This window comes from Candidatus Sphingomonas phytovorans, from assembly GCA_029202385.1.
Lineage (GTDB): Bacteria > Pseudomonadota > Alphaproteobacteria > Sphingomonadales > Sphingomonadaceae > Sphingomonas > Sphingomonas phytovorans.
This window is the reverse complement of sequence record CP119314.1, coordinates 1,033,980-1,264,665: the sequence shown is the minus strand read 5'-3', so window position 1 is coordinate 1,264,665 and position 230,686 is coordinate 1,033,980. Positions and strand designations below refer to the sequence as shown.

The 230,686-nt window shown below is 64.2% G+C and carries 197 protein-coding genes, 4 tRNA genes and 1 pseudogene (2 of these 202 only partly in view); 100 read left to right on the top strand and 102 right to left on the bottom strand.

The window, feature by feature from the left end; all coding sequences use genetic code 11:
* Both P0Y59_05750 and P0Y59_05745 read right to left on the bottom strand, forming a co-directional pair.
* Positions 1-1,255, bottom strand: partial view of a 3-isopropylmalate dehydratase large subunit gene (locus P0Y59_05750; protein WEK01193.1) — the 5' portion only. The gene continues 149 nt to the left of window position 1, outside the view; only the first 1,255 of its 1,404 coding nucleotides appear in the window; the start codon lies at positions 1,253-1,255; the stop codon falls past the left edge of the window.
* Between the two features lie 2 nt (positions 1,256-1,257).
* On the bottom strand, positions 1,258-2,439 hold the full coding sequence (locus P0Y59_05745) for a CaiB/BaiF CoA-transferase family protein (protein WEK01192.1): 1,182 nt from the start codon (positions 2,437-2,439) through the stop codon (positions 1,258-1,260).
* A gap of 109 nt (positions 2,440-2,548) precedes the next feature.
* Here P0Y59_05745 and P0Y59_05740 point away from each other — a divergent pair, with 109 nt between their 5' ends.
* From P0Y59_05740 to P0Y59_05725, 4 genes are read left to right on the top strand one after another with little or no spacing between them, the layout of a single operon-like run.
* On the top strand, positions 2,549-3,535 hold the full coding sequence (locus P0Y59_05740) for a hydroxymethylglutaryl-CoA lyase (GenBank protein ID WEK01191.1): 987 nt from the start codon (positions 2,549-2,551) through the stop codon (positions 3,533-3,535).
* The gene (locus tag P0Y59_05735) at positions 3,532-4,215 is read left to right on the top strand and encodes an isochorismatase family protein (GenBank protein ID WEK01190.1); all 684 of its coding nucleotides are present in this window, start codon (positions 3,532-3,534) and stop codon (positions 4,213-4,215) included. The genes P0Y59_05740 and P0Y59_05735 overlap by 4 nt, the downstream gene beginning before the upstream one ends.
* The gene (locus P0Y59_05730) at positions 4,215-5,141 is read left to right on the top strand and encodes a polysaccharide deacetylase family protein (protein ID WEK01189.1); all 927 of its coding nucleotides are present in this window, start codon (positions 4,215-4,217) and stop codon (positions 5,139-5,141) included. Before P0Y59_05735 ends, P0Y59_05730 begins: the two co-directional genes overlap by 1 nt.
* Positions 5,141-6,064 (top strand): polysaccharide deacetylase family protein, encoded by a 924-nt coding sequence (locus P0Y59_05725; protein ID WEK01188.1) that lies wholly within the window; start codon positions 5,141-5,143, stop codon positions 6,062-6,064. The genes P0Y59_05730 and P0Y59_05725 overlap by 1 nt, the downstream gene beginning before the upstream one ends.
* A gap of 188 nt (positions 6,065-6,252) precedes the next feature.
* Here the strand turns inward: P0Y59_05725 and P0Y59_05720 are convergent, their stop codons facing one another.
* From P0Y59_05720 to P0Y59_05710, 3 genes are read right to left on the bottom strand one after another with little or no spacing between them, the layout of a single operon-like run.
* The gene (locus P0Y59_05720) at positions 6,253-7,719 is read right to left on the bottom strand and encodes an aldehyde dehydrogenase (protein ID WEK01187.1); all 1,467 of its coding nucleotides are present in this window, start codon (positions 7,717-7,719) and stop codon (positions 6,253-6,255) included.
* Positions 7,716-8,516 (bottom strand): hypothetical protein, encoded by an 801-nt coding sequence (locus tag P0Y59_05715; GenBank protein WEK01186.1) that lies wholly within the window; start codon positions 8,514-8,516, stop codon positions 7,716-7,718. Before P0Y59_05715 ends, P0Y59_05720 begins: the two co-directional genes overlap by 4 nt.
* Complete coding sequence (locus tag P0Y59_05710; GenBank protein ID WEK01185.1) at positions 8,513-9,709, bottom strand: FAD-dependent monooxygenase; 1,197 nt, start codon at positions 9,707-9,709, stop codon at positions 8,513-8,515. The genes P0Y59_05715 and P0Y59_05710 overlap by 4 nt, the downstream gene beginning before the upstream one ends.
* Positions 9,710-9,908: 199 nt before the next feature.
* Here P0Y59_05710 and P0Y59_05705 point away from each other — a divergent pair, with 199 nt between their 5' ends.
* From P0Y59_05705 to P0Y59_05660, 10 genes are all read left to right on the top strand, one after another.
* Complete coding sequence (locus P0Y59_05705) at positions 9,909-11,093, top strand: class I SAM-dependent methyltransferase (protein WEK01184.1); 1,185 nt, start codon at positions 9,909-9,911, stop codon at positions 11,091-11,093.
* Between the two features lie 46 nt (positions 11,094-11,139).
* Positions 11,140-12,465: an MFS transporter gene (locus P0Y59_05700; protein WEK01183.1), complete on the top strand. Its 1,326-nt coding sequence runs from the start codon at positions 11,140-11,142 to the stop codon at positions 12,463-12,465.
* A 70-nt stretch (positions 12,466-12,535) separates the two neighbouring features.
* Positions 12,536-13,309, top strand: coding sequence for an IclR family transcriptional regulator (locus tag P0Y59_05695; GenBank protein ID WEK01182.1), 774 nt, complete (start codon positions 12,536-12,538; stop codon positions 13,307-13,309).
* A 254-nt stretch (positions 13,310-13,563) separates the two neighbouring features.
* Positions 13,564-14,979 carry an FAD-dependent oxidoreductase gene (locus P0Y59_05690; GenBank protein WEK01181.1) on the top strand — a complete coding sequence of 472 codons (1,416 nt, stop codon included), beginning with the start codon at positions 13,564-13,566 and terminating at the stop codon, positions 14,977-14,979.
* On the top strand, positions 14,979-15,833 hold the full coding sequence (locus tag P0Y59_05685; GenBank protein WEK01180.1) for an alpha/beta hydrolase: 855 nt from the start codon (positions 14,979-14,981) through the stop codon (positions 15,831-15,833). The genes P0Y59_05690 and P0Y59_05685 overlap by 1 nt, the downstream gene beginning before the upstream one ends.
* Positions 15,830-16,423: a glutathione S-transferase family protein gene (locus P0Y59_05680; GenBank protein WEK01179.1), complete on the top strand. Its 594-nt coding sequence runs from the start codon at positions 15,830-15,832 to the stop codon at positions 16,421-16,423. The genes P0Y59_05685 and P0Y59_05680 overlap by 4 nt, the downstream gene beginning before the upstream one ends.
* Before the next feature lie 168 nt (positions 16,424-16,591).
* A complete protein-coding gene (locus P0Y59_05675) occupies positions 16,592-18,955 on the top strand; it encodes a TonB-dependent receptor (protein WEK01178.1) in 2,364 nt (787 codons plus the stop codon).
* A 69-nt stretch (positions 18,956-19,024) separates the two neighbouring features.
* A complete protein-coding gene (locus P0Y59_05670) occupies positions 19,025-19,324 on the top strand; it encodes a hypothetical protein (GenBank protein WEK01177.1) in 300 nt (99 codons plus the stop codon).
* Between the two features lie 15 nt (positions 19,325-19,339).
* On the top strand, positions 19,340-21,316 hold the full coding sequence (locus P0Y59_05665; GenBank protein ID WEK01176.1) for an FAD-dependent oxidoreductase: 1,977 nt from the start codon (positions 19,340-19,342) through the stop codon (positions 21,314-21,316).
* Between the two features lie 11 nt (positions 21,317-21,327).
* Complete coding sequence (locus P0Y59_05660) at positions 21,328-22,179, top strand: SDR family oxidoreductase (GenBank protein WEK01175.1); 852 nt, start codon at positions 21,328-21,330, stop codon at positions 22,177-22,179.
* Between the two features lie 97 nt (positions 22,180-22,276).
* On the opposite strand, the gene P0Y59_05655 is transcribed toward P0Y59_05660, so the two are convergent.
* The gene (locus P0Y59_05655; GenBank protein ID WEK01174.1) at positions 22,277-22,675 is read right to left on the bottom strand and encodes a heme-binding protein; all 399 of its coding nucleotides are present in this window, start codon (positions 22,673-22,675) and stop codon (positions 22,277-22,279) included.
* An 86-nt stretch (positions 22,676-22,761) separates the two neighbouring features.
* Here P0Y59_05655 and P0Y59_05650 point away from each other — a divergent pair, with 86 nt between their 5' ends.
* The 4 genes from P0Y59_05650 to P0Y59_05635 all read left to right on the top strand — a co-directional run bounded on the left by P0Y59_05650 (position 22,762) and on the right by P0Y59_05635 (position 26,028).
* Positions 22,762-23,517, top strand: a complete 756-nt coding sequence (locus P0Y59_05650) for a GntR family transcriptional regulator (protein WEK01173.1) — start codon at positions 22,762-22,764, stop codon at positions 23,515-23,517.
* Between the two features lie 128 nt (positions 23,518-23,645).
* Positions 23,646-24,578: a VOC family protein gene (locus P0Y59_05645; protein ID WEK01172.1), complete on the top strand. Its 933-nt coding sequence runs from the start codon at positions 23,646-23,648 to the stop codon at positions 24,576-24,578.
* Complete coding sequence (locus P0Y59_05640) at positions 24,578-25,717, top strand: class I SAM-dependent methyltransferase (protein ID WEK01171.1); 1,140 nt, start codon at positions 24,578-24,580, stop codon at positions 25,715-25,717. Before P0Y59_05645 ends, P0Y59_05640 begins: the two co-directional genes overlap by 1 nt.
* Positions 25,714-26,028 (top strand): hypothetical protein, encoded by a 315-nt coding sequence (locus P0Y59_05635; protein WEK01170.1) that lies wholly within the window; start codon positions 25,714-25,716, stop codon positions 26,026-26,028. Before P0Y59_05640 ends, P0Y59_05635 begins: the two co-directional genes overlap by 4 nt.
* Positions 26,029-26,048: 20 nt before the next feature.
* Here the strand turns inward: P0Y59_05635 and P0Y59_05630 are convergent, their stop codons facing one another.
* Positions 26,049-26,519, bottom strand: coding sequence for an Lrp/AsnC family transcriptional regulator (locus P0Y59_05630; GenBank protein WEK01169.1), 471 nt, complete (start codon positions 26,517-26,519; stop codon positions 26,049-26,051).
* Positions 26,520-26,762: 243 nt separating this feature from the next.
* On the opposite strand from P0Y59_05630, the gene phhA reads away from it, so the two are divergent.
* The 5 genes from phhA (at position 26,763) to P0Y59_05605 (ending at position 33,367) form a co-directional block, all read left to right on the top strand.
* Positions 26,763-27,626, top strand: a complete 864-nt coding sequence (phhA, locus tag P0Y59_05625; GenBank protein ID WEK01168.1) for a phenylalanine 4-monooxygenase — start codon at positions 26,763-26,765, stop codon at positions 27,624-27,626.
* The gene (locus P0Y59_05620; GenBank protein WEK01167.1) at positions 27,623-28,852 is read left to right on the top strand and encodes an aromatic amino acid transaminase; all 1,230 of its coding nucleotides are present in this window, start codon (positions 27,623-27,625) and stop codon (positions 28,850-28,852) included. The genes phhA and P0Y59_05620 overlap by 4 nt, the downstream gene beginning before the upstream one ends.
* A gap of 4 nt (positions 28,853-28,856) precedes the next feature.
* Complete coding sequence (locus tag P0Y59_05615; protein WEK02503.1) at positions 28,857-29,144, top strand: 4a-hydroxytetrahydrobiopterin dehydratase; 288 nt, start codon at positions 28,857-28,859, stop codon at positions 29,142-29,144.
* Between the two features lie 375 nt (positions 29,145-29,519).
* On the top strand, positions 29,520-32,096 hold the full coding sequence (bamA, locus tag P0Y59_05610; protein ID WEK01166.1) for an outer membrane protein assembly factor BamA: 2,577 nt from the start codon (positions 29,520-29,522) through the stop codon (positions 32,094-32,096).
* Between the two features lie 521 nt (positions 32,097-32,617).
* Positions 32,618-33,367 carry a response regulator gene (locus P0Y59_05605; protein WEK01165.1) on the top strand — a complete coding sequence of 250 codons (750 nt, stop codon included), beginning with the start codon at positions 32,618-32,620 and terminating at the stop codon, positions 33,365-33,367.
* Here the strand turns inward: P0Y59_05605 and P0Y59_05600 are convergent.
* From P0Y59_05600 to P0Y59_05570, 7 genes are all read right to left on the bottom strand, one after another.
* On the bottom strand, positions 33,364-33,579 hold the full coding sequence (locus P0Y59_05600) for a hypothetical protein (protein WEK01164.1): 216 nt from the start codon (positions 33,577-33,579) through the stop codon (positions 33,364-33,366). The genes P0Y59_05605 and P0Y59_05600 overlap by 4 nt on opposite strands.
* Before the next feature lie 62 nt (positions 33,580-33,641).
* A complete protein-coding gene (locus P0Y59_05595) occupies positions 33,642-34,376 on the bottom strand; it encodes an EF-hand domain-containing protein (protein ID WEK01163.1) in 735 nt (244 codons plus the stop codon).
* 70 nt (positions 34,377-34,446) lie between these two features.
* On the bottom strand, positions 34,447-35,790 hold the full coding sequence (locus tag P0Y59_05590) for an ATP-binding protein (GenBank protein WEK01162.1): 1,344 nt from the start codon (positions 35,788-35,790) through the stop codon (positions 34,447-34,449).
* Positions 35,787-36,506, bottom strand: a complete 720-nt coding sequence (locus tag P0Y59_05585) for a response regulator (GenBank protein WEK01161.1) — start codon at positions 36,504-36,506, stop codon at positions 35,787-35,789. Before P0Y59_05585 ends, P0Y59_05590 begins: the two co-directional genes overlap by 4 nt.
* A gap of 202 nt (positions 36,507-36,708) precedes the next feature.
* Complete coding sequence (locus P0Y59_05580; GenBank protein WEK01160.1) at positions 36,709-37,221, bottom strand: hypothetical protein; 513 nt, start codon at positions 37,219-37,221, stop codon at positions 36,709-36,711.
* A 189-nt stretch (positions 37,222-37,410) separates the two neighbouring features.
* Entirely contained in the window at positions 37,411-38,253 is an 843-nt protein-coding gene (locus P0Y59_05575) for an alpha/beta hydrolase (GenBank protein ID WEK01159.1), read from the bottom strand.
* Between the two features lie 142 nt (positions 38,254-38,395).
* Positions 38,396-41,269, bottom strand: coding sequence for a TonB-dependent receptor (locus tag P0Y59_05570; protein WEK01158.1), 2,874 nt, complete (start codon positions 41,267-41,269; stop codon positions 38,396-38,398).
* A 363-nt stretch (positions 41,270-41,632) separates the two neighbouring features.
* On the opposite strand from P0Y59_05570, the gene P0Y59_05565 reads away from it, so the two are divergent.
* From P0Y59_05565 to P0Y59_05535, 7 genes are all read left to right on the top strand, one after another.
* Positions 41,633-42,205 carry a hypothetical protein gene (locus P0Y59_05565; GenBank protein WEK01157.1) on the top strand — a complete coding sequence of 191 codons (573 nt, stop codon included), beginning with the start codon at positions 41,633-41,635 and terminating at the stop codon, positions 42,203-42,205.
* On the top strand, positions 42,205-42,708 hold the full coding sequence (locus P0Y59_05560) for a hypothetical protein (protein WEK01156.1): 504 nt from the start codon (positions 42,205-42,207) through the stop codon (positions 42,706-42,708). The genes P0Y59_05565 and P0Y59_05560 overlap by 1 nt, the downstream gene beginning before the upstream one ends.
* Positions 42,708-43,157, top strand: coding sequence for a nuclear transport factor 2 family protein (locus P0Y59_05555; protein WEK01155.1), 450 nt, complete (start codon positions 42,708-42,710; stop codon positions 43,155-43,157). The genes P0Y59_05560 and P0Y59_05555 overlap by 1 nt, the downstream gene beginning before the upstream one ends.
* A gap of 10 nt (positions 43,158-43,167) precedes the next feature.
* Complete coding sequence (locus P0Y59_05550) at positions 43,168-43,608, top strand: heme-binding protein (GenBank protein ID WEK01154.1); 441 nt, start codon at positions 43,168-43,170, stop codon at positions 43,606-43,608.
* 21 nt (positions 43,609-43,629) lie between these two features.
* Positions 43,630-44,490 (top strand): fumarylacetoacetate hydrolase family protein, encoded by an 861-nt coding sequence (locus P0Y59_05545; GenBank protein ID WEK01153.1) that lies wholly within the window; start codon positions 43,630-43,632, stop codon positions 44,488-44,490.
* On the top strand, positions 44,487-45,149 hold the full coding sequence (locus P0Y59_05540; GenBank protein WEK01152.1) for a cytochrome b/b6 domain-containing protein: 663 nt from the start codon (positions 44,487-44,489) through the stop codon (positions 45,147-45,149). Before P0Y59_05545 ends, P0Y59_05540 begins: the two co-directional genes overlap by 4 nt.
* Before the next feature lie 206 nt (positions 45,150-45,355).
* On the top strand, positions 45,356-47,371 hold the full coding sequence (locus tag P0Y59_05535) for a TonB-dependent receptor (GenBank protein WEK01151.1): 2,016 nt from the start codon (positions 45,356-45,358) through the stop codon (positions 47,369-47,371).
* A 19-nt stretch (positions 47,372-47,390) separates the two neighbouring features.
* Here P0Y59_05535 and P0Y59_05530 read toward each other — a convergent pair whose 3' ends face one another.
* From P0Y59_05530 to P0Y59_05505, 6 genes are all read right to left on the bottom strand, one after another.
* Complete coding sequence (locus P0Y59_05530) at positions 47,391-47,951, bottom strand: cytochrome b (protein WEK01150.1); 561 nt, start codon at positions 47,949-47,951, stop codon at positions 47,391-47,393.
* 2 nt (positions 47,952-47,953) lie between these two features.
* Complete coding sequence (locus P0Y59_05525; GenBank protein ID WEK02502.1) at positions 47,954-49,183, bottom strand: MFS transporter; 1,230 nt, start codon at positions 49,181-49,183, stop codon at positions 47,954-47,956.
* 148 nt (positions 49,184-49,331) lie between these two features.
* Positions 49,332-51,317: a PHB depolymerase family esterase gene (locus P0Y59_05520; GenBank protein WEK01149.1), complete on the bottom strand. Its 1,986-nt coding sequence runs from the start codon at positions 51,315-51,317 to the stop codon at positions 49,332-49,334.
* Between the two features lie 98 nt (positions 51,318-51,415).
* On the bottom strand, positions 51,416-51,712 hold the full coding sequence (locus tag P0Y59_05515) for a hypothetical protein (protein WEK01148.1): 297 nt from the start codon (positions 51,710-51,712) through the stop codon (positions 51,416-51,418).
* A gap of 33 nt (positions 51,713-51,745) precedes the next feature.
* Positions 51,746-52,501: a hypothetical protein gene (locus tag P0Y59_05510; GenBank protein ID WEK01147.1), complete on the bottom strand. Its 756-nt coding sequence runs from the start codon at positions 52,499-52,501 to the stop codon at positions 51,746-51,748.
* Between the two features lie 58 nt (positions 52,502-52,559).
* A complete protein-coding gene (locus P0Y59_05505) occupies positions 52,560-53,003 on the bottom strand; it encodes a DUF6152 family protein (GenBank protein ID WEK01146.1) in 444 nt (147 codons plus the stop codon).
* 136 nt (positions 53,004-53,139) lie between these two features.
* Here P0Y59_05505 and P0Y59_05500 point away from each other — a divergent pair, with 136 nt between their 5' ends.
* Together P0Y59_05500 and P0Y59_05495 are read left to right on the top strand one after the other, a co-directional pair.
* Positions 53,140-54,090: a response regulator transcription factor gene (locus P0Y59_05500; protein ID WEK01145.1), complete on the top strand. Its 951-nt coding sequence runs from the start codon at positions 53,140-53,142 to the stop codon at positions 54,088-54,090.
* Positions 54,091-54,113: 23 nt separating this feature from the next.
* The gene (locus P0Y59_05495) at positions 54,114-55,460 is read left to right on the top strand and encodes an ATP-binding protein (GenBank protein ID WEK01144.1); all 1,347 of its coding nucleotides are present in this window, start codon (positions 54,114-54,116) and stop codon (positions 55,458-55,460) included.
* On the opposite strand, the gene P0Y59_05490 is transcribed toward P0Y59_05495, so the two are convergent.
* From P0Y59_05490 to hmgA, 3 genes are all read right to left on the bottom strand, one after another.
* Positions 55,457-55,828 (bottom strand): Rieske (2Fe-2S) protein, encoded by a 372-nt coding sequence (locus tag P0Y59_05490; protein ID WEK01143.1) that lies wholly within the window; start codon positions 55,826-55,828, stop codon positions 55,457-55,459. The genes P0Y59_05495 and P0Y59_05490 overlap by 4 nt on opposite strands.
* A 108-nt stretch (positions 55,829-55,936) precedes the next feature.
* Positions 55,937-57,235 carry a fumarylacetoacetase gene (gene fahA, locus P0Y59_05485; GenBank protein WEK01142.1) on the bottom strand — a complete coding sequence of 433 codons (1,299 nt, stop codon included), beginning with the start codon at positions 57,233-57,235 and terminating at the stop codon, positions 55,937-55,939.
* Positions 57,232-58,524 (bottom strand): homogentisate 1,2-dioxygenase, encoded by a 1,293-nt coding sequence (hmgA, locus tag P0Y59_05480; protein ID WEK02501.1) that lies wholly within the window; start codon positions 58,522-58,524, stop codon positions 57,232-57,234. The genes fahA and hmgA overlap by 4 nt, the downstream gene beginning before the upstream one ends.
* A gap of 257 nt (positions 58,525-58,781) precedes the next feature.
* Between hmgA and P0Y59_05475 the strand changes: the two genes are divergently transcribed.
* Positions 58,782-59,246 (top strand): MarR family winged helix-turn-helix transcriptional regulator, encoded by a 465-nt coding sequence (locus tag P0Y59_05475; protein ID WEK01141.1) that lies wholly within the window; start codon positions 58,782-58,784, stop codon positions 59,244-59,246.
* A gap of 59 nt (positions 59,247-59,305) precedes the next feature.
* Here the strand turns inward: P0Y59_05475 and P0Y59_05470 are convergent, their stop codons facing one another.
* Positions 59,306-61,612 carry a TonB-dependent siderophore receptor gene (locus P0Y59_05470; GenBank protein WEK01140.1) on the bottom strand — a complete coding sequence of 769 codons (2,307 nt, stop codon included), beginning with the start codon at positions 61,610-61,612 and terminating at the stop codon, positions 59,306-59,308.
* Between the two features lie 175 nt (positions 61,613-61,787).
* On the opposite strand from P0Y59_05470, the gene P0Y59_05465 reads away from it, so the two are divergent.
* The 3 genes from P0Y59_05465 to P0Y59_05455 are packed head-to-tail and all read left to right on the top strand — an operon-like array spanning position 61,788 to position 63,944.
* On the top strand, positions 61,788-62,027 hold the full coding sequence (locus tag P0Y59_05465; GenBank protein WEK01139.1) for an iron transporter: 240 nt from the start codon (positions 61,788-61,790) through the stop codon (positions 62,025-62,027).
* Positions 62,024-63,628, top strand: coding sequence for a PepSY-associated TM helix domain-containing protein (locus P0Y59_05460; GenBank protein WEK01138.1), 1,605 nt, complete (start codon positions 62,024-62,026; stop codon positions 63,626-63,628). The genes P0Y59_05465 and P0Y59_05460 overlap by 4 nt, the downstream gene beginning before the upstream one ends.
* Positions 63,618-63,944 (top strand): DUF3325 family protein, encoded by a 327-nt coding sequence (locus P0Y59_05455; GenBank protein WEK01137.1) that lies wholly within the window; start codon positions 63,618-63,620, stop codon positions 63,942-63,944. Before P0Y59_05460 ends, P0Y59_05455 begins: the two co-directional genes overlap by 11 nt.
* Positions 63,945-63,948: 4 nt before the next feature.
* Here the strand turns inward: P0Y59_05455 and P0Y59_05450 are convergent, their stop codons facing one another.
* The 4 genes from P0Y59_05450 to P0Y59_05435 are packed head-to-tail and all read right to left on the bottom strand — an operon-like array spanning position 63,949 to position 72,963.
* A complete protein-coding gene (locus P0Y59_05450) occupies positions 63,949-65,370 on the bottom strand; it encodes an efflux transporter outer membrane subunit (GenBank protein ID WEK01136.1) in 1,422 nt (473 codons plus the stop codon).
* Positions 65,367-68,498, bottom strand: coding sequence for an efflux RND transporter permease subunit (locus tag P0Y59_05445; protein ID WEK01135.1), 3,132 nt, complete (start codon positions 68,496-68,498; stop codon positions 65,367-65,369). Before P0Y59_05445 ends, P0Y59_05450 begins: the two co-directional genes overlap by 4 nt.
* Positions 68,495-71,644 (bottom strand): efflux RND transporter permease subunit, encoded by a 3,150-nt coding sequence (locus P0Y59_05440; protein WEK01134.1) that lies wholly within the window; start codon positions 71,642-71,644, stop codon positions 68,495-68,497. Before P0Y59_05440 ends, P0Y59_05445 begins: the two co-directional genes overlap by 4 nt.
* Positions 71,641-72,963: an efflux RND transporter periplasmic adaptor subunit gene (locus tag P0Y59_05435; GenBank protein WEK01133.1), complete on the bottom strand. Its 1,323-nt coding sequence runs from the start codon at positions 72,961-72,963 to the stop codon at positions 71,641-71,643. Before P0Y59_05435 ends, P0Y59_05440 begins: the two co-directional genes overlap by 4 nt.
* Positions 72,964-73,197: 234 nt before the next feature.
* Between P0Y59_05435 and P0Y59_05430 the strand changes: the two genes are divergently transcribed.
* On the top strand, positions 73,198-74,148 hold the full coding sequence (locus P0Y59_05430) for a DUF808 domain-containing protein (GenBank protein WEK01132.1): 951 nt from the start codon (positions 73,198-73,200) through the stop codon (positions 74,146-74,148).
* Positions 74,149-74,169: 21 nt separating this feature from the next.
* Here P0Y59_05430 and P0Y59_05425 read toward each other — a convergent pair whose 3' ends face one another.
* The 6 genes from P0Y59_05425 to P0Y59_05400 all read right to left on the bottom strand — a co-directional run bounded on the left by P0Y59_05425 (position 74,170) and on the right by P0Y59_05400 (position 83,695).
* Positions 74,170-74,784 (bottom strand): ParB-like protein, encoded by a 615-nt coding sequence (locus P0Y59_05425; protein WEK01131.1) that lies wholly within the window; start codon positions 74,782-74,784, stop codon positions 74,170-74,172.
* Positions 74,768-76,381, bottom strand: a complete 1,614-nt coding sequence (locus P0Y59_05420; GenBank protein ID WEK01130.1) for a SulP family inorganic anion transporter — start codon at positions 76,379-76,381, stop codon at positions 74,768-74,770. Before P0Y59_05420 ends, P0Y59_05425 begins: the two co-directional genes overlap by 17 nt.
* A gap of 310 nt (positions 76,382-76,691) precedes the next feature.
* Complete coding sequence (locus P0Y59_05415) at positions 76,692-76,853, bottom strand: hypothetical protein (protein ID WEK01129.1); 162 nt, start codon at positions 76,851-76,853, stop codon at positions 76,692-76,694.
* Between the two features lie 121 nt (positions 76,854-76,974).
* Positions 76,975-77,139, bottom strand: coding sequence for a hypothetical protein (locus P0Y59_05410; protein WEK01128.1), 165 nt, complete (start codon positions 77,137-77,139; stop codon positions 76,975-76,977).
* Positions 77,140-77,165: 26 nt separating this feature from the next.
* Positions 77,166-81,944, bottom strand: a complete 4,779-nt coding sequence (locus P0Y59_05405) for a GLUG motif-containing protein (protein WEK01127.1) — start codon at positions 81,942-81,944, stop codon at positions 77,166-77,168.
* Positions 81,945-81,958: 14 nt separating this feature from the next.
* Positions 81,959-83,695 carry a ShlB/FhaC/HecB family hemolysin secretion/activation protein gene (locus P0Y59_05400; GenBank protein WEK01126.1) on the bottom strand — a complete coding sequence of 579 codons (1,737 nt, stop codon included), beginning with the start codon at positions 83,693-83,695 and terminating at the stop codon, positions 81,959-81,961.
* A 266-nt stretch (positions 83,696-83,961) separates the two neighbouring features.
* On the opposite strand from P0Y59_05400, the gene P0Y59_05395 reads away from it, so the two are divergent.
* From P0Y59_05395 to P0Y59_05370, 6 genes are read left to right on the top strand one after another with little or no spacing between them, the layout of a single operon-like run.
* The gene (locus P0Y59_05395) at positions 83,962-84,630 is read left to right on the top strand and encodes a response regulator transcription factor (protein WEK01125.1); all 669 of its coding nucleotides are present in this window, start codon (positions 83,962-83,964) and stop codon (positions 84,628-84,630) included.
* Positions 84,617-86,605, top strand: coding sequence for a sensor histidine kinase (locus P0Y59_05390; protein WEK01124.1), 1,989 nt, complete (start codon positions 84,617-84,619; stop codon positions 86,603-86,605). The genes P0Y59_05395 and P0Y59_05390 overlap by 14 nt, the downstream gene beginning before the upstream one ends.
* A 33-nt stretch (positions 86,606-86,638) precedes the next feature.
* Positions 86,639-87,487, top strand: a complete 849-nt coding sequence (locus tag P0Y59_05385) for a hypothetical protein (GenBank protein ID WEK01123.1) — start codon at positions 86,639-86,641, stop codon at positions 87,485-87,487.
* On the top strand, positions 87,474-88,367 hold the full coding sequence (locus tag P0Y59_05380) for a sulfotransferase domain-containing protein (protein ID WEK01122.1): 894 nt from the start codon (positions 87,474-87,476) through the stop codon (positions 88,365-88,367). The genes P0Y59_05385 and P0Y59_05380 overlap by 14 nt, the downstream gene beginning before the upstream one ends.
* Entirely contained in the window at positions 88,364-88,627 is a 264-nt protein-coding gene (locus P0Y59_05375; protein WEK01121.1) for a PqqD family protein, read from the top strand. The genes P0Y59_05380 and P0Y59_05375 overlap by 4 nt, the downstream gene beginning before the upstream one ends.
* Positions 88,624-90,597, top strand: a complete 1,974-nt coding sequence (locus tag P0Y59_05370; protein ID WEK01120.1) for an asparagine synthase-related protein — start codon at positions 88,624-88,626, stop codon at positions 90,595-90,597. Before P0Y59_05375 ends, P0Y59_05370 begins: the two co-directional genes overlap by 4 nt.
* Before the next feature lie 237 nt (positions 90,598-90,834).
* Here P0Y59_05370 and P0Y59_05365 read toward each other — a convergent pair whose 3' ends face one another.
* The 4 genes from P0Y59_05365 to P0Y59_05350 form a co-directional block, all read right to left on the bottom strand.
* Positions 90,835-91,167 (bottom strand): hypothetical protein, encoded by a 333-nt coding sequence (locus P0Y59_05365; GenBank protein ID WEK01119.1) that lies wholly within the window; start codon positions 91,165-91,167, stop codon positions 90,835-90,837.
* Positions 91,168-91,990: 823 nt separating this feature from the next.
* Positions 91,991-92,695 carry a hypothetical protein gene (locus P0Y59_05360; protein ID WEK01118.1) on the bottom strand — a complete coding sequence of 235 codons (705 nt, stop codon included), beginning with the start codon at positions 92,693-92,695 and terminating at the stop codon, positions 91,991-91,993.
* Positions 92,696-92,974: 279 nt separating this feature from the next.
* Complete coding sequence (locus P0Y59_05355) at positions 92,975-97,183, bottom strand: hypothetical protein (protein WEK01117.1); 4,209 nt, start codon at positions 97,181-97,183, stop codon at positions 92,975-92,977.
* Between the two features lie 60 nt (positions 97,184-97,243).
* Complete coding sequence (locus P0Y59_05350) at positions 97,244-97,462, bottom strand: hypothetical protein (GenBank protein ID WEK01116.1); 219 nt, start codon at positions 97,460-97,462, stop codon at positions 97,244-97,246.
* A gap of 305 nt (positions 97,463-97,767) precedes the next feature.
* Between P0Y59_05350 and P0Y59_05345 the strand changes: the two are divergent.
* Positions 97,768-98,037: pseudogene (locus tag P0Y59_05345) on the top strand (TrbC/VirB2 family protein).
* A gap of 252 nt (positions 98,038-98,289) precedes the next feature.
* Here P0Y59_05345 and P0Y59_05340 read toward each other — a convergent pair.
* The 5 genes from P0Y59_05340 to P0Y59_05320 all read right to left on the bottom strand — a co-directional run bounded on the left by P0Y59_05340 (position 98,290) and on the right by P0Y59_05320 (position 100,946).
* Positions 98,290-98,366: transfer RNA gene (locus P0Y59_05340), tRNA-Pro, on the bottom strand.
* Between the two features lie 106 nt (positions 98,367-98,472).
* Positions 98,473-99,231: an SDR family NAD(P)-dependent oxidoreductase gene (locus P0Y59_05335; GenBank protein ID WEK01115.1), complete on the bottom strand. Its 759-nt coding sequence runs from the start codon at positions 99,229-99,231 to the stop codon at positions 98,473-98,475.
* A gap of 63 nt (positions 99,232-99,294) precedes the next feature.
* Complete coding sequence (locus P0Y59_05330; protein ID WEK01114.1) at positions 99,295-99,603, bottom strand: DUF805 domain-containing protein; 309 nt, start codon at positions 99,601-99,603, stop codon at positions 99,295-99,297.
* Positions 99,600-100,055 (bottom strand): BA14K family protein, encoded by a 456-nt coding sequence (locus P0Y59_05325; protein WEK01113.1) that lies wholly within the window; start codon positions 100,053-100,055, stop codon positions 99,600-99,602. The genes P0Y59_05330 and P0Y59_05325 overlap by 4 nt, the downstream gene beginning before the upstream one ends.
* Before the next feature lie 165 nt (positions 100,056-100,220).
* Complete coding sequence (locus tag P0Y59_05320; GenBank protein WEK01112.1) at positions 100,221-100,946, bottom strand: outer membrane beta-barrel protein; 726 nt, start codon at positions 100,944-100,946, stop codon at positions 100,221-100,223.
* A gap of 298 nt (positions 100,947-101,244) precedes the next feature.
* Between P0Y59_05320 and P0Y59_05315 the strand changes: the two genes are divergently transcribed.
* The 3 genes from P0Y59_05315 to P0Y59_05305 all read left to right on the top strand — a co-directional run bounded on the left by P0Y59_05315 (position 101,245) and on the right by P0Y59_05305 (position 105,357).
* On the top strand, positions 101,245-101,727 hold the full coding sequence (locus P0Y59_05315; protein ID WEK01111.1) for a sigma-70 family RNA polymerase sigma factor: 483 nt from the start codon (positions 101,245-101,247) through the stop codon (positions 101,725-101,727).
* Between the two features lie 118 nt (positions 101,728-101,845).
* Complete coding sequence (locus P0Y59_05310) at positions 101,846-102,799, top strand: FecR domain-containing protein (protein WEK01110.1); 954 nt, start codon at positions 101,846-101,848, stop codon at positions 102,797-102,799.
* Between the two features lie 155 nt (positions 102,800-102,954).
* Complete coding sequence (locus P0Y59_05305) at positions 102,955-105,357, top strand: TonB-dependent receptor (protein ID WEK01109.1); 2,403 nt, start codon at positions 102,955-102,957, stop codon at positions 105,355-105,357.
* 317 nt (positions 105,358-105,674) lie between these two features.
* On the opposite strand, the gene P0Y59_05300 is transcribed toward P0Y59_05305, so the two are convergent.
* The 3 genes from P0Y59_05300 to P0Y59_05290 form a co-directional block, all read right to left on the bottom strand.
* Positions 105,675-105,751: transfer RNA gene (locus tag P0Y59_05300), tRNA-Ile, on the bottom strand.
* Positions 105,752-105,765: 14 nt separating this feature from the next.
* The gene (locus tag P0Y59_05295; protein WEK01108.1) at positions 105,766-106,785 is read right to left on the bottom strand and encodes a polysaccharide deacetylase family protein; all 1,020 of its coding nucleotides are present in this window, start codon (positions 106,783-106,785) and stop codon (positions 105,766-105,768) included.
* Between the two features lie 32 nt (positions 106,786-106,817).
* On the bottom strand, positions 106,818-109,181 hold the full coding sequence (locus tag P0Y59_05290) for a histidine kinase dimerization/phospho-acceptor domain-containing protein (GenBank protein ID WEK01107.1): 2,364 nt from the start codon (positions 109,179-109,181) through the stop codon (positions 106,818-106,820).
* 184 nt (positions 109,182-109,365) lie between these two features.
* On the opposite strand from P0Y59_05290, the gene P0Y59_05285 reads away from it, so the two are divergent.
* Positions 109,366-109,833, top strand: coding sequence for an Lrp/AsnC family transcriptional regulator (locus P0Y59_05285; protein ID WEK01106.1), 468 nt, complete (start codon positions 109,366-109,368; stop codon positions 109,831-109,833).
* A 71-nt stretch (positions 109,834-109,904) separates the two neighbouring features.
* On the opposite strand, the gene P0Y59_05280 is transcribed toward P0Y59_05285, so the two are convergent.
* Positions 109,905-111,194 carry a hypothetical protein gene (locus P0Y59_05280; protein WEK01105.1) on the bottom strand — a complete coding sequence of 430 codons (1,290 nt, stop codon included), beginning with the start codon at positions 111,192-111,194 and terminating at the stop codon, positions 109,905-109,907.
* 40 nt (positions 111,195-111,234) lie between these two features.
* A complete protein-coding gene (locus P0Y59_05275) occupies positions 111,235-112,482 on the bottom strand; it encodes a hypothetical protein (GenBank protein ID WEK01104.1) in 1,248 nt (415 codons plus the stop codon).
* A 193-nt stretch (positions 112,483-112,675) separates the two neighbouring features.
* Here P0Y59_05275 and yaaA point away from each other — a divergent pair, with 193 nt between their 5' ends.
* The 4 genes from yaaA to P0Y59_05255 all read left to right on the top strand — a co-directional run bounded on the left by yaaA (position 112,676) and on the right by P0Y59_05255 (position 117,463).
* Positions 112,676-113,428, top strand: coding sequence for a peroxide stress protein YaaA (gene yaaA, locus P0Y59_05270; GenBank protein WEK01103.1), 753 nt, complete (start codon positions 112,676-112,678; stop codon positions 113,426-113,428).
* On the top strand, positions 113,407-114,114 hold the full coding sequence (locus P0Y59_05265; protein ID WEK01102.1) for an SDR family NAD(P)-dependent oxidoreductase: 708 nt from the start codon (positions 113,407-113,409) through the stop codon (positions 114,112-114,114). The genes yaaA and P0Y59_05265 overlap by 22 nt, the downstream gene beginning before the upstream one ends.
* A 97-nt stretch (positions 114,115-114,211) precedes the next feature.
* On the top strand, positions 114,212-116,986 hold the full coding sequence (gyrA, locus tag P0Y59_05260) for a DNA gyrase subunit A (GenBank protein ID WEK01101.1): 2,775 nt from the start codon (positions 114,212-114,214) through the stop codon (positions 116,984-116,986).
* Between the two features lie 132 nt (positions 116,987-117,118).
* On the top strand, positions 117,119-117,463 hold the full coding sequence (locus tag P0Y59_05255; GenBank protein WEK01100.1) for a DUF952 domain-containing protein: 345 nt from the start codon (positions 117,119-117,121) through the stop codon (positions 117,461-117,463).
* On the opposite strand, the gene P0Y59_05250 is transcribed toward P0Y59_05255, so the two are convergent.
* The 4 genes from P0Y59_05250 to P0Y59_05235 all read right to left on the bottom strand — a co-directional run bounded on the left by P0Y59_05250 (position 117,453) and on the right by P0Y59_05235 (position 120,689).
* Positions 117,453-118,796: a cation:dicarboxylase symporter family transporter gene (locus P0Y59_05250; protein WEK01099.1), complete on the bottom strand. Its 1,344-nt coding sequence runs from the start codon at positions 118,794-118,796 to the stop codon at positions 117,453-117,455. The two genes, P0Y59_05255 and P0Y59_05250, sit on opposite strands and share 11 nt — an antisense overlap.
* Before the next feature lie 285 nt (positions 118,797-119,081).
* Positions 119,082-119,468 carry a VOC family protein gene (locus tag P0Y59_05245; protein ID WEK01098.1) on the bottom strand — a complete coding sequence of 129 codons (387 nt, stop codon included), beginning with the start codon at positions 119,466-119,468 and terminating at the stop codon, positions 119,082-119,084.
* 149 nt (positions 119,469-119,617) lie between these two features.
* Positions 119,618-120,049: a DUF488 domain-containing protein gene (locus tag P0Y59_05240; protein ID WEK01097.1), complete on the bottom strand. Its 432-nt coding sequence runs from the start codon at positions 120,047-120,049 to the stop codon at positions 119,618-119,620.
* On the bottom strand, positions 120,024-120,689 hold the full coding sequence (locus tag P0Y59_05235; GenBank protein ID WEK01096.1) for a lysoplasmalogenase family protein: 666 nt from the start codon (positions 120,687-120,689) through the stop codon (positions 120,024-120,026). Before P0Y59_05235 ends, P0Y59_05240 begins: the two co-directional genes overlap by 26 nt.
* Before the next feature lie 361 nt (positions 120,690-121,050).
* Between P0Y59_05235 and P0Y59_05230 the strand changes: the two genes are divergently transcribed.
* The 6 genes from P0Y59_05230 (at position 121,051) to trmFO (ending at position 125,690) form a co-directional block, all read left to right on the top strand.
* Entirely contained in the window at positions 121,051-121,599 is a 549-nt protein-coding gene (locus P0Y59_05230) for a MarR family transcriptional regulator (GenBank protein ID WEK01095.1), read from the top strand.
* Positions 121,600-121,921: 322 nt separating this feature from the next.
* The gene (locus P0Y59_05225; GenBank protein WEK01094.1) at positions 121,922-122,302 is read left to right on the top strand and encodes a hypothetical protein; all 381 of its coding nucleotides are present in this window, start codon (positions 121,922-121,924) and stop codon (positions 122,300-122,302) included.
* A 23-nt stretch (positions 122,303-122,325) separates the two neighbouring features.
* Complete coding sequence (locus tag P0Y59_05220) at positions 122,326-122,748, top strand: hypothetical protein (GenBank protein ID WEK01093.1); 423 nt, start codon at positions 122,326-122,328, stop codon at positions 122,746-122,748.
* Positions 122,749-122,826: 78 nt separating this feature from the next.
* Positions 122,827-123,657: a helix-turn-helix transcriptional regulator gene (locus P0Y59_05215; GenBank protein ID WEK01092.1), complete on the top strand. Its 831-nt coding sequence runs from the start codon at positions 122,827-122,829 to the stop codon at positions 123,655-123,657.
* 226 nt (positions 123,658-123,883) lie between these two features.
* Complete coding sequence (locus tag P0Y59_05210; protein WEK01091.1) at positions 123,884-124,330, top strand: hypothetical protein; 447 nt, start codon at positions 123,884-123,886, stop codon at positions 124,328-124,330.
* 43 nt (positions 124,331-124,373) lie between these two features.
* Positions 124,374-125,690, top strand: a complete 1,317-nt coding sequence (trmFO, locus tag P0Y59_05205; protein WEK01090.1) for a methylenetetrahydrofolate--tRNA-(uracil(54)-C(5))-methyltransferase (FADH(2)-oxidizing) TrmFO — start codon at positions 124,374-124,376, stop codon at positions 125,688-125,690.
* A gap of 291 nt (positions 125,691-125,981) precedes the next feature.
* Here the strand turns inward: trmFO and P0Y59_05200 are convergent, their stop codons facing one another.
* Together P0Y59_05200 and P0Y59_05195 are read right to left on the bottom strand one after the other, a co-directional pair.
* Complete coding sequence (locus tag P0Y59_05200) at positions 125,982-126,446, bottom strand: EF-hand domain-containing protein (GenBank protein WEK02500.1); 465 nt, start codon at positions 126,444-126,446, stop codon at positions 125,982-125,984.
* A gap of 63 nt (positions 126,447-126,509) precedes the next feature.
* Positions 126,510-127,208, bottom strand: coding sequence for a squalene/phytoene synthase family protein (locus P0Y59_05195; protein ID WEK01089.1), 699 nt, complete (start codon positions 127,206-127,208; stop codon positions 126,510-126,512).
* A gap of 179 nt (positions 127,209-127,387) precedes the next feature.
* On the opposite strand from P0Y59_05195, the gene P0Y59_05190 reads away from it, so the two are divergent.
* The 6 genes from P0Y59_05190 (at position 127,388) to P0Y59_05165 (ending at position 133,959) form a co-directional block, all read left to right on the top strand.
* Entirely contained in the window at positions 127,388-129,334 is a 1,947-nt protein-coding gene (locus P0Y59_05190) for a pilus assembly protein TadG-related protein (GenBank protein WEK01088.1), read from the top strand.
* The gene (locus P0Y59_05185; GenBank protein WEK01087.1) at positions 129,331-129,939 is read left to right on the top strand and encodes a pilus assembly protein; all 609 of its coding nucleotides are present in this window, start codon (positions 129,331-129,333) and stop codon (positions 129,937-129,939) included. Before P0Y59_05190 ends, P0Y59_05185 begins: the two co-directional genes overlap by 4 nt.
* Entirely contained in the window at positions 129,936-130,607 is a 672-nt protein-coding gene (locus P0Y59_05180) for a pilus assembly protein (GenBank protein WEK01086.1), read from the top strand. Before P0Y59_05185 ends, P0Y59_05180 begins: the two co-directional genes overlap by 4 nt.
* A gap of 174 nt (positions 130,608-130,781) precedes the next feature.
* Positions 130,782-132,635 (top strand): pilus assembly protein TadG-related protein, encoded by a 1,854-nt coding sequence (locus P0Y59_05175; GenBank protein WEK01085.1) that lies wholly within the window; start codon positions 130,782-130,784, stop codon positions 132,633-132,635.
* Entirely contained in the window at positions 132,632-133,222 is a 591-nt protein-coding gene (locus tag P0Y59_05170) for a TadE/TadG family type IV pilus assembly protein (protein WEK01084.1), read from the top strand. Before P0Y59_05175 ends, P0Y59_05170 begins: the two co-directional genes overlap by 4 nt.
* Positions 133,213-133,959: a pilus assembly protein gene (locus P0Y59_05165; GenBank protein WEK01083.1), complete on the top strand. Its 747-nt coding sequence runs from the start codon at positions 133,213-133,215 to the stop codon at positions 133,957-133,959. The genes P0Y59_05170 and P0Y59_05165 overlap by 10 nt, the downstream gene beginning before the upstream one ends.
* A gap of 16 nt (positions 133,960-133,975) precedes the next feature.
* Here the strand turns inward: P0Y59_05165 and P0Y59_05160 are convergent, their stop codons facing one another.
* The 4 genes from P0Y59_05160 to pdhA form a co-directional block, all read right to left on the bottom strand.
* Positions 133,976-135,295, bottom strand: coding sequence for a nitrate/sulfonate/bicarbonate ABC transporter ATP-binding protein (locus tag P0Y59_05160; protein ID WEK01082.1), 1,320 nt, complete (start codon positions 135,293-135,295; stop codon positions 133,976-133,978).
* 24 nt (positions 135,296-135,319) lie between these two features.
* A complete protein-coding gene (locus tag P0Y59_05155; GenBank protein ID WEK01081.1) occupies positions 135,320-137,008 on the bottom strand; it encodes an ABC transporter permease subunit in 1,689 nt (562 codons plus the stop codon).
* 326 nt (positions 137,009-137,334) lie between these two features.
* Positions 137,335-138,696, bottom strand: a complete 1,362-nt coding sequence (locus tag P0Y59_05150) for a pyruvate dehydrogenase complex E1 component subunit beta (GenBank protein ID WEK01080.1) — start codon at positions 138,694-138,696, stop codon at positions 137,335-137,337.
* On the bottom strand, positions 138,696-139,739 hold the full coding sequence (gene pdhA, locus P0Y59_05145) for a pyruvate dehydrogenase (acetyl-transferring) E1 component subunit alpha (GenBank protein WEK01079.1): 1,044 nt from the start codon (positions 139,737-139,739) through the stop codon (positions 138,696-138,698). Before pdhA ends, P0Y59_05150 begins: the two co-directional genes overlap by 1 nt.
* A 151-nt stretch (positions 139,740-139,890) precedes the next feature.
* On the opposite strand from pdhA, the gene P0Y59_05140 reads away from it, so the two are divergent.
* From P0Y59_05140 to P0Y59_05125, 4 genes are all read left to right on the top strand, one after another.
* A complete protein-coding gene (locus P0Y59_05140; protein WEK01078.1) occupies positions 139,891-141,174 on the top strand; it encodes an MFS transporter in 1,284 nt (427 codons plus the stop codon).
* Positions 141,171-142,091 carry a cysteine synthase A gene (cysK, locus tag P0Y59_05135; protein ID WEK01077.1) on the top strand — a complete coding sequence of 307 codons (921 nt, stop codon included), beginning with the start codon at positions 141,171-141,173 and terminating at the stop codon, positions 142,089-142,091. The genes P0Y59_05140 and cysK overlap by 4 nt, the downstream gene beginning before the upstream one ends.
* Before the next feature lie 68 nt (positions 142,092-142,159).
* Complete coding sequence (locus tag P0Y59_05130) at positions 142,160-142,480, top strand: hypothetical protein (protein WEK01076.1); 321 nt, start codon at positions 142,160-142,162, stop codon at positions 142,478-142,480.
* Positions 142,481-142,945: 465 nt separating this feature from the next.
* Complete coding sequence (locus P0Y59_05125) at positions 142,946-144,304, top strand: cell wall hydrolase (GenBank protein WEK01075.1); 1,359 nt, start codon at positions 142,946-142,948, stop codon at positions 144,302-144,304.
* Positions 144,305-144,375: 71 nt separating this feature from the next.
* Here the strand turns inward: P0Y59_05125 and P0Y59_05120 are convergent, their stop codons facing one another.
* From P0Y59_05120 to hisI, 4 genes are read right to left on the bottom strand one after another with little or no spacing between them, the layout of a single operon-like run.
* Positions 144,376-146,178 (bottom strand): acyl-CoA dehydrogenase C-terminal domain-containing protein, encoded by a 1,803-nt coding sequence (locus tag P0Y59_05120; protein WEK01074.1) that lies wholly within the window; start codon positions 146,176-146,178, stop codon positions 144,376-144,378.
* 3 nt (positions 146,179-146,181) lie between these two features.
* On the bottom strand, positions 146,182-146,610 hold the full coding sequence (locus tag P0Y59_05115) for a MerR family DNA-binding transcriptional regulator (GenBank protein ID WEK01073.1): 429 nt from the start codon (positions 146,608-146,610) through the stop codon (positions 146,182-146,184).
* A 37-nt stretch (positions 146,611-146,647) separates the two neighbouring features.
* The gene (locus P0Y59_05110) at positions 146,648-147,157 is read right to left on the bottom strand and encodes a hypothetical protein (protein WEK01072.1); all 510 of its coding nucleotides are present in this window, start codon (positions 147,155-147,157) and stop codon (positions 146,648-146,650) included.
* Complete coding sequence (gene hisI, locus P0Y59_05105; protein ID WEK01071.1) at positions 147,154-147,516, bottom strand: phosphoribosyl-AMP cyclohydrolase; 363 nt, start codon at positions 147,514-147,516, stop codon at positions 147,154-147,156. The genes P0Y59_05110 and hisI overlap by 4 nt, the downstream gene beginning before the upstream one ends.
* Before the next feature lie 130 nt (positions 147,517-147,646).
* Between hisI and purF the strand changes: the two genes are divergently transcribed.
* Positions 147,647-149,116 (top strand): amidophosphoribosyltransferase, encoded by a 1,470-nt coding sequence (purF, locus tag P0Y59_05100; protein ID WEK01070.1) that lies wholly within the window; start codon positions 147,647-147,649, stop codon positions 149,114-149,116.
* Between the two features lie 114 nt (positions 149,117-149,230).
* Positions 149,231-149,941: an SDR family NAD(P)-dependent oxidoreductase gene (locus P0Y59_05095; protein ID WEK01069.1), complete on the top strand. Its 711-nt coding sequence runs from the start codon at positions 149,231-149,233 to the stop codon at positions 149,939-149,941.
* Between the two features lie 53 nt (positions 149,942-149,994).
* Here P0Y59_05095 and P0Y59_05090 read toward each other — a convergent pair whose 3' ends face one another.
* The 3 genes from P0Y59_05090 to P0Y59_05080 are packed head-to-tail and all read right to left on the bottom strand — an operon-like array spanning position 149,995 to position 153,869.
* Positions 149,995-151,164: a serine hydrolase gene (locus P0Y59_05090; protein WEK01068.1), complete on the bottom strand. Its 1,170-nt coding sequence runs from the start codon at positions 151,162-151,164 to the stop codon at positions 149,995-149,997.
* Between the two features lie 5 nt (positions 151,165-151,169).
* On the bottom strand, positions 151,170-152,441 hold the full coding sequence (locus tag P0Y59_05085) for a cyclopropane-fatty-acyl-phospholipid synthase (GenBank protein WEK01067.1): 1,272 nt from the start codon (positions 152,439-152,441) through the stop codon (positions 151,170-151,172).
* 54 nt (positions 152,442-152,495) lie between these two features.
* Complete coding sequence (locus P0Y59_05080; GenBank protein ID WEK02499.1) at positions 152,496-153,869, bottom strand: deoxyribodipyrimidine photo-lyase; 1,374 nt, start codon at positions 153,867-153,869, stop codon at positions 152,496-152,498.
* Between the two features lie 115 nt (positions 153,870-153,984).
* On the opposite strand from P0Y59_05080, the gene P0Y59_05075 reads away from it, so the two are divergent.
* Entirely contained in the window at positions 153,985-155,157 is a 1,173-nt protein-coding gene (locus P0Y59_05075) for a cupin domain-containing protein (protein WEK01066.1), read from the top strand.
* A gap of 9 nt (positions 155,158-155,166) precedes the next feature.
* Here P0Y59_05075 and P0Y59_05070 read toward each other — a convergent pair whose 3' ends face one another.
* The 4 genes from P0Y59_05070 to P0Y59_05055 all read right to left on the bottom strand — a co-directional run bounded on the left by P0Y59_05070 (position 155,167) and on the right by P0Y59_05055 (position 159,448).
* Complete coding sequence (locus P0Y59_05070; GenBank protein ID WEK01065.1) at positions 155,167-155,508, bottom strand: ferredoxin family protein; 342 nt, start codon at positions 155,506-155,508, stop codon at positions 155,167-155,169.
* A gap of 31 nt (positions 155,509-155,539) precedes the next feature.
* Positions 155,540-156,574 (bottom strand): 2-oxoacid:ferredoxin oxidoreductase subunit beta, encoded by a 1,035-nt coding sequence (locus P0Y59_05065; protein ID WEK01064.1) that lies wholly within the window; start codon positions 156,572-156,574, stop codon positions 155,540-155,542.
* Entirely contained in the window at positions 156,571-158,439 is a 1,869-nt protein-coding gene (locus P0Y59_05060; protein WEK01063.1) for a 2-oxoacid:acceptor oxidoreductase subunit alpha, read from the bottom strand. Before P0Y59_05060 ends, P0Y59_05065 begins: the two co-directional genes overlap by 4 nt.
* Before the next feature lie 94 nt (positions 158,440-158,533).
* On the bottom strand, positions 158,534-159,448 hold the full coding sequence (locus P0Y59_05055) for a histone deacetylase (protein ID WEK02498.1): 915 nt from the start codon (positions 159,446-159,448) through the stop codon (positions 158,534-158,536).
* A 57-nt stretch (positions 159,449-159,505) separates the two neighbouring features.
* On the opposite strand from P0Y59_05055, the gene P0Y59_05050 reads away from it, so the two are divergent.
* The 12 genes from P0Y59_05050 (at position 159,506) to P0Y59_04995 (ending at position 172,185) form a co-directional block, all read left to right on the top strand.
* Complete coding sequence (locus tag P0Y59_05050) at positions 159,506-160,480, top strand: alpha/beta hydrolase (protein WEK01062.1); 975 nt, start codon at positions 159,506-159,508, stop codon at positions 160,478-160,480.
* Positions 160,477-160,953, top strand: coding sequence for an RNA pyrophosphohydrolase (locus P0Y59_05045; protein ID WEK01061.1), 477 nt, complete (start codon positions 160,477-160,479; stop codon positions 160,951-160,953). Before P0Y59_05050 ends, P0Y59_05045 begins: the two co-directional genes overlap by 4 nt.
* Before the next feature lie 32 nt (positions 160,954-160,985).
* Complete coding sequence (locus P0Y59_05040) at positions 160,986-161,879, top strand: DUF481 domain-containing protein (protein ID WEK01060.1); 894 nt, start codon at positions 160,986-160,988, stop codon at positions 161,877-161,879.
* 201 nt (positions 161,880-162,080) lie between these two features.
* Entirely contained in the window at positions 162,081-163,172 is a 1,092-nt protein-coding gene (locus P0Y59_05035; protein ID WEK01059.1) for a hypothetical protein, read from the top strand.
* Positions 163,173-163,297: 125 nt separating this feature from the next.
* Positions 163,298-164,506 carry a hydrolase gene (locus P0Y59_05030; GenBank protein WEK01058.1) on the top strand — a complete coding sequence of 403 codons (1,209 nt, stop codon included), beginning with the start codon at positions 163,298-163,300 and terminating at the stop codon, positions 164,504-164,506.
* Positions 164,503-165,519, top strand: coding sequence for an arginine N-succinyltransferase (locus P0Y59_05025; GenBank protein ID WEK01057.1), 1,017 nt, complete (start codon positions 164,503-164,505; stop codon positions 165,517-165,519). Before P0Y59_05030 ends, P0Y59_05025 begins: the two co-directional genes overlap by 4 nt.
* Entirely contained in the window at positions 165,520-166,773 is a 1,254-nt protein-coding gene (locus tag P0Y59_05020) for an N-succinylarginine dihydrolase (GenBank protein WEK01056.1), read from the top strand.
* Positions 166,774-166,838: 65 nt separating this feature from the next.
* Positions 166,839-167,057, top strand: a complete 219-nt coding sequence (locus tag P0Y59_05015; protein WEK02497.1) for a hypothetical protein — start codon at positions 166,839-166,841, stop codon at positions 167,055-167,057.
* Positions 167,058-167,150: 93 nt separating this feature from the next.
* Complete coding sequence (cysD, locus tag P0Y59_05010) at positions 167,151-168,053, top strand: sulfate adenylyltransferase subunit CysD (GenBank protein WEK01055.1); 903 nt, start codon at positions 167,151-167,153, stop codon at positions 168,051-168,053.
* Entirely contained in the window at positions 168,053-169,990 is a 1,938-nt protein-coding gene (gene cysN, locus P0Y59_05005) for a sulfate adenylyltransferase subunit CysN (protein WEK01054.1), read from the top strand. The genes cysD and cysN overlap by 1 nt, the downstream gene beginning before the upstream one ends.
* Positions 169,987-170,739, top strand: coding sequence for a 3'(2'),5'-bisphosphate nucleotidase CysQ (locus P0Y59_05000; protein ID WEK01053.1), 753 nt, complete (start codon positions 169,987-169,989; stop codon positions 170,737-170,739). Before cysN ends, P0Y59_05000 begins: the two co-directional genes overlap by 4 nt.
* A gap of 96 nt (positions 170,740-170,835) precedes the next feature.
* A complete protein-coding gene (locus tag P0Y59_04995) occupies positions 170,836-172,185 on the top strand; it encodes an ATP-binding protein (protein WEK01052.1) in 1,350 nt (449 codons plus the stop codon).
* A gap of 3 nt (positions 172,186-172,188) precedes the next feature.
* Here the strand turns inward: P0Y59_04995 and P0Y59_04990 are convergent, their stop codons facing one another.
* From P0Y59_04990 to kdpF, 6 genes are all read right to left on the bottom strand, one after another.
* Positions 172,189-174,204, bottom strand: a complete 2,016-nt coding sequence (locus P0Y59_04990; GenBank protein ID WEK01051.1) for a TonB-dependent receptor — start codon at positions 174,202-174,204, stop codon at positions 172,189-172,191.
* 160 nt (positions 174,205-174,364) lie between these two features.
* The gene (locus P0Y59_04985; GenBank protein ID WEK01050.1) at positions 174,365-175,054 is read right to left on the bottom strand and encodes a response regulator; all 690 of its coding nucleotides are present in this window, start codon (positions 175,052-175,054) and stop codon (positions 174,365-174,367) included.
* A gap of 9 nt (positions 175,055-175,063) precedes the next feature.
* On the bottom strand, positions 175,064-175,645 hold the full coding sequence (gene kdpC / locus P0Y59_04980; protein ID WEK01049.1) for a potassium-transporting ATPase subunit KdpC: 582 nt from the start codon (positions 175,643-175,645) through the stop codon (positions 175,064-175,066).
* Positions 175,646-175,719: 74 nt separating this feature from the next.
* The gene (kdpB, locus tag P0Y59_04975; GenBank protein ID WEK01048.1) at positions 175,720-177,750 is read right to left on the bottom strand and encodes a potassium-transporting ATPase subunit KdpB; all 2,031 of its coding nucleotides are present in this window, start codon (positions 177,748-177,750) and stop codon (positions 175,720-175,722) included.
* 13 nt (positions 177,751-177,763) lie between these two features.
* Positions 177,764-179,467 carry a potassium-transporting ATPase subunit KdpA gene (kdpA, locus tag P0Y59_04970; GenBank protein ID WEK01047.1) on the bottom strand — a complete coding sequence of 568 codons (1,704 nt, stop codon included), beginning with the start codon at positions 179,465-179,467 and terminating at the stop codon, positions 177,764-177,766.
* Between the two features lie 13 nt (positions 179,468-179,480).
* Positions 179,481-179,570 carry a K(+)-transporting ATPase subunit F gene (gene kdpF, locus P0Y59_04965; GenBank protein ID WEK01046.1) on the bottom strand — a complete coding sequence of 30 codons (90 nt, stop codon included), beginning with the start codon at positions 179,568-179,570 and terminating at the stop codon, positions 179,481-179,483.
* A 305-nt stretch (positions 179,571-179,875) separates the two neighbouring features.
* Here kdpF and P0Y59_04960 point away from each other — a divergent pair, with 305 nt between their 5' ends.
* On the top strand, positions 179,876-182,503 hold the full coding sequence (locus tag P0Y59_04960) for a sensor histidine kinase KdpD (GenBank protein WEK02496.1): 2,628 nt from the start codon (positions 179,876-179,878) through the stop codon (positions 182,501-182,503).
* Between the two features lie 156 nt (positions 182,504-182,659).
* On the opposite strand, the gene P0Y59_04955 is transcribed toward P0Y59_04960, so the two are convergent.
* Positions 182,660-182,736, bottom strand: a tRNA-Arg gene (locus P0Y59_04955).
* Positions 182,737-182,828: 92 nt separating this feature from the next.
* Between P0Y59_04955 and P0Y59_04950 the strand changes: the two genes are divergently transcribed.
* Positions 182,829-183,329: a hypothetical protein gene (locus tag P0Y59_04950; protein ID WEK01045.1), complete on the top strand. Its 501-nt coding sequence runs from the start codon at positions 182,829-182,831 to the stop codon at positions 183,327-183,329.
* A 7-nt stretch (positions 183,330-183,336) separates the two neighbouring features.
* Here P0Y59_04950 and P0Y59_04945 read toward each other — a convergent pair whose 3' ends face one another.
* From P0Y59_04945 to P0Y59_04885, 13 genes are all read right to left on the bottom strand, one after another.
* Entirely contained in the window at positions 183,337-185,568 is a 2,232-nt protein-coding gene (locus P0Y59_04945) for a fused MFS/spermidine synthase (protein WEK01044.1), read from the bottom strand.
* Complete coding sequence (locus P0Y59_04940) at positions 185,568-186,101, bottom strand: GNAT family N-acetyltransferase (GenBank protein WEK01043.1); 534 nt, start codon at positions 186,099-186,101, stop codon at positions 185,568-185,570. The genes P0Y59_04945 and P0Y59_04940 overlap by 1 nt, the downstream gene beginning before the upstream one ends.
* On the bottom strand, positions 186,098-186,640 hold the full coding sequence (locus P0Y59_04935) for a GNAT family N-acetyltransferase (protein WEK01042.1): 543 nt from the start codon (positions 186,638-186,640) through the stop codon (positions 186,098-186,100). Before P0Y59_04935 ends, P0Y59_04940 begins: the two co-directional genes overlap by 4 nt.
* Positions 186,637-187,629, bottom strand: coding sequence for a porphobilinogen synthase (gene hemB, locus P0Y59_04930; protein ID WEK01041.1), 993 nt, complete (start codon positions 187,627-187,629; stop codon positions 186,637-186,639). The genes P0Y59_04935 and hemB overlap by 4 nt, the downstream gene beginning before the upstream one ends.
* A 293-nt stretch (positions 187,630-187,922) precedes the next feature.
* Positions 187,923-189,380 (bottom strand): MATE family efflux transporter, encoded by a 1,458-nt coding sequence (locus tag P0Y59_04925; GenBank protein ID WEK01040.1) that lies wholly within the window; start codon positions 189,378-189,380, stop codon positions 187,923-187,925.
* A 147-nt stretch (positions 189,381-189,527) separates the two neighbouring features.
* Positions 189,528-192,188, bottom strand: a complete 2,661-nt coding sequence (locus P0Y59_04920; GenBank protein WEK01039.1) for a valine--tRNA ligase — start codon at positions 192,186-192,188, stop codon at positions 189,528-189,530.
* A gap of 157 nt (positions 192,189-192,345) precedes the next feature.
* A complete protein-coding gene (locus P0Y59_04915) occupies positions 192,346-194,397 on the bottom strand; it encodes a S9 family peptidase (GenBank protein WEK01038.1) in 2,052 nt (683 codons plus the stop codon).
* Between the two features lie 115 nt (positions 194,398-194,512).
* The gene (locus P0Y59_04910) at positions 194,513-195,040 is read right to left on the bottom strand and encodes a DUF2497 domain-containing protein (GenBank protein ID WEK01037.1); all 528 of its coding nucleotides are present in this window, start codon (positions 195,038-195,040) and stop codon (positions 194,513-194,515) included.
* Positions 195,041-195,080: 40 nt separating this feature from the next.
* Entirely contained in the window at positions 195,081-196,595 is a 1,515-nt protein-coding gene (locus P0Y59_04905) for a TolC family outer membrane protein (GenBank protein WEK01036.1), read from the bottom strand.
* Between the two features lie 15 nt (positions 196,596-196,610).
* Positions 196,611-197,279, bottom strand: coding sequence for a protein-L-isoaspartate O-methyltransferase (locus tag P0Y59_04900; GenBank protein WEK01035.1), 669 nt, complete (start codon positions 197,277-197,279; stop codon positions 196,611-196,613).
* Positions 197,280-197,725: 446 nt separating this feature from the next.
* The gene (locus tag P0Y59_04895) at positions 197,726-199,417 is read right to left on the bottom strand and encodes a flotillin domain-containing protein (protein WEK01034.1); all 1,692 of its coding nucleotides are present in this window, start codon (positions 199,415-199,417) and stop codon (positions 197,726-197,728) included.
* A gap of 54 nt (positions 199,418-199,471) precedes the next feature.
* On the bottom strand, positions 199,472-200,101 hold the full coding sequence (locus P0Y59_04890) for a DUF1449 family protein (GenBank protein WEK01033.1): 630 nt from the start codon (positions 200,099-200,101) through the stop codon (positions 199,472-199,474).
* Between the two features lie 99 nt (positions 200,102-200,200).
* Positions 200,201-200,274: transfer RNA gene (locus P0Y59_04885), tRNA-Cys, on the bottom strand.
* Between the two features lie 467 nt (positions 200,275-200,741).
* Here P0Y59_04885 and P0Y59_04880 point away from each other — a divergent pair.
* Both P0Y59_04880 and P0Y59_04875 read left to right on the top strand, forming a co-directional pair.
* A complete protein-coding gene (locus P0Y59_04880) occupies positions 200,742-201,215 on the top strand; it encodes a hypothetical protein (GenBank protein WEK01032.1) in 474 nt (157 codons plus the stop codon).
* A 160-nt stretch (positions 201,216-201,375) separates the two neighbouring features.
* Entirely contained in the window at positions 201,376-201,864 is a 489-nt protein-coding gene (locus tag P0Y59_04875) for a hypothetical protein (GenBank protein WEK01031.1), read from the top strand.
* 217 nt (positions 201,865-202,081) lie between these two features.
* On the opposite strand, the gene P0Y59_04870 is transcribed toward P0Y59_04875, so the two are convergent.
* Positions 202,082-202,366: a hypothetical protein gene (locus tag P0Y59_04870; GenBank protein WEK01030.1), complete on the bottom strand. Its 285-nt coding sequence runs from the start codon at positions 202,364-202,366 to the stop codon at positions 202,082-202,084.
* Between the two features lie 39 nt (positions 202,367-202,405).
* The gene (locus P0Y59_04865) at positions 202,406-203,341 is read right to left on the bottom strand and encodes an IS110 family transposase (protein ID WEK01029.1); all 936 of its coding nucleotides are present in this window, start codon (positions 203,339-203,341) and stop codon (positions 202,406-202,408) included.
* Positions 203,342-203,948: 607 nt separating this feature from the next.
* Between P0Y59_04865 and P0Y59_04860 the strand changes: the two genes are divergently transcribed.
* Positions 203,949-205,976 carry a S9 family peptidase gene (locus P0Y59_04860; GenBank protein ID WEK02495.1) on the top strand — a complete coding sequence of 676 codons (2,028 nt, stop codon included), beginning with the start codon at positions 203,949-203,951 and terminating at the stop codon, positions 205,974-205,976.
* Positions 205,977-206,244: 268 nt separating this feature from the next.
* Here the strand turns inward: P0Y59_04860 and P0Y59_04855 are convergent, their stop codons facing one another.
* The gene (locus P0Y59_04855; protein ID WEK01028.1) at positions 206,245-206,805 is read right to left on the bottom strand and encodes a YkgJ family cysteine cluster protein; all 561 of its coding nucleotides are present in this window, start codon (positions 206,803-206,805) and stop codon (positions 206,245-206,247) included.
* Positions 206,806-207,029: 224 nt separating this feature from the next.
* On the bottom strand, positions 207,030-207,860 hold the full coding sequence (locus P0Y59_04850) for a helix-turn-helix transcriptional regulator (protein ID WEK01027.1): 831 nt from the start codon (positions 207,858-207,860) through the stop codon (positions 207,030-207,032).
* A 77-nt stretch (positions 207,861-207,937) separates the two neighbouring features.
* On the opposite strand from P0Y59_04850, the gene P0Y59_04845 reads away from it, so the two are divergent.
* Genes P0Y59_04845 through P0Y59_04830 form a run of 4 tightly spaced genes read left to right on the top strand, consistent with a single transcriptional unit; the run spans position 207,938 to position 212,536 of the window.
* Positions 207,938-210,052 carry an FUSC family protein gene (locus P0Y59_04845; protein WEK01026.1) on the top strand — a complete coding sequence of 705 codons (2,115 nt, stop codon included), beginning with the start codon at positions 207,938-207,940 and terminating at the stop codon, positions 210,050-210,052.
* On the top strand, positions 210,049-210,264 hold the full coding sequence (locus P0Y59_04840) for a DUF1656 domain-containing protein (GenBank protein ID WEK01025.1): 216 nt from the start codon (positions 210,049-210,051) through the stop codon (positions 210,262-210,264). The genes P0Y59_04845 and P0Y59_04840 overlap by 4 nt, the downstream gene beginning before the upstream one ends.
* Entirely contained in the window at positions 210,261-211,145 is an 885-nt protein-coding gene (locus tag P0Y59_04835; GenBank protein WEK01024.1) for an efflux RND transporter periplasmic adaptor subunit, read from the top strand. Before P0Y59_04840 ends, P0Y59_04835 begins: the two co-directional genes overlap by 4 nt.
* Complete coding sequence (locus P0Y59_04830; GenBank protein WEK01023.1) at positions 211,142-212,536, top strand: efflux transporter outer membrane subunit; 1,395 nt, start codon at positions 211,142-211,144, stop codon at positions 212,534-212,536. Before P0Y59_04835 ends, P0Y59_04830 begins: the two co-directional genes overlap by 4 nt.
* A gap of 190 nt (positions 212,537-212,726) precedes the next feature.
* Here the strand turns inward: P0Y59_04830 and P0Y59_04825 are convergent, their stop codons facing one another.
* The 3 genes from P0Y59_04825 to P0Y59_04815 form a co-directional block, all read right to left on the bottom strand.
* Positions 212,727-212,978: a hypothetical protein gene (locus P0Y59_04825; protein WEK01022.1), complete on the bottom strand. Its 252-nt coding sequence runs from the start codon at positions 212,976-212,978 to the stop codon at positions 212,727-212,729.
* Positions 212,979-213,351: 373 nt separating this feature from the next.
* Positions 213,352-218,628: a YadA-like family protein gene (locus P0Y59_04820; GenBank protein WEK01021.1), complete on the bottom strand. Its 5,277-nt coding sequence runs from the start codon at positions 218,626-218,628 to the stop codon at positions 213,352-213,354.
* Between the two features lie 795 nt (positions 218,629-219,423).
* Entirely contained in the window at positions 219,424-220,041 is a 618-nt protein-coding gene (locus P0Y59_04815) for a TetR/AcrR family transcriptional regulator (GenBank protein WEK01020.1), read from the bottom strand.
* Positions 220,042-220,101: 60 nt separating this feature from the next.
* Here P0Y59_04815 and P0Y59_04810 point away from each other — a divergent pair, with 60 nt between their 5' ends.
* Complete coding sequence (locus P0Y59_04810; GenBank protein WEK01019.1) at positions 220,102-220,497, top strand: hypothetical protein; 396 nt, start codon at positions 220,102-220,104, stop codon at positions 220,495-220,497.
* Positions 220,490-221,302, top strand: a complete 813-nt coding sequence (locus P0Y59_04805; protein WEK01018.1) for an SDR family NAD(P)-dependent oxidoreductase — start codon at positions 220,490-220,492, stop codon at positions 221,300-221,302. Before P0Y59_04810 ends, P0Y59_04805 begins: the two co-directional genes overlap by 8 nt.
* 7 nt (positions 221,303-221,309) lie before the next feature.
* On the opposite strand, the gene P0Y59_04800 is transcribed toward P0Y59_04805, so the two are convergent.
* Complete coding sequence (locus tag P0Y59_04800) at positions 221,310-222,656, bottom strand: PLP-dependent aminotransferase family protein (protein ID WEK02494.1); 1,347 nt, start codon at positions 222,654-222,656, stop codon at positions 221,310-221,312.
* A gap of 148 nt (positions 222,657-222,804) precedes the next feature.
* Here P0Y59_04800 and P0Y59_04795 point away from each other — a divergent pair, with 148 nt between their 5' ends.
* Together P0Y59_04795 and P0Y59_04790 are read left to right on the top strand one after the other, a co-directional pair.
* A complete protein-coding gene (locus P0Y59_04795) occupies positions 222,805-223,689 on the top strand; it encodes a DMT family transporter (GenBank protein WEK01017.1) in 885 nt (294 codons plus the stop codon).
* Positions 223,679-224,521 (top strand): PhzF family phenazine biosynthesis protein, encoded by an 843-nt coding sequence (locus tag P0Y59_04790; GenBank protein WEK01016.1) that lies wholly within the window; start codon positions 223,679-223,681, stop codon positions 224,519-224,521. Before P0Y59_04795 ends, P0Y59_04790 begins: the two co-directional genes overlap by 11 nt.
* An 11-nt stretch (positions 224,522-224,532) precedes the next feature.
* Here P0Y59_04790 and P0Y59_04785 read toward each other — a convergent pair whose 3' ends face one another.
* Positions 224,533-224,961: a (deoxy)nucleoside triphosphate pyrophosphohydrolase gene (locus P0Y59_04785; protein ID WEK01015.1), complete on the bottom strand. Its 429-nt coding sequence runs from the start codon at positions 224,959-224,961 to the stop codon at positions 224,533-224,535.
* A gap of 55 nt (positions 224,962-225,016) precedes the next feature.
* On the opposite strand from P0Y59_04785, the gene P0Y59_04780 reads away from it, so the two are divergent.
* Positions 225,017-225,202 (top strand): Flp family type IVb pilin, encoded by a 186-nt coding sequence (locus tag P0Y59_04780; GenBank protein ID WEK01014.1) that lies wholly within the window; start codon positions 225,017-225,019, stop codon positions 225,200-225,202.
* Between the two features lie 129 nt (positions 225,203-225,331).
* Positions 225,332-225,499 (top strand): Flp family type IVb pilin, encoded by a 168-nt coding sequence (locus P0Y59_04775; protein WEK01013.1) that lies wholly within the window; start codon positions 225,332-225,334, stop codon positions 225,497-225,499.
* A gap of 212 nt (positions 225,500-225,711) precedes the next feature.
* Here P0Y59_04775 and P0Y59_04770 read toward each other — a convergent pair whose 3' ends face one another.
* The 4 genes from P0Y59_04770 to P0Y59_04755 are packed head-to-tail and all read right to left on the bottom strand — an operon-like array spanning position 225,712 to position 229,503.
* Positions 225,712-226,659 carry an acetyl-CoA carboxylase carboxyltransferase subunit alpha gene (locus tag P0Y59_04770; protein ID WEK01012.1) on the bottom strand — a complete coding sequence of 316 codons (948 nt, stop codon included), beginning with the start codon at positions 226,657-226,659 and terminating at the stop codon, positions 225,712-225,714.
* A gap of 12 nt (positions 226,660-226,671) precedes the next feature.
* Positions 226,672-227,589 (bottom strand): tyrosine-type recombinase/integrase, encoded by a 918-nt coding sequence (locus P0Y59_04765; protein ID WEK01011.1) that lies wholly within the window; start codon positions 227,587-227,589, stop codon positions 226,672-226,674.
* Complete coding sequence (locus P0Y59_04760; protein ID WEK02493.1) at positions 227,586-229,379, bottom strand: hypothetical protein; 1,794 nt, start codon at positions 229,377-229,379, stop codon at positions 227,586-227,588. Before P0Y59_04760 ends, P0Y59_04765 begins: the two co-directional genes overlap by 4 nt.
* Positions 229,366-229,503 carry a hypothetical protein gene (locus tag P0Y59_04755; GenBank protein ID WEK01010.1) on the bottom strand — a complete coding sequence of 46 codons (138 nt, stop codon included), beginning with the start codon at positions 229,501-229,503 and terminating at the stop codon, positions 229,366-229,368. The genes P0Y59_04760 and P0Y59_04755 overlap by 14 nt, the downstream gene beginning before the upstream one ends.
* A 99-nt stretch (positions 229,504-229,602) precedes the next feature.
* Here P0Y59_04755 and P0Y59_04750 point away from each other — a divergent pair, with 99 nt between their 5' ends.
* Positions 229,603-230,142, top strand: coding sequence for a shikimate kinase (locus tag P0Y59_04750; GenBank protein ID WEK01009.1), 540 nt, complete (start codon positions 229,603-229,605; stop codon positions 230,140-230,142).
* A protein-coding gene (aroB, locus tag P0Y59_04745) for a 3-dehydroquinate synthase (protein ID WEK01008.1) crosses the window boundary here: on the top strand, positions 230,139-230,686 show its 5' end (the start). It continues 562 nt past the right edge of the window; 548 of the gene's 1,110 nt are visible here — the first part of the coding sequence; its start codon is at positions 230,139-230,141; its stop codon lies beyond the right edge, outside the window. The genes P0Y59_04750 and aroB overlap by 4 nt, the downstream gene beginning before the upstream one ends.

Sequence of the window (230,686 nt, the reverse complement as noted above, 5' to 3'; positions counted from 1 at the left end):
CGAAGCTCTCCCCGCCGGCGAAGAAACACATCGAGCAGCCAGCCTCACGCCATTCGAAGCCGGCGTCGAGGAAGATGCGGTCCAGCCCTTCGGCCTCCGCCGCCGCCTTGACCGCGGTCGAGCCGGGCACGCAAATCGCCTTCACACCGGCCGCCACCCTGCGCCCACGCAGGATCGTCGCGGCGCGGCGCAGGTCGGAGAGGCGCGCGTTGGTGCAGGATCCGATGAACGCGGCGTCGATCGGCAATGTCTCCAGTCGGTCGCCGGGCTGAAGCCCCATATAGGTGAGCGCGCGATCGTGGCTTGCCCGCGTGCCGGCGGCTGCCGCATCGAACGCCGGCACAGGATCGCCAAGCGCCACGGCCTGTTGCGGACTGGTTCCCCACGAAACCATCGGCGACACGGCACCGGCATCGATGACATGATCGCTGTCGAACAGTGCATCATCGTCCGACTGCAGCTTCCGCCAGAAGGCCACCGCGTCGTCCCAGGCGGCACCGGCTGGCGCATAGGTCCGGCCACGCAGAAAGGCGAACACGGTCTCGTCCGGCGCGATGATCGCGGAGAAGGCGGCGAGTTCGGTCGCCATGTTGCACAACGTCAGTCGCGCCTCGACATCGAGCGCGCGCACTGCCTCGCCGGCATATTCCAGGTGATGGCCGCTCGCCCCGGCTGAGCCGAAATGCGACACGATGTGCAACGCGAGATCCTTGGCGGTCACGCCCGTACCGAGTCGGCCTGTGATGGTGATGCGCATCGTCTTCGGCTTGCGCACGCGCAACGTCGCGGTCGCAAGCGCGTGTTCCGCCTCGGTCGAACCAATGCCCCAAGCGAGCGCGCCGAGCGCCCCTTGCGTGCATGTGTGGCTATCTGGACAAACCAGCGACAGGCCCGGCAGCACAATGCCCTGTTCCGGCGAGATCACGTGAACGATGCCCTGGCGCGGATCGCCGATGTCGAACAGGGTCAGCCCGGCATCGAGCGCCCCTTTCCGCGTCGCGGTAATGAACTGCGTGCCGGTCGGCATGATCGTCCTGTCGCCACGACCAGGCAGGGTGTCGACGATATGGTCCATCGTCACGAAGACCTGACTCGGATCGGCGACCGCCCGGCCGGCATCCGCCAGGCTTTCCAGCGCGACACCGCCGGTCCGTTCGTGCAACAGTATCCGGTCGACCAGCAACAGGCTGGTGCCTTCGCCAAGATCGGCGACCGCGTGCATGTCCCATAATTTGTCGAACAGCGTGCGTCCCACGATCAGGCGACTCCCCCGCTCGCCCTGAGCTCGGCGATCGCTGATGCCGCATAGCCCAGGTCGGCGAGCACCGCATCGCTGTCGGCACCGATGCCGGGGATGTCGCGACGCAGGCTCAACCGCTTACCGTCCAGTTCGACCGGCAGGCCGGGCAGCTTGGTCGTACGGCCGTCCGGCAGCGTCAGGTCGATCAGCCCCCCGGCATTGAGATGCGCGTCGTCGAACAGATCCTCCGGCCGCGTGATCGGCGCGAACGGCAGCCCGATCGTTTCGAGCCTGGCGATCAGGTCGGCGCGTGACATCGCGCCGAACAGCGCGCGAATCTGCGGGAGGATCTCGTCGCGCGCGAGCACCCGCTGATTGTTCTTGGCGAAGCGCGGATCGCCGCCCAGCGCCTCGAGGCCGAAGGCGCTGCAGAATGTCGTCCATTGGGCATCGCTGACCACGCCCACGAACAATTGCTCGTCAGCCAGCGCGGTATCGAACACGTCGTAGATCGCCCACGCCGAGATGCGCACCGGCATCGGCCGCGCCGCCTGCCCCGTTACTGCCGACTGCGCCATGTGCTGGCCGACCAGGAATGCGGTCGTCTCGTACAGCGAGCAGCGCACTTCACCACCTTCCCCGGTAGTGTGACGACGCTCAAGCGCCGCGAGGATGCCGATCACGCCGAACATGCCGCCAGTGATGTCGATCACCGAGGAACCGGCGCGCAGGGGCCGTCCCGGAGGACCGGTCATATAGGCGAGGCCGCCCATCATCTGAGTCACCTCGTCCAGCGCGGTCCGCTGTTCATAGGGGCCGGCAAGGAAGCCCTTGGCCGAACAATAGATCAGCCGGGGATTGTCCCGCTTGAGCGACTCATAGGACAGGCCAAGCTTGGCGAGCGTGCCGGGGCGGAAATTCTCGATCAGGATATCGGCGTCGGCAAGCAGGCGCCGTGCGACCTCCAGCCCATCGACACTTTTGAGATCGAGGCAAATGCTGCGCTTGTTGCGGTTGAACATGGGGAAATACCCCGCTCCCGAACCGAGCAGGTCGCGCGTCTGGTCGCCGCCGATCGGCTCGACCTTGACGACCTCCGCCCCCAGATCGGCGAGGATCACGCCGACCGCCGGGCCCATCACCATATGGGTAAACTCAATGACTTTCAGACCAGCCAGCGGGAAAGCGCTCGTTTGCATCCATCTCTCGATATTGGTGTCACGCGCCTTGAATGGCGCCGCTGATTTGCTATAGACTTATGACAAATAACGCAACCAGCAACGAAAGGGCGGATCGATCGTGAACCCCATGCAAGGCCTCGACATTCCCGACGCCGCCATTTCCGGCATCGACATCCTGGTAAGCGAAGTCGGCCCGCGCGACGGGTTGCAAAGCGTATCGCAAATCATGCCGACCGAAACCAAAAAAGCGTGGATCAATGCCGAAGCGGCGGCAGGCGTGCGCGAGATCGAGGTTGGCAGCTTCGTACCGGCAAGCATCCTGCCGCAGCTCGCCGACACTGCGGAGATCGTCGCCCATGCGCGGACCATCCCCGGCCTGACCGTCGCCGTGCTTGTGCCCAACATGCGCGGCGCCATGGCAGCGATCGAGGCGGGCGCGCACAAGATCACCCTGCCCCTGTCGGTGTCGGAGACGCATTCGCTGCGCAACCTGCGTCGCACCCACGACCAGGTACTGGCCGAGGCGAAGGAGATAGCGGGACTGATCGCAACCCTGCCGGCCGAGCGGCGCCCTCATTTCGAAGGCAGCCTATCGACGGCGTTCGGCTGCACGCTGGAGGGACCAATTCCCGACGCGCAGATCGCCCGTCTAGCGGAGGGGCTGATGGCCGCCGGATGCGACGAGGTCGGCCTTTCCGATACGACCGGCTATGCCGATCCGGCGGCGGTGAGGCGGCTGATCGCCCTGCTGCACGGCGTCGTAGGGCCGCAGGCGCTGACCGGCATCCATCTGCATAACACGCGGGGGCTCGGCCTTGCCAACGCGCTCGCCGCACTCGACTGTGGGCTGACGACACTCGATTCTTCGCTCGGAGGCCTTGGCGGATGCCCGTTCGCGCCCGGTGCCTCGGGCAATATCGTGACGGAGGATCTGGTGTTCATGTTGGAGGCGATGGGCCTGCGCACCGGAATCGATATCGACCGGCTGACCGCGGTGCGTGATATCCTGTGTCGCGCGATGCCCGGCGAGCCGCTTTATGGTTTCATTCCCGACGCGGGGCTGCCGCTGGGTTTCAACACGGCCGGCGCGCGTCGGATCAAGGAGGCATCATGAATATCGTCGGCACGAAGATGGTCAGCGACGGCAAGACCGCGCGGCAATTGTTCGACGAAGTCATGGCGAACCCCGCGCGCAGCAAATTCGGCTTCGGCGAAAAGCTGGCGATCGTGAACGTCGATTTCCAGAACGCCTACACGCGGATCGACGAGTTCAAGACCGCCTATGAAACCGACCCGCGGCAGATCGAACATGTCAACACGATCTCCAGGCTCGCCCGCGCGAAGGGCATGCCGGTGATCTGGACTCACGTCGCCTATGCCGAGGATGCGTCCGACGCCGGCGTGTGGGGCACGCGGACGAACACGCCGGATTCCTTGCAGAACATCAAATATGAATCACGCCGCCACGCTTTCGACGATCGCTGCGAGATCGATCATGCCAGGGATGCGATCTACACCAAACGCATGCCCTCGCCCTTCTTCGAAACGCCGCTCCAGAGCCTGCTGGTCTGGCACAAGGTGGATACGGTGGTCATCACCGGCGGATCGACGTCGGGCTGCGTGCGCGCCGCCGCGGTGGATTCGCTGTCGCGCGGCTACCGCACGATCGTGCCGATCGAGACCTGCGCCGACAAGCATGAGAGCTATCACTTCGCCAACCTGACCGACCTGCAATTGAAATATGCCGATGTCGAACCCGTGCAGACGGTGATCGACTGGCTGGAGGCGCGTTGATGCGGGAAGGTGAAGCCGATCCCGGCCTGTACGATTTCCGCCCCTATCGCGACCGCGCCAGGATAGCCTGGCCTGACGGCAAGTCGGTCGCTGTATGGGTATCGCCGAACATCGAATTCTACGAACTTGATCCACCGGCCAATCCGCACCGCAAGAGCTGGACGAAACCGCATCCCGACGTCGTCGGCTATAGCCATCGCGATTATGGCAATCGTGTCGGCCACCAGAGGCTCGTCGATGTCATGGAGCGTCACGGCTTCAAGGGCTCGGTCTCGCTATCGGTCGCGATGTGCCAGCACCATCCGGAGATCGTCGCGCAGGTCGACGCACTGGGCTGGGAGTTCTTCAGCCACGGCGTGTACAACACCCGCTATTCCTACGGCATGGACGAAGCGCAGGAGCGCGCCCTGATTGAGGATGCGATCCGGACTGTCCGCGAGGCAACCGGCCAGACGATCAAGGGCTGGCTTGCCCCCGCGCTGACCCACACGCCGCGCACGCTGGACCTGATCGCCGACTATGGCCTGACCTATACCTGCGACCTGTATCATGACGACCAGCCTGGGCCGGTGCATGTCGCATCGGGGCGGCTGGTGTCGATGCCGTACAGCCTGGAGGTCAACGACCATTACGGCTTCTCGGTCTATAATATGAGCCCGCGCGACTATGCCGAAACGCTGATCCGCCAGTATGACCGGCTCGCGGCGGAAGGGACGGCGTCCGGGACGGTGATGTGCATTCCGCTGCATGCCTATCTGATCGGCCAGCCGCATCGCATCGGCCCGTTCGAGGAGGTCTTGCGCCATATCGCCGCCGACGGCCGGGCGTGGATCACGCGCAGCGGCGACATTGCCGATCATTTCCTGGCTCATGACTATGACGCCGCGGCCGTGGATGCGGCACGCTACAAGACGGAGGCCCGCTGATGGCGCTCGATTCCGCCTATCTCGACTATCCCAAGCGCCGACACGGCATGGACCATGAATTCTATCCGTGGTCGAACATGAGCGAACGCCCGCCGATCGCCTGGCCGAACGGCAAGCGCGTCGCGGTGTGGGTGATGGTCAATCTCGAATGGTTTCCGATCGTCCCGCAGGACAAGCCGTTTCGCGCGCCCGGGCACATGCAGACATCCTATCCCGACTATCGCCACTATACAGCACGCGAATATGGCACTCGGGTCGGCTTCTACCGCCTGCTCGACGCCTTCGCGAAGGTCGGTGCGCGGGTGTCGGTTGCGGTCAACGGCGCTATCGCCGATCGCTATCCCTCGATCATCGCCGATATCGTTGCGGCGGGCCACGAGATCGTCGCCCATTCCACCGACATGAACGGCACGATCGCCAGTGGCATCGATCCGGACGAGGAGCGCGCGCTGATCCTGCGCGCGCTCGCTTCGCTTGAAAAAGCATCCGGCATCCGCCCGCGCGGCTGGCACTCGATCGCCCGCTCGCAGAGCTTCGCAACGTCCGGCCTGCTGGTCGAGGCGGGGCTGGACTATATGTGCGACTGGGTGAACGACGAACTGCCCTACCGTTTCGCCACGGCGGCGGGCGAGATCGTCAACCTGCCGCTTAACCACGAACTGTCCGACCGCCAGATCCTGGTCGCGCAACAGCATTCGGTCGATTCCTATGCCGAGCAGATGATCGACGCCTATGATCTGCTCGAACGCGAGAGCGCGTCATTCGGCGGGCGGATACTGCCGCTGAACGTCACCCCTTACATCATGGGGCTCCCCTATCGTATCGGCGCGTTCGAGGCGCTGCTCGCAACGCTCGCGGCACGCCCTGGTACCTGGTTCGCGCGCGGCGACGAGATTGTAGATGCCGCGATGCCGGCGATCTAGGCGCGGCATCCGCGCGGCCTCGATGACGGAAACCCGGCCGACATCACCCTCGATCTTACCGTTCGGCCATCTGTGGCGGGCCCGTCGCTCGCCGCAGATGGCCGGGTAATTTGCCTTCCGCCCGCCATATGGACCGAAGTCCCCGCTGTGGCACAGCCGTCTTGGTCGGATATCCGGGGCGACCGCCCCTATACGCCGATCTTGCGCAAGGTCAGCGGGCGGCGCGGGATGGTGACGGTCTTTTGCCGGGTGTAGAAATTCTCGCAGGCTCGGCCGCCATCGGCGCCGACACCGGATTCCTTCCACCCGCCAAACGGAGCGCGCAGTTCGCGCATCATCGGTGTGTTGCACCACACGATGCCGGCGGCGATACGCTCCTGCGCTTCCATGATCCTCGCCAGGCTCTGTGACCAGACATAGGAGACCAGCCCGAAGCGGCTGGCATTGGCGATGCGGTACGCCTCCTCGTCGGTGTCGAAAACCACCAGGGCGGCAAACGGCCCGAAGATTTCCTCCTGACAGACGCGGGCATCGTTGGATTCCGCGCGCACCAGGGTCGGCTCGACATAGCAGCCCTTGTCGAACCCCGCCGCGCGGCGGCCGCCGGTAAGCAGCGACACGCCCTCCTCCCCCGCCTGCGGCGCGAAGCTCAGCACATGCTGCATGTGCCGTGCCGAGACGAGCGGGCCGATTTCGGTCGCCGGGTCGCGCGGGTCGCCGATCCGGATGCGCCGGGCGCGATCCACGAATGCCTCGATGAAGCGATCGGCGATGCCGCGCTGGACCAGGATGCGCGAACCGGCGAGACATTGCTGGCCGTTATTGGTGAAGATACCGAGCAGCGCGCCATCCACCGCCTGTTCGAAATCGGCATCGTCGAACACGATATTGGCCGATTTCCCGCCGAGTTCGACCGTCGCCGGCTTGAGCAGTTCGCCCGCCGTGCGCATGATCACCCGCCCGGTCGGCGTCCCACCGGTAAAGGTGACGACATCGACATCGGGGTTGCGGATCAGCCGGTCCCCGGTCGTCGCGCCGCGCCCGTTGACGAGGTTGACCACGCCATCGGGCAGGCCCGCTTCTCCAAGGAACGCGACCAACTGGCTGATCGCCAGCGGTGCCTGTTCGGACGGCTTCAGCACGCATGAATTACCGAAGGCTATTGTCGAGGCGATCTTCATCGACCCAAGGGCGAGCGGCGAATTCCATGGGCTGATCAGCGCCGCGACGCCGATCGCTTCGCGCCGCACCAGCGTCAGATAGTCCGGATTCTGCTCGTACAGTTCGCCCGTGCTCTGACCGATATAGTCTGCGAAAAAGCGGAAATTGTCCGCCGCACGGGGAATCGACCGGCCGCGGATCTGCGCCAGGGGCAGCCCGGTATTGCCGCATTCGATATCCGCCAGACTATCAGCGGCGGCGTCGATCAGGTCGGCGCAGCGCCGCAACACGGCCTGCCTCTTGTCGACCGGCATGGTCCGCCACACGCCTTCATCGAAACTCCGCCGGGCCGCGGCGACGGCACGGTCGACCGTCGCGTCGTCCGCTTCGGGCAGTTCCGCGATCGGCAGGTCGGTGGCCGGATCGACGATCGGGATCGGCGCTTGGCCCGTCGAGACAATTTCGCCGTCGATCAACGCGGTGATCATGTTCATATCTTCGTCCTTTCGGGGTCAGTCGCCGCCGCACAGCGCGCATGCCAGGCCTGCGAGGCGGGAGAAGTAGGATCGAGCAGGTCTCCGCCACCGATGCGCGCGCACAGGTCGGCGGCAAGACAGAGGTTGGAGGAGAGGATTGGTACGCCCACCGGCGCAGCGGCGATCAGTGGCAGCGATGGCATGCCGGTGCCGCTGAGCAGCACCGCGTCCACACCCGCCAGATCGATCCGGGCTAGTGCGGCAGCGGCGGCATCACTACCCAGCGCATAGATCCCGCGCGTATCGGCATCAGGCGCGAGATCGCCAGCCGCAGCAACCGCCGCGAGATCATAGCCGCGCCCGCGCCAATATTCCGTCGCCGCCTCGGCGAGCGGGGCCGGATAGGGTGAGAGCAACGCGATACGCCCCGCGCCGATGTGGCGCAGTGCGCGATCCACCGCATCAGCCGCAGTGACGATCGCATAGCCGAGCCTGTCCTCGCAGGCGGCGATCACGCTGCGCGCCTGTGCTGCATCAACCAGATAGGACGACGCGGTGCAGGCAAAGCCAAATGCATCAGGCCGGAATGTATCGAACGTAGCGAGAGAATCGGCCAGGCCAAGCAGATACTCACGCAGCCGGTCGCTGGCGGCAGGCGCGGTGCTGGTCAGCCGGGTGACCGTCAGGCTGACGGCTGGCGGCAGCAGGATGGCGAACTCGCTTTCGACCGTCGGGTTGGCCTGCGGCGTGCCGATGGCGATGCGCCCCCCGCGGCCATAATCATAGCTGCCGCTTACCGGCTCTGCGATCGTCATGCGATCTCGGCCGCGCGGCGCAGCCCCGCGATCATCGAACTGCGCAGCAGATGCTCGCGTGCCGCGATCGGATCGGCCGCAGTGGCTTGCAACGCGGCGAGCATGTCGCGGCGCTTGTCATGGTCGCGCTCCTGCATCCGCGCGCGATTGCGATCGGCCTGAGCAAGGACCTCCTGCTCCGCGATCGGGCGACGCCTGCGGGTATAGCGGTCTAGCAGGTCGGACGCAGCACCGTTCCATACCTGCCGCAGTGTGTCGGCCAATTCGAACGCATCATGGACACCGCCGTTCATGCCCATGCCGCCGGCGGGTGAATTGACGTGCGCGGCATCGCCCGCGAGCAGGATGCGGCCGGCACGATAGTCGTCCGCGATCCGCATATGGACACGATAAGCGCGCGTCTCGAGCACCTCATGCCCTGCCGCGTTCGGCGCAATCTCCTGCAACTTGCGGGCGATGCTTTCCGGCTGCAGCCCGTCATCGATGCTCTCGTCATGATCGGGATAGAGGCTGCAACGCCACAAATGGCGCAGCCGGAGCAACGAGAAGGTGCCGCCCGCCTTCCAGACATAGTTGACGTTGGACAGGCCGGGCAGATGATCCTGAAACGGGAATGGCGTGGTGGCGAGGATCGTCGTTTCGGGGTAGGTCTTGCCCACAAAATCGATTCCCGCCGCCTGGCGCACCACGCTGCGTGATCCGTCGGCGCCGATCACATAGCGCCCCTCCACCAGCACCGGATCGCCGCCGTCGATCGGGCGGGCAACTGCCTTGACGCCCTGGTCGTGCTGCACGACCTCCTCGACCCGCTGTCCCAGCATCAGGTGCACCTTGCCCTCCGCCCGCAGCCGATCGAGCAGCAGCGCACAGAGTCGCGACTGTTCGCATTGCAGGCGGAATGGGTGGCGCGTATCCCCGGCAAGGACCGAGAGATCGAATTCCGCACGCTCGCCTGTTTCATGCAGGCGGATTTGCCAGGTCGGGCTGCGTAACCCCTGAGCAACGAGCGGTTCGGCCAGGCCAAGCGTATCGAGCATGTCGAGCGTCGGCGGATGGAAGGTCGAGGCGCGCAGGTCATTGGCGAGTACTGGCTCCGCCGCGATCAACGTGCAGGGAATGCCGTGATGGCTGAGCAGATAGGCTGCGGTCAGCCCAACCGGCCCTGCCCCGACGACGATCACACCCGTTTCCATACCCGCTCCAGCTATCGCTTATTTGTACTACTTCTAATAGTAATAGGTCGGGCGCAAGCGGTTTTCTCGCGGTCGGGCACGGGCCGTTACTGGCTCATGCGAGAATCGCATTCGCCTGATTGCCACTATCCCACGAGCGTGTTAGCCTCGATTCGGAACATCGTTCTATATGTTGATAAGATACGCCGAGGAGGCTCCGATGGCCGATCTGCACGTCTCGAATTCTGCGGTTGCCGACATCGAATCGGTGACACAGCCGACTCATGACGAGATCGCCCGCCAGCGCTTCTGCAGCACGCTTCGCCGCCACGCGATCCAGGATTTCGTCGGCGCCCTGGAAAGCGACTATCACAATCGAGTGGCGCCGCGCCTCCCTGCGCCGAACGACTGGCACGACATTGATCGCGCGATGAAGAACGAGCCGAGCTACCGCTTCTACAGCACGCTACGCTACAACGCGCAGGAGATGTGTTTCCAGTCGGTCCAGCCAGAGGTGGAACGCGCGCTCCCCGAACTGATCGCCGTCGCACGCGATGCCGCGGAGCGCAGCCCCGCCGGTGGTTCGCTCCGCCTCACACCCGGCTTCGAGGTACCGTCCTATGTCAGCACGCTCGACGTGCACCTGACGCCAGGCTGTTTCCACAGCGAATGGACCGATGACGACGTGGCGCAGGGTGCCGTGGTGAGCCTCGGTTCGCGCGTGTTCACCGCGCAGCAGAGCCATCGCTCCTGGGGCGGTGTGGCGCGCGTCATCAGCCGGTGGATCAAGACCGAATTCCCTGACGTCGCCCCCCGGCGGCTGCTCGATCTCGGCACCACGTCGGGCAAGAACCTGATGCCTTATGTACAGGCTTTCCCGGGACTTGAGGCGCACGGCATCGATGTCGGGGCGCCGCTGCTGCGCTATGGCCATGCCGTCGCCGAACATGAGAACGTCCCGATCCACTTCAGCCAGCAAAATGCCGAAGGGACCGATTTCCCGGACGCGCATTTCGACCTGATCGTGTCGAGCTTCTTCTTCCACGAAATCCCGGTCTGGGCATCGAGGAAGGTGATCGCTGAATGCTATCGCCTGCTCAGGCCCGGCGGACTGATGGTGCATCAGGAGCTTCCCGCGCACGACCTCGTCGACACCTGGGAAAATTACTTCTGGAACTGGGACACGCGCAACAACAACGAGCCCGGCTATACCGCATGGCGCAGGCAGGATCCGATCGCGCTGATGGCTGGCGCTGGGTTCGACCCGGAAACAAGCTTCGCGCACATCCTGCCGGACATCAATGCCTATCCCGATCGCGGCACCGCGTTCGCGTGGGACGAGCCGGGGCGGCCGCGCCACGGCAAGGGTGGCTGGTACGTGTTCGGCGGCCGCAAGCCCGCCTGACCAACCCACCGATATCCGCCATCAGACAGCATAAGGGGCATCGAGCGTGACATTGGAAAAGAACGGCCCGGCATATCGCTGGTATGTCGTCATATTATTGCTCGGCGTCTTCATCCTCTCCTATTTCGACCGCTTCATCCTCAGCCTGCTGGTTGAGCCGCTGAAGGCGGCGATGAAGCTCAGCGATTTCGAGGTCGGGCTGCTGCTTGGGCCAGCCTTCTCGACGTTCCACGTTCTCGTCGCGATTCCGCTCGGCTGGTATGCCGATCGCTCGAACCGCAAATATCTGCTGCTCGCCGGCATCGTCATCTGGTGTTCGATGACGGTGGGCAGCGGCCTCGTCGCGACCTTCCTGCCGCTGTTCCTGATGCGCCTCGGTCTGGGTCTCGGCGAAGCGGTGGTCAGCCCCTGTTCGGTGTCGATCATCAGCGATTATTTCAATCGCCGCGAACGGCCCCGCGCGATCAGCGTGTACATGGCCGGGCCCTATCTCGGTGCCGGCCTCGCCTTCCTGCTCGGCGGCCTTATCGTCGGGCATCTTCAGACCATAGGCCATGTCAACTGGCCGATATTCGGCACGCTGGCACCATGGCAGGCGACGTTCGTGCTCGTCGGCATTCCAGGCTTCATCTTCGCCGGGCTGATGATGACGGTGAAGGAGCCGGTTCGGCAGGAGACCATATCGGCGCGCGCGCCCGCAAGCGCCGCGTTCCGCTATATGGGGCAGCGCTGGCGCGGCTTCGGCGCCCTGATCGTGGGGTCCACGTGCAATTTCGCGCTCAGCGCGCTCACGCTGTGGAACGTGCCGCTCTTCTCGCGCCTGTGGGGCTGGGGCATCGCCGAGACGGGATTCGTCACCGGCATCTTCTATTTTACCGCCGGCCCGATCGGCACCGCGCTCGCGGTCTGGGCGCAGCGCCATTTCGCCATCGGGCGGGTCGACGGATCGATGCGCGTGCTGATCCTGGGCCTGCTGATCTGCGTGCCGTGCAGCGCGCTGTATCCGATCATGCCCAGCGCTGAATTTGCCGTGGTGTTCATGTTCATCGCGTTCATCGGCAAATCGGTGGCGACGGCGGGTGGCCCTGCCTCGATGGCGCAGATCACGCCGGGTGAGGTGCGCACCCAGTCGATGGCGATCTTCAACACCTTCATCTCGCTGATCGGCCCGCTGCTTGGCCCGCCGATCATCGGCTTCGCAACTGACATGACGGGCGATCCGAAAAAGATCGGCGTGGTGCTGAGCTGCTATGTGCTGGTGCTCGGCATCCCGGCGATCCTGATCTGCATCGCGGGCCTGAAATATTACCGCGCTGCCGTCGTCGAACTTGAGTTGGCACTGGCGAACGCACCCGCGCACGGGCATAATTGATCCGCGCCCATAGTTGATGCCCATAATTGATGAACGCACTCCGGTGTGAACGGTATAAGCGGAGACTGAATTGGACAAGACGATCGTCAAGGGCATGCAGGTGCTCGAAGCGCTGGTCGCCGCACAGCAACCGATAGGCGTGTCTGAACTGTCTCGACAGGTCGGGCTGACCAAGAGCAACGTCCATCGGTATTTGCAGACGTTTATCGCACTGGGCTACGCAACGGCGGCCGACAGTCGCTACTCGGCGACACTGAAGATCTGGCAGCAGGGTGCCAAGGTGATCGAACGGCTCGATCTGCGCCGCACCATCCGCCCGATCATGGATCAGCTCGCTCGCGCAACACTGGAGACCGTCCATCTCGCAATCTCGGATGGTGCCGACGTCATCTATATCGACAAGGCCGAGGGCGTGCATTCAGTGCGCGCCTTCTCCGAGATCGGGGAACGGGCGCCGACGCATTGTTCGGCAACCGGCAAAATTTTTCTCGCGTATCACCCGACGGCCCTGCGCGAGACGCTTGAGCACCCTTTGCGCACCTATAGCCCGCGCACGATCACTGATCCCGATGCCCTGGTTGCCGCGGTGGAAGCTGTCCGCGCGGCGGGCATAGCGATCAATCGCGGAGAATGGGAAGCGGCGGTCGGCGGCGTCGCCGCGCCGGTCTGGGGCCCGGACAATCAGATCATCGCCGCGATGGGATTGGCGCTGCCGCTGTCCCGCTTCGGCGAGGAGAATTCCACCGTCCTGATCGCACAGGTCCGCGCCGCGGCGGCCCAGGCATCACGCGCACTCGGCGCATCGGTGCCCCAGGTCGAGGGCGAGGCGCGCCTGGTGGCCTAGAATCGTTTCCGACTGAGGCGCCCGTATCCACAGTCGGCTATGGCCCCCTGACCAATCGGTGCCTGCACACTGACGCTCATTTGAGCATCGGGCAGGATCGGAGCGCCCGTCATTGCGACGGTGCCATCACTTCGCACGAGCTCTCCGCCTGGCACCGATCCCTGCAAAAATGTTGCTTGACCCCGCATCCCGGCGCAGCTTAGCTTTATTATGGAACGATGTTCTATAATTTAGAACGACATCGAGGACGGGATATGTGGGACCTGATCGTGGTGGGCGGCGGATCGGCGGGACTTCCCGCAACCATCTTCGCTGCCGAACATGGCGCCACGGTTCTGCTCCTCGACTCGGCGGACAAGCTTGGCGGTACCCTATGGGTCGCGACCGGCCAGATGAGCGCGGCGGGCACGCGCCTGCAGGCCGCGAATGGCATCACCGACACGCCCGATGCCCATTTCGAGGACGTCATGCGGATCAGCCGGGGCACGATCGATCCGGCGCTTGCCCGCCTTGCGATCGACAACGCAGCCGACACGTTCGACTGGTTGATGGACCGTGGTTTCGCGCCCCTGCCCAATCATCCCGTTACCGGCTTCGGCCATGAGCCCTATCGGGAGAAACGCTATTATTGGGGTCCGGAAGGCGGGATCAGCGTCAAGAACGTGCTGGTCCCGATCATCGACGGGCTGGTCGCAAGCGGCGCGGTGACAGTGAAGCTCCAGCATGAAGTCACTGGCTTGCGCACCGATACCGAGGGCCGCGTAACCGGCGTCACCGCGCAGGACGCAAACGGAACCATGCATGATTTCGCCGCCACCAACGTCGTCCTCGCATCGGGCGGCTATACCGCGGATCCGGCGCTGTTCGCGGAACTGAATGGCTATCCGCTTTACAACGCCGCCCCCTACCCCTTTTCGCGTGGTGCGGGGCTGAAACTGGGTCAGTCGGTCGGCGGCTATCTGCGCGGCTTCGAGAATGTGTTCAACAATTTCGGCACGCTTTACAACAGCGCTACCTTCCCAGCGCGCGCGATCGGCACGGTCGAACATTTCCCGGAACGCCGCATGCCATGGGAAATCTATGTCAATGCGCACGGGCAACGCTTCATCCGCGAGGACATGCCGAGCGTCGATGCACGCGAGATGGCGCTGAGCCTGCAGCCGGACCGGCGCTACTGGATCATCTTCGACCAGCATATCCTCGATACCGCACCGCCGATCGTGGTCGGCTGGAGCCGCGAGGATCTGGCGCTGGCATTCGTGGAGGATGGCCCCTCCTTCTCCACCGCCGACAGCATCACTAAACTGGCCAGCCGCGCCGGGATCGATGCCGAAGCACTGGCCGACACGGTCGATGCGTTCAACTATGGCGTGCAGACCGGCAATGACTTCCTCGGTCGGGCGCCTGCTCCCGCAACGATCGGGCAAGGCCCGTTCTACGCGATCCGCATGCAGGGCAGCGCGATCACCGGTGCGATCGGTTTGGCCGTGGACGCCGACCTTCAGGTCATCCGCCAGGACGGCAGCGCGATCGGCAACCTCTACGCCGCCGGTGAGCTGCTCGGCTCGGGCCAGACGATGGGGAAAGCGGCGTGCGGCGGCATGATGGTCACCCCTGCCCTCACCTTCGGCCGGCTGCTCGGCCAGCGGCTTTCGGGTGGGGTGAACTGATGCTGCCTTCGGTCAACATCCTGCCCGGCGAGCGCCGCTTCTATATCGACGGCCCCGATGGGCAGGTGCATTGCCGCACGCTCGGCGAGGGTCCACCGGTCATGCTGATCCATCAGGCACCCTGGGGGTCGATCCAGTATCGCCGCGCGATGCCGGTACTGGCCTCGGCCGGCTACCAGGTGATCGTCCCCGACATGCCTGGTCACGGCATGTCGGATCCGCCACGCGAGGCGGCAAACATCGCCGGCTATGCCGATGCCGCTGCGGCAGTGATCGATGCCCTCGATCTCGGGAAGCTCGCGGTCGCCGGCCATCATGGCGGCGCGCTGGTCGCCGCACGCCTCGCGGCAACGCGGCCTGACCGGGTCGCCGCGCTGATCACCGACAACATGCCCTATTATTCGCCTGAGCAGCGCACCGAACGCGCCACCGGCTTGCAGGACATGCAGGAGATCAAGCCCGACGGCAGCCACTTTACGGATCGTTGGGCAACGGTCCGCCGCATCGCCGACCCGACGTGGAGCGATGAGACGGTGCACGTTGGCGTCGTTGCCTATTTCGCCAACGGACCCTGGAAAGAGGACGGCCACCGCGCGGCGCCCGCTTATGATCTCGACGCCGATCTGGATGCGATCATATGCCCCACGCTGGTCATCGCCAGCCGTACCGACCGCCTGTTTCCGATGGGCCGCCAGCTCGTCGAACGCCGTACCGACTGGACCTATGCCGAGCTGCCCGGCGGCGCGGGCATGGTGTTTGAACGCGCGCCCGAATGGGCGGCGCCGATCCTCGATTTCCTCGGCGACGTCGCCAAGCTCAACTTCCGCCAGTCGAAAGGCCGCCACCAACCATGACGATCACGATCTACGGCCGCCCCGGATCCCGCGCGCGTCGCCCCTTATGGGTCGCCCGCGAACTTGGCCTGTCCGTACAGAACATCGAACCAGCGCCGGGCGAGACGAAGCAATCCGCCTTTCTGGCGATCAACCCAAACGGCAAGGTCCCGGCGCTGGTCGATGACGGCTTTACGCTGTTCGAATCCTTCGCCGAAAGCCTGTACCTCGCCAAGAAATACGGTACCGGCCGCCTCTATCCCGAGAGCGTCGAACAGGAAGCCCAGGTCTGGCAATGGACCTTCTGGGGATTGAACGAGCTTGAACGGGGACTCACCGTCTGCCTGTTCGAGCGCGCGATCAAAGCCGACTCCGATCGCGATGCGGCAGCGGCTGAACGCGCCGAGCTTGAACTCCAGGCACCGTTCAAGGTGCTCGATGCGGCACTGGCCGACCGCGACTGGCTGCTGGGCGGCGACTTCTCCGTCGCAGACATCAATCTCGCGGCAATCGCCGCGCTCGCCCGGCCGGCAAAAGTGTCTCTCGATTCATATGCTTATGTGTTCGGCTGGCTTGATCGCGCGACGGCGCGCCCGGCCTATAACGGGTGACATGTTGCACCCATGACACACCAGCGGCGATCCCGCGGATCAGTGCATAATTTGCGTGACAGTCGCGTTAATATGTCATAGCTTTATAACAAATAACAAACGAAGCTTGCAGGTGGAGCCACGCTGACAGGGTCGGCGGGGGGCGGGTGCTTTTTGAAAGGGTCAATGATGACGAACAAGCTGCGGTACGGCACGGTTTTTGGTCTCAGCCTCTATGCGCTGGCAGTCGCCAGCCAGGCTAGTGCCCAGACAGCCCCGACGACAGCCGCCGAATCCGCGCCGGTGGCAGAGGAAGAAGGCATCCCGGAGATCGTTGTCACGGCACAGCGCCGCGAGCAGCGGCTGCAGGATGTTCCGATCGCCATTTCCGCCTTCACCGCGCAGGAATTGCAGACGCGCCAGATCACGCGAACGATCGACCTCCTGTCCTATGTTCCCAACCTGATCGGCCACAACAACACCTCGGTCGGCACGGCCAACAGCTATTCGATGCGCGGCCTGAACAATAACGAGACGATCTCGACCTTCGATCTGCCCGTCGGCACCTATGTCGACGACGTCTATATGTCGCGGCAAAGCGCCAACAATTTCTCACTGTTCGACGTCGAGCGGATCGAAGTGCTGCGCGGGCCGCAGGGCACCCTGTTCGGCCGCAACACCACCGGCGGCGCGATCAACGTGATCATGAAGAAACCGGGGGCGGATTTCGGCGGCTTCGTCGAGGGTAGCTACGGCAAATATGATCGCAAGCAGGTGCGCGGCTCAGTCGATATCCCGATCATCAAGGACAAGCTGCTCAGCAAGATCCAGGCTTATTATATCGACGACGCCGGCTATGTCGAAAATCGCGTCACGGGCGAAAAGCTGAATTCGGAGCATAGCTATGGCTTCCGAGGCGCGCTCCGCCTCATCGGCGCCGGCAACACAAGCTGGGACGTGACCGGCGACTATAACTACCAGAGCTACGCCAACTTCCCCAATTTCTACGATCCCAAGACCGGCAAGCGTGTTAGCTATACGCGCCTGCGCGAGGATTCGACCGTGTCGCAGGTCTTCGGCGGCCGCAATTATCTCTCGCCGCAGTTGGCCGACAACAAGCTCGGCAACGTCGCCCAGACCTATGCGCTGACGTCCAACCTGCAGATCGACGCGGCTGACCACCTGACGATCAACATCATCACCGGCTATCGCCATATCTACAACGAATACCTCACCGACAGTGCGATGAGCCTGGCCAGCGCGACGACCGTCTACACCGATCCCGGCAACATCATCACCGCGGTGCCAGGCGCCACGTCGGTGCTCGCCAACGACAGCTGGCACGGACAGTTCAGCCAGGAGATCAAGGCCAATGGCGAGGCGTTCGGCGGCAAGCTGAACTACACCGCCGGTATCTATTACATCCGCGAGGATAACGAGACGAGCTTCGCCAACGTCTCGATTACGGCAGCCGGCGTGCCGACGCTCGCGGCGGATCGCACGATGTACAACAATACCGACGCGATCGCGGGATATTTCCAGGGCGACTACAAGATTACGCCCGATCTCACCTTCACCGCAGGCATCCGCTACACGGCGGAATTCAAGGACATTCACTTCAGGCCGAATGCGAGCCCCCTGCCCTCGGTCGGGCTCAACCAGCCTTTCACCACTGCGGACATCATCGCGGCGGGCAATCCGGTAAAGCAGACCGCCAAGGTGTGGACGCCGCGCTTCGCGCTCAACTACAAGTTCACGCCGGACATCTCGATCTACGCCTCGGCGACCAAAGGCTTCAAGTCCGGCGGCTGGGTGTCGCGCGCCTATAACGCGGCTGGCATGTTCTCGTTCGGCCGCGAAACCATCTGGTCCTTCGAAGGCGGCCTGCGGTCCCAGTTCTTCGATCGCAAGGTGCGCTTCAACCTGAACGGCTTCTACTTCAACGATTACGACAATCAGCTACCGGCCGGCCGCGAGAATCCGCTGGTTCCGGGCCAGATCCTCTACGTCACCCGCAACTTCGCAGATCTGCGCAATTACGGCCTGGAAGCGGAACTGACCATCGTGCCGGTCCGCGGGTTCAACATCTTCTGGACCGCGGGGTTGCAGCACGCCCGATTCGTCAATGTCGACCCGTCGGTGCTGGCACAGGCGGCAAGCTGCCGGGCTGGCGTCGCGGTGACCACCAACTGCAACCAGGGCATCGTCACGGCGGCTGGCAACATCGCGCTGCCGTCGCGTGTGGCCCCGTTCAACTCGACCCTGGGCGCGAACTACACCGCCGATCTGGGCGGTTCCTTCCAGCTGACCCCCTCGGTGACCTGGGCCTATACCGACGGCAGCTTCCCGTCGGCGCAGAACGACGTGCGCGGCTATCAGGCCAAGCACAGCCTGTTCAACGGTGGCCTCATGCTGCGGAATCGCGACATGGGCTGGAGCCTGTCGGCGGACTGCACGAACTGCTTCAACAAGAACTACGTGTCGTCCTTCCTGATCTTCCCGTATCTCAACGAACCGGGCCGGTGGACGGTGCGCGCGCGCTTCGACTTCTGATTGCCAAGACCGCATGGCGGAGCGCACCCTTGCGCTCCGCCATGCGCGTTTCCGCCACAGGATTTCCCCATGTCCGAACGTACCCGCCCCGAAGACGTCAGCCTGCCGCGCAGCAGCAAGGGCAAGCGCCCGGTTTTCTTCGACGATCCATCGATCGACCAGATGATGACCTTCTTCTTCGAACTGATGACTGAGGTCGCCGTGGCACGCGAACGGATCGACACGATCGAACGGTTGCTCGACCGGAAGGACATGATCTCCCGCGCCGATATCGAAGCCTATCGGGCGGACCCGGCCGTGGAGGCCGAACGGACCGTGTGGCGCGACGCCTATTTCCAGCGCGTGATGCGAATGCATGCGCCGGATTGAGCGCATGAATCGTCAGTGACCGCCTACCCCCACCTCTTCTCGCCGGTGACGATCGGCACACGTCGCCTGCGCAACCGCATCGTGCATGCCTCGATGTCGACTCACTTCGCGGAGGGCGGGCGCGTTACACCCCGCCTGATCGACTATTACGCCAATCGCGCCAAAGGCGGCGCGGCCATGCTGGTGAGCGAGCCGATGGCCATGCTCGGCTGGCAACGATTACCGACCCGGCCCGCGATCCTGTCCGGCATCAACGCGGGCGAGCTGACACGCTGGGCCGATGCGGTCGGCGAACATGGCGGCCTGATGCTCGGCCAGGTCCAGGACAATGGGCGCGGTTTCCGTTCGGGCTTTCGCAATCCCAACGCATATGGCGCATCCGCCCTGCCCGACGATCTCAGCGGCACCATCCCGCATGTGCTGTCCGAAGAGGCGATCGCCCGGATGATCGGCGAGTTCGTCCAGTCGGCCCAGGCGCTGCAGCTAGCAGGCTTCGCCGGCGTCGAGATTTCCGCCGGGCACGGCCATCTGTTCCACCAGTTCCTCGCCGCGCGATCTAATATACGTGAAGATCGCTATGGCGGCGATCTGGCAGGCCGCGCGACGCTGCTGCTCGAGCTGATCGCAGCGCTGCGGTCGGGCTGTGGCGACAACTTCATCATCGGGGCGAAGCTACCCGCCGAGGACGGCATGACCGATGGTATCGATCTCGCCGCCGCCGCGCGGATCACCGCCCTGGTCCACGCGACCGGCGCGGTCGACTACCTGACCTACTGCTGGGGGGCGCATGGCGATACGCTGTACGAACATCTGCCTGACCTGCACGGCCCGCGCACGCCCTATGTCGACCGGATCGCAGCCTTGGGTAAGACGGCACCCGGCACGCCGCTCGGCGCCCTCGGGCTGATCACCGATCCCAATGAGGGCGAACGCATCATACGCGACGGCCTGGCCGATCTCGTCATGCTCGGTCGCCCGCTGGTCACCGATCCGGCCTGGGGCGTTAAGGCTGAAACGGGCCGCGAAGCGCAGATCCGCTACTGCGTATCGTGCAACACCTGCTGGCACATGATCAATGTCGGGCGCGGCCTGCAATGCGACAATAATCCGCAGGTCGGCACGGCAGACGAAGCTGACTGGAAGCCCGGACCCGCCCCATTTCCCAAGCGCGTCGTGATCGTCGGGGCCGGCATCGCCGGCATGGAAGCCGCCTGGACCGCCGCCGCGCGCGGGCATGATGTGACCGTGTTCGCCGCTTCCGACGAGGCCGGCGGCAAGACGCGGTTGCACGCCCTGCTCCCTGGTGGAGAGAATCTCAGCAGCATCTATGATTACCAGCGTCTCGCCGCCGAACGGGCAGGCGCGACCTTTTACTGGAATAGGCGCGCGACGCCCGAGGATATCATCGCCCTGGCCCCCGACCATGTCGTGCTGGCGACCGGGGCGACTCCGGTCTGGCCGGACTATCTGCCCGAGGAGTATCGCGGCGAAGGCTTTTTCCCCGATCTGCGCGAGGCCATGGCCGATCTCGCCCGGCGACCGGGGCGACAGGCCGGCACTGCGGTGATCCACGACGCGGACGGCGGCGCGTTCGTCTATGCCGCCGCCGAACTGCTGCACGATCGCTTCGACCGCGTCGTCCTGCTCACTGACCGCGAACGCCTCGCGAGCGACGAGGCGCTGGTGACCCGTCAGGGCGTGTATGCCCGCCTGGGGCGCAAGAAGATCGCCTTCGTCACATCGGTTCGACCGCTCGCCGCCTCGCGCTTCGAGGAGGGCGAGGTCGCCTATGTCGACGTGCATAGCGGCGCCGAAACGATACTCACCGACGTCGCCCTGTTCACCTATGCCACGGCCCGCGTTCCCGATGTCACGCTTGAGGCGCCGCTCCGTGCGGCGGGCCTCGACGTGCGCCTGATCGGAGACGCCTATGCGCCGCGCACCGTTCTCGCCGCCACGTCCGAAGGCCATCTCGCCGCTATGGATTTCTAAGGAGCCTGCCCATGTATCCCGATCTCGACGGCAAGGTGGCGATCGTCACCGGCGCCGGCCGCCATGGTGGCCTTGGCGCGGCCATCGCTCGCAAGCTGGCGGAAAGCGGCGCGCGCATCGTGCTGCACGATCTTGGTCAGACCAAGGGCGCGATGGCGCCCGCACACGGCGTCGCTGAGCTGTCCGAACTTGAGCAGGTCGCCGAGGACCTGCGCACGATCCATCCGAACATCGTCACGCATAGCGCCGACATGCGCGCCGAGGCCGAGGTCGAGGGACTGGTGGCGCGCGCGGTCGCCGAATTCGGCACGCTGGATATCCTCGTCAACAATGCCGGCGTCGGTTATCTGTTCGGGCCGTTCGTCGAGCAGACGCAGGAACAATGGGATACGGTGCTAGACGTCAATCTGCGCGGCGCCTTCTTCGCGATGAAGCACGCCATCCACCAGATGCTCAAGCAGGACGAAGTGGCCGATTGGGGCCGCGGGCGAATCGTTTCGATCGGCAGTCGAGGGTCGAAATCGGGCTCGGCGCTGACCTCATCCTATATCGCGTCGAAGCACGGCCTGGTCGGTCTTACCCGCTCGGTCGCGATCGAAATGGGCGCCGCGCAGATCAACGTGAACATGGTCTGCCCCAACCACGTCACCACCGGTCTCGGATCGTGGCAGAACGAGTATATGGCGAAGATGCGCGGCCAGACGATCGAGGAATATATGGACGCGATGCGCGGCCGTATCCCGCTCGGCCGTGTCGGCACGCCCGAGGACACAGCCAATGCCTGCGCTTTTCTCTGCTCAGGCCAGGCGCGCTATATCACCGGCGAGGCGATGAACGTGTCGGGCGGCGAGGAAATGCACTGATCTCCAGCCTTCGTCGCTTCGCCTGGAGTCATTTCTCGCCAGCCGACGCGGCGCCCGCCCGTTCCCCGGAGCGGGCGCCATCTTGTCGGAAACGAGTCTAGGCCAGCGCATCCAGGGCGGCCTGGGCGATCGCCTCGTCCTGGAGCGATGTCCCGCCGGACACGCCGATCGCACCGATGACCGCATTTTCATACCGCAGCGGGAATCCACCGGGCATTGGCAGATATTCGGTCAGGCGCAGCAATTCCGGCTCATCCTTCAGGCGCGCGGTCAGGGCACCGCTTGGCGCGCGCATCAGGGCCGCAGTCCGCGCCTTGGCCATCGCGACCGTCGGCGTCATGAGTCCGGCCCCGTCACCGCGATGCAGCCGAAAGGCATAGCCCCCCTCGTCGACGATCGCGATCGAGGCGGCCAGCCCCAGCTCGCCCGCTTTCGCGCGGGCCGCGGCCAGCATCCGGTCGAGTTCGTCGGCGCTCAGGCCATATTTGGCGATCATGGTTTCTTTTCCTCTTGGTGGACAGGTGGTTAAGTGACAAGCGAGGCAGGCCAGCGGAGCATGATGGAAAGAGGGGACGGCCGGCCTTGAGCAAGCGCAACGAAGATCAGGTCGATCGCCTTCAGGCGATGCCGCTTTATCATCAGATATTCCTCCAGCTTCGCGAGGAGATCATCAACGGCAGCCGCGCGTTCGGATCGCGCATGCCGACCGAAGAGGAATTGTCCGAAAGCTTCGGGGTGTCGCGCATCACCGCGCGCCGCGCGCTGGCGGAACTCGCCGACACCCATCTGGTTGAGCGCAAGCGCCGTGTCGGCACGCATGTTACCTATCAGTCGCCCGCGAAACCGATCGAAGGCAGCCTTGAACAGGCGCTCGAATCGCTGATCACCTATGGCCGCAAGACCCAGGTCCGTATCCTCGAACTCGAGCTTATCCCCGCGCGCCCGCCGATCAGCGACGCGCTGAAGGTCGCCTCCGATACGCAGGTGCTGCGTGTCGCCCGCGTGCGCTGGCTCGACAATCAGCCGATCAGCCATCTGGTCAGCTATGTCCCCGCAGAGCTGAGCGGGGCGATGGATCGCGCCGCGCTGAAGACCACGCCGATGCTGAGCCTGCTCGAACAGGCGGGCGTGCAGATCGGCGCGGCGACCCAGACCATTTCGGCCTCGCTGGCGGACGGCACGCTCGCCAATCTGCTTGAGGTGGATATTGGCTCGCCGATCCTGCGAGTCAGCCGCACCGTATTCGACACGGCCGACCGTCCGATACAGCACGTTCTCGCGCAATTCCGACCCGACCTCTACCAGATCAAGCTCGATCTGCATTCCGCACGCGCCTGATGGCGGCTCGGAATGGCGGAAATGTGCGGATTTCGCGAACATCGCGGCATGTCTGCCACGGATCGATCATTTGATATAGAAATAAGTGTAATTGGTGATAATCTGTCGTCCCACGGCAAGGCGACGAGATGAACGACTGGACCTCCAATGGCGACCCGCTGCTGACACGTTTCCGGTTCGCAACGGTCGGCACCGGGGATCTCGACGGCTGCGAGCGGGACTATGCATCCCTGGGCTACCATGTGCGGGAGAGCGGGGCGGTCGGTGAGGATCTCGCCGCGAGCTGGGGCACGCCGGGCATGGCCGGGCGGCGGTACGTCATCCTCAGCACGGCTGGCGCGAGCGAAGACTATATCCGTCTGGTCGAAACCGATCCCGTCCCGGAATACCGCGCGCTCACCACCTTCGGCTGGGCTGCGTTCGAGATCATCGTCGATGACGTCCATCAGGTGCATGAGCTGATCAAGGCCTCTGCCTTCACCGTGATCGGCGAGCCGAAACCATTGCAGTTCATGCCATCGATCGTCGCGATGCAGGCGGTCGGTCCGTCGGGTGAGTGTCTGTATTTCACCATGGAAAGCGGCGATCGTTCCACCTCGATTCTGCCGCGGCCGCGCTCGCTGATCGACCGGCCCTTCATCCTGGTCATCGCCGGGCCTGACTTCGACGCGCTGCGCAACTGGTATTGCGACCTGTTCGACCTCAAGCGCCGCCCTTTGCGCGACAGCAGGATTTCCCTCATCCAGGCGGCGCAGGGCCTGGCCCCCGATACAGTAACGCGCATGACCACGGCAGGCCTGCGCGACCATGGCTATCTTTTCGAATTCGACGAATATCCTCCCGGCCCCGGCCTGATAGCCGGCCCGCGTCCCCGCGCGTCGGGCATGCTCCCACCGGGTTGTGCCATGGCCAGCATCGCTACGGTGGCAATGGACCGGGTCGCACCGCTCGCCATCACGCCGCCGGTGCGGCGCGATGGGCCTGGCTATGACGGCCGCCTGGCATGCACCGTGCGCGGGCCGGCCGGCGAACTAATCGAATTCATCGAGGAGGCAGCATAATGAATGTCCGCGACGTCCAGCACCCGATTTTGCCGCGTGCCAATGCCGAGGAACTGAGCCGCCAGCGCGCGGTCGTCTCGCTGCGCAAGCTGCTCAACGCCCGCGTCCGCTCCGAGAATGTTCGCCGCTTCCATGAAGAGGGCGCCCCGGCCTTCGCCGCGCGGCATGATCGCAAACCGCAATCGCCGGACGAGATTTCCCAGGCACTCTTCGAATCGACCGGATACCGCATGTGGAGCGCGGCCAACCGCGCCGCGCAGGAGATGATCTGGATTTCGGTCGGCGAACCGATCTTTCGCGATCGCGACCGGATGCAGGCAACCGCGCGGGCGCTTGCCACGTCGGAGACGCGCAAGGGCAGCCTGACGCTTGATCCAAGCTATGCCCCCTCGCCCGAACTGGCCGGCACCGACGTGCATCTCCAGCCCGGCGGCTATGCGCTCGACGACGGCCCGGACGATGTCGTCGCCGGCGCCTTCTACGAAACGGGCGGCAACGTTTTCTCCTTCGGTCAGGGGGCTGGCAAGAGCGACAGCAAGGCCGGCGTCGTCTTCCGCCTGCTCGACGAGGCATTCGCCGGGTTCGAACCGACGCGCATCCTCGATCTCGGCTGTTCGGCCGGCGCGGCATCCGCAGCCTATGCCGATCGCTTCCCTGATGCCGAAGTGCATGCGATCGATATCGGCGCGGGCATGCTGCGCTATGCCCATGCCCGGGCCGAAGCGCTCGATGTCGCGGTGCATTTCAGCCAGATGGACGCCGCCGACCTGACCTTCCCCGACGACAGCTTCGACCTCGTCGTATCGCACAACATGTTGCACGAGATCGGCGCCGACAAACGTCGCCGCGCGATGGCCGAGGCGTTGCGCGTTGTGCGTCCGGGCGGCGTGGTGATTTTCCAGGATGTCGACACCCGCTTCGCGCCCAGCGACGTGCACCGCGTCGAGAAGAACTGGGATACCCGCTTCAACGGCGAGATATTCTGGCAGACCTATACCGAAGCCGATCTCGAGGCCGACATGCTCGCCGCCGGCTTCGCAGCGAGGGATGTCGAAGAACATAATGTTCCGGCGGTGAGCAACCTCAATCGCTGGTACGTGATCAGTGGCCGCAAGCCTTCCGAAGGACTTTCAGCATGACCAGTGCGACTGACGCGATCCGCTCGGTGATCGCCGCTGGCCGGGGCACGCGCCCGGCCAGCCTGGACAATGTCGAAACCGAACAGGTGCTGACCATCGCGCTCGCGCTTCTGGTCGAGCTCTCGGTCGCCAACGATCGGATCGACCTGCTGGAACGCGAGGTGGCTGGCCTGCGCGGCACAACGCCCGACGCCCTGCGCAATGCGCCCCTCCCCGGCGATGCCATCGCCGAAAGGCAGGAGGCGCTGGAGGCGCTGCAATTGCGCGTCCTGCGCGTGATGGTCGATCCTCGGGCCGCCGCCTGCGGCTGAGGCGCCGTGCATTCAGCGGATCAGATCGGAACCGCCGTGGTGTACTTCACGCGCGCCAGGGCGAAATGAGAAGAACCGGTGCTGACCGAGGGATGGCGCAGCACCGTCCGCATCAGGAAATGATTATAGTCCTCGACGTCGGCGACAAGAACAAGCAGCAGATAATCCCAGTCGCCTGACATGGAGTAACATTCGACGATCTCGTCGCGCGACGCCACGAATGCCTCGAAGGCTTCGACAGCTTCAGTCGCGTGGCTTTTCATCCGGATATGGCAAAGCACATGGACGCCGCGCCCGACAAGGCCAGCGTCGACGAGCCTGACATGGCTGCCAAGCACGCCATCGGCCTCGAGGGCGCGAATGCGCCGCCAGCAAGACGCGGTCGATGCCCCTACCCGCTCAGCTAGCTCGGCGTGGCTGAGTGAAGCATCGTGCTGCAGTTCGCAGAGCAGTTTGCGATCGATCGCGTCGAGAGCCCGCCGCATACTCATGCGATGGCCCCGCGGGCGTCAGGCTGAGCGCAACATGCCTCGACCACGATGGGCCGCGGAGAATCGTCGGGTGCAGTCGATAGTCGAATCATTGCATCCGCTTTCATCCACGTGATTGAACCGCACCGATCCGTGATCGAAACAATCCATATTCCACGATAATACGGTTCATATGTATCATTGATAGCGCGATATGCGCGGCATTTGGAATATTTTTCCAACGCAATCCGTTAGATTCTCATCATGGCAAACGATCGCGCGACACCGCCGCCCCATGCGGCCCCCGACTGGACGATCCCGCAGGACTGGGCGTCTTACACTCCTGACGAGCATGCGATGTGGGATCGCCTTTTCGCGCGACAGGCCGGGATGCTGCCCGGACGCGTGATACCGGCCTTCATGGAAGGACTCGACGTCCTGCGCATGACCAAGCCGGGCATTCCGGATTTCGATGAGCTCAACGAGCGGTTGATGAAGGCAACCGGCTGGCAGGTGGTCGCGGTGCCGGGCCTCGTTCCCGATGAGATGTTCTTCCAGCATCTCAGCGAGCGCCGCTTCGTGGCGGGACGATTCATCCGCACTCCCGAACAGCTCGACTATCTGCAGGAGCCGGACATCTTCCACGATGTCTTCGGCCATGTGCCGCTCCTCGTCCATCCGGTCTTCGCCGACTACATGCAGGCTTATGGCGCGGGCGGCCTGCGCGCAGCCGAGCTCGGTATGATCGACGCGCTCTCGCGGCTCTACTGGTATACGGTCGAGTTCGGTCTCATCCGCGACGGCGGTGATCTCAAGCTCTACGGCGCAGGCATCGTTTCGTCCTATGGCGAGAGCATCTTCGCGCTCGACGACGCGTCCCCCAATCGCATCGGGTTCGATCTCGAGCGCGTGATGCGCTCGCGCTATCGGATCGACGACTATCAGCAGAATTACTTCGTGATCGACAGCTTCGAGGACCTGCTCGCACGGACTCGCGACGCTGATTTCGGGCCGATCTACGAAAGGCTCCGCGACCAGCCGGCAATCGATGTAGGGGAACTTGCCCCGGGCGACCGGATGTTCCATCGCGGCACTCAGGCCTATGCTCTAGCCAGGACGGCATCATGAGCGCCGGCACGGAAGCCTTTGCCCGGCTCGCGCCGCTGCCGGCCGACGCGCTGCTTGCGCTGATCGCCCTGTGCCGGGCCGACCTGCGCACCGAAAAGATCGACGTCGGGGTGGGCGTCTACCGCGACGAAGCCGGGGCAACGACGGTCCTGCGCGCGGTAAAAGCCGCCGAAGATCGGCTCGTCGCAGAGCAATCGAGTAAGGCCTATCTCGGCGCTGAAGGCGATCAGCGCTTTATCGAGTTGCTCGCGCCGATCGTTTTCGGTGACGGGACGAACCAGCCGCCTCGCTTCGGACTCCAGACGCCGGGCGGTACCGGCGCGTTGCGGCTCGGCGCAGAACTCCTCGCTCGGACAGCGCCCGGCGCACGTGTCTGGATCGGGACCCCGACCTGGCCCAATCACGCGCCGATCTTCGCCGAGGCCGGGCTCACGCCCGCTTTCCATCCCTATTATGACGCAACGAGTGGCGGCATCGCCTTCAATGCGATGCTTGAAGCGCTTCACGCGGCGATGCCGGGCGATGCAGTGCTGCTGCATGGCTGCAGCCACAATCCCACCGGCACCGAGTTGAGCATCGACGAGTGGCGCGCGGTCGCAGCCGTCTGCACCGGGCGCGGCCTGCTGCCGTTCGTCGACCTTGCCTATCAGGGCCTCGGCACCGGGCTTGAGGAAGATGTGGCGGGGACGCGGCTGCTGCTGGACAGCGTGCCTGATGCGCTCGTCGCGTATAGTTGCGACAAGAATTTCGCCGTCTACCGCGAGCGGGTCGGCGCGCTCTGGATTCAGACGCGGAATCCGGCACGCGTCGCGATTGCGCGGGACAATCTGCTCGCGCTTGCGCGCAGCCTTTGGTCAATGCCTCCCGATCATGGCGCCGCTACCGTGCGGATCGTTCTCGACGATCCGGATCTTGCGGACATGTGGCGTGTCGAACTCGCGACGATGCGCCAGCGTCTCAATTCTGTGCGTACCGCGCTAGCCGTGGCGCATCCCGGACTCGCTGGTATCGCGGCGCAGCGCGGGCTCTTTTCCCTGCTTCCCATCACATCTCAAGCAGTGACGACGCTTCGCGAGGCGCACGGCATCTACATGGCCGACAACGCTCGGATCAACGTCGCTGGCCTCAATGCCGCCAATCTGGCCCGCTTCACGGACGCCCTCACGCCCTTTCTTGATGGCGATCAGTTCAGAAACCGATTTTCGGCATCATCGCCCGGGAGATAAATCGATGACGATCGCGCGCCTGTCCGACGACGAACGCAGAACTGCGCTCGCCGCGCTGACGCTATGGACCTACGTGCCCGAGCGCGACGCGATCACTCGCACGCTGACCTTCGCTTCATTCATCGAAGCCTTTGCGGCAATGACGCGAATTGCGCTGCTGGCCGAGAAAGCCGATCACCATCCCGAATGGTCGAACGTCTATGGCCGTATCGAAATCCTGCTCTCGACACACGATGCCGGAGGCCTTTCGCAGCGGGACATCGCGCTCGCTAAACAGATCGACAAGGGATAGCTCACCTTCTGGCCTTTGCCTCCTGATGGCCGCTCGCGTCCCTGTGGGGGTTTCTTCCGACGACGGCGGCTAGAGGGATCACGCCTTTGTGATGTTCGCAGCGGCGGCTCCTGCCCGGACTTCCAACGATCTGCCCCGAGCGGCATTCGCTGATGTTTCCGGCGAGACCCGCGACAGAAACTTTACGACATCGGCGGGCAAGATCTGACTCCCAACACCACACCTCAATCGAGGTGCCCGTTGATGAAACTAGTAGAGTTGACCGCAAAACGCCGGGTGGATCACCATGAGAGGAGAAGGGCAGCATCCAGTCGACAGTTTCCCCTGATAACAATATATTACAGGGGAATTGTCGACTCTGTCACATCCCACCGGATGCTGGCCGCCGCCGCGGTCATATTATGTTCCGGTACTGGAGAGGCACGCGCCGCCACTCCGCCCGCACAGGCGGCCGCGCCGCAATCGCGGCCCGCAACGATCAGGTCGCTACGCGTCGAGGGCTCGTTGCGTGTCGAGCCGGAGACGGTGCTGACCTACACCAAGCTTCGGGTCGGAGTTCCCTACACGAACGAGACGATCGACCAGGCGATCAAGGATCTGCTTGCGAAAGACTTCCTGGTCGATGTCGCGATTGCCGGTGTCGAGACCGGCGACATCGTCATCCACATTCGCGAGAGCCCTCTCGTCAATCGCGTCGTGCTGGAAGGCAACAAGCGGCTGAAGGAAGACAAGATCAAGAAGGAGATCAAGCTTGCGCCGCGGCAAGTCTTTACGCGCACCGCGGCCCGCCAGGACGTCGCCCGCATCATCGAACTCTATCGCCGCGAGGGCCGGTTCGCCGCAACCGTCGAGCCGAAGATGGTCGCACTCGATCAGAACCGCGTCGACATCATCTTCGAGATCAACGAAGGCCCCAAATCGAAGGTTCGTCAGATCAACATCATCGGCAACGCCACCTTCTCCGACAGCAAGCTGCGCGGCGAGATGGCCACCAAGCAGGCGCGGATCGGAACGATTCTGAGTTCCGGGACCAGCTACGACCAGGATCGCATGGCCTATGACCAGCAGAAGCTGCGCCAATTCTACCTGACCAACGGCTATGCCGATTTTCGCGTCACATCCGCCGTCGCCGAACTGACGCCCGACAAGAAGGACTTCATCATCACCTATGTCGTCGAGGAAGGGCCGCGCTACAAATTCGGCGATGTGACCGTCGACAGCGACATTCGCGATTTCGACAGCAAGAAACTCGCAGCAAGCTTGGGGATCGCCAAAGGCGAATGGTATGATGCCAAGCGCGTCGAGAATTCGGTCGACAGCATAACCGCGACGGCGGGGCTGTCCGGCTACGCCTTTGCCGATGTGAGCCCCGAATTCAATCGGGACAAAGACACGCGCACCATGTCGATCAACTTCCATGTCGCGGAGGCGAAGCGGACCTTTGTCGAGCGCATCGCCATCAACGGAAATCGACAAACCGAAGAGAAGGTGATCCGGCGCGAAATTCGCCTGTCCGAAGGTGATGCCTTCAACAGCTTCATGGTCAAGCGGTCGCAGGATCGCATCAACTCGCTCGGCTTCTTCCAGGACAAGTTCGAAATCAAGCAGGTGCCGGGATCGTCGCCGGATCGTGTCGTGCTGGAGGCGAATGTCGAGGAGAAATCCACCGGCGAGGTCACGCTGTCCGGCGGCTATTCGAGCCTGGAAGGCTTCATCCTCAATACCGGCCTGACCCAGCGCAACTTCAGGGGAAAGGGCCAGGAATTGCGCTTGAGCGGCACGCTGTCCGCCTATTCCAAATCGGTCGATCTCGGCTTTACCGAGCCCTATCTGTTCGACCACCCGATCGCCTTCGGCGCTGACGTGTTTCGGCGCGACTATAGTTCCCTCGGCACGATCGGCGACACCAGCACCACGACCTATCAACAGGTGACCACGGGTTTCCAGCTTCGGTTCGGGATTCCCCTGACGGAATATTGGTCGCTGGGACTCCGCTACGGATTGAGCCAGGACCAGGTCACGCTGGACAAGGCCACTTACTATACCAATGGTGTCTGCGATCCCACGCTGGCTGGACAATATCTCTGCGACGCCGTCGGCAATCGGACGACATCGTCGGTCGGGTATTCCCTCGTGTTCGACAGCACCAATAGTCGGATTCGCCCAACATCCGGGGCACGACTGACACTGAGCCAGGATCTTGCCGGGCTCGGCGGCAGCGTTCGATATATCCGCTCCACGATCAACGCCTCGAAATATTGGGGCCTGGGCTCCGATTTCACCCTCACCGCGCATGCGGAGGGCGGCTATATCCACGGCATCGGCCAGGATGTGCGGCTAACCGATCGCTTCTTTCTGGGTGAGCCGGAGATGCGCGGCTTCGATATCCGCGGCATCGGTCCCCGAGTGACGCGGTATCCCTACGATCTGTCCGTCATTCCCGCTACGACCACCACCAACGGAGACAGCGTCATTCAGGACGCGCTCGGCGGCAATGCCTATTATCAGGGCAGACTGGAACTCGAGATACCGATGGGAGCGGGCGTCCGAGAACTCGGCCTGCGACCATCGATCTTCATGGATATCGGCGCGGTCTTTGGCGGGAAGACGCCGACCGTCACCGATGGCTGTGCCTCGGCCAACAGCGCCACGCCGCCGGTGGCCTGTGTCGCGCCGATCCGCCAATATTCGGATTCGAGCGGCAGGCCGCTCTATCTCAACGCGGACGGGACCAGCACGACGACCAATACGGGCACGCCCTACACATATACCACTAGCGTCTATCGCGAAGTCTATTACGGCAACACGCCTAGCCCCCGACTGTCGATCGGCGCCGGCGTCAACTGGAACTCACCCTTCGGGCCTCTACGGATCGATATCGCGAAAGCCCTGATCAAGGCTCCCGGCGATGTTTCCAAGCTGGTTACCTTCAACGTCGGAGCTCAATTCTGAAAAGCGGCATGCTGCGTAGTCACTGGTCTTCATCGAATGAGAGGCCAGCGTGCGTGCCGTTGTCGGGCGCGACAATGACCGGGCCGCACCACGGCAAATGCAGCCGGTTCGCAATACGAACCAATATGTTGGGCCGACATTCCACGGCCACATTTCGTTCGTAGCCAATGCACACAGGGGTTTGTGAGAGATAGGCCCTTGCCCAGCTATTCCGTCCTCATATGGTCGCCGTCCCTCGGAAGCGTTCAGAGCGCCGATCTAACGGCCTTCGAAAAATGGGGCGACACCTCCCCCCTCGAAAGTTTCATGCGCGCCGGGAAGCGGGCGCTCGAGCTAACGGCCCCTGAAACACCCGCGCAACCGCAAGCGCCGCATCCGATTGCCATGGTTCTGACGCTCTGCGCGGCCGTTCCGATCGCGCTGCTCTTCTGCCTGCCAATGGGCGCGAAGATATCCGCAACAGGTGGCTCGAACCACGAAAGGGGAAAAAGAAATCGAAGGTTCTTTGAGGCTTAGCCACTATGTATCTTGAGAAGAGTACGGCAAGATCGGGCGCTACGCTGCTTGTTGTCGATGATGACGCGGACATTCGGGATCTCCTGGCAGGAAGCCTGGAGGATCGGGGCTATCGGACCATGACGGCCCGCAATGTCGTGGAGATGGACCGCCTGTTGGCCACCTATCCCGTCGATGTCGTGATCCTGGATGTCATGATGCCTGGCGAGGATGGGCTCTCCGCCTGTCGCCGTCTCGCTGCCAATGCCGGACCGCCCGTCATCCTTCTGAGCGGGTTGAACGACGAGGCGGACCGCATCCTCGGCCTTGAGATTGGCGCCGCCCACTACCTTCCCAAGCCCTGCAGCGCCCGCGAGGTGCTGGCGAACGTCCGGACCATTCTGCGACAGCAGGAGCCTCCCGCTCGGCATCGGAGAGTGCTGACTTTCCGTGGTTGGAAGATCGATCTGCAGGCTAACGAACTTCTTGATCCTGGGGGTTTGCCGATCGTGCTGACAAAGGGCGAATTCGCCGTGCTTCGCGTTTTCCTCGATCGCCCGCGTCAGGTGCTGAGCAGGAACGAGATCCTCCAGGCCGCCAGGGGTCCCGACACCGATTCCGGCAACCGCGCGATCAACATCCAGATCAGCAGACTCCGGCGGAAGCTCCGGGCACCGAACAACAGCTTGCTCCGAACGATCCGAAACGAGGGTTATATGCTTGTATCTGATGTCACAGCCGCAACGCATGATCCGGCAAGCACGCGCATTTCCTAGCCACGCCTCGCCGCGTTCACCGCAAAGGGCTCGTCCGCGCCGAGATAGGTGGACAATATCCAGCGCCGGCTGACGAGCGACCGCATGATCGGATGCCCACATTCGACGCATTTCGACCGTTCAATCGAGGCGTCGCTTGTCCGGGTCTTGATCCGCGCGGCGCGATGACGCCCGGAGAGCAAGCAACCTACCTTGGCCGGCGTATCCGCCATTGTCGTTCCTTTGCCTGAATTCCGGTGCATTCTGCGGAGCCATCCTACGATCGTGTTCCGAGCTATCGTCCGCGCACGCCGGCCAGTTCGCGCTGTGTCAGGGCTCCATCACCATCCTTGTCGAGCAGCGCGAAGCGCTTCGTGGCGGCCTGCGCGAATTCTTCCAGACTCACGCCCCGGTTGAAATTGCCGTCGGCAGAGGTCACCGGCTCGGCAAAATCGAGATAACCGAATCGCGCGGCACCTTGCCTGGCAGAGGCTTGCCGCTGCCGCCCCTCTCCACCGGAGGTCGCGTCGCCCGCCGCCTGTCCGCCGCCGCCACGCATGCCGCCACCTCCACCGCCCATGCGGCCTCCGCCCCCGCCGCTGCCACGCCGACCACCCGTACCCCCGCCCCGGCCACCACCTGGCGATCCGGCGTCACCCCCGACCCGGATTTCGGGGGCCAGCACCGTTTCATAGAATTCGATATCGGCGGGGTCGATTTCACCATCGCCGCCTCGGTCGAGGACCGCGAAGAAACGCGCCGCATCATGCGTGAACTCGGCGGCTGTCAGCATACCGTCGCCGTTCGTGTCGCCCCCCCGGAACCACTGGTCTTCGGGACGCCCCTCGCCCCGCGCCGCGCGGAATGGCTCCCCCATCGGACTGATGAACAACCGGGCCGGCGAGCCGTCTGGCCCCATTCCCGGGCCGCCGCGTCTCACCTCGGCGTGCGGTCGGCCCCGATGGAGCGACCGATCGCTCACGCAGCCGGTCGTCGCGAGCGCGAGGCAGGACAGCAAGATGATACGCATACAACCTCTGTGTCTTCTCGGTGTGGAACCGCATTGGACCGCAGGATCGTTTCCGGGATATTTCCGTACCTCAGAGAGGCAGCGCAACCCGAGCCTTCATCCCCCCTTCGGGCCGATTTTCCAGTATCGCCTCGCCACCATGCGCGCCCGCAACGGCGCGCACGCTGGCGAGGCCAAGTCCGATGCCGCCGGTCTCGCGGCCCCGCGACCGCTCAGCCCTGAAAAACGGTTCAAAGGCATTCTCCAGGTCACCAGCGTTCATGCCGGGTCCGGAATCGATCACCTCGACGATCGCAAACGCCCCTTCGACATGGCAGTTCACAAGCGCGCTGCCCCCATATTTGACCGCATTGCTGATCAGGTTTGCGAGCAGCGCCTTAAGCCCTGGCGCATCACCTTCAATGACAACCGGTTCGCCGGGCGCGAGAACGACCTGGTGCCCGCGGTCGGCAAACTCGTCAGTCACGCTTTCCGCGAGCGACCGGAGGTCGAGCTTCCGGCGTCGCGCCGGGCGCATCGTGTCGCGGACATATGCCATCGCGGCGGAAATCCGATGATCCATCTCCTCGATGTCATTTTCGGCCGCGATCCGGATATTCGCCGGCGCGTGCTCCAATCGCATGGCCAGCCGCATCAACGGTGTGCGAAGATCATGGGCGATCGCGCCGATCATCGTCGTGCGGCCTTCCACATATTTGTTGAGCCGCGCCTGCATCTCATTGAACGCCACAGCTGCTTCGGCCAGCTCGGAAGGTCCCACGAGCAGCAGGGGTGACGCCTGAGGATCACGACCCAACCGTTCGGCCGCGGTGGCAAACAGCCGGATCGGTCTGACGAGCCGACGCGCCAGTACCCATGCGAATGGCGCGACAACAAGGATTGCGACGATCAACCACAGCAGCGCGCGCCATCGCCACGGGTCGAACCCGCCCGAAAGCGGCTCCACGCTGCGCCACGTACCGTTGGCGAGTTTTATCGACACCCTGAACGCGCCGAAGATCAGATCATCACCCGCCCCCTCACGCGAGGGATCGTCCAAGCTGCGCGGTCGTGCCCGGTCCCTTTCAAAAGGACTGAAAAGGCCGAAAGGCCCTGGACCAAGCGACTCGACGCGCACTGAATGGGGGGGGAGTGCCAGCGCGGCTTCCATGCGACGCGACAGGCGAAGATCACGCCCGGCGCGCGACTGCCGAGGCTCGTCGCCCCTCGCGAAGATTCGCAATGTGCCACCTGGATCGGTGCCCGATCTGAGTGCGGAAGCGATCCGCGCGATCGGTTGCACCCTCGGCGCCGGAAAGGGCATGATCAGGACAAGGACGAAATTCAGCGTCTGAACGAGCAGAACCATCAACAGCATCAGCACAAAGATGCGCGCGAAGAGCGGCCACTCACGAGGCCGGGTTGGTGTCTTCACACGCGGACAACCCGCGGGACGAAGAAATACCCTTCGTTGCGCACCGTTCGGATGATCTCGTCGCCCGGCGCGCGCAGCTTGCGACGCAGCCTGCTCACCTGAACATCGATCGCACGATCATATGCCTCATTGTCCCTGCCGCGCGCCGCGTCGAGCAGCGCCTCCCGCGCCAGTATACGCCGCGGACGCTCGACGAACACGCGCAGCACCGCAAACTCCCCGTCGGTCAGCGCGATGAGCACACCCGTCGCATCGAAGAGTTCGCGGGTCACAAAGTCGATCCTCCACCCGGCAAAGCCGAAAGCCTGCCGCTCATCCGTCCGCGCGCCTTCGGTCTGTCGCAGCGCGGCGCGCACCGTCGCGAGGATCTCACGCGGGCTGCAGGGTTTTGGAAGATAGTGGCTTGCCCCGATCTCCAGGCCAAGAACGCGATCCGCCTCGTCACCAAGCGCGCTGAGCAGGATAATCGGCGGCCCCTTCCCGCTCGCGATCCGGCGGCAGACCGATATGCCGTCCTCGCCCGGCATCATGATGTCGAGAATGATCAGTTCGACCGGCAGGCGAACAAGCAGGGCATCCATCTCGTGAGGGGTCGCCGCTGTTTCGACTCGATAGCCGTGCCGCCCCAGACTGTCGGCGAGCAGCGCGCGAATGGCGGCGTCGTCGTCAACCACGAGCAACGTCGGCCCCGTCTCCTTCAGGGATGACGGCGACATGACATCATTCGCGCGTTGCACGGCCCAGCCCGCGATTTCGGTAATTCTCGAATGTCATGCATGGTCTTGGGGCGGCCGTGTAAAACCTGTCTTATAAATCCCTCCGCCAGAACGGTGACAAATTTGCGGCATTCCGTGCTGGGAGTGGATACCAGGTTCGATAGGAAAGCCACCAGACATCTACGGCGGCGGTGCGACAGGGCTATTCCGCTGGTTTCACGAAGGTTGGATCATAATGTTCGTGGCAGCTGTCGCACGCGACATCGAGGTCCCCGCCTGCCTTCAGAAAGGCCGCCTGATCATGTTTTTCAGCCGCCGCCGCTGCTACCAGGGCGACGTTCCGTACGCGCTTTACCGCATCATCCCATGCCGGCTCTTCCACGCGCCTGCCTGGGATCAGCAACACATTGGTGATTTCGGCCAAGGTCAGGCTCGCGCTTTCCGCTTCCTCCCATTCGGCTTCGTTTCTGGGGAATAGCGAACGTTCCCCGCTCTTGTCGCTGACCCAGCCCTGGCGTTTCCAAACACCATCTCCTGCATATTGCATGACATGGAGCATGAATTCCTTGGTCGGCAAGGATGTGTTGAAGGGCGTGGCGGAGATCGCAACGGCGGCATTCGCCTTTGTTTGCCCGGAATCTTCATTTCCGGAACAACCGGAGAGAAGGAATGCGAGCACTGCTACTCGCGAAAGCAAGATTTTATTACGATACATTTCCTTTAATCCTATTTCGACAATGGTCTAGATATTAAAGATTGCATCATGGACACTTGCATCTCGAGCAATATAGAATACAATATATTTATTACTTTATCCGATTGCATCAAGAATTGTCGCGTCACTCTGGAGATCGCGGCCGATCCATGCGCAACGAGACTCGACCACTCGAATCTGGCATGGCCGCTATTCTTTCGGCCCGGATGATCGCGAGATCGCCGCAAGATACGCGTCGATCAGCCCGGTCGCCTCATCTCCTTCAGAACCCAGATTGCGGTTAAGAGCTATATGATCCGTGTCGGCTATCGAATGGGTGGATGCCCTCGTACCATTTTCGATGAGAGCGCTGGACAGGGTCGTCGCCTGCTGCCGCAAATCTTCGGACCGGGCGTTCAGCATGAGGAAGCTGCGCGCATTCGGCGGGGCCACGTGGTTGATCGGTGCGAGCCTTTGCCGGTTCTCCTCGGAACCGAACGGGCCACCGGGACGCGGAGCGGCATGTACATTTTGCGCCAGTCCGGCCCCGTCGATCAGGATGACTCCCGAAATGGCGGAGATATTCACCCCCGCCTTTTGCAGGAAGGTAGGATCAGTGCCCAGCAACGCGGCCAGGTGCGCCCCTGAGCTGTGGCCCATAAGAACGATTTTCCGGGGGGCGATACCGAGCATGTCCCCATGAGCGACAAGATAGCCGACAGCGTCGGCTGCGTCCTGCACCTGATCAGCGACCGGGACGTCGGGCACAAGCCTGTAGTTCACGGTTGCGAGTGCAAAACCCCTGGCCCGAAAATGCTTGACCTTGGGCGACGCCAGTTCATCCGCCTTGTCTCCGCCGGACCATCCGCCGCCATGCAGGAACACCAACAGCGGCCCGCCCTTCGAACCACGCCAGAAATCGATCCGCTGCAAGGGGGCGGACCCATATGCCATTTCTTCAGGGCGGTCAGGCGCGCCGGGCGTCTCGGAGCGTGCGGTTGCCAGCGAGGGCAGCAGGCCAAACATTAAAATGGCAGAAACAGTCTTGATCATCAATCCTCCTCGCAGCGTCCCCTCGATGCTTTGGTGGTCCTTCACCGTACTTCGAGACTTTCCCCACCCGGGATGGGGGCCGACATCTGATTTATTGGGCGAGGCCGGAACGCCGCTTGCCAGCATTCCAGCCTCACCGACCTCAAAATTTGAAGCGAACGCCTGTCGTGAAATAGCGACCGATCATATCGTCGCCTGCCACCGTGGGAGAAGCTGTTCCCGGTGAGCTGGTTCGCAACAGTGCGGGCGAGACGCGTGGATCCCTGTCGAACAGATTACCGATATTCAGGAACAACTGCATGTTGTCGTTCCCGCCAAAACGTACGTCGTAGGCGAGGTTCAGGTCGGTATAGAAGGCCGATGGGAGATAGGGGTCGGCGTAGACGACGCCGACGGTTTCCTGCCGCAATTGCTTGCTTGAATAGCGCATCTGGACATCAATGGCGAACGGACCCGCCTTGTAGCCGACAAAACCCGCCACCCGATGCTTGGATAGACCCACCTGCCCCGCATCATTGTCGAGGACGGCATCCGTGTATGACCTCGTCTTCAAGATTGGCTGATAGCTGTAGAGCAATCGCAGGTTCACCTGCCCCGGAATAGCGGCGGAGATCCCTCCCAGGCCAAAGCCGTAGCTGGCTTCCACATCGAAACCCTCGGTATAGGCTTCGGCGATATTGAGGCTCTGCGTACGCGTCAGCGTCGGGAAGTTCGCAGCGGTTGTATTGCTGTAGGGCAACGGCCGCTCGATCAGGCCGCATAGTGCCGATGTTCCGCCGGACGCAGCGCATTGCTGCAGAACGGCGGCATTCGATCCGGCAAGCGAACTGATCGCGTTGTCGATGCGGATATTATAGTAATCGAAAGACAGAGTCAGTCGCGGCAGCCAACTCGGCTGATAGACCACGCCCGCCGTATAGGTACGCGCGACCTCCGGCACCAGATCGGGATTGCCGCTGGTCTGGACATTCACGTTGCCCGTCTGCCCGGTCAACGGATCAACGATCCGGGTGAAGCTCTGGCCGACATTGGGAGAAAGGTCCGCTAGAGTGGGAGCGCGGATGTCGCGCGATTTCGCCGCACGGAACCGCAGCCCGTCGAAGGGCTCGTAAGTCAGCCCGAGTTTGTAGGTCACCACCGAACCGCTATTGGCGTAGTGGGTGTACCGGACGGCCCCGTTGAAATCGAGCTTCCGCACCAGTGGAATATCCGCCAGTAGCGGGAAGAGGACTTCGCTTCCGACCTCCCACACCTCATTCTCGCCGCTCCGCGGAGGTTCGGTCAAATAGGCCCAAAGCGGCGGCAGGCTTGCCGCGGAGACGCCCCTGACGCCGGTGTAAATCCCAGCCGGAAGGAAATTGGGGTCATCGCTGGTCGTCTGATCGAGGCTCTGCCTGCGATATTCAGCATTGATCGATGCCGTGACCGCCCCCGCCCAATTGTTGAACAGATTGCCGGAAATGCTGCCGCCCACATCGTCCATCTTGCTGATGGCCTGCCAGGAGGTGTCGCCATAGATGTAATCGAGGGCGGCAGCGCTCTGATTGTTCGAACCGAACATGTTGATCGGTGCGCAACCTGCTGCCAGCGGGCTGGTCGGATTGGTCAGGGTGATACGGCAAACCGCGTTGCCATTCGGATCGCGCACCGCATCGAGCGCCGCGTAGAAGTTGGGATAATTGATGTTATTCTCGGTTACCGAGGTAACCTTCGCTTCGCCGTGCGTGTAGTAGACACCCCAGTCGAACGCGCCGACCTTGCCGTCGACGCCGGTGGTGACCCGGAAAACCGTCGTCTTCTGCCGCGTCACCGCTGCGGCGGCCAGATCGCTGTTGACGCGACCAAGGGTGAAGGATGGCGCATTGGCACTCGTCAGAAGCGCCTGCGCATTCGCCGGCAGGAAGGCGTTGCCGCTAAAGATCGTGTAGCTTCCTACCCGCTCATTGAGATTGTGCGGCGAGGTCGAAGCATCGGCATAGGTGGCCTCGACATAAAAATTCGCATTGTCCGTGATATCATAGTCGAAGCGGCCGAAGAGCTGGTTGGTCTCCAGGCTATTGACCAGCGTGCCCCCGAAATAGCCGCCGTCGCCGCCGCTCGCGACGTTGCTCGTGCCGGTGGCCGTACCGCTGTTAAAAGGCGCCAATATGCCCGAACCGACGAACTGCTGACCGGCGAAGGGGCCGCTTGTCGCCAGGCCGCCCAGCGCGGTATTCGAGAGGCGGGCGTTATGAGTCAGGACATAGGGCTTGGCCGCCGTTCCGGCACCCGTATAGGCGGGCACATCGGCCGAGAAGCTGCGATCGGCCTGCGACTCCAGGCCCTTGTTATAGTAGTGCTCCGCACTGAATTCGAAATGGCCACGCTCGGTGATATCGAAACCGGCGGCGATCCCCGCCTTCCAAGATGGCGCATCGCCGCGCGATGATATGCCCGTTTGGAAATTCGCCTTGAGACCCTTGAAATCCTTGTCGAGCACGAAGTTGACGACGCCCGTCACCGCGTCCGAGCCATAGACCGCCGACGCACCGCCGGTCACGACCTCCACGCGCTCAACGAGCATCTGCGGGATCGTATTGGTATCGACCTGACCGTTGATCGCCGTCGGGGGCACCCGATGGCCGTCCTGGAGCACCAGCGTGCGGATCGCCCCGAAGGAACGCAGGTTGATGTAGTTGCCGGTGAAGATGTTCGAGCGACCGCTGCCCGCGCCATTACCCGCGCCGACGCTGGTAGTGGAGCCGGCGAACTGGGGTAGTTTGTTCAGCGCCTCGGGAATGTTGGACGGCGTCAACTGCATCTGTTCAACCGAGGTGATGGTCACAGGCGTCGGGGCATCGCGGCCATCACGAATGACGCGCGAGCCGGTGACGACGATATCAGCCTCGGCAGTCGACGACGGCTCCTCCGCGCCCGCCGCGCGCTCTTGCGATTCCTTCGCACGGTCCTGCGCCCAGGCGGAAGGCGCCAGGGCGAACAGGCACACCCCAGCGTTCAGAGCTGCGAAAATCCTCATAGTCCCCTCCCATAGTCCATTTTTTACTGTGTTCGGAATTCGCCCCACATCTCATTCCGATGTGATCGACAACGTCCGGCAGATTGCCAGCACACATTGTTACAAATGATACCATCTCGCAATATATTTTGTTTTATAGTTTATTGTGTCAAAGTTTATCGTAATCCTTGTTTATATATACTGCAATATACTTACGAATAATGCAGATATATGAGGAAAATTGAAAAATTATACTTCAATTTAACTTGACTCATATTCCAGGCAAGCAGAGAAGCGCCGCCGCCGGGGTACTCCCTGGTCCGGCAGGCCCCGACCGCGGCTTCCGGCAATGCCGTTCAAGGCGTCGTTGATAGGGAGGAGCGCGTGGATTTCCTGATCTGGCTGAAGAGCACCCCACTCGCCGAATGGGTGCTCTATTCGCCCTGGGCGAATCCCATCCTCCTGTGCATGCATGCCAGCGGCATGGCGCTGGTTGTCGGTTGCGGTCTGATGACGAGCTTACGCATCCTCGGTTATGCGCGCTCGGTGCCGCTGAGCCTGTTTGAGCGCCTGATCGCCTTCGCCTGGGCGGGCGTTGCTCTGAACGCCGTTTCCGGCCTGCTGCTCTTCATGTCCGATGGTGATCGCTACATCGGCAACTGGACCTTCCAGTTGAAGATCGGCTTTATCTTCCTCGCCGGCATCGCAACCTGGTTCCTGTGGCGAATCCTTCTGGAGGAGGGAGGGACCAGATCCGGTGTTCAACTCGACCCGGAGAACATCGCGGACAGCGCGAATACCATAGCCGGCGGCCCCGTCGGGAGGGACATTGCCGCACAAGCCGAGGCCTTCAGCCCGCGCGCGCGTACCGCCGCCGCTATCACCGCCCTTTTCTGGATCTGCGCGATCATCGCCGGCCGGATGATCGCCTACACGCTTGCACCGGGATTTGAATGATGAGCGAGCATGATATTCTTGCCTGGATCAAAGGCACCTGGCTTGGCGTCGCGACCCGCGATGTCCCCTGGCTCTTTCCAACGTTCGAGACGCTGCACTTCATTGGGCTGTGCATCCTGCTCGGGGGGATGCTGATCGTCGATCTGCGCCTGCTCGGCCGATTCCGCGACGTTGCGCCAAGCAGCATCCTGAAATTCAGCCACATCGCGGCGGGAGGACTGGCGATAAACCTGGTGAGCGGCATCGGCTTCTTCACGGCGGACCCGTTCAACTATTGGTCGAACCCGGCCTTCCAGATCAAAATACTCCTTCTCCTGCTGGCGTTTGCCAACATTGCCTGGTTCGAGCTTGTCGCCCGCAAGCGCATTCTCGCGCTTCCCGTCGGCGACGATACGCCACTCGGCACGAAACTCAGCGGCGCGGTGTCGCTCGCTCTATGGTTCACGATCCTGATCATCGGCCGCCTGTTGCCCGATTGGGAAGGCGTGGGAGGGTTCATCTGATGGCGAGCAACGTCCCGGCGGACAACTCCCAGTCGGATCCCGTCCAGCTTCTGTTCCGTTTCAGCGCGGCGGTCGATCAACGCCGGGCGCAAGACGCCGCCGCCTGCTTCACTCGCGACGGCCTCTTCCGCCCGGGCGAAAAGGCGATCACCGGTGTAGAGGATATCGGGCGGTTCTACGGCGAACGGCTTGCCGATCCCCGCCGTATGACCCGGCATGTCTGGGCCAACGTCTCGGTATCGGAGATTGACGCGGATACGGTGCACGTCACCGCCCTGCTGACGAACTACGCCTTTGAGCCATTGGTCTCGGAAACCGCGCTGCAGATGCGCATCGGAAATGTCGAATGCCGCCTGGTTCGCGACGCTCAGGGCGACTGGCGGTTTGTCGAGCAGAGTTATCAGCGCGCCTTCTCGACCACTCTGCCGCTCGCCGCTCTCCCGCAATAAGGATCATCTCATGGCCGAACTCACCCTCGCAAAAGCCACCATCATCGTCGATGAAGCGCTGGCGCACGCAGCCACCCTTGACCTCAACCCGCTCACGGTCGCCATCCTTGATGCTGGAGGCCATTTGGTCGCCTTGAAGCGCCAGGACACGGCCGGAATCCTCCGGCCCGATATCGCTATCGGCAAGGCCTGGGGTACGCTGGGCATGGGCCTTGGCGGACGCACGCTTGCGCAACGCAGCGAGATGGCACCGGCTTTCTACACGGCACTGGTCGGTGCATCCGGCGGGCGTGTCATTCCGGTACCCGGCGGCGTTCTGATCCGCGGCGTGAACGGCGATGTGATCGGCGCGGTCGGGATCAGCGGGGATATGCCGGACAAGGATGAGGCCTGCGCTGTGTTCGGTATCGGCCAGGCCGGCCTGACGCCTGATGTCGGCGGTGTTCACTGATCGGCTTACGGGAGCGTTCCAATGAAGTTGGCGCAATTTCACGATGGCACGACCTGGCGCCTCGGCGCGGTCGATGGTGACGAAATCCTCGATCTTGCGACCGGCGGCGAGGCGCTGCCCTCTTCAGTCACCGAGTTGATCGCGGCGGGAGCGGATGCGCTCGATGCAGCCAGGCGAGCAGCGCTTGCCGCGCGCCGAGCTCCACTATCGGACGTGCGGCTGGGGCCGCCGGTCAGCCCGCGCAAGTTTCTTGGCCTCGGACTCTGCTACGCCTCGCACGCCCGCGAAATGGAGCGTCGGGGGATGGCTATCCCCGAGCACCAGATGTGGTTCAACAAACAGGTCACCGCCCTGAATGGGCCCTATGACCCGATCCATCTTCCGCGAATCTCGTCGGAGCTTGATTATGAGGGCGAGGTCGCAATGGTCATTGCGCGACGGGCGCGCCATGTAAAGGCGACCGACGCTCTGTCCGTGGTGGCCGGGTTCATGATCTGCAACGACGTGTCGGTCCGCGACTGGCAACGCAGGTCGCCAACCGGGACACTGGGCAAGTCGTTCGATACCCACGGCCCTGTTGGACCATGGCTCACGACCATCGATGAAATACCCGATCCCGGCAATCTCTCGGTCCGCACATGGGTCGATGGCGAGTTGCGGCAGGACGGCAATACGAACGAGATGATCTGGACCTTCGGCCAGATGATCGAGGAGCTATCGAGCGTCTTTACGCTTGAGCCCGGGGACATCTTGTCCACGGGCACGCCGGCTGGCGTCGGCCAGGGCTTCGACCCGCCGCGCTTTCTGACGGAAGGGCAGCGGGTCCGGGTCGAGATCGAAGGACTTGGTCACCTCGAGAATCTGGTGGTGGCAGAGCCGTGACGGCTCGCGGCCGCACCCGATCGGCCTCGTCGTGGCGGGACGGGCGCCACAGCTTCGGCTGGGTCTCGATCCTCTTGCACTGGGCCGGGGCCGCGATGATCCTGACCCTGTTGTTCGTCGGAAATTCGATCCACGCCCCGAAGGGTGTCGATGGCGATGCGACGCTAAGGCTGCACACCAGTATCGCCCTGTCCGCCTATGCCCTTTTATGGGTCCGGATCATGTGGCGCGTCGTCAAGCGCCACCCGGATCGCCTGCCCCGGCAGAATCGCTGGTTCTATGCGGTCGGCAAGCCTTTCCACTGGATGTTGCTGGCCGCCATCGCCGCAATGCTTGTGACGGGGCCGCTCATGGCATGGGCTGGCGGGCTTCCTCTTCGGCTGTTCTCGCTTGAAATACCTGGCCCCTTCGCACCCTCGCCCTGGCTGTTCGAGGCGATGCATGCCGGGCATGTCACCGCTGCTTCGATCCTCGGTTGGGGAACGCTTCTTCACGCGCTAGCTGCGATCAAGCACATCGCCGTCGACCGTGACGGCTCGTTCGACAGGATGATGACTCCACATCGCGACAGAGGCCATTCGGAAACCCCGGAGACTTCGGCCACAGCATCGCCGTTTCCCGAAGAAAGGTGTGAGATGACGCATGCTTCCGCAGGATAGGCGACTCTTCTTGGCCTGAGCATCGGCCTGCGAGGCCCGTGCGCGCCGATTGCCACACGGCAGGTCAGAGGGAGAACCCACCCCCGGATTTCTGAAGAGCAGGACGCATCGGTCGGGCACGCCCGGCGGTGGACGAGTCCGTGTGCGCCGGCTTGGCCACCGAAGGCGGAACTGTGCCCAAACGACCAGAAAAAGAGGAGAGAATGATGAAAAGGAACAGGCTTGGCTGGCTGATGGGGGTGTCGCTGCTCGCGATCGCGCAGCCATCGGGCGCGCAGGAAGCGGTCCATGTCGAGCCGAGCGGCGAAAGCGACATCGTCGTGTTTGGCCGCGGGGAGAGCAAGATCGGTGTCGCGACGGCGGCAAGCGAAGGGACGGTCGCGGGAGCTGACCTGCTCGTTCGACCGCTGCTGCGCGTGGCGGAGCTGCTCGAAGCGGTTCCCGGGATGGTGGCGGCGCAGCATTCCGGTAGCGGGAAGGCCAATCAGTATTTCCTGCGCGGCTTCAACCTCGACCATGGATCCGACTTCACCACCTATATCGACGACGTCCAGATGAACTTCCGCACCCATGGCCATGGCCAGGGCTATCTGGATCTCAACGGCCTGATCCCGGAGATCGTTGAAAGGGAAGATTATCGCAAAGGGCCCTATCGGGCTGACGGCGGCGACTTCGCCCTCGCGGGCGCCGCCTATATGCGGACGATCGAACGCTATGACAGGCCCTGGGCCTCGGCCGAGATCGGGTCCTATGGCTGGGGGCGGCTAGCGGCCGGAGGGACCGTCAAGGATCTCGGCGGTGGCGACCTGACCCTGGTCGGGCAGGCCAAGATCTATAATGGCCCATGGGAAGAGCCGGAGCATCTCCGGCACTATTCGGGCTTTCTCAAATATGCGCACCCGGTCGGCGACGATCGGCTTGATCTGACGATCCATGCCTATAACGCCACCTGGAACCCGACCGAACAGATACCCGAGCGGATCGTCGGGACCCCTGCCTGCGCTGACCTGTTCTGCTCCCCTGATCCCACGGCCCGAGGCAAGACAACGCGCTTTGTCGCGAATGCCGCGCTCACCGGGGCCGGCTATCGTGCCAATGTCTATGCCCAATATTACGACTGGAACATGTATTCCAATCCGACCTACGCCAATGCCGACGGCTCGAGCGCGCAGATCTATCAGTTCGACAAGCGCTGGATCTTCGGCCTGAAAGGCGAAAAGACATGGGAGGTCGCTCCCACCCTCACGCTCGTCGCCGGGACCGAGAACCGTTACGATGATATCGGCAATGTCGGCGTGTACCATACCGATGCGCGCGCGTTCGTGAGTAGCTTCGGCACCTATCGCGTACGGGAGGCTTCGGCTTCCATCTATGCCGAGGCGACGTGGAAACCCCTGACCGGCTTGCGCGTGACCGGCGGCCTGCGCGGCGACTATTATCACTATGATGTCGTGGCGAAGGATCCAGAGGCCGCGGCACTCGGCCAGGGCCGTGGCGACGCGAGTCTCGTTTCACCCAAGGCGGCAATTGCCTACCAGCTGTCCCCTTATGTCGAATTCTATGCCAATTGGGGCCGGGGTTTCCATTCGAACGACGTCCGCGGCGCGGTCACCGTCACGCCGGTGCCGGTCCTGGTGCGCGGTACCGGCAAGGAACTGGGCGCAAGGCTGCAACTGGGAAAATTCACGGCGACCGCCACCTATTGGTGGCTTGATGTCGGAAGCGAGCTGCGCTTCGTCGGCGATTCAAACGCGGTCGAGCCCACCGGCGCGAGCCGGCGCCATGGCTATGAGATTGTGGGTTTCTGGCGGCCCCTGCCTTGGCTGGCGTTCGACGCCAACTACACGGCGAGCCATGCACGTTATGACAATGGCGACTATATCCCCAACGCTTTCGAGAATGCCGCGCAAATGGGTGCCTCGATCGTCCAGGATCGGTGGGAGGCGAGTGTCCGTTTCCGGCATCTCGGCCCCTATCCGCTGGTCGAGGACAATTCGCAGCGCGACAAGGGCAGCAATGTCGTCAACCTGCGCAGTGGCTACAAGCCGGGTCGCTTCGAGATCTATGCCGAGTTGCTCAACGTGTTCGACAGCCGCGACAAGGATATCGCCTATTATTACGAATCCTATATTCCCGGCATCGATGCCGCCCCCGTCGAGGGCCGCCTGAGCCGGGTGGTCGAGCCGCGGACGGTGCGGGTCGGCGTGCGCGTGAACCTGTAGAGGGGCGCAGCGCGGCGGCTCAGGTGCCGCCGCGCGCCATGCGCAGGAGCGTTCCGTCGCGAAAGATGAAATGATGCACCAGCGACATCGCAACATGACCGAAGATCAACGCCAGCAGGAGCCAGCCGAGCGGCCCGTGCAGGCTGTTCGTGACAGCCTTTAGCAAGCTCAGCTCGGCACCAGTCGCTGCGATCACCTCGACTCCGAACCATGTGAAACCGCGGCCCGTCGCATAAGCGCGGGCAAGCGCAAGGAGGGGGACGAGGATCATCAGGGCATAGATCGTCAAGTGGCCGAGATTTGCGGCGAGGGCGAGCACTCCGGCCCGGTGAGCCGGGCGCCGCCGCAGATTGGCGATACCCCAACCGCCACGCAGGAACACCAGGAGCAGAAGCAGGAATCCCGTCGCGCGATGACTCCACCAGATCGTGTCGACGACCCCGGAATCGTCATCGAGGAGATGCAGGATGGCCGTCGCGAACTGCCAGGCGAACAGGGCCGCCATCGACCAGTGAAGCAGCCGGGTGACAAATCCATAGCCCGACGGAGAATCCCGCCACTGCAGAGAGGCGTCGGCCATACTCAAGCCTCCGATATCAACGATTTCCGCAAGACGAACGCGCCCATCGCGAACACGCCGATCGCGGCCAGCAAGGATACGCCACCGGCAATGACGAAGAGGTTAGATGCGGACACTCCGCGTGCGATCAGTACCGCGCCGAGGATGGGACCAAGAATGGCACCGATGCGCCCTGTACCCATCAGCCAGCCCACACCGGTAGCTCGGATCGCCGTTTCATAGAACATCGCGCCGAGCGCCACGACGCACATTTGCGCGCCGATGCTGAGTGCCCCGGCGACGAAGCACATGAAAAGCATCAGTGGTGCCGAATGGGCGCTCACGCCGATGAGCGCGATCGCAACCGCACCCAGGGCATAGGCCAGGGCGATGGGCCGGGCGGGGCCGATGCGGTCAGCGAGACGTCCAATGATCAGGCAGCCCAGGATCGCTCCGAGGTTGAGTGCTGCGACACCGAGTACCGCACCCTGCATCCCCACCCCCGCCTGCCGTGCGAGGAGTGGAAGCCAGTTCACCAGGAAATAGGCGAGCATGAGGCTCAACAGGAAGGTTACCGTGAGGATCCAGGTGCCCAGCGCCTTGTTCGCGTCGAACAGCGCCAGGATCGAATTGCGGGGCGCGGATGAGTCATCGCGCCTCGCGGCTTCGATCGGGGCGTCGACGTTCATACGCCGACGAATCCTCTCGATCGCGCCCTGCTCGCCTTTCAGAACGAGAAAGCGGATCGATTCCGGCATCAGGATCGCGATCACCGGCAGCAGGAGGAGCGGGACGATCCCGCCGATATAGAAGAGAATCTGCCAGCCATGGCTTGGAATGAAGTGCGCCGCCGCCACGCCGCCAACGACGGCGCCAAACGGAAATCCACAGAACATGAGGGAGACGATCGTCGCGCGGCGATGGGGCGGCGAATATTCCGATGTCACCGCGATCACGCCAGGAAGCGCGCCGCCGAGACCGAGACCGGTCACGAACCGGACGATGACCAGGTCGGTCAGCGAGGTGGCGAAGGGGGTGAGCAGCGTGACCGCGCCGAAAAGTAGGATCGCGATAAGGAGGCTCGGCTTGCGACCGAATCGGTCGGCGGCAATACCGAAACCCAGCGCGCCGAACAGCGCGCCGAACAATCCGGCCGCGAACACCCCTCCGAACATCGACGGTGCCACGTCCCATGTCGTCGCGATCTCCGGAGCGGCAAGCGCAATGGCCTGAGTGTCGAAACCATCGATCATCGCCACGCTTGCGCACAGCAGGAACGTCGCGATCTGGAACCCGCTCAGCCGGGCAGCACCGGAGCCCGCAAGCGGGGCTCCGGCTTCGAATGAACTCATCATCTGGCCCTGGCCTCTTCTTGTGTTCTGATTTCCGCTGAACAGCGCCTCAACGGCCGCTATAGGTCAGCGTCCCATCGGCATTGCGACGCCACTGCTTGAAATAATCCCATTCGAGCTGGGCTATGCGCGGATCCTGACCATGCGACATGTCACTTACCCAGACGAAGCTGAACAGGTTGAGCGGCCTGGGATCGGCGCTCATATAAGCGCTGGTCTGGAAACGGCCGTCCTTGTAGCGCTTGTCCACGCCCTGCTTGACCAGTCTCGCCCCGGGTACGAGCACTTCATAGGTCAGCGCATTGGGGCTGTTGTAGCTGACGACCTGATCCTGCACCTTGATGTTGTTATAGGCCTTCATCTCGTCGATCGCGCCGCGCAGCACACCTTGCGCCGGGATTTTGGCATCGACCGAGCCGGCATTGTCAACGTCGCCATAGACGATCATCATCGGGATACGGACGTCGCCCTGCGCCTTGAGTTCGGCGACGCGCGCCTTGACCGGCGGGGCCATCGGGCCAATGCCGTTATTGGGCGAAACCGCGGCGAACAGCGCCGGACGGGTAATCCCCATCATGTAGCTGATGCCGCTGCCAAGCGAGAAACCCTGCATATAGACGCGGGTGCGGTCGATGCCGTAGCTGGCTGCCAGTTCACCGATCACGCCTTCAATGAATTTCGCGTCGGTTCCGGCGGGATTGGTGAAATCCCAGCGGTTCTGCTGCCCATTGACATAGACCGTGATGAAGCCTTCCTTCTCGCCAACCTCATGCATCCGGATCTGGCTCGCATAGAGCCATGCCGGGAAGAAGGCCCCGTGCGCCGCGATCACCAGCGGGAGCGACTGGCCCTTCTGGTAGCTGGAAGGCGCTTTGACATAATAGTCGTATGATTTTCCGTCGACAGCGAGCGTCCGTGCATCGAAGCTGGAGCGGGCCTCGGCCTCGGTCAGCATCGTGCCCAGATCGCCGTTCGGGGACGAGGTCCAGCGCGCCGTATGCGCGAAGAAGTCCTTCCAGATCGCCGAGGACATCGCCTCGTCATATTTGGCCACTTCGCCGAGCTGCGTGGTCCGGATCTGCTGTGCGGGATTGGCCGCATTCCGGAACGCGCTGACCTGGAACCTGTCGATGGCGACGGTCCGTGCCACAGGCACAACGACGCTGCTGCGCTTCCAATAGTCGGCGACCTTTGCTTCGGCCGGTGTGGGCGTGCCGGTGGTGAACAGCCAGGCCGCGATCGGTACGTCCTTTTTCAACTGCTTCCAGACCGGTGCCGCGTTCTTGCCCGGGCGCATGTTCTGGAAATAGCCCTGGGCGGCTTCACCGCCCTTCGCATAGGCCGCGTCGAACGGAGCGCCGTCCAGCGTCGCGATCGCGGCGAAGACGCCGGGATTGTTGATCACGAATTCCTGCGCGACGGTAGCACCGGCGCCGACGCCGGTGACGAAATGGAACGGAACCCAGGTCTGGGCTCGTGCCGGGCGACCGCCCGGCGCCCCTCCGGCACGTGCGCCTTCGCCCTCGGCAGCCGGCTGGCCGCCCCGGCCGCCTTCCGGCTGTGCTCCCGCCCGCGGCGCGCCCGCTGGTGGGCCACCTTCAGCGCCCGCCGCCGCACCGTCACCGCGTGGCGCACCGGCGCGACCGACCGGAGCGCCTACCGTCAAATGCCCGATCGCATGGTCGTAGACCGCCTTTACATAGGCATCCTCGCCCCCGCTGTTCTGCGCCCAGCCTTCGCCTTCGGGCTGGAGGAATACGACCACGAAATTCTGCTCGTCGGCGAGCTTGCGCCAGCCCGACTGCCGGTCGAACGCATCCGCGTTCTGGCCGTTATCGGGCAGCACATAGACCACGAAGTTGAAGCCATCGCGGCGGTAATTGGCCGGGACATGGTAAAGATAGGAACGATCGCGCCCATTCACGCTGACCATGTTCCTCAGCAGCGGCGTTGCTTCCGCCGCGATCGCGGGGCTTGGTATACTGAGGCAGGCGGGAGCCGCCAGCGCCAGCCCGACGGCCGCAGTCATGCTCATGGGCGCGAGACGGATCTTGCGCGGTCGATTTACACTGAAGCTCATGAAAATGGACACCGGCTTCTCCTTGATACGATCGGTGATGTCCGACGGGCCGGTTAGGGCCGGTCGCAGGACGGATTCTGGCTGTCGGAATCGGCGGTGCAGAAATATTTGTTGGAGCGCGTGGTCGCGGTCCATTTGACGCCGGCCTTGGTCTTCTGGACCTCCGACACCGTCACGCTTTCCCAAGCCAGATTGCCGATGGCGAGGCTCGTCGCGCGCTGCAGCAATTCGGTCTGATCAGGGGTATGCGGCTTGAAGAAGATACGGCGATCGCTGGTGACGGGCGCTGCCGTCTGCTGAACCAGGAGCAGCGCGGAGAGCGCCGCCGTGCCGAAGGAAAGGAACGCCATTCGAGTGACTCCTCGGAAATCTTGTGGGTGCGGCTATTCGGCCGGCGCTGCCCGGCCGCCCTGGGCTGGCCGATCGCGGTCATTTTCCTCGCGATCATATTCGACGGGTTCCCAGTCGGGGCGGCGGTGCCAGACCTTCTCGGTCGTCCAGGGTTTGCTGAACGCCTTGGGGTCCTCGACGGTGATTTCGGTTACAAGCGTCTTGTAATCGCGCAGATACCAGCGCTCGGTAATGTGCAGCGCATCGCTGTGCGGCCCGTTGCCCGGCAAACGCGTGTCCTCGCGGATGCAGCAAGTGTCGACGTGGAGCTCGCCATTGACCCATTTGCCCACCGAATGGCCGTTCGAACTGGGGAGCGTATCCGGGGTATGGACTCGGCCGTCGGTGAAGATCCGCCGGTAATTCTCCTTGTTCTCCGACATGATGGTCATCTGCATACGGCTGACCTGTATCTCCATCGGGAAGAGCATGCTCAGGAACCCCGGCATCGAATTGAACGCCGAACCACGCCGTCCAGGAGGCCCGTCCTTGGCGAGCGCCTTGTATTCGTCGTTGTACGGCGCCTCCTGAGACTGGCCGACCGGGATCCGGTTGTCCCAGACATTGTCCTGATCGCGTTCCCAAAGGCCGTCCCAATCGGGCAGGTTGGCGAGATCTGGAATCTCGGGCGCGCCGCTTGGATAGGTGGCGGTCTGGGCCAGGGTGGGCGCGGCAACGAGCGCACTCGCCGCTATGGAAAGACCCAGAAGAGTGCGGCTCAGCGCGCACACTTGAATGCGTTGTTTCAAAAATACCTCCCCTCACTGCCGCAGGCGGTCAAGTCGCCCGCGCGCGTCAATGTCCCCGTCAGTTCGGCGTGATGCCGGAACTGATCGTCTTGCCATTGGCGAAGGTCGCGGTGAGGAAGGCGCCACCCTTCTTTCCATTCAAGAGGGGATACATGACGACCGTGATGGTATCGCCGGCCTTGAACGTCGCCCGGCCCCAGCCCCGGCGGATGAGCGTGTTCACGCTCGCGCCCTCAATGCTGTACTCGACCTCACGACCGTTCTCGACAACATTGAGTTGCAGCCAACTGTGCGGGTTGGTGAACTGCCACTGCTTGACGGTGCCCTTGATCGCCACCTTGCGGTTCTTGTCGAAGCCCGCGAACGAGTGATGCGCAAGCGCCGGCTCGGTGAGCGTCGTCGCAACGGTCGCCGCGACGGCCACCATCGTCACGCTTCCGATGGCCGCCCGCCACCCACGAATCGCCACGGCCCTGCTCAGGTTCTTTTCCCTGCTCTCCACTGATCTCTCCATCGTTGCGCGACGACTTTTCAGAGGTCGGTCGCGGCAATTAAAGTTGACCTCACCTACAATCGCCAACAGGCCATCGAAAGTTGTTTATTAATTGATCTTCATTTGTCCAATATCATATCAAATATTGAATCTGATAAACTTTGATATATTTCGACACAGTTTGATTATTAAATCAGAATTATTGTCGGGATTCGCGCATTTTCGCGCTTCCGGTTTTGTTAATCGCCAATTCGTGCTAACAACCGCCGACAACAATGCATCCGGGGTCACTGGCCCTTGGGGGAGAGGTATGACAACGCACGGCCTTAGAAAGGCTGACGCCCCGGAAGGCGGCGCCGCACCTGTGCATCAACAGACCCTGCTGGTGGTTGATGATGACACCGAGATTTCGGCGCTCGTCGCCGAGCAGCTTCGTCAGGCGGGCTATGCCGTGGTGACCGCATGCGATGGCCCGACGATGCGTGCCGCGCTCGCCGCTCATGAAGTGGATCTCATCATCCTCGATCTGAACCTGCCCGGCGAAGATGGCCTGTCGCTGTGCCGCGAGACCCGCACCAGGCGGAACACGCCCATCATCATGCTCACGGCCCGGGGCGAGTCGATCGATCGGGTCATCGGCCTCGAAGTCGGTGCGGATGATTATATCGCAAAACCCTTCGATCCACGCGAACTTACCGCGCGGGTCCGAAGCGTCATCCGGCGGGCCTACAATCCCATGAAGGCGCCCGAGCCACCGCCGGCGAAGCGCGCGAGGTTCCGTGACTGGACGCTCGATTTTGAAAGCCGGCGCCTGTTCAAGGCGGACGGCCGGGTCGTCATGCTATCGGGCAGTGAGTACAGCCTGCTCAAGTTCCTGCTCGAGAATGCGAACGAGGTCCTCACACGCGAGCACATCCTGACGCTCGCCACGGATCACGACGGCGATGAACAGGGTGCTCATTCGGCGCAGCGCATCGCTGACCTGCAGATCAGCCGCCTGCGCCAGAAACTCAATGACAATGCCCGCGCGTCCGACCTCATCATGACGGTCCGGGGCCAGGGTTATGTACTGGCGTCAGCCGTTACCTTCGAATGAGGCTGCCCCATTTCTTCACGACGATGGCAGGACGCCTCTTCGTCTTCCTGCTGATCGGGGTGGTTGGATCAGCGGCGCTCGCGCTCGCGCTTGCCGACCGGCAACGGCAATCCGATCTGTACCGCATCCGGTTCGAGCGCCTCGTGGATCGTATGAGTGACTTCCTGTCGGTTGCCGACAAGGCATCGGAGCCGCTGCGGGTCGAACTCCTCGCGAACGGCGTTACCGGCATTCGGCGGGCGACGGGAGAAGAGCACATTGAGCGGCGCGACAATAGTCTGACCAAGGGCCTTGCGGTTCGGTGGAAAGGGCCGGTGCGCGCCGAGCGGGCGACCCCCGGTTCCTGTTTCGCAGGATCGCCGATCGGGCCGGCCGGGGACCGCTTCGATTGCTGGGTCGTAACCGCACGCTTGTCGGACGGCGGACTGATCAAGCTCCAGCTACGCGGGCACGTCCAGGCTGACCGGATCGCGCTCAATCCCGTCGTGGTGCTTGTCCTCGCTGTCCTGATGGCGACGCTCGCGTTCATCGCGGCGCGGATGGCGGCGGCCCCCCTTGGCGATCTCGCGCGTGCTGCGACAGCGCTCGGCGGAGACCTCGACCGACTGCCATTGCCGGAACGTGGCCCGCGTGAAGTGCGCGACGCCGCGCGTGCCTTCAACACGATGCAGACCCGGCTGAGAAGCTATGTCGTCGAGCGAACCCAGTTGCTCGCCTCGATCACCCATGACCTCCAGACCCCGATGACCAGGCTGAGACTGCGGCTGGAAAAAGTGAGCGATTCGGCGCTGCGTAGTCGCCTGATCGATGATCTGGGGACGATGCAGGCGCTCATCCGCGAGGGTCTCGACTATGCGCGCAGCAACCAGACCACCGAGCCATTTGCCAATCTTGCGATCGATCAGTTGCTGGATCTGGCGGTCGAGGATGCTTCCGAAGGCGGCCCCTTGGTACGCTTCATCGCTAGGAGCGACTGCGACGTCGAGGCACGCCCGCGCGCGCTGCAGCGCTGTCTCGCCAACCTGATCGACAATGCGATCAAATATGGCGGATCGGCTGAGGTCTCGGCTACTCGTGCCGCGGCTTCGGTCCTCATTCTCATTCGGGACCGCGGCCCCGGCATTCCCGAAGAAAAACTCGACCATGTGTTCGAGCCATTTGTCCGGCTAGAGGCCCTGCCCTCTGTGCCGAGCGACGGCATCGGGCTCGGCCTGGCAATCGCCAGGACCCTGGCCGAGAAGAACGGCGCGACGCTGATCCTGCGCAACCATCCCGAGGGTGGACTTGAAGCCGTGCTGACCCTTTATCGCGGCATCGTGCCGCATCCCCTAGGGCAAGACGCGCCGTTTATCATGCACGAGACGAGCTAGGCTGCTCCGCCCGTCACGATGGCTCCCTCCCTCACCTGTACCGGCCACGCGGTCAGCCGTGCGCCGTTGCACGGCCCGCCAATGCATCTGCCGGTCTCGACCTCGAAGAGTGCGCAGTGCCAGCTGCAGACCACGAGATCACCGGCGGGAGTCAAATAGTCATCAAGCACCTGGGCGAGCGGCACCCCCATATGCGGGCAGCGATCGACATAGCCGAACACACTTTCACCGCGGCGCACCACGAACCCGTGGAACCGCCCCCCTTCTAGCTGAACGACAAAGCTCCGCGCCGCGCCTGTCTGAATCAGGTCGAGTGAACCCAGGGTGATGCCGGCTGGTGTCGCATAGACCCGTAAGTCGGCGTTCACGGCTCAGCCGCGTCTGGTTGGCGATCCAGACGCGCTAAAGCGACCGGCTCACGCGCGATGCGGACACGATGGGACGTTGTCGAGTTCCAATAACAGTGAAGGGTCATATCAGGTCACGCTCGGCAGGATCACGGCGCGGCAATTGCCGAAACCGATCGGTACATAGCCGTCCGCCCGAGCATGGGCGGAAAACAGGATCTCGTCGCCGTCTTCGGCAAAGCGCCGAACTTCGCCACCCGGAAGCGCGATTGGTTCAACACCGCCCCTGGTGATTTCAAGCAGGCTCCCGAACCCCTCTTTGTCCGGCGCGGAGATCGTGCCGGTGCCGAGCAGGTCGCCAGGGTTGAGACTGCACCCGTTGGAGGCGTGGTGGGTGACGATCTGGGCGACCGTCCAATACATATTCGAGGCCGGTCCCCAACTCAGCCGATGCGGCGCGAGCCCCTCGGCACGCATCTTTTCAGTAAGTAGGAACACCTCGAGCTCCAGCGCAAGCGCCCCAGCTTCCTGATCGGCCTGATCCCACAGATAGGGCAATGGAAGTGGGTCGCCATCCGGGCGGGGTGGCTGGGCGATCCGGAACGGCGCCAACGCTTCGGCGGTGACGACCCAGGGAGAGATCGTCGTCTGGAAATTCTTGGCAAGGAACGGACCCAGCGGCTGATATTCCCAGGCCTGAAAATCGCGCGCCGACCAGTCGTTCAGGAGGCAGAAGCCAGCAATATGCTCGGCGGACAAACCGATCGGAATCGTGGTCCCGAGTGCGTTACCCCCGCCGATCCACACACCCAGCTCGAGCTCATAGTCGATCCGCTGCGATGGTCCGAAGCATGGCATTGCGGCATCGGGCGTCTTGTATTGTCCGCTTGGTCTGACGACCGGCACACCGGACGGGCGGATCGACGAGGCCCGGCCATGATAGCCGATCGGTACATGCTTGTAGTTGGGAAGTAGCGGATTGTCGGGCCGGAACAGGGTACCGACATTGGTCGCATGATGGATGCCGACATAGAAGTCCGTATAGTCTCCGATCGCTGCGGGCAGATGGAGTTCGCAATCCCGCGCGGGATAGAGTGCTGGCGCTACCGCATCGCGATACCGCTCATCGGACAGCAGCACCGACACCTGCCGGCGAAGGCCGACCCGCTTGGCGGCAGGCAGACCGAGTAGGAGGTTGAGCGTCGTCTCGCTCAAAGCGGGTATGATGGAGGGCGACAACATGGTCGAAATCGCGCGCAGGTCGAGGATGCTCTCCCCGATCGCGATCCCCGGACGCCGTTCGTCACCGCCCGGCGAGAAAATCCCGAACGGGAGGTTCTGGACGGGAAATTCGGTATGGCCATCGGCATCCGCGACCCAGCTGGTCCGGTCGGGGCGATGAGTCTCGTCGATTGCGGGGGCGGTCATGCCTGATCGACTCCGGCTGGAACCTGCGCCTTGCGGAATCCAGTCCAGCAATCGTCATAGTCGAGCTGCGCCGTCGGCGCTTCAGCGGCAAAGCGGGTGGAGCGCAGCACCAGCCGGCTTTCGAACATGAATGCCATGGTGTTGTCGATCCTGTGCGGCACAAGCTCGGTCGAGACCGCGCCCTCATAGCTTGCCTGGTCTGGCCCATGCCCGGCCATCTGATTATGCAGCGAAGCGCCGCCAGGCGCGAAGCCGCCGGCCTTTGCGTCATAGGCACCAGCCACAAGCCCCATGAACTCGCTCATGACATTGCGGTGGAACCAGGGTGGACGGAACGTTCCTTCGGCGACCATCCAGCGCGGCGGAAAGATCACGAAGTCGCAATTCGCTGTACCGGGCGTGTCGGTGGGGCTGGTCAGCACGGTGAAGATCGACGGGTCTGGATGGTCGTAACTCACGGTGTTGATCGCGTTGAAGCGACGCAGATCATACCGGCTGGGAGCGAGGTTGCCGTGCCAGGCGACCACATCGAACGGCGAATGATCGAGGGTGGTCCTCCAGAGACCGCCCTGGAACTTCTGGACGATCTCGACCGGCTCATCACTATCCTCAAACCAGGCGACAGGCGTTTCGAAGTCGCGGGGGTTGGCCAGGCCGTTCGACCCGATCGGACCGAGATCGGGCAACCTGAAAAGCGCACCGTAATTTTCGCAGATATAGCCTCGTGCCGGACCATCGGGCAGTTCGACCCTGAACCGCAGGCCGCGCGGGATGAGCGCGATCTGTTGCGGCGCGACTGTCAGGATGCCCAGTTCAGTCACCAGGCGCAGCATGCCTTGCTGGGGCACGATCAGCATCTCGCCATCGGCATCGTAAAAGGCCCGCCCGATCATCGGAAGGTTGCACGCGTAAAGGTGGATACCCAGCCCGGCACCGGCCGCGACGTCGCCATTGCCGCAATAGGTAGTGAGTCCGTCGACGAAGTCGGTGGGCTCGGTTGGCAACGGCAGCGGATCCCAGCGCATCCGGTTGGGCGAAGGGGGCATCTCGTCGAACGGCCCCGAACGAAGTCGGTTCGGCCGATCATAAGGCAGATAGGCCGGGTGATTGGCGGTTGGGCGCAGGCGATAGAGCCAGCTCCTGCGGTTCTCGGCCCGCGGCGCCGTGAAGGCAGTAGCCGACAACTGCTCCGCATAGAGCCCGAACGGCACATGCTGCGGCGAATTGCGTCCGACGGGCAGCGCGCCCGTGATGGCCTCCGTCGCGAAATGGTTGCCAAAGCCGGGCATCATCCCGGCTTCGGAGCCGGCAAACGCCGCAACGCCTGCAACGGGCTCATAGGCGGTCATGTCTCTTCCTCCTGCCCGCTCGGTCAAACGTCGACCATGGGCCACGCTGCGGCGGATCTGGTCAACGTGAACTTGCAGAAGGCGAAGCCGCCCAGGCCGAACGGATTAGCTTGCTCGTTCACCCGAATCTCCAATATAGTATCATTTGATACCACATAAGTGAGTTGCGGAACTGGTGTCAAATGATACTATCCGCCATGGCCAAGCCCTTGCTTCTGCTCGACAGCTTCCTGCCCTATCGCCTCTCCTTCACCTCGAATCTCGTCAGCGACGTCATTGCCAGCACCTATGAGACGCTCTTCGCGTTGCGGATTCCGGATTGGCGGGTGATCGCGGTCGCGGCCGAGAATCCGGATGGGATCACGCAACAGGAGATCGGGCTCAGGACTCGAATGGACAAAGTGACGGTCAGTCGGGCGGCAATCGCGCTGATCGATCGCGGCCTCGTCGCGAGAAGGCCGATCAGTGGCGATCGTCGCTCGCACCTGCTGTATCTCACCCCCGCCGGCCGGGAACTCTATCGAACCGTGGCGCCCAAGGCGCTGGACCTTGAGCGACAAATATTCAGCGAATTCCCGAAGGAGGATCTCGTTCGGTTCGAGGCGATGCTACGGCGTATCGATCAGATCGTCGCGGACCTCGAGATCAACAATGCGAATTGATGCGGGAAAGTTCGGCAGGCGGACAATCATCGTGCGATTGTCCGCCTGCCATGGCCTCCTCACCAGGCGTAGCGTACTGACGCCATCACGGTGCGCGCGGCGCCGAAATAGCAGCTATTGCTGAACGGACAGGCGCTGACATGGCGCTTGTCCAGCAGGTTCGCGGCATTCACCGCCAGGCTGACACCCCGGAGCGACGGCAAGGCGCGGCCGAGATCATAGCCGATCAGCGCATCGACCAGCACGAAGCTGCGTGTGGTGAAACGTTGGAACGTGGTGACTCCGTTGATCACTGCGTAGTTGGTCGTACCGTCCGATCCATCGACATAGCGCGCACCAGCGCCCAGCGTGAGACCGGCCAGCGGCCCGGTGATGTTCCCGGATTTGCCGAAATCATAGGACAGGAAAGTCGATCCAAGCCATTTGGGCGTGCCGAGCTGGCGCGTGCCGGTGGTGGTCGGCGTCCCGCTGTTGGTCGCTGTCGGCGCGATGGCGGGCGTTCCCTGGGTGATGATCGCGTCGGTATAGGTCAGCGCCGCGACCACGTCGAAGCCGGGCACGACTTCACCCCGACCTTCCAGCTCGACGCCGCGCACGCGCACCTCGCCGATCTGGATCTGGGCGTTGGTCGGAATGCCACCCGTGCCCGCGCGCGGATCACCCACGGGCACATTCTGGCGTTTCAGGTCATAGGCCGAAAGGGTGAAGATCGCATGGGTACCCGCCGGCTGATATTTGATCCCGGCTTCATATTGCCGGCCGGTCACCGGGTCGAACGGCACCCCCAGATAGGTCGTGCCCGCCTGGGGTTCGAACGATTCGGAATAGCTGAAGTACGGCGAGACGCCGAACGGCAGTTCGTAGAGTGCCCCGAGACGCATCGTGAACGCGGTCTGCGACAGGGCCGTGACCGCGTTGTTGCGCTTGTTGAGCGTCGTCTGGTCGTACCAGTCGTACCGCCCGCTTGCGATAAGCTGCAACCGGCCGATCGCGATCTGGTCCTGGATATACACGCCGACCTGGTCTCGCTTGCCATAGGTGTTGACATAAGCGGACGAAAGCTGGGTCAGGTCGAAGCTGGGCAACACGCCGCCATAGACGGGCGCGAAGAGGTTGAGGTTCGGGATGCTGGTCAGGGGATTGGCCGAAACGCCGGTGTTGAACTGCTGGACATTCTCGCCGGCGATATGCTGGTAATCGATGCCGACCAGTACATTGTGCTTGATCGACCCGGTCGCGAATTTCGCGTTCAGGCTGTTATCGAGCGTCAGCGTGTCGAAATCCTCATCCGCGCCGCCGCCGCCGCGGATGATCGTACCATAATCGGTGTTGCGCGCGGTTCCGGTGCCCGTCGTCGCGAACCCGGCGATGTAGAGCTGGCGATAGCTCAGCCGGTTGTTCTGGAAGCGCGCGTTCGACCGGAAGGAAAGATGCTCGTTGAAGTCGTGCCGGAACAATGCCGCGATCGATTTGGCGCGATGATCGTAGCGCTCATATCCGGGATCGCCGGTGTTGATGTCGCGCGGCAGTTCGCCCTTGGGATTGGGCAGGACCGATCCATAGGCTGCCACGCCTGAATATCCCCCGCCGCTGGGCGAGCGTTGATAAGTGGCGATGATCGTCAGGCTGGTTGCCGGGTCGGGGGCGAAGGTCAGCATCGGGCTGACATGCCAGCGCTCGGCGAAGGTACCCGACGTCAGCCCGTCGCCCTTCTGCCAGCCGCCGACGATCCGCGCGAGGATACGGCCATCGGCATCGAGCGGCTGGTTCACGTCGCCCGTCGCGCGCCACGTGTTGTAGTTCCCGGCCTGCAGCTCGAACCGGCCGGACGCCGTCGCTTCGGGCGTCTTGCTTGTCAGGTTGACGAGGCCGCCCGGGGTCGAGTTCCCGTACAGGACGGAGGCCGGTCCCTTGACCACGTCGATATGGTCGATTCGATTGAAATCGATCTGCGGGGTCGAATAGGGGCCGGCGATCAGGCGCATCCCGTCCAGATAGACGCCCGGCGCGAAGCCGCGCAGGATGAGCTGGTCGTACCGCGTCACCATGCCGCCGCGCTGGTTGGGAGACACGCCCGCCACATAGCTCAGCGCCTGGTTGATCGATAGAGCGTTGCGCCGGACCAGTTCCTCGTTATCGATGACGGTGATGCTCTGGGGCGTTGCCATCAATGGCGTGTCGGTCTTCGTCCCCGCCCCCGCCTGCTTCTCCCGCACGCCGGTCACGACAATGGTTTCGGCGGAGGCCTCATCCTTCGTCTCGTCCTCGCTTGCCTGGGCTTGCAGCGGTGTCAGCAGGGCCGTCGCCAGGAGCAGCGAACGGAGAAGCCGGGGCGCGCGGCGGGCATGGTGCGACTTTACGATCAAGGGATGACACTCTCTCTTATTGCTAACGATTCGCAATTGCCGTTAGGGCCGCTTTGGGGCTAAGGCAAGAGTCGAAAGCGGAAAGGGGCACACGGTCTTGAGAAATGCGGGAGCAACCGGCGATCGGGCACGATCCCGATCTCTTTCGGGCGCATCGGCGATGGGAGCACGGTGCGTGACGGCGCTGGCCGGCGGCTATGCGGCGGCGGCCGGACTCGCGACGCTATCCGCCCGGTTGCTGCCGATCGCACGCGCGGAGGCGACGGGCTGGGCGATGATCCTGTCCTTCCTGTTCTATGCGGTGATCGCCCTCTGGTGCTTCCATGAACGGCGACTGTTGCGCGTGGCGGGCTTCGTCTGGGGCGCGGCCGCGCTGTCGATCGGCGTGGCGATGCTGCTGGGCGTCAGGCCGTGAAGCAGACCGTGGTGAAGGAGAGCGGCCTGCGCCGCTCGATGGCGTGGATCCATACCTGGCTTGGACTGCTGGCCGGTTGGATATTGTTCGCCATGTTCCTGACTGGAACGGCAAGCTATTTCCGGCCGGAGATCACCCGCTGGATGCAACCGGAGATCGCGTTGCAGCCCGTGTCGCCCGAACGTGCGGCGCAGACCGCCATTGCGCACATGCAGGCAGCGTTTCCGCACGACGAGCAATGGACCATCTACCTGCCCGACGACCGGACGACCGCGACACGAATCTTCACCCGCGCCCGCGCCAATCCCGATCCCAAGGCGCCCCGGCCGCCCCGCACGCCGGAGATCCGCCTGGATCCGGCCACGGGCGCGCCGCTAAGCGCCCGCGAGACACGGGGCGGCGAGCATTTCTATCGCTTCCACTTCCAGCTCCAGATTCCCCATCCCTGGGGACGCTGGCTTGCCGGACTGTGCGCGATGTTCATGCTCACGGCGATCGTCTCGGGTGTGATCACCCACAAGCGCATCTTCGCCGATTTCTTCACGCTGCGCTGGCGCAAGGGCCAGCGCAGCTGGCTTGATGCCCATAATGTCTCGGCGGTGCTTGCCCTGCCCTTCCACGCGATGATCACCTATACCGGCCTGATCACGCTGGTGCTGATGTACATGCCCTGGCCGATCGCGGCGAATTATGCGCCGCCCGACGGCTTCGCGGCCGACGCCTATGGTACCGAGATCGAGACGAAGGCATCGGGACGTCCTGCCCCGCTGATCGATATCAGGCCACTGGTCCGGGAAGCGGCAGCCGAATGGAAGGGCGGCCGGGCTGGCCGGATCATGGTGCGCGACCCCAATGATTCGGCCGCGACGATCGCCATCGTCCGCAGCGGCGCCGATACGCTCAACGCACGTGGGCAGTCGATCACCTATTCGGGCGCTGACGAACGCCGCCTCTCAGCGTCGCCTGCCCCCGGCCCGGCAATCGAGACCGCTGGCGTGATGCTGGGGCTTCATATGGGCTGGTTCGCCGGCCCGGTGCTGCGCTGGAGCTATTTCCTGCTCGGGCTGACCGGCGCGGCGATGGTCGCGACGGGGCTGATGCTGTGGACCGCCAAGCGCGCCAGGCCGGGCGCGGTGCCCTTTTTCGGCTATCGTCTGGTCCAGCGGCTCAATATTGGCACCATCGCTTGCCTGCCTGCGGGCATGGCCGCGTTCCTGCTCGCCAACCGGCTGATTCCGGCGTCTCTGCCCGGCCGGGACGATATGGAGGTGTCGGCGATGTTCTGGGTCTGGTTCGGGCTGGCGGCGGCATCGTTGCTGCGCCCGGTGCGGCGGGCATGGATCGAGACGCTGGCGATCGCCTCGGGCATCTGCGTGGCGGTGCCGGTGGCCAACGCGCTGACCACTGATCGTGGACTTGTGCAGTCGATCATGGCCAGCGACTGGCTGTTCGTCGCGGTCGACCTGGTCATGCTTTCGATGGCCGCATTGTTCGGCTTCGCCGCCCGGCAGGCCGCGCGCAAACCAGTCCAGGCCCGGCGCAAGCGTCGAGCGCCCGGACAGAATGCTGCGGTGCCGCGGGAGATGGCCGATGCCGCTTGAGATTGCGTGTCTTGGTTACGCCGGGCTTGCCAGCCTGGCGCGCGGGAGCCAGCGGCACCGCCATATCGCCTCGCACGGTCCGCTCACCTCTCCCCGATTGGCGAAGGTCACCGGCTGGGCGCTGCTCGCGGCCTCCTGCATCGCCGCGTTCATCCGCTTTGGCCAGTTCCAGGGGGGTGTTGCGTGGCTCGGGCTGCTCAGCCTGAGCGGTCTCGTGCTGGTCTTGGCCATGTCCCGCTGGCCGGACCGGGCACTCCAGGCATGGCTGCCGGCAATGCTGCTCGCGGTACCGCTGGCCCTGTCGGCGTGGCGTTGACCTGTCAGGGCACAGCGGCGGATGCATCCCACCCGCCACCGACCGCCTGCTGCAGGGCGATGGCGTTGAGCTGCTGGTTGACGATACCCGAGATCAGCGCGCGGCGGGCCGTGAGTGCCGTCGCCTGTGCCGTCACGACCGTGGTATAATCGGCGATCCCACCGAGATACTGGTTGAGGGTCAGCTGCTCGACGCGGTCCGCGGCGACCGACGCAGCCTTCAGGTCGCCGATCTCGCGTTCGAGGACGACGGTGCCCGACAATCCGTCCTCGACCTGCTGGAACGCCGTCAATACGGTCTGGCGATAACTGGCCACCGCCTGGTCATAGGCGGCACGCGCCTGTGCGACCTTCGCACTTCTTCCCCCGAAATCGAGCAGGGTCATCGCCCCGGTCAATCCAAGCGACCAGACGCTTGCGCCGAGCGACGCGAGGCTGCCGATGCTCGATGCGTTGCGATCTAGCCCGGCGGTCAGGCTCAGGTTCGGGAAGAAGGCGGCACGCTGCACGCCTATGCCGGCATTGGCCGCGATGACGGCGCGTTCGGCGGAGGCCACATCGGGGCGCCGTTCGAGCAAGGCCGAGGGGATCACCGGCGGGACGACCGGCACCGTCGGAACCCAGGCGGTCTTCGCCAGCGATAGCGACGAGGGGAGTTCCCCGGCGAGGACCGCGATGGCATGTTCGTAGATCGCGCGCTGACGCACCAGGTCGGTCGCCTGGGCGGCGGCGTTGCGCAGGGTGGTTTCCGCCTGCAACACGTCGATCCGGGCAGCCACGCCGACATTGTAGCGATTCTGGGTGATCTGGAGCGTCCGGCGATAGGCCGTCAGCGTCGCGTCATACGCGTCGATCTGCGCGTCGACGCCGCGAAGCTGGATATAGTCGTTCGCCAGTTCGCCCTGCGCGGCAAGGATGACATTGCCGAGGGCAGCCGCCTGTTGCGCCGCCGTCGCCTTGCTCTGCGCCAACCCGGCACGCAGGCCGCCGAACAGATCGGGCTGCCATGTTGCGCCAAGACTGGCCGTCTCGCGCGTGCCGGTCGCGGTTCCCGTACTCGTGCTGACCGTCGATCCGTCCACGGTACCGGTGCTCGAAACGCCGAGCGATCCGGTCAGCGAGGGGAACAGCGCCGACCGGCTTTCGCGGACGACCGCCCGTGCCTGGTCATACGCCGCGATCGCCCCCGCCACGGTCTGGTTCCGGGTGGCGACCTGCCGTTCGAGACCGTCAAGCACCGGGTCCTTCATCCCCGCCCACCAGTCGCCCCGGGGCTTGTCGTCCGCGGGAGACGCCGGCTGCCAGCCGGGCGCTTCCTTGAACGAGGCCGGGATCGCCATCGACGGCCGCTGATAGGGCGGGACGAGGTTGCACGCGGTCAAGGCAGTGCAGGCGAGAATGGCGAGCAGAGGCTGGCTTCTGGTCATGCTGTTACTGGCCCGATGGACGACGATGATGCGCGCGGCCGGCGACGGAATCGGTCGAGCGCGAGGTAGACGACTGGCGTCGTCAGCAAGGTTACGAACTGGCTGGCGATCAGCCCGCCGATGATCGCGATGCCGAGCGGCCGGCGCAGTTCGGAGCCGTCACCGAAGCCGATCGCCAGCGGCAATGCGCCGAATCCCGCCGCCAGCGTCGTCATCAGGATCGGACGGAAGCGCAGCAGCGCGGCCTCCCGGATCGCGGCGACTGGCGACATGCCCTGCACACGTTCGCGTTCGAGCGCGAAGTCGATCATCATGATCGCGTTCTTCTTGACGATGCCGATCAGCAGGATGATCCCGATGATCGCGATCAGGTCGAGCTCCGCACCCGTCACCAGCAGCGCGATCGCGGCGCCGACGCCCGCGGCGGGGAGGGTCGACAGCACCGTCAGCGGGTGGATCGCGCTTTCGTACAATATACCAAGCACGAGATAGATCGTCAGCAGCGCTGCCCCGATCAGCAGCGGGATCGAGCTGGTCGATTGCTGGAACACCTGCGCCGATCCGGCAAAGGCCCCACGCACTTCGGCGGGAAGGGCAAGGCTGTCCTGGACCTGGGCGATCTCTGTGCTTGCCTCGCCGAGCGATACACCGTTGGCGAGGTTGAAGCTGATCGTGGTCGACGGCCCGGCATCCTGGTGGTTGACCTGCGCTGCGGCGCTGCGCGTATCCCAGCGGGCGATCGTCGACAGCGGCGTCATCGTCGACGTCGCGGTCGAAAGGCCGGTCGATGTCGTGGTGAGGCTGGCGGGCAGATAGACGCCGTCCAGGGAACCGGGCGATCCGGCGAAGCCGGGCGCGACGCCCAGCACGACATGATATTGGTTGACCCCGCTATAGATGGTCGCGACCTGGCGCTGGCCAAAGGCGTCATAAAGGATTGAATCGATCTGCGTGTTGGTCAGGCCCAGCCGCGCGGCAGCGTCCTGATCGATGGTCAGATACGCGGCGAGCGCGCTGTCGTTACGGTCACTGTCGACGTCAGTCAGCATCTTGTCGCGTTTCAGGGCACGGGTCAGGCTGTCGGCAGCCTTGGCCAGCACGGCGGGGTCATCCGCCTTCAACGTATATTGATAGGTTGCGTTGCCGCCGCGCCCGCCGATCTGCATGTCCTGCACCGGTGACAGGAACAGGCTGACCCCGGTCACGCGCGACAATTGCGGGCGTAGCCGGTTGATGACCTCGCGCGACGACGCGCGCTGGCCGCGCGGCTTCTCGATGACGAACAGGAATCCGCCCCCCGCGCGCGAGCCGCCAGTGAAGGCGACGACATTTTGCACCGCCGGGTCCTTGCGGATGATGTTGACCAACCTGGTCAGCTTGTTGCCGGTATCGGTGAACGAGATCGACTGGTCGGCCCTGATCCCGCCCATCAGCGCACCGGTATCCTGTTCGGGAAAGAACCCCTTGGGCACGACGCGCAGCAGATAGACGTTGAGCACCACCGCGCCGAGCAGAAGGAACAATGTCGCCCCGCGATTGGCCAGCGCCCAGTCGAGGCTGCGGGTATAGCGGGCATGCGCCCAGCCGACGGCTGCCTCGGCACGTGCCGCGATGCGCGCGCCGCGCCCCGATGCCGAAGGCGCCGTCGTCCGGTCGCGCAGGATCAGCGCGCTGATCATCGGCGTCGTCGTCAGCGACAGGACAAGCGAGATCAGCACCGCGATCGTCATCGTCATGGCGAATTCGTGGAATAGCCGGCCGATGATCCCGCTCATGAACAGCAGGGGAATGAACACCGCGACAAGGCTGATGCTGATCGATACGACGGTGAAGCCTACCTCGCGCGCGCCCAGCAGGGCAGCCTCGCCCCGCGACATGCCCGCCTCGATATGGCGGTTGATATTCTCCAGCACCACGATCGCATCGTCGACGACGAACCCGGTCGCCACGGTCAGCGCCATTAGCGACAGGTTGTCGAGTGAATAGCCCAGCAGGTACATCACCCCCAGCGTGCCGAGCAGCGACACGACGACGGCAACTGCCGGCACCAGGGTCGCCCGAAGGCTGCGCAGGAAGAAGCCGACCACCGCGACCACCAGCAGCGTCGCGATGACCAGGGTCGTCTCGACCTCGCGCAGCGACGCGCGGATCGTGGTGGTGCGATCGGAGACGATGTCGAGCCGGATGTCGGCGGGAATCTGCGCCCGCAACAGGGGCAGCGCTGCCTTGATTCCGTCGACCGTCGCGATGATGTTGGCGCCCGGTTGTCGGCTGAGGATCACCGTCACCGCGCGCTTCCCGTTGAACAGGCCGAGGGTGCGGATATCCTCGGGGCCGCTATAGACCGTTGCCACGTCGCTCAGCCGGACATTGACCCCACCGCGCGACGCCACGACGATCGAGGCATAGTCGGCCGCCGACTGGCTCGGCGCGGCGCTGTAGATCTGGTACGCGGTTGTCCCGTTTTCGACGACACCCTTGGGCCGGTTCGCGTTGGTCGCAGCGATCGCCGCGCGCACATCGTCCAGGCTGGCGCCAAGCCGGGCGAGGGCGAGCGGATTGACGTCGATCCTGACCGCGGGCAGCGCGGCCCCGCCCAGCTCGACATTGCCGACGCCGGCGATCTGCGCCAGCGCCTGCTGCACCACGGTCGAGACCGCGTCATACACCGCGTCCGGGGAACGCGTGTTGGACGTCAGCGCGAGGATCATGATCGGCGCATCCGCCGGGTTCGCCATGCGATAGGTCGGATTGGTCTTCAGGGATGTCGGCAGATCGGCGCGCGCGGCGTTGATCGCTGCCTGCACGTCGCGCGCGGCGCCATTGATATCGCGCGACAGATCGAATTGCAGCGTGATGCGCGACTGGCCGATCCCCGAATTGGAGGTCAGCTCGGTCACGCCGGCGATTGTCGCGAGGCGGCGTTCGAGCGGCGAGGCGACGCTTGAGGCCATGGTTTCGGGGCTGGCGCCGGGCAGTGACGCCTGTACCTGGATCGTCGGCAGGTCGACTTGCGGCAGCGGCGCGACCGGCAGGGCGAAGAACGCGGCGATCCCGGCCAGCGCAATGCCGATGGTCAGCAGCAAGGTGCCGATCGGTCGGCGGGTGAAGGGCGCTGAAAGGTTCACGTCGTCGCGGCCTGGCGCCGTTGCCGCCGCTCGCGCCAGCGTGCCCCAAGCCCCTCGAACGCAAGATAGATGACCGGCGTGGTGAACAGGGTCAGCGCCTGGCTGACGATCAGCCCGCCCGCGACCGCCAGACCGAGCGGCTGGCGCAGTTCCGATCCCATGCCGCCGCCGAAGATCAGCGGCAGCGCTGCGAACAAGGCCGCGAAGGTCGTCATCATGATTGGGCGGAACCGCAACCGCGCGGCGGAACGGATCGCTTCCTCTGGCGACTTGCCTTCCTGTCGCTGCGCCGCGATCGCGAAGTCGATCATCATGATCGCGTTCTTCTTCACGATGCCGATCAGCAACACGATGCCGATGATCCCGATCACGCCAAGGTCGTTGCCGGTCAGCAGCAGCGCGAGCAGCGCCCCGAGCCCTGCTGATGGCAGGGTCGACAGGATCGTCACCGGGTGGATGAAGCTCTCATAAAGCACCCCCAGCACGATATAGACGCACACCACGGCGGCGAGGATCAGCCAGCCCTCATTGGCGAGGCTGCTGCGGAACGCGTCCGACGCGCCGAGAAATTGGGTGGTGATCGTCGCCGGCACGCCGATCCGCTTCTCCGTCTTCTGGATCGCATCGACCGCCGCGCCGAGCGAAACGCCCGGCGCGGTGTTGAACCCGATCGTCGAGGCGGGGAATTGCGCCACGCGCGAGACGGCGAGCGGCGCGGTGCCTGACGTGATCCGCGCGATCGTAGACAGCGGCACCGCGATATTGTTGGTACCCGGCACATAGATCCGCCCGAGCGAGTCGGGCGAGGTCAGCAGGTCGGCCTGACTTTCCAGGATGACCCGATACTGGGTCGACTGGGTGAAGATGGTCGAGACGATGCGCTGGCCGAACGCGTTGTATAGCGCCGAATCCACCGCTGCCGCCGTCACGCCGAGCCGTGCCGCGCTGTCGCGGTCGACAATGATCGACACTGAGTTGCCGTCATTCTGCACGTCGCTGACCGCGTCGCGCACCTGCGGCACGCCGCGCAGCGCCTCGGTCACGGCCAGGCTCCATTTATCGACGCTGGCCTGGTCGGCCCCCTGCAAGGCGAAGCGATAGGCGGTGGGCCCGCTCTCGGCATCGATCGTCAGGTCCTGCACCGGCTGCACATAGAGCTGGACCGCCGGGATCGCGTCGGCGACCCGCCTGTTGAGGCGCACGATCACGGCCGCGCTCGATTCGCGCGTATTCTTGGGCTTGAGGTTGATCAGCATCCGGCCGCGATTGAGCGTCGTGTTGATCCCGTCGATGCCGATCGTCGAACTGAGGCTGTCGACCGCGGCGTCCTTGCGGACGATATCCGCGACTTGCTGCTGAAGCACCGCCATGCGCTGGAACGAGACGCTCTGGTCGGCGACCACCGTCGCCTGCAACTGGCCGGTATCCTGTTGCGGGAACAATCCCTTGGGCACGATGACAAACAACAGCACGGTCAGCGCCATCGTGATCGCGAAGATCACGAGCACCAGCGCACGCGCCGCCAGCACGGTCTCCAGCGCTGCGCCATAGCGTTCGCCGAGGCGATCGCTGAGCTCCCGAGTGCGGTGGACGAAACGGGGCGCCCGAGTCTCATGCTCCGGCTTGAGCCAGCGCGCCGCGAGCATCGGCACGAGCGTCAGCGACACCACCGCCGAGATCAGGATCGTCACCGCCAGCGTGACCGCAAACTCGCGGAACAGCCGCCCGACGACATCCCCCATGAACAGCAGCGGGATAAGCACCGCGACCAGGCTGACCGTCAGCGAGATGATCGTGAACCCGATCTCGCGAGCACCGTCGAACGCCGCCGTCAGCGGTTTGGCTCCCTCCTCCACATGACGGGCGATGTTCTCGATCACCACGATGGCGTCGTCCACGACGAACCCGCTGGCGATGGTCAGCGCCATCAGCGTCAGGTTGTTGAGGCTGTAGCCAAGGAAATACATCGCCGCGAAGCTGCCGATCAGCGACAACGGCACCGAAATGCTGGCGATCAGCGTGGCCTGCGGCGAGCCGAGGAACAGGAAGATCGCGATCACCACCAGCACCACCGCCAGCGCGAGCTCAAACTCGACGTCGGAAACCGAGGAGCGGATGCCGATCGTGCGGTCGGCGAGCTGCGTGACATGGAGGTCGGCGGGTAGCGCTGCCTCTAGCCCGGGCAACGCCGCCTTGATCGCATCGACCGTGCCGATCACATTGGCGCCGGGCTGTCGCTGCACATCGACGATGATCGCCGGCTTGTTGTTCATCCACGCGCCGAGCCGGCGGTTCTCGGACCCGTCGATCACCGTCGCCACGTCGCCAAGCCGGACGATCGTTCCGTTCGCCGCCTTGATCGAGAGCGCGCGATATTCCTCGGCTGAATTCAGCTGGTCGTTGGCGTCGATCGACCAGCTCCGTGTCGGGCCGTCGAAGCTGCCCTTGGCGCCGTTGGCATTCGCCGCGGCGATCGCGGTACGCACGCTGTCCAGGCTGATGCCCAGTGCCGCCAGCCGGTCGACATTGGCCTGGATGCGGACCGCCGGACGCTGCCCGCCCGACAGCGAGACCAGGCCGACCCCCGAAACCTGCGCCAGCTTGTTGGCGAGCCGCTGGTCGACGAGATTCTCCACATCGGCCAGCGAACGGGTGTTGGAGGTGATGCCGAGAGTTAGGATCGGCGCATCGGCGGGGTTGACCTTGGCATAGGTCGGCGGTGCCGGCAGGTCGGTCGGCAACAGGGTGCTTGCCGCGTTGATCGCTGCCTGCACCTCCTGTTCGGCGACGTCGAGGGTGAGCGACAGGTCGAATTGAAGCGTGATCACGCTGGCACCGCCCGACGACACCGACGTCATCCGCTTCAATCCCGCCATCTGGCCGAACTGGCGCTCGAGCGGCGCGGTAACGGTCACGGCCATGACGTCGGGGCTTGCGCCGGGATAGAGCGTGCGAACCTGGATCGTCGGATAATCGACCTCCGGCAGGGCCGAGAGCGGCAGCATCCGGAGTGCGATCAGACCAGCAAGCAGGATCGCGATCATGAACAAGGTCGTCGCAACCGGGCGTTCGATGAACAGCCGCGACGGGCTCGCCGCCGGCGTGCCGGATTGCGGGGGCGCGGCGTCGCTGGGGATATCGGTCACGGCGCCGTGCCGTGCGCTCGCTTGCCCCCACCGCCGCTCCTGCCCTTGCCCCCGTGCGCGCCCGCGCCGTGTTGCGCCCCGGCCAGCACGACCTTCGACCCGTCATCGATCTTGTCGGCGCCGTCGGTGATGACCGTCTCGTTGCCGTTCAGCCCGGCGGTGATGACCGTGCGCGCGCCGTCGGATGCGCCCGACGTCACCTTGACCAGCCGCGCGATATTGCCCTGGACCAGGCTGAACACGAAATCGCCATTGGGCCCGTGCCGCACCGCGCTGACGGGAACGACGATCGCCTGGTTGGCCATGCCGATCAGCAGGCGGACATTGACGAACTGGTTGGGAAACAGCGTGCCCGCGCCATTGTCGAACCGTGCCTTGCCCTTGACGGTGCCCGTGGTGGTATCGACGACATTGTCGAGCGTCAGGAAGCGCCCCTGGGCGATCGCCGTCTGGCCATTCTGGTCGAGCGCCGTCGCGGCCAGTCCGCCGCCAGCGCGCGCCGCCATCTGCACCTTGGCGAGGTCGCTCTGCGGGATCGCGAAGGTGACATCGATCGGCGAATCGACCGTGATGATGACGATGCCGGTGGCATCGCCCGGCGTGACATAGTTGCCGACATCCGCCTGTCGCAGCCCTGCCCGTCCCGACACGGGCGATATGACCCTCGTATAGCCGACATTGAGCGCGGCTGCGTTGACGGCGGCGCGATCGGCGGCGAGCGTCCCGGCATATTGCTTGACCAAGGCGGCCTGGGTGTCGACCTGCTGGCGCGCGATCGAATCCTGCCCCAGCAGGGTCTGGTAGCGAACGAGATCGACACGGGCGCTGTTCAACAGCGCCTGATCCTTCGCCAGCGTGCCCTGCGCCTGGAGCAGCGCCTGCTGCGACGGACGCGGATCGACCTGCGCGAGCAACTGGCCCTTGGTGACGGCCTGGCCCTCGGTGAAGCGGATCGATTGCAGCACGCCCGCGATCTGCGCGCGGACCGTCGCCGCAACGACCGGCTGGACGGTGCCGATCGCCGACAGCGTCAAAGGCACGTCGGCGCGGGTGACCTTCGCGACCCCGACCGTGGTCGCCGGTCGTCCCCTGCCGCTGCTGCCCCCACCCTTCGCCGGCTCGCGGCCGGCAAACCACCAGACGCCGGCAATCACGGCAATCACCGCCAGGATGACGAACAGCGCGTTGCGCCTGCTCCGCGGCGACCGCTGGATCGTATCAGCCGGATGGCCGGCATCGTTACGCTCGATGTCGGGACTTTGCGATGGTTCGACGATGATGCCGCTCCCAGCAGTGGTGCCCGAGTGTCGAACCGACACGAGAAGCAGTCAAGTGAATCCAATTTCATTGGATTGACCTGATCCTGACAGGATGGATCAATCCTTCCCGGCGGAATACCCTCCAGATTCTGCAGTCATTCGATGGAATCTTCCCGGCGGAAAGTGGAATGCCTGCAGGAATCATGTTTCCCGCCGCCTCCCCTGCTACGCATCCACTGGCGCTTCGCGCCGAATGCGATACCAGCGGTCGACACAACAAGGGAAAGCGATCGAATGCCTGGTGGTCTGGTAGCACTGCTCGACGATATCGCGATGATCGCCAAGCTGGCGGCGGCCTCGGTCGACGATGTCGCCGCCGCGGCGGGGCGTGCCGGCGTGAAGGCGGCGGGCGTGGTGATCGACGATACCGCCGTCACGCCGCGCTACGTCGTCGGCCTGACGCCCGATCGCGAATTGCCGATCATCGCCAAGATCGCCGTCGGATCGCTGCGCAACAAGCTGCTCATCCTCCTGCCGGCGGCGCTTCTGCTCAGCAGCTTCGCACCCTGGGCGATCACGCCTCTGCTCATGATCGGCGGCGCCTATCTCTGCTTCGAGGCGACGGAGAAGATTGTCGAGGCCGTCACCGGCACGAGCCACGCCAGGGAAGTGGTCGGAATCACCGATCCGAAAGAGCTTGAATCGCGCCAGGTCGGCGGCGCTGTCCGCACCGACTTCATCCTTTCGGCCGAGATCATGGTCATCGCCCTTTCCGATATCCCGGAACAGTCGGTGCTGATGCAGGGCGTCGTGCTTGCCGCCGTGGGCATCGCGATCACGGTCGGCGTGTACGGCGTGGTCGGGCTGATCGTGAAGATGGACGATATCGGCCTGCATCTCGCCCGGCGCCGTTCGGCCGGTGTCCGCGCGATCGGTCGCGGTCTGGTTCGGGCGATGCCGTTGCTGCTCGAGGGGCTCTCGACGCTCGGCGTGGTCGCCATGGCCTGGGTTGGCGGCGGTTTCATCGTGCACGGGCTCAGCGAATTCGGCCTCGGAGTCGTCTCGCATGGACTGCACGATGTGGCGAAGGCAGTCGGACACGCTTCGCCCGTAGCGTCCGGGCTGGTCGAATGGCTGGTCGGCGCGGTCGGCTCGGCGATCATCGGCATGGTCGTCGGTGGCGTCATCGTCGCGGTGCTTCACCTGGTCCCGCGCAAAGGCGGCCACGCGCCTGAAGCTCACTAAACCGGCGGGAGGCCCCGCCGGTCAGAAAGTCCCGCAATAGCCCGGCAGGTGAGTCGCATCCTCGCCGTGCGCGACTTCCAGCGCCTTGTTCACTGCCTTTTCGAACTTGTCCGCCACCAGCTTCGCCGGGATCCGGCCTCGCAGGAAATCGGCCCAGAGGAATTCGGAATAGGGCGTGTCGGTCTTGGCATAGCCACCCGCCTGCCGCACCGCTCCCGCAAGGGAGCGATAGGGATCGTCGGTCAGCTTGCCCAGCGAGCGCGGCATGTCAGTGACGTCGCACCGCTTCCCCTTCGAATCATAGGGGTGGAGCCAGTTGCGATTGTCCATGAAGGTCAGGAACTCCGTCTTGCGCAGGTCGCACAGCCGGGCGACCACGCTGACCAGTACATGCTCGACCCCTTCGTCGTGCAGCGCGCGCGCCAGGTGGTGATGGTCGATCAGCCAGGGCACCTTCTTCGGCCCGAGCACCACGGGAATCATATGGCTGCCGAGGAAATCGGGCCCGTTCGCCGCGACATGATCCAGCCATTGCCGTCGTTTGCGGTCAACCTCGATCATGCCGACCGTCATCTGGGTCGGACGCAGCGAGGCGAGCGGGACTGGCTGCAGGCGCGGCTCAAGCAGGTTGTACATGGTCGTTCTCCTTCCCGGCCCTGACCGCGCGCACCGCATCGGCGACGCTGAACGATGCGCCCTCTGCCAGGCGATCGAACCCCGCCGCTAAAAGCACGTCGCGGACCCGATCATGCGCCCGCGCGAGATGGAGGGACAGCCCTTTCGCCTCAAGCATCTTCTCGAACTCGGCAATCGCCTCAAGCGCGGTACTGTCGAGGTCGTCGCTTTCCTCCAGACTGAGCACGACATCCGTATTGCCTGCCCGTGCCAGTACTTTGGTCGCGATGGTGCCGAGCGACTGTTCGGCATTGGCGAAGAAAAGCGGTGCGTTCGGGCGAAAGATCGCCATGTCCGCCACGGCCCGCGCCTCGGGATGACGCGCGCGGTCGACAAAGTCATGGCCGCCGTCGAGGCAGCCAAGCTCGCTTACCACGGGATGGGCCATGCGGTTGAGCAGCGCGCCGATCGACAGCGCCACCGCGATCAGCATCCCATCGAGCACCCCGAACAGGATGACCCCGCATGCCGCCGCCAGCGCGATCCACTGGTCGCGGTCGATCATGAACAATCGCGTGAGCGGTGCCGGCGACAGCGCATGAGTCAGCGCGGCGATCACCACCGCTGCCAGCAACGGTTCCGGCAGCGCCTCGATCGTCGGCCCCGCCAGCAATGCCGCCGTCGCGAGCGCGACCAGCGCCGTGATCGCGGCGAGGCGGTTCGTCGCGCCAGCGGCTTCATTCGCCGAGGCGCCTGAAAAACCGGCCCCGACCGGCATGCCCTGAACGAACGCCGACAACAGGTTCGCACCCGCGAACGCGCCGAACTCGCGATTGGCGGACAGCGTATCCCCGTGCCGCAGCGCGAGCGTTCGAACGGTGCCCCAGCTTTCAGCGAACAGGATCAGCGTCAACGGGGCGGCGAGCTGCGCAAGGCGCGACCAGCGCGCAAAGCTGAAATCAGGCAGGGTCCAGGCGGACAGGGTGAGATCGATAGGCCCGACCGAGGCCACGCCCAATGCCGTCAGATCGATCATTCGCGACGCGGCGACGCCCAGCATCAGGGCGATCAGCGCGGCAGGAAGGCGAGTCGTCGCGCGCAAGCCAAGCAGCAGCGCCAGTGCGACCACGCCGATCGTAATGCTGGCGATATTCGTCCGGCCGAGATTCGAGGCGATCTCGACCAGCAGGGCCAATGTGGAGGAGGAGGCGACCTTCAACCCCAGCAAATGCGGCACCTGGCGGATGATGATGTTGATCGCCAAGCCGAAGGCGAAGCCGCGCAGCACGGGCCGCGCGATGAAGGCCGACAGGCTGCCGAGCCTGAACAGCGCGATCACCGCGAACAGCGCCCCGACGATCGCGACCATCACCGTCGCCATCGCACCGCGTTCGGCTGGGCTGCCCGGCAGGGTCGCCAGTGCCGCCGCGAGAATGGCGGCTGAGGAAGAGGTCGGCCCGACGATCGCGAAACGACTGCGCCCGAGCAGCGCATAGGCCACGCCACCGGCAAGCGCGGCGAGAATGGCCCGCCCCGGCGTGAACCCGGCGATGCCCGCATAAGCCACCGCTTCCGGCAGCATCAGCCCGGCCACGGAGAGGCCCGCGACAACGTTCATGGCGGCCTGAGGAGGGATCCCCGCGATACCGAAGGGCGTCTTCACGACACCGCTTCCGTCGACGAATATCCAGTGCGCCAATCGTTCGATCGGAGAAAGGCCCGCCGAATCCGCGCCGATGTTGCGATGCGCGATGGCGGGAACCCCCACAGCATAGGCGCCCTGGCGTTTCGCAGCTCAGATACCCGCAACTCCAGCGTCATCTCGATCGGTGCACCCGTCATCCACGACCTTCATATCATGAAGACGCCTGAATTAAGAGCTACACCGAAAAGACAATCGGAAAGCGCTCCAGGCCCGCGGAAAGCACTCAGGCCCGGCGCCTGCCAAGGGCAAAATGCGCGATCGCAACATCGTGCTCGTCGGCGTTCTGGACGCTGGCGACGATATTCAGGCGCTGCCTGGGAATGCGCCGGCGTCGGCGACGACGGGTCGCCAACATCCAGACGCTTCCAAGCGCGATCAGGAACATTGTTCCGCAAAGGGCGAACCCGACAATCTCTCTCACTGTACCTCCTCGCAAAACGGGGTTTCAGTCGAGGCGCGATAGAACCGCGTCTTCAGCAGGATCGTGCCATCCGGTGGCGCATCACTCAGGATGCGTGGAGGCTGGGCGATGCCGATCCGTCATTGGGCGGCTGGGTGGCATCCTGCATGGTGTCGTCCATGCTGCCGAGCCTTTCGAGCCTGGGTGTGGTCCAGGGTCGCCTGGGTGCCGGCGCGGCGTCGGGGATATCATGGCTGTCGTGGATATTCATCGTTCGGTCTCGCGAAAGGAGGAGGATCAGGGGCGAAGCGCCGGATAGGCGCTGGCGTTGGGGGTGTTCCAGATCGTGACGAAGTCCCAACCGACATAACTGAGGGGGGCCTGCATCTGCGTCGTGGTCAGGCCGGTGCCTCCCGCGCTGGTCGCCTGCCCGCTGGTCAGGACATTCCAGTAGGAACTCGTGACGGTTGCGCCATTCGCCTTCTGCCCGATCAGTCCGCCCACGTTGCGCGTGCCGATCACCAGTCCGGTCGAATAGCTGTTGGCGAGGCTGCCGCCGTAGAGATAGCCGATCAGCCCGCCCGCTGTATTGGTCGATGCACCGACCTGACCGGTGGCATAGCTGTTGGCGGTCGCTGAGTTGTACTGATAACCGACCAGCCCGCCGACATAGTTGGCGCCGGCCACCGTGCCGGTCGCGAACGACCGCGTGATCGTCGCGCCCGAAGCATAGCCGACCAGTCCGCCGACATTGTTGACGCCGCTGACCGTGCCGCTGGCGCTGCTTCGGGTGATGCTCGATCCGTCATTCTGGTTGCCGACCAGCCCGCCGACCAGATTGTTGCCGCTGACGTTGACCGCGCTGCTGCTGCCGCTGACGCTGCCGCCATTATAGAGTATCCCGACCAGCCCACCGACACCGTTCAGGCCGCTGACGGTGCCGCTCACGTTGAGGTTGCTCAGCGCGCCCGAGGACAGGCCGAACAGGCCCACATTCTTGAGCGTCGATCGGTTAATGCGCAGGTTGGACAGCGTGAAGCCGTTGCCGTTGAGCGTCCCGGTGAAGCCATAGATGCCGCTGGTGACGTTCGCGAGCAGCACATGCGCGGTACCGTTCCAGACATTGCCGAGGCCATCGGTGCCGATCGGCACGAAGCCAGCACTGGACCACATGCCCGAATAGGAGCCCGGCGTGCCGGCGACGACCGCCCCGGTTTCAGTCAGGTCGATATTGCCGGCCAGGCTGTAGCTGCCCGACAGGCGCGCCTGATCATAGCCGATCAACTGCAACTGGTGGCTATTGGAGATCAGCAGACGCCCGCCGGCATCCACGGTCGTGGTGAAGCTGGTCGGTACTTCGAAGGCAAGGAACGGCCGCGTCGAATTACCCGCCAGGAACACGAGGCCGGTCGGGGTCGCGGTGCCGATGCCGGCCGCCACCGCAAGATTGGCATAGGCGCCTGCCTTGTACGCATAGTTCGCCGCACCCGACTGCGCCGGATCGGACGTGACGGACAGGATATTGGTCAGGGTGCCCGAAGCCGTCGACCCAATGGCGCTGCCCTGCCCCGTCGAATAGCTGTCCCAATAGGCGTTGCTGACATTCCCATCGGACTGGCTGCCGATCAGGCCGCCGACAACGACGCCCACACTCACGGCACCGGTCGCATAGACATTCTGCAAGGTGCCGCCGTTCAGCCCGACAAGGCCTCCGGTGTAGCAATAACAGCCGGCCGTGCCGCCGACCGCACCGGTCGCATAGGCATCGCCGATCGAACCGTAATTCTCGCCCACCAGACCACCGACGCCATAGGCCGACCCGGTTACGGTGCCGGTCGAATACACGCCGTTCGCTGTCGCGCCGGCGTCGTTGCGTCCGATCAGCCCGCCAGTGAACTGGCCCCCGGCCACCGTGCCGCTATTGAACGATTGCGTGATGGAGCCGGCAAAATTCTCTCCGACCAATCCGCCCACCAGGAAATCGCCGGTGACGGTCCCTCCCCCATAGTTGGACCCCGTGATCGAACCAGCGACCGTGACGGGCGTGACCCCCGATCCGTTCCAGACATAGGACATCTTGCCGTTGCTACCGACAAGACCGCCGACCTGCTGGTAACCGGTGACGTTGCCGCGCGCATAGGAACTCGTGATGGTCGCCGCGGAGGATGCCCCGTTGATACCGACCAATCCCCCGACCGCGGTGCCGCCGACGACGTCGCCGGTGGCATAGGAACGACTGATCGCACCGTCATTCAGCCCCGCGAGCCCGCCGATATTCGAAGAATTGCCCGCCGCACCGTCAGGGCTGCCGACGACATTTGCCGACGCATAGGAATTGTCGATCGTACCGCTATTAGAACCGACCAGCCCGCCAACCCATTGTGCCCCGTAAACCGTTCCCACCGCATGGGAATTGGTGATGCTGCCGACGTTCGAGCCGACGAGCCCGCCGCTGGAATAGGCGGTGGCGGCGTCCACCGTCACATTAGCGGACGATCCGTCGATCACCCCCCCATTGGTCCCGACAAGGCCGCCGAGTTGACTATTGTTATTCAGCGTGCCGTGAACGGCACCAGCGACGGAGGAGTTGAGGATCGTGGCGCTACCGTCGGCGCTGCCGACCAATATGCCCACGCCATAAGCCCCGGTGATATCGGCGCCGGTAAGATTGACGTTCTTGATGAGCGTGCCGCTGGCGCCGAACAGGCCCACCGAGTTCACGCCCGGCAGATTGATCGTCAACCCGGCGATGGTGAAGCCCCGGCCGTCGAACACGCCGCTCTGGAAGATATTGCTCGACGTGCCGCCGGCGATCGGCACGAAACCCGCGCCGCCATTCCAACCGGCCGTGCCGCTCGCATCGATATTGCCGGTGAGCGCGTAATTGAAATAGGCAAAATATCCGCCGGTCCCGACGCCTTGAAGGCCATAGACATCGGCCAGCAGATACGGCGTAGCGGCGCTGCCATTGCCCCCCGTCGCACGCAGGAAGGATGCGCCGCTGGCCGCGACCTGGAAATCTCCGGCGGAGAAGGCGGGCAGGACGGCGGCCACCTGCTGCCAGTCACCGGCCGCCAGCACGAACTTGCCGACGTTCACGCTTCCTCCCGCACCGGTGGCCAGGGGAGCTGCCGAATTCAGCGTCAGCGTGCCGGACGTCGCGACAGCGCTGTTGAATTGTATCCCACTCGAATTGGTGGTCGTGAGCGAGATGGCGCCGTTGGCGGTAAGACCCGCGGTCGTGACCGTGCCGACGATCAGCTGTCTTCTACCCGTATAGCTGAGCGACCCGACCGAACCGGCGAGCGTCACGATCGAATTGTTCGCGCCGTTGAGGGTGAACGCCGCCTTGTCAGCCTGTGCGGTGGCAGCGCTCGTCAACCGCAGGCGGTTGGCCGAGATCGTGCCGCTGCCGCTTTCGGTCACGGTGGCGCCGGTATAAGTGTCGCTGCCGGCGGTGAGCGTCACGGTACCGCCGCTCGTGCTGGTCGCCGAGATGGTGTTGGTGATGCCGATATTGCGGCCAGCGGTCAGGTTGATCGTGGTGCCGGTGCCGGCATTGGCCGTCATCGCCCCGCCGACCGTGATGTCGCGCCCCGCGTTGAGCGAGATCACATTCCCCGTGCCGTTGGCGACACTGGAGATGGTGGCACTGGTGGAAATGTCGTTGCCGGCGTTCAGCGTTACCTTCTTGTTCGCGTTGGCGGTGCCGGTCGCCGTGATCGCCGCGTTGACGAGGATATTGTTGGCGGCGGTGAGCGTCAGGCCCGCATTGCCCGACCAGCTGATCGCCGAGCTGACGGTGATATTGCCCGCCTGCGACCCTCCCGAGCCGGTAGTGATCGTCACGTTGGTGCCAGCGGCGAGCGCGTTGGTGATCGAGGTCGCCCCGATCTGCGAATCATTGGCGCCGGGCGTGTAGGTTCCGCCTGAGAGTGTGCCGCCCGAACCTGCCACGATCGTGACGTTGTACGGGTCGAGAAGCAGCGTGCCCGACCGCGTGCCGTAGAGGTCGACCGCGCCGTCGAACCCGAGAAAGCCCTTGCTCGACACCTCTGCCTCGCCGCCGGCGGCGCCTTCGGCACCGCGTGCGCTGATCGCACCCGAGAACAGCGTGCTCTCATCCGACCAAAGCACGATCCGGCCGCCGTCACCCGTTTGAGTCGCGTCGGACCTGACCATCGAGGCGGCATCGACGTTGACCTGAGTGGCATGAGCCAGCGAACCCGAACCCTGCCAGTCGCCGCCGATCCGGATCGCGCCGCCGCCTGTCGCCCCGGAAGCATCAACGGTGGCGCCCGTGAGTTTCACCGTGGCGCCGGTCAAGGAGATCGTCCCGCCATGGCTCGTGACGCTCGTCGCATCGAGCACCCCGGATACGTTGACAACGCCGCGCGCCATGTCGCGCGCGCTGCCCGCCGTGAGGACGATATCGCTTGCGGTGATGCGCCCGGCGACCGTCACGCCGGCCGTCGGCACCTTGACCTGGAGGAAGCCGTCCCCACCCAGGTCGACCGCCTGTTCGCCCGAGGCGCCAAGCGACCGCAGCCGCGCCTGGACCAGGCCCCGCCCGTCACCACGCATCGCCCCGGCGAAACCGCCGCGGATATAGCTGACCTCCTGCCCCGACCTCGGTGCCGTGACCGTTGTTTCGTCAGAACCTGCCATGAAATCGCGGTCGGCGATGTCGAGAGTCGAGGCGGTGAACCCCGCCGCCTTGACGCTCCCGGTCGCGGTGATCAGAATCCCGTTGGGATTGACGAGGAATACTCCTCCGTTGGCGGTGATCTGCCCGGCGATCTCGCTGGTCGTACTGCCCGTCACGCGGTTGAGCAGCGCCGACGTCGCGCCAGGCTGGCTGATGTCGACATGCCCCCCCGCCCCGACCGAGAAGCTCTGCCAGTTGATGATCGCGCGCTCGCTCGTCTGGGTGATCTGAATCGTCCCTGCCGAGGGGTTCGCGATGGTGGCCGCACCGGCCTGAAGCTGGCCGCCGGTCGGCAGCTCCTGCGCGATGGAGGTGGCAGGAATCAGCGCGGTTGAGGTGAGCAGCGCGAGCGGGAGCATGCGATTCATGAGAACTTCCTCGATCAGAAGCGGGTGAAAAGGGTGAAGGCAGCGCGACCGGAGGTGAATCCGTCCCGGTGGACTCGGCCAAACTCGATGCTGGTCGACAGGCCCGGAGAACCGCGTGCGACCTGCCCCGCCAGCCGCAGCCCGATGCCATAGGCGAACGCATCCGTGCTGCGTCGCTCGACGATCGTCGGTTGCATCAGTCGAACCTGCGCCTGGGCGGCGAACGCATAGGGCGCGACGCTGGCGAGCAGGCCTTTTCGCCCGAACACAAAGGGGCTCCGCGCTTCGCCGCGAGCAACATAGCCGGCATCGCCCTGAAGCGTGCCTGACGATAGCGGTGAGATGGCGTCGAGCGACGCCACGCCGATCTGTTCTGCATTGCCAAGCGGCCGGCCGAAACTTGTCTGCCCACGCGCGCGCAACGCCAGCACCAGATGAGTGGCGACCGGCTGATCGACGCTCGCCGACAGCAGCAACTTGGTGAAATCGGCATCGCTGCCCGCACGCGACAGCGGCAGCACGCCACTTGCGTCAGCCGCGGACCGGGCACCGAGTCCGTTGATTCCGAAGGACGCCTCGACCCGGCCACTCGCACTGCCGCCGCCGGGCAGATACGCGCTCACATCCAGATTGGCCCGGGCGACGCGCAGCCGGTCGAGCGACAGCGGCAGGATCGCGGGCGTAACGATCCCGACACGTTCGTCTTCGGCATCGAGGCGAGCCTCGACACCGACCGTCAGCGCCCGTCGATGCACGACAGGATAGCGCACCGCCAGCGACAGGCGGCGGAAACGGCTGGCGAACCCGGGAAGCGACACGTCGTGCCGTGGTGCGGTGCGCGCATCGGTGCCTTCTACCGTGATCGCGAGGCCGTCGCGGCCGACCGGTATGATCGCACCCACCGCGAGCGCACGGTTACGAGGGGTGGAATCGAGAAAGCTCGTCTCGCGACCCAGCGTCGGAAGGCCGGAGGCCCGCAAATAGATAGCCTCGCCCGCCCCGAACACTGAATTGAGATCGATGCCGACCCCAAATGCCTCGCGCCCCAGCGTCGTGCCGAGCGAGTTGTCGACGGTGAAGAAACCGCTAACCGACCGCCAGGTGGCGTCGACTCTCAGCACGGTACCGCCCGGCCGCACGCCGGCCGCAAGCGTTGAGCGCACCACGACACCAGGAACCTCGGCAGCCAGTGTCAACCGGCGCTCGATTTGCCCAAGCGTCACGTCGGGCCGCCCGGTCAGGTCCGCCAGCACCGCGCCGATCCGCCCCCGTACCCTCGCGGGCACGCCCGACAGGTCGACCCTTTCGATAAATCCTTCGACCACCGCGAAGCGTATTGTCGCGCCGTCGGCGATATCCTGCCGCGGCACCACGATCCGCAGCAGGACACGCCCCCGCCGTGCCTCCGCGGCCTCCGCCACGCCCGCTGCCGCAAAGATGGCAGCGACACTGATCCGCTTGCCGACTAGTGTTTCGCGCAGCGCAGTAAGGGCGGCGGATGATAGCATCCCGCCCTCCGTCTCGACGCCCGCCGGTGTCACGAACAGCTTCTCGGCCCCGACGGGCGGCGCCATGAGTGTGTCCGCCGGCAGCATCAGTGGCGACGCGGATCGTCCTTCGACGGGGGGAGCATAGGTCGGGGGCGTGATCTGGCTCGCGGTCTGAGCCAGAACCGGAATCCCCGCCGACGCGCCTGCCAGCAGCCCGACACCGGCGACCGCCCGACGACCTATCCTATGCCGGGCTGCCATACGGCCAGCGATGCTGCCGTCGCATGATATCCCCGCTAGCATCGCGTCGCTCCCCCGGCGGTCGAACGGTGACAAGGCTGATTGTCATTTCGAACGCCATGCGTCCGGCACCCCGTCTCCCGATCATTTCTAGGGTGAAGAAATAGATCCACATATCGCTATAAATAGCGACATGACGCCCTGACCCGTTGTGGTAAAACCGGCCCGAACAAGCCGTCGAACAGCGGCCTGGGAGGGCGAGCGCCCGCGGGGGAACGGATCGGCCGATGACTGCGACCAACGGCTCGGCCATCCTGCGTATTGCCCTGGTCGAGGACGATCTTTCGTTTCAGGATAGCTTTGCCGCCGCCATTATCGCGGCCGGCGACATGATCCTCGCGGGGACCGCCCATAATGTTGCCCAGGCATCCAGACTGCTGGAGGGCGAGCCGGTCGATATCCTCGTCGTCGACCTGGGACTGCCAGACGGATCTGGGATTGATGTCATCCGCGCGGCGCATATCGCCTGGCCGTTCTGCGGGATCATGGTCAGCACCACCTTCGCCGACGACAGGCACGTCATCCCGTCGATCGAGGCGGGTGCCACGGGCTATCTGCTCAAGGACAGTTCGGCCCAAAGGATGGCAGAAGAGATACGCTGCCTCCATTCGGGCGGCAGCCCGATCAGCCCGCGTATCGCGCGCCAGATACTGCTGCGCTTTCGCCCGCACGAACCGCAGCCCGAAGCACTGGCACCATTGGCGGCTCCCTTGTCGCCGCGCGAACGCGAAGCGCTCCAGCTCATCACCAAGGGCTTCAGCTATGACGAGATCGCCGAACTCATGTCGATCTCCCGCAACACGGTCATGACCTTTGTCCGAAGAATCTACCAGAAGCTTGAGGTAAAATCGAAGGCCGAAGCAATTTTCGAAGCCAGAAGCCATGGAATTCTTTAGAGGTCTTCGCAACTACGCCATCGTGGTGCTGGCAGTGTTTGCGGTGTTGATCGGCATTTACTCAGCGAGCAAGCCGAACGGCATCCACCTCACCGAGGCAAACATCCTCATTCAATATACCGATGGCTATGCTCGGCCGCCCCGCATGGTAGATCCACGCTCGATCATGGGCACCTGGCACCACGTCCAGTTGCCCTATGCGCCACACCCCAAGATTCTGCCGGGGCAAGCCGATGACGTCTCGCTCACGCCGACCCAGACCACCTGGTATCATTTCCGCCTGCCCGCCGGGGCCCATCCTCCCTCCGAGGCCTATCTCTATATCCCACGCTGGAAGACGGACGGTGAGATCGCGATCTATGTCGACGGTGCCCTCCACTACCAGTCGCATGCGAACCTGCAATGGAATGGCTCGAACCAGCCGCTCTGGATAGCCTTCGATGACACCGCAGGGGGTACGCCGCCACGCGACATCGTGGTACGGCTGCGTCATGTTCGCGGCATCGGCGGTGCGTTGTCGAGCCTCTGGGTCGGCAGCTATGCGGAGGTTGGCCCCGCCTACATGGTGCGCAACTTCTTTCAGGCCCAGTTGCCGTATATCGGCAGCGCGGCCTTTCTAGCGAGTGGCATCTTCGCGCTGTTCGTCTGGTTCGGCCGGCGGCGGGAAACGCTCTACCTGCTGTTCTTCACCGTGACCGTCGCGACGTTCGTGCGGACCATGCACAATTACATGGGACTGGATCGTCTGCCGATTTCCGATGCCTGGTTTGGCTGGCTTACCGTCAATTCGATCATGTGGATCATCGCGAGCGTCCACCTGTTCCTGATCAGAATCCACCTGCATCGTCAGACGCTGCTGACTTGGACGGTGGCCATCATAACGGCGTTCTTCGCGATTGCGACGCTACCACTCGTGGCAGGCTCGCAGGACGCGACCATCGTCGCGCCGTTGATGTATCCGGCGATGTTCGTGATCGGCAATCTGGTCTGCCTGAACGGGCTCTACTGGAGTTGGCGCGCTCGCTCGCTGCAGGGATGCGCGCTTGCCGCCTGGGGCGTGCTCGGTGCGCTGCTCGGCGCCTATGACTGGATGCTCCAGAACAACTTCGTCAATATCGAGAACATATTCCTGTCCGTCTATGCGCAGACCGCGATGACCATCGCGTTCTGCCACGTCATCCTCAGCCGCTATACGGTTGCGGTGGGCGAGGTGGAACGCGCTAATATCGTCCTTGGCGAGCGGCTCGCAGCGCGCGAGGCTGAGCTGCTTGCAAGCCACCAGAAACGCCGCGAGGTCGAGCGGCGCGAACTCATCCATCAGGAGCGCCAACGCCTTATGCAGGATATGCACGACGGGCTTGGCTCTTCGTTGATCACTGCGTTGCGCGTGGTGGAACATGGCGAACTGGACGAGACCGCCATCGCAGACCTGCTCAAGAGTTGTATCGATGACCTCAAGCTCACGATCGATTCGATGGAACCGGTCGAGACCGATCTGCTGCTGCTGCTCGGCACGTTGCGCTTCCGCCTCCAGCCGCGGCTGGAGGCCACGAACATCAGCTTGCGCTGGGAAGTCACCGAAGCGCCGCCGCTTGCCTGGCTCGACCAGCGCCATTCGCTTCATATCCTGCGCATCCTGCAGGAGGCATTCACCAACGTCATCAAGCATGCGAATGCGAGCGAGATAAAGGTCGCAACCCATACCACTGGTGGTGAGGTCATGATCAGCGTCACGGACAATGGCCGCGGTTTCGATCCTGTCATGGCGGGCCATGGTCGCGGCCTGAACAATCAGGTCCATCGTGCCACCGCCATCGGCGGACGCGTCGACGTCCGATCCGGGGGCACGGGCGCGCGGTTCACGCTTTTTCTGCCGGTTCTCCAGCCGCCCTCACCGTCTGCTCCCGCGTACATCGGCTTTCCAGCCGCGGATCAACCCTCAAAAATTGATCGCCCGCCCGATTTGCTCCAATAGGCCGGCGGCGCAATGGAGGAGTTTCCCATCAATATGGCTGTACCTGCCGGCATGGCGCGGTTGCAGGCGGAAGTCGGGCTGAGCGAGGGAAGCGTGCCGGCGTCCCTGCCCAATGCCTTGACCGTTACCCCGACCTACGAGATTTCACACGACGCCTTCCTGCTCAGGCTTCCGAGGGGCCTTGCCTTCCATTATCGCCGGGGTGCCGGCACCGTCTACGCCCGCACCAAGGACATCTTGGACAAGGAAGTGAGGCTGTTCTTCGACGGTTCGGTCTATGGCGCGATCGCCTGGCTGAACGGACTGGTGCCGTTGCATGCGTCGGCCGTATCGCATGCGGGCGGCATCTATGCCTTTACCGGCGTGTCGGGCGAGGGAAAGTCGACATTGGCCGCCGCCCTCGCCCAGCGCGGCCTGGCGGTCTGCTCAGACGATGTGCTCGTGCTTGACCTGAGCGATCCGGGCCAGGTGATGGCGCTGCCGGGCCACAGGCGGTTGAAGCTGTGGGCGGATGCACTGCTGCTGACCGATCGTCAGTCGGATGACGCGGTTCGGCCCGGTCTCGACAAATTCTATGTCGCCGACCAAATCGCGTTCGATGGGGAGCCGTTGCCGATCCACCGGCTCTATGTGCTGGAAAGCATCGTCAACGCCGACCCGGGCATAGCCCCGGTCATCGGAGCAGACCGCTTCGCAGCGTTGCGTTCGGCCTATTATCGTCCGCAGTTCTGCAATGCGATCGCCGAACAGGCCGGCTATTTCGCTGCGGCCTCGCGCCTGAGCGCGGCTGTCGCCATATCGCGGTTCAACCGGTCGCGCGCGCCGGCAGACTTCGCTTCCAGCATTTCCATGATCGAGGCCGATATCCGTGGCACCGGCTGAGCTGCCAGAGACCGGCGGCCGCATCGACTGGCTCGCTTCCTATCCCAAGTCGGGCAACACCTGGCTCAGGCTGCTGCTCGCCAACTACTTCTCCGAAACTGACGATCCGCACGATATCAACGCGCCCGGCGTGACCCGTGGCGTCGCCAGATCGCGCTGGCTGTTCGACAATTTTCTTGGGTTATCCAGCAGCGATCTGTTGCCGCACGAAACGCTGGCTCTTCAGCCACATGTCTTCGACATCATGGCCCGTCGCAACACAGCGCCGGTGTGGTTGAAGGTCCATGACCGCCAGCAGCGCCTTGCCGACGGCCGCTGGCTTTTCCCGCCTGCTGCATCGGGCGTGGTCGTCTACATCATCCGCAACCCGCTCGACGTCGCCGTGTCGAACGCGTTTCACGATGGCCATGCCGACATGGAACGCGCAGTGGATAAATTGTGCGATGCGGCGATGACGATCGGCGCGCGTGGATCATCGCAGATCCCGCAACTGCTCGGTGACTGGAGCGAGCATGTGTCGAGCTGGGTGGATCAACCCGACATCCCTGTCCTTGTCGTCCGGTACGAGGACATGCTGGCGAATGCCGCCGACGCGCTTGCAAGCGTGATTGCCTTCGCGCGGCCCGAAACCGTCCTTGATCCCGCCAGGGTCGACCGGGCGGTGCGACATACCCGAATCGAGGCGCTCCAGGCCGCCGAGCGCGACCGCGGCTTTCGCGAAGCCCCGCGGCGCGCAACTCCGTTTTTCCGCAGCGGACGTGCAGGCGACTGGCTCAGTCACCTCTCCGCCGCGCAGGCAGGCCGTATCCGATCGGCCCACCTCCCGGTGATGCGCCGCTTCGGATACGCCGGGGGGGCTGAATGGAGGCCAGGCAAATGATCTTCCGCAAGAATATCGGGCAGTTCCTCGAGACCAAGATCGATGGCGAGGCGGTGCTGATGAAGGTCGACACCGGCCGGTTCAACGCTCTGAAGGAGACCGGCATGGCGATCTGGCAGGCGATCGACGGACACCGCGATTCTGCCGCCATCGCGGCACTGCTGGCCGAACGCTACGATATCGCGCCTGACAGGTGCGCGGCCGATATCGATGCGTTTCTCAGCGAGCTCGAACAAGCGGGCTTCGTGGTCGCGGCGTGATCGCGCTCTATCTCAACTGGCACGATGTGCCGGTCGATCGGGGCGTCGTCGATCGCTTCACCCGGTCGCTGGCTGCGGGGATCAATGTGGCAGTCGGGCATCATCATACTGGTCGCGCGCTGTTTGCGGCGCATTGCCCGACGCCCGCCATCGCGCGCGTGTGGCAGCCGGCGGTTGCACCCTGCGGATCGCGCATCATGTTCAACGGCTATCTGGACAATGCCGACGCCCTGCGTCGCGATCTCGGGATCGTCACCCGCGATTTCTCTGCGCTCTACGCCGCCGGCTTTGCCCGGTGGGGCGACGCGATCGATCTGCATGCGGTCGGCCAGTTCGCGACCGTCCTTGTCAGCTCCGACGGCCGCCGCGTCCGCCTTGCCCGATCTCCCTTGCAGGCGCCCCCGCTGCACGTTTGGCACGACGGCGACCGCCTCATCATCGCCTCGACCGCACGCATCGTGTTCGCCAGCGGCGAGGTTGCACCCCAGATCGACGAGCAGAAGATCGCCGACAGCCTCTACCTGAACTATTTCGAGGAGGAGCGCGGCTGGTACAGCAATGTCAGTCGCATTCCGACCGGCACTCGCGCCGCGATTTCGCCCGCTGGCATCACGACACGCCGCTATTATGACTGCGCGACGCTGCCCAATATACGTCTCAGGCGAGACGCTGACTATGTCGAAGCGGCGAATGCCCTGTTGCTTGAAGGCACAAGGGCGGCACTCGATGGTTTTGCCAGGCCGGCGATCAGCCTGAGCGGTGGCCTGGATTCGCAGGCGGTGGCTGTTTTCGCGATGGAGGCGACCGACGGGGATCGGCCGCTGCTCGGGCTCACCAGCATACCCGAAGCAAGCTGCAACGGCACCGACCCATCCTTTTCCGGCCCATCCTTTTCCGACCCGTCCTTCTTTGGCCCGTCCTTCTTCGGCGACGAGCGCCATCACGTGGCCGCGCTCGCTGCGATGTATCCCATGCTCGAGACCGAGACGCTTGACGCCGCTGGCCTGTCGTTCGATCACAAGCTGTCCGCCATGTTCCTGATGGCCGGCGCGGCACCGCGCAACGCCATGAATCTCCACTGGATCCACGCACTGCGCGCACGGGCCAGGAGCCGCGGTTGCGATGTCCTGTTGCTCGGCGCGGCGGGGAATCTGTCGTTCAGTTTCGACGGCAAGGGCGCCTTTCCATCCTGGTTTGCGCGTGGTCGATGGCTGAGGCTGGCGCGCGAGCTGAAAGCCACACAGGGCGACCGCTCGTTTGCCCGGGCCTTCGCATCGCAGGCGCTGCTGCCGTTCCTGCCCGATCCCCTTTACCGCCGCTGGGCGCGCCGGCATTCGGCGAGCGACGATGCTGCGTCGGATAGTGGGGCGCTCGATAGCTGGTGCCCGCTCGATCCCGATTATGCCCGCGAGATGGCCGTCCACGATCGCGCCCGCGACATGGGCCACGACATTTCTTTCCGCGCACGGCGATCGAGTCGGGCATATCGCGCGGCCGGCTTCGGCAACGCGATGAGCGAAATGGGCGATATCAGGCAGGGCCTCGATCTGATCCACGGCATCCCCAGCCGCGATCCGACGGCGTACCGTCCTTTGGTCGAGTTTTGCATGGGAATTCCCGACGACCAGTATCTGCGCGGCGGCAAACGGCGCTGGCTTGCACGCCGCATGCTGCAAGGCCGAATCCCCGATATGGTGCTCAACGAGACACGACGTGGCCGCCAGGCGGCCGACTGGGCAGCCAGGATCGCGCGCGATCGCGGCGCCCTGATCGATGAGCTGGCAGCCTTGGCGAAGAACCCCGCGATGGCGCGCCGGCTCGATCTGCCGAAGCTGCGCACGGCGCTGGAGAACTGGACGCCGGACACCGCCGGGAACAGGGACAGCATAAACCTGATACAACATGCCCTGCCCCGCGCGATCACGGCAGCCCGCTTCATACGGTTCGTCGAGGGCTCCAACGGGGTTTAGGGGTTGCCATGAACCTGCGACAGCGACTGGCGCTGTATACTGCTCCCCAGCGCATCCACGATTCTTCACTCGCGTAGAAACCCTGACGCCAACTCTGCCCCCCAGCGTAACACCGGCCTTTCCTCCCGGCGCGAGAGACAATCCGACGCTCGCCACATCAAGTGCGATAGCACGAGCGTTCTTCGTAGCTGCAACCGCTACACACGGCTGGCGGACGCGCCCTTTTGCGGCACATGATCACTTAGCCAAAGGAGCGCGCTTATCCTGAACAAACATAAATACTCCGCACAACACCCAGCCGCCAAGATAAAGAAAATTAACATTTAATTCTTTAGTTGCCGCATCATACGCGACTATAACAACGTATGTTGCGGGGATTAATAAGAGAGATAATCGCCTGTCACGCAAGAATAAAATAAGAAACAATCCAATTGCACAAAACACGAACGTAGCTTTAGATAAATTCTCGCTCACAGTTCTGCCAATTATCCCATATCGACTCATGATATTCATCATTACAATTGGAAAAGCCAATCCCGATCCTGTAACTTGCCAGAAGGCTGGCGGCATATCAGCTCCCCTTAATTGCGCGCGCAAGGCGGTGGTGGTGATTTATCTAGCCATTTTAATGTACCATCTGCAATAAAAGCTCCTCCATAATAGGAAGCGCCTGCATCTACACTAATTTTGCCTAGGTTCTGGGAGGCATCTCCTCGGTTATCACCCAGATTGCGATTCGCTGAAATCGAGGCGCCGCCTACTGAAATAGGCCCAAGTCCCCCTGTATAAAATGCAACTTGAACGTTGATGCCTGGCTCAGCGATGAGCGATCGAACGGCCCCCGACACTTCATACGATCCAATGCCAACGCCTGTGGCCGGGCTGAGCTGTATGCCGAAATTGTATGAAGCGCCTGTCTCAATATTCGTGATTGAACCGTGAAACTGCGCAGCAGCGGTTCCAGCACCAAACACATCAAAGTCACCAGAAATGTTGTAGTTTCCGTCGTAGCAGCCTGGTTTACTTTGCGGCGATCACTCGATCTTAGATCGCGGCCTCAAGGCCCATACAATAAGAAAAATATCAAGAATTGTGAACGGCGCAAATATGATCGCCGGGTTTCGCTCTGGGATCCAATCTACCAAAACGATTACTAGTAAATGAGCGAATGTTATGGCCAAGACTGAGGGCCAAAACAAGCTATCATGGCGCTGTTCCCAACGAATTCTCAGTGAAATACTAATCGCAAAGAAAGAAAACGCAGCAATCTTTCCTCGCTCCGCCTCACCCAGTGCGACCAGCGTAAAAAATATAACTACTGCGCTCAGTCCAAGAATGAGTCCCCAAACGCGAGGAGAGACGCCTTGATTCTGTTTTTCGGGTAAGGCTGACTTCATTTGCCCTCTCTACATTCCTGATAATCAAGATACCCGTTATAGGCATCTACGCCGGATTGAATCACTGCAAGGCCCGTTCCTATGCCAGGAAGATATTTGGCAACTGCGGATGAGGCTTCGAATGCGCTTGCGAGTGGCCCGGCAGATGCTACGTGGAAGCCAGCTATTCCAAGAGAGATGCTGGAAAGTGAAATCCCGGGCCGCCTCGTATCAGCTGAGAAGGCTGAATTTGTAAGGCCTACGGCTCCGAGCGCGAGGCCTCCCAGCGCGACACCGGCCCTTCCTCCCGGCGCTAAAGACAATCCGACGCTCGCCACATCAAGTGCAATAGCGCGAGCGTTCTTCTTAACTGCAACTGCTGCACAATGGCTGGCGGACGTGTCCTTTTGCAGCGCTCCCGTACCCCCACCGCCTAAAGCTCCTACCCCTCCCACGCCACCGTGCCCTAGGGTTCCATTCAGAATGACGGAACGTCCGCTGCCATCACTGAAATTTCCGCCGTTACCATCCGGCGTTACCGCCGGCTGCACAACCACCTCGCATCCAATTGCAGCCCTATTGCCTTTGTGGGGGCAAGTCTGCAAACCGAACGGATCGATCGCGTTGACCGGATCTGATCCAACATAATTGTACCAATTGACGCCGTTGGCATATCCGATCGGATCGGTCTGCATGAACCGGTCAAGCGTGGGCGAGTACATCAGCAGGGGCTACGACACAACTTCGTTAGGCTACTGCGCCTTGGTTATCGGATCGCGCTCAATATCTTTCCGGCCAATGACACATCGAACGCGAAAATAAAAAAGACAATATCGAGCAATATTGCAAACGAAAGCACCACCCAGAAAAGTGCCGGGCCGTCCTCACGTCGAATCCCGTTCCCGTCAGGTGTCAGACTGCCGATAACAGCGGCTCGCAGAATAACGACAGCTCCGAACAATCCTACAAATAGTAACTGGTAGTTCATGATGCCTAAAATCCTACTTGTTCGTGCATCCGAATATCTCGGTATCTGTATACGTCGCTACCACACCAACCGAAGGAAGCGACGCAGAACCTAGATCAATGGACAGACCGGAACCTGTCCCAGAATCATTCGATGAACTCGCATAACCTAAGCCAATACTCAGATTCAAAAGCGGTATGGGCGCTGAGAAGCCCGCCGAAATGCCGTCAGACATACCAGTGAAAGCCGATATGCTCGAATATAGTTGCGGGCTGAATGTGCCCCCAACAGCCAAACCTGCACCGAAGCCCAAGAACCTATAGTAGCCGTGCGCACCAGTGCTCAGATTCTTCCAGGTGCCCACGCCGCCCAGTAGGCCGATTGCTCCGACAGCCGTCAGGCCAACGCTGCTCGCCTTGATCTTTCCAGCCTGCTTCATCGCATCGGCGCATGAGAACGGCTTCGGCTTTTGCGACGCTCTCGCACCCACTCCGCCTCCTGCTAAAGCTGCGCCCCCTGCAACTCCGCCGTGCCCTAGGGTTCCATTCAGAATGACGGAACGTCCGCTGCCATCACTGAAATTTCCGCCGTTACCATCCGGCGTTACCGCCGGCTGCACAACCACCTCGCATCCAATTGCAGCCCTATTGCCTTTGTGGGGGCAGGTCTGCAATCCGAGCGGATCGACGCTGTTCATCGGGTCGCTGCGAACATAATTGTACCAATTGACGCCGTCGGCATATCCGATCGGATCGGTCTGCATGAACCGGCCTAGCGTGGGCGAGTACATTCGCGCCTTGGAATATTGGAACCCCAGCTCCGATAGCCAGATTTGCCCGGTATACTGAAACCGCCCGGCGTTGCCGCCGCCCGGGATGCCATATTCGTCATATGCGTTCACGGCGACAGCGTTACCGGCATCGTCGGTGACCCTGACGATCGAACCGCGCTCGTCAGCGTCGAGCCAGGTGCGGCTTCCGGTACCGGCGCCGCTATAGGCCACGAGCGGCTCATCCACGCCAGCGCCGTGCACATAGCGCTTCGCGATCACGCCGCCCTGATGCTCGGCCACAAGCGCGTTGCCGTCCCAATCCCAGGTCAGTCCCGACTGCGTCACCTGGTCGATCCGGCCCGCCGGATCATAATAGATATAATTGCCGTTTGCGCCGGAGAGCTGGTTCTTGCTGTTGTAGAGATAGGTAGATGCCCCGCCTGTTATGAGATTGCCGCGACCATCATAGGTCGGCGCCACACTTCCCGAGGCGGTATATTGGTTCAGGCCATTGGCGCTATACGGGCGATCGATATTCGTCGCCCCGGTCCAGGCGAAACCATCGTTTGTCGCGGTTCGCGATGTGATCTGGCTTGCCGCATTGAAACCGAAGGTCATTGTATTCGGTTGCGTGCCGCCATTGAGGTTCAATGCGGTCAGGCGCGAGACGTTGTCATAGCCATAGCTCGTCGACGTGCCGTTGCCGAGCGAGCGCGAAACGCGTTGCCCGAGATTGTCGTAGCCATAGCTTGCGAGCAGGAACCCGCCATTTTCACGGATCGCGGTCATGTTGCCAATTGTATCATATTCATAAGTCACGAAGAACCCGTCACCCCAGGTCAGCCGGGTTCGCTGGCCGGCAACGTCATACTGGCTCGCCAGGGTCGCCCAGGCGCCGACCTCGCTCGTCGCGCGCCCCAGCGCGTCGTAGCCGTAGCCCGTCTTGTGCCCGTTGCCATCCTGCGCCAGCAACAGATGGCCCAGCAAATCGTAACTGTAGGTGACATTCGAATCCGTAACGTCGACCGGATTGTTGAAGGTCGTCGAGATCTGTCGATTGAGGGCATCATAACCAAAGCCGATCGACTTGCCGTCCCGCAGGCGCCGGGTCAGCACATTGCCGTTGGGATCATAGCCGAATTGCTCATAGTCCACCGGCGTGCCGGCGCAGGTGACGCTGCTGGTAACCTGATAGCAGGACCGCGACAGCCGATCGAACCCGTCATAGGCATAGCTTGTCACATTGCTGTTGGCGTCGGTCACCGTCGCCTGCCTGCCGTTGTTGCTATAGGCGATCGTCGCGTCGTCCGACGCATCCGCAGTGCCGTAAGCCGTTGTGACTTTCGTCTGCCGGTCGGCATTGTCATACGCATATTTGGCGACGCGATCGGGGCCCGCGCTACCGGTGGCCTGCAACGTGCAGGCGGATGCCGGTAGCGAGCCCCATGCCGCGTTGTTCAGTCGGGCTACAGTGCAATCGAGCCGCTGGTGGTCATAGCTGTTCTGTGTCACCGCATAGGTCGTGCCACCCGCGCTCATCGTCTGGCTGAGCGGACGGTCGGCGCCATCATAGATCGTGGCGACCTGCCGCACCGTCGAAAAGGCGCTCCACGCCGCGTCACTTGCATCGATGACGGTGCCGATCTCGGCCAGGGTCACCCGCCCCCTGACATCGTAGGTATTGCGCTGTGCCTTGCGAACGAGCGGCCCGGCACCGTCGGGATCCGGCGCGACGATACCCACCAGTTCGCGATCGGCGTCGTAACGATAATAGATGGTGTCATCGCTTCCCGCGAGGGGACCATCAGCGCTGGTGACATTGCCGATACTGTCATAGCCAAGTGTCGTGGTGGCAACGATCGAGCCGTCGCCCGCCTGTTTCGTCACGGTCGCCGGCAAGCTGTTGGCATTGTAGCTGATGCTGGTCTTCAGCTCGTTGGCCGTGCCGGCGCAGCTGGCGCCGGCAAGGCAGGTCGAGGTTCCGCCAAGGACCTGCGCACCATTGACCGTCGTATAGCTGTAGGTCGTGGTTGGCCGTGTGCCGCCGGTGCTTGCCGCTGGCGCCTGAACGGTTAGGACATTCCCGGTGGCGGGATCGTAGCTGTAATCCGTCTGATTGCCGTTGGCATCCTTCGTCCAGTTCGGACTGTTGCACTTGGCGACGCTTGAGCAGGTTCCGTCATAACCCGCCGTGCTCACCAGATCGCTCAACCCCGATCCAGCCTTGGCCACCTGCCGCAGCTCGGTGACATTACCGCGGGCGTCATAGCTATATTGCGTGTAATTTCCTTCCGGCGCCGTCACCTTCTGCAGAAGGCCGTTCGTGCCGTAGCTGTATGTCGTCGTCTTGCCCTCGCCATTCGTCGCCGAGGTGGGCCGACCGATGGTCATATTGGATATGATTGTCCTGGCGTGCCCCAAAGGATCGGTGACCACCGCGGTGCGCACAGTCCCGACATCCGAGAAGGAATATGTCCATGTCCCAAGGTCGACGAAACTGGCCGAGGAAACGCGCGAATTTGCGTCATAGGCAATCGTGACATCGTCGCTGGTGCTGCCGGGCTTGCGTATTTTCGACAACGCCCCGCCATTGCCGGAAAACTGCCATTGCCTTCCAGCGGGGTCCACGACGACATAGTCGGTGGAGGCCGGATAGGTAACCGAGGGACAACTGCTTCCGCAGCTGGTCTTGGTGTTGCTGTATTGCGCGCTCGCTTTGATGAACCATCCGGTCGACGGCGCAGCGCCCGTGATCGCGCTGCTCGAATAGGCAAAAGTGAGCTGATACCCCGCACTGCTGCTGATGCTCGTCAACCTGTAATAGGTCTTGCCGCCACAATTGAAGCCGGCGGTTCCGTTCGGGCAACGCGACACCCTGTTCCAGACGTAGGTGTAGGTCAGGCCATTTGGTTTGACGATCTTGCTGGGCAGCAGGCACGTGCCCTGATCGCCGGCACAAGAGGCGAGATTCACGACATAGCCGGTCTCGTCGATATTATAACTGGTGTACGTCGTGACCGTGCCATCGGCAGCGGTATAGGTCAGGTTTGCGGGGCCACCCCCAAGCGTCGAACCGGTGCCCTGCTGGTTCGTGAAGGTGCTGCCTGACTGGACGAACGCCTCCGAAAGATCGCCACGTTCGACATACCAGGTGGTGATACCGCCGACCGTCTTGCTGAATGCTCCGCCGGTCCAGTTATCCGTCCATCCCGCCCCGGAGGTCCAGGTCCTGGTGAAGGCGATGCCGCCATTGGCCGGGCCGATCGATCCTTCCGTGAAGCTGATGTTCGGCTGCCCCGTCGTCAGGTCGATGCCGAGGTCGTCGACATTGTTATAGCGTGGAGGGGGCGCTGCCTGGCTGGTCTGGGCGAACGCCGGGGCGGCAACACTGGTGCAGAGCGCCGTCGAAAGGGCAAATCGCATCAAATGGGCGCGCACAGGCGCACCTCCGGCGACAACCGAATCCTTCATATCCACCTCTGTTGATTGAAACACCGACTATGGGGCGATGTCGCGCCCGAGAGCGCCCTTTTACGGCGCGCCAGATACCTTGACGTTGGTGCGGTTATCCGCCTTGTCGTGCGCATAGTCGACGGTCACCCCGTTATTGACCGTGCCGCTATGGACGACCTTGGTCAGGCGTCCCTTGGCATCATAGGTGTAGGTGATCGTTTCCGTCGCGCGCGCCGCGGTCGCGCCAGCTAGCGCGGATACGGCGACCACAACAACCCATGCCGTCTTCAACTGCACCAAGACCACCCCTGAATGAGTTCCTGAAAATCCATAGACCACAGCGAGGAAGAGTGTTCAACGACCTACTCCACACTATAGAAAATAGATTTCTTCATTCATGTTATTATTATTCAAAATATACTGAGAACATCGCCTTTCCCGACCTATACAATATTAACAGTTTGATGAAATTACATTCAATGTGGTTATATTTCTCTCTGGACCAAGGGGTCGCCCGCTGTGATTGACGGCATCGTGACGCTTGGCTTCCTATCAATTTCAAGAAGGTTCGCGCTCGCGATCGCGGGTTCATCCGGGAGAGAATCCTGACGCGTCTTCACCAAGGTGGCACCGTGGAACACTTCTCAATTTCTCTCGCCGATCCGACCGGAACGAGTCCGCTTGTCGCCGCTGTGCAATGGTTGCAGGGCACCTTGCTCGGTACCGTTGCAACAACGGTCGCGGTGATGGCGATCGCGTGGATCGGTTTGATGATGTTATCCGGGCGGATACACTATCGACGCGGCGCGACCGTGATACTCGGCTGTTTCGTTATCTTCGGGGCTTCAAGCATCATGGCCGGAGTGACGACGACCGTGTCGAGAGCGGGCCCGGCTGAGCCTGAGATCAGCGCCTCGATTCCCCAACCGGATATGCCGCGAAACATACCAGCCAGTCCGCCACCCCAAAACTATGACCCCTACGCAGGCGCTTCAGTGCCGCAGCACTGATTTAAAGCGTTTTGGAGCAGGTGCTAGAATGCAGCCTACTTTGATGTTGAGCTTTAACAGCCCAAACGCTGGCTCTATTCCCGGATGGACCTAAGGGTCTTCTAAAAATGGTGATGGTCGGGGAGACAGGATTCGAACCTGCGACATCCTGCTCCCAAAGCAGGCGCGCTACCGGACTGCGCCACTCCCCGACTGGAGGGCGGCTTTAGGCGGGGGAGCCCAGCTAAGCAAGGGCCCTGAATCAGGCATCGCGAGAACTGCTTCCGAACGGCTGGGAAGTCGCGGTTTCGGCAAGGATCACCCTCGCCCGAACAACGGCATGTTGGTCGCCATGATCGTCATGAAGGGAATATTGGCGTCGAGCGGTAGCGCTGCCATCTGGACGACCGCGCGCGCGACATGCGCGACATCCATTCGCGGCTCAGGCCGGATGCCGCCATCGGCCTGGGGAACGCCCTGCCCCATCGCCTCGCTCATCCCGGTCACCGCATTGCCGACATCGATCTGCCCTGCTGCGATACGATGCGGGCGGCCGTCGAGCGCGATCGATTTGGTCAGGCCGGTGATGGCGTGCTTGCTCGCCGTATAGGGCGCTGAATTCGGTCGCGGCCGGTCAGCCGAGATCGATCCGTTGTTGATGATCCGCCCGCCCCGCGGTTCCTGGCGCTTCATCACCCGCATTGCCGCGCGGGCGCACAGGAAGCTTCCCAGGATATTGACGTCGAGCAGTGACCGGATCGTCTCGACCTCAAGCGAGTCCAGCGGCAATGACGGGGCGGATACGCCGGCATTGTTGAAGAGCAGGTCGACCCGGCCGAACGCCGCGATTGCCTCGTCGAACAGAGCATCGACCGACGCCGCGTCGGTCACATCGCACGCCACGGCCAGCATTGGCGTCGCGCTCAGTGCCGCGGTCCCGGCAAGGGCGTCGCGACGACGGCCAGCCAGCACCACGCGCCAGCCGGCCTCAGCGAGGGCAAGCGCCACGGCGCGGCCGATCCCGCTTCCCGCACCGGTCACGATCGCCACCCGATTCTGCCCGACCGGATCCTGCATTGTCATTCTCCGACCGCACCGGACATGCCCTGCCCGATGAACTACGGTCAGGTCATAGGCGTTCTATTCCTTGCACTGAACAGAGCGCGGTTCCGAAGCGATGTCGCGCAAGCGCCGAACGGTGACGGCCAGCGTGGGCGACAGAAGCAGTGCCATGCTCGACAGGCGGAAGAAATCGGGATGCGCCCATGCGGATGAGGAGAGTATCAGCCAGTCGAGCAGATAGCTCGTCGCCAGCATCAGCAGCGCGGCAAGCAGGAACCAGCCGAATTCTTCCCGCGATGCGCGGCCGCTGAAGCTCGCATAGAGCAGGAGCGGTCGCGTCGCATGGGCGGCGATCGCCACCCATCGCTCTTCCGTTTCCTCCGTCATTCGCACGGATACCAGCGGCCATCGCTCGCGCGATAGGTATCGGTCCGCTCGTCATAGCTGCCGTAGCGATCGACGCAGTAGCGCCGCCGCTCCCGTGCACGCTTCTCCTTGTCCTTTCCGCTGCTCGCGAGCGCGGCGACGATCCCTCCGACAAGGAGAACCCCTACCGCGCCTGCGACCGCGCCCTTGGCGACATCGTCCTTGTGGCGCTCGCGCTCTTTTTCGTGCCGCCGCCGCTCGTCGTCCCGGTCGCGCCGACACCAGCGGGAATCGCGATTTTCGAAGCGGTCGCAGTCGCGCGACGACCAGTTGTCACCGCCCCGTTCACGCCGCGGCGAATCCTGCCTGTCTTGCGCATACGCGACGCCATCGACGGAAACAGCACCCGACAAATAGGCTGCCATCGCCACTGAAAGAGACAATTTACGGAATCCGGGAATAGCCATCTTCATCGATCTCACCGTGAAATTGCTGCGTAACCGCGTTCGTTTGCCGGCGTTCGACGCCAGGTCTTCCCTGTGATGACGAAGCCGGCGATGGATCACCTCAAAGCTCGATCCGATTCATGCGTCCCGCCGCATGTGCTGTCCGTGGAGCAGCGGGACGCATCCAGCATCTCAGAACTTCTGCCGCAGACCGACCAGCAACGCCGTGGAGGTTGCGCGCGGCTTGTACTGCCGGGTCACAGGCGCGCCGGTGGCATTGGGTATGGTACCGTCAATGCTCAGGCGGTTGACGTTCGAATAGCGCGCGCCGACTTCCAGGACGGTGGCGGGCGACAGCGAGAAGCCGGCGCCGGCGTCGAGATGCCAGCGGAAGCCCCAGTCACTGCCCCTCAGGGTGCTGCCAGTGCCTGCCGTCGGCGCCACGGCGCTGATGCGCGAGAGGTTCACCGTGGTACGCGCCACGCCGATGCCGCCGCCGACATAGGGACGCAGCCCGCCGCCGAGGTTGAGATCGTAATAGCCCGAGATGCCGAGGTTCAGCGTCTTGAGGCGACCGCTCGCAGCCATCTGCTTGCTGGCGAGCTTTTCGAGATTGGCGCCGGCGGTGTCATACCCCACCGTGCCCTCGAAGCGGAAACCGCCAAGATCGTAGCCCAGGCCGATTTCGCCGACGAGGCCGGTCTTGAAATCGGTGTTCTTCTGAAAGGTCGAAGGCGATGTGATATCCCCCCCCTTCATGTGCAGGTCGGCATCGAGCTGCGGTCCGGCACGGACCACCACATAGGTGCCTGGCTCGGCCTCGGTCTGCGCGAACGCCGCGGAAGTGGGGAGCGTCGCGGCAAGCGCGAAGGCCAGGGCGGCGGCGCCGGTGGTGCCGGTAATCGAACGAGAAAACATTGTCGTGTCCTTGCAATGCAATTGGGTCACAGCCCATTCGATCCCGGGCTGCGAGGCTTGAGACGGTGTCGTGGCAGGACCACCTCAAAGAAATTTGCATCGCGGAAATGACGCGGGCGGCTGGCGGACGCTTCGCCGGGAAGCACGAGAAAAAAACTGTGAGGCGCTGGCCGTTCTGCTCCGTCTGTTTCCGAAGCTGATCGGAATCGACAGCGGTTTGGCAGCGCCTTACGACTGTCGTTGCGAGGGACATCAGCTTGATCCGATGAGCGAACTCAATCCGCTATTGTCCATTTTCATGGAGCGCAGGGCGAGCTTGCTGCGCTATTTCACGGCGCGGGTGGGCGAGGCCGAGGCCGAAGATCTGGTGCAGGAAACCTGGCTTCGCGTGGCATCCCAGCCCGCCAATGACGACGTCCGCAATCCCGCCGCCTATCTTTACCGGCTTTGCGGCAATGTGATGCTCGACCGGTTGCGCCAGGAACGCACCCGCGCTGCCCGCGATGCTGAATGGCGCCGGGTGAATCGCACCGTCGTCACGAGCGGCGAGGAAGTATGCGAGGGTGTCCCGGCCGACGAGGTGCTGATCGCGCGCGATCGGCTGCGCCGGCTTCGCGACGCGCTTGCCGACCTGCCCGAGGCGGTCCAGCGAACCTTTCGAATGCACAAGCTCGAAGGATTGTCGCACAGCGAGGTGGCCGCGCAGCTCGGCGTGTCGCGCAGCCTCGTCGAGAAACACATGATGCGCGCGCTCAAGCATCTCGTCGCGAGGGTTGGGTGATGAACTTTCGGCACATCGATTTTCATTGCGGTGGGGGCCGCCGGGCTTCGTCATTGAAGCTGGCTGGGTCGCCCTTCGGAAAGCAGGAACTATGACCCTAACGGATTTTAGCGAAGCGATGCGAGACGAGGCCGTTTCCTGGTTCGTCAGGCTCCGGGAGTGCGATGACGAGTCGGTCTGGCTCGAACATCAGGGCTGGCTGGAGGCGGATTCGGCACATGCAGCGGCGTATTCGGCGGTCGAACGCATCTGGATCGAAAGCGAGGATCTTCCCCTGCTCGATGCTGAAGAGCCCGCCTCAGCCGAGGTGATCGACCTGGGCGCCCGACGCGCCGAGCGATCGGCCAAATATCGCTATTGGCTTCCTGCCGCCGTTGCCGCGGCGATGGTCGGCGCGGTGACGCTTCAGTCCGGCCTGCTTCGGTTCGGCCCGTCGGGCGAAACCTATCGCACCGATACCGTCGGCACCCGCACCGTGACGCTGGCTGACGGTTCGCGGATCGTGCTCAACCGCAACACTGAAGTCACCGTCCATATCGGCCAGGACAAGCGATCCGCGGAACTGGTCTCAGGCGAGGTCGCATTCGATATCAGGCACGAGGCAAAGCGCCCCTTCGTCGTTGCGGCCGGCGGCCGCGAAATCCGGGTATTGGGAACCGAATTCGACGTGCTGAACCAGGCGGGCATGTTCGGCGTGGCCGTGCGGCGCGGTCTGGTGGCGGTATCCGGCGCGAAGGGTGCGGAGACGACCCGGCTTCCTGCCGGTGCGGCGCTGCTGCGCCCCGCCGGAGCGAAGGCCGACACGGTTTCGCGCGGCGATGTCGACGATGCTTTTGCCTGGATGCAGGGGCGGCTGGTTTATACTGACCGACCGCTCGACGCCGTCGCGCGCGATCTGGCACGCTATGACGGCGGGGTGGTCAGCGTCGACCCGGCGCTGCGGGATATTCGCGTGACCGGGGTCATCAGGATCGGCGATCCGGCGACGCTCGACCACCAGCTGGAGCAGCTCCTCCCCATCAGAATCGAGGAACGCGATGGCCAGCGCGCAATCGTGCCGGCCCGGCGTTAGGTGCAGGTCACGATTTCTAGCGGGCGGCGCACTGCGCGATAGCTTGGGGAAGATCGAAAACCAGCCTATGGGAGTGCGATTTTCGGCTCGGCCTTGACCGGATTCGAGCCACCGCGCCGCCATCCAGCTTCGATTTTGGGAATGAACAGATTCACGTGTCACGGTTTGTCGCGGGCGGTTTCCTCTTTGCCATCATTTCGGCTGCGGCGACTCCGGCCGAGGCCGCTGACCGTGACAGGATCACCCTCAATATTCCCGCCGGTCGGCTGGTGGATGCGATTGTCGCGATGGGCCGGCAAGCGGGCGTGAATGTCGCGACGACGGTTTCCGGCATCAATGGCATGCGAAGCAAAGGCGTCAGGGGCAAGCTGACGATCGAGGCAGCGTTCACGCGGCTTCTGGCCGGGACGGGGCTCGTCGCAACGCGGATCGGGCCCGGTGCGTTCAGGATAGAGCGCCCATCGCCATCGCGACCCCGGCTCCCCGCCCGCCCGAAACCCGTTATTCAGCCGCCCGTCTCGCCACCGCCCGCGGAGGAGCCGACTGATATCGTCGTCACCGCCGGAAAGCAGCGCAACCCGCTGGATCTCTATCCCGGCGCGGCGGAGGTGGTGTGGTTCGATACGCCACGCCTGCGCTATGCGGGCGCACGTGGCACGGGAGCGCTGGTCGACGAACTGCCAGTGCTTACCTCGACCAGCCTCGGCCCCGGTCGCGAGAAGCTTTTCCTCCGCGGCATCGCCGACAGCAGTTTCTCGGGCGCCAGTCAGGCGACGGTGGGACAATATCTGGGCGAGGTGCAGCTGAACTACAACGCGCCCGATCCGGATCTCAGCCTCTACGATATGGAACGCGTCGAGATACTCCAGGGGCCGCAGGGAACGCTCTACGGCGCGGGCTCGCTGGGTGGCGTGGTCCGGCTCGTCCCGCATCAGGCGAAGCCGGGTATCTGGGAAGGCAGCGTCCAAGCGGCAGTGGGCGCGACATGGCATGGCGGCACGGGAGGCGATGCCGCGGGCGTGGTCAACGTCCCGCTCTGGCAAGGTGCCGCGGTTCGCGTGCTCGGCTATGGCAGCTGGTCGCCCGGCTATATCGACGATCTGCAGCGCGGCCTGAAGGACGTGAACGACACGCGAAAGCTCGGCGCGCGCGGCTCCTTTTTCTTCGAACCCGGCGATCACTGGTCGGTTGAACTCGGCGGCGCCTTTCAGTCGACCCGCAACGGCGATGCGCAATATACCGAAGGGACCGGGCGGCCATTGTCGCGCGCGACCTCGATCGCCGAACCTTCGGAAAGCCGCTTCTATCTGGGCCAGATCACCGTCCGCAAGCTGTGGGACGATGGCAAGGAACTGGTCGGCTCGATCGGGCTGGTACGCAATCAGCAGGTTACGGTCTATGACGCGAGCAAGCTTACCGGCGTCGAGGCCACCGAAGCGGATTCGCTCAACATGGCGTATCTGTTGACCACGGAGGCCCGCCTTTCCCGGCTCCGGGCGGACGGGACCGGGTGGGTGATCGGCGCGCATATCACCTCGAGCGACGATCAATTGCTCTATCTGATCGGCAAGGACGAAACGCTGAACTTCCTTCGGGGTATCCGCAGCTATGTGCTCGATACCGCGGTGTTCGGGCAGGCAACCGTCGATGTTGCGCCGCGGCTGCAGGTCACCGTCGGCGGTCGACTGTCAGCGATCCGGCTCCGCGGATTTGAGATATTGCCGACGCGCGATGAACTGAAATTGGACTACGTGACCAACGATCGCGACACTGTCGTGTTCGCGCCGGGCGTGGCGATGACCTGGCGAGCGAATGCGGCGATGACCGGCTATCTCCGCTATCAGCGCGGTTATCGCGTCGGCGGCTTCGCCGTCGTGCCGTTCGGCGAGGCTGGGGACGCAGGCCAGGTAGGCGTGTCCGGCTTCCGTCCCGATACGCTGGACGTCATCGAAGGGGGCATTCGGTTCGGCGCGCACGGCCATGGGCTGAGCGGCAATGTCAGCGTTTCCGCCGCGCGGTGGCGGAACATCCAAGCCGACCTCACCGGGCCGGACGGGCCGTTCACCGCCAATGTCGGCGACGGTCACGTCAACGGGCTGGAATTCAACGCGAACTGGCAGGCACGCAAGGGAATCAATCTTTCCGGCGGGATATTCCTCGCGGAAAGCAACCTCGACAAGCCCGCGCGGGACATCGAGATCACGCGTCGCCAGAAATTGCCCAATGTGCCCGCCGTCACGGCCCGGCTTGCGGCAGACTATCGCAAGATCTTTCCTTCCGGGCGGACGCTCACTGTCGGCGTCGGGTTGCGCTATGTGAGCCGGTCATGGGTCGGCGTGGGGCCGCTCCTCAGGGTGCCGCAGGGCAATTTCCTGCAGACCAGCGCCCTCGCCGAGTATCGTATCGGGCGATATAAAATGTTCGTCGACATGCGGAACCTGCTCGACAGTCGCGGAAACAGATTTTCGGTCGGGAATCTGCTTCAGACCGGCAATCTCGATCAGCGCACGCCGCTCGAACCGCGAAGCATCCGCGTCGGCATCGCCGCCGGTTTCTGAAGATAGAGCATCGTGCTGAAAAGTGGCTACCGGTTTTCAGCTTTTCACGATGCGACAACAAAGACTTAGAACAAGAAGGCCGATTCCGATTTCGGGCTGCTTGCTCTAGTCGCCATCGCGCCGCGACCGGCCCGGTCTCGGAAGGCAGGGTCTTCCCGACTCGGCCAGCCTGAAATTCTCTTCGTCGATATCCGGTGAACGCGCAGATGCGGCGAGGAACCGCAATCTCCCCCGGAAGAGCTTGAGTGAAGATTCTTCAGAAAGCCCTTGATAAGCAAGGATTTATATATGCCATATCGAAGATATGAAGGATGCGTTGGTGGGCCCGGCAGGACTTGAACCCGCAACCTACCCGTTATGAGCGGGCAGCTCTAACCAATTGAGCTACAGGCCCCACCGAGCCGCTCGTTAGCGGAGCGCACTTGCCGGTGGCAAGGCCGCCGTGTCGATGATTTCGCGAAGTGAGGCAGGCGCAACCCCGCGCCGGTCCAGATCGGCGAAGATCCGGTCCCACCAATGATGAAACGCCCTGAGCCCGGCTGCGTCGCGGACATAGGGCGTATGCCCCGGCGCGACGGATGGCGAATGGAAGGAAAAGTTCAGCACCCGTACCCCCTCTCCCACCGCGACCGCGACCGCCTCCAGCGCATCGGCGAGCGGCATTTCCTCGGGCGTCAGCGCGACGCGCGACAATAAATGTGTCCGGGCGAAGATGCCGCGTCCCTTGGGTAGCCGGCCAAGCGCATTGTACAGGCCGATCCCGCCGCGCCGGGCGAAGCCGGTGAAGACCGTGGTCAGCGGCAGTTCGATGATCGCACCGCCCGGTCCTGCCCTGAAGGCATGATTGCCGATCGCGCCGAAATCGGGCCCGCCTTCGTCCGAATAGCGATAGGCCGACCGGATCGAACTATCGAGCACATAGCCCCTTGCCGCCAGAAGGCCGAACGTCGCGGGGCCGATGCCGTAGCGCCCGGCGCGATAGGCGCGGGGGACTGCGCCGAACGCCGCCGTGATCGCGCCGGTCAGTGCGTCGATCTTGGCGGCTTCGAGTGCCTCCGGGAGATTGCCGGCAAAGCTGTTGGCTGGGGTCAGCGCCTCGTCGAACGGTGGATTGACCCAGGAGTGCAGCTGGGTGCCGATTGCCGAGACACCGTCGGCCAGCACCGCACTGAGCATGTCGATCGCCTGCGGGTCGGTCGCGATCGGGTAATCGACCATATAGGTCAGCGGGACACCCCGATCGGCGAAGCGCCGATGCGCCTCGGGGATCGCTGCCACGTGCGACAGGCCATGGGTATCCCGCCCGAGCGGCGCGTTCCAGTCGAACTCCTCCTCGGTATCGACGAAGATCGTGAAACGCGTACCGAAACCCTCAGGCCAGGCGATCAGGTCGGCGGCGGGTGGTGGCGGGACGCGGTATCCCGGCACCGCGCCTCGAGGTGATGTGGACTGCTCCACGATCAGTTTGAAGAAACCTGCTCCACGCTGTCGATAACGGCGGCCGGGAGGCGCAAAGTCAAGGCTTTGTCGGCAATGACGAGAGTACCGCACAGCTCGGCGGCAAGGTTCCGGGCAAGCCGCAGGGCGAAGCCGGTGCCGAGCAGGGGCGCACCGTCCCGCTCTGCTTCGGTCTCAGCATCGATCGTCAGCAGGCTGTCGCCACCATAAGCAGCGAGCGCGGCCGGGCGATCGAACACGATCGCGACGACGCTGTCCGCCTCCAGGGTAGCGGCGATCCCGATGCGTTCGTCCCGCCCACCGGATGCGACCAGAGTCGCCATCAGCCGCCCGATCAGCCGCTCGACCGCCCGGTCGTCACCCGCGATGGCAAGCTCGCGGTCGCCGGCATAAACGTCGATCACGGTGCCGCGCAGCGTCGCCAGCGGTGCGAGGTCGTCCGCAATCCGCTTCAGCAACGGCACCAGCGACACCTCCCCCGGGCGCAGGTCGAGCGCCTTGGAATCGATCCGCGCCGCCATGTCGATATCGTCGATCGCCGTCAGCAGGCTGCCCGCCTGATTGCGGATGTCGGTCGCATAAGTGCGATATACCTGCGGGACAGGACCGAGCATCTGCGTTTCGATCATTTCGGCAAAGCCCGCGATCGCATTAGTCGGGGTACGCAGCTCATGGACGAGCTGGCGTAGCGCGTCGGATGCAGGGTTGCGGTTCGGGCGCGGTTCGGCGGTCTCGTCTGGGCGTGGGCGGCGGGCTGTACCGCGATAGCCCGTGAAGCGGCCGCTCTCGCGATCGAACACCGGAATGCCGGTGATTCGCCAATGGCCGGCCGCATCCGACTCGCCATCGACGACGAGGCGAGCATTGGCGAAGCCTGCCCGACGACGGAACGCACCCGCTGCGGCGCCATCGACGCGCGACCCGCCCGGCAGCGCCGCGAGATCGAGCGAAAGCCCGATCAACGGCGCGCGGGCAGCCCCCTCGATCCAGCGGACGACGCCCGACGCATCGGTTTCGAAGCGGAAACTCTGCGCCTGGACTGATTCGAACTCGAACAGTTCGGGCTGGATTTCCGACTGGATCGGTGCCGCGGGCGATTCGTCACGCTGGCGCTGCCATGCGTCGATCCGGGCGACCAGTTCGGCGATCTGGAACATGCCCGACGCTGCCTCGGCCGGCGGCGGCTGCAGCTTGGCGATCTCGATCACTTCGGCGACTGGCGCCGGGCCGGCTTGCTCGGAGGCGACTCTCTGGGGGACGACTGTCTCGCATGTCTCCGACGCGAGCGCCTCGACTGGCCCGGAGGTCTCGACGCGTTCGGGAATTTCAGCGGACTCTTGAATTTCGGCAGGCTCGAAGGATTCTGCTGCCTCGGCAGGCTGGGGTGGCTCAATCGATTCGCCCGCATCACCGGTCTGACGAAACGCCTCGGCCACCACCGGCAATCCGAGTGCGACGCTGGCAAACGAGACGAAGGTGGATTCGGGCGGCGCGATCAACCGTGCTTCGACGACAGGCTTCACAACCACGTCCCGTGGCTGGGCCACAAGCCGCGGCTCCTCAGTTCGCGACTCCGTGACTTCCGGCTCAGGCATTGCCTGTTCCGGCTTGGGTGCCGTGACGTGAAGGATCGCCGACTCCGGTTCGTTGGCGGGGAGCGGGCCGAGCACATCGGTCCAGTCGATCGTCGCCTCTTTCGCCTCGGCCGGCGGATATCCCTCGTCTCCGATTGCGCCAGTCTCGACCTCGCCAGTCTCGACCTCTTCAGTCTCGACTTCCGGGACCTCGACTCCGCCAGCCTCGGCCGCATCGGATTCGACGTCCGCTGACTCGGCTTCTCCGGCCTCGATCCCGGGTATCTCGACCGCCGGTGGGATTTTCACCTCGACCGGCGCCGCGGGCGTCCCGGCGCGCCTCTCGTCCGGCGCGGCTGCTGTACCAGCCGACAGCACGAAATCGACGCTGCCGAAGCCCTCTAGCGCGCGACTCACCGCCGGCGGCAAGTCGCGACGATGGCGCAGGATCGATCGAGCCGCAGGCGACATGCCGGATAGCATGGCGATCCATTCGTCGGCGCGCAGGCGGGCGGTGCGCAGCACCGGCGCCGCGATCACCGGATCGTCTTCGGCGAAGAGCTGGACGAGCGCCGCGGGCGGATCGGCAAAGGCCAGGCCCCGCGCGCTGGCCGCACGGATCGGGGGCGGCACATGCCGGCGAATCGCCTTGAGTTTCGCAATCGCGCTGATACCGGGGGGCACGCGTCGCCGGCCGATCAGGTCGACCAGTTGCCGCCATGCCGATTGCGCGCCGAACGGGGTCGACATGTCTGCCGAGAGCACCGTTTCCAGACTGTCGTCGAAGCGCAAAGGTCACTTTCCCCAACCGGTCACGACGGTCGTGCCCTAAGGATTTCTTAACCGGCCGGACTCGGGAGTGAAACAGCTGATTTTGACACGTAGCAATGTGGGACAATTGCGTTCGCTCGCAATTATCTTATGCTGAACGCTGGCCGCTCGCCAGAAAGTCAGAGCCGGCGGGGAGCTTTGTGTAATGGCGTTTGATTCGATCGACCGGCGGATTCTGGGATTGCTGCAGGATGATGGCCGGATGACGAATGTCGATCTGGCGGAACGTGTAGGCCTGACCGCCCCGCCCTGCCTGCGCCGCGTCCGTACGCTGGAAGAAGTCGGTGCGATCCGCGGCTATCATGCCGAACTCGACGCGGCGACGCTCGGCTATCCGATCACGGTGTTCGCGATGGTCAGCCTGCGCAGCCAGGCCGAGCATGATCTTGCCGCCTTCGAGGACCATGTCGCGCAAATCCCCGAGATCCGCGAATGCCACATGCTCAACGGGGAGATCGACTTCATCCTGAAGATCGTCGCGACCGATCTCAAGAGCTTCCAGGAAATCCTCACGACCCATCTGACGCCCGCCCCCAATGTGGCGAGCGTGAAGACTTCGCTGACGATCCGGACTGCCAAGGCACTGCCGGGCATCCCGGTGCGGCAGGACTGACAAAAAAGGGGCGGCATCATGCCACCCCTTTTCAATCGATACCGTCTCGACCGAACTGGTCCTGCCGGCCATCACACGGCTGGCGGACTATCCAGCCAGATCTTCCAGAGCGTCGCCGTGTCGCTGTCGGGCGCCGCTGCCACCGCGTTGAAATCGGCACGAGCCCGCTCTTTGTCGCCCGACAGGGCGAGAGCGATGCCGCGATGCAGGCGGACGTCGTCCGTATCCTTGACGGTCTTCTCTAGTGCCACGCCATACATCTCGATCGCCTTGGCATAGGCACCCTTGCCGATGCTGACATCGCCAAGCTGCGCGGCCAGTGCGCCATTGGCCGCCTTTCGCGCGGCCGCCTCGGTCGGCGTTGCCGGTGCCGCCTTGCCCTTGGCAGGGGCGGCGAGCAGTCGGACGCTTTCCGGCTCCTTGGGCGGGATCGCGCCCGAGACGCGCCCTTCCTCGATCACTGACTTCACCTCGTCCTTCAGGCCGAGATTGTTGGCCCGCCGGGCATATTCCAGATATTCCTTCTCTCCGCCGAGGCTCTTGGTCACCCGCATCAGCCGGTAGAGGTCGACGAACCTCGTGTCGCGATCCCGGCGCTCCGCCGCGGGCAACTTGCTTTCATCCTCGTCCTTGAAGCCGTTGACCGCGATCGCGTCGTGCCAGTTCCCCCTGCTCCCATAGGCAGCAAGCCACTTGCCGGTCCACGCAGCCGCCTCGGGCGCCTTTTTCAGCCTCAGGCGCTGCGCCGCGAACCGATACCAGCTTTCGGGCGGTTTCTTGCCCGCCGCGATCTGTGCAGCGATCATCGAATCGAGCTCGGCGGCACCGGCTGAGACCTGGCCTCCGTCCACGTTCGCGCGCACGATCTGCAGGTTCAGCTCGTCGTCGCGCAGGCCGTTCTCGCGCGCCTGGCGGTAGAATTGCACCGCCTTGGCGTAATCCTTCCGCGCATAGGCGAAATCGCCGAGCGTGTAGTTATACCGCGCCACATCGTCCTTCGACGTGCGCGGATCGGCGATCAGCTCCGTCAGCGGTTTCACCAGCGCTGTCTGGCTTTGCACCGTCGGCGGCGAGGCGCTCAGCAGCCGGACCCGCAGCGTCCGTGCGACATAGCGCTCGCTGTCGTTGCTCGCCGTCCGCTCGATCGTCGAGATCGCGGTTTCGGCGCCGGCGAGATCATTGGCCTTCAGCGCCACCGCCGCCGCAGCCGCCGAATCCCGCACCTGCTTGGACAGGACGAAATTCGTCGGGCTTTCCGGCTGCGTTACTTCCTTCTTGCCCGCGGCCACGGCCATCGGGGGGGATACCGCCACAGGCACCAGCAGCGCCGCCGCCAGCGCCGTCATCGAAATGGTCTTCATACTCAAACTCTCCAAATGCGGCGCTGTCGGTTCGTGTGAATCACGCCAGCGGCGGCGAGTCCAGCCAGATCGTCCACAGACGGGCGAGATCGGCCTGCGGCGCGCCGGTTACCTTGGCGAAGGCAGCCTTGGCTTCATCCTTGCGGCCCTGGTTCGCCAGCGCCACGCCGAGATGCAGGTTCACCGCATTCGCGTCGACACCGGCCTGCCCGGCCGCTGCCGTGTAGGACTCAGCCGCCTTGGCATAGTCGCCTGCCGCCAGATAGATGTCGCCGGCAACCGCGGGCTTGGACTTGCCAGCAGCCGTCGACGCAGAGACTTCCGACTTCATCGCCGCCTGCGCTGCGGTGTAGACACGGACGATGCCGCCATCGCTTGCGGGGATCTTGCCCGAGGCACGCCCCTCGTCGATCACCGCCGCTGCTTCCCAGGGCAGGCCCGAATCGAGCGCCGACTGGGAATAGATGTAATAGTCGTTGCTGTCGTTCAGCGCCTTGCTGGTGCGCATCAGGCGGAACATGTCGAGCTTCTGGCCCTTGGTGAACTTGGTCCCGGTCGGGTCGTTCACCTTGCGGAAGTTGTTCACGCCGGTGCGCCACGTGGCGATCTTCGGATAGACCTTGAGCTGGCGGACCAGCCAGGTTTCGGCCCGCGGAACATCGTGCTTCGCATAGAGATTGCTGACGACGAAGGAATACCAGGTCTCGGGCGCGGTGCGGCCGGCCGCCGTCTCGGCGGTGATGGCCTTGTCCAGCTCGGCGATCGCTTCATCGATCTTGCCGGTCGCGCCATAGGCCCGCGCCAGCGACACGGTGGTGTCGGTGCCCGGATAGCCCAGTTCGCGCGCCTTGAGCAGATACTTGACCGCGTCGGCTTCCTGCTTCTGGTCGAGCGCGATCGATCCGCGCACATTGTAATAAGCCGGGAGCGAATCGGCCGGCGTCTTGGGATTGACCAGCAACAGGTCGAGCGCCTTTGCCACGCCAGCATTGTCGTTCTTCGCGCTGGCGATCTGCAGGTGGAACATGCCTACGAAATACCGGTCGTCATCGGTCTTCGCCTGCGGTTCGGCCGCGGCGAGCTGAGTCTCGGCCGTCGCATAGTCCTTGGCCTTGATCGCGGTGTCGACGGCGACCGCGGGCTTGGCGAACCCGGGCGACGGGACGATCTTGGGCGCTGCGTCCTTCTCGTTCTTCTTTTTCTCGGCGGCGGCGGCAGGCACGGCGACCATCGCCGTGGCACCCAAGGAAAGCATCAGCGCATACGCAACGGGGTGGACCAGTTTCATCGGGAAAACTCCTCAGGCGGAATAGGGCGAGCGTTCAATTCGCAAACGCCTCTAATTGGCGGGGCATCGCCGTTCAAGCGGCGGGATTGAGACCGGATGGCATCGAGGCTCTGAACGCGCATTGAATATGTTCGGCTCCCGACTTTCTACAGTCCCTTTGACTCAGGCCGTTTCCCCCGCCTAGGCGCGGCGGGTGATCGCCCTTCTCTCCCCCGCAAAGACCCTCGACTATGAACGGCCGGTGCCGCCGGTCGGGACGACGACGCCGCGCTTCGCGGCGGAGGCGAGCAGCCTCGCCGCGTCGGCCGCCAATCTGAGCCAGAAGCGTCTGTCCGAACTGATGGACATCTCGAAGAAGCTGGCCAAGCTCAACGCCGATCGCTTCGCCGGGTTCGACGCCCAGCCGGAACGTCCCGCGCTCTACGCCTTTGCCGGCGACGTCTATCTCGGCCTGGAGGCGCGGACGCTTGACGAATCGGGGGTCGCCTTCGCCCAGGATCATGTGCGGATGCTCTCCGGCCTCTACGGCCTGCTCCGCCCGCTCGATGCGATGCGGCCCTATCGACTCGAAATGGGCACTCGCTGGGCGCCGCGCCGCAAGAGCCTCTACGCATGGTGGGGCGACCGGATCGCTGAGGCGGTACGCGCCGATGTCGAGGAGGAAGGCTCGGGCGTGGTGCTCAACCTCGCGAGCCAGGAATATTTCGCCGCCGTCGCCGACAGGCTCGCGGGGCTGCGAGTCATCAACGTCGATTTCCGCGAACCCGGCCCCGATGGCCCCCGCTTCGTCAGCTTCCACGCCAAGAAGGCACGCGGGATGATGGCGCGCTGGCTGTGCGAGCACCGAATCGCCGATGCCGATTCGATGAAAGGGTTCGACAGCGCCGGCTATCGCTTCGATGCTGAGGCCAGCGAACCCGACACGTGGCGCTTCGTCCGCGCGTGAGCGGCAGCGCGGTCATCATCGGCGCGTCGGGCGGCATCGGCGGCGCGCTCCATGCCGCGTTGCTTGACGAAGGCACCTTCGACACGGTCCATGGCTTTTCGCGCAGCGGGACCGGCACCGACCTGACCGACGAAGCGAGCATCGCCGCGGCCGCTGCGCTCGTCGCCAGAGGTCCCGCGCCATCCCTGATCATCGTCGCGACCGGTATTCTCCATGAGAGCGATCGCGCCCCGGAAAAGGCCATGCAGGAACTCGACCCGGCATGGCTCGCCCGCATGTTCGCGGTGAACACGATCGGCCCCGCGCTCGTCGCCAAGCACTTCCTGCCGCTTATGCCGCGCACCGGCCGCACCGTCTTCGCTGTCCTGTCGGCACGGATCGGCAGCATCGCCGACAACAAGCTGGGCGGCTGGCATGGCTATCGTGCGTCGAAGGCAGCGCTCAACATGATGGTCCGCACCCTCGCGATCGAGGAAAGGCGCCGTAACGACCGGTCGATCGTCGTCGCGCTCCACCCGGGCACTGTCGACACCCCCCTGTCGCGCCCGTTTCAGGCGAGCGTCACCCCCGGCACGTTGTTCGACCCGGATCGCGCGGCGGTCCAGCTCCTCGACGGCATCGATGGCCTCAAGATTCCCGACAGCGGCAAGCATTTCTCCTGGGATGGTGTAGAGATCGCCCCCTGACCGGCCCTCACGCGTACGCGCGCACGCGTGACATCGGGAGCCGGCTTCGCTAGACCGTCATCCAGCAGACATATAACTTTCCGAAAGACTCGAAACTTTGACCGACGAGACCATCCTCGCCGACCCTTCCGATATTTCACCGATCTCGATCGTCGACGAGATGCGGTCGAGCTATCTCGACTACGCGATGAGCGTCATCGTCAGCCGCGCGCTGCCGGACGTGCGCGACGGGCTGAAGCCGGTGCATCGCCGCATCCTGTTCGCCAGCCAGGAGGGCGGCTTCGTCCCCGGCCGGCCGTACCGCAAATGCGCCAAGATCGTCGGCGACGTGATGGGCAACTACCATCCGCACGGCGACAGCTCGATCTACATGGCCCTCGCCCGTCTCGCCCAGGATTGGGCGATGCGCGTGATGCTGATGGACGGCCAGGGCAATTTCGGATCGATGGACCCGGATATGCCGGCGTCGATGCGCTATACCGAGGCGCGGCTGACCAAGGCGGCGATGGCCCTGCTCGAGGATATCGAGAAGGACACGGTCGATTTCGCGCCCAACTATGACGGCTCGCGCGAGGAGCCGACCGTTCTCCCGGCGCGCTTCCCCAACATTCTGGTCAACGGCGCGGGCGGCATCGCCGTCGGCATGGCGACCAACATCCCGCCGCACAATCTCGGCGAAGTGGTCGATGCCTGTCTTGCCTATATCGAGCGCTCGCTCGACGGCGGCGATGCGATCACCATCGACGAACTGATGGAGATCGTGCCCGGTCCGGATTTCCCGACCGGCGGCATCATCCTCGGCCGCGCCGGCTGCAAGGGCGCCTATCATGAGGGCCGCGGCTCGATCATGGTGCGCTCGCGCCACGTCGTCGAGGAAGGCCGGAACGACAAGCGCTCCATCGTCCTCACCGAAATCCCCTACCAGACCGGCAAGAACGCCCTGGTCGAGAAGATCGCCGAGGCCGCCAAGGACAAGCGGATCGAAGGCATCTCGGACATCCGGGACGAATCGAACCGTCACGGCGTGCGCATCGTCATCGACCTGAAGCGCGATGCGACCGCCGAGGTCGTGCTCAACCAGCTCTGGCGGCACACCCCGGCCCAGTCGAGCTTCCCGGCCAACATGCTCGCGATCCGCGGCGGCCGACCCGAGACGCTCAACCTGCGCGACATCATCGAGGCCTTCGTCAAGTTCCGCGAGGAGGTCATCACCCGCCGCTCGAAGTTCGAGCTGGCCAAGGCCCGCGAGCGCGCCCACATCTTGCTCGGCCTGGTCGTCGCGACGACCAATCTCGACGAGATGGTCAAGATCATCCGCGGCTCGTCCAGCCCGCCCGTCGCCCGGGCCGCATTGATGGCGCGCGAATGGCCGATCGCCGAGATCGCGCCCTACATCAAGCTGGTCGAAGCGGTCGAAAAGGAGATCGAGGGCGACGTCTATCGCCTGTCCGACATCCAGGTCCGCGCTATCCTGGACCTGCGCCTGCATCGCCTCACCGCGCTCGGCCGCGACGAGATCGGCGACGAGCTCAAGACGCTCGCCGAGTCGATCACCGAGCTGCTCGCGATCCTTGGCGACCGGGTGAAGCTCTACGGCGTGATGAAGGACGAACTCGCCGCCGTGCGCCTCGCCTTCGCCACCCCGCGCAAGACCGAGATCGCCGCCGCCGCCGACGGCATCGACGACGAGGACCTGATCGAGCGCGAGGACATGGTCGTCACCGTGACCATGCAGGGCTATATCAAGCGCACCACGCTCGACACCTTCCGCGCCCAGCGCCGCGGCGGCAAGGGCCGCGCCGGCATGGCGACCAAGGACGAGGATATCGTAACCGAGCTGTTCGTCACCTCGACCCATACGCCGGTGCTGTTCTTCTCGACCCTCGGCAAGGTCTATCGCATGAAGGTCTGGCGCCTGCCCGAGGGCGGCGCCGCCACCCGCGGCCGGCCGATGATAAACCTGCTCCCTCTGGCCGAGGGCGAGACGATCTCGACCGTGCTCGCCCTGCCGGAAGACGAGGCTGAGTGGGGCAAGCTCCACGTCATGTTCGCGACGGCCAAGGGCAATGTGCGCCGCAACTCGATGGACGCGTTCACCAACGTGCCCTCGAACGGCAAGATCGCGATGAAGTTCGAGGGCGATGACGAGGACGATCGGCTGATCGGCGTCGCGCTGCTCGATGAAGCCGATGATGTGCTGATGGCCACGCGCCAGGGCAAGGCGATCCGCTTTGCCGGTGACGAAGTGCGCGAGTTCCAGAGCCGCAACTCGACCGGTGTGCGCGGCATCAGGCTGGCCGCGGGCGACGAGGTCATGTCGCTCTCGATCCTGCACAAGGTGGGCGTCCGCGACCAGGACGAGCGTGACGATTATCTCCGCCACGCCCCCTGGAAGAACACTGAAGTGGCCGATCGCGCGCCGCGCCTGATGGATGACGCCCGCTTCGAGGAGCTGATGTCCCGCGAGCAGTTCATCCTAACCGTCTGCTCGAACGGATATGGCAAGTTGTCGAGCGCCTTCGAATATCGCCGCACCGGCCGCGGTGGCCAGGGCATCACCAATATCGACAATATCGCCCGCAACGGCCCGGTCGTGGCAAGCTTCCCGGCATCCAAGGGCCATCAGCTCATGCTGGTGACCGATCAGGCCAAGCTGATCCGCATGTCGCTCGGCGACCTGCGCGTCATCGGCCGTGGCTCGGCGGGTGTGAAGCTGTTCGATGTCGGCAAGAACGAGCATGTCGTCTCCGCCGCCCGCATCGAGGAAACCGAGGAAGAGGCAGAGGTCGACCTGGCCGACGGTCCAGTGGCCGGCGAGGCGACACCGGACGGCGACACCGGCGAGGATCTGGCCGACGGCGGCGAGGCTTAGGAAAAGGGGCGGCCTTCACCATGCCGTTCGCTTCGAGCGACGTCGAGAAGCCGCCTCCCGCGCCCGGTATCTGTTTCTCGACGTCCCTCGAAACGAACGGCACGGGGGACGTATCAGGGACGAGGAATTCGCATGAGAGACACGACAGCCTACAAGGTGCTGACGGGCGAACAGATGGCGGCGCTTGAAACCGGCAGCTTCGCCGGCGCGCCGATCGACCTCGCTGACGGCTATATCCACCTGTCGACCGCCGCCCAGCTTGACGAGACCGTCGACAAGCATTTCGCCGGACAATCAGGCCTGCATGTCGCCGCCGTCGATCTCGCGGCCCAGGGCGACATGCTGAAATGGGAGCCGTCACGCAGCAGCCAGCTCTTCCCGCACATCTATGGCCCGTTGCTGCTTGAAACCGTGATCGCTTATGGCCCGCTCGACCGCGACGAGCAGGGCAAGATACGCCTGCCCGTTACTGGCTGATCGGGCCGGCGCGCTCTTCCGCTGCCGGCGGCGCAACGATCGCCGCCACCGCCACATCGGCCGTCACGTTCGCCACCGTGCGGAACATGTCCGGGATCGTATCGACCGCCAGCAGGATCGGCAACAGCTCGAGCGGTGCCCCCAGGGCAATCGCCGTCGGGGTCGCGGCGGCGAAGAAGCTGACCGCGCCCGGCATGCCGATCACCACCAGGGTTGAAAGCACCGCCAGCGGGATCGCGATCAGGATCTGCGCGAGCGAGACCTCGATCCCCGCCATCCACGCCATTGCCAGCCCGAACAGCAACGATGCCGACGGGGCGGTAACCTTGAATACCGCCACCGCCAGCGGCAGGATGACGGCGGCATCGCGATCGGAAATACCGACCCGTTCCGCACTGGCCAGCATTGCCGGCAAGGTCGCGATCGAGGATTGCGTTCCCGCCGCGACTGCCTGGGCCGGCGCCAGCGCCCGGGCGAAACGCCACAGCGGCACCCCGCCCGGCCAGCGCGCCAGCCCATAGCAGATCATCGTCAGCACCAGCGCCAGCACGATCTGGATCAGGATGTAGTGCCCCAGCGCCAGCGCTGCACCGATCCCGGCGGTCGCGCCGATCGCGAGGGCCAGGGCGAAGATTCCGACAGGCGCCACTCGCAACACCCATCCGACCACCACGATCATCGCGTCGGCCAGCCCGCGAAACGGTTCAAGCGTCGCCGCGGCGCGCGATCGCCCGATCCGGCTCAGCGCCAGCCCGAGCACCACCGCGAAGACGACCAGCGGCACGATCGCCCCTTCTGCGCCCGAGGCGATGACGTTGACCGGCACCATCGCCCTGATCGCCTCGACGGTCGACGGGATTGCGGGCGGTGCGCTCGCCGGGAAATTGGCGCGCAGGCCCGCCACGGTTTCGGCCGGCAAGGGGAACAGCGCCAGCAGCGGCGGCACGATCAAGGCGGCGACCACGGCCGCAAGCAGCAGGAATCCAGCCAGCACGAACGGCAACCGCGCGCCGATCCGCCGCGCGGGGCCATCGTCGGCGGTCGCCAGGTCGGCGACGCCCGTCACCACCAGCGCGAAGACAAGCGGGACGATCGTCATGCGCAGCGAATCGAGCCAGAGGCCGCCGATCAGCCGCATCGTGTCGATCACGCCTGCCCGGCCAGTACCGATCAGCGTCCCGGCGGCAAAACCGAACACCAGCGCCAGCAACATCCAGCCCGGCCCCGGAACGGCTGTCCGCAACGCGCGCAATCGAGCGATCACCACCGGCAGCCCCCACCATCGTCCCGCCACTGGTATGTCACGCGTCCGGGGTGCCGGCAAACCGTCCATCCCGGGTCAGATCGACATTCACCTCTTTGGGCACCACCCCAGCATAGCGGAGGGTCCGCGCAGAGGGCGCAGAGAATGCGGAGTTGATTTCCGGACGTGATCATCGTCCGCCGAGAAGCTGCCTGCTTGTGGACATGTTCGTCATTGCAAACCGCCCGAGCCCCTGACCTCTCGGCGCCTCTGCGCGAACCACCTTGCACTCTCGACTGGCCGATTCTGGATGCCAATCCGCCCGGTCGTTCAGTCAGAAAAATGCGCTGCCGGCCACGAGGCAGGCAGCCGGCCTCATTCAGGCAGGTGGCAAACCGCCTCGACATTGATGCCGTCGGGGTCGAGCACGAACGCGCCATAATAGTTCGGATGGTAATAGGCGCGAATGCCGGGCGCCCCATTGTCCCGCCCGCCGGCCGCCATCGCGGCTTCGTAAAACGCATCGACCTGCGCGCGCGCGTCGGCGGTGAAGGCGATGTGAATGCCCGCTCCCTTCGGCCCGCCATTGCCCACCCAGAAGAACGGCTTGCCCTGCTTGCCGAGCCCGAGCCCATGATACCCGCCGCTCTGCTCCGGCGTGACTTCCATCACCAGCCCGATTCCGAGCGGGGCAAGCGCCGTCTCGTAGAAGCGGCGGGAGGCGTCGAAGTCGGATGCGGCAATGCCCATATGGTCGATCATGATTTGGTCTTTCGATTGGTGTTCAGGCGAACCGGATCAGCGTAGCGGGCGCGACTTCACAGGCAAGCGATTGGCGAAGTCATGTCGCCGGTCCAGGGTAGAGATCATCGGGTACGATGTAATGATGTCGATCTGAGAAGAGCGCCTGCTCAGGCGAACAGATCGACGATCTCAGCACCCTCGCCAACGGCATCAAGCAACAGGGTCCTGTGGCATACGCAAGGGTCACGCTCGAAGCACAGCAGGGCACTTGGCTTCTCCCGCGCCAGATCGAGCATTTGTGCTGCCTGGGCCTGGGCCTCGGGCAGTTCGAGCTGCCCCGCATAAACCTCTTCCAGCGTCTTGCGATCGCCCTTCTTCGCTGCGTCCCGGCCGCGCTTGGGCGTACCCAGCGCCTTCAGATGGACATAGCCGATCCCCGCCTCGAACAGAGAGGCGGCCAGCGTCGATTTGGAGAAGCCGGGGCGGCGCGACAGCGGCAACGCGCGCACATCGATCACCCGCTCCACGCCGGCATTCTTCAACGCGGCGAGGAAGTCGGCCATCGTCGTGGCTTCATAGCCGATGGTGAAGATCTTCATTCCGCTTCCTCGCTTCGAGGGTTTTCAGCACGCCATAGGCGATCAACGTCTGGCCGCCGAGATAGAGTGGCCAGATCGTCAGGCGCGGCAGGATCGAGTCCTTAAGCGGCCCGAGTTCGGCGAAGATCAGCAGGTCCGAGGCTGCGAACATCAGGGCGCCGGTCGCGACGAGACTCCGCGGGAAACGACTGTACCACGCAGCGCCCGCCATCCCGCCCAGCCCGGCGGCATAGACCGTCGCGCCGGCGTCATGGGTGATGGCGAAGGCTGCGGCGGGAACCGCCAGGACAATCGCAACCGCCACCGCGCGCCCCTCTTTCCGGCGGTTGGAAAGATAGAGCAGGATCGAGACCAGATGTCCGGCGAAGAAAGCCATCCCGCCGATCACAATGCCGGAGGTTTCCAGCAGCACATCGCCCAGCGTGCCCAGCGCCAGCAGCGCGGCGAGCAACCAGCCGTTGCGGTCATGCGCGGCAAGAGCAGCGCAGAGCGTCAGCAACCCGACGGCCAACCCCTTCCAGGCAACGAACAAGGCGCCGGACAGCCCCATATGGCTCGCCGCCCAGAAGGTGGCACCGGCAAGAATCGCGGTGGGAATGAGCCAGAAGTTGGAAAATGGCGATGTTTTGGTCTCGGTCATGACGCCGGTATCGCGCTGCGCGGCCGATCGCGCAATCCGGCGATCGAGGATCGGCCGGGCATATGGCGGGCGATCGCGACATTGATCCATCAGGGGCGGACTACCGCACGCCGCGCCCACCAGTTACCCGCCCCCGCCCCTCTTGCCATCCCCGGCCAAGGCCGGGGTCCAGCCGGTGGACGATCCTTGGCTGGCGTTGCTCGCAGCTACTTCAACCTTCCCGACTGGGTCCCGGCCTTCGCCGGGGAAGTGGAATATGGTTGGCCGATGCACCTGCTGCTTCGCGCCGGCATCGCGCGAACGTCCCGTTGACATAGCACTCAATATCTTATATTTCTGTCTTTACAGAAAAGAGAAACATATGACGATCACCGATCATCCCGACGTCAAAGCCTTCATCCTCCATTGGGGGGAGATGGGCACTCAATGGGGCGTCAACCGGTCGGTCGCGCAAATCCACGCGCTGCTCTATCTGTCCGACAGGCCGATCGATGCCGAAGCGATCGTGGAGGCCCTCGGCCTTGCCCGATCGAACGTGTCGACCGGACTCAAGGAATTGCAGGGCTACGGCATCGTCCGCCGCGTCCATGTCGAGGGAGACCGCCGCGACCATTTCGTCGCGGAAACCGACCTGTGGGAAATGCTGATGCGCATTACCGCCGAGCGTAAACGACGCGAGATCGACCCCACCCTCGCCCTGCTCGCCGAACTGTCCGAGCGCATGAAGAACGACAAGGCCACGCCCGCCCATGTCCGCGATCGAGTGACGCGCATGCATGAGTTCATCTCGACCTTGGGCGGCTGGTACGATCAGGTCCGCACCCTGCCCAAGCCCACCCTGGTCACCTTGATGAAGCTCGGCAGCAAGGTCGCCCGCTTCATCCCCAGCGCCAAGGCAAAGGCGGACTAGGCAAAATGAGCAGTCGGCACGTCGCTCATCCCAACAGGGAATTGGTTCACGCGAAGGCGCGAAGACGCGAAGGAAATAGTCGACGAAGCCGCGATCGAAAAATGTGGAGTGCACCGCACGGATCGACGCGGGATTTTTCTCGTCCTGCACAATCTCTCTTCGCGCCTTCGCGTCTTCGCGTGAATAAAATCGGCCACTAACGCCTTCTTGAAATCTTGCTTTCGACCGCTTCCAACACCTGACGCTGAGCATAAAAATCGTCGAAGGAGAAACCGTTTCACGCCCGTACATTTCTCTCATTACAGGAAGAAAGGAAATCACCATGGTCGAGACAGTCTACCTCCTCTATCTCGCGATCACGCTGGCGATCACCATCTGGGTGGGGCACACCCTGTCGAAGAACGGCGTCGTCTTCCTCATCCAGTGCTTCGGCCAGAACGAAACACTCGCGCGCTCGACCAATCACCTGCTCGTGGTGGGCTTCTACCTCGTCAATATCGGCTTCATCACGCTGACCCTCAGCCTCGGCCAGGAACCGACCACGATCACCGGCGCGATGCGCTTCCTCAGCGGCAAGGTCGGTCTAGCGGTGATCGTGCTTGGCGCGATGCATTTCTTCAACATGGGCGCGATCGCGCAGTTCGGCCGCAAGGTGAATGGCTGGCTCGACGACCGCGACGGTCGCCGGGCGGCCCTCGCATGAATTCCCGGCGGGAAGAGCGGACGGTGGCACGCGCATCGATCAACTGGTCGAGCATCACCTTCGCCTCGATGGCTGCCGGACCGCTCTTCCTGCTCGGCTTCTGTCTCGGTATCTGGGCCGACGATCCGGGCAAGCAGGTCGGGATCGATCTGGACGGCGCTGCCATCACGGGAATCCCGATGCTGGCGCTGGTCGCGGCGTTCTTCGGCACGATCCTCGCTTTGCCTGTCAATCTTCTCGGCGCCTCGCTCATGACCTGGCTGGGAAATCGCAACGAAGCCACGCGACTGCCGGTGATATGGGCACTGGCGGGCGCTCTCACCTGCGCCCTCTCTGTAGCAGCAACCGGTGCCGGACCGGCCAGCGGACACGCAACCACCCTTGTTGCCTTTACCTTCACCGGAGCATGTTGCGCCCTGATCTGCCGCCGTCGGATGCAATGGTGACATGCATCCGCGATCGGGCCGGGCTATGTCACGCCACCCGACCCCGGCTAGCCGGCGCCGAAAGCGGGAGGAGTCGCCTTGGCTACACACGCAACCGAAGATGCCTATCCTCCCGTCGGCATGCTGCTGCGCGAATGGCGGGCGGCGCGTCGGATGAGCCAGCTCGATCTCTCGCTTGAGGCGGGCATCTCGACCCGCCATCTGAGCTGCATCGAAACCGGCAAGGCGCAGGCCAGTCGCGAGACAATATCCCGGCTCGCCGATACGCTGGCCATGCCGCTGCGCGAGCGCAATATCCTGCTCCGGGCGGCCGGCTACGCGGCGATGCATCCGGAGCGCGATCTCGCCGCGCCGGCGCTCGACCGGGTGCGCCAGGCAGTCGAGTTGATCATTGCACACCAGGAGCCCTATCCCGCCTTCGTGATCAGCCGGCACTGGGATGTGCTGATGACCAATGCCGCGGCAGTGCGCCTCAACAACCTGCTGACTGGCGGCCGCCAGAGCCCGCACGCCAATCTGATCCACCAACTCTTCGATCCGGCCGATTTCCGTTCGGTCATCGTCAACTGGCCCGAGGTGGCGGGGCGCTTCATTCGCCACCTGCACGATGATCTCACCGCTAATCCGACAGACCGCCGGACGCGGCGGTTGCTCGACGAGGCGTTCAGCTATCCCGGCGTGCCTCAACGCTGGCGGCTGCGCGATCTCGGCGAGGAACCCGCCCCGATCATCACCTTCACCTTCGCCAGTCCACGTGGCGAGCTTCGTTTCTTCGAAACCTTCACGACCTTCGCGGCACCGCACGACGTGACGCTCGACGAGATACGGATCGACTGCACCTTTCCCGCCGACGAGCACACTGCTCGGGTCTGTGCGGAGCTCGCGGAGGAGGAAGAGACGACGACCTGAACTCCTCCCCGGCACGGGGAGGGGAACCGCGCGTTTCTTCAGCGCGTGGTGGAGGGGGTTCTCCGCAAACGCATCGTCTGCGAGCTTCGCTGGTCCCCCTCCCCGGCACGGCGAGAAAGAGGACACGGTTGAACTCCGTCGGATTTCCGATGGGCCTTGCGTGGATTTACGGTGCAGATCGCGCGCCGCTATCGGCCCTTCAAGAAGCGCATGTTAGCGAAACTGGATGCGCAGCACCTCCTCGATCCTTGCCGGAACCATCGCAGCCTCGTTACTCGCCGGCCCGCTGCTCTTGCATTCCCTGCTGATCGGCCTGGTGATCCAGTATCCAGAGCAACTTCAAAGGCTCGGCGCGGAGCAGGTCGGCTTCTTCATACTCCTGCTGGCCGCATCGATGCCGGTGGGGTTCTTCATTGGGGGCTTGCCCATCCTCTTCGGTGCCTCGGTCATGTCCTGGCTGGGGCGACACGCGCCGGAGTCGCGATCATACTCGGTATGGGCTGCAGCCGGCGCCGCGTTGGCGACATTGTTTTCGATTCCCTTCGTCGCGTCCCTGACACGCGACGGCACCGGCGAGGGCCCGCTCCTCCTCCTGATCCTCGCCTTCACCATCCCCGGGATCGTGTGCGCCCTGATCTGTCGGCACCTGACGGCGTGGCCCGACCAGGATTAGCCCCGCTGGCCGATCGCCGGACACGCTGCTATCTGCCCGCGCCATGACTCACGACATCCAGATCATCGGCGGCGGCCTCGCCGGCTCCGAGGCCGCGTGGCAGCTTGCCGAAGCCGGCTTCAAGGTGAAGCTTTCCGAAATGCGCGGCTCGGGCGAGATGACGCCCGCACATCACACTGACGGCCTCGCCGAACTGGTCTGTTCGAACAGCTTCCGCTCGGACGATGCGACCAGCAACGCGGTCGGGCTGCTCCATGCCGAGATGCGCGCGCTCGGCTCGCTGATCATGCGGGAGGGCGATATCCACAAGGTGCCCGCCGGTTCCGCGCTCGCGGTCGACCGCGATGGCTTTTCGGCCGGCGTCACCGCCGCCATTTCCGCGCACCCCAACATCACGGTCGTGCGGGAACGGGTCGACGCCCTGCCCGACGACGGCCTCGCCATTATCGCCACCGGCCCCCTCACCGCCGCCGGCCTCGCTTCCAGCATCGGCGCTGCGACTGGCGCCGACGCGCTCGCTTTCTTCGATGCCATCGCGCCGATCGTCCATTTCGATTCGATCGATATGGAGACCGCCTGGTTCCAGTCGCGCTGGAACAAGGGAGAAGGCAAGGATTACATCAACTGCGCGATGGACAAGGATCAGTACGCTGCCTTCCACGCCGGGCTGATCGCGGGCGAGAAGACCGACTTCAAGGAATGGGAAAAGGACACGCCCTATTTCGAGGGCTGCATGCCGATCGAGGTGATGGCCGAACGCGGGTTCGACACGCTCCGCTTCGGCCCGATGAAGCCGGTCGGCCTTGACGATCCGCGCACCGGGCGCTGGCCCCATGCCGTGGTCCAGCTCCGCCAGGATAATGCCCAGGGCACGCTCTGGAACATCGTTGGCTTCCAGACCAAGCTCAAGCATGCCGAACAGGTCAACCTGTTCCGCACCATCCCGGGGCTGGAGAAGGCCGAGTTCGCCCGGCTCGGCGGGTTGCACCGCAACACCTTCATCCGCTCGCCCGAACTGCTCGACCCTAGCCTCCGGCTGAAGAACAAGCCGAACATCCGTTTCGCCGGGCAGATCACCGGCTGCGAGGGCTATATCGAAAGCGCCGCGATCGGGCTGCTGGCGGGCCGCTTCGCCGCCGCCGAACTTGGCGGGCGCACGCTCGCCCCGCCGCCGGTCGAAACTGCCTTTGGCGCCCTGCTCCACCACATCACCGGCGCGGCCGTCGCGGAAACCTATCAGCCGATGAACGTCAATTTCGGGCTGATGCCCCCGATCCCGGGCCGCACCAAAAAGGCCGACCGCAAGAAGATGTACACTGATCGCGCCCGCGAAGCGTTCGGAGCCTGGATCGCGGCCTGATCTCCCGTTGATTCAACCGTCGCCGGGATCGTGAGAGCACAGGGCGATCGGAGTGCCAGCCTGGCCCCGACACGCTCTTTGACATGACCGATTTTGTCAGGCCGTTTTCCGCCGGATGCAGCGGAAAATCCCGGCCATTCCTCCGCTGTTGCGGTCAGGTTTTCCGCTGTTATGCCGTAACAGGGAAAACGCGCATCAAGCCATTGTAAACATGGCAGGATTTCCGCTCCAGAATCCAACATAACAGCGGAAAGAAAAACGAAACGCAAAAACAGCGGCACCGTTGGAGAATCAGGCTTCCTCGTCCTCGCGCGGTGCCTGGGCTGGCGGACAGTTCGGCCTGCGCTTGACGGTGCGCTTGGGCGCGGTCGTCGCGAACTCCGCCGCGTTCATCGCACCCGACTTGTCCTTGTCGGCCAGCGCGAATTTCGTCGTGGTCTTCACCGCCCATTCGTCGAACGAGAGCTGGCCGTCCTGGTTGGTGTCGAGCTTCGCAAAGGCCTTGCGCCGCTGGACGAGATACTCCTCGCGCGTCACCTGGGCATTGCGATCCTTGTCGTACCGGTCGAAGCGCTTCTGTTCCCGGGTGCGTTCGCTCGCCTCGGGGACCCCGGCAGGAAGCGGCTCCTCCTGCGCGACCGCCACGACCGGCTGCGTCGCCAGCGGCGAGGGCGGACGGGCCCGGCCGGTCGACAGCATGACTCCCGCGGTGACCAGCAGCAGCGCCGAAGCACCGCCCGCGATATAGCGCCACATCATCCCTGTCTCCTCCCGGTCCGGCCAGCGAAACGCTATCGCCTTTCCGGGCGGCGGGGAAGCCTAGCGGCCAGTCATCCGGTGAAGCAGGATACGAGCGACCCGGCGCGGCGCGCCGGCCGGCACTGGCTGGTCGAGCGGCACGGCCAGGTTCAGGCGCGCGAGATGCGCCAGCGCGCCGAGCGGCCTCGCCTGGCGGCTCCAATGCGCCTGCGCCGCCCGGGCGAGCGGCGCGCCAGCGCTCGCCAGCGCGCGTTGTGCAGTCGGCCGGTCGCTCAGGTGACGGGCAAGATCGGCAAGCGCCCACCCCTCCCCGGCCTCCGCCAGCGGATCGGAGGCCTTTGCGCCCAGCAGGCCCCCGGCCATCGCGAACAGCGTGCCCCCGCGAAGCGCCGCATGGCGCGCGATCGCCTCGTCGCCGAGCGGCGGCGCCTCGAGCAGTTCCTCCCAGCCCTCGATCATCAAGGCGAGCCGCTCACCGGTGATCCCATGGGGGATGACATCTCGCGCGAGCGCCTGGAGGACCGGCTCGGCCGGCGGTGGCGCGCTGTCGAGCCGGGTCAGCGCTTCATGCCACCAGGTCAGCCGCATCTGCCCGACCATCGGCTCACGCGTCGTGCGGAGGATCTGCGCGAGAAGGGTATCGAGCCCGAAAAGCGCCACCATGCCAGGCACTGCGGCGCGCGGCGCATAGTGCAGGACGAGTTCCCACTCGGGATCACGGGTGGTCGTCGGATCTCCGCCTGAAACGGCATTTGCCATCACTCTGTTAACCATATCGCTTGAAGAGAGATTATTCCTTGCCCGCCATAGCCGATCGAGCGGGAATTGTTTCCACCGGGGGTTAACAAATGCTGCCGAAAAATTCGAAGAAGCGCGCGGAGACGCGTGGCTTCCTGAGTCGCCTCGCAAGCGACATTCGCGGCAATACGATCGCGATCATGGCTATTGCTTTGATCCCGCTTGCGGGGTTGATGGGTGGCGGCATCGACATGAGCCGCATGTATATTACCAAGACGCGGCTGCAACATGCCTGCGACGCCGGGGCGCTCGCCGGGCGCAAGGCGATGGGCGGCGGTATCTGGACTCAGAGCAACGGCATGCCCAATGCCACCGCGGTCCGGTTCTTCGATGCCAATTTTCCAATCAACGGTTACGGCACCCGCAACCTGACAAAGACCTTCACGGAAAGTGCCGGCAAGGTATCCGGCACGGCATCCGTCGAATTGCAGATGACCCTGGTCAAGGTGGTGACCAAGGACTGGGCCTATGCCACTTTATCGGTCAATTGCGATGCCGAGATGCGGCTGCCCAACACGGACGTGATGTTCGTGCTCGACAACACCGGCTCGATGGGCGACACGCTCAGCGGAGACAACGCCTCCAAGCTGACTGGCCTCAAGGTCGCCGTGAAGTGCTTCTACGAGATCGTCGCTCGTGAAAACACCAATGCTGACTGCGATGGAGGCGAGCCGAGCGGCGGAGTCGGGAGCCAGGTACAAGTCCGTTTCGGGTTCGTGCCGTACGACATGAACGTGAACGTCGGGAAACTGCTGCCGAGCGGCTGGTTCGCCAGTAGCTGGACCTATCAATCGCGCGAACAGTCGGCGATTTACGGCACTTGGAACAATTGGCTCGACGACAACAACGGCAACCCGGTCACCCGAAATGTCGGCGGCTATAGCGCCTGGGCTGACTATGGCACTGCTGTAAACGCGAACAGCAGCAGTGCGTGCAACAGCGCCCTGAGTATCCCCGGCGATCAATATACCAGTAACGGTACGGCGAACACCGGCAGTAACGAAAGCGATACTCAGTTCAGGGCGTATACTGCTTCTGTCCAGAGCAACTACCAGCGGTCCTATAATTCGACCACGAAGCGCTGCGTCATCCAAGTGCGCACGCGGTCGCTGGAACGACGTGCAACGTACAACAAATCGCTCGCCAGCACCAACGGTGCGGTGGCGGTGCCGGCTTGGCTGTACAAGCCCAAAAGCATCGATTTTTCGGCGTTCAAGAGCGGCAATGGCTGGGCCACCACCACCAGCCTCACCCTGCCGATCGGGGACAATTTCACCAACAAGACGGTCACCTGGGACGGATGCGTCGAAGAGCGCGAAACAGTGCGCCAGGCGACCTACAGCCCGATTCCGGCAGGCGCGAAGGATCTGGATATCGATTCCACCCCGAGCACCTGGGATGTCACCACCCAGTGGAAACCCGCGCTCACTGACGTGGAGTGGGTCCGTCGCACCAACTACAGCAATAGCTCCGCCTATAATCTCAATCAGGTGACGACCTTCACCAACTATACGGGCAAGGGATATAGCTGCCTCAAGGAAGCCAAGAAGCTGCAGCAATGGCCCGATCCCGGGGATTTCGACGAGTATGTCGACGGGCTCTACGAGAATGGCGGCAACACCTATCACGACATCGGCTTGCTGTGGGGCGCCCGCCTTCTCTCGCCGACGGGCCTATTCCGCTCGGAGAACGAATTCGCCTCCCGCGGCGGCGAGATCGAGCGCCACCTGATCTTCATGACCGACGGCGACGCCTGCACCTCGATCACGAACTATCAGGCTTATGGCATGGCATGGTTCGATCGTCGCCAGACCGACACGGGCACCGCGCCTACCGAAGGCTGCACAACCACCGGCACTCTCACCCAGCAGGTGAACGCCCGGACGGCAGCATTGTGCGCGGCGGTGAAGAACAAGAACATCACCCTCTGGGTTATCTGGTTCGGGGTAAGCAATCCGACGATCGAGGCGCAGCTCACCAGCTGCGCCACAACCGGCCGGTTCTTCTCCGCCCGCAACTCGGTACAGCTCCAGCAGACCTTCCGGTCGATCGCCAACCAGATCTCGCAGCTGAGGCTGACGAAATGACGCGACGAATCCGGGGAATATATGCCGACAGGCGCGGCGCGACGGTCGTCGAATTTGCCATCGTCGCGCCGGTGATAAGCCTATTGCTTCTCGGCGCATTCGATACCGCCCACTCGCTCTATATGCGCTCGGTCCTGCAAGGCGTCGTTCAGAAGGTGGCCAGAGATTCGGCCCTTGAGGCGGGAACCGTCACTGCCCAGCAGACCGTTCTGGACAACAAGGTGCGCGCGTCGGTGAAGGCGATCGCGAATAACGCCGACATTACCATCACGCGGCGCTATTACCGCACCTTCTCCGCCGCCGCTGCTGCTCAGGCCGAGACATGGACCGATACCAACGGCAATGGAACTTGCGACGCGGGCGAGCCCTATCAGGACGCCAACAACAATACCTATTGGGATGGCGACGGTGGTGACGGTGGCCAGGGCGGTGCCAAGGACAAGACCGTCTATACCGTCGCTATGACCTACCCGCGCTACTTTCCGCTGTATCGGATCATAGGCGGCTCCAATACCACAAACATCACCGCCTCGACCGTCCTCGCCAACCAGCCCTATGGTGACCAGGGAAGCTATGGGCCGCCGACCGTGAGGAATTGCCCATGATCACCCGCCTGCCCCACTTTCCGGGCCGTGCTCTCGCCCTGTTTAGTGAGGACAGGAGCGGCCTAGCGCTGCTCGAGTTCGCACTCATCCTGCCTGTTTTCCTGACGATGGCGCTCACCGGCGCTGAGATGACGAATTATATCACCACCAAGATGCGGATCAGCCAGTTGGCGCTGCATATCGCCGACGACGCGGCTCGTATGGGCAGTGGCAGCCAGTTGGCGTCGAAAACAATCAACGAGGCCGATATCAACGACCTGTTCACCGGCGCTCAGATGCAGTCAGGCGAGCTTGATCTGCAAACCAACGGCCGCGTGATCCTGACCGATCTCGAACCGACCTCGAATCCGAACACGGCGGGCACCTACAAGATCGGCTGGCGTCGCTGCTACGGCGCAAAGACATCCTACACCCGGCAATATCCGCCGGGGAACGGAACGACCAGCCTGACGGGAATCGGGCCCGCCGGCCGGCAGGTGACGGCGCAAGACGACAATGCCACGATGTTCGTCGAGGTGTTCTACACTTATGTTCCGCTGGTGGGACGCGGTACACTGGCGCCGACCACGACCTTCACTGAGTTCGCGTCAATGGCGGTCCGCGACCGGCGCGACCTGACCCAGGTCTATCCCTCCACGGGCGTGACGGCTTCGACCTGCCCCAATTGATGTCTCGAACAAGCAGATTCCCGCCTTTGCCGACGCAAGCGACTCGGCCTCTCGATTGACTCGAAATTAATATTCCTCCGCCATAACTGGAAGTCCCGGGGCCCATATCGTCAAGAATGGCGACTATCTGTGTCCAGGCAAGATCGAAACCTCATCACAAGATCCCGCGGCTTCATGGCCGCGCTCGCCCGCGACGTCCGCGGCAATACCCTTGCGTTGATGGCGGTGGCGATGATCCCGCTGGCCGGCCTCGCCGGTTCCGCCGTCGACATGGCGCGGCTCTATGTGGTGAAGGTGCGCCTGCAGCAAGCGTGCGACGCCGGCGTCCTCGCCGGCCGGAAGTTCATGGCCAGCAGCACCAGCACGACACTTGATACGACCGCGGCGGCACAAGCCAATGCCTTCTTCACCAACAATTTCACCACCGGCTGGATGACCACCAACACGGTATCCTTCACCCCTACCAAGACATCGGACAGCCAGGTCGCCGGCACGGCATCGGCCGTCGTGCCGATGACCATCATGCAGATGTTCGGAACGCCTTCGATAACGCTCAGCGTCGCCTGCCAGGCACGGTACGATATCGGCGACAGCGACATCATGTTCGTGCTGGATACGACAGGATCGATGGCATGCACGACGGCTGACGGCACCGCCGGCTGCAGCCAGCCAGTTGCGACGTACACCCGGCCCGATGGCACCACGGGCTACTACGTGACGGAGAAGACCGGTTCGAAGCTCTCCGGGCTCCGCACTGCCGTCCTGAGTTTCTACGACACGCTCGCCGCGAATTCGAGCGCGATGACCCATATTCGCTATGGCTTCGTCACCTATACATCCACGGTGAATGCCGGATATCTGCTACCGACCAATTACCTGGTGACCAACTGGAACTACCAGTCGCGCAAGGTGATCGGCGACGTCAACAACGGCTCGGCAACGACGACCACCACCCTGCTTACATCGCAAGCAACCTGCAACAGCCTGGCGACCGGCCGCAATCCTGCAACCGGCTATACGACCAACGGTACAGCGACGAACGTCACCACTAGCTGGACGCTCCTCGGTGGGATCTGCGTGACCACCACCCAGCCGTTGAAACCGAATTGGCGCTATGCGCAATGGCCGTTCGACGTGAGCCAATACATCACCGGCGTGGCCGTTCCGGACCCCTCCAAGATCACCGGCGTGACGTCGAAATGGCAAGGTTGCCTCGAGGAACGCGATACGACCGTCTCGTCGAGCTTCAACATTGCCAGCCTGCCGTACGATCTCGATCCCGATCTCGTTCCGACAAGTAACGCGACCAAATGGCGACCGATGTGGCCTGACGTGATCTATTATCGCGGCAGCAACATGACCTCGGTCGATTATTCCGGGAACAGCACGACTCCGTACGGGGACTATGCTCCAACGTCCTCCGACGGGGCGACGACCCAATATACGAACATGATTGCCAACCCCAACCCCGCATGGAGCCAGAATATCTCCAGCGGCTATGTTTCGTGCGGCAAACCGGCCCAGCGCCTGGCCACGATGGCGCGCACCGACGTCTCCAACTATGTCAACGCGGTCGACTTCAAGGCGCAGGGCGGCACCTACCACGATACGGGCATGATCTGGGGCACACGCCTGATTTCGCCGACCGGACTCTTTGCCTCCGACACCAGCACCTGGCCAGGCCACGCCCCACCTAGTCGCTACATCGTCTTCATGACCGACGGCGACATGGCGCCGAACACCAGCATCTACGGCATGTACGGCATGGAATATTACGACAAGCGCGTGACGGGTGGCACCTATTCGTCAGACACCGATTATCACAACGCCCGTTTCCTCGCGGAATGCTCGGCAGCCAAGGCGCGCAACATCAAGATATTCGTTGTCGGCTTCGGCCAGACGCTGACCAGCCAGCTCACCGCCTGCGCCTCGCCGGGCAGCGCTTATTATGCCAGCGACAACGCTTCGCTTACCGCCGCCTTCACCAGCATCGCTGGCCAGGTGGCCATGCTGCGGATCTCCCAATGAAACCACTGGCCGCCCTCGCCACTCGTCTGAGAGCAGACTGGCGCGGCGCGACGATCATTGAATTCGCGATCGTCTCCCCGGTGATGTTGCTGCTCCTGATGGGCCTGGGTGACATGCTCTATCAGCAATATGCCCAGAGCGTCCTCAACGGCGCGGTCCAGAAGGCGGCGCGGGATTCTACGATCGAGGCAGCCAGCACCGCGACGATCGACGCGCGCGTACAGACGATGATTCAGACCCTCGCGAAGAACGCCACCCTCAGTTCGACGCGCATGAGCTACGATAATTTCACGGAGGTCGCCCCGGAACCCTTTGTCGACACCAACGGCAACGGCATCCGCGATCCGGGCGAATGCTACACGGACGAGAACGGCAACAACCAGTGGGATGCCGACCCTGGTGTCACGGGCCAGGGCGGCGCCAGCGACGTCACGCTCTACACCGTGACCGTCACCTATCCCCGGCTGTTCCCCGTCGCCGGTCTCCTCGGCTGGCCCTCCACGCAGACGATCAAGGCGAGCACCCTGCTGAAGAACCAGCCCTATGCCGCCCAAACCACAAGCGCGAACACGACGATATGCACCTGATCTCAAGGATCGCCGGGATCCGCCGGATCTCGCGTCTGCATGGGCTGATCGCGCGCCTTCGCCGCGACCGGGGTGGTCTGGCGATGCTCGAGTTCGGCTTGGCCATGCCCGTCGTCCTCGCCCTGGGACTCTATGGCGTGGAGACGGCAAATCTCGCGCTGATCAATCTGCGCGTCAGCCAGATCGCCCTCAACCTCGCTGACAATGCGGGCCGCGTCGGCACGACCAGCGCGCTCAACACCCAGCAACTGCGCGAAGTGGATATCAACGATATCCTTCAGGCCGTCCGCTATCAGGGTTCCGGAATCGGCCTCGGCACCAAGGCCCGCATCACGCTTTCAAGCCTGGAGAATGTCCAGCAAAGCTACGACACCGCGCCAGTTCAGCGAATTCACTGGCAACGCTGTTTCGGCATGAAAAGCGGCACCAACTATGATTCCAGCTATGGCACTACTGCGACCGCGGCGGGGACCACCGCGACATCGACGAATGCCGGAACCACCGCCGCGACAGGCATGGGCGACACCAACGCCAAGGTGAACGCGCCTGCGGGCTCGGGCGTGATGTTCGTCGAGATCAACTATTACTACACGCCCCTCAGCGGCACCTGGCTGATGAGCCCTGCGCGCATCCACTATGTCGCGTCCTTCATCGTCCGCGACAATCGCGACTTCAGCCAGATCTTCAACCCGACCCCAGCGGCGACGCGCGCCACCTGCAACCTCTACGCGAGCTGACCCGCGCCCATTCACTTCAAGTGGGATCGTCCAGGCTGAACTGGTCGTCATCCTCGTCATAGGCGAAGATTTCGGCATAGCGGCTCCAATGCGTCACCGCGCGCAACGTCTCGGCGGCATAGTCGGGCGACATATGATCCTCAAGCTCGTCGCGGAAACGCCGCGCCGGAGCCGTATGGCTTGATCGTTCGTCGAGGACCCGGCGGATATGGTGCGCCAGTGGTACATGGGCGAGCAACGCCTGGGCGAACATCGCCTTGCGCTGATCGACGTCTGATTCGGCATAGCGTCGCGCGGCCGGCGTCAGGGCCAGGTCGCCACCCGAAAGATCGGCGAAGCGCATGAGTTGCAAGGTCTCGGCCATCGGGAACAGCTCGTCGATCTCCAGCTGAAGCTGGTCGGCGAGATCGGCCATGCTGGCGCGCCCGTCGAACGGCATCGCATCGACCTCCTCGATCAGGCCGGCCAGCGCATTGGTCGACACCACCGGCAGCGCCATCGCGATACCGCTGCCGGGGAAGGCCCCGTCGCGCGCGGGAACAGGATCGGCCCGCGCCGTCATCTGCGCATAGATATCATCGACCAGCGCGCGGAAAGACGGATCGAGCCGGTCGCGTGGTTGCGGGAGGTCGACCCGAATCTCCGCCGCGACGCGGCCGGGGTTGGACGAGAAGACGAGGATGCGATCGCACATCAGCACCGCCTCCTCGATATTATGAGTGACGATCAGGATCGACTTGATCGGCATCCGGCCTTCAGACCAGAGATCGAGCAGATCGGTGCGCAGCGTTTCCGCCGTCAGCACGTCGAGCGCCGAAAAAGGCTCGTCCATGAGCAGCAGCGACGGGTTGACGACGATCGCTCGCGCGAGTCCGACGCGCTGCCGCATCCCGCCCGACAGTTCCTTGGGATAGGCATTCTCGAACCCGTCGAGGCCAATCAGATCGATTGCGGCGAGCGCGCGGGTACGTCGTTCCTCGGCAGGGATACGCTGCGCCTCGAGCCCAAGCTCGACATTCTGGAGCACGGTCAGCCAGGGGAACAGCGCGAAGGTCTGGAACACCATGCTCACCGTCGGCGCGGCCCCTGCGTCATCGGCGACGAAGCGGATGTCGCCCTCGTCGGGGGTGATCAGCCCGGCAATCGAGCGCAACAGCGTCGACTTGCCCGATCCCGAGCGACCGAGCAGCCCGACGACCTCATTCTCGTTCAGCGTCAGGTCGACATCATCGAGCACGAGCAGCCCGCTGCCGCCCGACCTCCCGTAGCGGTGGCGGACATGTTCGACCGTGACGAGCGGGCGGGTCGCTGGCGGGCGGGCGAGGATGGTGGCCATGTCGGGCTCCTTGTTCCTGATGGGTCAGCCGAGGCGGAGACGGCGGTCGGCGAAGCGGTAGAGCGGCCGCCACAGCAGCCGGTTGAAACCGATGACGAAGACCGACATCACCGCGATACCCAGCGTCACGCGCGGATAATCACCCGCGGCGGTGGCTTTCGCGATATAGGCGCCGAGGCCCTTCGCCTCCAGATGCTGGCTTCCCCACGACACCGCCTCGGCGACGATGCTCGCATTCCAGGAGCCGCCGGACGCTGTCAGCGCCCCTGTTACATAATAGGGAAAGATGCCCGGGATCACGAGCTGCCGCCACCATTGCCAGCGCCTTATGCCGAACATGCTGGCGGCCTCGCGCAGATCGTTCGGGATCGCGCTGGCGCCCGCGATCACGTTGAACAGGATATACCATTGAGTGCCGAGGATCATCAGCGGCGAAAGCCAGATATCGACGTTCAGATGCCAGCTGACGATCAGGATGACGGCGAACGGGAACAGCACATTGGCCGGAAACGCGGCGAGGAACTGCGCGACGGGCTGCAGGCGTTCGGCCCATCGCGGACGGAGCCCGATCCACACCCCGATCGGTACCCAGACCAGGCTGGCCAGCGCGATCAGGACAAGCACGCGCAGCATGGTCAGGAGTCCGAAGCCGAACGCCGTCGCCGCATCGCGCCAGGCAAGGTGATAGGCGACATAGCCGATCACCAGCCACCCGGCCCCCGCGAGCGCCACCGCCAGCGTCCCGAGCCACAGGATTTGGCCGACCCGCCCGGGCGCGATATCGCGCGGTGCCCTGGGCCGCCGGGCCGGACGACGGTCGATCGCCATCAGCAGCCGTCCAAGCCCGATCAAGGGGGCGAAGACCACCGGCAGCAGTCGCGCGCGCAGAAACAGGTCATAGGCCCAGGATTGCGGCCGATCCTGCGACGCGGTCTGCTCGAACCGAAAACGATCGGCCCAGGCCACCACCGGACGGAAGACAAGCTGGTCATACAGCAGGATCACCACCGCCATCGCACCCACCGCCCACGCGATGGCACGGAAATTCTCCTGGTCGATCGCCAGCGCCAGCCATGATCCGATTCCCGGCAGCATGATCCGCGTATTACCGACGCTGATCGCTTCCGAAGCGACGACGAAGAACCAGCCGCCCGACATTGACATCATCGCGTTCCACACCAAAGCGGGAGTGGCAAAGGGCAGTTCGAGCCGGATGAACCTGCGCCAGGGGGACAGGGAGAAACCGCGCGACACCTCTTCCAGATCAGACGGTACCGATCGGAGCGACTGGTAGAAACTGAACGCCATGTTCCAGGCCTGGCTGGTGAAGATCGCAAAGATCGCCGCGAGTTCGACGCCCAGTTGCCTGCCGGGAAACAACCCCATGAAGAAGGTGACGGTGAAGGTGAGGAAGCCGAGGATCGGTACCGATTGCAGGATGTCGAGCGCGGGCACGATCACCATTTCCGCGCGCCTGCTCTTGGCGGCGAGCGTCGCGACGACGAGCGTGAAGACCAGCGAGGCGCCCAGCGCGGCGAACATGCGCAGCGTGGTCCGCAACGCATAGGCCGGCAGGTTCGCCGGATCGAGCGTGACAGGGTCCATGCGGAGATGCGACAGCGGCTCCGCCATCCCTTCCGCGCCGCGAATAACCAGCACAGCCGCGCCCGCCAGCAGCAGGAAGGCGATCATGTCGGCCCAGCTCGACGCCATTCTCACGCGTACGATACGCGACAACGGCGCAAGGCTCTGGCCGGTTTGGGGGCCGGTTTGGGGCAATATGCTCATTCTCACCTCGACGGGCACCGCTGGCGGCACCCCGGGGCGAGACTGATGGATCAGACCCGGCCCGGCGCCTCCAGTGGCGCGGATAATCGACTACTGTCGCTTGGCATTGGTCTGATTGCTTCCTGATCGCCGACGAGTCGCCGACAGGGGCGCGATTGCTCCCCCGTCACCGCCTTGTCAAACCTGTTCGTACGCATGCGGCCATCAGGCGCCCATCCATGGGACGGGCGCCCGAAGACACCACGCTGCCGTTAGCGGTAGGTTACCTTTTTCACCGCCGCGACGATCTTGTCGGCGTTGATCAGCGCGAGCTTCTCGAGATTGGCCGCATAGGGCAGCGGCACATCTTCGTTCGCCACACGCAGGACGGGAGCATCGAGGTCGTCGAAGCCCTCCTCCATCGCGATGGCGAGGATTTCGGAGCTGATCGAACATGTCGCCCAGCCCTCTTCGACGACGACCATGCGATTGGTCTTCTTCAGGCTCTTGAGCACCGCCTGCTTGTCGAGCGGACGCAGCGTGCGCAGATCGATCACCTCGGCGTCGATCCCCTCGGCTGCCAGCGCCTCGGCAGCTTCGAGCGACAGGCCTACGCCGATCGAATAGCTGACGATCGTGACGTCCTTGCCCTCGCGCATGATCCGCGCCTTGCCGATCGGCAGGACATAATCATCGAGCGCGGGTACCTCGAATGTGCGACCGTAGAGCAGTTCGTTCTCGAGAAACACGACCGGATCCTCACTGCGGATTGCCGCCTTCAGCAGCCCCTTGGCGTCGGCCGCGTCATAGGGCGCGATCACGATCAGGCCTGGCACGCTGGCGTACCAGGGGCCGTAGTTCTGCGAATGCTGGGCACCTACCCGGCTGGCCGCACCGTTGGGACCACGGAACACGATCGGGCAGCGCATCTGGCCACCCGACATGTAGTTGGTCTTCGCGGCGGAGTTGATGATGTGGTCGATCGCCTGCATCGCGAAGTTGAACGTCATGAACTCTACGATCGGGCGAAGACCGCCCATCGCCGCGCCGGTGCCGACGCCGGCAAAGCCATATTCGGTGATCGGCGTGTCAATCACGCGCCTGTCGCCGAATTCGTCGAGCAGCCCTTGGGTCACCTTGTAGGCACCCTGATATTGCGCGACTTCCTCGCCCATCACGAAGACGCGGTCGTCCTTGCGCATCTCCTCCGCCATCGCGTCGCGCAATGCCTCGCGCAGAGTCAGCTTGACCAGCTCGGTCCCAGCGGGAACCTCGGGCTCAGGCGCCTGTGTCTTGATCTCGGCACGTTCCGGCGCCTTCACCGGCTCGGCAGCCCGCGCTTCGCTCTCGGCAAGCTTGGCCGGTGCCCGAGCAGCCGGTGCAGCCTCTTCGCCCTCGGCGCTCAGCACAGCGATGACGGTACCGACCTTCACATTATCGGTGCCCTCGGCGACCAGGATCTTGCCGATCGTGCCTTCGTCGACCGCCTCGAACTCCATCGTCGCCTTGTCGGTCTCGATCTCGGCCATGATATCGCCGGACTTGACCGTGTCGCCTTCCTTGACGAGCCATTTCGCGAGCGTGCCCTCCTCCATCGTCGGGGAGAGTGCCGGCATCTTGATCTCGATCGCCATCAGTAGGACTCCACCAGTACGTCGGTGTAGAGTTCGGCTGGATCCGGCTCAGGCGTCTGTTCGGCGAAATCGGCGGCTTCGTTCACGATTTTCCTGATCTCCTGATCGACCTTCTTGAACTCGTCCTCCTTCGCACCGAGTTCCTCAAGCAGCTTCTTCACATGCTCGATCGGGTCGGACTTGTCGCGGACGGCCTGGACTTCCTCGCGGCTGCGATATTTGGCCGGGTCGGACATGGAATGGCCACGATAGCGATAGGTCTTCATCTCGAGGATGATCGGCCCCTTGCCGGCGCGCACCCAGGCCAGAGCCTCTTCAGCTGCGCCGCGGCAGGCAAGCACGTCCATGCCGTCGACCTGGATGCCCGGGATGCGGAAGCTCTCGCCGCGGCGATAGAGCTGATCCTCGGACGATGAGCGATTGACGCTGGTGCCCATGGCGTACTGGTTGTTTTCGATGACGTAGATGACCGGCAGCTTCCACAGCTCGGCCATGTTGAAGCTTTCATAGACCTGGCCCTGGTTGGAGGCGCCGTCGCCGAAATAGGCGAGGCACACGCCGCCATCGCCCTTGTATTTATGGCTGAAGCCAAGCCCGGTGCCGAGCGAGACCTGCGCGCCGACGATACCGTGGCCGCCATAGAATTTATGCTCGACGCTGAACATGTGCATCGAGCCGCCCTTGCCCTTCGAGATGCCTGCCTGGCGCCCCGTGAGCTCGGCCATCACATCCTGCGGCGGGATCCCGCACAACAGCATGTGACCATGGTCGCGATAACCGGTGATCACGCTGTCTTTTTCGGTCAGCGCCGATTGCAGGCCGACCGCGACGGCTTCCTGGCCAATGTAGAGATGGCAGAAACCGCCGATCAGGCCGAGGCCATAGAGCTGGCCCGCCTTCTCCTCGAAGCGGCGGATGAGCAGCATCTGCTTGTAGAATTCGAGCAGCTCTTCCTTGGACGCCTTGTAGGGCTGGGGTTCGTCGGGACGCTCGCGGTTGGGCGTCAGGGGCTCGTTTTTCCGAGCAGCAGGGGCTTTGGCCACGTGTGGGAAACCTCGTTTCCGTAGGGGGAGGACGCGAGCCTATAGGCCCGTTTCGTCTCGGACATCAATCGTCCGGGTGCATGAGAAGTTTCGCGACCCCAAGCAATCGACGATTGCTCCCCCGAGGATCGGACGCCTAAAGCCCGCTCAGATGGAATCGCCTCCCCACCCGTTCCGCATCGCCAACTTCCGGGCCTATTGGGCCGCCCGCTTCTGCATGACACTGGCGCAGAACGGCATGATCATCGTGATCGGCTGGCAGACTTATACCATCGCCCGCCAGACCATGTCGCCAGCCGGGGCCGCGGCCCAGCTCGGGCTGATCGGCCTGCTTCAGTTCGTGCCGCTGTTCCTCTCGACGCCGATCACGGGCTGGGTCGCCGACCGATTCGACCGCCGCTGGATCACGCGCGTCACCGTCTCGCTGCAGATCCTCTGCGCCTTCATTCTGGCCCTGGCCACCTATGAGGGCTGGATGTCGCTGCCGGTGCTGTTCTCGGTCGCCGTACTGCTCGGGTTCGGCCGCGCGTTCGCCGGTCCGGCCTTTTCGGCACTGGCCCCAAATCTCGTGCCGCGGGAGGTGCTGCCGACCGCGATCGCGCTCAGCTCGATCTCCTGGCAAGTCGGCACGATCATCGGCCCCGCGATCGGCGGCTTCGCCTATGCCATCGCGCCGTCGGCCGCTTATTTCCTCGCGACCGCCCTGTTCAGCGGGGCGCTGATCTGCCTGATGATGATCGGCCCGGTCGCCCGCACCATCGCCGTCAGCACCGCCCACCCGATCAGGCAGATCGCCGACGGGCTAGCTTATGTCTGGCAGAACAAGATGATCCTGGGGACGATCACGCTCGACCTTTTCGCGGTATTCCTCGCCGGCACCAGCGCGCTGCTGCCGATCTACGCCCATGACATATTGAAGGTCGGCCCGCAGGGCCTGAGCGCCCTCGCGGCTGCCCCGGCGGTGGGTGCATCGGTGACCGCCCTGTTCTTCTCCTTCCGCCCGCTGAAGACCAATGTGGGCCCGAAGATGCTCGGCTCGGTGCTGGTCTATGGCTCCGCCACGGTATTGTTCGGCCTGTCGACCTCGATGCCGCTCAGCCTGATTGCGCTCGGCGTCGCCGGGGCGGCGGACATGTTCTCGGTCTATATCCGCCAGTCGCTGATCCAGCTCCACACGCCGGACGACAAGCGCGGCCGGGTGGGCGCCGTCTCTCAGCTGACCATATCGGCGTCCAACGAGCTGGGTGAGGCCGAATCGGGCTTCCTCGCCTCGGCCCTCGGCCCGATCGGCGCGGTGCTGGTCGGCGGCGGCGGCGCGATCGTCGTCACCATCCTGTGGACCTGGCTCTTCCCGAGCATCCGCAACGCCCGTACATTCGCCCCCCCCGCGACGCCGCAGGACGCCGCAGATATTGAGATGGAGGCCGCACGATGAAAGCCAACACGATCCTCGAAACAATCGGCAATACGCCGCACATCCGAGTGCAGAAGCTGTTCCCGGGCGCCGAGGTATGGATCAAGTCCGAACGCTCCAATCCCGGGGGCTCGATCAAGGACCGCATCGCGCTGAGCATGATCGAGGCGGCCGAAAAGTCGGGCGACCTCAAACCCGGCGGCACGATCATCGAACCGACCAGCGGCAATACCGGCGTCGGCCTGGCGATGGTCGCGGCGGTGAAGGGTTACAAGCTCGTCCTCGTCATGCCGGAGAGCATGTCGCTCGAACGGCGCCGCCTGATGCTTGCCTATGGTGCCTCCTTCGACCTCACGCCGCGCGAAAAGGGCATGAAGGGCGCGATCGAGCGCGCGATCGAACTCGTATCGCAGACGCCCAATTCCTGGATGCCCCAGCAGTTCGAGAATCCGGCCAATATCGACGTGCATGTTCGCACCACGGCGCAAGAGATCCTGAACGATTTCCGCGATTCGCCGATCGATGTGATCATCACCGGGGTCGGCACCGGCGGCCACATCACCGGCGTTGCCGAAACGCTGAAGAAGGAATGGCCACATCTGAAGGTCTATGCGGTCGAGCCCGAGGCATCGCCGGTCATCTCGGGTGGCCAGCCCGGTCCGCACCCGATCCAGGGCATTGGCGCGGGCTTCGTTCCGGCCAACCTCCATACCCAGGCGATCGACGGCGCGATCAAGGTCGACGCGGCGGTTGCCAAGGACATGGCACGCCGGGCGGCGCGCGAGGAAGGCATGCTGGTCGGCATCAGTTCCGGTGCGACACTGGCCGCGATCCTCCAGAAACTGCCTGAGCTTCCCGGCGGCGTCCGGGTGCTTGGATTCAATTATGACACCGGCGAGCGTTATCTGTCGGTGCCGGACTTCCTTCCGGAAAGTTAATCTCGCGCAAAGCATCCGCGTCGGCTATATTTCGGTGGTCGGCGCGGGGGCGTTGCGGGGGACATGAGATGCACAGGGCGATGATTTGCGTCAGCGTGATGCTGGCGTTGTTTCTGGTGTGGCCCATGATTTTCGGGCAGCGCGGCGACAGCACTGCATCCGCCGCGACCACGACTCCGGTAGCGCCGAAGATCGTTCCAGCCGTCGCGATGGTAAAGGTAATCCCGATCCCGGCCAAGGTGAGCCGGCCCGGCATTGTCCCTCCCAAGAGCTGCTCCAGCCGATATCAGGCGGCAGTCCAGCACTGCCCCAAAGGCGACCGGGCCTGCGGCATCAAGACGGCAGATCAATGGGATCTTTGTGAAGCCACTGGATTCTGGCCGGAATAAGCAGCAACCTTGCCAAGGGCGGGCTTGCCAAGGGCGGGCGATGATCCCGGAGTGACGGCCGCTGTTGGCAATTGTCGGGTCTGCCATCGACCAGTTCGATTTGATCACGCTTGGCCGGCAGAGGCCGAACGCCGTGGTACGCTCGCCTGGCATCCACGATGGCCAGGCGACACCTCCAGCCGGACTGACGCCAGAACTATCTCCAGCACGGCCTTCGCTTCACATCATACCCAAAGGGGAACAAGACAGGTCGACCTCTTCCCCGCGTCGCGACTCGCATGCGGGGTATCAGGAAAGGGATCCACCCCAGCGGTTCCGGTCAACCAGGCATTGTCCCTACGAGAGACTCGCTCGAACCATTTCGTGTCCGAAGCGTTCTGGAGTAAGGCCCACCAGTCCGACCGCCAGGAGCCGCCCTTGATCTCCCTTCCGCGCCGCTTCCTTCATCACTGAACGCCTGCGCCCATGTCACAGCCTTCCGCCCAGCCGGGCACGCCACGTCTCGGCCTGAACCACCTTCTGTCGCTGGTCGCAATTGCGGCGATCGCGCTGCCGATGTTTGTCGTGCTCAAGGCGCCGCCGGTCTTGCTACATCATCCGGTCAAGCGGCTGCCGCAGCGGGTCGTTCCCAAGGCCGAGCTGCCTCCGGTAGAGCCGGTGGCATTCCAAGATCTGGCACCCGACGATGCCCGGGCGTTCAACGCATCGGTCCCGTTCTCCACCGGCCCGAATCCGGCGGCACGCCCCTTCAAGTTCGTCGGCACCGACGAACAACGCGCGCGCGCGATCGATTGCCTCGCCGCCGGCGTACTCTACGAAGCCGGTGACGACACGCTTGGCCAGCGTTCGGTGGCGCAAGTCGTGATCAACCGGGCACGTCATCCGGCCTTTCCGAAGACGATCTGCGGCGTGGTGTTCCAGGGTTCCGACCGGGTGACCGGATGCCAGTTCACCTTCACCTGCGATGGCGCGCTGGTCAGGCATCGCTGGTCCGACGCGGCCTGGATGCGAGCCCGCGAGACCGCCACGCTGGCACTGAGCGGCAACGTCTACAAGCCGGTCGGCTATGCCACCCATTACCATACCGACTGGGTCGTACCCTATTGGCAGTCGAGCCTAGACAAGATCGCCGCGGTCCGGACCCATTTGTTCTTCCGCTGGACCGGCTGGTGGGGCACGCCACCCGCGTTCAACCGGCATGTATCGTCCGACGAACCCGTCGTTTCGCAACTCGCGCTCTATTCCGACGCGCACAAGACGGGCGCGGCGCTGGTCGAAGCGTCCTCCGCCGTCGTCGAAGCGGCTGCCGCGGGCGCCGCACTACCACCGTCGCTGACGACAGACACCAACAGCTTCCTGCTGACGCTCGATCCGCGCATGCCGCCGGACGCCTTTGCCCTGCTCGCAACACGCACCTGCGGGGAGCGTCCTTATTGCAAGGTGATGGGCTGGACGAACAAGGCGAAGACACCGGGCGCCCTGCCACTTCAGCCGACCCAGATCGCGGCGATGTCATTCAGCTATCTGCGCGACCGCGCCCGCAATTACGACAAGGCGCTGTGGAACTGCACGGAGTTCAAGCGGACGGATTTCAGCCAGTGCATGAAACTGCAAGTGCTGGTGCCGGTCGCGCGACAGGCCGACACTTTCAAGCTGGAGAGCCTGGCGGGCACTACATCGGTATCGCCGCCCCCAGTGGCGACGACGATCAGACCAGTACCGGAGTTGTCGGGCGTACGGCGGAAGGTGGAAGCGGCGCCTCCCCCGGCAAAGCCTGCGACTGCGCTGCCGGCGCCCGCCAACCAGTCACCGGCTGCCCGGTAGAATCCCCTCATCTACCTCAAGCGTCATGCCGGAAGTAAACGAAGCACGGCGCTGGACCGTTCTCCGACCTCTCAGGCCGCGACGAACATCTCCGGCGGAAGGGCCATGAGCGATTCGGCACCGCCCTCGATCTTCCGGCGCAACGCCCCGGCATCAGGCATGATCCGCTCAGCGAAATAACGCGCAGTCACCAGCTTCGCATCGAGGAAGGCGGCATCCCCCTCGCCCGCTGCCTTCAGCTTCGCAGCGGCCGAGGCCATGCGCAGCCACATCAGGCCGACTGCGACGATGCCCATCAGGTGCAGATAGGGCTGAGCGCCCGCTCCGACATTGTCAGGGCTCTTCATGCCGTTCTGGAGGAACCAGAGTGTCGCCTGCTGCAATTCGCCGCTGGCCTTTTCGAGGCGCTCAGCGAAATCGGCGATCGCCGGGTCCGCCTTGCCAGCCGCCACATCCTCGCCGACGACCTTGAAAAACACCTGCACCGCGCGGCCGCCGTTCATGGCAAGTTTTCGGCCGACCAGGTCCATTGCCTGGATTCCGTTGGTGCCTTCGTAAATCATTGAGATCCGGGCATCGCGGACATATTGCTCCATGCCCCATTCGGCGATGTAGCCATGGCCGCCATAGACTTGCTGCGCATTGGTCGCGATCTCATAGCCCTTGTCGGTGCCATAACCCTTGATGACAGGGGTCAGCAGCCCGACCAGGTCGGCGGCGAGCTGACGCTCCTCCTCGCTCGCGGCGGCATGTTCCAGGTCGGCCTGGAGGGCACCCCACAGGCAGAGCGCGCGCAGCCCCTCGGTCAGCGCCTTCGAGTCCATCAGCATCCGGCGGATGTCGGGATGGACGAACAGGGTGTCGGCCTTTTCCTGCGGATCCTTGGCGCCGGTCAGCGCGCGGCCCTGGCGACGGTCATGCGCATACTGGACGGCGTTCTGATAAGCTGTCTCCGCGACTCCGAGTCCCTGCAACCCCACCCCGAGGCGCGCTGCGTTCATCATGATGAACATCGCGGCGAGGCCCTTCATCTCCTCGCCGACCAGCCAGCCCGTCGCCCCGTCATAGTTCATCACGCAGGTCGAGTTGGCGTGGATGCCCATCTTGTGCTCGATCGAGCCGCACGACACCGCATTACGCGCGCCGAGCGATCCGTCGTCGTTGACGAAGAACTTCGGCACGACGAACAGCGAGATGCCCTTCGAGCTTTCCGGCGCGCCCGGCGTCTTGGCCAGGACGAGATGGATGATGTTCTCGGTCAGGTCATGCTCGCCCGACGAGATGAAGATCTTGGTGCCGGTGATCGCATAGGAACCGTCAGCCTGCGGCTCGGCGCGGGTGCGGATCAGGCCCAGATCAGTGCCGCACTGCGGCTCAGTCAGGTTCATCGTCCCGCCCCACTTGCCCGAGACCATATGGGGGACGTATTTCGCCTTCTGCTCGTCGGTACCCTTGACCAGCAGCGCCGCGATCGCTCCATGGGTCAGGCCCGGATACATGGCGAACGCCATGTTGGAGGAGATCATATATTCCTGGAACGCAGTCGAGACGACGTGCGGCATCTCCTGCCCGCCGAACTCGGCCGGGGCGGACAGCGTGCCCCAGCCCGATTCGACGAACTTGTCATAGGCTTCCTTGAAACCCTTTGGCGTGGTGACCGAGCCGTCCTCATGGCGGGTGCAGCCCTCAAGATCGCCCGACTGGTTGAGCGGGAACAGCACCTCGGCGACGAACTTGCCGCCCTCGTCAAGCACCGCATCGACCACATCGGGGGTCGCGTTGGCGAAACCGGGCAGGTTCGCATAGCGATCGAGGCCGACCACATGCTCCAGGATGAAGCGCGTATCGCGCACGGGCGGGGTATATTGGGGCATGGATCAGTCCTTCAGCCGGCCTTGTGCGCCGTGCGTTTCGAGCAGGGTGATGAAATCGTTCAATTCGTCGATCGCGGCATCGATATCGTGCTTTTGCGAACTCAGCAGCGATACGCGCTGGCGGCAGCGATCGATCGTTACCGTTCGCTGGACCTGGCGGCCATCGCCGATATCGTAGAGGTCGATCATCTCGCGGATCTCGCCAAGGCTGAAACCCACACGCTTGCCGCGCAGGATCCAGGCGAGCCGCGCACGATCGCGCTGCGAATAGATGCGGGCGGTGCCGCGCCGCTCCGGCGCGATCAGCCCTTCATCCTCATAGAATCGCAGGGCCCGTGCCGTCACACCGAACTCGGCGGACAGATCGGAGATCGAAAAGTGATCGCGATCGGGATGGCGCTCGATCGCTGCATAGGCTGCGACTGTTGACATGCGGCAAAGCTAAATGCCGTTTACGTGAACGTCAAGCTCATCCGCCGCTGCTGCAGAGCAGTTTGCCCTTCCCGTCGCGCAAGGTGGAAGCTTCCGAAACCGACTCGCTCAGGCGGGTCACATCCAGCGCCGCCATAGAGGCACGTTGCGCGCAAAGCTTCTGGCAGGCGCTCGGCAGATTGCCGGGAAACACGATCCGGTCCCCTTCGAAGCGCGCCTCGAAGCTGCACCCGTCGACCCCGTCGAATTCTAGCTGGAGCTTCTCCCCGGCACGCGTGATCGTGCCCGATCCGCCACAACTCACCTTGTCGCCATAATCGACGAACACGCCTATCCGATAGGCGGTGGCGCTGGGCACGATGCAGACCCGGTCCGTGTCACGCGCGTAGAGACCAGTGATGTCGGTGTTGTTGGGATCGGGAATCACCCCGGCCTCAATCGCAGCGGCTTCAAGGCCCGTAGCCGCGGTCGCGTTGTTCGCTGGCTGGGGTTCGCCACCGGAACATCCAGCGACGAACAGCAATGGCAGCAACAGGCCGCGCTTCATTCGACCGTCGCGAGTCGGTCGCCGTCGATCCGACGATAGAAGCAACTGCGCTCGCCGGTGTGGCAAGCCGGGCCGGCGGGATCAACGATCAGCCACACCGCATCCTGGTCACAATCGATCCTGATGTCAGCGACTCGCAAGACATGCCCTGACGATTCGCCCTTCTTCCAGAGTCGCCCGCGGCTGCGCGACCAGAAATGCGCCTCCCGCGTGGCGACCGTGGCGGCGAGCGCCTCGGCATTCATATGGGCAAGCATCAGCACTTCGCCGGTAGTGCGGTCGGTCGCAACCGCCGTGATCAGGCCGGCGGCGTCGTATTTCGGGTCAAGCGCAAGGCCGGTTTCGCGGGAATCGGGCATGTGCGACGCTTAGCCTGCCCACGCAAAACCGCCAATGCGACGGTTGGCGAATAATCCATGTGACAAAAGCGCGACAAAGCCGAAAGGCGTCCCTATATGGCGGGCGACGCTACTCCCCCCGAAGGGCGCCATGCTTACTACGAACCCATTTGAAGCCCCTATCGACGGGGACAAGCTGCGCGAAGAGTGCGGCATTTTCGGCGTATCCGGCAGTGACGGCGCCGCTGCGCTCGTTGCGCTCGGCCTGCACGCGCTGCAGCACCGTGGCCAGGAGGCGGCGGGTATCACCAGTTTCGACGGCGCCGAATTCCATACCCACCGCGCGATGGGTCATGTCGCCGGTAATTTCGACCGCGACGACATCATCCAGGCGCTGCGCGGTACCGTGGCTTGCGGCCATGTCCGGTACTCGACGACCGGCGAGACCGCGCTGCGCAACGTGCAGCCGCTCTATGCCGACCTCGCCTCAGGCGGCTTCGCCATCGCCCATAACGGCAATATTTCCAACGCGATGCGGCTGCGGCGCGATCTCGTCCAGCGCGGGTCGATCTTCCAGTCGACCTCCGATACCGAGACGATCATCCATCTCGTCGCAACGTCGAGCTACCGCACGTTCGTCGACAAGTTCATCGATGCGCTGAAGCGGGTCGAGGGCGCCTATTCGCTGATCGTGATGACGCCGGAGGGCATGATCGCTTGCCGCGACCCCCTCGGCATCCGGCCGCTCGTGATGGGCCGACTCGACGGGTCGGTGATCTTCGCGTCGGAAACGGTCGCGCTCGACGTGGTCGGCGCCGAATTCGTCCGCTCGATCGAGCCCGGCGAACTGGTGATCGTGCGCGGCACCGAAATCAGCTCGCACCGCCCGTTCGCGCCGGTCTCGCCGCGTCCGTGCATCTTCGAATATGTCTATTTCTCGCGCCCCGATTCGATCTCGGAAGACCGCAGCGTCTATACCGTCCGCAAGGCGATCGGCGCGCAGCTCGCGATCGAAAGCCCGGTAGAGGCCGACCTGATCATCCCGGTTCCCGATTCGGGCACACCAGCGGCGATCGGCTATGCCCAGCAATCCGGCATCCCGTTCGAACTCGGCATCATCCGTTCGCATTATGTCGGCCGCACCTTCATCCAGCCGGGCGACAAGGTTCGCCATCTCGGCGTGAAGCTGAAGCACAACGCCAATCGCGCGCTGATCAAGGGCCAGCGGATCGTGCTGATCGACGATTCGATCGTGCGCGGCACCACCAGCCTCAAGATCGTTCAGATGATGCGCGAGGCCGGCGCGGCCGAGGTGCATATGCGAATCGCCAGCCCGCCGACCCGGCATAGCTGCTTCTACGGCGTCGACACGCCGGAGCGCGCCAAACTGCTCGCGGCGAACATGAACATCGACGAGATGAACAAATATATCCAGGCGGACAGCCTGGCGTTCGTGTCGATCGACGGCCTGTACAAGGCGCTGGGCGAACCGCACCGCGCCGATATCCGTCCCAGCCACTGCGATGCCTGCTTCACCGGGGATTACCCGACGATGCTGACCGACCAGGACGAAGTCGCCTCGGTCGACCAGTTCGCCCTCCTCGCTGAGCGGGTGATCTAGCCAGACCCGTCATGCCGGACTTGTTCCGGCATCCACCGTGGTGCAAGCGCCGCCGCGTCCGTTTGCGGGCCGGTGGGGCCCGGAACAGGTCCGGGGTGACGAAGAGAGACGAGAATGACTGACAAACCCCTCGCCAACCAGATCGCCCTCGTGACCGGCGCCAGCCGCGGGATCGGCGCGGCGACCGCCAGGGCTCTTGCCGCCGCGGGCGCGCACGTCGTCATCACCGCGCGCACGGCGAAGGATCTGGAGCAGATCGAAACCGAGATATTCGAGGCGGGCGGCAGCGCGACCATCGCCCCGCTCGACCTGACCGAGACCGACAGCATCGCCCGCCTCGGCGCCGCGATCGGCGAGCGCTGGCCGCAACTAGACATCATGGTGCTCAATGCCGCGACGCTTGGCAGCCTCGCGGCCGTGCCGGCGATCGATTCGAAGGAACTGGCGACAGTCCTGACCCTCAACGTCAGCGCGCAGGCCGCCCTCATCACCGCGTTCGATCCGATGCTGCGCAAGTCGAAGCGCGCCCGGGTCATCGGCATCACCTCAAGCGTCGGCCGCACCCCGCGCGCCTATTGGGGCCTGTACGGTGCCTCCAAGGCCGCATTCGAGACACTGCTGGGCGCCTATGGCGACGAGATGGAGCATATCAGCAGCATCCGCACCGCGATCGTCGATCCGGGCGCGACCCGCACCAAGATGCGCGAGCGCGCCTATCCCGGCGAGGATCCCGCCTCAGTGAAGGCACCGGAAGTCGTGGCGAACCGTATCACGGCGCTGGTGGCGGAAGATTTCGAGAACGGCCATTTCGAGCGAGTCGACTGACCCTTCTCATTCCCCTCCCGCTCGCGGGAGGGGAATGAGAAGCGGAGAAGCCCTTACTTCGCCGCCGCCATCAGCTTCTGGAAAAAAGCCAGCCGAGCCAGCGTCAGCGGACGGTCGCTCGCTTTGGGTGCCGCACTGACCATCGCGATCACCACCTTCGACGCCGGATCGATCGTGATCATCTGGCCGAAAATCCCCTGCGCGCCGTAGCGGCCTTCGGGATAGGTCCACCATTGATAACCATAGCCGTAACCGCCGGGCGCGACCTCCGCATGCGCCCTGGTGGCGTCAGCGAACCAGCCGTCCTTGACGATCCCATGCCCGCCTTCCAGCGCGAACTGGCCGAAGCGCGCATAGTCGCGCAGCGACACCGACAGACAACAGCCGCTGACCTCGGCACCGGTCTGGTCCTTCATCCAGAAGCCGTCGCGCTCCATGCCGGCGGGTTTCCAGATCTTCTCCTCGGCATAGGCGGCCAGCGTCTTCCCCGTCGCGCGACGCACCAGCACGCCGATCAGATTGGTCTCACCCGTCTTGTAGACCCATTTGGTCCCAGGCGCCGTCTCGCGCGGCAGCTTGCGCATGAAATAGACGGTGGGATCGACGCCCGCCGGCACCGGCTCAAGGAACATCCGCGCCACATCGGACTTGGGATCGGTATAATCCTCGTTCCATTTCACGCCCGAGGTCATCGTCATCAACTGGGCGACCGTCACACCGTCATAGCCGCTGCCGGCCAGATCGGGGATGTAGCGTGTCACCGGATCGTTCAGCGATTTGATCAAGCCGTCCTTCATCGCCGCGCCAACCAGGGTTGAGGTGAAGGATTTCGCGACCGAAAAGCTGGTCCAGCGCCCATCCGGGGTCAGCCCGCGCGCATAGCGTTCGAGCCGCACCTTGCCGTCCTGCAGCACGATCAGGCCAGCGACGTTCATCGAGGTCATGAACGCGTCCACATCCGCGGCCGCCATGGGGAGCGGCTTTCCCGCAGGCAGCGCGCGCAGTTTCGCGGGATCGGCCTTGATGGTGTTGCCGGGGAAGATCTTCTCCATCGCCGGGAAATTCGAATCGCGCTGCGCCTGCGACCAGAACAGTATCTCGGCACCGACCTGGCGTTGCGTCGCCTCATCCGCGGCTGACGCGGGTTGCGCCTGTCCGAAACCCTGCACCGGCATCAATACCGCGCCCGCCAGCGCAAGCGCGGTCAACATCCGTCGTTTCATTCGCATCACTCCCCCTTGATCAGCGTGACCTGGGCGACGTGTATCCCGCCACCTCTGAACCCGCCCTCGCAATACATCAGATAGTATCGCCACAGATCGACGAAATGGCGATCGAATTCGGCAGGCAGGCGGCCGGCGGTGACGGCAGCGTCGAACGCGGCGCGCCAGCGCTTCAGCGTCTCGGCATAGTGAAGCCCGAATTCCCGCTTGTCGTGCCAGGTCAGGCCTTGGGCCTGGGCAATCGCGCGAAAGCGGCTCTCCGACAACAAAAGGCCGCCGGGGAAGACGAAGCGCTGGATGAAATCCACGTTGCCGGCATAGGCATCGAAGATCGCATCATCGATCGCGATATACTGGATCGCCGCCCGCCCGCCCGGCTTAAGCGCTCCTGCAATGGCCTGCAGATAGGCCGGCCAATATTCCTCGCCGACCGCCTCGACCATCTCGATGCTGGCAACGGCATCATATTGCCCGGTCACATCGCGATAGTCAGTCAATGAGACGGTGACGCCGTCCAGCCCAGCCTCCGCCATGCGCGCCTCGACCGCACGCTTCTGTTCCGCCGAGAGCGTGATGCCATGGACACTCGCCCCTGCCCGTGCCGCAATCTCGGCGAAGGAGCCCCAGCCGCAACCGATCTCCAAGATGGAAGCGCCCGGTCCGACCCTGGTTCGATCCAGAATGGCGCGCAGCTTGGTCGCCTGCGCGTCTTCCAATGATTGCGCGGCCGAGATCGGTTCTTCGAACAGCGCACTCGAATAGGTCATGCCGGGATCGAGCCACAGGCTGTAGAAGTCATTGCCCAGATCGTAATGGAATTCGATATTCCGTCGCGCCCCACTGCGATGGTTGCGCCGCAGCGCATGCCAGAGGCGACGCACCCGCCGCATGGCGCCACGCGATCGCCCCACCTCGCCGAGCGGCCGGCGATTGCGCATGAAAAGGTCGAACAGCGGCACGGGATCGGGGCTGCGCCATTCGCCGCGCGCCCAGCCGACATACCACCCGGCCGATCCCCCCATCGCCAGGCGAATCAGCGCGCGCCAGCTGGATATCTCGACGATCGCAACCGGGCCGACGGCGCGTCCGCCCAGAACGCGGTGGGTTCCGTCAGGCAAGGAAGCCTCGATCGAGCCTGCCTCAAGTCCCTGATCGATCCGATCGAGCAGGCGATGGAAAACGCCCGCGCAGGGTGTGAGGAACCAGTCGACCCAACCATAGGCCGGCCTCGCGCGCGTCCCGAAACGACGTCCCCTGTTCGGCGCTGATGCGTTCATGAAGCCGCTCTCATGCACCCGGCGACAGCGCCGGAAAAGCGATTCGTATCACGATCACCGCGCCCGCTTCGCCGCGGCCAGCGCGCGCTCCCGCGCTTCGCGGTGACCGATGATCTTCACCGGATAGGCGTCGGGCCGGCAGCCTGCGGCTTCAGGATCGTGGATCGCCGAGTCGGGAATGTCCGCGAGCTCGGGCACCCATTGTTGGATGTAGCGCGCCGCATCGAATTTCGGCGATTGAACCAGCGGCGCCATGATGCGGACGAACATGTTGGAATCCACGCCAGTGCCCGCGGTCCATTGCCAGTTGACGCTGTTGTTGCCGTAATCGGCATCGACAAGGGTATTCCAGAACCACGCTTCGCCATCGCGCCAGTCGATCAGCAGATGCTTGATCAGGAAGCTCGCCGCGATCATGCGCACGCGATTGTGCATCCAGCCGGTTGCCCAGAGCTGACGCATTCCCGCATCGACGATCGGATAGCCGGTGCGGCCAAGCCGCCAGGCGCGGCGATCGGCATCGGCTGTCTTTCCAGTCCGCCAGGGCAGTCCATCGAGCGCTTCACGCCCGTTCTTCGAGCCATAGTCGGGAAATTGCAGGATCACATTCTGCGCGTAATCCCGCCAGGCGAGTTCCTTGAGGAAGGTGGTCGAATCGCCCGATGTCCCGGCGACATGATGCCAGACCGTCGCGGGCGATATTTCTCCAAAATGCAGGTGCGGCGACAGGCGCGAGCTACCGTCGTCGGACGGCAGGTTTCGATCGATATCATACGCCGCAGCCTTGGAACCGAAGTCATGAAGCCGGTCCCTCGCGCCCTCCTCGCCCGGCGTCCATTCGTCGCGAAAGCCGCCTGCCCAGTCGGGCTTCGCCGGCAGCAGCGCCCAACCCTCAAGCCGATCGCTATCCGGCCATGTCTCGGGCGCCGGAATGACGTGCGGCGCAGGCATCGACGCTGGCGGCGGCATATGCTCCCGCAAGGCACGCCAGAACGGCGTATAGATTTTGTAGGGATGTCCCGACCCTGTCGTGATCGAACCCGGCGGCGCCAGATAATTGCCGTCATGGCTCACCAGATCCAGGGTCTTCGCTACCGCGCGTTCGGCGTTGCGCCACCAGGGTTCATAATGGCGCAGGCAATGAACCCGCCGTGCCCCGGTCTCTTCAGCCAGCCTGCCAAGCTCCGCCGCAGCCTCACCCCGCCGCAATATCAGGCGCGACCCTTTGTCCCGCAGGTGCCGGTCAAGCGCGGCGAGGCTGTGGTGCAGCCACCAGCGCGAAGCAGCGCCCATGCGGCGATGCCGCGGCTTCTCGTCATCGAGGATATAGACGGGGATCACCGGCCCCTCGCCCGCCGCGGCAACCAGCGCAGCCTGATCCGACAGGCGCAGGTCGCGGCGAAACCAGAGAAGCGTCGGCGCATCCATCGCTGCCGCCATGCCCGTCGGCCGCAATGGCCGCAAGAGACGCTTCGCGCGTCACTTTCCATGGCCGTCGTTCCTGGTCTAGGTGGAACGACCAAGGCAGCGGGGAAGCCGACACATGATCACCGACCTGCAAAGCCTGATCGCGCCGAACGCGCTTTCATCACTTGCCGACGCGATCGTCGAGGAGCGCAGGCTGCATCTGCACACCGCGCGACAGGCCGAGTTCGCCCGCCTCGTTCCCTGGCCCGCCTTCAACGCGCTGGTCACGATCGAACGCCTGCAGAACGGACAAGTCCGCACGATCCGCAACGGGCATGACATGCCGCCGGCGATGCTTGCCGCACGTTCGGGCGGCTCCGGCGTTCAGGAACTCGCGCCTGACACGCTCCAGTCGCTCGCCGACAAGGGACTCAGCCTGGTCGTCAACGACATCGAGCGGCTGATACCGGGCATCGGCGCGCTCGCCGCGATGGTCGAGCGTCACCTGCGTGCCAGGGCGAGCGTCAATGCCTATGTCAGCTTCCGTCAGGATAGCGCCTTCGGGGCGCATTGGGACGACCATGACGTCATGGTGCTGCAGGTTCATGGGCGCAAACGGTGGTTCTGCTACGGCCAGCGCGATCGTTATCCGATCAGGGGCGTGACGGCGTTCGCCAAAATCGGCGCCGCCGAACAGCCGGAATGGAGCGCTGTGCTCGAACCGGGCGACATCCTCTATATTCCTCGCGGCGACATCCATCGCGCGCAGGTCGAGGAGGGGCATTCGCTCCACCTGACGATCGGCATCGCCTATCCCCGTGGCGGCGACATCGTGCAATGGATCGGGCGGCGCTGCCTCGAAGAGGAACTGTTCCGACGGGACATCTCGGCCCTGCCGGGGCGCGAGGCGCTGGCGACGCGGCAGGATGATCTGCGCACGGCGCTCCATCGGCTGGTGGATACGATCGACTTGGGTGACTTCCTCGCCATGGCGGACCGGCAGCGCGAATCGCTCAAGGCGCTCAACCTCGGCCTGTCCGATCCGCTCCATACGGATATCGAGATCCGGCCGATGCTGCGCCGCCGCCTGCCGCTTGCCGAGGACACGGCGCAGATTCGCCACGGTACCGCGACAACGCCGCTGACGCCCGTCGAGCGTGCCGTTCTGGCCATGCTGCTGGATCGGGATGCATCGACCCTCGGTGCGCTGGTCGCGGCCCTGCCGGATCTGTCGGAGCTAGAGGTGCGCGAGGCTGTATCCAGCCTCGCGCGCGCATCGATCGTGCTGCTGTCCGACACGTCGACCTGACGCCCCCGGTCAGTCGCCCTTGCCTGGTTCAGCCGAAAAATACTGCTCGAACTTGCTCGTCACCCCGTTGAACGCCTCGGCATCGCCCGGCGTCTGGCCGACCTTGCTCGACACCGCAGGCCATTGCGCCGCATAGGTCTTGTTGAGCTCGATCCAGGCCACGGCACCGTCTTCGATATCCGGCAGGATGGCGTCGGCGGGGCATTCGGGCAGGCAGAGATTGCAATCGATGCACTCGTCAGGATCGATTACGAGCATGTTCTCGCCCTCGCGGAACGCCTCCACGGGGCAGACTTCGACACAATCCATGAACTTGCACCGGATGCAGGCATCCGTGACGACGAACGTCATTGCCGACCCCCTGCCCGTACCTACCCCACACCTACATCGTGTGCGGTTGTTTCTCGACCTGCCAGGTCTGCCCCTGCGAAAGGAGCTTCTGTAGATTGGGCGTCTTGCCCGTGCTGGCCTGCGCGTTCTGCGCGACGACCGCGCTCTCGAAGGTCGGGGCCGAATCGTCATAGATCACGCCAAGCGCCATCGGGAACGCCCCAAACGGCATCTCGACCAGCATGTGCGCCACCGCGCGGTTGGTCTGGTCGTGCACGATGACGTGTGCCGCCTCCCAGTCGCCACCCTCGACATCGACCACCTTCAGCACCAGCTTCTCGGTATCGAGCGCCAGGCCCTTGGTGCCGCCAGCGAACAACAACGGCTTGCCGTGCTCGACCCACATCTGGCTGCCGGCGGCATTGGCCTTTTCGGTGAAAGGCGCAAACACGTCGTCATTATAGACGATGCAGTTCTGGAATATCTCGACGAAGCCCGTGCCCTTATGCGCATAGGCTGCCTTGAGCACCGCCGGCAGGTTCTTGTTCACGTCGATCGCCCGCGCCACGAAGCGCGCGCCCGACCCGAGCACGAACGCACAAGGCGTCAACGGGCGGTCGAGCGAGCCGAACGGCGTCGAGGGGCTGCGCGTGCCGACATGGCTGGTCGGCGAATATTGCCCCTTGGTCAGGCCGTAGATCTCGTTGTTGAACAGCAGCACCTGGCAATCCAGATTGCGGCGGATCAGATGCATGGTGTGGTTGCCGCCGATCGACAGCGCATCGCCGTCGCCGGTGATGATCCACACGTCGAGATCGGGATTGGCCAGCTTCACCCCCGTCGCCACCGCAGGCGCGCGGCCATGGATGGTATGGAAGCCATAGGTTTCCATGTAGTAAGGGAAACGCGACGAGCAGCCGATGCCGCTGACGAACACGGTGTTCTCCGGCCGCGCGCCGATCTCCGGCATGGTGCGCTGCACTGCCTTCAGGATCGCGTAATCGCCGCAACCCGGGCACCAGCGCACCTCCTGGTCTGTCTCCCAATCCTTGGGGCTGGTCTTCGCGATAGGGGTCATGTCGTTCATGCGAGCGCCTCCTCGATCGCCGCTTCGATCTCAGCGATCATGAAGGGCTGACCGGAAATCTTGTTGAGCGGCTTTGCATCGACCAGATACTGGTCGCGCAGCACGGTCTTGAGCTGACCGGTGTTCATTTCGGGTACGAGAATCTTCTCATAACCCTTGAGAAGTGCACCGAGATTACCCGGCAGCGGCCAGATATGGCGGATATGGATATGGCTGACGTCCAGCCCCCTGGCACGGGCACGGCGCACCGCCTGATGGATCGGACCATAGGTCGACCCCCATCCGACGATCGCAAGCTTGCCGCTCTCGGTACCCATCTCGACCTTCTGGTCCGGCACGTCGATGCCGAGCACCTTGTCGCGGCGAATCTCGGTCATCGCCTGATGGTTGGCTGCGCCATATTCGATGTTGCCGGTGCCAAGCTGCTTCTCGATGCCGCCGATACGGTGGAGCAGGCCGGGCGTACCAGGCTTCACCCACGGACGCGCCAGCTTCTCGTCACGCCCATAAGGCAGGAAGCCGCCTTCCGGCGCTTCCTCGAGATAGGTGACCGGGAACGGCGTATAGCTGTCCATGTCAGGCACCAGCCATGGCTCGGCGGCATTGGCGATATAGCCGTCCGTCAGCAGCATCACCGGAGTCATGTACCGGACGGCGATTCGCACCGCCTCGATCGCGCAGTCGAACGCGTCGGCGGGCGACCGTGCGGCAATGACCGGCATCGGCGCATCGCCATTACGACCATAGACCGCCTGATAAAGATCTGACTGCTCGGTCTTGGTGGGCAGACCCGTCGAGGGGCCGCCGCGCTGCGAGTTGACGATGACCAGCGGCAACTCGGTCATGATCGCAAGGCCCATCGCCTCACCCTTGAGCGCGATGCCCGGGCCCGAGGAAGAGGTGACGCCAAGCTGTCCTGCGTAGGACGCGCCGATCGCGCTGGCGATCGCGGCGATCTCGTCTTCCGCCTGGAAGGTCGTGATGCCGAATTCCTTGAGCCGCGACAGGTGATGCAGGATCGCCGAGGCCGGGGTGATCGGATAGCCGCCGAAGAACATCTTCACACCGGCAAGCTGAACGCCGGCAACGAGGCCGAGCGAGATCGACTCGGCGCCGGTGACGGTGCGGTACAGGCCCGGCTCGGCCGGGGCTGCCGCGACATGATGCTGCTTCATCGGCCCGGCCAGCTCGGCCGTCTCGCCATAGGCATGACCGGCGTTGAGCGCGGCGATATTCGCTTCGGCCAGCGTCGGACTCTTGGCGAACTTGTTCTTGAGCCAGTCGATCAGCGGCTGGCGGTCACGATCGAACATCCAGAGTGCGAGCCCCAGCGTCCACATGTTCTTGCAGCGCAGCGCCTCCTTGTTGCCGAGGCCGAAGGGCTTCACCGCATCAAGCGTCAGCTGCGATATGTTGAACGCGAGCACCTGCCACCGGGCGAGGCTACCGTCGCGCAGCGGATTGACCTCATATTTCGCCTTGGCGAGATTGCGCTCGCCGAACTCGCCCTCGTCGGCGATGATCAGCCCCCCCGGCTTCAGCGCGCCGACATTCGTCTTCAGCGCTGCCGGGTTCATCGCGACAAGCACGTCGGGCGCGTCGCCCGCCGTCTCGATCGCGGTAGAGCCGAAATTGATCTGGAAGGCGGAGACGCCGAACAAGGTACCCTGCGGCGCCCTGATCTCCGCGGGGAAATCGGGGAAGGTCGCAAGGTCATTGCCGGCGAGCGCGGTGGAAAGGGTGAACTGCCCGCCGGTGAGCTGCATGCCGTCACCGGAGTCTCCGGCGAAGCGCACAACGATCGATTCAGCGGGGGGATTTGCGGACGCCTCGGCGGGCGTCAATTCGTGAACGGCGGATGCCATTTATGTTTGTCCTGCGGATTTATCCGACGCCCTCTATGCCCGGAGCGTTGACTGGCCAACCTAGTTTGATCGGAGGCGCCTGCAAATGGTTCTTTTAAGGCAATGCCCGATCATGGGCCGGTAAAAGCACTGATCCCAGCGTGAGGATCGCAGTGACATGACGTCGGGCTACCGCCGCGACGTCCTCCCCATAGCCGCCGCCGACCGTGCTCGCGAGCGGAATGCCGCGCTTCCGGGCGAGTCCCGCAACGAGGCGATCGCGCGCGATCAGGCCCTCGTGGGTAAGCGCCAACCGGCCGAGTCGATCACCCCCGAACGGATCCACTCCCGCCTGATAGAGAATCAGGTCGGGCCGCTGTTCATCCATCAGCGGCGCCAGACTCGACTCCAGTGCGTCCAGATAGGCGACGTCGCCGGTGCCGTCCGGCAAGGCGATATCGAGCGTCGAGCGCGCCTTGCGTACCGGGAAGTTGCGCTCGGCGTGGATCGAATAGGTTGCGATGCCTGGCCTGCCGGCGGTCAAGGCGGCGGTGCCGTCGCCCTGATGGACATCGCCGTCGACAACCAGGACCCGCGCAACCGTCCCCTCCTCCACCAACCGTACCGCCGCGATGGCGAGATCGTTCAGCACGCAATAACCCGCCCCCGTGGTTGCCAGGGCATGATGGCTGCCGCCTGCGCTGTTCGCCGCGAAACCGCGTTCGAGGGCGATTCGTGCCGCCAGCCAGGTGCCGCCCGCTACCATCTGCGAACGCCGTGCCACTACCTCGGTCACCGGAAAGCCGATCCGGCGTTCCTTCTCGCGCGGCACGCGGGCGTTGAGCACTTCGTCGACATAGTCGGGATCGTGCACCGCCTCGATCCAGGGACGCGGCATCGGCTGGGGCTCGATCCATTCGATCGCGTCGGCTTCCGCCCGTAGCAGATCGCGGATCGCCGCGTTCTTCGTCACCTTCGCCACGCGCCCGCCGGCAACGACATAGGCGGGATGATGGACGACCGCGATCATCGCCCCTAGGTAGTTCGCCAGGATCCGCAGCGCCAATGCGGGATGTGGGAGAATCCAGTGACCGACCCGTTCGTCCGGCCCGATGTACGCGGCTTTCTCAACTACCTGAACAATATGCCCGGGCCGAAGATGCACCAGATGGAGCCACCCGCGGCTCGCGCCGTCTATATGGCGATGAAGGACGTGGCCGACCTGCCCATCGGTGATCTGGCTACCATCACTGACCTGACCATCCCCGGCCCGGCCGGCGACATCCCCGCCCGCCTGTTCGACGCAAAGGCGAACCGTGAGCCGGGACCGGCGATGCTCTTCTATCATGGCGGCGGCTTCGTGATCGGCAATGTCGAGACTCATGCGAGCTTCTGCGCCGAGATATCCCGGACGCTCGATATCCCGGTGATTTCGGTCGACTATCGTCTCGCACCGGAAAGCCCCTGGCCTGCAGCACCTGACGATTGCGAAGCCGCCGCGCGCTGGGTGGCCGGGAATCCGGCCGAGCTCGGCCGCAAGGTCGCCAGCCTCGTCGTCTGCGGCGACAGTGCGGGTGGGAATCTGGCGATCGTCACTGCCATGGCGCTTCGCGATGCACCGGCCGCGATACCGGTGATCGCACAGTTCGCGATCTATCCGGCGACGGACGCCTCGAAGGAATATGCGTCATACAGCATCTTCGCCGACGGTTTCCTGCTGACTCGCGACAGCATGGAGTGGTTCCAGGCCGCCTATGATGCCGAGGTTGCCCATATTCGCACCTCACCGCTGGTCGGCGACCTGGCCGGCATGCCGCCCGCAGTGGTGCTGACCGCCAGCCTCGATCCGATAGGGGATCAGGGCCGTGCCTATGCGGGGGCGCTCGCCGTCGCAGGCGTGCCGGTTGTGTTCCGCGAGGCCAAAGGCAACATCCACGGCTTCGTCACGCTCCGACAGGCAATCCCCTCGTCGGCCGGCGATGTTGCCGGGGCGCTCGCGGCACTGAAAACAGTGATCGTCGAGGCCGAAGGCGAGCGTGTGATGGCACAGGCAGCAGCATGAACGACTCCTCCCTTCCCTATCGCCCGTGCGCCGGCGTCATGCTGATGAACCGCGCCGGGCAGGTGTTCGTCGGCCAGCGAATCGATTCGACGGTGGAAGCCTGGCAGATGCCGCAGGGCGGGATCGACGATGGCGAGGACGCCGAAACCGCCGCGATCCGCGAACTGGGCGAAGAGACGGGTGTCCAGCCCGACAAGGTCGAGCTGGTCGCGGTGGCGCCGCACGAACTTACCTATGATCTGCCGCCCGATCTGATCGGCAAGGTCTGGAAAGGCAAATGGCGCGGGCAGCGGCAGCGCTGGTTCCTCTATCGCTTTCTCGGCGAGGACACTGACGTCGACATCGCGACGAAACATCAGGAATTCCGCGCATGGCGCTGGGTCGATCCCGCCGCGCTTCCCGAGATCATCGTCCCCTTCAAGAAAACGCTCTACGAGGACGTCCTGGCGGCTTTTGCCGACCATCTGGGTTGATCGCAAGCCGATCGACGGGCTATCCGGCCAGCATGCATGTACGTATCGCCCTGCTCGCGGCACCTTTGCTGCTCGCCAATACGGACCCGGCACCAATCCCACCGGCGATGAAGGCAATGCTCGACGCCGCCATGGCCTCGGGCAATGAGGGCGAAGTCGCCACAGTCGTGAAATATGCGCGCGCCACCGCGCCGGAGGCAGCCCCCGCCATCGCTGCTTCGCTCGAGGCATGGCGCAAGGAGCGCGCGGCGAAACGCGAGGCGACGCTGCGCAACGCGGGCGTGCTCGATCTGTGGCATGGGCGTGCCGAACTGGGCGGCTATCTGACGACCGGCAACACCCATGACGCGGGCGTCAGCGGGACTGTCGATCTGAATCGCGAAACGCTGCGCTGGCGGCACAAGCTGCGTCTGGCCGCCGACTACAAACGGAGCGCGGGCGTGGTGAGCCGCGAACATTATCTCGCTGCCTATGAACCCAATTTCAAATTCTCGCCGCGCGGCTATGTCTATGGCGCCACGCAATTTGAGAGCGACCGGTTCCTCGGCTATACTAGCCGCTACTCGACGTCGGTCGGCGCCGGCTATAGCGCGATCAAGCAGCCGGGCCTCTCGCTCGATCTGGAAGTCGGCCCGGCCTATCGCGACACCTCCTTTACCGATCACACGACGGAAAGCAGCATCGCCGCGCGCGGATCGCTTGATCTCGACTGGAAGCTGACCAAGACGATCTCGGTCAGCCAGGCCGCTTCCGCCTATGTGCAGCACTATAACAGCACCGTCAGCAGCACGACCGCGTTGAGCGCCAAGCTCATCGGTCCGCTTGCCGCTCGCCTCTCCTATGTCGTGCAATATGAAAGCATGCCTACCCTTGGCCGGGTCAGCACCGACACGACCAGCCGCGCGTCGCTGGCGTACAGCTTCTAGGGCGAACACCATATCGGGCCTGTCTTTCAGCGACGCGGTACCCGGATCGCGAACGCCTCCAGTACCGAAGGGTGGGAAAGGTCCGCCCTCGGACAAAAAGCACGAATTTGAGAGCAGTTCACTCCAACCAGGCCGGCACTTACCGGTTTGTTGAGGAACAGGCGTTAGCGATCTCCACGGACCTGCGGCCGGAGCTCAGCCATGTACGAAAATGCCGATCTCGATGCCGCAGTGAAGGCAGGCATTTTCCCGGCTGACGCGACCGAGAAGTTCCGCAGCTTTGCGGCAAAACAGGCCGGGCAATTGCCCGCGGATGACGAGCATTTCCGCCTGTCCAGGGGGTTCTCCGATATCCTCGCGTCAGTTGGGATCGTCCTGCTGTTCTTCAGCCTCTATGTGGCGACCCGGTCGCTCGGCCCCGTCTCGGGTCTGTTCTACGTACCGACCGCATGGCTGCTGGCCGAGTATTTCGTGCGACAGCGCAAGATGCTCCTTCCCGGCTTCCTGCTCCTGGTCGCCCTGATCGGCGGCAGCGCCTATGGCCTTCTTACCCTGTGGCTCGACGTCTCCGGTACAGCCACGGTGGCCTCGTTGTCGCCGCTGGGCAACATCGCAATTTCAAGCGGAATAGCTTTGTTGTGCTGCCTCTACTGGCTTCGCTTTCGTGTCCCCATTGCCTACGCCGCGATGGCGCTGGCTTTGTACAATATCCCAGGAATGATCGCGCTGATCGTCGTCCCCGGGGTCGCGCCCGCTCTTGAAGGGGTGTTGCTGCTCGGTTGCGGCATTGCCACCTTCGCCGCCGCCATGTGGTGGGACATGACAGACGTATATCGCCAGACCCGTCGTGCCGACGTCGCTTTCTGGCTTCACGGCCTGGCCGCTCTGGTGATCGCCAATGTCGGTCTGCGCCTCGCCATCGGCATGCCCGTGAACGGTATCGAGAAATACGAACAGCTTCGATCGACCCTCATGTCGCTCGACACCACACAGGCGTTCTCGATCCTCGCCCTCTATGCCGCTTTTGCGATCGTCTCCCTCATCACCGACCGGCGTGCCCTGATAGTGTCCGGGCTGGTCTTCGCTTTTGCGGCATTTGCGACTCTATCAGGCGCCCGCGAAGGATCCTGGCCCGTCCTGTTCGGTGCCGTCGCCATGGCGGTGCTGATCCTTTCCGCCGCGATCTGGTGGGCCCCGATACGCCGGGCTCTGGTGAACCGGCTGCCACTGTCGATAAGAGCGCAATTGCCGAGAACCGAGCTGCAGCGCCCTCGTTCGCGCCCCATCGCCTGATCCTCCCCAATATTTACTGTCGCCGCGCTCTCCCTGTTCTGGTCATCACCCTTCCCTGTCATGACACGGTAGAGAGGAAGGCAGCCGGTGTTTCCGCGCCGCCTGAATCCAGCTAACAGCGCCTCATGACCACGCTTTCGACCATCGAACGAGATGCTCTAGCCTCCCTCTACGACGCACCGATGCTTGCCCAGGTGCAGGAATGGTCCTCGATCAACAGCGGTACCCGCAACATCAGCGGAGTCGCGGCGATGGCGGGAAAACTCTCCGACGCCTTTGCCGTATTGCCGGGCAAGATCGATCTGGTCGCCCCTGCACCGGTGACCAGTGTCGGCCCGGATGGCACCGTCTCCGATCTCGCCCATGGGCGGCATTTCCATCTAGCCGTCCGGCCGGACGCGCCGGTGCAGATGCTGTTCACCGGCCATATGGATACCGTCTATCCGGTCGATCACCCCTTTCAGGCACTGACCTTCCTCGACAACGGCACGCTCAACGGCCCCGGCGTTGCCGATATGAAGGGCGGCCTGTCAGTGATGCTCGCGGCACTGAACGCGGTCGAAGCGTCACCGCTCGCTGGCCGGATCGGCTATGAAGTCGTGATCAATTCGGATGAGGAAACCGGCTCCGCCTCCTCAGCCGCGCTGCTGGCGCAGGCCGCGCGCGGGAAGGCCGCGGCGCTCACCTATGAACCCGCCTTGCCCGACGGAACCCTGGCCGGCGCCCGCGGCGGCACCGGCAATTTCTCGATCGTGGTGCGCGGTAAGAGCGCGCATGCCGGGCGGAACCCCGATGAAGGCCGCAACGCGATCGTCGCAGCCGCCGACATCGCGCTGAGACTCAGCAAGCTGCGCAGCCCGACGCTGGCGGTGAACCCGGCACGGATCGAGGGCGGCGGCCCCAACAATGTCGTGCCTGAGCTAGCCATTCTCCGCATCAACTTCCGCCCTTCCTCCCTTGAGGAAATCGCCCGCGCCCAGGCCGCGATCGACAGCGTGGTGGCCGCAGTGGTGGTCGAGCACGACGTGAAGATCCATGTCCATGGCGGCTTCAACCGCCCGCCCAAACCGATCGATCCCGGCGCGGCCAAGCTGTTCGAACTGGTCAAGATGGCCGGCGCGGATCTCGGCCTTGCCATTGCCTGGCGCACGACCGGCGGGGTGTGCGACGGCAACAATATCGCCGCCTGCGGCGTGCCGGTGGTCGACACTATGGGCCCGCGCGGCGGCGCGATCCATTCGCCCGACGAATTCCTCATCGTCGACAGCCTGGCCGAGCGCGCCGCTCTGTCTGCGCTCACCATTCTCCGCATCGCCGAAAAGGGATCGCTATGACCTTCCGTATCCGATCCGCGCGCGACGAGGATTTGCAGCCGCTCTACGAGATGGCCAAACTCACCGGGGGGGGCTTCACCAATCTGCCAGCCGATCGCGCGGCATTGAAAACCAAGCTCGCCCGCAGCCATGATGCGTTTGCGCGCGCCGACGACAGCCTCGCCGACGACCTGTTCGTGCTGGTGCTGGAAAATGTCGCGACGGGCGAAGTGCGCGGCACCTGCCAGATCTTCACCCAGGTCGGCCAGCGCTATCCCTTCTACAGCTATCGCATCGGCACGCTGGCCCAGCACAGCGCGGAGCTTGGCCGGACCTTCCGTGCCGATATGCTGTCGCTCACCACCGATCTAGAAGGATGCAGCGAGGTCGGCGGCCTGTTCCTCCATCCCGGCGAGCGCGCCGGTGGCCTCGGCATGCTGCTCGCGCGCAGCCGTTATCTGTTCATCGCGCGCCACCGCGCGCGCTTCGCCGACCGTATTCTGGCCGAACTGCGCGGAGTCATCGACGAAGCGGGCGGATCGCCCTTCTGGGACGGTCTTGCCGGCCGTTTCTTCGGTATGAACTTCCAGGACGCGGACCAGTTCAACGCGGTGCGCGGGCACCAGTTCATCGCCGATCTCTTCCCCAAGCATCCGATCTATGTGGCGATGCTGTCGGAGTCGGCACGCGCCTCGATCGGCCTTCCGCACCCGTCCGGCCGCGCCGCGATGCGGATGCTTGAGAATGAGGGCTTCGCCTTCGAGAATTATATCGACATCTTCGACGGTGGTCCGACCATGACTTCGAAGACGGACAATGTCCGCACGATCCGCGAGGCCCATGTTTCCCACGTCGCCGCTATCGACGAGGATGGCGGCGACGCTGCCCTGGTCGCAACGGGAACGCTGGCGGATTTCCGCAGCGCCTATGGCAGGGTACGCACCTGTGGCGACGGAGTCGCAATCGATCGCACCTGCGCCGCGGCGCTGGGCATCACCGAGAACGAAGAGATCAGCCATGTTGGACGCGCCTGAATGCTGACCGAGATCAATTTCGACGGCCTGATCGGCCCGAGCCACAATTATGCCGGCCTCAGCCATGGCAATCTTGCCGCGACTCGCAATGCCGGCAAGGTCGCGGCCCCCCGCCGTGCCGCGCTTGAAGGCATCGCCAAGATGCGCTCGAACCTCGCGCTCGGGCTGACCCAAGGCATCTTGCTGCCGCTCGCCCGCCCCGACCATGGCTGGCTCGACAGCATCGCGACCAGCTATGCCGAGGCCGCGCCGCACCTCCAGGCCCAGGCACTTTCCGCCTCGGCGATGTGGGCCGCCAATGCCGCGACGGTCTCGCCCGCATCGGACACCGCCGATGGCCGCTGTCACCTCTCGGTCGCCAATCTCGTGACCATGCCGCACCGCAGCCATGAATGGCCCGGCACGCTGGCCCAGTTGCGCGTCGCCTTCGCTAATCCGGCGTTCACCGTGCACGGCCCGGTTCCCGCGCCGTTCGGCGACGAGGGGGCGGCCAACCACATGCGGCTATGCGCGACCCACGGCCAGCCGGGTGTCGAGGTCTTCGTCTACGGCGTCTCGGGCGGTCCCTTCCCCGCCCGCCAGCATCGCGAGGCAAGCATGGCGGTCGCGCGGCGGCACCGGCTCGACGCTGGCTACACGCTGTTCGTGGAGCAGTCGGAAGACGCCATCGCGGCCGGTGCCTTCCACAATGACGTGGTCGCCGTCGCCAATGAACGGGTGCTGTTCGCGCACGAACAGGCTTTCGCCGACAAGAAGCGCTTCTACGCCGATCTGCGCGGCATGATGCCCGAAGTCGAGATCGTCGAGGTCCCAGCGGCGCGCGTGAGCCTGGTCGACGCCGTTTCCTCCTATCTGTTCAATGCTCAGCTCGTGACCCTGCCGGATGGCGCCATGGCGCTGATCCTGCCCGAGGAAGCGCGTGAGAATGAAGCAGTCTGGACCTGGCTGCAGGAGATGATCGCGGGCAACGGCCCGATCCGGCGGCTCGAAGTGGTCGATGTCCGCCAGTCGATGGCCAATGGCGGCGGCCCCGCCTGCCTTCGCCTGCGCGTGGTGGCTGACCCGGCGACGATCGACCCGCGTTTCCTGATGGACGATGCCAGGCTCGATCTGATCGCAAGCGTCGTCGAACGCCACTGGCCGGAGGAAATTCCCCATGCCGCGATTGCCGATCCGGCGCTGGTCGGCATGATCGAGCGTGCCCGCACGGCGCTGCTGGAAGCGCTTGGCATTGTCGAGTTAATTGACAGCTAACCATATTCATTAAGCGTTGAATCGCGGAAATCCGCCATTGGCCCGGTCATTGCTTGATGACCGGCATGTGGACGAAATTTTCCCGGCTATTCGTCATCAAGACCAAATTCGAGGCGTTCGCGGTCATCTACGGCCTCGGTCTCGGTGCGGTGGAACGCGGCGTCCATTACCTTCACCAATATCCGGGCCTCGGCGGCTGGATGCTGTTTGCTGTCTGCCCGATCGCCGTCTTCATGGCCGGCGCGCGTATCCTGGATTCGGTCGAGCGTTCCCGCTCGGAATGAGCGCGCTTTTGCCCGCGAGCGCAGCGAGGCAACTTTAACCGCCAACAGGATAAGTTGATCGCGCTTGGCGCTTACGCCACTATCTGGACGACAATGAACGTCGCCCTGACCCATCTCCAGCGCCTCGAAGCCGAGAGCATCCACATCATGCGCGAAGTGGTGGCCGAGGCGGAACGCCCGGTCATGCTCTATTCGGTGGGCAAGGATTCCGCGGTGATGCTGCACCTCGCGCGCAAGGCATTCTTCCCGGCGCCCCCGCCCTTCCCGCTGCTCCATGTCGATACGACGTGGAAGTTCCGCGACATGTATGCCCTGCGCGATCGTGCAGCTGCCAAGGCCGGCATGGACCTGATCGTCCATCGCAATCCCGAAGCGGAGGCGCGCGGGATCAACCCGTTCGACCATGGCAGCCTCCATACCGACATGTGGAAGACGGAAGGGCTGAAGCAGGCGCTGGAGAAATACGGCTTCGACGCGGCCTTTGGCGGCGCGCGGCGGGACGAGGAGAAGAGCCGGGCGAAGGAACGCATCTTCAGCTTCCGCTCGGCCCATCAGCGATGGGACCCCAAGAACCAGCGGCCGGAGTTGTGGAAGCTCTATAATGCCCGCAAGAACCGCGGCGAGAGCATGCGCGTCTTCCCCATCTCCAACTGGACCGAACTCGATATCTGGCAATACATCCTTGCCGAGGACATCGAGATCGTGCCGCTGTATCTGTCAGCCCCTCGCCCGACGGTGGAGCGCGACGGCCTGTTGCTGATGGTCGATGACGACCGCTTCCGGTTGAACCCCGGTGAGGTACCGGTCGAACGCTCAATCCGTTTCCGCACGCTCGGCTGCTATCCGCTGACCGGCGCGGTGGAGAGCGAGGCGGCGACCCTGTCGGAAGTGATCCAGGAGATGCTGCTGACCACCACCAGCGAACGCCAGGGCCGCGCAATCGACCATGATCAGACGGCCAGCATGGAGAAGAAGAAGGCGGAGGGGTATTTCTGATGGCCTCCGCACCTTCCTACCAAACCGACGACCTTATCGCCTCGGACATCGACGCCTATCTGGTGCTGCACCAGAACAAGTCCCTGCTGCGCTTCATCACCTGCGGCTCGGTCGACGACGGCAAGTCCACCCTGATCGGCCGCCTGCTCTACGATTCGAAGATGATCTTCGAGGACCAGCTCGCCGCGCTTGAAGCGGACAGCAAGCGCGTCGGCACTCAGGGCCAGAATATCGATTTCGCCCTCCTCGTCGACGGTCTCGCCGCCGAGCGCGAGCAGGGCATCACGATCGATGTCGCCTATCGCTTCTTCGCTACGGAGAAGCGCAAGTTCATCGTCGCCGACACGCCCGGCCATGAACAATATACGCGCAACATGGTGACCGGTGCCTCGACCGCCGATCTCGCCGCGATCCTGATCGACGCGCGCAAGGGCGTGCTGACCCAGACTCGCCGCCACTCTTATCTCGTCAATCTGCTTGGTATCCGTCACATCGTGCTCGCGGTGAACAAGATGGATCTGGTGGGGTATGATCAGGCCGCCTTCGACGCGATCGTCGCCGATTACCGCGCCTTTGCCGACTCGATCGGGATCGAAAGCTTCACCGCTATCCCGATTTCGGGCCTGGCCGGCGACAATATCGCGTCGCGGTCCGAAGCGATGGACTGGTACACTGGCCCCTCGCTGATCGAGCATCTCGAAACCGTGCCGCTCGGCACGGACGCAGCACAGGACCGTGCGTTCCGTCTGCCGGTGCAATGGGTCAACCGCCCCGATCTCGATTTCCGCGGCTTCGCCGGCATGATCGCCTCAGGCATCGTGCGCCCAGGCGATGCCGTGCGTCTCCTGCCCTCGGGCAAGACCAGCAAGGTCGCGCGGATCGTCACCATGCCGGGAAAGGAGGGCGGCGGCGATCTCGACCAGGCCGTGGCGGGTCAATCCGTGACGCTGACCTTGACCGACGAGGTCGATTGCTCGCGCGGCGACGTGATCGCCGCCGCCTCTTCCCCGCCCGAGGTCGCCGACCAGTTCAAGGCGACGATCGTCTGGATGACGGAAGATCAGCTTCTTCCTGGCCGCACCTACTGGATGAAGATCGGCACCCAGACGGTCGGCGCGACCGTTCAGCCGCCGGACTATGCCGTCGACGTAAACACGCTCGCGGAATTGTCGGTGAAAACCCTCGGCCTCAACGATATCGGCGTCGCCCAGCTTTACACCGACCGGCCGATCGTCTTCGAGGCGTTCAGTGACGGCAGCGATCTAGGTGGCTTCATCCTGATCGACCGTGCGACCAATGCCACGGTCGCGGCGGGCATGCTGACCTATTCGCTTCGCCGTGCGCAGAACGTCCATTGGCAGGCGATCGATGTGACCCGCCAGGCGCATGCCGCGCAAAAGGGCCAGAATCCCAAGGTACTCTGGTTCACCGGCTTGTCCGGATCGGGCAAGTCGACCATCGCCAATCTGGTCGAGAAGAAGCTCCATGCGCAGGGCCGCCACAGCTTCCTGCTCGACGGCGACAATATCCGCCACGGACTGAACAAGGATCTCGGGTTCACCGATGCCGACCGGATCGAGAATGTCCGCCGCATCGGTGAGGTCGCCAAGCTGATGGCCGATGCCGGGCTGATCGTGCTGACCGCTTTCATCTCGCCCTTCAAGGCGGAGCGCGAGCTGGTGCGGTCGATGCTGCCGCATGGCGAGTTCGTCGAGATTTTCGTCGATACCCCGCTCGCGGAAGCTGAACGGCGCGATGTGAAAGGCCTCTACGCCAAGGCACGCAGTGGCGAGATCGCTCATTTCACCGGTATCTCCAGCCCCTATGAAGCGCCCGAGCGCCCTGAGGTCCGGGTCGACACAACCCGCGAGAGCCCGGAAGCGGCGGCGGAACGGATCGTCGAACATATCATGGGCGTATGGAGCCCCGACCTGTGACGCCTGCAGTGGAAACGGACGCCGAAGTCGCCCGCTCGGTAGCGCTTGACGCGGCTGCGCTGCTGCGCACCCTCTGCGTTGCCGGCAATTGCGCCGATGGCGATTTGAAGCGACGCGGTGACGCTGAAGCGAACACGCTGATCCTCGATCGCCTACGCGCCGCCCGGCCCGACGATTTCATCCTGTCGGAAGAAGCGGCTGATGATCGCAGCCGGTGCGCCGCAAGCCGGGTGTGGGTGGTCGATCCGCTCGACGGCACCCGTGAATTCGGCGAGCGACGCGAGGATTGGGCGGTACATATCGGACTGGCAGTCGACGGGGTGCCGGTGGCAGGCGCCGTCGCCTTGCCCGCGACTCACCAGATATTCGTGACTGATGATGCTCCCCCGGCATTCCCCCCGCTTCCCGCGAGGCCGCGCATGGTCGTCAGCCGGACTCGCGCCCACGAAATCGTCCAGCGCGTGGCGAAGACGCTCGACGCCGAGCTGGTTCCGATGGGCTCGGCCGGTGCCAAGGCGATGGCCGTGGTTGAGGGGCGAGCTGAAATCTATCTCCATGCGGGCGGGCAATATGAGTGGGACAATTGCGCGCCGGTCGCGGTGGCGCAGGCCGCCGGGCTCCATGCGTCACGGATCGATGGCAGCCCACTCGTCTATAATTGCGCCGACCCCCTGCTTCCCGACGTGCTGATCTGCCGACCCGAATATGTGGAGGCAGTGCTCGCTGCGGTGGCCGCCGCGACCCCTTAGCGGGACGTAGTGAATCGGCCGGGAACCAGATTGTTTCCGTCCGCCATTCACGCTACGCGACGGGCGGCGGCCCTGCCGCCCTCGGGGGAGAAAATCGTGCGGTTGTTCGCCGGACTGTTCCTGCTGCTGGCGGGTCAGGCGCTTCTTGCGGCTGTCCTCCCCGGCACCGTCCTCGTGTGGAATCTCAATCGTGGCAATACCGCCTATATGGAGGCGCAGGACCGGCAGGCCCTGACCGCGATGACGACATTGCTTGGGGCAGAACTCAAGGCAGGTGTTCCGGTGGCGAACGCGCTGCAGGTCGTGCAATCAAGCTTCAGGGAAAACAGCCTGGCGGGCGATCCGGCGGCGCCGTTGCGCGACCGGGTCGAGCTGGTCAGCTCAACCGGCGCCCACATCGCGGGACCAGCCACCAGTGGAGAGCGGGTGCGCGCCGAACGTCCCGTCAAGCTCGACGGCCGGGTGGTCGCGCTCGCCCGGATCGTGCGCGCGCCGCCGGCCAACGCCGCGAGCTTCGCCTTCATCAGGAACCAGGTGATCGGCATCGTCGTTGCGATGAGCACGATCTTCCTGATCCTTCTGGTTGCCGGCTATTTCATCGCAAGCCGCTGGGCCGGACCTCAACTGGCCCTGTACCGTGCGAGTCGCGCCATCGCGCAAGGCGATTATGACGCGGACGTCACCGAGAGCGGGCCGTCCGAAACGCGTGGGACCATGCGCAATCTGGGCCGGATCGCCCGGTCGTTCGACCGGCTCGAAACGGCGCGGCGTACCTGGCTGGTCTCGGTTTCCGAGGAATTGCGCAAGCCGGTCCATGCCCTGGCCGGGCGGCTCGCGGCCATCCGCGCGGATTCACCGCCAACCGATGCCGAAGCGTTCGAGGAAGTCGTTGAAGGCGTTCGCCGCCTGGGCGAGATGGCGGAGGACCTCCACGCCGTCGCGCTCGCCGATCTCGGCCGCCTGCCGGTCCGGTTCGCGACAGTCGATCCCCGCGCGTTGATCCACAATGCGATCTGGACGAGCAGCAAGCGCGCGATGGCCCAGAATGTGACGCTGGAGCCCGGCGACCTTCCCCAGGCGACCATCCCGGTGAAATGGGATGGCCCACGGATCGAACAGCTCTTCACCGCGCTGATCGAGAACAGCCTGCGCTACACGCCCGGCGGCGGGCGAATCCTGCTCGGGCTTGAAGGGCAACGCAACGCGTGGCGGCTGATCATCGACGACAGCGCGCCCGGGATCGATGTCGGACTGGCGCAGGAATTGTTCGAGCCCTTCTACCGCACCAGCACCGAACCGGGCGAGTCGGTGATGACCTCCGGCCTTGGCCTTGCGACCGCGCAGGCAATCGTCGAGGCGCATCATGGGCGGATCGAGGCGAGCCGATCCCCGATCGGCGGGCTGCGGGTGACGGTGATCCTGCCCGCCGCGCCGCCGACCGCCTGACAGTCAGCTCGAAAACTTCACGCCGATCCAGAGAGTGCGCGGCGTACCAAGGTCCATCGACCCGCCCTGGTTGCGGGTGACGATGGTTTCGTCGAACAAATTCTCGGCCCGCGCAATCACCGTGAAATGCCGGCCGATCGGCAGGCGCGCGACTGCGTCGACAGTCAACGCGTCGCGCAGCACATCGGTTTGCAGATCGTCCTCATATTGCTTGCCGACATAGCGCAGCGTGGTCGAGAGGGACGGGCCCGCCTTGGGTTCCCAGGCAAGGGTCGCGCTTGCCGCGTGTCGCGGGCTTTGCGCCGGGATGAAGCCGTTTAGGCCTGCCGAGTTGCCGGAGGCGCGGACATGGCTGTCGCTGAACGCATAGGAACCGTCGAGCGAGACCGCCCCCCGGCGGATACCGCCCGTCACCTCGACGCCCTTGGCGACGATCGCATCGACATTGCGGCGCTGGCGCAGGTTGGTGCCGATCGTCACATTGGCGATGGCATTCTCCAGCCGATTGTAGAAGGCCGTGACGCCAAGCGAAATGCCCGGCGCCGGCGTCAGGTCGACCCCGCCTTCGACGCCCTTCAGTTTTTCCAGCCCAAGATTCTCGTTGGCCAGGGTGGTGATCGGGAACACGGTGAAGGGTCGGTACAGTTCATTGAGTGTCGGCAGCCGGAAGCCGGTATAACCCGCCGCGCGAAGCGCAATCGCGCTGCTGGCGTGGAACAACGCCCCGACGCGCCCCGTGGCCTCGAAACCCTCGCGATCGGCGAAGCGCTTGTCGCTGTTGATCGCACCCGTTCCGGAAAGTTCGCGAAAGAAACCGTTGGTAATCGTCCAGCGATCGCCGCGTACGCCCCCGGTCAGCACGAGATTGCCGATCGTCCAGTCGTCCTCGATGAACGTGCCGATCGTGCTGCTATTGCCGCCCGCATTGCGCCGGGCGGTGACGGCGCCGCTCGCATTATAGGCATCCTCGAACAATGCGCCGTCCGCCAGGCGCGCGTCGACGCCGATCCGCAGGACATGGTCACCACCGACCGGCGGCCGCAATTCGATCTTGCCGCCGATCCCGCTCGACGGCGTGTTGCGCTGGTCGAGCGTCAGCTTGAAACTGGTCGAGCTGATCACCTTATTGGTGAAGTTGCGCGCCTGGATATAGGCGAGTGCGTCGACCGCCCACTCGCCGCGATGGACCAGGCGGATGCTCGCGTCCTGGCCTTCAGAGCTGCTGTCGGCACCCTTGAAACGCAGGGTGCGATTGTCGCGGAAGACAAGGCCCCGCGCCTGAATCTCGGTTTCGGCGTCGATCGGCGCGACCGCGCGGATGCCACCGGACCAGTCCTCGAACCGGGCGCGCGAATCGGCAATGGTACGCTGCGATTCGGGCGTGGTGCGATAGCCGTCGCTCCGCTCCCATTTGCCCGACACGGAGACGAAGCCGCTCCCCAGATCAGGGGTCAGGCTCGCCGTGACATTCTGCGAATCGTAGCTGCCGTAGAAAGCGCTGCTGGAGAGCAGCGGAAGGTCAACGCGCGTCGCGCTCGCGAGTTCGATCGTCCCGGCGACCGCGCCGGCGCCGAATGCTCCCGCGCCACCCCCGCGCGTGATTCGCACACCCGAAAAACGATCGGCGACCAGCGCGTTGAACGGAATGTAACCGAAGAAAGGATCGGCAAGCGGTATCCCGTCGAGCAGTACGAGCGCCCGGCTCGATGCGTTCCCGCCCAGGGCGCGTAGCGTCACGCCCTGCGCCGACGGATTGGCCGACCGGCTGTCCGATCGGCGGAACTGCTGGAGCCCGGCGACATCGGCCAGCACGTCCTCGACCCTGCCCGAAGCATCTCCGCTCAACCGGTCGCGGTCGATCACCACCGATCCATAGGCCGGGGTACCCGGCGGCAGCGGCAGACCCGAGCCAAGAACGACGATGTCGGGGAGCTCCGAAGCGTCGGGCGACACCGTCTGCGCCACAGCCGGAACCGGTAGCAGGAGGACGACAAGAGGAAGACCGTAAAAACAACGCACGGGCAGAAATCCTCTTCCGGGGTGACGCCGGTGTCATCCTATATGATTCGGCAACGCCATGGCCGCCCTAGTGGCTTTCGGCCGCAGGCGCTACATGATCGGCGGCGTCTCGCCCTGCAATGTCATTGATGCGTCGCAGGCAACCATCGCGACCACGGGTCTATCCCGCCCCCGTCAACCGATAGCCGACGCCGATCTCGTTGCGGATGATCGTCGGCCTGGCCGGGTCCGGCTCAAGCTTCTGGCGCAGATTGCGGACCACGATACGCAGATATTCGACGCGGCTTTCGTGCGCCGGGCCCCATATCTCACGGAGCAACTGGGTGTGGCCGACGATGCGGTCGGGCCGTCTGGCCAGCTCAGCCAGCACGCCATATTCCTTGGGCGAGAGGTGAACTTCCTTCCCGCCGCGCAGCACGCGGCGGGTGTCGAGATCGATCGTCACCTCGCCGATCCTCACCACTGGCTGTACCGCCTGATCGGCCAGGCGGTGGCGCAGCGCGGTGCGGATCCGAGCGAGCAGTTCCTCGGTATCGAACGGCTTGGTCAGATAATCGTCGGCGCCGAGATCGAGCGCGGCGACCTTCTCAGCGGTGTCCTCTCGCGCCGAGACGACGATCAACGTCGCGCCCCGCGCCTTGATGAGCTGGATCAGCTCAAGCCCGTCCCGGTCCGGCAGGCCGAGATCAAGCAGCACCACGTCGGGCTTGTCGATATCGAGCAGCGACAGCCCCTCGCGCGCCGTCGCCGCCTCGCCTGCCTTGTACCCGGCCCGTTCGGCCGCGACGCGCAGCAGCCGGCGGATATGCGCGTCGTCCTCGACGATCAGAACCTTGGCGGCGATCGGCATGCGTTGTTGTTAGGGCCGCGCGGTCGCTTGGTCGAGCGCCCGATTGAGCGCCAGGACATTGACGCGCGGTTCGCCGAGGAAACCAAGTAGCGGGTGTTCGGTCTGCGCGGTCACCAGCGCACGCACGGCATCGGGGCTGAGGCCTCGCGCCTTCGCGACGCGGTTCACTTGATAAAAAGCCGCCTCGGGGCTGAGATGGGGATCCAGTCCCGAGGCGGAGGACGTCACCAGATCAGCAGGGACCATAGAATCCGGTGAAGGGGGATTGATTGCAATGTCGGCTTTGACGCGGTCGGCCAGCGCCTGCGACGTCGGGCCCAGGTTCGAGCCCGAAGACGCGCTGGCGTCGTAGCCCTTGCCCGCGGCGGATGGACGGCCGTGAAAGTAGCGGTCGGCGGCAAAGGCCTGGCCGATCAGATCGGAACCGATGACCTTGCCGTTCTGGGTGATCAGGCTGCCATTCGCCTGAGAAGGAAACAGCGCCTGACCGAGGCCGGTTAGCGCGAGTGGATAGGCCAGCCCGAGCAACAGCGCGTAACCGACGGTGAGCGCAAAGGCGGGACGCAGGGCGGATTTCAGGTCGGTGAGCATGTCTTCAGTTCCTTATGTGCTCCCGCGAAGGCGGGAGCCCAGACTGGGTCCCCGCCTTCGCGGGGACACAAGCATCAGGCGAGGTGGAGGCCGGTGACGGCCAGATCGATGAGCTTGATCCCCACGAACGGGGCAAGCAGGCCGCCCAGCCCATAGACGGCGAGATTGCGGGCGAGCAGCGCCCCCGCCGGCATCGGCCGATAGGTCACGCCCTTCAACGCGAGCGGGACGAGCAGCGGGATGATGAGCGCGTTGAAGATGATCGCCGACAGGATCGCCGATTGCGGTGTCGCGAGGCCCATCACGTTGAGCACGCCCAGCCCTGGATAGAGCGCGACGAACATCGCCGGGATGATCGCGAAATATTTGGCGACGTCGTTCGCGATCGAGAAAGTGGTCAACGCGCCGCGCGTCATCAGGAGTTGCTTGCCGAGGCCCACGACCTCGATCAGCTTGGTCGGATCGCTGTCGAGATCGACCATGTTGCCGGCCTCGCGCGCCGCCTGGGTGCCGGTGTTCATCGCCACGCCGACATCTGCCTGGGCCAGCGCCGGTGCGTCGTTGGTACCGTCGCCGCACATCGCGACCAGTCGTCCGCCCTGCTGTTCCTTGCGGATCAGCGCGAGCTTGTCCTCCGGGGTCGCCTCGGCGAGGAAGTCGTCAACGCCGGCCTCGGCTGCGATGGCGGCCGCAGTCAGCGGGTTGTCGCCGGTGATCATCACCGTACGGATGCCCATCTGGCGCAGCTCGCCGAACCGCTCGCGAATGCCTGCCTTGACTACGTCCTTCAGGGCGATCGCGCCGAGCAGCCTGCCATCGCGGGAGACGGCGAGCGGCGTGGCCCCGGAACGCGCGATCTCCTCCGTCACGCGGCGCAGTTCGGCCGCGACCAGGCTGTCGCCAAGACCGGGATCGGCACGAAGGATCGCGTCGACCGCACCCTTGCGGATCGTGCTGCCGCCCGTGACGATTCCGGACACGCGGGTCTGGGCGGTAAACGGGATGATCTCAGCGTCCGCCGGCATCGTGCGCGCCGGGATGGCATGACGTTCGCGGGCAAGCACCACGATCGAGCGACCCTCGGGCGTCTCGTCGGCGAGACTGGCCAGCGAAGCGGCGCTCGCCAGCGTGTCGATGTCGATTCCGCCGACCGGATGGAACTGGCTTGCCTGACGGTCGCCGATCGTGATCGTGCCCGTCTTGTCGAGCAGCAACACGTCGATATCGCCAGCCGCTTCGACCGCGCGGCCCGATTTCGCGAGCACGTTGAACCGCACCAGCCGGTCCATGCCTGCAATGCCGATCGCGGAAAGCAAGGCGGCGATCGTCGTCGGGATCAGCGTGATCAGCAGCGCGGCGAGGACGGCGACCGGCACTTCGCCACCGGCATAAGTTGCGAAACCCGGGATCGTGGCGACCGCGATCAGGAAGATGATGGTCAGGCCGACGAGGAGGATAGTGAGCGCGATCTCGTTCGGCGTCTTCTGCCTCTCGGCGCCTTCGACAAGGGCGATCATGCGGTCAAGGAAACCCTGGCCCGGCTCCTGGGTGATGCGCACCTTGATCCGGTCGGAGATGACGCGGGTACCCGCCGTCACCGCCGAACGGTCGCCCCCCGCCTCGCGGATCACCGGCGCGCTTTCGCCAGTGATCGCCGCCTCGTTGACCGAGGCGACGCCCTCGATCACCTCGCCATCGGCCGGGATCAGGTCGCCGGTCTCGACCAGGACCACATCGCCCCGCTCGAGCTGGGTAGCAAAGGCGATCTCATAGGTCTCGCCGACGCCAAGCAGGCGTTTTGCCTTGAGATCTGCCTTGGTCGCGCGGAGCGAGGCGGCCTGGGCACGTCCCCTGCCCTCCGCCAGCGCCTCGGCGAAGGTGCCGAACAGCACGGTCAGCCACAGCCAGACGATCAGCTGGATCTGGAAGCCGAAGCTGAGCGGCTCCCCGCCGATGAGCAGCAATATGGTCAGCAGCGTCGCCACGATGGCCGTGGTGAACATCACCGGGTTCTTGATCAGCTCACGCGGATCGAGCTTCTTGAACGAGTCGCCGATCGCCGGGACGACCAGGCTCGCGGTGAAGATGGAGGTTGGTGCGGACATTGTCGTGATCCGATCAGGAGAGGTGGCCGCTGATCATCGCGAGATGATCGGCGATCGGGCCAAGCGCGAGGCTGGGAAGGAAGGTCAGGCCGCCCATGATCAGGATGACGCCGATGAGCAGCCCCACCCAGAGTGGTCCGGTCGTCGGGAAGGAGCCCGACGAGGGCGGCGTATATTTCTTGGCCGCGAGGCTGCCGGCGATCGCCAGCATCGGCACGATCATGAAGAACCGTCCGCCCCACATCGCGATGCCGAGCAGCGCGTTGTAGAAGGGCGTGCCCGCCGTCAGGCCGGCAAAGGCCGATCCGTTGTTCGCCACTGCCGAACTGAAGGCGTAGAGGATCTCAGAGAAACCGTGCGGTCCCTTGTTGAGCGGACCGGCCAGCCCGGCGCTCGTCACCGACGCGATCATCGTTCCGCCCAGGATGAGGAGCGGCAGCACGGCGATGGCCAACACGGCGAACTTCACCTCGCGGCCCTCGATCTTCTTGCCGACATATTCGGGCGTGCGGCCGACCATCAGGCCGGCGACGAACACCGCGAGGATGGCGAAGAGCAGGAAGCCGTAGATACCCGCACCCACGCCGCCGACGACGATCTCGCCCAGTTCCATGTTGATCATCGGGATCATGCCGCCGAGCGCGGTGAAGCTGTCATGCATTGCGTTGACCGCGCCGCAGGAGGCAGCCGTGGTGACGCTGGCGAACAGGGCCGAGGCGGCGATGCCGAAGCGGACCTCCTTGCCTTCCATATTGCCGCCGGCGACATGGAGGTGATGCAGGACCGGATTGCCGGCTGCTTCCTGCCAGTAGGCGACGCTCGTCCCGGCGAGGAAGATGACCAGCATCGCGGCGAGGATCGCCCAGCCCTGGCGAGTGTTGCCCACCGCCTTGCCGAACGTCCAGGTCAGCCCGACGCCGATCAGGAAGATCGACAGCATCTCGACCAGGTTGGTGAGCGCCGAGGGGTTCTCGAACGGATGGGCACTGTTGGCGTTGAAGAAGCCACCGCCATTGGTGCCGAGCATCTTGATCGCTTCCTGCGAGGCGACCGGGCCAAGCGCGATGGTCTGCTTCACGCCTTCCAGCGTGGTCGCGTCGATGCTCTGCGCAAAGGTCTGCGGAACGCCGCTCCAGATCAGATAAGTCGCATAAACGATCGAGATCGGCAGCAACAGGTAGAGCGTGACCCGGGTCATATCCGCCCAGAAATTGCCGATCGACTTCGCCTCGCGCCGCGCGAAACCGCGGAACAGGGCAAAGGCGAGCGCGATACCGGTGGCGGCGCTCAGGAAATTATGAATCACGAGGCCGAACATCTGGCTGAAGTTCGAAAGGGCGGCCTCGCCCGAATACCATTGCCAGTTGGTGTTGGTGGTGAAGCTGATCGCAACGTTCCACGCTCCGTCGGGCGCGATGCCGGCAAATCCGCGCGGATTCATCGGCAGCAGGTCCTGGAAGCGCAGGACAAAATAGGTAAGCAGCAGGAGCGCGAGATTGAACGCTACCATGTGGACGGCGTAGCGGCGCCAGCTCTGCTCGGCATTCGGGTCGATTCCGCCGAGCTTGTAGAAGCCCTTCTCGACTGGCCCGAAGACATAGTGGAGCGGCGTGCGACGGCCCTCGTAGAGCGCGAACAGCCACATGCCCATCGGCTTGGCCAGCGCAACGAGAATGACGATGAAGAGGGCGATCAGCCCCCAGCCCTGAATATCCATGACGCGATACCGATCAGAAACGCTCGGGCCGCAGGAGCACGGCCACGAGGTAAAGGAGGAGTGCGGCGGCGGTGATCGCGGCCAGCGTGAGATGGAGCGTCATCGCCTCACGCCTCGTCGCACAGGCGGATATAGGCGAGCGTCAGCGCGAACAGCCCGGCGAGAGCGCCGAGCCACAGGATATCGGTCATGGGGCTGTGCCTCCGATGGGCCGGCGCCAATTGGCCGGGTCGGAAGCGCAGATAGGCGCGAGGGGCGTTAAGGTGCGACGGCGAATGAAACGCGCGGGCGTTAAGTTCGCATATAGATTGCGCCGAGGGCGTGGTGTTTCGGCGCGGTGACGGTCATATTCTCCCCAGCCCCTCTTCTTCATGGGAAGGCGAGGAGCTGAAGCAAGGAAGGCGCGCCATCACCGACAAACGCCCCTCCCCCGATGCCCTGCTCCGCGCCGCGGAGCGTGAGGCGCGCGGGCAGCTCAAGATATTCCTCGGCGCCGCACCCGGGGTCGGCAAGACCTATGAGATGCTGAACGAGGGCGCTGCCCGGCTGCGGGCCGGCATCGACGTGGTGATCGGCGTGGTCGAGACTCATGGCCGCGCCGAAACCGAGGCATTGGTCTCGCCGTTCGAGGTGATTTCCCGCCGCACCATAGACTATCGCGGCCAGACACTGACCGAAATGGATCTTGATGCGATCCTGGCCCGCCGCCCTGCGCTCGTGCTGGTCGACGAGCTCGCCCACACCAATGTCGAAGGCAGCCGCCATCCCAAGCGCTGGCAGGATATCCAGGAACTGCTCAACACCGGCATCGACGTCTTCTCGACCCTCAACATCCAGCATGTCGAAAGCCTCAACGATGTGGTCGCCAGCTTCACCCGGGTTCGGGTGCGCGAGACGGTGCCCGACAGCGTCCTGGAAGACGCGGAGGTCCAGGTCGTCGATATCCCGCCCGACGAGCTCATCGAGCGGCTGAAGGACGGCAAGGTCTATATCCCCGCAGAGGCGACTCGCGCACTCGGCCATTTCTTCTCCAAGGCCAATCTGTCGGCATTGCGCGAAATGGCGCTTCGCCGCGCGGCGATGAGTGTCGACCGGCAGATGCTCGAACATCTCGATGCGAGCGCATTGTCAGGCGCGTTCGCGGCCGGCGAGCGGGTGCTGGTCGCCGTCAGCGAACTGCCCGGTGCCGAATCGCTGGTGCGGACGACCAAGCGCCTCGCCGACGCCCTCCGCGCGCCCTGGACCGCCGTCTACATCGAGACGCCCCGCGCTGAAGAATTCAGCGTCGAAGAGAAAGCGCGAATCGCGGCCACGCTCCGGCTCGCCGCGAGCCTTGGCGCAACGATCGCTACCGTGCCCGCTGAAAGCGTCATCGACGGCCTGCACGCCCAGGTAGAGGGCATGCGCGCGACTCAGCTGGTGATCGGCAAGTCGCGGCGGAGCTGGTGGTTCGAACTACGCCATGGCTCAGTCGTCGAAAAACTGCTGCGCAATGTCGAGGGGCTGGCGATCCACGTCATTCCAGCCGGCGCGCCCGCACCGTCGCGACGCCCCCGAAAGGCCCTTCGCTGGGATGCGAAGCCTGCTGTCTATGCCGCGGTTGTCGCCTTCGTCGCCATGACGACACTGCTGGCCCGCCTGGTCGAGCCGTGGATCGGCACGGGAGCGGTCGACCTCATCTATCTGCTGCCGGTAGTCGCCGCCGCAAGCCGTTACGGGTTGAAGCCGGGATTGGCCGCCGGCCTGCTCGCCGCGCTGGCCTTCAACTTCTTTTTCCTGCCGCCGCTCTACACCTTCACCATCGCCGACCCGCAAAGCGTGCTGACCGTGCTGATCCTGATCGGTATCGCCGCCTTCACCAGCCGGCTGACCGGTGGGATGCGTTCGCGCGCGGCGATCGGCGTGCGCAGCGCGCGGGAGAACGCCGCCCTCGCTGCCTTCGCCCAGGCGCTGACCCGAGTGTCGGACGCGCAGACCACGGCTGACACGGTGTGCGAGGAAGTGTCTCGACTGCTCGACGTCAATGCCGTGTTGCTGGCGGATCGAGGCGGGCAACCGGAGATCGTGGCGGCCGCGCCGCCGGCCAGCGGGCTCACCCCGATCGACGTCGCCGCGGCCGACTGGGCATTCAAGCGCGGCGAGACCGCCGGATACGGCACCGTGACGCTCAATGCTTCGGACTGGCAGTTCCACCCGCTCAAGACGTCGCTCGGCGTGCTGGGCGTGCTTGGCGTTGCGCGAAACGACGGGAGCGATCCCGTTCCGTCGGATCGCGCGGTGCTGCTCTCAACTCTGGTCGGTCAGGCCTCGCTCGCGCATGAGCGGCTGCGGCTTGAGGACGAGATGCGCGAACTGTCAGTGCTCAAGGAGCGCGACCGGCTGCGCGCGGCCCTGCTGTCGTCGATCGGCCATGACCTGCGCACGCCGCTGACCGCCGTGACGACAGCGATCGAGAGCGTGTCGGCCGAGCATCCCGATTCGGCTGCCATCCCCGTCGCGCGCGCCGAGATGCAGCGCCTGCGGCGCTTCCTCGACAATCTGCTCGACATGGTGAGGCTTGATACCGGCGCGCTGAAACTGTCGATCGAGCCGACCGACCTGACCGACGCGGTCAGCGGAGCGATCCATGACCTGAAGGATCTGCTGCGCAGCAAGCATATCGATTTCCAGGTTCCGGCCAACCTGCCGCTCGTACTGGCCGACGCTACCCTGCTTCACCACATATTGATCAACCTCCTGGTCAATTCAGCACAGCATGGCGGCGCCACCGGCACGATCACGATCGAGGGCCGCCGGACCGCCGAGGCGGTGACGATCGCGATTCGCGACGATGGCCCGGGGCTCCCGATGCCGGATCGGGACCTGTTCGAAATCTTCACGCGTGGCGCAGGCAGCGATCGAGAAGGCGGTAGCGGGTTAGGGCTTGCCATCGTGAAGGGCTTTGCCGACGCGATGCAGATCGGCGTCCGGGCGGGCAATCACGCTGAAGGCGGCGCCGTGTTCACCCTCGAGTTCAACAAACTCTCTGCGGCTTGAAGGCGGGCGGGCGCGGCCGACAATGTCAAAAGTCCCGGAGGCGAACATCCGGTCCTCGGCACCTTCCAGTCTGGCGCACGAAACGGACACCGGAATCCCGACCAAAGAATAGGCCGAAATCCCTCCGAAAGGAGGAATTCCGGCCTATTGAAACCTTGGCGCGCCCGGAACGATTCGAACGTCCGACCCTCAGATTCGTAGTCTGATGCTCTATCCAGCTGAGCTACGGGCGCTTGGGAAGTGGGCACATAGATGCGTCTTTCGCGGTGCGCAAGTGTGTTGCGTGCGTTGCGCACATCTTATTTGCCGCATAGAGCGAAAGGGCATGAAACACGCCCTCCCCTTCGCCTGTCTTGCCCTGCTCTGCGGATGCGCCGAACGGTCGACGACCCGCTATCCCTCGCTGCTGCCACGGCCAGTCGAGACGACGAGCCTCACCGAACCGGAAGCATCTCCGCCGGCAACAGCAACTCCCGACGCACCGACCGATGCAAAGCTCGCCGCAATGAAGGTGACGCTGGACGAATCGGCAAACGCTTTCGCCCCCGCCGCCGATCGTGCCGAGCGGGCCGCCGTCGCGGCGAAGGGCCAGCCGGCCGGCAGCGAGGGCTGGATCACCGCCCAGTCGGCACTGGCCGAACTCGACGGCTATCGCGCAACTACCTCCGCGGTCCTTACCGATATCGAGGATCTGGCGATCGCACGCGCGACCGCCGGCGAACCCGACTATCCCGGCATCGATTCGTTGCGCACCGCGGCCGAGGCGCAGCTCCAGACCCAGTCCGCGCGAATCGCGGCGATCCAGGCGATGCTCCCCGAAACCTGATGTTGGCCTACGGCTTACGGAACAGCTTCACGAGCGGCAGGATCGTCGAATAATCGTCGGTCCACGGCGTGAACCCCGGATAGCGGTTGAGCGTCTGCCATTTGGCATCGCGTGCCTTGAGGGCCGCGATCGTTGCGGGATCATGGGAGAGCGCGACCCAGAAGGATACGGCGCGGGGCGCCTCCACATCGGGGCCGGGGAAGTAAAGAAGCTTCGCCGCGCTCCACCCACCGGCCGCGGCGGCTGCCGACACGACCGGCTCAAGATCGAGAAACTTGTTCGAGATGTGGAAGAGCAGCACGCCGTCATGCGCTAGCACACGACCATAGGTGTCGAACGCTTCCCGCGTCATCAGATGCATCGGCACCGCGTCTGACGAAAAGGCGTCGAGGGTGAGCAGGTCGAGCGAACCGGTCGCTTCGGCGGCAAGGTTGAGCCGAGCGTCGCCGACCTCGATCCTTGGGTTCGGCAGGCAATTCTTCAGGAAGGTGAACTGCCCAGTGTCGCGCGCGATATGCACCACGAGGGGATCGATCTCGTAGAAGCGCCAGCTTTGGCCTGGATGCGCGTAACAGGCGAGCGTTCCCGCCCCGAGGCCGACGACGCCGATTCGGGCGTGATCGCCGAACAAGGCAGGTGCCGCCTGCATTGCCTGTCCCACGCCTGACCCAGTAACATAATAAGCGGTCGGCGTCCGCTCACGCCCCACGCTGCCGAGCAGCTGCGTGCCGTGCACGGTAGTGCCGTGCTGGAGCTGGCGCATCTCCTCATAGTCGCGAATCGTGTAGACACCGAAATAGCTGCGCGTCCGGGCACCCGGTTCGAACGACAACAGGATCGAGCGGTAACCGCCGAACACGATCAACGCGCCAGCCAGTGCGATGACGAAGGCACCGCGCATACCGATGGTGAAGACGCCGACAGCGACCATCACGACGAACACGATCCCCTGGACCGGCCCCGAATCGTCAGATTCGGCGCCCGGGCTGTTCAACACGACAAGAATGACTGCCCACATCAGCAGCGCCACCGCGACCGTCATGAAGCGGCGATGCTGCCGGTTTCGCTCCCACAACATGCCGATCTCGGGAATCAGGAAGCTCTGGGGCGCAAGCACCCCGGCAACCAGCACCAGCAGCGGATATTCATAGGTCCAGTCGAATACCAGCGGGGCGATCAGCGCGGCGAACACGCCGCCCAGCGCGCCGCCGACCGACATGGCAAGGTAGAATCCCGTCAGCCGGTCCGCCTCCGGTCGCAGCCGGTACATTGCGGTGTGCAGAGCCACCGCGGCCATGAACAGGAGGACCAGCGCAAGCACGGCGTTGAGCCACGGCTTGCCCTGCAACCCGCCGACCAGCACCCCGCCGATCAGCAGAATGACGACCGGAGCGAGCCTTGTGAGCAAATCCGCAGGGCCGCGCCGGCTCGCAAAGGCGATGGTGAAGCTCAGCAGATACAGGCCAAGCGGCAGCACCCACAGCAGCGGCATCGCGACCACGTCGGTCGTGATGTATGTCGAGGTCGCCAGCATCAGCCCCGAAGGCACGAAGGCCAAGGCGATCCAGTGCGCGATTCGCTTGCGGGTCGGCGGCGCGCTTTCCGCGACCGGCCCGTCGACGATCCGCATCTTCGTCTTCGGCAGCGTCATCGCGCAGACCGTGACGAGCACACCTACGACGATGTAGCCGATGGTCCACAGCCTGCTCTGCCCGTTGAGCGCCAGGCCGGGCTCGACGAACAAAGGATAGGCGATCAGACCGGCAAAGCTGCCGAAATTGGACGCAGCATAAAGGGCATAAGGGTCTTCCCCCTCGCTCGACACGCTGAACCAGCGCTGCAGCAGCGGCGCCTGTGCCGAGATGGCGAAGAACAATGGCCCGATCGACGCACCGAGCAGCCAGGGCACCCAGATGGCTGGTTGTGCATTGGCGGGCAGTTGAGTCGTCATCAGGCCGATCGGAAGCCACAGGGCTGCGATCAGCAGCACTGCGAGATGAATCGCGGCCTGCAAGCGCGGCGTCACGCGCCCGAGCCAATGCGCATAGGCGTAACCGCCGAGCAGCAGTGCCTGATAGACCAGCATCGCCGAGTTCCAGACGGCGGGCGCGCCGCCGAGTCGGGGCAGCGCCATGCGCGCAACCATCGGCTGGACCAGGAACAGCAGGAACGATCCGGCAAGGATCGTCACGACGAACAAGGGCCGGGCGAATCGCACCGGCACGGCAATACCCGCCATCAGGCGGGCCGCGCGATTCGATAGACGATGTGGGGTTTGAGCGGGCTGTCGTCGGGCACGCCGGGATGATTGAAATCCTCACCCGGGGCGCGGACCATGCCGAGGCGCTCCATCAAACCCCAACTGCGGCTGTTTCCCACCGTCGTGATGGCGGCGACAGCGGGAATATCCCGACGATCCCACGCCCACCCCAGAGACGCGGTCGCGGCTTCGCGCGCATAGCCCTTGCCCCAGTCGGCGAAGCCAAGCCGCCATCCGATTTCGACTTCGCCCTCGATCGGCGTGCCCTCGGCACCGGGCTTGATCCCGCAGAAGCCGACCATCGCAGCATCCTCGCGACGTTCGATCGCCCAGAAACAGAAACCGTGCCGATCCTGAAAACCGTTCTGCCGGGCGACCGCCGCCACGATCTCGTCACGCGTCTGGAGCGGCCCGATCGTCGCCATCACCCGGGGATCCGAGCAGATGGCGAAAAAAGGGTCGACGTCCGCCTCGCGCCAGCGGCGCAGGACGAGACGGTCGGTGTGGATCATGCTGCGTCTCCCGGCCGGTGTATCGCGAACACGACGCTCTGCCCGAGCGGGTCGTCGGGTGCGAACAGATGATGGAAAAAGTCATCGTCAGGCTGCCGTACCATACCGAGTCGCTCCATCAGGATCTGGCTGCGCAGGTTACGCGCCGCGGTGATCGCGGCGACCCGAAGTGCCGGGGTATTTACCCACGCCCAGTCGAGGCAGGCGGAAGCAGCCTCAAACGCATAGCCCTTCCCCCACCAGGGCCGGGCGAGGCTCCAGCCGATCTCGATCTCACCCTGGATCGGCGTGCCCTCGGCACCCGGCTTCAGGCCGCAGAAACCGATCGGTTCGCGACCTTCGTGCAACTCGACGACGTGAAAGCCAAACCCGTGCCTGACGCCATATGCGGCGTGACGCGCGATCGTCGCATCGCTGTCTTCCCGCGATTTGACCGGGCCGAGATCGGCCATGACCACGGGGTCCGCCCACATCGCATGCAGCATCGCGCGATCCGCCGCCGTCGGCGGCCGCAAAAGCAGGCGTCCGGTCTCGATCACGCGTTCAGAAGACGCGCCGCATGCGCCGCGTGATAGGTAAGCACGCCCGAACAGCCGGCACGCTTGAACGCCATCAGCGTCTCCAGCACCACCCCGTCGCGCTCAGCGGCGCCCGCCGCGACCGCTGCCTCGATCATCGCGTATTCGCCCGACACCTGATAAGCGAAGACCGGTATCTGGAACTCGCTCTTCACCCGCAGGATGATGTCGAGATACGGCAATCCGGGCTTGACCATCACGCTGTCCGCCCCTTCCGCCAGGTCGAGCGCAACCTCGCGCAGAGCCTCTTCGGCATTGGCCGAATCCATCTGATAGGTCTTCTTGTCGCCCTTAAGCAGCCCGCGCGATCCGACCGCGTCGCGGAACGGGCCGTAGAAGCCGCTGGCGTATTTGGCTGAATAGGCCATGATCTGGACGTTGGTGCGGCCCTCGCCTTCCAGCGCCGCGCGGATCAGGCCGACGCGGCCGTCCATCATGTCGCTTGGCGCGATGATGTCAGCGCCCGCCGCCGCCTGATTGAGCGCCTGGCCGACCAGCACATCAGCCGTCTCGTCGTTGAGCACATAGCCCGTATCGTCGAGCAGCCCGTCATGGCCGTGGCTGGTATAAGGATCGAGCGCGACGTCGGTCAGGACACCCACCTCGGGCACCGCATCCTTCAACGCGCGGATCGCGCGGCACATGAGGTTGTCCGAGTTCAGTGCCTCCTCGCCGCGATCGGACCGGCGACCGGCCTGCGTGTTCGGGAACAGGGCGATACACGGTATGCCGAGATCCCGCGCTTCCTTCGCGCGGGCGACGACATTGTCGACCGACCAGCGCGACACGCCGGGCAGGCTCGCAATCGGCTCCTCGACGCCCTCGCCCTCGGAAATGAACAACGGCCAGATCAGGTCGGCCGGAGTAAGCACGGTTTCGGCGTGCATGCGACGGCTCCACGCCGAAGCGCGGGTCCGGCGAAGGCGAAGAGCGGGGTATTGAGCGGACATGCGCGGCTTTTGATCCCTCCCGCCCGCCTGTGCAAGCCCGAGGCTGGGCGACTTCCTGCTCAGGCCGGCAGATAACGGATAGGCAAGAATGTCGCGCGGTTGAATCGCGGAAAGCGGAATCAGGGGCTTGTTGGGAATGTCAGTAGGGTCACTGACATTTCAGCGCGGATCACGAGCGGTCGAGCAGCCCTTCACAAAGGCGGAGATTTTGTAATATATATAAATTTATCAATGACTTATTTCAAACAAGCCGCCCCGAAACAAGACCTGAGCCTTGCCGGCGCAGGCTCAGCTCAGCCCGTCGGATGCAACCGTCCCGCCGGTTCGCCAGCCGCATGAGCCTGCTCCCCGGCCTCCTCGGGGTTGGGTGGCACGATCAGCACCTGCTCACGCCAATGGCCGCTGCGATAATAGACGATCGCGAGCGAAAGCGAGACGAGCGATCCGAGCGGAAAGGAATACCATAAGGCATCCGGCCCGATGAGCCGCGGGCCGAGGAGCGCGAACCCGATCCGGACTGGGTAGAAGGCGATCGCCAGGATGATCAGCGGCGCCATCGTGGCGCCATTGGCGCGCACCGTCGAAAACAACACCATGGTCGCGCCGAACATGACGAAGGTCCAGCTTGCGATAAGCTGGATGTGCCGCGCGATCGGTATTGCCGGGCTCTCGCTGCCGACGAACAGCGCCATCACCTGCCGGTCGAACAGGATGATCGCGACGATCACGGCGAGCGTGATGGCGGTGTTATAGATGATCCCGGCCCGGGTGATGGCGTTCACCCGTTCCCATTTGCCCGCGCCGATATTCTGCGCCGCCATGCTGCTGACCGCGACGCCGATCGCCATCGCCGGCATCTGGATATAGGTCCAGAGCTGTTGCGACACGGCATAGGCGGCGGCTGTTTCGACGCCGAGGCGATTGACCAGCCCGACCATGGTGAGCCCGGCGGTTGACATCACCAGCATCTGGGCTCCCATGGGCAACCCCTTGGTGACGATTGTCTTCACCAGCGCCATCTCGGGAATCAGATAGCGCAGTTCGTGGCCGCGCAGGCGGATCGGGAGGTCGCGCCAATAGAGGTAAATGAGAAGCCCCGCCGAGGAAACGATACCGGCGATCAGCGTCGCCGTCGCTGAACCCGCGATCCCCATGCGCGGGAACGGACCGATTCCTTCAATCAGCAGTGGATTGAAACTACTGTCGATCAACACGCTGAGCAGCATGAACCACAAGGGAGTCAGCGAATCGCCCGTGCCACGCAGGCTCATCTGAATCAGCACACCCAGCATCGAGAAAGGCAGGCCGAGGAAAATCACGCGAAGATAATCGCGTGCCAGATTCTGCGCATCACCGGGAGTAGCAAGCAGACGCAGGATCTGCGGCGTGAACAGCCAGCCGAGGACGGAGATCACCACCGCGCCGCCGACCACCAGGCCGACCGTAGACCCGAAAGCACGCCGCGCCGCCTCGATGTCGTGACGCCCGACCGACTGGCCGATGAGGATCGTCGCCGCCATGCCGAAGCCGAACACGGCGGAGAACATGAGGAACATGATGATGTTGGCGTTCGACGTCGCGGCTAGCGCACTTTCGCCCAGGAAGCGCCCGACCCAGATCGAATTGATCGATCCGTTGAGCGACTGGAGGATGTTCGACCCAAGCGTCGGCAAGGCGAAGGCAAGCAAGGTAGCCGCGATCGGCCCCGTGGTGAGGTCGCGTTGACCAGGACGGGAAGGAGGTGGGGCCATCGCGTCTCTCACTCGCCTCCCACAAGGGAGGAGTTGGGGTGGGTGCGAGCGCGCGTCTCGCATGGGGCAGAAAGAAAAAGCCGGGGATCGCCCCCCGACTTTCTCTCGATCACCCCTAGCCCCTCCCTTGCAGGGAGGGGAAGAGGTTTAACCCAGCCGCGCGAGCGCCGCGGTCAGGCGTTCGGCCTCGGCAGACTTCTCCGCATGATCGGCGCGTGCCTTCTCGACCGCCTCGGGCTTGGCCCGTTCGACGAAGCTCGCATTGCCCAGCCGGCCGGCAAGCGAGTCGCGTTCCTTGGCGGCCGCCTCAATCCCCTTGCTCAAGCGGGCACGTTCCGCGTCGAGGTCGATCACGCCCTCAAGCGGGAGGACGAAGGTCGCCTCGTCGATAACCACCTGAACCGCACCGCTTGCCGGAGCGTCGCCTTCCGCCCGATCGATCCTTGCCAGTCGCGCGATTGCCGGGGCCTGTCGGTCCAACCGCGCAAGGGTCGCCGCGTCGGCATCGCGGACATGAAAGGGCATGCGCGCGCCGGGGGAGACGTTCAGCTCGTTGCGCGCCGCCCGGACGTCACTGACGAGGCGGATCAGCCAGTCGATCTCCTTGCTCGCTTCAGGATCGATCGACCGGGCATCGGCCATTGGCCATTTCGCGACAATCAGATCGGACTCGCGCTCGCCCAGGGCATGCCACAGCTCTTCCGTGATAAACGGCATGAACGGGTGGAGCAGGACCAGCATCTGGTCGAGCACCCAGCCAGCAACCTTACGCGTTTCGTCGGCCTCAGGGCCGGTCGCCGGTCCTTCCGCGTTGCCGAGCAGCGGCTTGATCAGTTCGATATACCAGTCGCAGAAACGGCTCCATGCGAACTGGTAGATGGCGTTCGCCGCGCCGTCGAAGCGATAGTCCGCCAGCGCGATATCGACCGCCTGCACGGTCTCGATCGTCTCCGCGATGATCCAGCGGTTGACTGCCAGCGCAGCCTCGGGCGCCTCGAGCGTGGTGCTGGCCCCGATCCCGTTGGACTGGCAGAAACGCGCGGCGTTCCACAGCTTGGTCGCGAAGTTGCGATACCCCTCGACCCGCTTCTCATCCATCTTGATGTCGCGGCCCTGGCTCTCCATCGCCGCCATGAAGAAGCGCAGCGCATCGGCGCCATATTTGTCGATCAGGCCGAGCGGATCGACGGTATTGCCCTTGGACTTGGACATCTTCTGCCCGTCCGCCGCACGAACCAAGCCGTGGAGGTAGAGCGTGCGGAACGGCACGTCCTTCATGAAGTGCATGCCCTGCATCATCATCCGTGCATCCCAGAAGAACAGGATGTCGAAGCCTGAGATCAACACGTCATTAGGATAGCGACCGTGGAGCGTCGGGTTCCCGTCCTCGGGCCAGCCCATTGTGGCGAAGGGCCAGAGTGCCGAGGAGAACCAAGTATCAAGGACATCGCTGTCCTGGCGAAGCTCGACACCCTCGCCTGCCTGCTCCTGCGCGCCGGCCTCGTCCATGGCGACGAAGATGCGGCCGTCCTCGGCGAACCAGGCCGGAATGCGGTGCCCCCACCAGAGCTGGCGCGACACGCACCAGGGCTGGATGTTCTCCATCCAGTTGAAATAGGTCTTCTCCCAGGTCTTGGGGACGACCTTGATCGCGCCGGTCTTGACCGCCTCGATCGCCGGCTTCGCCAGCGTCGCGGCATCGACATACCATTGGTCCGTCAGCCACGGCTCGATCACCACGCCGGAGCGGTCGCCGAACGGCGTCTGGATCACGCGATCCTCGACTCGTTCCAGCAGTCCCGCCGCCTCGATCAGCGCGACGACGCGCTTGCGCGCCTCGGCGGCGGTCAAGCCAATCAGGTCGCCCGGGATCAGCTCGTCAGCGGTCTGCGTGACCTGCGCCTTGGCATCGAGCATGTTGAGCATGTCGCCGGCCTTGAAACCGGCGCGCTTGCCTACCTCGAAATCGTTGAAGTCGTGGCCCGGCGTGATCTTCACCGCCCCAGAGCCGAGCTCGGGATCGGCATGCTCATCCGCCACGATCGGGATCAGGCGTCCCGTGATCGGCAGGCGCACATTCTTCCCGATGAGCGCTGTGTAGCGTTCGTCGGTCGGATTCACCGCGACCGCCATGTCGGCGAGCATCGTCTCCGGGCGCGTGGTCGCGACCGAGATGAAGCCCGAGCCGTCCTCGAGCGGATAGCGCAGGTGCCAAAACTGGCCATTGATTTCGCGCGTCTCGACCTCAAGATCGGAGATGGCGGTGCCCAGACCCGGATCCCAGTTCACCAGCCGCTTGTCGCGGTACAGCAGGCCTTCCTTGTGGAGATCGACGAACACCTTCAGCACAGCCTTGCTGAAGCCTTCGTCCATGGTGAAACGTTCGTTCGCCCAGTCCATCGAGCAGCCTAGCCGGCGAAGCTGCCGCGTGATGCTGCCTCCGCTCTCGGCCTTCCACTCCCAGACCTTCGCGATGAAGTCCTCGCGGGTGAAGTCAGTACGCTTCTGCTGATGAAGCGCCATGTTGCGCTCGACCACCATCTGAGTCGCGATGCCCGCATGGTCGGTGCCGACCACCCACAGCGCATCCTTGCCCTTCAATCGCGCGTGGCGGACGAGGATGTCCTGCAGCGTGTTGTCGAGCGCATGGCCGATGTGGAGGTTGCCCGTCACGTTCGGCGGCGGGTTGACGATCGTCCAAGGCTCGGCACCCGGGCGATCGGGATGGAACAGGCCCTCCCCCTCCCAATGCGCATACCAGCGGGATTCGATTTCAGCGGGGTCGAAGGTTTTCGGGAGCTCGGTCATGATGGGGTGGCTTTAGCCTCGGTCACCCGCGGAAAGCCACCCCGTTCTCCTCAACGTCACCCCGGACTTGTTCCGGGGTCCATGGTTCCGCAAACATCTCGACCGTTGCGTTCGAGGAAGCATGGATGCCGGAACAAGCCCGGCATGACGGATTGGCTCAGTCGGTCTTCTTCCCCGTCCATTTGTCCATCCAGCCGAGCACCTCGCGATACCATTGGCGGCTGTTCTTCGGCTTCATCACCCAGTGGTTCTCATTGGGATTCACCAGCAGGCGCGACGGGATGTCGCGGCGCTGGAGCGCAGTGAAGGCGGCAAGGCCCTGGGTGTAGGGAATACGGAAGTCCTTCTCGCCGGTGATGACCAGCATCGGTGTCTTCCATTTGTCGACAAAGTTCACCGGGTTCCATTTCTCGAACGCGGCGGGATCCTCATAATAGGTCTTGCCGCCATGTTCCCATTCGTCGAACCACAGCTCCTCGGTCTCGTACGCCATGGCGCGGGCGTCGAACACGCCGTCATGCTGGACGATGCATTTGAAGCGATCGGGCCACTGCCCTTCGATCCAGTTCATCATATAGCCGCCATAGGAAGCACCCAGCGCGCAGGCATTGCCACCGTCGAGCCAGGTGAATTTCGTCGTCGCGGCGGCGAGGCCCTTTTGCAGATCCTCGAGCGGCCAGCCGCCCCAGTTGTTGCGGATCGCATCGGTGAAGGCCTGGCCATAGCCAGTCGATCCATGGAAATCGACCGCGACCAGGCCGAAACCCGCGCCCGCGAACACGGCGGGGTTCCAGCGATAGGACCAGCTATTGTTGCTCGACCCCTGAGGTCCGCCATGGACCATGAACGCGACCGGCACCTTGGTGTCGGCGGCGAGACCGGCCGGCTTCACCGCATAGCCCCAGACAATGTCGTTGTTCGCGCCGGTGAAGCTGAAGCGGGTAACCGTCGGCATCTCGATATCGGCCAGCTTCGCTGCGTTGACCGAGGTAAGCCGCGCCGTCTTCTTGCCTGAGAGGAGGTAGAAATCATCAGGCGCGGTGAGGCTGTTCATCGCCAGCACCAGCCCCTTGGGCGTGACATTGATCGAGGAGACATGCCCTTCCTGAGTCAGCCGGGTGATCTTGCCGCTCGCCACGTCCACCGCGAAGACTGGGGTTTCCTGTGTATCGTCGGCGGTGACGTAGATCGTCCTGCTATTATCGGCCCAGGTGATCGAGGCGATCGAGCGGTCCCAGCTTTCGGTCAGCGCGCGGACCTGACCGGTGCCGAGATCGCGCAGCATCAGCACCTGGCGATCGGCCTCATAGCCTGCCCGCTTCATCGAGAAATAGGCAAGCCATTTGCCGTCGGGCGAGGCCGTGGGAAGATTGTCCATGCCGGGGCTGTCCGACGTCAGGTTGGTTGGAGCCGCCGAGCCATCCGCCGGAGCGGAGAAGATGTCGAGATTGGTCGAGGTCGCCTCGATCCGGCCCGCCTCGCGCAGCGCGAAGAACACGGTCTTGCCGTCCGCCGACCAGTCGACCTCCTCGCCGCCGCCCATCGGCTTCGATGGCGTATCCCCGACCAGCGCGCCTTCGATCGCGACGCCGTTGCCAGCCGCACCCTCGGCGGTCAACGGCAGGACGAAGAGCTGCGACCGGGTGCCGTCCGCCCATGTATCCCAATGGCGAACGAACAATTGATCATAGGTGCGGCCGGCACCGGCATTCGCATCCTTCTTGACCATGGCCGGCTCAAGGCTCGGCGCGCCAGGACGACGATCGGCCCAGACGAGGAGCTTGTCGCCGGTCGGGGCGACCTTGAAGCCGCTGAGGCCTCCCTTGAAGCTGGTCACCTGTTTCGGCGCGCCGCCAGTCACGGCGACCACCCAGACGGCGTCATCGCCGCCCTTGTCCGACTGGAAGTAGACCGACTTGCCATCAGGCGAGAACTGGGGGCTGGTTTCGTTGACGTCAGGCTCTGCGACGAACTTTTCAGGCGCGGCGCCCTTCTTCGCGAGGTCGAGCCGCCATAGATCGAACCGGCCGCGATCGGCGGAAAGGTCAGTCTCGCGCTGCTGCCAGACGAGCCAGCGGCCATCCTTCGAAACGGTGGGCGACCCGACACGCGATAGCATCGAGACGTCATCGATGGTGAGTTGACGCGCATAGGCGGGCGCGGCGGCGGCGGTGAGCGCGAGGACACTCGCGGAGAGAAGCATTTTCATGCCTGCCGATAGAGCAGAAGGGCGCGCGGCCCGCAATCGGGTGACGCGCGATCTTAACCGCCCCGATCCAGATTTACGGTCGGTACGTGACACGACCCTATTCAGGCCTGCGCGATCAGCGCGAGCCGGTGATCCGGGCGATCTCGCGCGACACCATCGTCTCCACCATCGCGGGCAGATTGGCGTCGAGCCAGTCGCGCAGCATCGGGCGGAGCATCTCGCGCACCATTGCCTCGAGCGTGTCGCTGCCCTGAACCTCGGGCTTCACGACCATGCGCGACAGCGCGTCGAGCGAGCCACGACTCGCCTCGGCCGCACGGGACGACAGGATCGGATCAGCCTGGGTCACTGGGATTGCGGGTGTCTTCGGAGGAGGCGCCATCGAAGCTGGTACAACGGGCGAGCGGGCCACCGGTTCCTCCTCATCGATCATGGGAACTTCCTCGTCGATGGATCGCACCGGATCGCTGAGTTCCAGAATCTCGTCATGCCCGAACGACGCGGGATCGATGCGCGGCGCGACGGTGGTGCGCGCGACGCGACGGGCGCGGCTCGCGGTCGCGCTCTCGCCTTCTTCGGCAATGATCCGTTTGATCGACGAGAGGATGTCCTCCATCGAAGGCTCCGCGCTGATATCCCCCATCGAACGAACCCCGTGCCCTGAGACCGCTCGTCAGCGGTGCTTACTTCTTGACACCTGCGGGATTCGGGCCCGTCGTGTCAACTGCGGGTTCTACAGGGGCGTCGAGGATCGGATCGAGCGGCCGGGTGACGACCGAGCCCTGGGCCGGCGTCTGCACGGTGCTGGTGCCGACCAGGGCCGGATCAGGCTGCGAACCATAATCCCAGATCTTGCCGCGAACGCTCTTATAATGCGCGATCGGATCGTAAAGCGGCCCGCCGTCGAGCCCGAGATCCTTCGCCTCGGCATCGCCCATCGCCGCGAGCAACGCAAAGCCGGCGACATAGGCGTCGCGCCGCGACGTTACGAGCGTCACCTGCGAGTTGAGCAGTTCCTGCTCAGCGTTCAGGATATCCAGGATCGTGCGGTTGCCGACGCTGTTCTCGGCACGGACACCTTCCAGCGAGAGCTTGTTCGCGTTCACCGCGACTTCCGACGAGGCGATCACCTCAAGCGACGATTTCCATACCGCATAGGCCGAACGAGCCTGGGCGATTACGCCGCGCTCCGTCTCGGTAACCTGTTCGGAGGCCTGGGCGCGACGCTCCTGCGCCTGCCGAACCTGCGCGGCCGGTCGACCGCCCTGGAACAATGGCACCGTCAATCCCAGTCCGGCGCTCGCCGAAGTGCCCGATTGACCGACAGCCACGCCGGTTCCCGAGCCAAGCGACCCAAGGTAATTATAATAGTTGCCGCCGATATTGACGTTGACCGTCGGCAAACGGTTGGCGCGGGCCACGTCGATATCGAAACCGCTGGCGTCGCGATTCTTCTGCGCCGCGAGCAGCACCGGGTTGTGATCAACCGCCACCTGGACCGCAGCGTCCGGATCAGCGGGGAGATTGGGCAGCGCGGGCGGCACTTCCAGATTTCCCGGTGCCGTACCGACCAGGCGGATATAGCTTTCGCGGCTTGAGATCAGCCGGGACTGCGCCGTCTGAAGCTGGCTGCGCGCAACCGCCAGGCGGGCATCGGACTGAGCAACGTCAGTACGGGTCAGGTCGCCCACCTGGAAGCGATCCCTGGATGCCTGGAGATTGACGTCGAGCACCTTCACATTCTGCTCGTTGAGCGAGACGATCGCTTCGTCGCGGATGACGTCCATATAGGCGCCCACGACAGCGGTGAAGAGATCAGCCTCGGTACCGCGCAAGCTGAGGCGCCCGGCCTCAACGCGCGTTTCAGCGGCACGCACCGAGTTCTTCACCCCGCCACCGCTATAGATGGGAACCGAAAGCGTCGACGATCCGGTCAACTGGCGGTCGGGCGCCACGAAGCTGTTCGCCGCCTTGAGCACATTCTCGGTATAGCCGCCGGTCAGGCTGACTGACGGCAGCCCGGCGGAGCGGGCGATCGGCACATTCTCGTCGATCGCGCGGACATTGGCGCGCTGGGCCGCGAGCGTCGGGTTGGTGTTATATGCCTTGACCAAGGCCTCGCGCAGCGTCTCCGCCGCCACCGGGGCTGTCGTTGTCAGCAGTACCGCAACACCGGTTAGCAAATGGATCCGTCGCATAGGTCGCGGCATCTTTCAGAAGGTGAAGGTCTTGGGCCGGGAGAAACCCGGGAGAGGAACGCAATCGATATCGGCGAAATCGAGAAGGCCGAAGCCCCCGCCGGACTTGCGGCCCGATGCGAGCCGGGTGACGGCGCGATCGGCGATGCCGGTCACCACACGGCCACCGGCGGCGAGCTGGGCGACCAGCGCGTCCGGCACATGTTCGACAGCGCCGTCGATCACCAGCACGTCATAAGGCGCATCGGCCGCATGCCCTGCTTCGAGCGGGCCCTCGACAAGAGTGACATTGGCACGATCGCCGAGCGCTTCACGCGCCTGAGCGACGAGCACGGGATCGCTTTCGACCGCGACGACATGCGCGACCAGTTCGGCCAGCACGGCGGCGGTATAGCCCCCGGCCGCACCGACCAGCAGCACCCGGTCGGCAGGCAGCAGATAGGCCTCGGTCAGCAGGCGGCCGGTCGCGATCGGCACGTTCTGGAACCGCGCGCGGCCAAGCGGCACGGCGGTATCGCGATAGGCGATCTCCCGCACCTCGGCCGGCAGGAACGCCTCGCGCGGGACGCGGGCCATCACCGTCACGATGCGCGGATCGCTTACCGCGTTGGTACGCAGCTGGCTTGCCACCATCGCGTGGCGCATCGCCTCGAAGCGAGATGAATCGGTTGCGGTCATTTCCATTGGGTCACCCTGTCGCACAACTGTTTTAGTCATGCAATACACATGTTGTCGCTGCGCGGCTTGTATCGCGCGCTTGCCTTCACGCCAAGCGCGGCCGCAGCGATATTATCATGGCGGCATCCGAGTGCCACCACGGGGCGAACGCACGGATTGGCAGGACGAATTCATTCATACGTCAATGCCTTGTCATCTCCATTGTGCTATGCAGCGTGCACCAGGGGCGCTGAGTCAGAGCAACGGGAGGACTCCAGATGCACCTTATCCAGCTGCTTCGATGCGCGACGGGCCATCATGTGCGATCGAGCAGGCATTCGCGCCTCGTCGACGGGCGACGCGAAAGCGTTTGCCGCGGCTGCGGGCGGCGAATGGTAAAGGACGATTTCACCACGCAGCTTCTTGGTACGGGGGACGATCGCGCTCCGAAGGCGTGACGAACCATCCGCGGTCTATTCTGAAGAATCCGCCTCTTCGCCGACGTTTCTTGCAGGGGCCGGCGCAGCGCCACCCAGCAGGCCGTTCATCGTCGCGCCGCCCATGCCGAGTTCAGCCATCAGCGTGTCGATAAGCGGTCCGCCGACGCGGTAGCGCATCGCGGCCGCCACCGCTGCGTCGGCGAGGTTGCCGCCCCCTTCCCCGCCATCCGCGGCTCCCGGATTGCCGTGCAGGCCGCGTGCGTCGAGGATGCTGATCTTGTCGATCTGCTCCATCGGCTTGCTCGCCGCGGCGATGATCGCCGGCAGCGCCTCCAGCATCGCCTTGCGGACCAGCAGCGCGGTCTGGGCATCGTTGAGGACGTTGGTCGCCTCGTTGATCGCCGTCTGGCCGGCGGCATCGACCTTGAACGCTGCCTCGCGGCCCTCGGCACGGGCCTTTTCGGCATCGGCCTCGGCGGTCGCCTCGGTACGAAGCGCGATGGCGCGGGCCTCCGCGGCTTCCTTCTCGGCGCGGGCCGCGACGGTGATCTGGACCGCTTCCTCCTCCGCCTTCTGCGTAGCGGCGATGACCGCGACGTTCTTGGTCCGGTTGGCGATTTCGGTTGCCTTGGCGGTAGCGACACTCTCCTCGGCGCGGATCGCATGGGCGCGCGCTTCGTTTGCGGCGGCAGTGGCGGTCGATTCCTCCTCGGACTTCTGCGCCGTCTGCACCGCCGTCGTGATTCGGGCGAGTTCGATATTCCGGTCGCGTTCGATCGTCGCCGTCTGCACCGCTCCGTCGCGCGCGATGGTCGCCGTCTGGATGACCTTGTCGGCCTCGGTCTGAGCCACGGTCTGCGCCTGCTCGGCGGTGATGCGCGCGATCTCGGCGAGGCGGGTCTGCTCGGCCTCTGCGGTGGCGATCGCGGTCGCCTGCTCGGCGCGGCGGGCGGCAAGCGTCTGTTCCTGAGTCAGCCGCGCCTGCTCGGCCGCCTGGGCGATCTCGAGCGACTGGTTGTTGGCATCGAGGTTGCGCTGCTCGATCTCGACCCGGTTGGTCGCGACGATATCGTTGCGGATCTTCTTGCGTTCCTCGATCGTGCGGGTGAGCACGGTGAGGCCTTCGGCGTCGAACGCGTTGTTCTCGTTGAAATGTTCGAACGCGGTCTGGTCGAAATGGGTGATCGAGACCGATTCGAGCTGGAAGCCGTTCATGTCCAGATCGGTCATCAGCGCCTCCTGCACCTTCTGGATGAAGTCGGCGCGGTTGGCGTGGAGATGTTCCATCGTCATCGTCGCCGCGACCGAGCGCAGTGCCGAGACGAGCTTACCGTCGAGCAGCGCCTTCACCGCATCGGGGCTGTTGACCGATTCGCCGAGCGTCTGGGCGGCGGCGGCGATCGACTGGGCATCGGGCTTCACCTTGATGTGAAACAGGCCGACCACATCGACACGCAGCTTGTCGAGCGTGATCAGCGCATCCTTGTTGAGGCGGGACACCTCGAGCTTCACCGTGGTGAGACGGACCTGCATCAGTTCGTGCAGCACGGGAAAGACCAGAATACCGCCGTTGAGAACGACCTTCTCGCCACCGAAGCCGGTCCGGATCAGCGCCACATCCTTGGTGGCGCGACGATAGAGCCGCGTCAGGATCAGCATGATGACGATCAGGCCGATAATGGCGATGCCTGCATAGATCAGGATGTTCAGCAGAGATGCGGGCACCGGGTTCTCCTAGGGACGAATCGTTGTGGCAGGGGTCGCCATAACAGCGGGTGGTTACAACAGCGGGCGCAAGGTCGGATGGTTTTCCGGCACTGCATAGAAAATCACGCCTTCCCGGCGCACGAGCAGGACGGTTTCGCCCTGCGCGATGGTATCGGCGTCGTCATGGGGTTCGACCATGACGTAATGGGCCTGATCATGCTGATCGACGACCCGCGCGCGCGCCGGAAAGCCGCGACGCGCAGTGCCTTCGAGGATGGTGCCGCGGCGACGGATCAGATCGCCGGTATCAATCACGCTGGATTCGTAGCCGGGCATGATTCGCCCGAGCCCATGCGCGACGAAGACATTGGCGAATCCGCCGGTCGCGAGCGCGGCAGCCGAGGCAATGCCCCAGTGAAGTGGCGCGCCCAAGGCTCCCGTGGCGATCTGCTGCACCGCGATGCCGGCGATCGTGAAACAGCACAGCAGCGAGGTCAGCCAGATCAGAAGCGGCAGCCCGCCGCCCAGGCCCAACCAGTCGAGCACGCCATGCGCATCCAGATCGGCATGGCCATCGACGCCCGGATGGAGATCGAGGTGACCAAGCCCGAGACCAACCGCCTCGACCAGACCGATCCCCAGCATGACGACGAAGGCCACCGCGAACGGAAAATAATCCGGCGTCAGGAAGATCGAGAACATGATGCGATCATCCCGTGCGCACCCGACCCGCGTCAAGCGGGATCGGCGCCCACTCCGCTTCCGCCCCGCGCGAGGAGGAAACGATCTACATCAAGGAAGTGGAGGCCCGACCGGGAATCGAACCCGGGTGCAAGGATTTGCAGTCCTCTGCGTCACCACTCCGCCATCGGGCCAGAGGCGGGCGCAGATGCGTGGGTTTGACGCTGCGGTCAACCCCGAGTTTTCACGCCAATCCATGCAGTTTGCAATTTCATGCTCTGTTCTCCTGCTTCTCGGGCGCGGATTTCGATGCTTTCCGGGCCAACAGGTACTTCATCGCCATCTGGTTAAGTCCTGTGTCCAAGGACCGAGGCCGCTTCTCCGACGGTGCATCCTGCCTCTTCGAGCCGAGGGGCGCGTCCCGTTCGCTTGTGAGGCGTGCTTGACAGTGAGAGATCGTTTAGGTCGATCATTCTGTAACTCCGATGCGAAATGCATCGGCTGGATGATAGACATGTAGCCACAGCGGACGAGACGGTTTCGGCAGACTCGGGCGTCTTGCTGACGAGTTTTCTCGCCAAAACGTATTTACCTGCGCGGAGCCTCAAGTGCTTCTGCGCGCGCCTTGATGAAGGAGCGCAATTCAAACAGGAGAGTTGATATGAAATTCGTTTCTACACTCTGTGCCACTGCATTGGCACTAGCCGGCACGGCGCCTGCCAGTGCGCAGACCTTTTCCCCGGTAGGACAGGCGGTATTCGAGGGTGCCGTTGTTGTGCAGAAGGGCTTGACCCTCAACTGCAAGCTCAAGCTTACCATCAACGTAATGGATGCGAACACCGCGTGGGCGACCCCTGCACTGGAATCGCCCAACATCCTGTGCCCGACGATGACCTTTGGCTTCACGCCATACCAGGTCACGTTCGGGAACGGGATTGTTACGATCAACTATGTCAGAATGAACCCCATCACCCCAGGCACCTGCTCGGGGAACATTGTCGGTACGTGGGGCGGCAACTTCGGTCGTAGGTCGATTGTGGTGAACGCAAATCTCCCGGATGCCGGCCTATCGGACCCCTGCAAAATCACTGGCAACCTTTTCCAAGTTTCAGGCAGCGATCTCAGCCTCAACTGATCCCTGATTTTCGATCACCTGGGCGCGCACCATCGGCGCCTGGGTGTATCGCGCGAAGGCACCACCATTTCGGCTCAGTCGCCGCTTGCCAGCGCTGATGAGCAACCCTTCTCCCGCGTATTACTGCCTGGACCTCGCATTAAAAAAAGGGAGAGCTGAGATGAAATTCGTTTCAACGATTTGGGCAATGGCGCTGATGCTGGCGGCCGCTGCGGCACCTGCAAGTGCAACTACCTTCTCGCCAGCGCCAGGTACCTTTCTCTTTCAGGGTACAGTGCTCGTGGCTAAGGGTTCGCCGACCTTCTATTGCACGCTCAAGCTGACGATTAGTGTAACAAGCTCAACCACCGCGGTCGTCACGCCTGCGCTCGCAGCACCCTCAAGTGTCTTTTGCCCTACGTTCATCTTCAGCGGCACGCCCTATCCATTCAACTATGTATCGGGTGGGATAGAGATACCAGGCGTGGTGATGAGCACTGCTTTCGGGACAGGATGCTCCGGGAGGCTTGTGGGTGGTTGGGACATCGGTAGTCCGGCTTCCATCACCTTCAACGCAACGCTGCCCGGTAGCGGCTCATCGGATACGTGCAAGATCGTCGGCAGGGTCTATCAAGTTGCGGGATCGCCGCTCAGTATTACCAACCCCTGAGTGCGCGGGGATGGGCTGGGGTGATTACCGCGCCCTGCCAGTTTGCACCCTGGCACAAAACTGGCGGAGTCCCGTGGGTAGAACAGACCGGAGAACCTGCAAACTATCGAGGATTTCTGCCCGGCGGCGGAGGCTTTTGCAGTCCTCTGCGTCACCACTCCGCCGTCGGGCCAGAGGCGGGCGCAGATGCTTGGTTTTGTCGTGGGGTCAACCGTGCTTAGGCAGATGTGGTTGATTCAGCTTCGCGCTGCGCGACACGAACATCAAACGCCCCGAAAGCCCAGCGTCGCGTCAGCGACCTTGCTGAAACCGGCGATGCCGCTGTTCGCCGATCCTTTTTTCTTCCGCTGTTATGTTGGATTTTCAACGGTATTTTTATACCAGATACCAACGCCTTGAGTGCGCTTTTCCCTGTTATCGCATAACAGCGGAAAAACGCGCCGGAATTGCGGGGAAACGACGCGACTTTACCGCTGATCAACGGAAAAAATGCCTCGAACATTCGAACCACGATGAGCGACTATCTGCGGTGTCAACGATTTCAAAGAGCGAGAGCGAGTTGTGCGCGAGTTTCGCGTGCTTTTGAATTGAGTCGTACGAGGAGTTTTCGAGCGAGGGCGATGCGGACGACCATTTTTGGTTTTCCCTGTTCGGTGAGACGATGATGGAAATCATCGAGGCTCTGATCGAACTTGCGAGCGATGTTGGCGACGAGGAAGAGGATGGTGCGGACGGAGGCTCTTCCGCCGCGGACGGGCCTGTGACCCTGGCGTTTACCGCTGTCATTGGCGATGGGAGCGAGGCCGGCGAGCTTGGCGATGGCCTTGTTGGAGAGGGTTCCGATCTCGGGGAGGTCGGCGAGGATGATGGCGACAGAGCGGTCTGCGACGCCTTTGACGGATCGCAATGTGCGATCCAGCGCCTGCCAGAGCGGATCCGCCTCGACGAGAGTTGCGATCTCAGCGGCCAGGGCCTTTGCCTGTCGAGTGAAGAAAGAGATGGCTTCCTGAAGACTGGCCAGTGCCTGTGGGTCACGCGTGAAGTGCACGCGCTGCTTTTGCACGCTCAGGTCGGCGGTGACCTGACGTAGCCGTGCTGCGATGGCGGTCAACTTCTGCTGATCGCAGGAGGGTGGCGGCGTCGGCACGAGGTGTTTTGCCTGGGCATAGCCGGCGATGACACCGGCATCGATGCGGTCGGTCTTCTCGAGATAGCCCATCGCCTTGGCAAAGTGCCTGACGGCAGCCGGGTTGGCGATGGCCGAGGGCTGGCCGTGCTTCCAGAGCGCCAGAAAGGCGGGTTGTTCGAAACCGCCGGACGCTTCCATGACGACGAGCTGGGCGCCGTGGTCACGGCAGAACCCGGCGAGTGCCACCGTCCCGTCGGGATCGTTGGCGAAACGCCGATAATGGCCGGGCGCGACAAAAGCATCGAGCCAGGCCCTGGAAACATCCACTCCACAAATAATCTGCATCACGCTAACCTGCCTTGTCTGTGCGATCGGGGATCCAACGACTGTTCGGTCGTACGTGACAACGGCGATGTTCCCTGGCTCATGACGGTCGTTCAACCAGAGAAAGAACGGGCTACATCACCGCAGCGCCGGGTGGGCGGCCGCCCGCCCGGCGCTCATCGCAGACAATCAAGCTGCGATGACCATGTCCAGATACAAGAAAGAGCCGGGCGGCAAGCCGAAGGCACCGCCAGCGCTACATCCAGCATTGTTCGCGCCATCGTTGAATCAAGCGCACGCGTCCCGGCGAAATCGGTTCTCCCTGTTTCCGTTCGCGCCGAGCAGGGACGGAGTAGGCGCACGAGGTACAGGTCGCGCGCGAAACGCCTGCCCCTCGATACGCTATCTCGACGGGCTCGATGGCTACTCGGGGCGAACGGGAGCGGTTCGTATCCAACACCTGGCGCTCTGGCTCTGGCTCATAATATGCCATGCTGAACATTCGCGTAACGGGAAGCGTATCTCGTGGTTGCATCACCGCAACGATCGGGCATGATCGCGCGCACATCATCCAAGGAGCCTCGTCTTGCGTCTGCCCTTCGCACTCCTGATCCTGGCAACGACCCCGGCAATCGCGCAGCAGCAGCCGAACGCCGCGCCGCCCACCGAAGCCACCCGCGCCTTCACCGGGGCTGACCTGTTCGGCTTGTCGATCGCCGCGGACCCGCAGATCAGCCCGGACGGGCGAACGATCGTGTACGTACGGCGTGCCGCCGACGTGATGAGTGACCGGATGCAGTCGTCCTTGTGGCTGATCGACGTCGCATCCGGCCGCCAGACGCCTTTTGCGGCGCAAGGAGGCAGCCCGCGCTGGTCGTCGGACGGCACGCGCATCGCCTATGTCGCGGCCGATGGCGAAGGATCCCAATTGTTCGTCCGCTGGGTCGCGACAGGCGCCAGCGCGCGGATCACGAGCTTTCCCGGCGACCCGCAGGCGCTCGCCTGGTCGCCCGATGACAAGCAGATCGCCTATGTAGCCACCGTTGCCGGCGAGCCGACCGCGCTCGGCAAGGCGCCGCCAAAGCCCGAAGGTGCCAAATGGGCTGAGCCGCTGACCGTCATCGACCGGGTCAATTATCGCAACGACGGCGGCGGATACGTCAAGCCCGGCCGCGACCATCTGTTCGTGGTCGCGGCGGAGGGCGGTGCACCCCGACAGCTCACCTTCGGCGCCTTCGACGATGGCGGGCCACTATCCTGGACGCCCGATGGACGCACGATCGTGTTCGCCGCGATCCGTGGACCGGAGGCTGATCGCCAGGTGATGAATTCCGATGTGATCGCCATCGACGTTACCAGCGGCGCGATGCGCATGCTCACGACGCGCGACGGACCGGACGCCCAGCCCCGCGTGTCCCCGGACGGAAGCCGGATCGCCTGGCTCGGCTTCGACGACAAACGGCGGAGCTATGAAAACGTCCAGCTCTATGTGGGCGACCGCAATGCCGCCGATCCCCGCTCGCTCACGGCATCGCTGGATCGCGGGATCGAAGACGTCGTCTGGGCAGCGGACGGACGCGGGCTCTACGCGAGCTATGACGACCATGGAAAACGCCGGATCGCGCGTATCGGCCTGGATGGCAAAACCACGTCGCTGGTCGATAACGTCCAGGGCGGCGGTCTCGACCGCCCCTATACCGGCGGCGATTTCTCCGTCTCGCGCGGCGGCACGATCGCGTTTACGGGCGGTAGCGCGGAAGCCCCCGCCGATGTCTGGGTCTGGGCTGGCGACAAGGCACGCCAGCTGACGCATTTGAACGCGATGATGGCCGAATCGAAGGCGCTCGCTTCAGTACGGAAAATTGCCGTGACGGCGCCCGACGGAAAGCCGATCGACGCTTGGCTTGCGACGCCGGCGAGCCGGGTGCCGGGCCAGCGCGTACCGCTGATCCTGGAGATCCACGGCGGCCCCAATGCCGCTTACGGGCCGAGTTTCGCAACCGACATCCAGCTCTATGCGGCGGCAGGCTACGCCGTGCTGTGGACCAACCCGCGCGGTTCGACCTCCTACGGTGCCGAGTTCGCCAATCTTATCGACAAGGCCTACCCCTCCGCCGACTATGACGATCTGATCGCGGCGGTCGATTCAGCGATTGCGGACGGGACCGCCGATCCCGACAATCTGTTCGTGACCGGCGGCTCGGGCGGTGGCGTGCTGACCGCCTGGATTGTCGGCAAGACCAACCGGTTCAAGGCTGCGGCGACTCAAAAGCCAGTGATCAACTGGGTCAGTGAAGCGCTGACGATGGACAATACGCTGTTCACGTCGCGCTACTGGTTCGCCAAGCTGCCCTGGGAAGATCCGATGAGCTATTGGAGCCGCTCGCCCCTCAGCCTCGTCGGCAATGTGAAAACGCCTACCCTGGTGGTGGTCGGCAGCGAGGATTATCGCACGCCCGTCTCCGAATCCGAACAATATTACGCTGCGCTTCAAATCCGCGGGGTGCCGACCGCCCTGGTCAAGGTGCCGGGTGCGAGCCATGGTGGCCTCGCATCACGGCCATCGCAGTCAGCAGCCAAAGCAGCCGCGATTATTGCCTGGTTCGATCGATACCGTGCGAACCCCGGCCCTGGCTCGACCGGCAACGCCAAACCCTGAACGCGGGACGACCGGCGCGCCAACGTCCAGGGTGCGTCGACCTTCAGAACCGATCCCCCGGCGCCTCAGAGATGATGGTTCGCGCAGAGGCGCGGAGGACGCTGAGTTGATATCAGCATGATCGTCGCGCTGATAAGGCGCCTGCTTGTGGGCGGGCTTGCCAGTGCGATCCGCCCGAGCTTCCGGCGGGAGCTTTTCAGCGTCCTCCGCGCCTCTGCGCGACCCTTTCTCTTTCCTGCAACCCTGCCAAGGTGAATCTCGATCCGACCTAGCCGTTTGCCGCGAACACACCGTAGCGCTCGCGCCATGCACCCACTTCATCCTGCAGATGCGCAGGGGCAGCTTCTCCCGACAGGACGAGGCGGGCGACCTCGTCCTCGGGGTGCATCAGCATCTTCTTCGTCCCGTCGCTGAACCACACGGGGATCAGTTGATCGCACAGGCTGTCGAGGACGGTTGCCGCCATGCCATTGTCGATCGCGTCACTGCCGGCGAGCGCGCGGACGTTGATCGAAACACCTTCGAAGCAGTTGCGCGGCTCGTGCTCGAAATTGAGCGACACCAGAAGGCCTGACCGGTCCGGCCGGGCTTCGTCGGGCATGTCCGCGACCCTTCGCCAGGCGCAGAACCATGTTCGGCAGATATGGGGCCGCACCGAATGAATGCCGCACCCATGCGAAGTGAGGTGACCGCAAGGCGTTCCAGCCGGCTTCCTGAAGTCGGGCGTATCCACCGTGAGGACCGTGCAGCACGCCACGCAATCGCCGCAGGCACGGTCAGCGAGAACCGGCCCCAGCAGAATGGTTTCCAGATCTGTGTCGCTGTGCATCCGCGCAGGGGTTGCCTCGCCCCCGGCGGGAATACAAGAGTCCGGAGCCGGAAGATATCGGGGCACTCCCCATGGCCCGTCTTCAGCACGCCGCCGCCGGAGCCTGGCGCATCGTGGATGCCATGAAGCGCCGACGGTCAAGCGCGGCGGCTGGCGACTCACCTTAAGCCCTTCCACGCACCTCTCGCTCAGCCCGCAACATATCATTCATCGAGCCTGCTCGCTCACTCGTCCGGATGGAATCCCCGGGATGGCAACAAGGGTGGCGAGCTACCGAGCCGCGTGAAGTATTGCGTTGGCGTGCTCCCCAGTGCCTTTTTGAACATCGTGATGAAAGCGCTGACCGATTCATAGCCCAACGCGTTCGCGACAGCCTGCACCGTCGCTCCGCTCGCCAGTTCACGCAGTGCGATGACAAGGTGCAGTTGCTGGCGCCAGCGTCCGAATGTCAGCCCTGTCTCAGCGATCATCAATCGAGCCAACGACCGCTCACTCACCGCCACGCGCTTTGCCCACTCTCCCAATGTACTGCGGTCAGATGGCTCGACCGTCAGCGCGTCGGCGATTGCCCGGATTTTCGGATTGGCGGAGACAGGCAGGTTGAAGCGTTCGCGCCGCATCCCGACCAGTTCGTCCAGCGCCACCCTTGCGAGCCGTGCCGCATGGCTGTCGGAGAGATAGTTCGCACCTTCCCGCGCCAGTCGATCGACCATTTCCCGGATCAGCGGGGAGATCAGGAGCGTGCAACATTCCTCGGGCAAGCTGGCCGCTCCCGGCTCGACGAACAGATAGTTGAGCCGAGCATTCTCGGTTGCCCTCGCGCTGTGCGGTACCCCGCCCGGAATCCACACGCCGCAATTCGGCGGCACGATCCATATCTCGTTCTTCGCCGTACAGGTGACGGCGCCGTGCAACGCGATGATCAATTGTCCCTTGCGGTGCGCGTGCTGCGGCACCTCCCCCTCGTGATCCGCGAAGTCGAGTTGATGGGCGACCGCCGGCAGGTCGGTGCGATCGGGGTCGAATGTGGCGATGGCGGATCGTGCCGCGGACATAATATTTGGCCAGATTTAGTGACTATCTGACAGGATATCGAATTTCATGCCTTGTTGCAAATCGCTATCAATAAGCCATGATCACCGCACATTTTCCGAACCTGCGGCGTCCGGGCGACATGGCGGCAGCGGCACGCAGCGCCTTCCTCTTTCTGCGGGCACCCGCAAGGAAGGAGGACGCTGACGCGATACTGTTCTCGGCGAAGAGCTTCGCCGCAGCGATGCTGGCTTACTACATTGCCCTGCGCATCGGGCTGCCGAAGCCATATTGGGCGATTCTCACCGTTTATATCGTCTCGCAGGGCTCAGCCGGCGCATCGCTCAGTCGCGGGGTCTATCGCCTGGCCGGCACAATCGGCGGCGCGATCGCCACCGTGGCGATCGTCCCGACCTTCGTGAACAGTCCAATGGCGTGCAGCGTCGTCCTTGCAGGCTGGATCGGGCTCTGCCTCTTTTTCTCGCTGCTCGATCGTACGCCACGTGCCTACGCGTTCGTCCTGGCAGGGTACACCACGAGCCTGATCGGCTTCCCCAGCGTGGCCGATCCCGGCGCGGTGTTCGATACCGCGTCGCTGCGGGTACAGGAGATCTCGCTTGGGATCCTCTGTGCGGTGCTGGTGCATCGCCTGGTCCTGCCCAAGCATGGTAGCGGCGCGTTTCTCGACAAACTGTCGGCCACGCTACGCGACGCGCGGCGGCTGGCCCGGGACGCCCTGGACGGCATGCCGGACAGGCAGGCCCGTCACGACCGCCTTCAGCTCGCAGCGGATCTCCTAGCGCTGCAAGGTCTTGCGACGCATCTTCCCTATGATCCGGCCCCGTTTACGCCGCGCGCCGGGAAGCTGCGGCTCATCCATGACCGTCTTGCCCGGCTGCTTCTGCTTGCGACCGAAATCGAGGAGCGGATCGAAGCAGTTGACGACGAAAACGCGCGCGCCGAATTGACCGCCTTGCTGGACGACGTTCGATCCTGGATCGACATGGCCGGCGCGGCCGAGCGGGATGGTCTCGCGCTCGACCTCATCGACCGCGCGCGGTTGCTTCAGGCACGTACGGGCAAAGACAAAGCGGAGCCGGGCGAAAGGCTCGTCGCCAACCTCGCGGGCCGTCTCGCCGAGATGATCGGTCTTTTGTACGACTGCGATCAACTCGCGCGGAACATCGCGACACCCGGACGAACACGCGATGCGGCATCGCTCAAGTGGCCGGGGCCCGCAGCGAGGGGCTATGTCTATCACCGCGATCCGCTGATGGCGGCGCGGGCTGCCTTGGGCGCCGCCCTGGGGATCGTTCTCGGCTGCGGCTTCTGGATCTGGTCGGCCTGGCCGGACGGCGGGCTGGCTGTCTCGATCCTTGGTGTGAGCTGCGCATTGTTCGGCAATGTCGACACGCCAGCGCCGAATGTCCGCAAGTATCTGGTCGGGTCGATCCATGGGGTGGCGATCAGCCTCGCCTACAGTTTTGTAATCCTTCCCCGGGTGACTGACTTCGTGGTGCTCGTGGCGGTTCTTGCGCCCGCCTTCTTGTGGGCGGGATCGCTTCAGGCGCGTCCGCAGACGACGTTCAAGGCGCTCGGTATCACGCTCACCATCCCGATCTTCGCCGGACTGGGCGCCAGATATGGCGGCGACTTCGCCGAATCGCTCAACAGCGTCCTCGCGCTGTTTGCGGGCATAGGTTTCTCGCTGGTCAGCATGACCCTGTTCCAGACGGTACCGGTCGACGTGGCGATCAATCGACTGCTTCGCCTGAGCCGCGGGGATGTCAGGCGGCGAGCCCTGGCGGGCGGCTCCGACGAAACGCACTGGACGAGCCTCATGATCGACAGGACGGCGCTGCTGCTTCCCAGGCTGCGACTGTCCCAACGGGCGGCACCGGATATCCTCGACGAGACGCTGCACCATCTCCGTCTGGGCCACGCCGCCGGTCAGCTCCGTAAGGCGCTCCGCGGCGGAGAAGGCGAGATTGCCGACGACGCGAGTGACTTTCTTTCGGCGATCGCCGTCCGCTTCGGCGCGGGAAGCTGGACGAAACCAGCCGACACCGTCGATCTGGAGCAACGCGCCGATAGCTTGATGGCGCGGATCCACGATAGCGCGATTGCAGACCGTTGGCGGTTGCTCGACCTGCTCATCGATCTGCAACTGGCACTGATGCCAAGCGGTGCAGGGAATTCGGGACGCGGGGCATGATCGTCGACCTGAATATCGGCGGCGTCCTCATCCCCGGCTTGCTGGTGCTCGCCATCGTCGCGCTGGTCGGCACGGTCGTGGCGCTGCGCTTCTTCACGATCGCCGGCATCGGCCGCGCATTCGCCTATCGCCCGCTGGTCGAGCTCGCGACCTTTGCCATCCTCTACGGTCTGCTCGTGCAGTTCCTGCCTTCCATCGGACTTTTCCAATGAAATCCTTGCTCGCTCTTCTCGGCCGCTATGCCTTGACCCTGTGCCTCGTCGCAGTCGCCGCCGTCATCGCCTGGCAGGTGTGGGGACGCTACGAGCAGGCATCATGGACGCGCGATGGACGCGTGCGCGCTGACGTGGTGCGCGTGTCCACCGATGTCGGCGGACTGGTGACCCAGGTCTTCGTCAGCGACAACCAGATCGTGCGGCCGGGACAGCTTCTGCTCGTGCTGGATCGCCCACGGCTTACCGCATCGATCGCGCGCGCCGACGCCGCGATCGCGGAGGCGCAGGCCCAGCTGGAACAAGCGCGCAAGGAAGCGCGGCGCGACATCGCGCTGGGTGACCTCGTCGCCACCGAGGCCCGCGAGCAGAATGTCGCCAGGGTCCGGACATCGGAAGCGACCCTGAAGCGCGCGCTCGCGGATCGCGATGTCGCAGCCGTCGACATGGCCAGGACCGAAATCCGGGCGACCGTCGGCGGCATCGTCACCAACCTCGATATCCATCCGGGCGATTATCTGGCGGCGGGCGCGCAGGCGATGGCGCTGGTCGACACCGCCTCGCTTCGCATCGAGGGCTATTTCGAGGAGACCAAGCTCCACAATGTCGCGATCGGCGATCCCGCCCGCATCCGGCTGATGGGGGACGATACCGAGATCACCGGCCGCGTCGAGAGCATCGCCGCCGCCATCGCCGACGACCAGCGCGACGATACGGGCAATCTCCTCCCAAGGGTCGCACCGACCTTCTCCTGGGTCCGGCTGGCACAGCGCATTCCTGTCCGCATCCATATCGATCGGGTGCCCCCGGGCGTGAGGCTGATCGCCGGCCGGACCGCGACCGTCGAGATCATAACCGCCGCAACAAGGGCCCGGTCATGAAGCGCCTGCTATCGCTGCTCCCGGCGCTGCTGATGGCCGGTTGCGTCGCGGGCCCGAACTATCGGGTCCCGCCCACCGCCATCGCCCAACGCCCCGAGGCAGTCGTACCGTTCCTGGGCCAAAAGGAAGCGCAGGCGACCGCAGGAGACCTGCCGGCCCATTGGTGGCGGCTGTACGGCGATGCAAGGCTCGATTCCTATGTCGCCGAAGCGCTGGCGGCCAATACCGACTTGCGCGCGGCGGAGGCGAACCTGCGCCGCGCCACCGCGATCGTGCGCGAGACCGAAGCAGGACACACCGTCACCACGGCTGTCTCCGGCCAGGCGCTCGGCGCGCGCATCGGCGGCCCGTCCGCCGGCCTGCCCGGCACCTTCAGCTACGCGCTCGGGTTCGATGTCAGTTATCCGCTCGACCTCGCCGGCGGCATCCGGCGCGGCATAGAGGCAGCCAATGCGCATGCCGAAGCGACACTGGCCGCGCGCGACCATGTGCGCGTGGTCGTCGCCGCCGCCGTCACGCGCAGCTATGCTCGAATCTGCACCGCCAACGTATCGCTCGCCGCCGCGCGCCGTGTCGCAGCGGTCCAGCATTCCACCCTCGACGTCGCGATCCGTCTGGCACGAGGCGGCCGCGGCATGCGGTTCGACATCGACCGCGCACGCACGGCAGCTTACGCCGCCAACGCGGCCATCCCCGACATCCTCGCCGAACGACGGGCGGCGCTGTTCGAACTGACCGCGCTGATCGGCCGCCCACCCGCCGAATATCCGCGGGACGTGGAGAGCTGCAGCGCTATCCCTTCCATCCCTCGCCCGATCCCGGTTGGCGATGGCGCGATGCTCCTCAGGCGGCGGCCCGACATCCGTATGGCGGAACGCGACCTCGCGGCGGCGACGGCCACGATCGGGATCGAGGAGGCCGAACTCTACCCGAAGGTCAGCCTCGGCGGATCGGCAGGCACGGCAGGACCCGCGGGCAAGCTGCTGGCACCATCCTCCTTCGGCTTCAGCCTCGGCCCGCTGCTATCCTGGTCGTTCCCGAACCGGAAAGTGGCGCGCGCCCGCATCGACCAGGCAGGGGCCGATGCCGAGGCAAGCCTTGCGCGCTTCGACGGATCAGTGCTTCTCGCTCTCCGGCAAACCGAAACCGCGCTCTCGGCCTACGCCCGAGCCCGCGACCGCCTGACCGATCTGGAGCTGGCCGCGGGCGCGGCCGGCAAGGCAAGCGCCGACGCCGAAAAACTCCAGCGTTTCGGCCGCACGCCTTTCCTCGACGTGCTTAATGCCCAGGCGAGTTATGCCGGCGCGCAAACCAGCCTGTCGGCCGCGCGCGCCAGCCTTGTGGATCGCCAGATCGACCTGTTCATCGCTCTCGGTGGGGGTTGGGAATGAAGAGCCTCGCGGAATCGTGGAATCGGCTCGGCGTTGAGCGATACGTGGCCGATGGAGGATGCCATCGCCGACCATGCGATGATGCGGCGATTACTCCGTGGTGCCACCCCCTGTTTCGAGGGAGCCCGCGAAAGCGCCCTGGCTGCCCGAAGGCATGTCGAACTGCATCAGTTCCGGATCGATATCCGTTTCAGGATTCTATCGGCCGATCCCAGAAATGATCGAGCTCATCATGCAGATGCCAGCCATTCACCGGCGCCCGCCTGACCGCATTGATGATGAACGTCGTACCGCGGCCAGCCCCGAATGACCTGCTCTCCACCTCGACAATCAAGGGTGGGTCACTCCGGGTAAGAAGGATCGCGCGGCCGTCGGCGCCCGCTCCGTAGATTCGATAATGCCTGTCGAGCAGCGCCTTTTCGGCAATGGAAGAGAGAAGCACATCCACCGGGGTAGCGAACTGGACGCTTCCCTCACGCTTTCCATTCCGGAATTCTCGGAAAAATGACATTCCCATGAAAATTCTCCCTCGCCTCACTCAACTCAACATCGAGGCGATACACTCGGGATTCACGAACCACTTGGTCGGATAATCATATACTGAAGTCGTGACGCGCACCATCAAATAGACCATTAATTCAATTTGTTACCTGAACCATTATGGTCTTACAAACATTCAATCCCGATGATTTTTCAGAACTTCCCGGACAGAACAACAGGCCGATCACACTGCCTGAGACCGGCCTGTTGCCTTGAGGATTCTGCAGTAGAATTTGCCGGTCCGGCGGGAGGCCAAGCCCCCCCGCCGGTGCCCATCAGAATTGATATCCAATGCCGGCCGCGCCACCGGCACGTCCCTGGGTGTCATAGGTTCCGCTGAACTTGACCACCGTATGTCCGTCACTCATCGCCTTGGACAGGCCGAGCGCGAAGGCGGATTCGCCCTGATACGTGCCGCCGGCCATCGCCACCATGCCGCGTCCGGCTTCATAGGCCTGGGGCAGACCGGCCGCGGCCAGCGCTCCGGCGGTACCGGCATAGCTGTCCTTCCGCACCTGGCGGATATCGAAGGTGATCGCGGCCAGGCGTTGATCCGTATAGGTGTTCGCCTGGATCAGGGCGTTGTTGATGCTGCTGTTGAGCTGGGAGACGTTCACCGCATCGGTCGCCGATGTTCCGGCTGCGACATTGTGGACGGAGACCGGCGCACCGCCATTGCCAGCACCAAGCGTCACATCGGTACGGCTGGCATTGTCGTACTGGATCGAATTCTGACCCAGCGCGAGGGCGGTGTTGGCGGTGGATTGGGCCGCCGTCACCGACTGGTTGGTCACATAGAGCTGACCGCCGTTCACCGCCTGGGTGGAACCGGCGGAGACCGTGCCAGCAGCGACATTGGCGATGGTGACGGGCGCCGATGCCGTGCCACCGGCCAGCGTGATGGTGTTGAGCCGGTTGCCGGCCCCGTCGGTGTCATAGGAAACGGCGTTGGCCGTGGCCTGTGCGAGGGCAAAGACCTGTCCGCCGTTGACCGCATCCGTTGAGCCGGCCGTAATCGACCCGTTTGCGACATTGTGGAGCCCGACTGGACCGGCGGCAGCACCGACCAGGGTCAGGTCATTGGTGCGGACGCCGCCATTCGGCGCGGTCGGATTACCGGGACTGGAATATTGCACCGGCCCGGCGCTGCCGTTCGCGATGCTGTTGGTGAGATTGTTGATCGCGGTGGTGTTGTTCGCGACATTCACGTTGGTGGCGTAGAGTTGCGAGCCATTGACCGCATCGGTCGATGTCGCGGAGAGACCGCCCTGGGCCACATTGGTGATCGTCGTGCCGGCTGCACCGCCGAGCGTGATCTTGCTCTTGTCGGTACCGTCATATTGCACCGACGTCGCACCGAGCGACGCCACCTGATTGGCGACACCGGTCAACTGGGCGACGTTCACCGCGTCGGTGGCCGCAGACCCGGCCGCCACATTGGTGATCTGACGCTCAGCACCGGCGGCACCGACCGACACTTCGCCGACCGATGTCTGTGGCGTGGCAACGCCGAGAGCGCTGTACCCGGCCTGCGCTCCACGCGCCGCCGTCGAGTTGGTGCCGAGCGCAACGCTGTTGGCAACCGAGACATTGGCCAGCGGCCCGATCGCGATGCTGTCGGTGCCCGAGACCGTCGAGTCGCCGAGTGCCGACTGGACATGGAAGTAGCGGATGCCCGCCCCGCCATTCACCGCCCCGTCTATGGCGCTGAAGACACCCTGGACGCTGTTGTAGTTGGTGCCGCCATAGCTCAGGCTGGTCTGAAGGCTGTTCGTCGTCGGATCATAGATCGAGCCGCCGCCGAGTGCCGCCGCCGTAGTGTTACCGAGCGCCACGAGCTGCCCGCCATTCACCGCTTCGGTGGAGCCAGTTGCCAGCAGGCCAGCCGCCACGTTGCCGAGGACCACCGCAGGCGCTCCGGTGCCGCCGAACGTCACCCGTGCCTTGGTGGCATCGTCATACTGGACCGACAGGGTGCTGAGTGTCCCTACCTGGTTGCTCAGCGTGTTGAACTGCCCGCCGTTGATCGCGTCAGTCGATCCGGCCGCGACGAGACCGTCACGGACATTGTGCAGGCCGACCGGACCAGCGGCAGCACCGACCAGGGCGAGATCATTGGTCGCCGTCCCGCCATTCGGCACGTTCGGCGTGGCAGGGTTGGAGTATTGGACGGTCCCGACCGATCCGTTCTGGATGCTGGTGGTCAGGTTGGTTACGGCATTCGTGACCGTCGTGACATTGGCGTTGGTTGCGAACAGCTGGCCGCCGTTCACCGCCTGGGTCGAGCCAGCCGCCAATAGGCCGGCCGCCACATTGCCGAGAACCACCGGGGGTGCCCCGGTGCCACCGAATGTCACCTGTGCCTTGGTGGCATCGTCATATTGCACCGAGAGGGAGTTCAGTGCCCCGACCTGATTGTTGAGCGTGAAGAACTGCCCGCCATTGATCGCGTCAGTCGATCCGGCCGCAACGAGGCCGTCGCGAACATTGTGCAGGCCGACCGCCCCCGGCGCGGCACCGACCAGGGCGAGATCGTTGGTCGCCGTCCCGCCATTCGGCACGTTCGGTGTCGCGGGGTTGGAATATTGAACCGTGCCGACCGAGCCGTTCTGGATGTTGGTGGTCAGGTTGGTGACGGCGTTGGTGACGGTCGTGACATTGCCGTTCGTCGCGAACAACTGGCTGCCATTGACCGCATCCGTCGATACCGCCGTGAGCGCACCGGGCGCGAGGTTGGTGATCGTCGTGCCGGCCGCGCCGCCAAGCGTGACCTTGCTCTTGTCGACGGCATCATATTGCACCGACGTCGCACCGAGCGATGTCACCTGATTGGCGACACCGGTTAGCTGGGCGACGTTCACCGCGTCGGTGGCCGCCGATCCGGCCGCCACATTGGTGATCTGACGCTCAGCACCGGCGGCACCGACCGATATCTCGCCGACCGACGTCTGGGGCGTGGTCAGCCCTAGCGCCGTATAGCCGGCAAGCGCTCCCCTGCCCGCGAGCGCATTGGTGCCGAGTGCGACGCTGTTGGCGGCCGTGGCATTGGCCAGCGGCCCGATCGCGATGCTGTCGGTGCCCGAGACCGTCGAGTCGCCGAGCGCCGACTGGACATGGAAGTAGCGGATGCCCGCCCCGCCGTTCACCGCCCCGTCGATCGCGCTGAAGACACCCTGGACGCTGCCATAATTGGCGCCGCCATAGCTGAGGCTGGTCTGCAGGCTGTTCGTCGCGGGACTATAGATCGTAGCCCCACCGAGCGCCGCCGCCGTGGTGTTGCCGAGCGCCACGAGCTGCCCGCCATTCACCGCTTCGGTCGACCCCGTCGCCAACAGGCCGGCCGCCACATTGCCGAGCACCACGGCGGGTGCCCCGGTGCCACCGAACGTCACCCGTGCCTTGGTGGCATCGTCATACTGGACAGCGAGGGTGCTGAGCGTGCCGACCTGATTGTTGAGCGTGTTGAACTGGCCGCCGTTGATCGCGTCAGTCGATCCCGCCGCAATGACGCCGTCGCGGACATTGTGCAGGCCGACCGCGCCTGGTGCTGCACCGACCAGGGCGAGGTCGTTGGTGGGTGTCCCGCCATTCGGCACCGTCGGCGTCGCGGGGTTGGAATATTGGACCGTGCCGACCGAGCCATTCTGGATGTTGGTGGTCAGGTTGGTGACGGCGTTGGTGACGGTCGTGACATTGCCGTTCGTCGCGAACAACTGGCTGCCGTTGACCGCGTCGGTCGACGCCGCCGTGAGCGCACCGGGCGCGAGATTGGTGATCGTCGTGCCGGCAGCGCCGCCGAGCGTGACCTTGCTCTTGTCGATGGCATCATATTGCACCGACGTCGCACCGAGCGACGTCACCTGATTGGCGACACCGGTCAGCTGGGCGACGTTCACCGCATCAGTAGCAGCCGATCCGGCCGCCACATTGGTGATCTGGCGCTCAGCACCGGCAGCACCGACCGATATCTCGCCGACCGACGTCTGGGGCGTGGTCAGCCCGAGCGCCGTATAGCCGGCAAGCGCTCCCCTGCCCGCGAGCGCATTGGTGCCGAGTGCGACGCTGTTGGCGGCCGAGGCATTGGCCAAAGGACCGATCGCGATGCTGTCGGTGCCCGAGACCGTCGAGTCGCCGAGCGCCGACTGGACATGGAAGTAGCGGATGCCGGCACCGCCGTTCACCGCCCCGTCGATGGCGCTGAAGACACCCTGGACGCTGCCATAATTGGCGCCGCCATAGCTGAGGCTGGTCTGCAGGCTGTTCGTCGCGGGATTATAGGTCGTGGCGCCGCCAAGCGCCGCCGCCGTGGTGTTGCCGAGCGCCACGAGCTGCCCGCCATTCACCGCTTCGGTCGACCCCGTCGCCAGCAGGCCGGCCGCCACGTTGCCGAGCACCACGGCGGGTGCCCCGGTGCCACCGAATGTCACCCGTGCCTTGGTGGCATCGTCATACTGGACAGCGAGGGTGCTGAGCGTGCCGACCTGATTGTTCAGCGTGTTGAACTGCCCGCCGTTGATCGCGTCAGTCGACCCGGCCGCAATGACGCCGTCGCGGACATTGTGCAGGCCGACCGCGCCTGGTGCCGCACCGACCAGGGCGAGGTCGTTGGTGGGTGTCCCGCCATTCGGCACCGTCGGCGTCGCGGGGTTGGAATATTGGACCGTGCCGACCGAGCCATTCTGGATGTTGGTGGTCAGGTTGGTGACGGCGTTGGTGACGGTCGTGACATTGCCGTTCGTCGCGAACAACTGGCTGCCGTTGACCGCGTCGGTCGACGCCGCCGTAAGCGCGCCGGGCGCGAGGTTGGTGATCGTCGTGCCGGCAGCGCCGCCGAGCGTGACCTTGCTCTTGTCGACGCCGTCATAAAGCACGGCAGAATTGGAAAGGCCGCCCAGTTGAGCGGCAACACCCGAGAGCTGGGCGACGTTGACTGCGTCAGTCGGTGCCGAGCCGGCCGCCACATTGGTGATCTGGCGCTCAGCGCCGGCGGCACCGACGGAGAATTCGCCGACCGACGTCTGCGGCGTGGTCAGCCCGAGCGCCGTATAACCGGCGAGCGCCCCCCTGCTGGCGAGCGCATTGGTACCGAGTGCGATGCTGTTGGCCGCGGTTACATGAGCGCCAGCGCCGAAGGCGATGCCGCCGGCCGCGTTCGGGCCAACGATCGCAGCCGTTCCAAGCGCGATCGAATTGGCCGACGTCGCATCAGTTGCCGCGGAGTTGCCGAAAGCGATCGAGTTGATCTCGCCGGCCACCGCCTCGCGACCGTTCGTTCCCAGGCCGGTGATGCGATTGCCGCCGATGGAGATGCCGCCCTGGGTATTGAGGCCGAACGAATCAGCCTGCAGATCGCAGCGATCGGCCGGGCCAACCACGGTGCCGTTGGCGTTGAGAACCTGCAGCGTGATCGGCGCGCCTGAAGCTGCGTTGTTGAGCAGGGTCACCGTATCGATATTGAGGTTCGGTATGCCAAGCAGGCCGCCGACCGCGCCAAGGATCGGATTCACCGTACCTTGTATCGGCGTGACGACACCGTTGATCACGGGCGTCATGATCCCCGTCACCACGGAACGCGGCAGGCTGACGCCCGAGCAAGCGCTTACGAGGTTGGGCGTTCCTGCCTGGGCATTAGCCTCTGCCGTGAAACATGCCGAACTGAGCAGAACAGCAATGACGGACAGGCTTTTACCTGATGGCCTACGGCTATCCGAAGAATATTGATTTGAAGAGTCCAACCCAAGGCGAGCGCGACCCCTTTTAATAACGATACGCATCTTTACTCTCCTGAAGAGAGTGAGACTTCGTTATTCTCCCGAAACCACTAATTCACGAAGCTACCTCACTCCATGAGCCTTGCTTGACCCGCAGTGAACCTGAACTTCATTTCTTAATGGATCATTACTTAGCACCAAATCATCACAATAAAAATTAGTCCATTACCGTTAATAACTCATCTAAAACGGAGCATATCAATATGGAACAAACACATGAATAATGAGTGCGCCTCATTTTGTTCACCATACTACTATTATACTTTGGTATAATATTTACGATAAAAGTAAATTGCCCAAAGAAACTTGTGCATTCACGAAAAATATCCATCTCGCAACTTAAATAATAGAAGCAGCGCCAGCGAGGTATCATTCACCAAGGAGCTCGCATGCATGCAAGTCATCGCCATCCCCGGCGCGACGTGACAGCGAAATCTGATTACAGGCATTTCAAGACTGTGGCGCACGAAACCAGGTTCGTCGGCCGACAGCCCCCGGCACGAACATCGCGCCGAAAGAAACGAATTATGTCATCGACTTCGATCTGGATAGCTTCGTTTTATTGCCGTCGCTCGATCAGATCGCGAACTGCGCCAGGGTCTGGTCGCACAGCGCCTGCAGCAAGGTGCACACAGCATCCGGGCTCCGGCCGCCGCCAGCCATCGCCCGGAACATCCCAAAGCCGGTCAGCGCGAACAATATGTCGATGACATCCTGCTCGGCCGCCGCATCGCGTCCTCCAAAACGGCTGACCAGCGCGGCAAGAAGCTCACGCCGACGCGCGTTTCGGGCGTTGAGCCCCTCCATCAGTTCCGGGTCGATCCCCGCCACGGCGTAGAGCCCTGCAAGGCTGTCGTCGGAACTCCAGAAAACGCAAAAAACCTTCACGAGCCTCGCCAGACCGTCCCGAGGGTCGGGTGCGCCCATCGCCGAGGCAATGTCCATCATCCCACCCGCTTCGGCCAGGCGATCGAACAGCGCCTCGAGCAGCCCCCGGCGGGACCCGAACTGATGATAGACCGTCAGGCGCGTCACGCCCGCAACGCTCGCGACCGCTTCGAGCGACAGAGCGGCGGCCCCCTGATCGCGGAGCACCGCGGCGGCGGCCGCGATCAGCTTCTCCCGGGTTTCAGCAGCCTTCGCGCTCCGCTTGGCGCTTGCATAAGGTCTTGACGCAGGGTCGGGCTTGGACATAACTATACAACCTGTATACTCAATATGCCCGGCACTCCAGTGCCGTTGGAGGAGACGTCCATGCCGTGGTTCCTGATCATTGTCCTGTCGTTTCACGTCCTTTCATCGATCTTCTGGGCCGGCACGACTTTCGTGCTGGCGCGGAACGGTGGCGTCGGGGCCGCGCGCCTGTTCAGGCCGCAGATGGGCGCGGCGATCGTCGCCACGGTTGCCGGCGCAATACTCTGGCACCTGACCCATGCCGGTGGGTGGGGAGATCCGGAAAAGGTGTTGAGCCTGGGAATCGCAGCCGCGCTGCTCGCTCTGGCTGTCCAGGCGATTGGCGCTGGGCCTGCGCTACGCACTGCAAGCTCCCCCGATGCGGCCGCACCCGCGTCTCTCGCACCGATCTACCGGGTCTCGGCCGGGCTCCTGATGGTGACGGCCGTCTGCATGGCGGTCGCACGCTATGTCTAATCCAGCCTCATCCGCTCGACCGGACATCGCCGGACCCGGCATTCCGACCTATCCCGATCTTGCAGGCAAGACCGCACTGGTAACCGGAGGCTCCGGCGGCATCGGCGCCGAAACTGCCCGGTGGCTGGCGCATAACGGCGTTCGAGTCACCGTGACGGGACGCGACGCAGCCCGGCTCGATGCCGTTCTGCGATCCCTCGTTTCGATCTCCCCCGGACATGCCGCGCTACGCGCCGATTGCGCGATCCTGGCCGACCTGGAAGCAGCCCGCGCGGACTTCATGCGCCGCGAACGGAAGCTCGATATCCTCGTGGCGTTCGCTGGCGGCGGGGAAAGCAGGCCCGGGCCCCTGGAAGAGGTCACCGAAGCGGCATGGCGTTCAAGCCTGGACAACAACCTGACGGCGACCTTTCTCACCCTCAAGGTCTTCGCGGCCGGCCTCAAGCAGGATGGCGGGGGCGCGGCGATCACCATGGCGTCGACCGCGGGCCGCGCCCCGTCGCCCGCCCCGCTCGGCTACGGTGTCGCCAAGGCGGGGATCATCCACCTGACTCAACAGGCGGCCCAGGAATTCGGCCCGGCCGGCGTGCGGGTCAATTGCATCTCCCCATCGGCCATTCTTACCGACCGGACGGCCGCGCACATGCCGCCGGCAGTGCAGGAGCAGGTTGCCGCGAGCCACCCGATCCGCCGCCTCGGGTCGCCTGCGGACGTCGCGGCCATGACATTGTTCCTTGCGTCGGACAGCGCCGGCTGGGTGACCGGCGCCACCCTGGACCTCGCCGGCGGACGCCTGATGCACTGAAGCGCCCCTATCGCAGGGCCCTGCTCATCACCTCGAACGCCACCGGATCGGCGCACTGAGTCACATTCACCCGCATATATCCGCCGGCCGACTGCGAAAGGCTGAAGACATTGCCGGGCGCCAGCACCACGTCGCGGGCAAGGGCATCCCGCGCCAGATCGGCGGCGTCCCGGCCGTCCGGCAGGGTGCACCACAGGAACATGCCCGCTTTGGGCTGAATCCAGGGCCGGATGCCGATCTCGCCAAGTCGATCCGCGACATCCCGCCGCGCGGTTGCGAGGCGGGTCCGCAGGGCATGAAGGTGCCGCCGATAGCTGCCGTCCTGCACCACGCGCAGCACCAGCTCGCTCGACAGGCGCCCCGCGCCGAAGGAGGTCGCGATCGTCAGGTCGATCAGCCGGTCGAGCCAGTCACGTCGGATCGCGATATAGCCGCAACGGACGGCCGCCGAGAGCGTCTTGGAGAAGCTGCCGATCTGGATCACCCGATCGAGACCATCGAGCGCGGCAAGGCGGGGCGCCGGCTCCTCTTCGAAATCGGCGAAGATATCATCCTCGATGATGACAAGGTCATGCGCTTCGGCAAGGTTGAGCACACGGTGCGCGGTGGGCAACGACAACGTCGCCCCGGTCGGATTGTGAATGGCTGAATTGGTGATGTAGAGGCGCGGCCGATGAGCCTCCAGCACCGCCGCAAAGGCGGTGATGTCGGGCCCATCAGGCGTCATCGGCACACTGACGATCCTCGCGCGGTGTGCCCGCAACAGGGCGTGGAAATTGAAATAGCAGGGATCGTCGACCAGCACGGTGTCGCCAGGCTCGATCAGCAGGCGGCAGAGCAGGTCGATCGCCTGGGTACCGCTCTCGGTCAGCATGATCTGGTCGGCCCCGGCGGGCACCCCCCTCTCCCCCAGCCGTCGCGACAGGAGCTGACGGAGGGGCAGCAGGCCAAGCGGCGTGCCATAGTCCGCCAGGGCGCCATCATCGGCGCGTGACAGCCCGCGCAGCGCCCGGCGCACTTCATCCTCCGGCAGCCAGTGCGGCGGCAGCCAGCCACATCCCGGCTTCAACACATGATCGCCGCTCTCGAGCGACTGGCGCGAGACCCAGAGGGGATCGATCGCCCGGTCAAGCCGGGGCGTCACGTCAGCCAGCGACAGCGGGGCGGTCTGCTGCGCGACGAAGAAACCCGAGCCGCGGCGCGACACGATGGCGCCATCGGCGGCAAGCCGCTCATAGGCGTCCACGACGGTCGATTTGGAGACGGCGGCGCTCTCCGCAAGGCGGCGAATCGAGGGCAGCTTCGCCCCCGGCTGCAACGCCCGCGACGCGATCCGCCGGCGGACGTCGCCCATCACCCGCTCCACCAGCGTGCCTTCAGCCTGAATTCCGGTCGCCAAGCTTACCTCCGCATCAAGCAGTACAGTTTGTCCAAAGCTTACTGCACTGTCCCTATCACCAATCCTTCCTCGTCGCGCAATGGCCACAGCGAAGGAGCGAGCAATGGATCGTACGACAGATGGATGGCTGAGCGGGTTCGCAGGGGTGCTGGTATTCAGCGGCTCGCTGCCGGCGACGCGCGTGGCGATCGGCGATATCGACCCGCTGTTCCTCACCCTGATCCGCGCCGGGATCGCCGGCGCGATCGGGCTGGCACTGCTTGCGACATGGCGCCAGCCGCGTCCGGAACGGCGCGATCTCCGGTCGCTGATCATCGTCGCGCTCGGCGTCGTGGTCGGCTTCCCGTTGCTCTCGGCGCTTGCCCTCGAACATATGAGCGCCGGCCGGTCGATCGTGTTCACCGGGCTGCTGCCGCTCGCCACCGCCGGCTTCGCGGTATTGCGGGGCGGCGAACGGCCAGATCGCCGCTTCTGGCTGTTCGCGCTGCTCGGCAGCCTGCTCATCGCCGGATTCGCCCTGATGCGCGGCACGACCTCGAGCCTGGCAGGAGACCTGCTGATGCTGGCCGCGATCCTGGTCTGCGGCCTGGGCTATGCGGAGGGCGCCGTGCTGTCGCGGCGTCTGGGCGGCTGGCAGGTGATCTGCTGGGCACTCGCCCTGGCGCTCCCCGTGATGCTCGGCATCCTCTGCTTGCTGCCCTGGCCGACCTGGTCGACGGTCGGCCTGCCCGCCTGGATCGGCCTCGGCTATGTCTCGCTGTTCAGCATGCTGATCGGTTTCATGTTCTGGTATCGTGGCCTCGCGCTCGGCGGGACCGCGGCGGTCGGCCAGCTCCAGCTTCTCCAGCCCCTGTTCGGGCTCGGCCTCGCCGCGACCCTGCTGCACGAATCGATCGGGCCCGGAATGATCGTGACGACTCTGGCGGTGGTTGCATGCGTCGCCGGCGCCCGGCATTTCTCAACGAGGAGAATCCCCAGTGACTCATGATTTCAAGATGATCGACGTATTCGGCGACGGCGCCTTTTCCGGCAATCCGCTCGCGGTGGTTACGACGTCGGCGGACCTCGACACTGCGCTGATGCAGCGGATCGCCCGCTGGCTGAACCTGTCGGAGACGACATTCCTGCTGCCGCCCACCGATCCGGGCGCCGATTATCGCGTGCGCATCTTCACGCTGGAACGCGAACTGCCCTTTGCGGGACATCCGACCCTCGGCACCTGCCACGCATGGCTTGAAGCCGGCGGCGTACCCCGAACCGAAGGGGCGATCGTGCAGGAATGCGGTGCCGGCCTTGTCCGAATCCGCCGGAGCGCAGGCTCCCTCGCTTTCGCCGCCCCGCCGATAACGCGGTCAGGCCCGGTGGACGGCGCGAAACTGGCCGAGATCGCCGGCGTGCTGCGGATCGACGTCTCCGACGTCGTGGACGCCCAATGGGTGGACAATGGACCGGGCTGGGTGGCCGTCATGCTGGCCTCGGCCGAGGCAGTGCGGGCGGTGCAGCCGGAGCGGTCGCACCCGACTCGGATCGATATCGGTGTCGTCGGCCTGTATCCGCCGGGCAGTCCGGCCGCCTATGAAGTCCGCGCGCTGTTCAGCGATCCGTTCGGCGGGCTGGTAGAGGATCCGGTGACCGGCAGCCTCAATGCCTCGGTGGCGCAGTGGCTGATCGACAGCAGACGGGCCACCGCGCCCTATCTGGCAACGCAGGGCGGCTGCGTCGGGCGCAACGGGCTTGTCCATGTCGATCGCGATCCGGATGGCCAGATATGGATCGGGGGCAATACGCAAACCCGGTTCTCGGGTATCGCGACGGTCTGATCCCCGAGAATTCAAACCAGCGCCTTCAACCGACCGATCAACGGCAGATCCGCCGGCGGCATCGCAAGATCGTAGAGCTGCTCTGGCCGGCACCAGAGCAGTTCCTCGGCATGAAGCGCATCGGGTGTCCCTGCCCAATCCCGGCAGATATAGAGCAGCAACAGCAGATGCCGCCCCGCGAGCGGTTCGCTGGCAAAGGCAGCCGGCTCAAGCGCAGCCGGGTCAACCACGATCCCCAGTTCCTCGGCGAGTTCGCGGGCCAGCGCGGTTTCCGGCGTCTCGGACGGCTCGACCTTGCCGCCAGGGAATTCCCACAAGCCCGCCATCATCTTCCCGGCGGGCCGGCGCTGCACCAATACCCGCCCCTCACGATCGATCAGCGCAACCGCAACGACCGGGAAAAGCGTTGAAATTGCATGGCCTTCAGCGACATTCGCCATTCGTTAACTCTCCCAGACTAGCGTTCGACAAGATATCCGGGACCGGGAACCCTGCATGCTGCTCAACATGATCCAGAAACTGGTGGAGGACCGCAAGGGCGGCACGGCAATCGAATATGGTCTGATCGCCGCCCTGGTCGTGATCACCATGGTCGCGTCGTTCGTCGAGCTGGCGAACACCACGACTGGCATGTGGAGCAACGTCAACTCCAAGATCGAAACCGCACGCACCGGCGGCTGATTGGTTCCGTAATTTCCACGTTCCGGCTTAAACTTTTCTCAACCTACCGCCCCTAGACCCGAAAGCGCTGGTCCGGTCCTGCCGGTTCAGCCGGGTACTGAAGCTTTAGAACCATTGGAGACCGGAATCATGCAGACCATCCGCAAGTTCATCAAGAACAGCAAGGGCGCCACCGCAATCGAGTACGGCCTGATCGCCGCGCTGATCGCCGTCGCCGCCATCGCTGCGATGCAGGGTCTGGGCAACCAGCTCAAGACGACCTTCGGCAACGTTTCTTCGAACATGAAGGCTACGTAAGTTCTAACCAGCTAACGAAATCGGGGCGGCGGAACTTCGGTTCCGCCGCCCTTTTCGTGTGCGCGGCCAAAAGCTGGCTTTGCGAAGGAAGAGTTCGCGCAAAGGCGCCCAGTACGCCGAGCCAGTCCCGTTTCGATCGCATGAGTGGCAGGTGACGAACCAACCTGTCGGCAAACAGGCCGCTAGAGGATGCGCGACGATCGCGCCCCGCCTTAAATCCTGCCGATCGCCAGGAATTTCTCGCGCCGGCCGCGGCGGAGCTGGTCGGCGCCCTGATTGCCCAGCTCAGCCAGCGCCGCATCGAGCGCCTCGCCCAGATTGGCGATGGCGAGCGCCGGATCGCGATGGGCACCGCCCAGCGGCTCCGACACGATCGTGTCGATCACGCCCAGTTCCTTCAGGTCCTGCGCGGTCACCTTCATCGCCTCGGCCGCCTCGGGCGCCTTGTCGGCGGTGCGCCACAGGATCGAGGCGCAGCCCTCCGGCGAAATCACCGAATAGACCGCATGTTCGAACATCAGCACCTTGTTGCCCGCAGCAAGCGCGATCGCGCCGCCCGAACCGCCCTCACCGACCACCGCCGAGATCATCGGAACGCCCAGGGCAAGGCATTGCTCGGTCGAGCGCGCGATCGCTTCGGCCTGGCCCCGTTCCTCGGCCTGGACACCGGGAAAGGCACCCGAGGTGTCGACCAGGGTCAGCACCGGCAGGCCGAATCGATCGGCGAGCTGCATCAGGCGGATCGCCTTGCGATAGCCCTCGGGCTTGCCCATGCCGAAATTGTGACGGAGACGGCTGGCGGTATCGTCGCCCTTCTCGTGGCCGATCACCATGACCTTGCGGCCGCGGAAATTTGCGAAACCGCCCAGGATCGCCTGGTCGTCGCCAAAAGCGCGATCGCCCGCGAGCGGCATGAAATCGTCGAACAGGCCCGCGACATAGTCCTTGAAATGCGGCCGCTCGCCATGGCGGGCGACGAGCGTCTTCTGCCATGGGGTCAATCTGGAATAGGTGTCGCGCAGGAGCTTGTCGGACTTGGCCTGAAGCCGCGCCACCTCCGAATCGATATCGACCGTGCCATCGGCAGCGGTCTCACGGAGTTGGTCGACCCGGCCCTGAAGCTCGGCGATCGGTTTCTCGAAATCGAGGAAGCTTGCCATCGGCCGCGTCGGTTAAGCCCCGCGCCTCTTCACGTCAACGAGAGGATGACGGGTATTGACCAGCTCGACCAGCCGGCTGGCATCGACATGGGTGTATATCTCGGTGGTGGCGATGTCGGCATGGCCAAGCATCGATTGCAGCGCACGCAGATCAGCCCCGCCCGCAAGCAGATGAGTCGCGAAGGCGTGGCGCAGGACGTGCGGGCTGACACGCTCAGGCGGGATACCAGCTTCCACCGCCAAATCCTTGAGTAACTGATATAATCGTACGCGCGACAAATGGGCTTTGCCCGACGGAAACAGCCAGACCCGGTCAGTGGCGACATAAGCGCGCCACGCCGCCACCGCGGCACGGGCACGATCCGAGATCGGCACCAACCGTTCCCGTCCGCCTTTGCCGCGCAGGATGAGATAGGGCCGGTCGGGCGCGATCGCGTTGCGCGGAAGGGATACCAGCTCGGTGGCGCGCAGGCCGGAACCGTAGAGCAGTTCGACCAGGGCGGAGAGCCGCAGATCATTTGGGTCACCGGGCACCCGTGCGATCCGCGCAGCGACAGCCGCAAACAGCCGGTCGACATCGTCATGCCCGAGCACCTTGGGCAAGGCGCGCTGCGCACCGGGCCGGGGCAGTGCCGCGCCGGGATCGTCCGTGCGATGCCCCTCATCGGCAAGAAAGGCGAAGAACCGCCTGAGCGCCGCGGATTTGCGCGCGACGCTCGACCGGGAAAGGTCGAGCCATTGCCCGCCCAGGCGCGCGAGATCGGCCTCCGAGGCGCGCCCCAATCCGCCGAGGAGGAAATCCGATGCGAGGTGCAGGTCGCTGCGATAGGCGGCGATCGTATTCTTCGCTGCCCCAGCTTCGGCAGCCATCATCTCCAGGAAGCGCTCGATCAGCGCGCGGTCCTTGCCCGGGCCGGGCGGGCCGGTCAAAGTCGCGCCAGGGCCTCGGCGGCGATCATGCGCGCCTCCGCCTCAAGCCCCACCGCCCGCAAGGCGGTGACGATATGGTACAGCGCCTCCGGCGGCACGCCCCGCCATAGCGGAGTCTGCATGCCGATGCCCGCCAGCACGAGCACCGTGCCGGGCTGCCGCGCCTGCGCCGCACGGGCGAGGGCACGGGTCCAAGCATTGTCGATGCCGATGGTGACGTCCAGCGACCGGGCGCCGCGTTCGACGTCGTCGGCGGACAGGCGTCCAAGTCCTGCCATGCCAGCGAAAAACATGCGCTTCTTCAGGCCGTTCGAGTCATTCGCGCCAGAATAGCGGTTGACGTCGGACCAGGTCGACGAAACCGGCACAGGATCGGCCAGCGCCAGCATCGCCCAGGCATCGCCGCCGGCGGGCACGCTCGCCTGCCAGCGCATTGCCGCACGATCCAGCCCCGCCGTCAGCATCGAGGCGACCAGCCGGTCAGCGTCAGCCCCCTGGGTACCGGCGGGAATCCGCGCGGCGGCACGCGCCGTGAGAATCAGTCGGGCAAAACGCGCATCCGGCGACTTGGATTCGTCCCACAATTGCCTGATCGCGTTCAACCGGCCTTGGAGATCGGGTGCCGTATACGCGCTGCGCAGATCCCGCGCGATGCCGCTCTCCGCCAGCGACTGATCGTCATCGGCGTCGATCGCGCCATAGAGATCGACCAGGGCGGCGCTCGAGAAGACGCCGCGCACTGCCGCCTGCTCGGCGGGACCGACCCGCACGCGGGCGGGCAGCGCCGGGGACTGCGCCCGCCACGCCTGCACATTGGACGAGACGGTCGCGAACAGCGGCGCGGGAATTTCCACCCCGCTCGCGGTGGCGAGGCCGTAACGCCAGGCTGTCAGGCGATCGACGCTGTCCCACTCGATCGTCACAGCCTGTTGCCCACGCGCGCCGGTACCGGTGACCTTCTGCGCAAGCAGCAGGTCGATGCCGCTGGCCAGGCCCGACGTGCGCGCCGAGGCGATCAGCGACTGTGCCTTGCGCGGTTCGCCGGCGAGGCCGGCACAGATGGCGAGCGCCAGAACCCAGGCACGCTCCCGCCGGAGCGCGGCACCGCCTTCGGCAACGGGGCAGAGAAGACCGGGATCGCCCGTGGCGAGCGCCGTCTGCATCGCGATCTCGTAAAGCTTGGGCGTGTAATTGTCGCTGTCGACGCTTTGCACCACGCCCCGCGCCGACACCGATTCGCCCATGCGCAGCAGAAGCCACGCCCGTTCAGCCGCGAAATCCGCCCCGTTGATGCCCTGCGGCGTGTCGACTCGCGACACAAGGGCACGGCGCAGCGCGATCGACAGCCAGCGCGACGCAATCGGCACGTCGAGGCGGCGCATCAGTTCCTCGACATAACGCCCGTCGGCATTGCCGAAGGCGCGCGGAGTCAGCCCGCCGCCATCGGGACCGACCGGACCGACCGATGCCAGCGACCGGCGCGCATAATCAGGCATGTCGTAGCGCGCCAGCACGGCCGGATCGACCGGCACTGGCTCGACCGGCGTGGCCGATGCCGTGGGAGTCGGCAGCACGCCATCCACCGGCGTGGAGGTAGCCGCGGGGACGGGCTGCTGTGCCGGGGTGGCGGTGCGCGCCGGAGCGGGCGCGGGAGTCGGCGCGGGCGCGGCAACGGGATCTCCGAAGCCGGGCGGCAACAGCGATTCGGGTTTTTGCTGGCCCAGCGCGGGAAGCCCCGCGCTGACGAGTACCGCGGCGATCGCGCCGAGCGCGACGCTAGTTCGAGAGATTCGCAAGCGGTACCACCTTCTCGACCCGGGTAAGCGGCTTCTCGTTCGTCCGCCCGGCCAGGAAAAACAGGCCCCCGATCACGACGACAAGGATGACGATGAGCGCAATGAGCGAACGGGACATGAGCGAACCTTGTACAGACACGTTAAAACAGACGTGAGAAAATCTACTGCGCGCGGCCTTTTGCCCGAGACGCGGCCTCGCTGTATAGCCCCCGCTTCCATGTTGCAAAGACACACCCCCATCCCGGACTGGACCGGCCTGCCGATCGTCCTTGTAGGGCTGATGGGCGCCGGTAAATCCACCGTCGGCCGCCGCCTGGCGGCGCGTATGCGCCTGCCTTTCGTCGATGCCGATTCGGAAATAGAGGCAGCCGCCGGCATGTCGATCACCGAGATCTTCGAGCGATTCGGCGAGGCGCATTTCCGCGACGGCGAACGCCGCGTGATCGCCCGCCTGATCGACGGCACCCCCAAGATTATCGCGACAGGCGGCGGCGCCTTCATCAACGACGAGACGCGGGCACTGATCCTGGAACAGGCGCTGGCGATCTGGCTGGACGCGAATCCGGCCGTGCTGGCCGACCGGGTCGGTCGCCGCGATACCCGCCCACTGCTGCGCAATCGCGATCCGCGCGAAGTGCTCGACGAACTGGCCAAGGTCCGCAATCCCATCTACGCGCTGGCGCCGATCCGTGTGCCGAGCCACCACGCACCGCACGAATCGACCGTGAATTCGATCCTGAAAGCCCTCGACCTATGACCGTCATCCCCGTCTCCCTCGGCGCGCGCAGCTATGAGGTCGTGATCGAGGACGGGCTGCTGGCACAGGCGGGCGAGCGCCTCGCGCCACTGTCGCGCGGCCGGACCATGGCGATCGTCACCGACGAGAATGTCCTGCCGCACCTCGCCACGTTGCAGGCGTCGCTCACCGCGGCGGGTGTCGCGAGCGAGGCGATCATACTGGCGCCGGGGGAAGGCTCCAAGAGCTGGGCAACGCTGGAACAGCTTACCGACCGATTGCTCGACCTGGGCGTGGAGCGCGGCGATCATGTCATCGCGTTGGGCGGCGGGGTGATCGGCGACCTGGTGGGCTTCGCGACGGCGATCGTGAAGCGCGGCTGCGGCTTCGTGCAGATCCCGACCACCTTGCTTGCACAGGTCGATTCCTCGGTGGGCGGCAAGACCGCGATCAATTCGCGCGCCGGCAAGAACCTGATCGGCGCCTTTCACCAGCCGGCGATCGTCCTGATCGATCCGCAGGTGCTCGACACGCTGCCCCTGCGCCAGCTCCGCGCCGGCTATGC

Bases quoted from the DNA above. Each gene is read 5' to 3' on its own strand.
- P0Y59_05745 (WEK01192.1), bottom strand. From the start codon at position 2,439: ATGCAAACGAGCGCTTTCCCGCTGGCTGGTCTGAAAGTCATTGAGTTT.
- P0Y59_05740 (WEK01191.1), top strand. From the start codon at position 2,549: ATGCAAGGCCTCGACATTCCCGACGCCGCCATTTCCGGCATCGACATC.
- P0Y59_05735 (WEK01190.1), top strand. From the start codon at position 3,532: ATGAATATCGTCGGCACGAAGATGGTCAGCGACGGCAAGACCGCGCGG.
- P0Y59_05730 (WEK01189.1), top strand. From the start codon at position 4,215: ATGCGGGAAGGTGAAGCCGATCCCGGCCTGTACGATTTCCGCCCCTAT.
- P0Y59_05725 (WEK01188.1), top strand. From the start codon at position 5,141: ATGGCGCTCGATTCCGCCTATCTCGACTATCCCAAGCGCCGACACGGC.
- P0Y59_05720 (WEK01187.1), bottom strand. From the start codon at position 7,719: ATGAACATGATCACCGCGTTGATCGACGGCGAAATTGTCTCGACGGGC.
- P0Y59_05715 (WEK01186.1), bottom strand. From the start codon at position 8,516: ATGACGATCGCAGAGCCGGTAAGCGGCAGCTATGATTATGGCCGCGGG.
- P0Y59_05710 (WEK01185.1), bottom strand. From the start codon at position 9,709: ATGGAAACGGGTGTGATCGTCGTCGGGGCAGGGCCGGTTGGGCTGACC.
- P0Y59_05705 (WEK01184.1), top strand. From the start codon at position 9,909: ATGGCCGATCTGCACGTCTCGAATTCTGCGGTTGCCGACATCGAATCG.
- P0Y59_05690 (WEK01181.1), top strand. From the start codon at position 13,564: ATGTGGGACCTGATCGTGGTGGGCGGCGGATCGGCGGGACTTCCCGCA.
- P0Y59_05685 (WEK01180.1), top strand. From the start codon at position 14,979: ATGCTGCCTTCGGTCAACATCCTGCCCGGCGAGCGCCGCTTCTATATC.
- P0Y59_05680 (WEK01179.1), top strand. From the start codon at position 15,830: ATGACGATCACGATCTACGGCCGCCCCGGATCCCGCGCGCGTCGCCCC.
- P0Y59_05675 (WEK01178.1), top strand. From the start codon at position 16,592: ATGACGAACAAGCTGCGGTACGGCACGGTTTTTGGTCTCAGCCTCTAT.
- P0Y59_05670 (WEK01177.1), top strand. From the start codon at position 19,025: ATGTCCGAACGTACCCGCCCCGAAGACGTCAGCCTGCCGCGCAGCAGC.
- P0Y59_05660 (WEK01175.1), top strand. From the start codon at position 21,328: ATGTATCCCGATCTCGACGGCAAGGTGGCGATCGTCACCGGCGCCGGC.
- P0Y59_05655 (WEK01174.1), bottom strand. From the start codon at position 22,675: ATGATCGCCAAATATGGCCTGAGCGCCGACGAACTCGACCGGATGCTG.
- P0Y59_05645 (WEK01172.1), top strand. From the start codon at position 23,646: ATGAACGACTGGACCTCCAATGGCGACCCGCTGCTGACACGTTTCCGG.
- P0Y59_05640 (WEK01171.1), top strand. From the start codon at position 24,578: ATGAATGTCCGCGACGTCCAGCACCCGATTTTGCCGCGTGCCAATGCC.
- P0Y59_05635 (WEK01170.1), top strand. From the start codon at position 25,714: ATGACCAGTGCGACTGACGCGATCCGCTCGGTGATCGCCGCTGGCCGG.
- P0Y59_05630 (WEK01169.1), bottom strand. From the start codon at position 26,519: ATGAGTATGCGGCGGGCTCTCGACGCGATCGATCGCAAACTGCTCTGC.
- phhA (WEK01168.1), top strand. From the start codon at position 26,763: ATGGCAAACGATCGCGCGACACCGCCGCCCCATGCGGCCCCCGACTGG.
- P0Y59_05620 (WEK01167.1), top strand. From the start codon at position 27,623: ATGAGCGCCGGCACGGAAGCCTTTGCCCGGCTCGCGCCGCTGCCGGCC.
- P0Y59_05615 (WEK02503.1), top strand. From the start codon at position 28,857: ATGACGATCGCGCGCCTGTCCGACGACGAACGCAGAACTGCGCTCGCC.
- bamA (WEK01166.1), top strand. From the start codon at position 29,520: ATGCTGGCCGCCGCCGCGGTCATATTATGTTCCGGTACTGGAGAGGCA.
- P0Y59_05605 (WEK01165.1), top strand. From the start codon at position 32,618: ATGTATCTTGAGAAGAGTACGGCAAGATCGGGCGCTACGCTGCTTGTT.
- P0Y59_05600 (WEK01164.1), bottom strand. From the start codon at position 33,579: ATGGCGGATACGCCGGCCAAGGTAGGTTGCTTGCTCTCCGGGCGTCAT.
- P0Y59_05595 (WEK01163.1), bottom strand. From the start codon at position 34,376: ATGCGTATCATCTTGCTGTCCTGCCTCGCGCTCGCGACGACCGGCTGC.
- P0Y59_05585 (WEK01161.1), bottom strand. From the start codon at position 36,506: ATGTCGCCGTCATCCCTGAAGGAGACGGGGCCGACGTTGCTCGTGGTT.
- P0Y59_05580 (WEK01160.1), bottom strand. From the start codon at position 37,221: ATGTATCGTAATAAAATCTTGCTTTCGCGAGTAGCAGTGCTCGCATTC.
- P0Y59_05575 (WEK01159.1), bottom strand. From the start codon at position 38,253: ATGATCAAGACTGTTTCTGCCATTTTAATGTTTGGCCTGCTGCCCTCG.
- P0Y59_05570 (WEK01158.1), bottom strand. From the start codon at position 41,269: ATGAGGATTTTCGCAGCTCTGAACGCTGGGGTGTGCCTGTTCGCCCTG.
- P0Y59_05560 (WEK01156.1), top strand. From the start codon at position 42,205: ATGAGCGAGCATGATATTCTTGCCTGGATCAAAGGCACCTGGCTTGGC.
- P0Y59_05555 (WEK01155.1), top strand. From the start codon at position 42,708: ATGGCGAGCAACGTCCCGGCGGACAACTCCCAGTCGGATCCCGTCCAG.
- P0Y59_05550 (WEK01154.1), top strand. From the start codon at position 43,168: ATGGCCGAACTCACCCTCGCAAAAGCCACCATCATCGTCGATGAAGCG.
- P0Y59_05545 (WEK01153.1), top strand. From the start codon at position 43,630: ATGAAGTTGGCGCAATTTCACGATGGCACGACCTGGCGCCTCGGCGCG.
- P0Y59_05535 (WEK01151.1), top strand. From the start codon at position 45,356: ATGAAAAGGAACAGGCTTGGCTGGCTGATGGGGGTGTCGCTGCTCGCG.
- P0Y59_05530 (WEK01150.1), bottom strand. From the start codon at position 47,951: ATGGCCGACGCCTCTCTGCAGTGGCGGGATTCTCCGTCGGGCTATGGA.
- P0Y59_05525 (WEK02502.1), bottom strand. From the start codon at position 49,183: ATGATCGATGGTTTCGACACTCAGGCCATTGCGCTTGCCGCTCCGGAG.
- P0Y59_05520 (WEK01149.1), bottom strand. From the start codon at position 51,317: ATGAGCATGACTGCGGCCGTCGGGCTGGCGCTGGCGGCTCCCGCCTGC.
- P0Y59_05515 (WEK01148.1), bottom strand. From the start codon at position 51,712: ATGGCGTTCCTTTCCTTCGGCACGGCGGCGCTCTCCGCGCTGCTCCTG.
- P0Y59_05495 (WEK01144.1), top strand. From the start codon at position 54,114: ATGGCAGGACGCCTCTTCGTCTTCCTGCTGATCGGGGTGGTTGGATCA.
- fahA (WEK01142.1), bottom strand. From the start codon at position 57,235: ATGACCGCCCCCGCAATCGACGAGACTCATCGCCCCGACCGGACCAGC.
- hmgA (WEK02501.1), bottom strand. From the start codon at position 58,524: ATGCCCGGCTTTGGCAACCATTTCGCGACGGAGGCCATCACGGGCGCG.
- P0Y59_05475 (WEK01141.1), top strand. From the start codon at position 58,782: ATGGCCAAGCCCTTGCTTCTGCTCGACAGCTTCCTGCCCTATCGCCTC.
- P0Y59_05455 (WEK01137.1), top strand. From the start codon at position 63,618: ATGCCGCTTGAGATTGCGTGTCTTGGTTACGCCGGGCTTGCCAGCCTG.
- P0Y59_05450 (WEK01136.1), bottom strand. From the start codon at position 65,370: ATGACCAGAAGCCAGCCTCTGCTCGCCATTCTCGCCTGCACTGCCTTG.
- P0Y59_05430 (WEK01132.1), top strand. From the start codon at position 73,198: ATGCCTGGTGGTCTGGTAGCACTGCTCGACGATATCGCGATGATCGCC.
- P0Y59_05425 (WEK01131.1), bottom strand. From the start codon at position 74,784: ATGTACAACCTGCTTGAGCCGCGCCTGCAGCCAGTCCCGCTCGCCTCG.
- P0Y59_05420 (WEK01130.1), bottom strand. From the start codon at position 76,381: ATGAACGTTGTCGCGGGCCTCTCCGTGGCCGGGCTGATGCTGCCGGAA.
- P0Y59_05415 (WEK01129.1), bottom strand. From the start codon at position 76,853: ATGTTCCTGATCGCGCTTGGAAGCGTCTGGATGTTGGCGACCCGTCGT.
- P0Y59_05410 (WEK01128.1), bottom strand. From the start codon at position 77,139: ATGAATATCCACGACAGCCATGATATCCCCGACGCCGCGCCGGCACCC.
- P0Y59_05405 (WEK01127.1), bottom strand. From the start codon at position 81,944: ATGAATCGCATGCTCCCGCTCGCGCTGCTCACCTCAACCGCGCTGATT.
- P0Y59_05400 (WEK01126.1), bottom strand. From the start codon at position 83,695: ATGGCAGCCCGGCATAGGATAGGTCGTCGGGCGGTCGCCGGTGTCGGG.
- P0Y59_05395 (WEK01125.1), top strand. From the start codon at position 83,962: ATGACTGCGACCAACGGCTCGGCCATCCTGCGTATTGCCCTGGTCGAG.
- P0Y59_05390 (WEK01124.1), top strand. From the start codon at position 84,617: ATGGAATTCTTTAGAGGTCTTCGCAACTACGCCATCGTGGTGCTGGCA.
- P0Y59_05385 (WEK01123.1), top strand. From the start codon at position 86,639: ATGGCTGTACCTGCCGGCATGGCGCGGTTGCAGGCGGAAGTCGGGCTG.
- P0Y59_05375 (WEK01121.1), top strand. From the start codon at position 88,364: ATGATCTTCCGCAAGAATATCGGGCAGTTCCTCGAGACCAAGATCGAT.
- P0Y59_05365 (WEK01119.1), bottom strand. From the start codon at position 91,167: ATGCCGCCAGCCTTCTGGCAAGTTACAGGATCGGGATTGGCTTTTCCA.
- P0Y59_05360 (WEK01118.1), bottom strand. From the start codon at position 92,695: ATGTACTCGCCCACGCTTGACCGGTTCATGCAGACCGATCCGATCGGA.
- P0Y59_05355 (WEK01117.1), bottom strand. From the start codon at position 97,183: ATGAAGGATTCGGTTGTCGCCGGAGGTGCGCCTGTGCGCGCCCATTTG.
- P0Y59_05335 (WEK01115.1), bottom strand. From the start codon at position 99,231: ATGCAGGATCCGGTCGGGCAGAATCGGGTGGCGATCGTGACCGGTGCG.
- P0Y59_05330 (WEK01114.1), bottom strand. From the start codon at position 99,603: ATGACGGAGGAAACGGAAGAGCGATGGGTGGCGATCGCCGCCCATGCG.
- P0Y59_05325 (WEK01113.1), bottom strand. From the start codon at position 100,055: ATGAAGATGGCTATTCCCGGATTCCGTAAATTGTCTCTTTCAGTGGCG.
- P0Y59_05320 (WEK01112.1), bottom strand. From the start codon at position 100,946: ATGTTTTCTCGTTCGATTACCGGCACCACCGGCGCCGCCGCCCTGGCC.
- P0Y59_05315 (WEK01111.1), top strand. From the start codon at position 101,245: ATGGAGCGCAGGGCGAGCTTGCTGCGCTATTTCACGGCGCGGGTGGGC.
- P0Y59_05310 (WEK01110.1), top strand. From the start codon at position 101,846: ATGCGAGACGAGGCCGTTTCCTGGTTCGTCAGGCTCCGGGAGTGCGAT.
- P0Y59_05285 (WEK01106.1), top strand. From the start codon at position 109,366: ATGGCGTTTGATTCGATCGACCGGCGGATTCTGGGATTGCTGCAGGAT.
- P0Y59_05280 (WEK01105.1), bottom strand. From the start codon at position 111,194: ATGAAGACCATTTCGATGACGGCGCTGGCGGCGGCGCTGCTGGTGCCT.
- P0Y59_05275 (WEK01104.1), bottom strand. From the start codon at position 112,482: ATGAAACTGGTCCACCCCGTTGCGTATGCGCTGATGCTTTCCTTGGGT.
- P0Y59_05255 (WEK01100.1), top strand. From the start codon at position 117,119: ATGAGAGACACGACAGCCTACAAGGTGCTGACGGGCGAACAGATGGCG.
- P0Y59_05250 (WEK01099.1), bottom strand. From the start codon at position 118,796: ATGGACGGTTTGCCGGCACCCCGGACGCGTGACATACCAGTGGCGGGA.
- P0Y59_05245 (WEK01098.1), bottom strand. From the start codon at position 119,468: ATGATCGACCATATGGGCATTGCCGCATCCGACTTCGACGCCTCCCGC.
- P0Y59_05240 (WEK01097.1), bottom strand. From the start codon at position 120,049: ATGAAGATCTTCACCATCGGCTATGAAGCCACGACGATGGCCGACTTC.
- P0Y59_05235 (WEK01096.1), bottom strand. From the start codon at position 120,689: ATGACCGAGACCAAAACATCGCCATTTTCCAACTTCTGGCTCATTCCC.
- P0Y59_05230 (WEK01095.1), top strand. From the start codon at position 121,051: ATGACGATCACCGATCATCCCGACGTCAAAGCCTTCATCCTCCATTGG.
- P0Y59_05225 (WEK01094.1), top strand. From the start codon at position 121,922: ATGGTCGAGACAGTCTACCTCCTCTATCTCGCGATCACGCTGGCGATC.
- P0Y59_05210 (WEK01091.1), top strand. From the start codon at position 123,884: ATGCGCAGCACCTCCTCGATCCTTGCCGGAACCATCGCAGCCTCGTTA.
- trmFO (WEK01090.1), top strand. From the start codon at position 124,374: ATGACTCACGACATCCAGATCATCGGCGGCGGCCTCGCCGGCTCCGAG.
- P0Y59_05200 (WEK02500.1), bottom strand. From the start codon at position 126,446: ATGTGGCGCTATATCGCGGGCGGTGCTTCGGCGCTGCTGCTGGTCACC.
- P0Y59_05195 (WEK01089.1), bottom strand. From the start codon at position 127,208: ATGGCAAATGCCGTTTCAGGCGGAGATCCGACGACCACCCGTGATCCC.
- P0Y59_05190 (WEK01088.1), top strand. From the start codon at position 127,388: ATGGCTATTGCTTTGATCCCGCTTGCGGGGTTGATGGGTGGCGGCATC.
- P0Y59_05185 (WEK01087.1), top strand. From the start codon at position 129,331: ATGACGCGACGAATCCGGGGAATATATGCCGACAGGCGCGGCGCGACG.
- P0Y59_05180 (WEK01086.1), top strand. From the start codon at position 129,936: ATGATCACCCGCCTGCCCCACTTTCCGGGCCGTGCTCTCGCCCTGTTT.
- P0Y59_05175 (WEK01085.1), top strand. From the start codon at position 130,782: ATGGCCGCGCTCGCCCGCGACGTCCGCGGCAATACCCTTGCGTTGATG.
- P0Y59_05170 (WEK01084.1), top strand. From the start codon at position 132,632: ATGAAACCACTGGCCGCCCTCGCCACTCGTCTGAGAGCAGACTGGCGC.
- P0Y59_05165 (WEK01083.1), top strand. From the start codon at position 133,213: ATGCACCTGATCTCAAGGATCGCCGGGATCCGCCGGATCTCGCGTCTG.
- P0Y59_05160 (WEK01082.1), bottom strand. From the start codon at position 135,295: ATGGCCACCATCCTCGCCCGCCCGCCAGCGACCCGCCCGCTCGTCACG.
- P0Y59_05155 (WEK01081.1), bottom strand. From the start codon at position 137,008: ATGGCGTCGAGCTGGGCCGACATGATCGCCTTCCTGCTGCTGGCGGGC.
- P0Y59_05150 (WEK01080.1), bottom strand. From the start codon at position 138,696: ATGGCGATCGAGATCAAGATGCCGGCACTCTCCCCGACGATGGAGGAG.
- P0Y59_05140 (WEK01078.1), top strand. From the start codon at position 139,891: ATGGAATCGCCTCCCCACCCGTTCCGCATCGCCAACTTCCGGGCCTAT.
- cysK (WEK01077.1), top strand. From the start codon at position 141,171: ATGAAAGCCAACACGATCCTCGAAACAATCGGCAATACGCCGCACATC.
- P0Y59_05130 (WEK01076.1), top strand. From the start codon at position 142,160: ATGCACAGGGCGATGATTTGCGTCAGCGTGATGCTGGCGTTGTTTCTG.
- P0Y59_05125 (WEK01075.1), top strand. From the start codon at position 142,946: ATGTCACAGCCTTCCGCCCAGCCGGGCACGCCACGTCTCGGCCTGAAC.
- P0Y59_05120 (WEK01074.1), bottom strand. From the start codon at position 146,178: ATGCCCCAATATACCCCGCCCGTGCGCGATACGCGCTTCATCCTGGAG.
- P0Y59_05115 (WEK01073.1), bottom strand. From the start codon at position 146,610: ATGTCAACAGTCGCAGCCTATGCAGCGATCGAGCGCCATCCCGATCGC.
- P0Y59_05110 (WEK01072.1), bottom strand. From the start codon at position 147,157: ATGAAGCGCGGCCTGTTGCTGCCATTGCTGTTCGTCGCTGGATGTTCC.
- hisI (WEK01071.1), bottom strand. From the start codon at position 147,516: ATGCCCGATTCCCGCGAAACCGGCCTTGCGCTTGACCCGAAATACGAC.
- purF (WEK01070.1), top strand. From the start codon at position 147,647: ATGCTTACTACGAACCCATTTGAAGCCCCTATCGACGGGGACAAGCTG.
- P0Y59_05095 (WEK01069.1), top strand. From the start codon at position 149,231: ATGACTGACAAACCCCTCGCCAACCAGATCGCCCTCGTGACCGGCGCC.
- P0Y59_05090 (WEK01068.1), bottom strand. From the start codon at position 151,164: ATGAAACGACGGATGTTGACCGCGCTTGCGCTGGCGGGCGCGGTATTG.
- P0Y59_05085 (WEK01067.1), bottom strand. From the start codon at position 152,441: ATGAACGCATCAGCGCCGAACAGGGGACGTCGTTTCGGGACGCGCGCG.
- P0Y59_05080 (WEK02499.1), bottom strand. From the start codon at position 153,869: ATGGATGCGCCGACGCTTCTCTGGTTTCGCCGCGACCTGCGCCTGTCG.
- P0Y59_05075 (WEK01066.1), top strand. From the start codon at position 153,985: ATGATCACCGACCTGCAAAGCCTGATCGCGCCGAACGCGCTTTCATCA.
- P0Y59_05070 (WEK01065.1), bottom strand. From the start codon at position 155,508: ATGACGTTCGTCGTCACGGATGCCTGCATCCGGTGCAAGTTCATGGAT.
- P0Y59_05065 (WEK01064.1), bottom strand. From the start codon at position 156,574: ATGAACGACATGACCCCTATCGCGAAGACCAGCCCCAAGGATTGGGAG.
- P0Y59_05060 (WEK01063.1), bottom strand. From the start codon at position 158,439: ATGGCATCCGCCGTTCACGAATTGACGCCCGCCGAGGCGTCCGCAAAT.
- P0Y59_05055 (WEK02498.1), bottom strand. From the start codon at position 159,448: ATGATCGCGGTCGTCCATCATCCCGCCTATGTCGTTGCCGGCGGGCGC.
- P0Y59_05045 (WEK01061.1), top strand. From the start codon at position 160,477: ATGAACGACTCCTCCCTTCCCTATCGCCCGTGCGCCGGCGTCATGCTG.
- P0Y59_05040 (WEK01060.1), top strand. From the start codon at position 160,986: ATGCATGTACGTATCGCCCTGCTCGCGGCACCTTTGCTGCTCGCCAAT.
- P0Y59_05035 (WEK01059.1), top strand. From the start codon at position 162,081: ATGTACGAAAATGCCGATCTCGATGCCGCAGTGAAGGCAGGCATTTTC.
- P0Y59_05030 (WEK01058.1), top strand. From the start codon at position 163,298: ATGACCACGCTTTCGACCATCGAACGAGATGCTCTAGCCTCCCTCTAC.
- P0Y59_05025 (WEK01057.1), top strand. From the start codon at position 164,503: ATGACCTTCCGTATCCGATCCGCGCGCGACGAGGATTTGCAGCCGCTC.
- P0Y59_05020 (WEK01056.1), top strand. From the start codon at position 165,520: ATGCTGACCGAGATCAATTTCGACGGCCTGATCGGCCCGAGCCACAAT.
- P0Y59_05015 (WEK02497.1), top strand. From the start codon at position 166,839: ATGTGGACGAAATTTTCCCGGCTATTCGTCATCAAGACCAAATTCGAG.
- cysD (WEK01055.1), top strand. From the start codon at position 167,151: ATGAACGTCGCCCTGACCCATCTCCAGCGCCTCGAAGCCGAGAGCATC.
- cysN (WEK01054.1), top strand. From the start codon at position 168,053: ATGGCCTCCGCACCTTCCTACCAAACCGACGACCTTATCGCCTCGGAC.
- P0Y59_04985 (WEK01050.1), bottom strand. From the start codon at position 175,054: ATGCCGATCGCCGCCAAGGTTCTGATCGTCGAGGACGACGCGCATATC.
- kdpC (WEK01049.1), bottom strand. From the start codon at position 175,645: ATGCTCACCGACCTGAAATCCGCCCTGCGTCCCGCCTTTGCGCTCACC.
- kdpB (WEK01048.1), bottom strand. From the start codon at position 177,750: ATGTCCGCACCAACCTCCATCTTCACCGCGAGCCTGGTCGTCCCGGCG.
- kdpA (WEK01047.1), bottom strand. From the start codon at position 179,467: ATGGATATTCAGGGCTGGGGGCTGATCGCCCTCTTCATCGTCATTCTC.
- kdpF (WEK01046.1), bottom strand. From the start codon at position 179,570: ATGACGCTCCATCTCACGCTGGCCGCGATCACCGCCGCCGCACTCCTC.
- P0Y59_04950 (WEK01045.1), top strand. From the start codon at position 182,829: ATGAAACACGCCCTCCCCTTCGCCTGTCTTGCCCTGCTCTGCGGATGC.
- P0Y59_04945 (WEK01044.1), bottom strand. From the start codon at position 185,568: ATGGCGGGTATTGCCGTGCCGGTGCGATTCGCCCGGCCCTTGTTCGTC.
- P0Y59_04940 (WEK01043.1), bottom strand. From the start codon at position 186,101: ATGATCCACACCGACCGTCTCGTCCTGCGCCGCTGGCGCGAGGCGGAC.
- hemB (WEK01041.1), bottom strand. From the start codon at position 187,629: ATGTCCGCTCAATACCCCGCTCTTCGCCTTCGCCGGACCCGCGCTTCG.
- P0Y59_04925 (WEK01040.1), bottom strand. From the start codon at position 189,380: ATGGCCCCACCTCCTTCCCGTCCTGGTCAACGCGACCTCACCACGGGG.
- P0Y59_04920 (WEK01039.1), bottom strand. From the start codon at position 192,188: ATGACCGAGCTCCCGAAAACCTTCGACCCCGCTGAAATCGAATCCCGC.
- P0Y59_04915 (WEK01038.1), bottom strand. From the start codon at position 194,397: ATGAAAATGCTTCTCTCCGCGAGTGTCCTCGCGCTCACCGCCGCCGCC.
- P0Y59_04910 (WEK01037.1), bottom strand. From the start codon at position 195,040: ATGGGGGATATCAGCGCGGAGCCTTCGATGGAGGACATCCTCTCGTCG.
- P0Y59_04905 (WEK01036.1), bottom strand. From the start codon at position 196,595: ATGCGACGGATCCATTTGCTAACCGGTGTTGCGGTACTGCTGACAACG.
- P0Y59_04900 (WEK01035.1), bottom strand. From the start codon at position 197,279: ATGGAAATGACCGCAACCGATTCATCTCGCTTCGAGGCGATGCGCCAC.
- P0Y59_04890 (WEK01033.1), bottom strand. From the start codon at position 200,101: ATGTTCTCGATCTTCCTGACGCCGGATTATTTTCCGTTCGCGGTGGCC.
- P0Y59_04880 (WEK01032.1), top strand. From the start codon at position 200,742: ATGAAATTCGTTTCTACACTCTGTGCCACTGCATTGGCACTAGCCGGC.
- P0Y59_04875 (WEK01031.1), top strand. From the start codon at position 201,376: ATGAAATTCGTTTCAACGATTTGGGCAATGGCGCTGATGCTGGCGGCC.
- P0Y59_04870 (WEK01030.1), bottom strand. From the start codon at position 202,366: ATGTTCGAGGCATTTTTTCCGTTGATCAGCGGTAAAGTCGCGTCGTTT.
- P0Y59_04855 (WEK01028.1), bottom strand. From the start codon at position 206,805: ATGCACAGCGACACAGATCTGGAAACCATTCTGCTGGGGCCGGTTCTC.
- P0Y59_04850 (WEK01027.1), bottom strand. From the start codon at position 207,860: ATGTCCGCGGCACGATCCGCCATCGCCACATTCGACCCCGATCGCACC.
- P0Y59_04845 (WEK01026.1), top strand. From the start codon at position 207,938: ATGATCACCGCACATTTTCCGAACCTGCGGCGTCCGGGCGACATGGCG.
- P0Y59_04840 (WEK01025.1), top strand. From the start codon at position 210,049: ATGATCGTCGACCTGAATATCGGCGGCGTCCTCATCCCCGGCTTGCTG.
- P0Y59_04835 (WEK01024.1), top strand. From the start codon at position 210,261: ATGAAATCCTTGCTCGCTCTTCTCGGCCGCTATGCCTTGACCCTGTGC.
- P0Y59_04830 (WEK01023.1), top strand. From the start codon at position 211,142: ATGAAGCGCCTGCTATCGCTGCTCCCGGCGCTGCTGATGGCCGGTTGC.
- P0Y59_04820 (WEK01021.1), bottom strand. From the start codon at position 218,628: ATGACGCCCGTGATCAACGGTGTCGTCACGCCGATACAAGGTACGGTG.
- P0Y59_04815 (WEK01020.1), bottom strand. From the start codon at position 220,041: ATGTCCAAGCCCGACCCTGCGTCAAGACCTTATGCAAGCGCCAAGCGG.
- P0Y59_04810 (WEK01019.1), top strand. From the start codon at position 220,102: ATGCCGTGGTTCCTGATCATTGTCCTGTCGTTTCACGTCCTTTCATCG.
- P0Y59_04805 (WEK01018.1), top strand. From the start codon at position 220,490: ATGTCTAATCCAGCCTCATCCGCTCGACCGGACATCGCCGGACCCGGC.
- P0Y59_04800 (WEK02494.1), bottom strand. From the start codon at position 222,656: ATGGGCGACGTCCGCCGGCGGATCGCGTCGCGGGCGTTGCAGCCGGGG.
- P0Y59_04795 (WEK01017.1), top strand. From the start codon at position 222,805: ATGGATCGTACGACAGATGGATGGCTGAGCGGGTTCGCAGGGGTGCTG.
- P0Y59_04785 (WEK01015.1), bottom strand. From the start codon at position 224,961: ATGGCGAATGTCGCTGAAGGCCATGCAATTTCAACGCTTTTCCCGGTC.
- P0Y59_04780 (WEK01014.1), top strand. From the start codon at position 225,017: ATGCTGCTCAACATGATCCAGAAACTGGTGGAGGACCGCAAGGGCGGC.
- P0Y59_04775 (WEK01013.1), top strand. From the start codon at position 225,332: ATGCAGACCATCCGCAAGTTCATCAAGAACAGCAAGGGCGCCACCGCA.
- P0Y59_04770 (WEK01012.1), bottom strand. From the start codon at position 226,659: ATGGCAAGCTTCCTCGATTTCGAGAAACCGATCGCCGAGCTTCAGGGC.
- P0Y59_04755 (WEK01010.1), bottom strand. From the start codon at position 229,503: ATGTCCCGTTCGCTCATTGCGCTCATCGTCATCCTTGTCGTCGTGATC.
- P0Y59_04750 (WEK01009.1), top strand. From the start codon at position 229,603: ATGTTGCAAAGACACACCCCCATCCCGGACTGGACCGGCCTGCCGATC.